Annotated in this window: 193 protein-coding genes, 3 tRNA genes, 1 other RNA gene, 9 pseudogenes and 1 riboswitch; of the genes and pseudogenes, 87 read left to right on the top strand and 119 right to left on the bottom strand. The window is 66.9% G+C overall.

Annotated elements, in window-relative coordinates; translation table 11 throughout:
- The 5 genes and pseudogenes from GONAM_RS10290 to GONAM_RS10270 form a co-directional block, all read right to left on the bottom strand.
- A pseudogene (locus GONAM_RS10290) lies at positions 1 to 365 on the bottom strand (hypothetical protein); the annotation flags it as partial.
- A gap of 125 nt (positions 366 to 490) precedes the next feature.
- Positions 491 to 1795 (bottom strand): wax ester/triacylglycerol synthase domain-containing protein, encoded by a 1305-nt coding sequence (locus GONAM_RS10285; protein ID WP_006866703.1) that lies wholly within the window; start codon positions 1793 to 1795, stop codon positions 491 to 493.
- A 24-nt stretch (positions 1796 to 1819) separates the two neighbouring features.
- Complete coding sequence (locus tag GONAM_RS10280) at positions 1820 to 2986, bottom strand: acyl-CoA dehydrogenase family protein (RefSeq protein ID WP_040535964.1); 1167 nt, start codon at positions 2984 to 2986, stop codon at positions 1820 to 1822.
- A gap of 28 nt (positions 2987 to 3014) precedes the next feature.
- Positions 3015 to 3314, bottom strand: a complete 300-nt coding sequence (locus tag GONAM_RS10275) for an acyl carrier protein (protein WP_280985356.1) — start codon at positions 3312 to 3314, stop codon at positions 3015 to 3017.
- Positions 3311 to 4681: a salicylate synthase gene (locus GONAM_RS10270; RefSeq protein ID WP_006866700.1), complete on the bottom strand. Its 1371-nt coding sequence runs from the start codon at positions 4679 to 4681 to the stop codon at positions 3311 to 3313. Before GONAM_RS10270 ends, GONAM_RS10275 begins: the two co-directional genes overlap by 4 nt.
- A 159-nt stretch (positions 4682 to 4840) precedes the next feature.
- On the opposite strand from GONAM_RS10270, the gene GONAM_RS10265 reads away from it, so the two are divergent.
- Both GONAM_RS10265 and GONAM_RS10260 read left to right on the top strand, forming a co-directional pair.
- Positions 4841 to 6505, top strand: a complete 1665-nt coding sequence (locus GONAM_RS10265) for a (2,3-dihydroxybenzoyl)adenylate synthase (protein ID WP_006866699.1) — start codon at positions 4841 to 4843, stop codon at positions 6503 to 6505.
- A gap of 85 nt (positions 6506 to 6590) precedes the next feature.
- A complete protein-coding gene (locus GONAM_RS10260; RefSeq protein ID WP_006866698.1) occupies positions 6591 to 8144 on the top strand; it encodes a PucR family transcriptional regulator in 1554 nt (517 codons plus the stop codon).
- A gap of 103 nt (positions 8145 to 8247) precedes the next feature.
- Here the strand turns inward: GONAM_RS10260 and GONAM_RS10255 are convergent, their stop codons facing one another.
- Positions 8248 to 9750, bottom strand: coding sequence for an aldehyde dehydrogenase family protein (locus tag GONAM_RS10255; RefSeq protein WP_006866697.1), 1503 nt, complete (start codon positions 9748 to 9750; stop codon positions 8248 to 8250).
- Positions 9751 to 9866: 116 nt separating this feature from the next.
- The gene (locus GONAM_RS10250; RefSeq protein WP_006866696.1) at positions 9867 to 10214 is read right to left on the bottom strand and encodes a GNAT family N-acetyltransferase; all 348 of its coding nucleotides are present in this window, start codon (positions 10212 to 10214) and stop codon (positions 9867 to 9869) included.
- A gap of 183 nt (positions 10215 to 10397) precedes the next feature.
- Positions 10398 to 10512: riboswitch (TPP riboswitch) on the top strand.
- On the opposite strand from GONAM_RS10250, the gene thiC reads away from it, so the two are divergent.
- Positions 10504 to 12180, top strand: coding sequence for a phosphomethylpyrimidine synthase ThiC (gene thiC, locus GONAM_RS10245; protein WP_006866695.1), 1677 nt, complete (start codon positions 10504 to 10506; stop codon positions 12178 to 12180). (Overlaps the previous riboswitch by 9 nt.)
- Positions 12177 to 13028 (top strand): bifunctional hydroxymethylpyrimidine kinase/phosphomethylpyrimidine kinase, encoded by an 852-nt coding sequence (gene thiD, locus GONAM_RS10240; RefSeq protein ID WP_006866694.1) that lies wholly within the window; start codon positions 12177 to 12179, stop codon positions 13026 to 13028. The genes thiC and thiD overlap by 4 nt, the downstream gene beginning before the upstream one ends.
- Positions 13029 to 13215: 187 nt before the next feature.
- On the opposite strand, the gene GONAM_RS10235 is transcribed toward thiD, so the two are convergent.
- Genes GONAM_RS10235 through GONAM_RS10215 form a run of 5 tightly spaced genes read right to left on the bottom strand, consistent with a single transcriptional unit; the run spans position 13216 to position 19354 of the window.
- Positions 13216 to 14868 (bottom strand): ABC transporter family substrate-binding protein, encoded by a 1653-nt coding sequence (locus tag GONAM_RS10235; RefSeq protein ID WP_006866693.1) that lies wholly within the window; start codon positions 14866 to 14868, stop codon positions 13216 to 13218.
- Complete coding sequence (locus GONAM_RS10230) at positions 14865 to 16937, bottom strand: dipeptide ABC transporter ATP-binding protein (protein ID WP_006866692.1); 2073 nt, start codon at positions 16935 to 16937, stop codon at positions 14865 to 14867. The genes GONAM_RS10235 and GONAM_RS10230 overlap by 4 nt, the downstream gene beginning before the upstream one ends.
- On the bottom strand, positions 16934 to 17932 hold the full coding sequence (locus GONAM_RS10225) for an ABC transporter permease (RefSeq protein WP_006866691.1): 999 nt from the start codon (positions 17930 to 17932) through the stop codon (positions 16934 to 16936). The genes GONAM_RS10230 and GONAM_RS10225 overlap by 4 nt, the downstream gene beginning before the upstream one ends.
- Position 17933: 1 nt before the next feature.
- A complete protein-coding gene (locus GONAM_RS10220) occupies positions 17934 to 18917 on the bottom strand; it encodes an ABC transporter permease (protein ID WP_006866690.1) in 984 nt (327 codons plus the stop codon).
- Positions 18918 to 18964: 47 nt separating this feature from the next.
- The gene (locus GONAM_RS10215) at positions 18965 to 19354 is read right to left on the bottom strand and encodes an SHOCT domain-containing protein (RefSeq protein WP_006866689.1); all 390 of its coding nucleotides are present in this window, start codon (positions 19352 to 19354) and stop codon (positions 18965 to 18967) included.
- Between the two features lie 215 nt (positions 19355 to 19569).
- Between GONAM_RS10215 and GONAM_RS10210 the strand changes: the two genes are divergently transcribed.
- A complete protein-coding gene (locus GONAM_RS10210; protein ID WP_006866688.1) occupies positions 19570 to 20625 on the top strand; it encodes an LLM class flavin-dependent oxidoreductase in 1056 nt (351 codons plus the stop codon).
- Positions 20626 to 20631: 6 nt separating this feature from the next.
- On the opposite strand, the gene egtD is transcribed toward GONAM_RS10210, so the two are convergent.
- The gene (egtD, locus tag GONAM_RS10205) at positions 20632 to 21567 is read right to left on the bottom strand and encodes an L-histidine N(alpha)-methyltransferase (RefSeq protein ID WP_006866687.1); all 936 of its coding nucleotides are present in this window, start codon (positions 21565 to 21567) and stop codon (positions 20632 to 20634) included.
- Positions 21564 to 22865, bottom strand: coding sequence for an ergothioneine biosynthesis protein EgtB (gene egtB / locus GONAM_RS10200; protein ID WP_006866686.1), 1302 nt, complete (start codon positions 22863 to 22865; stop codon positions 21564 to 21566). Before egtB ends, egtD begins: the two co-directional genes overlap by 4 nt.
- Positions 22866 to 23045: 180 nt before the next feature.
- Here egtB and GONAM_RS10195 point away from each other — a divergent pair, with 180 nt between their 5' ends.
- Positions 23046 to 23795, top strand: a complete 750-nt coding sequence (locus tag GONAM_RS10195; protein WP_006866685.1) for a Clp protease N-terminal domain-containing protein — start codon at positions 23046 to 23048, stop codon at positions 23793 to 23795.
- A 168-nt stretch (positions 23796 to 23963) separates the two neighbouring features.
- Here GONAM_RS10195 and GONAM_RS10190 read toward each other — a convergent pair whose 3' ends face one another.
- Positions 23964 to 24458: a DUF5709 domain-containing protein gene (locus GONAM_RS10190; protein WP_006866684.1), complete on the bottom strand. Its 495-nt coding sequence runs from the start codon at positions 24456 to 24458 to the stop codon at positions 23964 to 23966.
- A gap of 109 nt (positions 24459 to 24567) precedes the next feature.
- On the opposite strand from GONAM_RS10190, the gene GONAM_RS10185 reads away from it, so the two are divergent.
- A complete protein-coding gene (locus tag GONAM_RS10185) occupies positions 24568 to 25140 on the top strand; it encodes a hypothetical protein (RefSeq protein WP_006866683.1) in 573 nt (190 codons plus the stop codon).
- A 131-nt stretch (positions 25141 to 25271) separates the two neighbouring features.
- Here the strand turns inward: GONAM_RS10185 and GONAM_RS10180 are convergent, their stop codons facing one another.
- Complete coding sequence (locus tag GONAM_RS10180; protein ID WP_006866682.1) at positions 25272 to 25700, bottom strand: DoxX family protein; 429 nt, start codon at positions 25698 to 25700, stop codon at positions 25272 to 25274.
- A gap of 219 nt (positions 25701 to 25919) precedes the next feature.
- Here GONAM_RS10180 and GONAM_RS10175 point away from each other — a divergent pair, with 219 nt between their 5' ends.
- On the top strand, positions 25920 to 27287 hold the full coding sequence (locus tag GONAM_RS10175) for a M1 family metallopeptidase (protein ID WP_006866681.1): 1368 nt from the start codon (positions 25920 to 25922) through the stop codon (positions 27285 to 27287).
- Positions 27288 to 27295: 8 nt separating this feature from the next.
- Positions 27296 to 28582 carry a polysaccharide biosynthesis protein gene (locus GONAM_RS10170; RefSeq protein WP_006866680.1) on the top strand — a complete coding sequence of 429 codons (1287 nt, stop codon included), beginning with the start codon at positions 27296 to 27298 and terminating at the stop codon, positions 28580 to 28582.
- 227 nt (positions 28583 to 28809) lie between these two features.
- Here the strand turns inward: GONAM_RS10170 and GONAM_RS10165 are convergent, their stop codons facing one another.
- Positions 28810 to 29655, bottom strand: a complete 846-nt coding sequence (locus tag GONAM_RS10165; protein WP_006866679.1) for a glycosyltransferase family 2 protein — start codon at positions 29653 to 29655, stop codon at positions 28810 to 28812.
- A gap of 66 nt (positions 29656 to 29721) precedes the next feature.
- Here GONAM_RS10165 and ppgS point away from each other — a divergent pair, with 66 nt between their 5' ends.
- Together ppgS and GONAM_RS10155 are read left to right on the top strand one after the other, a co-directional pair.
- Positions 29722 to 30423 (top strand): polyprenyl-phospho-N-acetylgalactosaminyl synthase PpgS, encoded by a 702-nt coding sequence (gene ppgS / locus GONAM_RS10160; RefSeq protein ID WP_006866678.1) that lies wholly within the window; start codon positions 29722 to 29724, stop codon positions 30421 to 30423.
- A gap of 7 nt (positions 30424 to 30430) precedes the next feature.
- The gene (locus GONAM_RS10155; protein WP_006866677.1) at positions 30431 to 30784 is read left to right on the top strand and encodes a DUF2304 domain-containing protein; all 354 of its coding nucleotides are present in this window, start codon (positions 30431 to 30433) and stop codon (positions 30782 to 30784) included.
- Positions 30785 to 30963: 179 nt separating this feature from the next.
- Here GONAM_RS10155 and GONAM_RS10150 read toward each other — a convergent pair whose 3' ends face one another.
- On the bottom strand, positions 30964 to 31584 hold the full coding sequence (locus tag GONAM_RS10150; RefSeq protein ID WP_006866676.1) for a dTDP-4-dehydrorhamnose 3,5-epimerase family protein: 621 nt from the start codon (positions 31582 to 31584) through the stop codon (positions 30964 to 30966).
- Positions 31585 to 31612: 28 nt separating this feature from the next.
- The gene (rfbA, locus tag GONAM_RS10145) at positions 31613 to 32488 is read right to left on the bottom strand and encodes a glucose-1-phosphate thymidylyltransferase RfbA (protein WP_006866675.1); all 876 of its coding nucleotides are present in this window, start codon (positions 32486 to 32488) and stop codon (positions 31613 to 31615) included.
- A 97-nt stretch (positions 32489 to 32585) separates the two neighbouring features.
- On the opposite strand from rfbA, the gene rfbB reads away from it, so the two are divergent.
- The gene (gene rfbB / locus GONAM_RS10140; protein ID WP_006866674.1) at positions 32586 to 33590 is read left to right on the top strand and encodes a dTDP-glucose 4,6-dehydratase; all 1005 of its coding nucleotides are present in this window, start codon (positions 32586 to 32588) and stop codon (positions 33588 to 33590) included.
- Here rfbB and GONAM_RS10135 read toward each other — a convergent pair.
- The gene (locus GONAM_RS10135; protein WP_006866673.1) at positions 33583 to 34149 is read right to left on the bottom strand and encodes a TetR/AcrR family transcriptional regulator; all 567 of its coding nucleotides are present in this window, start codon (positions 34147 to 34149) and stop codon (positions 33583 to 33585) included. The genes rfbB and GONAM_RS10135 overlap by 8 nt on opposite strands.
- Positions 34150 to 34248: 99 nt before the next feature.
- On the opposite strand from GONAM_RS10135, the gene GONAM_RS10130 reads away from it, so the two are divergent.
- Together GONAM_RS10130 and galE are read left to right on the top strand one after the other, a co-directional pair.
- Complete coding sequence (locus tag GONAM_RS10130; RefSeq protein ID WP_006866672.1) at positions 34249 to 35145, top strand: SDR family oxidoreductase; 897 nt, start codon at positions 34249 to 34251, stop codon at positions 35143 to 35145.
- A 105-nt stretch (positions 35146 to 35250) separates the two neighbouring features.
- Complete coding sequence (galE, locus tag GONAM_RS10125; RefSeq protein WP_006866671.1) at positions 35251 to 36270, top strand: UDP-glucose 4-epimerase GalE; 1020 nt, start codon at positions 35251 to 35253, stop codon at positions 36268 to 36270.
- A gap of 4 nt (positions 36271 to 36274) precedes the next feature.
- On the opposite strand, the gene GONAM_RS10120 is transcribed toward galE, so the two are convergent.
- Positions 36275 to 37111 (bottom strand): MBL fold metallo-hydrolase, encoded by an 837-nt coding sequence (locus tag GONAM_RS10120; RefSeq protein WP_006866670.1) that lies wholly within the window; start codon positions 37109 to 37111, stop codon positions 36275 to 36277.
- Positions 37112 to 37313: 202 nt separating this feature from the next.
- Here GONAM_RS10120 and GONAM_RS10115 point away from each other — a divergent pair, with 202 nt between their 5' ends.
- The gene (locus GONAM_RS10115; protein WP_006866669.1) at positions 37314 to 38900 is read left to right on the top strand and encodes an HNH endonuclease signature motif containing protein; all 1587 of its coding nucleotides are present in this window, start codon (positions 37314 to 37316) and stop codon (positions 38898 to 38900) included.
- 242 nt (positions 38901 to 39142) lie between these two features.
- Here the strand turns inward: GONAM_RS10115 and GONAM_RS10110 are convergent, their stop codons facing one another.
- From GONAM_RS10110 to GONAM_RS10100, 3 genes are all read right to left on the bottom strand, one after another.
- Complete coding sequence (locus GONAM_RS10110) at positions 39143 to 41260, bottom strand: DUF6541 family protein (protein ID WP_006866668.1); 2118 nt, start codon at positions 41258 to 41260, stop codon at positions 39143 to 39145.
- Between the two features lie 104 nt (positions 41261 to 41364).
- Positions 41365 to 42630 carry an MFS transporter gene (locus tag GONAM_RS10105; protein WP_006866667.1) on the bottom strand — a complete coding sequence of 422 codons (1266 nt, stop codon included), beginning with the start codon at positions 42628 to 42630 and terminating at the stop codon, positions 41365 to 41367.
- Entirely contained in the window at positions 42627 to 43277 is a 651-nt protein-coding gene (locus GONAM_RS10100; protein WP_006866666.1) for a GntR family transcriptional regulator, read from the bottom strand. Before GONAM_RS10100 ends, GONAM_RS10105 begins: the two co-directional genes overlap by 4 nt.
- A 268-nt stretch (positions 43278 to 43545) precedes the next feature.
- Here GONAM_RS10100 and GONAM_RS10095 point away from each other — a divergent pair, with 268 nt between their 5' ends.
- Complete coding sequence (locus GONAM_RS10095; protein WP_006866665.1) at positions 43546 to 44742, top strand: NAD(P)-dependent malic enzyme; 1197 nt, start codon at positions 43546 to 43548, stop codon at positions 44740 to 44742.
- Between the two features lie 44 nt (positions 44743 to 44786).
- Here GONAM_RS10095 and GONAM_RS10090 read toward each other — a convergent pair whose 3' ends face one another.
- Genes GONAM_RS10090 through GONAM_RS10065 form a run of 6 tightly spaced genes read right to left on the bottom strand, consistent with a single transcriptional unit; the run spans position 44787 to position 51082 of the window.
- Positions 44787 to 45902: a TIGR03364 family FAD-dependent oxidoreductase gene (locus GONAM_RS10090; protein WP_006866664.1), complete on the bottom strand. Its 1116-nt coding sequence runs from the start codon at positions 45900 to 45902 to the stop codon at positions 44787 to 44789.
- Positions 45903 to 45937: 35 nt separating this feature from the next.
- Entirely contained in the window at positions 45938 to 46951 is a 1014-nt protein-coding gene (locus tag GONAM_RS10085; protein WP_006866663.1) for a zinc-binding dehydrogenase, read from the bottom strand.
- Positions 46927 to 48519 (bottom strand): phosphonate ABC transporter, permease protein PhnE, encoded by a 1593-nt coding sequence (gene phnE, locus GONAM_RS10080; RefSeq protein ID WP_006866662.1) that lies wholly within the window; start codon positions 48517 to 48519, stop codon positions 46927 to 46929. Before phnE ends, GONAM_RS10085 begins: the two co-directional genes overlap by 25 nt.
- Positions 48516 to 49334, bottom strand: a complete 819-nt coding sequence (phnC, locus tag GONAM_RS10075) for a phosphonate ABC transporter ATP-binding protein (RefSeq protein WP_006866661.1) — start codon at positions 49332 to 49334, stop codon at positions 48516 to 48518. Before phnC ends, phnE begins: the two co-directional genes overlap by 4 nt.
- A 1-nt stretch (position 49335) precedes the next feature.
- Positions 49336 to 50301, bottom strand: coding sequence for a phosphate/phosphite/phosphonate ABC transporter substrate-binding protein (locus tag GONAM_RS10070; protein ID WP_006866660.1), 966 nt, complete (start codon positions 50299 to 50301; stop codon positions 49336 to 49338).
- 31 nt (positions 50302 to 50332) lie between these two features.
- A complete protein-coding gene (locus GONAM_RS10065; protein WP_040535959.1) occupies positions 50333 to 51082 on the bottom strand; it encodes a phosphonatase-like hydrolase in 750 nt (249 codons plus the stop codon).
- A 102-nt stretch (positions 51083 to 51184) separates the two neighbouring features.
- Between GONAM_RS10065 and GONAM_RS10060 the strand changes: the two genes are divergently transcribed.
- A complete protein-coding gene (locus GONAM_RS10060; RefSeq protein ID WP_006866658.1) occupies positions 51185 to 51901 on the top strand; it encodes a GntR family transcriptional regulator in 717 nt (238 codons plus the stop codon).
- 2 nt (positions 51902 to 51903) lie between these two features.
- Here the strand turns inward: GONAM_RS10060 and GONAM_RS10055 are convergent, their stop codons facing one another.
- From GONAM_RS10055 to GONAM_RS10030, 8 genes are all read right to left on the bottom strand, one after another.
- Positions 51904 to 52575, bottom strand: coding sequence for a 4a-hydroxytetrahydrobiopterin dehydratase (locus GONAM_RS10055; protein WP_006866657.1), 672 nt, complete (start codon positions 52573 to 52575; stop codon positions 51904 to 51906).
- Positions 52576 to 52648: 73 nt separating this feature from the next.
- Positions 52649 to 53320, bottom strand: coding sequence for a 4a-hydroxytetrahydrobiopterin dehydratase (locus GONAM_RS10050; RefSeq protein WP_006866656.1), 672 nt, complete (start codon positions 53318 to 53320; stop codon positions 52649 to 52651).
- A 105-nt stretch (positions 53321 to 53425) separates the two neighbouring features.
- Positions 53426 to 54130, bottom strand: coding sequence for a hypothetical protein (locus GONAM_RS10045; protein WP_006866655.1), 705 nt, complete (start codon positions 54128 to 54130; stop codon positions 53426 to 53428).
- 971 nt (positions 54131 to 55101) lie between these two features.
- On the bottom strand, positions 55102 to 55581 hold the full coding sequence (locus tag GONAM_RS22435) for a hypothetical protein (protein ID WP_006866652.1): 480 nt from the start codon (positions 55579 to 55581) through the stop codon (positions 55102 to 55104).
- An 88-nt stretch (positions 55582 to 55669) separates the two neighbouring features.
- Positions 55670 to 56215: a hypothetical protein gene (locus GONAM_RS10040; RefSeq protein WP_006866651.1), complete on the bottom strand. Its 546-nt coding sequence runs from the start codon at positions 56213 to 56215 to the stop codon at positions 55670 to 55672.
- Positions 56216 to 57268: 1053 nt separating this feature from the next.
- The gene (locus tag GONAM_RS23125; protein WP_083876406.1) at positions 57269 to 57751 is read right to left on the bottom strand and encodes an enoyl-CoA hydratase; all 483 of its coding nucleotides are present in this window, start codon (positions 57749 to 57751) and stop codon (positions 57269 to 57271) included.
- A 103-nt stretch (positions 57752 to 57854) separates the two neighbouring features.
- Positions 57855 to 59045: a hypothetical protein gene (locus GONAM_RS10035; protein WP_245548600.1), complete on the bottom strand. Its 1191-nt coding sequence runs from the start codon at positions 59043 to 59045 to the stop codon at positions 57855 to 57857.
- A gap of 46 nt (positions 59046 to 59091) precedes the next feature.
- Positions 59092 to 59973, bottom strand: a complete 882-nt coding sequence (locus GONAM_RS10030) for a DUF8176 domain-containing protein (RefSeq protein ID WP_006866646.1) — start codon at positions 59971 to 59973, stop codon at positions 59092 to 59094.
- 220 nt (positions 59974 to 60193) lie between these two features.
- On the opposite strand from GONAM_RS10030, the gene GONAM_RS10025 reads away from it, so the two are divergent.
- The 4 genes from GONAM_RS10025 (at position 60194) to GONAM_RS10010 (ending at position 63624) form a co-directional block, all read left to right on the top strand.
- On the top strand, positions 60194 to 60781 hold the full coding sequence (locus GONAM_RS10025) for an ASCH domain-containing protein (protein ID WP_040535953.1): 588 nt from the start codon (positions 60194 to 60196) through the stop codon (positions 60779 to 60781).
- Entirely contained in the window at positions 60774 to 61646 is an 873-nt protein-coding gene (locus tag GONAM_RS10020) for an esterase/lipase family protein (protein WP_006866644.1), read from the top strand. Before GONAM_RS10025 ends, GONAM_RS10020 begins: the two co-directional genes overlap by 8 nt.
- A gap of 173 nt (positions 61647 to 61819) precedes the next feature.
- Positions 61820 to 61895, top strand: a tRNA-Thr gene (locus GONAM_RS10015).
- A 304-nt stretch (positions 61896 to 62199) separates the two neighbouring features.
- Positions 62200 to 63624 carry an ICP22 family protein gene (locus tag GONAM_RS10010; RefSeq protein WP_006866643.1) on the top strand — a complete coding sequence of 475 codons (1425 nt, stop codon included), beginning with the start codon at positions 62200 to 62202 and terminating at the stop codon, positions 63622 to 63624.
- 19 nt (positions 63625 to 63643) lie between these two features.
- Here GONAM_RS10010 and GONAM_RS23095 read toward each other — a convergent pair whose 3' ends face one another.
- The 3 genes from GONAM_RS23095 to GONAM_RS09995 form a co-directional block, all read right to left on the bottom strand.
- A complete protein-coding gene (locus tag GONAM_RS23095) occupies positions 63644 to 64567 on the bottom strand; it encodes a hypothetical protein (RefSeq protein ID WP_369403357.1) in 924 nt (307 codons plus the stop codon).
- A gap of 61 nt (positions 64568 to 64628) precedes the next feature.
- Positions 64629 to 65192 carry a hypothetical protein gene (locus GONAM_RS10000; protein ID WP_006866641.1) on the bottom strand — a complete coding sequence of 188 codons (564 nt, stop codon included), beginning with the start codon at positions 65190 to 65192 and terminating at the stop codon, positions 64629 to 64631.
- A 242-nt stretch (positions 65193 to 65434) separates the two neighbouring features.
- The gene (locus tag GONAM_RS09995; RefSeq protein WP_006866640.1) at positions 65435 to 66007 is read right to left on the bottom strand and encodes a TetR/AcrR family transcriptional regulator; all 573 of its coding nucleotides are present in this window, start codon (positions 66005 to 66007) and stop codon (positions 65435 to 65437) included.
- Between the two features lie 143 nt (positions 66008 to 66150).
- Between GONAM_RS09995 and GONAM_RS09990 the strand changes: the two genes are divergently transcribed.
- Together GONAM_RS09990 and GONAM_RS09985 are read left to right on the top strand one after the other, a co-directional pair.
- On the top strand, positions 66151 to 66993 hold the full coding sequence (locus GONAM_RS09990; protein ID WP_006866639.1) for an alpha/beta fold hydrolase: 843 nt from the start codon (positions 66151 to 66153) through the stop codon (positions 66991 to 66993).
- Between the two features lie 147 nt (positions 66994 to 67140).
- Positions 67141 to 67671: a hypothetical protein gene (locus tag GONAM_RS09985; RefSeq protein WP_006866638.1), complete on the top strand. Its 531-nt coding sequence runs from the start codon at positions 67141 to 67143 to the stop codon at positions 67669 to 67671.
- Between the two features lie 55 nt (positions 67672 to 67726).
- Here GONAM_RS09985 and GONAM_RS22755 read toward each other — a convergent pair whose 3' ends face one another.
- The 8 genes from GONAM_RS22755 to GONAM_RS09950 form a co-directional block, all read right to left on the bottom strand.
- Positions 67727 to 67903, bottom strand: a complete 177-nt coding sequence (locus GONAM_RS22755) for a hypothetical protein (protein ID WP_006866637.1) — start codon at positions 67901 to 67903, stop codon at positions 67727 to 67729.
- Positions 67904 to 67963: 60 nt separating this feature from the next.
- Positions 67964 to 69025 (bottom strand): ABC transporter substrate-binding protein, encoded by a 1062-nt coding sequence (locus tag GONAM_RS09980; protein ID WP_006866636.1) that lies wholly within the window; start codon positions 69023 to 69025, stop codon positions 67964 to 67966.
- Positions 69026 to 69076: 51 nt separating this feature from the next.
- On the bottom strand, positions 69077 to 69901 hold the full coding sequence (locus GONAM_RS09975; RefSeq protein WP_006866635.1) for an ABC transporter permease: 825 nt from the start codon (positions 69899 to 69901) through the stop codon (positions 69077 to 69079).
- A complete protein-coding gene (locus GONAM_RS09970) occupies positions 69898 to 70671 on the bottom strand; it encodes an ABC transporter permease (RefSeq protein ID WP_006866634.1) in 774 nt (257 codons plus the stop codon). Before GONAM_RS09970 ends, GONAM_RS09975 begins: the two co-directional genes overlap by 4 nt.
- Entirely contained in the window at positions 70664 to 71509 is an 846-nt protein-coding gene (locus GONAM_RS09965; RefSeq protein ID WP_006866633.1) for an ABC transporter ATP-binding protein, read from the bottom strand. Before GONAM_RS09965 ends, GONAM_RS09970 begins: the two co-directional genes overlap by 8 nt.
- Positions 71510 to 71573: 64 nt before the next feature.
- Positions 71574 to 72101 carry an SRPBCC family protein gene (locus tag GONAM_RS09960; RefSeq protein WP_006866632.1) on the bottom strand — a complete coding sequence of 176 codons (528 nt, stop codon included), beginning with the start codon at positions 72099 to 72101 and terminating at the stop codon, positions 71574 to 71576.
- Positions 72098 to 72466 carry an ArsR/SmtB family transcription factor gene (locus tag GONAM_RS09955; RefSeq protein ID WP_040535949.1) on the bottom strand — a complete coding sequence of 123 codons (369 nt, stop codon included), beginning with the start codon at positions 72464 to 72466 and terminating at the stop codon, positions 72098 to 72100. Before GONAM_RS09955 ends, GONAM_RS09960 begins: the two co-directional genes overlap by 4 nt.
- Positions 72467 to 72531: 65 nt before the next feature.
- Positions 72532 to 73818: a DNA polymerase III subunit delta' gene (locus GONAM_RS09950; protein ID WP_006866630.1), complete on the bottom strand. Its 1287-nt coding sequence runs from the start codon at positions 73816 to 73818 to the stop codon at positions 72532 to 72534.
- Between the two features lie 115 nt (positions 73819 to 73933).
- On the opposite strand from GONAM_RS09950, the gene GONAM_RS09945 reads away from it, so the two are divergent.
- Complete coding sequence (locus GONAM_RS09945) at positions 73934 to 75451, top strand: adenylate/guanylate cyclase domain-containing protein (RefSeq protein ID WP_006866629.1); 1518 nt, start codon at positions 73934 to 73936, stop codon at positions 75449 to 75451.
- 145 nt (positions 75452 to 75596) lie between these two features.
- Here the strand turns inward: GONAM_RS09945 and topA are convergent, their stop codons facing one another.
- The 3 genes from topA to GONAM_RS09930 all read right to left on the bottom strand — a co-directional run bounded on the left by topA (position 75597) and on the right by GONAM_RS09930 (position 79790).
- Positions 75597 to 78659, bottom strand: coding sequence for a type I DNA topoisomerase (gene topA / locus GONAM_RS09940; protein ID WP_040535946.1), 3063 nt, complete (start codon positions 78657 to 78659; stop codon positions 75597 to 75599).
- A 184-nt stretch (positions 78660 to 78843) separates the two neighbouring features.
- Positions 78844 to 79428, bottom strand: a complete 585-nt coding sequence (locus tag GONAM_RS09935; RefSeq protein WP_006866627.1) for a hypothetical protein — start codon at positions 79426 to 79428, stop codon at positions 78844 to 78846.
- Between the two features lie 158 nt (positions 79429 to 79586).
- The gene (locus GONAM_RS09930; protein WP_004022110.1) at positions 79587 to 79790 is read right to left on the bottom strand and encodes a cold-shock protein; all 204 of its coding nucleotides are present in this window, start codon (positions 79788 to 79790) and stop codon (positions 79587 to 79589) included.
- 335 nt (positions 79791 to 80125) lie between these two features.
- Between GONAM_RS09930 and GONAM_RS09925 the strand changes: the two genes are divergently transcribed.
- Positions 80126 to 82453: a DEAD/DEAH box helicase gene (locus GONAM_RS09925; RefSeq protein WP_006866626.1), complete on the top strand. Its 2328-nt coding sequence runs from the start codon at positions 80126 to 80128 to the stop codon at positions 82451 to 82453.
- On the top strand, positions 82446 to 82997 hold the full coding sequence (locus tag GONAM_RS09920) for a hypothetical protein (protein WP_006866625.1): 552 nt from the start codon (positions 82446 to 82448) through the stop codon (positions 82995 to 82997). Before GONAM_RS09925 ends, GONAM_RS09920 begins: the two co-directional genes overlap by 8 nt.
- A gap of 10 nt (positions 82998 to 83007) precedes the next feature.
- Here GONAM_RS09920 and GONAM_RS09915 read toward each other — a convergent pair whose 3' ends face one another.
- The 5 genes and pseudogenes from GONAM_RS09915 to GONAM_RS09905 form a co-directional block, all read right to left on the bottom strand.
- Entirely contained in the window at positions 83008 to 83379 is a 372-nt protein-coding gene (locus GONAM_RS09915; RefSeq protein ID WP_006866624.1) for an Rv3654c family TadE-like protein, read from the bottom strand.
- Positions 83376 to 83719, bottom strand: a pseudogene (locus GONAM_RS09910) (TadE family type IV pilus minor pilin). The gene GONAM_RS09915 and the pseudogene GONAM_RS09910 overlap by 4 nt, the downstream one beginning before the upstream one ends.
- Before the next feature lie 7 nt (positions 83720 to 83726).
- Positions 83727 to 83909, bottom strand: a pseudogene (locus GONAM_RS22415) (DUF4244 domain-containing protein); the annotation flags it as partial.
- Positions 83910 to 84653: 744 nt separating this feature from the next.
- Positions 84654 to 85124 carry a hypothetical protein gene (locus tag GONAM_RS22655; protein ID WP_157159149.1) on the bottom strand — a complete coding sequence of 157 codons (471 nt, stop codon included), beginning with the start codon at positions 85122 to 85124 and terminating at the stop codon, positions 84654 to 84656.
- A gap of 526 nt (positions 85125 to 85650) precedes the next feature.
- Positions 85651 to 86496: an uL30 family ribosomal protein gene (locus GONAM_RS09905; protein ID WP_006866620.1), complete on the bottom strand. Its 846-nt coding sequence runs from the start codon at positions 86494 to 86496 to the stop codon at positions 85651 to 85653.
- Positions 86497 to 87234: 738 nt separating this feature from the next.
- Here GONAM_RS09905 and GONAM_RS09900 point away from each other — a divergent pair.
- The gene (locus GONAM_RS09900; RefSeq protein WP_006866617.1) at positions 87235 to 87540 is read left to right on the top strand and encodes a hypothetical protein; all 306 of its coding nucleotides are present in this window, start codon (positions 87235 to 87237) and stop codon (positions 87538 to 87540) included.
- Positions 87541 to 87674: 134 nt separating this feature from the next.
- Here GONAM_RS09900 and GONAM_RS22410 read toward each other — a convergent pair whose 3' ends face one another.
- The 4 genes and pseudogenes from GONAM_RS22410 to GONAM_RS09885 form a co-directional block, all read right to left on the bottom strand.
- Positions 87675 to 88859 carry an HNH endonuclease signature motif containing protein gene (locus GONAM_RS22410; protein ID WP_245548599.1) on the bottom strand — a complete coding sequence of 395 codons (1185 nt, stop codon included), beginning with the start codon at positions 88857 to 88859 and terminating at the stop codon, positions 87675 to 87677.
- Between the two features lie 225 nt (positions 88860 to 89084).
- Positions 89085 to 89324: pseudogene (locus tag GONAM_RS23090) on the bottom strand (HNH endonuclease); the annotation flags it as partial.
- Between the two features lie 618 nt (positions 89325 to 89942).
- Positions 89943 to 90583: pseudogene (locus tag GONAM_RS22405) on the bottom strand (ATPase, T2SS/T4P/T4SS family); the annotation flags it as partial.
- Between the two features lie 763 nt (positions 90584 to 91346).
- A complete protein-coding gene (locus tag GONAM_RS09885; RefSeq protein ID WP_040535938.1) occupies positions 91347 to 91532 on the bottom strand; it encodes a hypothetical protein in 186 nt (61 codons plus the stop codon).
- A 106-nt stretch (positions 91533 to 91638) separates the two neighbouring features.
- Between GONAM_RS09885 and GONAM_RS22650 the strand changes: the two genes are divergently transcribed.
- Together GONAM_RS22650 and GONAM_RS22645 are read left to right on the top strand one after the other, a co-directional pair.
- Positions 91639 to 91830 carry a hypothetical protein gene (locus GONAM_RS22650; RefSeq protein WP_157159148.1) on the top strand — a complete coding sequence of 64 codons (192 nt, stop codon included), beginning with the start codon at positions 91639 to 91641 and terminating at the stop codon, positions 91828 to 91830.
- On the top strand, positions 91827 to 92000 hold the full coding sequence (locus GONAM_RS22645; RefSeq protein WP_006866612.1) for a hypothetical protein: 174 nt from the start codon (positions 91827 to 91829) through the stop codon (positions 91998 to 92000). Before GONAM_RS22650 ends, GONAM_RS22645 begins: the two co-directional genes overlap by 4 nt.
- A 202-nt stretch (positions 92001 to 92202) precedes the next feature.
- Here the strand turns inward: GONAM_RS22645 and GONAM_RS09880 are convergent, their stop codons facing one another.
- Positions 92203 to 92625, bottom strand: coding sequence for a hypothetical protein (locus tag GONAM_RS09880; protein ID WP_006866611.1), 423 nt, complete (start codon positions 92623 to 92625; stop codon positions 92203 to 92205).
- A gap of 2 nt (positions 92626 to 92627) precedes the next feature.
- Complete coding sequence (locus GONAM_RS09875; protein ID WP_006866610.1) at positions 92628 to 93020, bottom strand: hypothetical protein; 393 nt, start codon at positions 93018 to 93020, stop codon at positions 92628 to 92630.
- Between the two features lie 291 nt (positions 93021 to 93311).
- Here GONAM_RS09875 and GONAM_RS22400 point away from each other — a divergent pair, with 291 nt between their 5' ends.
- Positions 93312 to 93512 carry a recombinase family protein gene (locus tag GONAM_RS22400; protein ID WP_245548598.1) on the top strand — a complete coding sequence of 67 codons (201 nt, stop codon included), beginning with the start codon at positions 93312 to 93314 and terminating at the stop codon, positions 93510 to 93512.
- Between the two features lie 990 nt (positions 93513 to 94502).
- Here GONAM_RS22400 and GONAM_RS09870 read toward each other — a convergent pair.
- The 5 genes and pseudogenes from GONAM_RS09870 to GONAM_RS09850 all read right to left on the bottom strand — a co-directional run bounded on the left by GONAM_RS09870 (position 94503) and on the right by GONAM_RS09850 (position 100181).
- A complete protein-coding gene (locus tag GONAM_RS09870) occupies positions 94503 to 95567 on the bottom strand; it encodes an ImmA/IrrE family metallo-endopeptidase (RefSeq protein ID WP_006866609.1) in 1065 nt (354 codons plus the stop codon).
- A gap of 3 nt (positions 95568 to 95570) precedes the next feature.
- Positions 95571 to 95849: a hypothetical protein gene (locus tag GONAM_RS09865; protein ID WP_051992522.1), complete on the bottom strand. Its 279-nt coding sequence runs from the start codon at positions 95847 to 95849 to the stop codon at positions 95571 to 95573.
- Between the two features lie 861 nt (positions 95850 to 96710).
- Positions 96711 to 97334 (bottom strand): annotated as a pseudogene (locus GONAM_RS09860) (ATPase, T2SS/T4P/T4SS family); the annotation flags it as partial.
- The gene (gene ssd, locus GONAM_RS09855) at positions 97331 to 98389 is read right to left on the bottom strand and encodes a septum site-determining protein Ssd (protein WP_040535984.1); all 1059 of its coding nucleotides are present in this window, start codon (positions 98387 to 98389) and stop codon (positions 97331 to 97333) included. The gene ssd and the pseudogene GONAM_RS09860, both read right to left, overlap by 4 nt.
- A 1036-nt stretch (positions 98390 to 99425) precedes the next feature.
- Positions 99426 to 100181: a Fic family protein gene (locus GONAM_RS09850; RefSeq protein WP_040535982.1), complete on the bottom strand. Its 756-nt coding sequence runs from the start codon at positions 100179 to 100181 to the stop codon at positions 99426 to 99428.
- A gap of 409 nt (positions 100182 to 100590) precedes the next feature.
- Between GONAM_RS09850 and acs the strand changes: the two genes are divergently transcribed.
- The 3 genes from acs to GONAM_RS09835 all read left to right on the top strand — a co-directional run bounded on the left by acs (position 100591) and on the right by GONAM_RS09835 (position 104278).
- The gene (gene acs / locus GONAM_RS09845; RefSeq protein WP_006866604.1) at positions 100591 to 102534 is read left to right on the top strand and encodes an acetate--CoA ligase; all 1944 of its coding nucleotides are present in this window, start codon (positions 100591 to 100593) and stop codon (positions 102532 to 102534) included.
- A gap of 163 nt (positions 102535 to 102697) precedes the next feature.
- Positions 102698 to 103210 carry a phage holin family protein gene (locus tag GONAM_RS09840; protein ID WP_005194581.1) on the top strand — a complete coding sequence of 171 codons (513 nt, stop codon included), beginning with the start codon at positions 102698 to 102700 and terminating at the stop codon, positions 103208 to 103210.
- Positions 103211 to 103213: 3 nt separating this feature from the next.
- On the top strand, positions 103214 to 104278 hold the full coding sequence (locus tag GONAM_RS09835; protein WP_006866603.1) for an alpha/beta fold hydrolase: 1065 nt from the start codon (positions 103214 to 103216) through the stop codon (positions 104276 to 104278).
- Here the strand turns inward: GONAM_RS09835 and GONAM_RS09830 are convergent.
- Genes GONAM_RS09830 through nth form a run of 4 tightly spaced genes read right to left on the bottom strand, consistent with a single transcriptional unit; the run spans position 104193 to position 107756 of the window.
- On the bottom strand, positions 104193 to 105386 hold the full coding sequence (locus GONAM_RS09830; RefSeq protein WP_006866602.1) for a MarP family serine protease: 1194 nt from the start codon (positions 105384 to 105386) through the stop codon (positions 104193 to 104195). The two genes, GONAM_RS09835 and GONAM_RS09830, sit on opposite strands and share 86 nt — an antisense overlap.
- Positions 105386 to 106219 carry an NUDIX hydrolase gene (locus GONAM_RS09825; protein WP_006866601.1) on the bottom strand — a complete coding sequence of 278 codons (834 nt, stop codon included), beginning with the start codon at positions 106217 to 106219 and terminating at the stop codon, positions 105386 to 105388. Before GONAM_RS09825 ends, GONAM_RS09830 begins: the two co-directional genes overlap by 1 nt.
- A complete protein-coding gene (locus GONAM_RS09820) occupies positions 106216 to 106956 on the bottom strand; it encodes a TlpA family protein disulfide reductase (RefSeq protein WP_006866600.1) in 741 nt (246 codons plus the stop codon). The genes GONAM_RS09825 and GONAM_RS09820 overlap by 4 nt, the downstream gene beginning before the upstream one ends.
- A complete protein-coding gene (gene nth / locus GONAM_RS09815; RefSeq protein ID WP_006866599.1) occupies positions 106953 to 107756 on the bottom strand; it encodes an endonuclease III in 804 nt (267 codons plus the stop codon). Before nth ends, GONAM_RS09820 begins: the two co-directional genes overlap by 4 nt.
- A 209-nt stretch (positions 107757 to 107965) precedes the next feature.
- Here nth and GONAM_RS09810 point away from each other — a divergent pair, with 209 nt between their 5' ends.
- Both GONAM_RS09810 and GONAM_RS09805 read left to right on the top strand, forming a co-directional pair.
- The gene (locus tag GONAM_RS09810; protein ID WP_040535932.1) at positions 107966 to 108226 is read left to right on the top strand and encodes a hypothetical protein; all 261 of its coding nucleotides are present in this window, start codon (positions 107966 to 107968) and stop codon (positions 108224 to 108226) included.
- A 220-nt stretch (positions 108227 to 108446) separates the two neighbouring features.
- Positions 108447 to 109121, top strand: coding sequence for a Crp/Fnr family transcriptional regulator (locus tag GONAM_RS09805; protein WP_005194565.1), 675 nt, complete (start codon positions 108447 to 108449; stop codon positions 109119 to 109121).
- A gap of 205 nt (positions 109122 to 109326) precedes the next feature.
- On the opposite strand, the gene GONAM_RS09800 is transcribed toward GONAM_RS09805, so the two are convergent.
- The 7 genes and pseudogenes from GONAM_RS09800 to sp36 all read right to left on the bottom strand — a co-directional run bounded on the left by GONAM_RS09800 (position 109327) and on the right by sp36 (position 115129).
- On the bottom strand, positions 109327 to 110145 hold the full coding sequence (locus GONAM_RS09800) for an MBL fold metallo-hydrolase (protein ID WP_006866597.1): 819 nt from the start codon (positions 110143 to 110145) through the stop codon (positions 109327 to 109329).
- Positions 110146 to 110221: 76 nt separating this feature from the next.
- Positions 110222 to 110638 (bottom strand): DUF2628 domain-containing protein, encoded by a 417-nt coding sequence (locus GONAM_RS09795; RefSeq protein ID WP_006866596.1) that lies wholly within the window; start codon positions 110636 to 110638, stop codon positions 110222 to 110224.
- A 99-nt stretch (positions 110639 to 110737) separates the two neighbouring features.
- The gene (locus GONAM_RS09790) at positions 110738 to 112033 is read right to left on the bottom strand and encodes an MFS transporter (RefSeq protein WP_006866595.1); all 1296 of its coding nucleotides are present in this window, start codon (positions 112031 to 112033) and stop codon (positions 110738 to 110740) included.
- A 9-nt stretch (positions 112034 to 112042) separates the two neighbouring features.
- A pseudogene (locus tag GONAM_RS09785) lies at positions 112043 to 113601 on the bottom strand (MFS transporter).
- A 118-nt stretch (positions 113602 to 113719) separates the two neighbouring features.
- Positions 113720 to 114481, bottom strand: coding sequence for a TSUP family transporter (locus tag GONAM_RS09780; protein ID WP_006866592.1), 762 nt, complete (start codon positions 114479 to 114481; stop codon positions 113720 to 113722).
- Positions 114482 to 114488: 7 nt separating this feature from the next.
- Positions 114489 to 114962 carry a RidA family protein gene (locus GONAM_RS09775; RefSeq protein WP_006866591.1) on the bottom strand — a complete coding sequence of 158 codons (474 nt, stop codon included), beginning with the start codon at positions 114960 to 114962 and terminating at the stop codon, positions 114489 to 114491.
- A gap of 2 nt (positions 114963 to 114964) precedes the next feature.
- Entirely contained in the window at positions 114965 to 115129 is a 165-nt protein-coding gene (sp36, locus tag GONAM_RS22565; RefSeq protein ID WP_004022081.1) for a Sp36 family protein, read from the bottom strand.
- 43 nt (positions 115130 to 115172) lie between these two features.
- Here sp36 and bagA point away from each other — a divergent pair, with 43 nt between their 5' ends.
- Together bagA and bagB are read left to right on the top strand one after the other, a co-directional pair.
- Entirely contained in the window at positions 115173 to 116243 is a 1071-nt protein-coding gene (gene bagA / locus GONAM_RS09770) for an ATPase BagA (protein WP_006866590.1), read from the top strand.
- Positions 116243 to 117337, top strand: coding sequence for an ArsA family ATPase (bagB, locus tag GONAM_RS09765; protein WP_006866589.1), 1095 nt, complete (start codon positions 116243 to 116245; stop codon positions 117335 to 117337). Before bagA ends, bagB begins: the two co-directional genes overlap by 1 nt.
- Positions 117338 to 117424: 87 nt before the next feature.
- Here bagB and GONAM_RS09760 read toward each other — a convergent pair whose 3' ends face one another.
- The gene (locus tag GONAM_RS09760; protein WP_035754718.1) at positions 117425 to 117736 is read right to left on the bottom strand and encodes a WhiB family transcriptional regulator; all 312 of its coding nucleotides are present in this window, start codon (positions 117734 to 117736) and stop codon (positions 117425 to 117427) included.
- A 283-nt stretch (positions 117737 to 118019) separates the two neighbouring features.
- Here GONAM_RS09760 and GONAM_RS09755 point away from each other — a divergent pair, with 283 nt between their 5' ends.
- From GONAM_RS09755 to GONAM_RS09740, 4 genes are all read left to right on the top strand, one after another.
- Positions 118020 to 120470, top strand: a complete 2451-nt coding sequence (locus GONAM_RS09755; protein ID WP_040535922.1) for a penicillin-binding protein — start codon at positions 118020 to 118022, stop codon at positions 120468 to 120470.
- A 98-nt stretch (positions 120471 to 120568) separates the two neighbouring features.
- On the top strand, positions 120569 to 121564 hold the full coding sequence (locus tag GONAM_RS09750; protein ID WP_006866586.1) for a metallophosphoesterase: 996 nt from the start codon (positions 120569 to 120571) through the stop codon (positions 121562 to 121564).
- 34 nt (positions 121565 to 121598) lie between these two features.
- Positions 121599 to 122294: a haloacid dehalogenase type II gene (locus GONAM_RS09745; RefSeq protein ID WP_006866585.1), complete on the top strand. Its 696-nt coding sequence runs from the start codon at positions 121599 to 121601 to the stop codon at positions 122292 to 122294.
- An 11-nt stretch (positions 122295 to 122305) separates the two neighbouring features.
- Positions 122306 to 122497: a hypothetical protein gene (locus GONAM_RS09740; protein WP_174310891.1), complete on the top strand. Its 192-nt coding sequence runs from the start codon at positions 122306 to 122308 to the stop codon at positions 122495 to 122497.
- Between the two features lie 103 nt (positions 122498 to 122600).
- Here the strand turns inward: GONAM_RS09740 and GONAM_RS09735 are convergent.
- Positions 122601 to 122674 (bottom strand) — tRNA-Pro (locus GONAM_RS09735).
- A gap of 200 nt (positions 122675 to 122874) precedes the next feature.
- On the opposite strand from GONAM_RS09735, the gene GONAM_RS09730 reads away from it, so the two are divergent.
- Both GONAM_RS09730 and GONAM_RS09725 read left to right on the top strand, forming a co-directional pair.
- Entirely contained in the window at positions 122875 to 123300 is a 426-nt protein-coding gene (locus GONAM_RS09730; RefSeq protein ID WP_006866583.1) for a DUF7144 family membrane protein, read from the top strand.
- A 141-nt stretch (positions 123301 to 123441) separates the two neighbouring features.
- Positions 123442 to 124056 (top strand): lipocalin family protein, encoded by a 615-nt coding sequence (locus tag GONAM_RS09725; RefSeq protein ID WP_006866582.1) that lies wholly within the window; start codon positions 123442 to 123444, stop codon positions 124054 to 124056.
- 82 nt (positions 124057 to 124138) lie between these two features.
- On the opposite strand, the gene GONAM_RS09720 is transcribed toward GONAM_RS09725, so the two are convergent.
- On the bottom strand, positions 124139 to 124594 hold the full coding sequence (locus GONAM_RS09720; RefSeq protein ID WP_006866581.1) for a helix-turn-helix domain-containing protein: 456 nt from the start codon (positions 124592 to 124594) through the stop codon (positions 124139 to 124141).
- 195 nt (positions 124595 to 124789) lie between these two features.
- Here GONAM_RS09720 and GONAM_RS09715 point away from each other — a divergent pair, with 195 nt between their 5' ends.
- Entirely contained in the window at positions 124790 to 125851 is a 1062-nt protein-coding gene (locus tag GONAM_RS09715; protein ID WP_006866580.1) for an acyl-CoA dehydrogenase family protein, read from the top strand.
- On the opposite strand, the gene GONAM_RS09710 is transcribed toward GONAM_RS09715, so the two are convergent.
- From GONAM_RS09710 to GONAM_RS09700, 3 genes are all read right to left on the bottom strand, one after another.
- Positions 125848 to 127236 (bottom strand): dipeptidase, encoded by a 1389-nt coding sequence (locus GONAM_RS09710; RefSeq protein ID WP_006866579.1) that lies wholly within the window; start codon positions 127234 to 127236, stop codon positions 125848 to 125850. The two genes, GONAM_RS09715 and GONAM_RS09710, sit on opposite strands and share 4 nt — an antisense overlap.
- Positions 127237 to 127305: 69 nt before the next feature.
- Positions 127306 to 128679: a DUF2252 domain-containing protein gene (locus GONAM_RS09705; protein WP_006866578.1), complete on the bottom strand. Its 1374-nt coding sequence runs from the start codon at positions 128677 to 128679 to the stop codon at positions 127306 to 127308.
- A gap of 65 nt (positions 128680 to 128744) precedes the next feature.
- Positions 128745 to 130199, bottom strand: coding sequence for a hypothetical protein (locus GONAM_RS09700; RefSeq protein WP_006866577.1), 1455 nt, complete (start codon positions 130197 to 130199; stop codon positions 128745 to 128747).
- Positions 130200 to 130407: 208 nt separating this feature from the next.
- Here GONAM_RS09700 and GONAM_RS09695 point away from each other — a divergent pair, with 208 nt between their 5' ends.
- On the top strand, positions 130408 to 130935 hold the full coding sequence (locus tag GONAM_RS09695) for a hypothetical protein (protein WP_006866576.1): 528 nt from the start codon (positions 130408 to 130410) through the stop codon (positions 130933 to 130935).
- A gap of 107 nt (positions 130936 to 131042) precedes the next feature.
- On the opposite strand, the gene GONAM_RS09690 is transcribed toward GONAM_RS09695, so the two are convergent.
- The 6 genes and pseudogenes from GONAM_RS09690 to GONAM_RS09665 all read right to left on the bottom strand — a co-directional run bounded on the left by GONAM_RS09690 (position 131043) and on the right by GONAM_RS09665 (position 136386).
- Positions 131043 to 131516 (bottom strand): Dps family protein, encoded by a 474-nt coding sequence (locus GONAM_RS09690; RefSeq protein WP_040535921.1) that lies wholly within the window; start codon positions 131514 to 131516, stop codon positions 131043 to 131045.
- Positions 131517 to 131628: 112 nt separating this feature from the next.
- Positions 131629 to 132061: pseudogene (locus GONAM_RS09685) on the bottom strand (organic hydroperoxide resistance protein).
- A gap of 156 nt (positions 132062 to 132217) precedes the next feature.
- On the bottom strand, positions 132218 to 132892 hold the full coding sequence (locus GONAM_RS09680; protein WP_006866573.1) for a hypothetical protein: 675 nt from the start codon (positions 132890 to 132892) through the stop codon (positions 132218 to 132220).
- An 83-nt stretch (positions 132893 to 132975) separates the two neighbouring features.
- Positions 132976 to 134265 carry a lipase family protein gene (locus GONAM_RS09675; RefSeq protein ID WP_006866572.1) on the bottom strand — a complete coding sequence of 430 codons (1290 nt, stop codon included), beginning with the start codon at positions 134263 to 134265 and terminating at the stop codon, positions 132976 to 132978.
- Between the two features lie 220 nt (positions 134266 to 134485).
- Complete coding sequence (locus GONAM_RS09670; RefSeq protein WP_006866571.1) at positions 134486 to 135880, bottom strand: GntP family permease; 1395 nt, start codon at positions 135878 to 135880, stop codon at positions 134486 to 134488.
- 2 nt (positions 135881 to 135882) lie between these two features.
- Positions 135883 to 136386: a gluconokinase gene (locus GONAM_RS09665; protein ID WP_006866570.1), complete on the bottom strand. Its 504-nt coding sequence runs from the start codon at positions 136384 to 136386 to the stop codon at positions 135883 to 135885.
- Between the two features lie 125 nt (positions 136387 to 136511).
- Between GONAM_RS09665 and GONAM_RS09660 the strand changes: the two genes are divergently transcribed.
- Positions 136512 to 137234, top strand: coding sequence for a FadR/GntR family transcriptional regulator (locus tag GONAM_RS09660; RefSeq protein WP_006866568.1), 723 nt, complete (start codon positions 136512 to 136514; stop codon positions 137232 to 137234).
- 206 nt (positions 137235 to 137440) lie between these two features.
- Here the strand turns inward: GONAM_RS09660 and GONAM_RS09655 are convergent, their stop codons facing one another.
- Positions 137441 to 138466 carry an aspartate-semialdehyde dehydrogenase gene (locus GONAM_RS09655; protein WP_006866567.1) on the bottom strand — a complete coding sequence of 342 codons (1026 nt, stop codon included), beginning with the start codon at positions 138464 to 138466 and terminating at the stop codon, positions 137441 to 137443.
- Positions 138467 to 138468: 2 nt separating this feature from the next.
- Complete coding sequence (locus GONAM_RS09650) at positions 138469 to 139734, bottom strand: aspartate kinase (RefSeq protein WP_006866566.1); 1266 nt, start codon at positions 139732 to 139734, stop codon at positions 138469 to 138471.
- Positions 139735 to 139902: 168 nt separating this feature from the next.
- Between GONAM_RS09650 and GONAM_RS09645 the strand changes: the two genes are divergently transcribed.
- Positions 139903 to 141231: a putative hexosyltransferase gene (locus GONAM_RS09645; protein ID WP_006866565.1), complete on the top strand. Its 1329-nt coding sequence runs from the start codon at positions 139903 to 139905 to the stop codon at positions 141229 to 141231.
- 40 nt (positions 141232 to 141271) lie between these two features.
- Here the strand turns inward: GONAM_RS09645 and GONAM_RS09640 are convergent, their stop codons facing one another.
- Complete coding sequence (locus GONAM_RS09640) at positions 141272 to 141949, bottom strand: TetR/AcrR family transcriptional regulator (RefSeq protein ID WP_006866564.1); 678 nt, start codon at positions 141947 to 141949, stop codon at positions 141272 to 141274.
- 121 nt (positions 141950 to 142070) lie between these two features.
- Between GONAM_RS09640 and GONAM_RS09635 the strand changes: the two genes are divergently transcribed.
- Both GONAM_RS09635 and GONAM_RS09630 read left to right on the top strand, forming a co-directional pair.
- The gene (locus tag GONAM_RS09635; protein WP_040535919.1) at positions 142071 to 143663 is read left to right on the top strand and encodes an MFS transporter; all 1593 of its coding nucleotides are present in this window, start codon (positions 142071 to 142073) and stop codon (positions 143661 to 143663) included.
- A complete protein-coding gene (locus tag GONAM_RS09630) occupies positions 143651 to 144229 on the top strand; it encodes a nitroreductase family protein (RefSeq protein WP_006866562.1) in 579 nt (192 codons plus the stop codon). Before GONAM_RS09635 ends, GONAM_RS09630 begins: the two co-directional genes overlap by 13 nt.
- A 79-nt stretch (positions 144230 to 144308) precedes the next feature.
- Here GONAM_RS09630 and GONAM_RS09625 read toward each other — a convergent pair whose 3' ends face one another.
- Both GONAM_RS09625 and GONAM_RS09620 read right to left on the bottom strand, forming a co-directional pair.
- The gene (locus GONAM_RS09625) at positions 144309 to 145739 is read right to left on the bottom strand and encodes an MFS transporter (protein WP_006866561.1); all 1431 of its coding nucleotides are present in this window, start codon (positions 145737 to 145739) and stop codon (positions 144309 to 144311) included.
- A 190-nt stretch (positions 145740 to 145929) separates the two neighbouring features.
- Positions 145930 to 146337 carry a RidA family protein gene (locus GONAM_RS09620; protein ID WP_006866560.1) on the bottom strand — a complete coding sequence of 136 codons (408 nt, stop codon included), beginning with the start codon at positions 146335 to 146337 and terminating at the stop codon, positions 145930 to 145932.
- A gap of 73 nt (positions 146338 to 146410) precedes the next feature.
- Between GONAM_RS09620 and GONAM_RS09615 the strand changes: the two genes are divergently transcribed.
- From GONAM_RS09615 to GONAM_RS09585, 7 genes are all read left to right on the top strand, one after another.
- Positions 146411 to 146824: a winged helix-turn-helix transcriptional regulator gene (locus GONAM_RS09615; RefSeq protein ID WP_006866559.1), complete on the top strand. Its 414-nt coding sequence runs from the start codon at positions 146411 to 146413 to the stop codon at positions 146822 to 146824.
- A 207-nt stretch (positions 146825 to 147031) separates the two neighbouring features.
- Entirely contained in the window at positions 147032 to 148882 is a 1851-nt protein-coding gene (gene leuA, locus GONAM_RS09610) for a 2-isopropylmalate synthase (protein ID WP_006866558.1), read from the top strand.
- Positions 148883 to 149055: 173 nt separating this feature from the next.
- The gene (locus GONAM_RS09605) at positions 149056 to 149667 is read left to right on the top strand and encodes a TetR/AcrR family transcriptional regulator (RefSeq protein ID WP_006866557.1); all 612 of its coding nucleotides are present in this window, start codon (positions 149056 to 149058) and stop codon (positions 149665 to 149667) included.
- 67 nt (positions 149668 to 149734) lie between these two features.
- Entirely contained in the window at positions 149735 to 150754 is a 1020-nt protein-coding gene (locus GONAM_RS09600; RefSeq protein WP_006866556.1) for an LLM class flavin-dependent oxidoreductase, read from the top strand.
- A gap of 89 nt (positions 150755 to 150843) precedes the next feature.
- A complete protein-coding gene (locus GONAM_RS09595; protein WP_006866555.1) occupies positions 150844 to 151164 on the top strand; it encodes a putative quinol monooxygenase in 321 nt (106 codons plus the stop codon).
- Between the two features lie 211 nt (positions 151165 to 151375).
- Entirely contained in the window at positions 151376 to 152044 is a 669-nt protein-coding gene (locus tag GONAM_RS09590) for a TetR/AcrR family transcriptional regulator (RefSeq protein ID WP_006866554.1), read from the top strand.
- A gap of 36 nt (positions 152045 to 152080) precedes the next feature.
- Positions 152081 to 153232, top strand: coding sequence for an acyl-CoA dehydrogenase family protein (locus tag GONAM_RS09585; protein WP_006866553.1), 1152 nt, complete (start codon positions 152081 to 152083; stop codon positions 153230 to 153232).
- Positions 153233 to 153296: 64 nt separating this feature from the next.
- Here GONAM_RS09585 and GONAM_RS09580 read toward each other — a convergent pair whose 3' ends face one another.
- Positions 153297 to 154181, bottom strand: a complete 885-nt coding sequence (locus tag GONAM_RS09580) for a LysR family transcriptional regulator (protein ID WP_006866552.1) — start codon at positions 154179 to 154181, stop codon at positions 153297 to 153299.
- A gap of 172 nt (positions 154182 to 154353) precedes the next feature.
- On the opposite strand from GONAM_RS09580, the gene trxA reads away from it, so the two are divergent.
- Positions 154354 to 154716 carry a thioredoxin gene (gene trxA / locus GONAM_RS09575; protein ID WP_040535916.1) on the top strand — a complete coding sequence of 121 codons (363 nt, stop codon included), beginning with the start codon at positions 154354 to 154356 and terminating at the stop codon, positions 154714 to 154716.
- Between the two features lie 101 nt (positions 154717 to 154817).
- Positions 154818 to 155849: an EamA family transporter gene (locus GONAM_RS09570; protein ID WP_006866550.1), complete on the top strand. Its 1032-nt coding sequence runs from the start codon at positions 154818 to 154820 to the stop codon at positions 155847 to 155849.
- On the opposite strand, the gene GONAM_RS09565 is transcribed toward GONAM_RS09570, so the two are convergent.
- Entirely contained in the window at positions 155846 to 156940 is a 1095-nt protein-coding gene (locus GONAM_RS09565; RefSeq protein WP_006866549.1) for an alpha/beta hydrolase, read from the bottom strand. The genes GONAM_RS09570 and GONAM_RS09565 overlap by 4 nt on opposite strands.
- A 75-nt stretch (positions 156941 to 157015) precedes the next feature.
- Between GONAM_RS09565 and GONAM_RS09560 the strand changes: the two genes are divergently transcribed.
- Both GONAM_RS09560 and GONAM_RS09555 read left to right on the top strand, forming a co-directional pair.
- Positions 157016 to 158317: a MurT ligase domain-containing protein gene (locus GONAM_RS09560; RefSeq protein WP_083876405.1), complete on the top strand. Its 1302-nt coding sequence runs from the start codon at positions 157016 to 157018 to the stop codon at positions 158315 to 158317.
- Positions 158314 to 159036, top strand: a complete 723-nt coding sequence (locus tag GONAM_RS09555; protein WP_040535914.1) for a type 1 glutamine amidotransferase — start codon at positions 158314 to 158316, stop codon at positions 159034 to 159036. The genes GONAM_RS09560 and GONAM_RS09555 overlap by 4 nt, the downstream gene beginning before the upstream one ends.
- 302 nt (positions 159037 to 159338) lie before the next feature.
- On the opposite strand, the gene GONAM_RS09550 is transcribed toward GONAM_RS09555, so the two are convergent.
- The 8 genes from GONAM_RS09550 to GONAM_RS09515 form a co-directional block, all read right to left on the bottom strand.
- Positions 159339 to 160064 (bottom strand): uracil-DNA glycosylase, encoded by a 726-nt coding sequence (locus GONAM_RS09550; protein ID WP_006866546.1) that lies wholly within the window; start codon positions 160062 to 160064, stop codon positions 159339 to 159341.
- Between the two features lie 33 nt (positions 160065 to 160097).
- Positions 160098 to 160658: a uridine kinase family protein gene (locus GONAM_RS09545; RefSeq protein WP_006866545.1), complete on the bottom strand. Its 561-nt coding sequence runs from the start codon at positions 160656 to 160658 to the stop codon at positions 160098 to 160100.
- Positions 160655 to 162244 (bottom strand): alpha/beta fold hydrolase, encoded by a 1590-nt coding sequence (locus GONAM_RS09540; RefSeq protein WP_006866544.1) that lies wholly within the window; start codon positions 162242 to 162244, stop codon positions 160655 to 160657. Before GONAM_RS09540 ends, GONAM_RS09545 begins: the two co-directional genes overlap by 4 nt.
- 81 nt (positions 162245 to 162325) lie before the next feature.
- Entirely contained in the window at positions 162326 to 162937 is a 612-nt protein-coding gene (gene recR, locus GONAM_RS09535; RefSeq protein ID WP_006866543.1) for a recombination mediator RecR, read from the bottom strand.
- 51 nt (positions 162938 to 162988) lie between these two features.
- Positions 162989 to 163405 (bottom strand): YbaB/EbfC family nucleoid-associated protein, encoded by a 417-nt coding sequence (locus tag GONAM_RS09530; protein WP_006866542.1) that lies wholly within the window; start codon positions 163403 to 163405, stop codon positions 162989 to 162991.
- Positions 163383 to 163712, bottom strand: coding sequence for a hypothetical protein (locus GONAM_RS09525; protein ID WP_006866541.1), 330 nt, complete (start codon positions 163710 to 163712; stop codon positions 163383 to 163385). Before GONAM_RS09525 ends, GONAM_RS09530 begins: the two co-directional genes overlap by 23 nt.
- 474 nt (positions 163713 to 164186) lie before the next feature.
- Entirely contained in the window at positions 164187 to 165053 is an 867-nt protein-coding gene (locus GONAM_RS09520) for a pseudouridine synthase (protein WP_006866540.1), read from the bottom strand.
- A 68-nt stretch (positions 165054 to 165121) separates the two neighbouring features.
- The gene (locus GONAM_RS09515) at positions 165122 to 165559 is read right to left on the bottom strand and encodes an SRPBCC family protein (protein WP_006866539.1); all 438 of its coding nucleotides are present in this window, start codon (positions 165557 to 165559) and stop codon (positions 165122 to 165124) included.
- Positions 165560 to 165640: 81 nt separating this feature from the next.
- On the opposite strand from GONAM_RS09515, the gene GONAM_RS09510 reads away from it, so the two are divergent.
- Together GONAM_RS09510 and GONAM_RS09505 are read left to right on the top strand one after the other, a co-directional pair.
- The gene (locus tag GONAM_RS09510; protein WP_006866538.1) at positions 165641 to 167023 is read left to right on the top strand and encodes an FAD-binding oxidoreductase; all 1383 of its coding nucleotides are present in this window, start codon (positions 165641 to 165643) and stop codon (positions 167021 to 167023) included.
- Positions 167020 to 168339: a class I SAM-dependent methyltransferase gene (locus GONAM_RS09505; protein WP_006866537.1), complete on the top strand. Its 1320-nt coding sequence runs from the start codon at positions 167020 to 167022 to the stop codon at positions 168337 to 168339. Before GONAM_RS09510 ends, GONAM_RS09505 begins: the two co-directional genes overlap by 4 nt.
- A gap of 85 nt (positions 168340 to 168424) precedes the next feature.
- On the opposite strand, the gene GONAM_RS09500 is transcribed toward GONAM_RS09505, so the two are convergent.
- The 6 genes from GONAM_RS09500 to GONAM_RS09480 all read right to left on the bottom strand — a co-directional run bounded on the left by GONAM_RS09500 (position 168425) and on the right by GONAM_RS09480 (position 175063).
- Positions 168425 to 169120, bottom strand: coding sequence for a M15 family metallopeptidase (locus GONAM_RS09500; protein ID WP_006866536.1), 696 nt, complete (start codon positions 169118 to 169120; stop codon positions 168425 to 168427).
- Positions 169121 to 169152: 32 nt separating this feature from the next.
- Positions 169153 to 171759: a DNA polymerase III subunit gamma and tau gene (locus tag GONAM_RS09495; RefSeq protein WP_006866535.1), complete on the bottom strand. Its 2607-nt coding sequence runs from the start codon at positions 171757 to 171759 to the stop codon at positions 169153 to 169155.
- A gap of 43 nt (positions 171760 to 171802) precedes the next feature.
- On the bottom strand, positions 171803 to 173263 hold the full coding sequence (locus GONAM_RS09490; RefSeq protein WP_006866534.1) for a glycosyltransferase 87 family protein: 1461 nt from the start codon (positions 173261 to 173263) through the stop codon (positions 171803 to 171805).
- A 112-nt stretch (positions 173264 to 173375) separates the two neighbouring features.
- Positions 173376 to 174650 (bottom strand): aspartate aminotransferase type Ic, encoded by a 1275-nt coding sequence (locus GONAM_RS09485; protein ID WP_006866533.1) that lies wholly within the window; start codon positions 174648 to 174650, stop codon positions 173376 to 173378.
- A gap of 71 nt (positions 174651 to 174721) precedes the next feature.
- An RNA gene (gene ffs, locus GONAM_RS22390) (signal recognition particle sRNA small type) lies at positions 174722 to 174816 on the bottom strand.
- A gap of 158 nt (positions 174817 to 174974) precedes the next feature.
- Positions 174975 to 175063: transfer RNA gene (locus GONAM_RS09480), tRNA-Ser, on the bottom strand.
- A gap of 80 nt (positions 175064 to 175143) precedes the next feature.
- Between GONAM_RS09480 and GONAM_RS09475 the strand changes: the two genes are divergently transcribed.
- Entirely contained in the window at positions 175144 to 175992 is an 849-nt protein-coding gene (locus GONAM_RS09475; RefSeq protein ID WP_006866532.1) for an NmrA/HSCARG family protein, read from the top strand.
- 73 nt (positions 175993 to 176065) lie between these two features.
- Here GONAM_RS09475 and GONAM_RS09470 read toward each other — a convergent pair whose 3' ends face one another.
- Both GONAM_RS09470 and GONAM_RS09465 read right to left on the bottom strand, forming a co-directional pair.
- The gene (locus GONAM_RS09470; protein WP_006866531.1) at positions 176066 to 177148 is read right to left on the bottom strand and encodes a DNA polymerase domain-containing protein; all 1083 of its coding nucleotides are present in this window, start codon (positions 177146 to 177148) and stop codon (positions 176066 to 176068) included.
- A gap of 2 nt (positions 177149 to 177150) precedes the next feature.
- Positions 177151 to 178203, bottom strand: a complete 1053-nt coding sequence (locus GONAM_RS09465; RefSeq protein ID WP_006866530.1) for an ATP-dependent DNA ligase — start codon at positions 178201 to 178203, stop codon at positions 177151 to 177153.
- Positions 178204 to 178348: 145 nt separating this feature from the next.
- Between GONAM_RS09465 and gluQRS the strand changes: the two genes are divergently transcribed.
- Positions 178349 to 179266 carry a tRNA glutamyl-Q(34) synthetase GluQRS gene (gene gluQRS, locus GONAM_RS09460; RefSeq protein WP_006866529.1) on the top strand — a complete coding sequence of 306 codons (918 nt, stop codon included), beginning with the start codon at positions 178349 to 178351 and terminating at the stop codon, positions 179264 to 179266.
- A 3-nt stretch (positions 179267 to 179269) separates the two neighbouring features.
- Here gluQRS and GONAM_RS09455 read toward each other — a convergent pair whose 3' ends face one another.
- The 3 genes from GONAM_RS09455 to tgt all read right to left on the bottom strand — a co-directional run bounded on the left by GONAM_RS09455 (position 179270) and on the right by tgt (position 183240).
- Positions 179270 to 180280, bottom strand: a complete 1011-nt coding sequence (locus tag GONAM_RS09455) for a hemolysin family protein (RefSeq protein WP_006866528.1) — start codon at positions 180278 to 180280, stop codon at positions 179270 to 179272.
- Positions 180273 to 181697, bottom strand: a complete 1425-nt coding sequence (locus tag GONAM_RS09450; RefSeq protein ID WP_006866527.1) for a hemolysin family protein — start codon at positions 181695 to 181697, stop codon at positions 180273 to 180275. The genes GONAM_RS09455 and GONAM_RS09450 overlap by 8 nt, the downstream gene beginning before the upstream one ends.
- 286 nt (positions 181698 to 181983) lie before the next feature.
- A complete protein-coding gene (tgt, locus tag GONAM_RS09445) occupies positions 181984 to 183240 on the bottom strand; it encodes a tRNA guanosine(34) transglycosylase Tgt (protein ID WP_006866526.1) in 1257 nt (418 codons plus the stop codon).
- Between the two features lie 116 nt (positions 183241 to 183356).
- Here tgt and GONAM_RS09440 point away from each other — a divergent pair, with 116 nt between their 5' ends.
- Complete coding sequence (locus GONAM_RS09440; RefSeq protein ID WP_083876404.1) at positions 183357 to 183866, top strand: hypothetical protein; 510 nt, start codon at positions 183357 to 183359, stop codon at positions 183864 to 183866.
- A gap of 118 nt (positions 183867 to 183984) precedes the next feature.
- Positions 183985 to 184712 (top strand): annotated as a pseudogene (locus GONAM_RS09435) (MerR family transcriptional regulator).
- A 23-nt stretch (positions 184713 to 184735) separates the two neighbouring features.
- Here GONAM_RS09435 and GONAM_RS09430 read toward each other — a convergent pair.
- Positions 184736 to 185551, bottom strand: a complete 816-nt coding sequence (locus GONAM_RS09430; RefSeq protein WP_006866522.1) for a tyrosine-protein phosphatase — start codon at positions 185549 to 185551, stop codon at positions 184736 to 184738.
- A gap of 435 nt (positions 185552 to 185986) precedes the next feature.
- Here GONAM_RS09430 and GONAM_RS22640 point away from each other — a divergent pair, with 435 nt between their 5' ends.
- From GONAM_RS22640 to GONAM_RS09405, 6 genes are all read left to right on the top strand, one after another.
- Positions 185987 to 186124 (top strand): hypothetical protein, encoded by a 138-nt coding sequence (locus GONAM_RS22640; protein ID WP_157159147.1) that lies wholly within the window; start codon positions 185987 to 185989, stop codon positions 186122 to 186124.
- 110 nt (positions 186125 to 186234) lie between these two features.
- Entirely contained in the window at positions 186235 to 186966 is a 732-nt protein-coding gene (locus tag GONAM_RS09425; RefSeq protein WP_006866521.1) for an ATP-binding cassette domain-containing protein, read from the top strand.
- Between the two features lie 4 nt (positions 186967 to 186970).
- On the top strand, positions 186971 to 188935 hold the full coding sequence (locus GONAM_RS09420) for a YhgE/Pip domain-containing protein (protein ID WP_006866520.1): 1965 nt from the start codon (positions 186971 to 186973) through the stop codon (positions 188933 to 188935).
- A 112-nt stretch (positions 188936 to 189047) separates the two neighbouring features.
- On the top strand, positions 189048 to 190457 hold the full coding sequence (gad, locus tag GONAM_RS09415) for a glutamate decarboxylase (protein ID WP_006866519.1): 1410 nt from the start codon (positions 189048 to 189050) through the stop codon (positions 190455 to 190457).
- 94 nt (positions 190458 to 190551) lie between these two features.
- Positions 190552 to 191226: a hypothetical protein gene (locus tag GONAM_RS09410; protein ID WP_006866518.1), complete on the top strand. Its 675-nt coding sequence runs from the start codon at positions 190552 to 190554 to the stop codon at positions 191224 to 191226.
- Positions 191227 to 191284: 58 nt separating this feature from the next.
- The gene (locus GONAM_RS09405; protein WP_006866517.1) at positions 191285 to 192337 is read left to right on the top strand and encodes a helix-turn-helix domain-containing protein; all 1053 of its coding nucleotides are present in this window, start codon (positions 191285 to 191287) and stop codon (positions 192335 to 192337) included.
- A gap of 19 nt (positions 192338 to 192356) precedes the next feature.
- On the opposite strand, the gene GONAM_RS09400 is transcribed toward GONAM_RS09405, so the two are convergent.
- The gene (locus tag GONAM_RS09400; RefSeq protein ID WP_006866516.1) at positions 192357 to 193670 is read right to left on the bottom strand and encodes a UDP-N-acetylmuramoyl-tripeptide--D-alanyl-D-alanine ligase; all 1314 of its coding nucleotides are present in this window, start codon (positions 193668 to 193670) and stop codon (positions 192357 to 192359) included.
- A gap of 358 nt (positions 193671 to 194028) precedes the next feature.
- Here GONAM_RS09400 and GONAM_RS09395 point away from each other — a divergent pair, with 358 nt between their 5' ends.
- The 15 genes from GONAM_RS09395 to nuoN all read left to right on the top strand — a co-directional run bounded on the left by GONAM_RS09395 (position 194029) and on the right by nuoN (position 211569).
- Positions 194029 to 195105, top strand: coding sequence for a D-alanine--D-alanine ligase family protein (locus tag GONAM_RS09395; protein ID WP_006866515.1), 1077 nt, complete (start codon positions 194029 to 194031; stop codon positions 195103 to 195105).
- 71 nt (positions 195106 to 195176) lie between these two features.
- Entirely contained in the window at positions 195177 to 195587 is a 411-nt protein-coding gene (locus tag GONAM_RS09390) for a hypothetical protein (RefSeq protein WP_006866514.1), read from the top strand.
- 158 nt (positions 195588 to 195745) lie between these two features.
- The gene (locus GONAM_RS09385; RefSeq protein ID WP_006866513.1) at positions 195746 to 196153 is read left to right on the top strand and encodes an NADH-quinone oxidoreductase subunit A; all 408 of its coding nucleotides are present in this window, start codon (positions 195746 to 195748) and stop codon (positions 196151 to 196153) included.
- A 39-nt stretch (positions 196154 to 196192) separates the two neighbouring features.
- The gene (locus tag GONAM_RS09380) at positions 196193 to 196747 is read left to right on the top strand and encodes a NuoB/complex I 20 kDa subunit family protein (protein WP_006866512.1); all 555 of its coding nucleotides are present in this window, start codon (positions 196193 to 196195) and stop codon (positions 196745 to 196747) included.
- Entirely contained in the window at positions 196744 to 197433 is a 690-nt protein-coding gene (locus tag GONAM_RS09375) for an NADH-quinone oxidoreductase subunit C (RefSeq protein ID WP_006866511.1), read from the top strand. The genes GONAM_RS09380 and GONAM_RS09375 overlap by 4 nt, the downstream gene beginning before the upstream one ends.
- Positions 197433 to 198797, top strand: coding sequence for an NADH dehydrogenase (quinone) subunit D (gene nuoD, locus GONAM_RS09370; RefSeq protein WP_083876402.1), 1365 nt, complete (start codon positions 197433 to 197435; stop codon positions 198795 to 198797). Before GONAM_RS09375 ends, nuoD begins: the two co-directional genes overlap by 1 nt.
- On the top strand, positions 198794 to 200842 hold the full coding sequence (gene nuoF, locus GONAM_RS09365; protein ID WP_006866509.1) for an NADH-quinone oxidoreductase subunit NuoF: 2049 nt from the start codon (positions 198794 to 198796) through the stop codon (positions 200840 to 200842). The genes nuoD and nuoF overlap by 4 nt, the downstream gene beginning before the upstream one ends.
- Complete coding sequence (locus GONAM_RS09360; protein WP_006866508.1) at positions 200839 to 203250, top strand: NADH-quinone oxidoreductase subunit G; 2412 nt, start codon at positions 200839 to 200841, stop codon at positions 203248 to 203250. The genes nuoF and GONAM_RS09360 overlap by 4 nt, the downstream gene beginning before the upstream one ends.
- Entirely contained in the window at positions 203247 to 204581 is a 1335-nt protein-coding gene (gene nuoH, locus GONAM_RS09355; protein ID WP_006866507.1) for an NADH-quinone oxidoreductase subunit NuoH, read from the top strand. The genes GONAM_RS09360 and nuoH overlap by 4 nt, the downstream gene beginning before the upstream one ends.
- Positions 204574 to 205143, top strand: coding sequence for an NADH-quinone oxidoreductase subunit NuoI (gene nuoI, locus GONAM_RS09350; protein ID WP_006866506.1), 570 nt, complete (start codon positions 204574 to 204576; stop codon positions 205141 to 205143). The genes nuoH and nuoI overlap by 8 nt, the downstream gene beginning before the upstream one ends.
- Positions 205140 to 205955 carry an NADH-quinone oxidoreductase subunit J gene (locus GONAM_RS09345; RefSeq protein WP_006866505.1) on the top strand — a complete coding sequence of 272 codons (816 nt, stop codon included), beginning with the start codon at positions 205140 to 205142 and terminating at the stop codon, positions 205953 to 205955. The genes nuoI and GONAM_RS09345 overlap by 4 nt, the downstream gene beginning before the upstream one ends.
- Positions 205952 to 206251, top strand: a complete 300-nt coding sequence (nuoK, locus tag GONAM_RS09340; protein ID WP_005200546.1) for an NADH-quinone oxidoreductase subunit NuoK — start codon at positions 205952 to 205954, stop codon at positions 206249 to 206251. The genes GONAM_RS09345 and nuoK overlap by 4 nt, the downstream gene beginning before the upstream one ends.
- Positions 206252 to 206261: 10 nt before the next feature.
- On the top strand, positions 206262 to 208175 hold the full coding sequence (nuoL, locus tag GONAM_RS09335; protein ID WP_006866504.1) for an NADH-quinone oxidoreductase subunit L: 1914 nt from the start codon (positions 206262 to 206264) through the stop codon (positions 208173 to 208175).
- Complete coding sequence (locus GONAM_RS09330; RefSeq protein WP_006866503.1) at positions 208172 to 209809, top strand: NADH-quinone oxidoreductase subunit M; 1638 nt, start codon at positions 208172 to 208174, stop codon at positions 209807 to 209809. The genes nuoL and GONAM_RS09330 overlap by 4 nt, the downstream gene beginning before the upstream one ends.
- Positions 209806 to 211569 carry an NADH-quinone oxidoreductase subunit NuoN gene (nuoN, locus tag GONAM_RS09325; RefSeq protein ID WP_006866502.1) on the top strand — a complete coding sequence of 588 codons (1764 nt, stop codon included), beginning with the start codon at positions 209806 to 209808 and terminating at the stop codon, positions 211567 to 211569. The genes GONAM_RS09330 and nuoN overlap by 4 nt, the downstream gene beginning before the upstream one ends.
- Positions 211570 to 211617 lie beyond the last annotated feature (48 nt).

Genomic DNA, 211617 nt, shown 5'->3' with positions numbered 1-211617 from the left:
CCGCTCTCCGGCACGTTCTCGGTGGCCGCGGGTGCGGGCGCCACGGCCGGGGCGGGCTCACCGGGTGCGGCGGCCGGCGGCTGGTTGGCGGCCGGACCCACCAGGCCCTGCTGCTGTTGCGGAGTCTGCGCAGAACCGAGGTTCACGACGGTCGGCTGGGCCGCGTTCGCCGAGTCGTTGCGGTCGCCGACCATCAGACCGACCACACCGATCGTCACGATGATCGCCGAGATCACCGCCGCAACACCTGCCGATGCCAGCACGGTCGGGATGTTGATCCCACCCGAGCGCTTCTCCGGGCCCGTTTCCGGTTCGTGGGTCTCATCCACGTAGGCCGGGTCCTGGTAGCCGACATCGTTCTGCATGGTGCTCTCCGTGTTTTCTGCTGTGTCGTTCACTTGTGCCGAGGAACGCCTGGATGCGCGTATCCACGTGCTGATCGTTCCCCGTGGGGAACGAATTCCTAGGCAAGCCTAAGCTCGCCTCGTCTTCATGCTGACGGTAGGGCCTCGGTGAGGACCTTGTCGAACGTCTCCACGAACTTCTGCGCGTACCCGGGAAGCGCCTGGGCGTCGGTCACTATGCCGAAGGTCGTCGTGTTGCCGAGGATCAAAACGGTCACCGAGAAGGAGTAGCCGGCCAGCGGCGACAGCGGCGTCAGGCTCACGATGGATTTACCGAGGACCGACCGCACCCGGGAGAAGCCCGGGTTGATCCCGATGTGGATGTCCGGGTGCATGTGGCTCATCGAGGCGTTCACAATCGCCCGCTGCAGGCCCCAGAGCGGCGCCCGCGGCAGGTCGTCGGCCGCGGCGAGGTAGAGCTCCGGCCGACGCTCGGCGATGGTCGTCAGCTCGCTGCGCGCCCGGCCGATCTGCTGCGACAGGTTCGTCTCGTTGCCGGGCAGGTTGAGCAGCGCCACCGAGACCGCGTTGCCGGTGTGCCGGAACTCGGGATCGAGGGTCACCGGCAGGGTCACGCGGAGGACCTCGGCCTGCGGTGCCGCAGGCGGGTCGATGCTGAGCGCGCGTCCGATGGCCCCGAGCACGAACTCGTGCACGCTGGAGTCGTTGGCCTTGGCCGCCTTGCGCAGCGCGCGGGTGGACGTACTGAAGAGTGCGTGTTCACGACGCCCCGACTTCGTCAGACTCGGCCAGGCGCGCTTCTTGCCGCCGCCGGCCGCATGCTGGTCGTTGAACGCCGACTTGGCCTCCCCCAGCTTCTCCGGGTCGATACCGCTGATGTGGAACCGCGGGCTGGTGGCGAAGCGCTCGAACTCGGCGAGGTCCTCGGGTTCACCGTCGGCGAGCAGTGCTGCGAAGGCCGCGCCGGCGATGCCGTCGGAGATGCTGTGGTGCACGCGCAGCAGCACCCACTGACCGACCCCCTCGGCGCCGGCGGAGGGGGTGAAGAGCGTGATGTCCCAGAACGGGCGCGGCCGAGGCAGCGGCGTCTCGAGGAGCTTGGAGACGCGGCGCTGCAGATGCTCACGGTCGGTGAATCCGAGCTCCGAGACATGTTCGCCGGCATCCCAGTTCTCGTCGGCGAGCACCACCTCGGGCTTGCGCCACCGGCCGTTCTTCACGCCCAGCCGGAAGATCTCGAACAACCGCCCCCGATCCCGCACCCGGGCACGTACTTCATCGAGGCCGAGAAGCGTTCCGTCGGTGTCGAGTTGGAGGATCATCGACCAGTGCATGGGCCGACTGTCGGTGTCCATGTGCAGATAGGTGTGATCCGGCGGTGCGAGTTCGGTGACACGAGCGTCGGCCGGAGTGGTGACTGGGCTGTTCATGATGACCGCCTGGATGAGGGACGCTCAGGGCGCCTGGTTGAGGGAATGGGAAAAGAACTGGTGGTAACGCTCGGTATCGGGTTTCATGGCCGCCGCGACCAGTTCCCACAACACCTCGTCGGTGCCGCCCCCGACGCGAGCGAGCTTCATGTCGCGCCACCAGCGTCCGATCGGCGTCTCGGTCTCGAGATAACCGATCCCGCCGAAGATGTGCAGGCACTCCGAGGCGACCTCCTCACCGAGGTTGGCCGCGGTCGCCTTGAGCGCGGCGGCGGTGCGCAGGTTGATCTTTCCTCCGGCAGCGACGCCGTCGAGCGAGTAGCTCAGCACGTCGACGCGGGCCTGCAGATCCGCGAGCCGCAGACGAAGCGCCTGATGGTCGTAGAGTCTCTTGCCGAACTGCGTGCGTTCCATCATGCGGGCGAGCGTCACGCCGAGCATCACCTCGCACGCGGCCGCGATCTGCGCGGCGACCGAATAGCGTTCGTGCGCAAGCCCCCAGCTGATGACCGCCAGCCCCGTTCCGGGCCGGGCGATCAGCGCCTCCTCGGGGATCCAGGTGTCGATGGTGACCGGCGCGGTGTCGAGCGGTCCGGCGCCCAGCTTCTCGTAGGGCGCACCGACGCGGACCTTGTCGATCGGCACGGCGGCCAGCGCGACGTTGCCACCGGTGTCGGGGCCGTCCTCGACACCGCGACACACGACGAACATGTGGTCGGCGATCGGTGAGAGCGAGACGAACTTCTTGGCGCCGACAACCCGGTAGCCGCCGTCCTCGGCGAAGATTCGCGTCTCCGAGTTCTGCAGATCCGAACCGCCCTGTTCCTCGGACGCACCGATGCACAGGACGGCGTCGGTGGTCATCGCCCGCTGCGCCAGGTCCTTCAGGAAGTCGTTCCGCCCGAAACGGCGGAGGATGGCGATGGCCGAATCGTGCAGGCTGACACCGACACCGATCGCGGCCGAGCCCAGCGAGCCGAGATGACGGCCGAGAGCGAAGTGGTCGTGGAGGTCGGTGAGCTTGCGGTCTTCCCACTTGCGGGCGAAAACCCCGGCCTCACCGAGGTGTTCGAGCAGTGGCCGCGGGAATCGGTGATCGCTCTCGGCCTGGGCCGTCCACGCGGCGACCTTCTCGTCGAACGCCTCGTCGAGCAGTTCTGCGTACGTCTGCACTCCGGTGTCCACGCTCACCTCTCCCCCGACTCGCATCTCGTCCGGCTCAGGCCGGCGTCCCGGCCTTCGCGCGGATCAGGTCCTCGAGATCGCCGACCGTCTTGGACTCGAAGAGCTCGCGTTCGGAGAGCTTCACACCCAGACGCTCTTCGATCGCGACGACGCCGATGGCGAATGCCACCGAGTCGAGGCCCAGGTCGTCGATGAGTCGCGAGTCGCGGGTGACGTCGCCGAGCGCGAGGTCGAGGTCCTCGGTGAGGATGCCGTGCAGCGCTTCGGTGATGTGGTCGGACATGTGATGACTCCTGGTGGAATAGGTGGTGCTTCGAACGTAACGGCCGGTCAGCGTGGGATGACGTACGGGGCGACGCTGCCCAGCTTCTCGCAGGTCTCCTCGAACTCGCGTTCCGGCGTCGACTGCGCGACGATGCCGGCGCCGGCCCGCAGCCACGCCTTGCCCCCGGACGAGAAGACGGTGCGCAGGGCGAGCGTCGCCTCGAGTTCACCCGACGACGACGCGACGAGGACCGCACCGGAGTACGGCCCGCGCCGCCGGGACTCGAGGCGGTCGATGGCGTCGACGGCCGCGGTCTTGGGAACTCCCGAAGCGGTGATCGACGGGAAGACGACTTCGAGTGCACGCCAGGGTGATTCACCCTCGGCGAGGGTGCCCTTCACCGTCGAGGCCAGGTGCTGGACGCTGCCGCGCTCGCGTACCTCCATGAAGGTGCTGACCGCGGTCGTCTCGGCGGCGGAGATCGAGGCGATCTCGTCGTAGCACGCGCGCACCGACATCGCATGTTCGGCGACTTCCTTGGCGTCGCCGAGGAGTTCGGCCCGAGCGGCCGCATCGTGATCGGCCGAGACTCCGAAAGCCCTTGTCCCGGCCAGGGGTTCGGTCACGACGGTGCGGTCGGCGTGCACCGCGACCACGAGTTCGGGGCTGAATCCGGCAGCCGAGAGGTCGCCGAGCGACAGCAGGTAGGAGCGGGCCGGGGTGTTGTCGGCCCGACCGCGGGCGTAGGTGGCAGGGATGTCGACCGCGAAGGGGACGTCAACTGCGCGTGAGAGGATGACCTTCTGATAGCGACCGGCCGCGATCTCGGAGACGGCGGCGGCGACGCGGCCGCGGTAGTCCTCGGTGTCGACCCGCACGTCGACGGGGCGCGATGTCCCGGGATCGCCTGCGGTGGCCGCGATCTCGAGAAGACGACGAGATCGCTCCGGGTCGGCGGTGCCGGTGTCCACCCCGTCCGCGTCGACGAAGGCCTCGAACTCGGGAACGATCAGATGCGCGAGCACCGTGTCGTCGGGAACTCGTTCGAGGATGCCGTGGTACGGCGCACAGAAATCGAAACCGACCCACCCGTATAGACGCCAATCGACGACCGACAGCGACTCCGTCGCCGCGGCCAGCGCGTCGGCCGGATCGCCCTGCCATGCGATGGTCGTCCGGCGACCCTGGTCGTCGACGATGACCTCGCGGCGGGTGACGACGACTCGCACGCGGACGCCCGCGGCGAAGGTCCATCGACGGCTGCGCTCGTAGACGACATGGTCGCCGAACTCGCCGGAACCGGCCCAGGCCGCCGAGATCCGGGCGGCCACCGTCTCGGTGAGCGGTGCCGCCGGAGCGATCAGACCGGCCGCCCCGTCGAGGCCGAGTTCCGCAGCATCGATCCTCGATGTCCGCGAGTCGGTCGTCAGCGACATGTCCTTGTCCTCCGGTCGTGGGCGGCAGCACCAGTGATCCTAGGGATATTAGGGCAGCCTAATCAAACAGACCGTCCGAGTAGGCAGAGTAGCGCACGAATCCTCCACCCTGACCGGCCGGTAAGGTTACCCTATCCTGCCTGTGTTTGAATGGGTCCCATGCCGACGCCTCAGGACCACGCGACCGACCTGCTCGACGGTTTCACCCCGTACGCCGACGCCCAGGCAGACCGCTACCGCAACGCCGGACTGTTCCGCGGACTCCCACTGTTCGCCGGCTTCGACGCCAGCGCCGACCGCACCCCCGACGCCCCGGCCGTCACCGATGCCTCCATCGACGGGCCGCGGACGCTCACCTACTCCGAACTGCGCGAGGCCTCGCTGCGTCGCGCGGCCGGTTTCGTCGAGGCCGGGCTCCGCCCGGGAGAACGCGTCGTCCTTCAGCAGAACAACTCGCTCGAGTTCGCCGTGAATCTGCTCGGTCTGCTCCGCGCGGGCGTCGCACCGGTCATGACCCTGCCCGCGCACCGGATCACCGAGATCGCCCATCTCGCCGCCGGCGCCGGGGCCATCGCCTACATCGGCGAGGACGGTCGACGCGGCTTCGACTTCCGGGATCTCGCCACCGAGCTGCAGTCCCGCGTCCCGGCCGTCGCGCAGGTGTTCATCTCCGGCGATCCCGGCCCGTTCGCACCGGCACCCGAAGCGGACCCCGCGTCGGTCGATCTCCCCGACCCGCCGAGCGCCGAACTCCCAGCCTTGTTCCTGGTCTCGGGCGGTACCACCGGCCTGCCCAAACTGATCGCGCGCACGCATGACGACTACGACCTCAACGCACGACTGTCGGCCGAGGTCGCGGAGCTGACGGCCGACGACACCTACCTCGTCGCGTTGCCCGCGGCCCACAACTTCCCCCTGTGCTGCCCGGGAATCCTCGGCGTCCTCGGCGTCGGCGGCCACGTCGTCTTCACCGACAACCCCAGTCCCGACAACACCTTCGACCTCATCGAACGGCACCGCGTCACAGTGACCGCGCTGGTCCCCGCCCTCGCTCAGCTGTGGTGCGCGGCGACCGAGTGGGAGCCCGCGGACATCAGTTCCCTGCGGCTTCTGCAGGTCGGCGGCGCCAAGCTGGCCCACCCGGACGCCGTCGCCCTCGACGAGGCACTGGGCAACGTGGTCCAGCAGGTGTTCGGCATGGCCGAGGGCCTCATCTGCTACACCCGGCCCGATGAGCCGCGGGATCTCGTGCATGAGGTCCAGGGCTCGCCGATGTCGGAGTTCGACGAGGTGCGCGTCGTGGACGAGGAGGGGGCTGACGTCCCCGACGGTGAAGAAGGCGAACTGCTCGTTCGCGGCCCGTACACGATCCGCGGGTACTACCGGGCCGACGCACACAACGAGAAGTCCTTCACCCCCGACGGTTTCTACCGATCGGGCGACAAGGTGACCCGGCTGCCGTCGGGACACCTCTCGGTGACGGGTCGTATCAAGGACACCATCGTCCGGGCCGGTGAGAACGTGGCCGCCGACGACGTCGAGGAGAACCTGCTCGCACACTCGTCGGTGCGGCAGGTCGCGGTGGTCGGACTGCCCGATGACGCGCTGGGCGAGAAGATCTGCGCCGCGGTCGTGCTCTCCCACGACCATCCGCCGGCCCAGCCGCTCGAGCTGGCCACGCTTCGCACGTTCCTCGCCGACCGCGGCCTCGCGTCGTTCAAGCTGCCGGACGTCGTCCGCGTCGTCCGAACCCTGCCCGTCACCGCCGTCGGCAAGATCGACAAGAAGGTTCTACGAGAGCAGCTGGTGTCCTCGGCGGGATGACCTCCACTCCCGGCGCCCTCGCTATGCTCTGACGCACATATGGACGGCTCCGACCGTCCGCCGACCTGCGAGGAGATGAGTCGCCGTGGCCTTGACCGTGCGGCGTCTCGCCCGGAACACCGACCTGGGACTCACTCTCGTGGGTGGACACGAGGGCGCGGATCGGGTGATCGAATGGGCGCACGCGATCGAGCTCGCCGACCCCACCCCATGGATCACCGGAGGCGAGCTGGTGATGACCACGGGTCTACCGATCGGCTCCTCGGACGCGCAGCAGTTCGAGTACGTCTCGCGCCTCGCGCAGGCGCGTGCGGCCGCGCTCGCCGTCGACACCGGAACCACCTTCGACGCCGTCCCCGAAGGCATTCGCGCCGCCGGCGACGCACTGGGTCTCCCCATCCTTTCGGTGCCGCCCCCCACCCCGTTCATCGCGATCACCCGCGCGGTGATCGACGAGCTGACCGCCGACCGGGTACGGGCGGTGCAGCGGGTGGTGGACCAGCAGGAGAAGCTCGCGCGCGCCATCCTGCGCGGCGGTATCCCCCAACTGATCTCGACGCTGGGTCGCGCAGTCTCTTGCTCTGCGGTGCTCGTCGACTCCGCCGGCAGGGTGCTGTCGGTGCACGGAAAGGACGCCGCACGCCTGCTCGCGCACGCGCGGACCGTCGCGGGTTCCGCGCCACGCGGACCCGGACGCCGACAGCAGATGAGCAGCGCCTTCACCGACGAGCACGGCGCGTACCTGGTGCAGAGCGTGTCCGTCGCGCAGGAATCCAACGGCTATCTCGCAGTGGGATCGGCGGTTGCGCTACAGCCCGAGGAGCGCGTCCTCGTGGCCCACGCGGTCGCCCTGCTGTCGATCGAACTGGGCAAGCCGGCGAAGGTGGTCGATGCCGAGCAGCGGCTTCGCACGGCCGTCGCCCGAGCCCTGATCGACTTCGGCCCCGAACTCGACATCGGCCTGCTCCGGTACTTCGGCTTCGACGAGGACGCGCACGTCGTCGCGGTCGCGCTGACCGACGTCGGTCCGTTGCTGCCCGCTCAGCGGGAGATCGCCGGATTGTTTGCGCGGCAATCCGTTCCGTACCTGATGACACCGCAGGAAAAAGTCCTGTTCGTCATCGTCACCGCCGACCACACGGTGGAGTGGGTCACCGAATTCGTCACGCAACTCGGCGCACAGCTCGGGCGGCCTCTGCGCGCGGGACTGGGGGCATCCGCCGCGATCATTGATGCCTCTGACAGTCTCCGTCAGGCGACAGCTGCACTGCGACTCGGCCCGGCACAGACGCCGGTCGTCGACTTCTCGGACATGGGCACGTTCTCGATGTTGTTGAGCGGCCGCTCTCCCGACGAACTGTCTGCGATGTCGCGAATCCTCCTGGGACCGCTCGAGGACTACGACGCCACGCACAGCTCGCCGTTGGATCTCATCACCGCGCTGCGCGCCTGGCTCCGGCACGACGCGCACATCGAGAGCGCTGCAACAGAACTCGGTGTTCATCGGCACACCATGCGCAACCGGATGGCGAAGGTCGGTCAGCTCCTGCGGCGCGACCTCGACTCGGCCGAGGTCCGGGCGGAACTGTGGATCGCGGTCAAGGCGCGTGAACTTCTCGACATCCTTCACAACGACTGACGCGCGAGGACCACGGGGCAGACGGCACGCTGCCCCTCCGAGCATCTCCGCGTTGAATCCCCCCAGGGGGACGACCGGTCCGCCGATCGGTGACGCCGAACCGTCAGACGCGCGTTGCACCTCCCCGGAGGTAGACCGTCGTCGTGTGGGTGAAGAACTCCCGTGCCGCACGGCCCTGTTCCTTGGAGCCGTACCCGCTCTTCTTCGCGCCGCCGAACGGCACATGCGGATCGGCCCCGGCCGATTCGGAGTTGACGTGCAGGATGCCGACGTCGATGTCGTCGACCGCCGCCAGGGCCCGCGTGAGGTCCTGGGTGAAAAGCGCTGCGGACAAACCATACTCCCCGTCGTCGGCGACGCGGAAGGCCTCGTCGACCGAGCTCACCCGGACGACCGCCAGAACCGGCCCGAACAGCTCGTCACGCCAGACGTCGAGATCCGGTGACGGCAGCTCGAGGATGGTCGGCGACAGGAAGTAGCCGGACTCGGGCGCCTCGACGGGTGCGTGACCACCGCTGAGCACGGTGGCCCCTTGCTCGATAGCACCGGCGATGCCGCTGCGGATGCTGTCGTGGGCCGACGCGGTGATCACGGGGCCCATCTCGGTCGACGCGTCCAGAGGGTCACCCACCACCAGATCGGCGGCCGCCTTGCTCAGTGCAGCGAGCAGTTCGTCGGCCACGTCATCAGTGACGACGAGTCGTGATGTGGCCGTGCACTTCTGCCCGGTCGAGCGGAACGCCCCGAGCATGATCTGCTGCACCGCCAGGTCGAGATCCGCGTCGCCGAGCACGATCGCCGCGTTCTTCCCACCCATCTCGGCCTGCACCGGTACGCCGCGCGAGGCCGCGGCCGCCGCGATCCCGCGCCCGACTGCGGTCGAACCGGTGAAGGTGATCGCATCGATGCCTGGATGATTGACGATGCTGTCGCCGATCGCGCGGTCACCGATGGTCAGGTTCAGAACTCCCGCCGGCAGTCCGGCCTCGACCAGGGCCTGCGCCAGACGCACCGCGAGAAGGGGTACCGTGTCGGCCGGCTTCCACACCACCGTGTTGCCGTAGATGAGCGCGGGAGCGATCTTCCACGCCGGGATCGCGATCGGGAAGTTGAAGGGCGTGATCACGCCTACTGTACCGATCGGCTTGCGCGTCACCAGGATTCGTTCGCCCTTGCGCGGCGAGGAGAACACCTCGCCCGCATCTCGATCACCCTCGGCGCCGTAGTAGCGCAGGATCTGCGCCGCCCGCTGCACCTCGCCGATCCCCTCGGCCAGCGTCTTGCCCTCCTCACGAGTGAGTTCGGCACCCAGCTGCTCCGCGTCGCGTTCGAGAACCCCTGCGGCCCTGACGAGTACTGCACCGCGTTCATGCGTGGTCATGTCCGACCAGATGGCGAAGCCGCGACATGCGGCGTCGACAGCGGCGTCGACCTGTCGAGCACTCGCACAACGCCCCTCGGCGACGACGACATCGGGGTAGGTGGGACTCGTGCTGACGAGCTGGGTGTCCTCACCCTCGACCCACTGGCCGTCGATGAGGTTGACCAAGCGGCGCACCTGCTCGAGGTGCGGGCCGCCGACGGTCGTCTCTACCACTGCAGTCATCGATGTCCTCGCGGTCGGGGTCACCGCCGAACCGTACGCCCGCGAGGCACTACCGGGTCATCGCCGCGATGTACAAATCGCTTTCAGTTGATCGCCGCCATGGACATCGACGCGCCTCATACGGGGGCGAGCGTCACAACCCCCGGGTGACGGTCGAGATAGTTCTTGGTGAACGAGCACACCGGTCGGAGCCGCGCGTTACGTTCCCGGGCGAAGTGGATGACCGTCCGGGTGAGACGGGTGGCGAGTCCATGACCGCTGTATTCGTCGTAGAGCACGGTGTGCAGGACGGTGATGGTGGTCTGACCGTCGACGGTCTCGGTCGAGTAGCCGAGCACGCCGACGAGATCTCCCGCGACCCAGAGTTCGAACCGCTCGCGGTCGGGGTTGTGCACCACCTGCGCGATCTGCTGCAGGATGGATCGCGCCGACTGCGGCGGCCGATGCCGGTTCTTGCGTAACACCTACACCTCCTCACGTGATCACTGTGGCGGGTCACCGGCATGACGCCGCGGCTCGACGTAAGGACCCCTTGTGACCAGGGTCACACCGTACCTTACGGATCCGTAACTGACGAGACCTACCGGTGATCTTCCCGGGCGCGGCCTCGGGTGTTGACCGCCGTTGTAAGGTGGCAACCGCAACACAACTACACACGCGGGGGCTCTCACGATGACCGAGGGCTGAGATGGCGACGGGCGGTCGCCGACCGCTCGAACCTGTCCGGGTAATGCCGGCGTAGGGAGAACCATCATGGGCACACGTGTATCCACCACACCCACGACTTCAGGTCTGACGACCGGACCGATCGAGGGAAGTTCCAAGCACTACCTCACCGTCGATCACCTCCGCGTACCGCAGCGTCGAATCCACCTCACCAACGGTGAACATCTCGACGTCTATGACACCTCCGGGCCGTACACCGATTCCGATGCGGTCATCGACGTGGAGCGCGGACTGCCGCCGACCCGCGACGAATGGCACCGTCCGGAACCCGTCGACGGAGCGAGCACCCAACTCGCCTGGGCGCAAGCAGGGATCATCACCGACGAGATGCGGTTCATCGCGGCGCGCGAGGGCGTCGACCCCGAGCTGGTTCGCTCCGAGGTGGCCATCGGACGCGCGGTGATCCCGGCGAATCATCGTCACCCCGAGTCGGAGCCGATGATCATCGGCAAGAGATTCGCGGTGAAAATCAATGCGAACATCGGGAATTCAGCGGTGCGCAGCTCGATCGCCGACGAGGTCGAGAAGATGGTGTGGGCCACCCGATGGGGCGCCGACACCATCATGGACCTGTCGACCGGCGCCGACATCCACACCACCCGCGAGTGGATTCTGCGCAACTCCCCCGTGCCGGTCGGCACCGTACCGATCTATCAGGCCCTCGAGAAGGTGAACGGCGATCCTGTCGCCCTCACGTGGGAGATCTACCGCGACACCGTGATCGAGCAGGCCGAGCAGGGTGTCGACTACATGACGGTGCACGCCGGCGTCCTGCTCCGCTACGTGCCGCTGACCGCCCGCCGGGTCACCGGCATCGTCTCGCGGGGCGGATCGATCATGGCCGCCTGGTGCCTGGCGCACCACCAGGAGTCGTTCCTGTACACGCACTTCGACGAGCTGTGCGAGATCTTCCGTCGTTACGACATCACCTTCTCTCTCGGCGACGGACTGCGCCCGGGGTCGATCGCCGACGCCAACGACGAGGCCCAGTTCGCCGAACTGCGCACCCTCGGCGAACTCACCACCATCGCCAAATCCCATGGTGTGCAGGTGATGATCGAGGGACCGGGGCACATCCCGATGCACAAGATCGTCGAGAACGTGCGTCTCGAGGAGGAACTCTGCGAGGAGGCACCGTTCTACACGCTCGGCCCCCTCGCCACCGACATCGCACCCGCCTACGACCACATCACCTCAGCCATCGGTGCGGCGATGATCGCCCAGGCGGGCACCGCCATGCTCTGTTATGTAACACCCAAGGAGCACCTGGGACTGCCCGATCGCGATGATGTGAAGGTCGGCGTGATCACCTACAAGATCGCGGCCCACTCGGCGGATCTCGCCAAAGGCCACCCCCGGGCACAGGAGCGCGATGACGCATTGAGCAAGGCGCGCTTCGAGTTCCGCTGGGTCGACCAGTTCAACCTCGCCCTCGACCCGGACACCGCCCGCGAGTACCACGACGAGACGCTGCCGGCCGAACCCGCGAAGACCGCACACTTCTGCTCGATGTGCGGCCCCAAGTTCTGCTCGATGCGGATCTCCGCCGACGTGCGCGCCTACGCCGAGGAGAACAACCTGGTGACCGCCGAGGACATCGACCGGAAGATCGCGGAGGGGATGGCGGCGAAGTCGGCCGAGTTCGCCGAGGCGGGCAACCGCGTGTACCTGCCGCTCGAGACCGTTCCCGGAGGTACTGCGTGACCGACGTCGAGTTGTTGCCGGTCGCGGCACCGGGAGAGACACCGGTCCGCGTGATGACCATCGCCGGATCGGATTCCGGCGGTGGCGCCGGCATCCAGGCCGACCTGCGTACCTTTGCGCTCCTCGGCCTACACGGTTGTGTCGCGGTCACCGCGGTGACCGTGCAGAACTCCCTGGGCGTCAGCGGTTTCCAGGAGATCGCACCGGAAACGGTGGCCGCCCAGATCGCGACAGTCGCCGACGACATCGGCGTCGGCGCCGCCAAGACCGGCATGCTGGCGTCGGCACCGATCATCGATGCTGTCGTCGCTCAGTGCTCGGCGAGCGGCATCGGGCGCGACGGTTCCTCCCCGCTCGTCGTCGACCCGGTGTGTGCCTCGATGCACGGGAACCAACTACTCGCCGACTCCGCCCTGGATACCCTGCGCGACAACCTCTTCCCGCTGGCCACGGTGGTGACGCCGAACCTCGACGAGGTACGGCTCATCACCGGGATCGACGTCGTCGACACCGACTCGCAGCGCGATGCGGCGAAGGCGTTGTTCGATCTCGGACCTGCCTGGGCGCTGGTCAAGGGCGGACACCTACGGTCCTGCGACCACTCCCCCGACCTGCTCTACAACGGCTCCGAGTTCATCGAACTCAACCACGAGCGCATCGACACGACCCACGACCACGGCGCCGGCGACACACTTGCCGCGGCGATCACCTGTGCCCTGGCACATGGCTACTTGGTTCCCGACGCGGTCTCCTTCGCGAAGAAGTGGGTCACCCGCGGCCTGGCCGCCGCCTATCCGTTGGGCGCCGGCCACGGCCCGGTGAACCCGCTGTGGCGAGTGGGCGAGTAGGCGAGTAGGCGACACCTTTCGATACGCCTCGTCGCAAGCTCCTCGGCTACTCAAGGAGCACGAGCGACGAGCCACGAAGGCCTGGTGAGCCGACGTCGCCAGCCCTTCGTGGCTCGCTGCGCTCGCACCTCAGGCAGCGAGGGGGCGCTGCGCTCGCACCTCAGGCAGCGGGAGAGTAGGCGCAGACCTACTTCTCCCAGCCGACGTCCTCGATGGGACCGACGTAGAACTGTCCCGCCCCGTAGTTGGCGAGGCCCTCCTTCACCGCGACCATGGACGGACCGTTGAAGAGCGGGAGGTTGGAGAACTGGGCGAAGGCCTCGCGCTCGAGCTCGTTCCCGGCCTTGATCTGGGCCATCGGGTCGCCGATCCGCGACATCGCATCGATCTGTGCATCGAGTTCCGGGGAACCGGCACCGGCGGGGTTCAGCTGGGAGCCCGTGCACCACACCTGACAGAAGTAGGCCATGCCGAAGGGATCGCTGGAGGAGAAGCCGAGCAGCAGTAGGTCGAATTCTTTGTTGACCACGACCTGCGAGAAGTCGGCCGACGGGCGCTGGCGGACAGTGAGATCGACGCCCACCTTCTTCAGGATCGCCTGGAGCGCGCGGGACAGGTTCTGGGTCGTGGTGTCGTCGCCGATGTTGGGCAGCTCGAGCGACAACCTTCTGCCGTCCTTGCTGCGGATGCCGTCCCCACCCTTCAGCCACCCCGCCCGGTCGAGCAGCTCCTCGGCTTTCGCCGGGTCGTAGGACAGGACCTTCGACAGGTTGTCCTCATAACCAGGCTGGAACGGGTACAGCGACAACGAACCGGGGAGTTCCTCGGTGTAGTTGAGACCGGTGAACCTGATGCGCGACAGCGTCTCCCGGTCGACCGCGGAGAGCACGGCCTCCCGGACGCGCCGGTCGGACAGGATCGGGGTGTCGAGGTTGAGTACGAGCAACGACTGCTGCGGTGCCGCCGCGGTGCGGATGTCGATGCCGTTCATGGTGAGGGCCCGCGCGCGAGCGTCCTTGGCGGCCACCCCGGTCGCGTCGATCTCGCCGTTCTGGAAAGCGTTGAGCGCTGCCTGGGACTCCATCTGCCGGAAGATCCGACGGTCGAGTTTGCCAGGCTTCCCCCACCACTTGGGATTTCGTTCGAAAACGACGGTCCCGTTGTCGGCGTCGTAGGAGGCGATCGTGAACGGCCCCGCACCCCATTCGGGATGCGGCTTCCGGACATAACCCTCGTTGTAGACATCGGGGGCCGCGGCCTTCGGATGGAGGACGACGTTGAACAGGCCGTCGGGCCAGGCGTAGACGCCGTCGAAGCGGACGACGACCTCACGGTCGTCGGCACCGCGGGTGACCGAGGCGATCTGGCTGTACCCGTCGCTGGAACTGACGAGGTAGCGATCGTCGACGCCCCGGCTCGTACGCCAGGTCTCGACGAAGGCGCGGTAGTCGATCGGTGTGCCGTCGTTGAAGAAGGCCTTCGGGTTGACGGTGTAGGTGACCACGGTGTCCCGGCCGACGATCTCGGTCCGTACGTCGGTGAGGTAGTCGGGATTCGGCAGGTACCGCCCGTCTGGCGTGAAGTAGGCGAGCAGCGGGTTGTACCAGCGCCACAGGGCCAGGGTGTAGACGTTGCCGTCGGCGTGGAAGGTGTTCCACTGGGCCGACACCTCCGGCAGCACGGTCGTGAGACTGCCGCCGTCCTTCAGGTTCTCGCGCGGTTGCAGGTTGAGCGAGGCTCCTTCGGTCTTCACCGCACCGGTGTCGGTCGCGGCACCGCAACCGGTGACGCAGGCGATGGCCACGACCACCGCGGCGATGATCACCGACCAGCGCTTCACCGGTCCACCTCCAGGAAATGGCATGCTGCTCGGTGGTCGACCGCTGGGGCGTCGTCCTGATCCGTCGGCCGCAGGAGAGGCACGACCGTCCGGCAACGTGCACGGCGTTCCTCGTCGAGCTGCGCATGCAACGGACAACGGCTGGTGAAACTGCATCCGACGATCTCGTCTGTCGCACTCGGTTGTTCGCCGGTCAGGACGATGCGCTGCCGCCTCCGTTCGACGCGCGGGTCCGGAACGGGTACGGCCGACAAGAGTGCCCGGGTGTAGGGGTGCGCGGGCTCGACGAAGACCGCCTCGGTGGGCCCGGACTCCACGATCGAACCCAGATACATCACCGCGACGCGGTCGGCGAGATGGCGGACCACGGAGAGATCATGGGCCACAACCAGATACGCCACGTCGTTTTCGGCCTGCAGGCGGCGGATCAGGTTGACGACGTCCGCCTGCACCGAGACGTCGAGCGCTGACAGGGGCTCGTCGAGGACGATCAGGTCGGGGTCGGTGGCGAGAGCTCGCGCGATCGCGAGACGTTGTCGCTGGCCGCCGGAGAAAGCGGCGGGGAAACGGTCTGCGTGAACGGGATCCAGTCCGACGCGCCGCATGAGAGCGGTGATCTTCTCCTCGGTCTCCACTTTCGAGACCCCGAGCGCGCGAAGCGGTTCGGCGATGATGTCGAAGGCGGTGAATCGCGGGTCGAGGGCATCCGACGGGTCTTGGAAGACGATCGACGTCCTCTGTCGCAGCGCGCGGGCCTCGCGTGACCGGACCGCAGCCGGGTCCACCCCACCGATCCGGACGACGCCCTCGGGTTGCGCGAAGTCCATGATCTCCAGCAGCGTCGTCGACTTGCCGCTGCCCGACTCCCCGACGAGGGCCATCGACTCGCCGCGCCGGATGTCGAAGCTGATCCGGTTGACCGCCCGCACCGAACCCACCCGACGCTTGAGGAAGCCGCTCGTCAGCGGGAAGACCTTGGTCATGTCCACCACGTCGAGGACGGTCTCCCGTTCCTGGCGGTCGACGACCGCCGTCGGCGCCGTGGGCACATCGGGCGGCGGGAACACCGGCTCGCCGCCGACCCGACCGTCGACATCGATCTCCCCGACGCGAATACACGCAGCCCGGTGGTCGCCGGTCACCTTCACCAGTTTTGGTTCGCTCCGACGGCAGTCGTCGATCGCGACGGGACACCGTGGTGCGAACTGACAGCGGTCCTGCACGTCGATGAGGACCGGAGGTGTTCCCGGGACGGGGATGAGCGCATCGGTCCGGCGGTCCACCCGCGGCACCGCTCCCAGCAATCCGATCGTGTACGGCATCCGCGGTCCGCCGAACAGCGTGTCGACGTCGGCGGTCTCGACCGCCCGGCCGGCGTACATCACCACGACGTCGTCGGCCTGCCCCGCGACGACGCCGAGATCGTGCGTGATGAGCAGCATCGCGGCACCGGTCTCGCGCCGGGCGGTGGCGAGTACCTCGAGGATCTGCGCCTGGATGGTCACGTCGAGCGCGGTGGTCGGTTCGTCGGCGATGATCACGGATGGGTCGTTGGCGATCGCCATCGCGATCATCACGCGTTGCCGCATCCCGCCGGACAACTCGTGCGGAAAGGCCTTGGCGCGTCGCTGCGGATCACCGATCCCGACCAGGTCGAGCAGTTCGACCGACCGCGACCAGGCCTGCTTGGCGGTGATGGATTGATGGGCCCGCACCGCCTCGGAGATCTGCGCCCCCACGGTGAACACCGGGGTCAACGACGACAACGGGTCCTGGAAAACCATGGCGATCTCCGAACCCCGGACCGCGGACATCTCCTTGTCCGAAAACCCGATCAGTTCTCGATTCCGTAGCGCGACCGATCCGCTGACGCGTGCGGTGTCCGGCAGCAGTCCCAGAACCGCCAGAGCCGACACCGATTTCCCCGACCCGGATTCACCGACGATGGCGGTGGTCCGGCCGGCCCGCAGGTCGAAGTCGAGACCGCGGACGGCCTCCACCGTGCCTGCCTCGCTACCGAAGTCCACTCTCAGATCGCGGACCGTCAGCACCGCATCGGGATTCGTCATCGACGGGCACCTCCACGCGACGTCGGGTCGAAGGCGTCGCGCAGGCCGTCGGCGATGAGCGCCATCGAGACCGTGAGGAGTGCCAGTGCGGCAGCGGGGAACCAGAACAGCCACGGCGACGCGGCCAGCGTCCCGGCACCCGCTTGTAGCAAGGAGCCGAGGGTGACGTCGGGGATCTTCACGCCGAACCCGAGGAACGACAGCCCGGTCTCGGCGAGCACCGTGGCCACGACGCCGAGGGCGAAGTTGATGACCAGTAATGACGCGATGTTGGGCAGGATGTGCCGGAGGATGATCGTCACCGGGGACACGCCCAGATACCGTGCGGCGGCGACGTAGTCGCGCTCGCGGACGGTCAGCGCAAGTGAATGGATCACGCGCGCCAGCATCATCCAGCCGAACGCGATGAGCACGACGATCAGCCACCGCCAGTCACCGCCGGTGCTGTTGGAGACCAGGGCCAGGATGAGGAACGTCGGGACCACGAGGAGCAGATAGACGACGCCCAGGACGACGCGTTGCACCCAACCGCCGAAGTAGGCGGCGAGTCCGCCAAGGAACGCGGCGATCGCGGTCGTCCCGATCGACACCACCAGGGCGATCGTCAGCGAGCGTTGGAGTCCGTGTACCACCTGCGCATACAGGTCGTTGCCGGCGTCGTTGGTGCCGAACCAGTGGGCGCCTTCGGCCCCCTGAGTCGACGGCGGGAAGCCGATCGCCAGGAAATCGGTGTCGGTGTAGGAGTAGGCGGTGAACAGTCCGCCGAAGACGGCGAAGAGCACGAGCAATCCGAAGATGGCAAGGCCGAGCAGCGCAGATCGGTTGCGTGCGTATCGCTTCGCGAAGATCTTGGCCCGGCCGCTGCGTCGCCGGACCAGGGGCGCCGATGCGGTGTCCGATTCGTCGAGGACACCGCCGGTCTCACCCATGATCGGGGCGGCCGCGTCGAGGTGTCCGGACTGCGGCCCGCGCGGTTCCGGCGGGAGCATGGCCATCTCAGCTCACCCGCACTCTCGGGTCGAGGTAGACCACGGCGAGGTCGGCGAGGATCGCGCCGACCGCGGTGGCCAGGGCACCGAAGGCAGCGACGGCGACGACCCCGTGGATGTCGTTGGTGTTGATGGAGGTGACGAAGTACCTGCCCATCCCCTCCCATCCGAAGATGGTCTCGGTGAGGACTGCGCCGGTGAACACCGCGGGGATCGCGAAGGCGATGCCGACGGCCACCGGGATGATGGCCGTGCGCAACGCATGTCGTCGAACCGCCACGCCACGGGTGAGCCCCTTCGCGCGAGCCGTGCGGACGTAGTCGGCGTTGATGGTGTCGAGCACCATCGACCGCTGGAGGAGATGCAGTCCCGCGTACTGGATCACGACCAGGGTGATCGTCGGGAGGATGAGGTGCTGGACACGGTCCAGCAGCACCGGGAAGAAACCCTCGACCCCCACGCTCGACGCCCCGGAGACGTAGACGACGCTGTGGCCGAGCGACTGGTTGAGAGAGATGGCGGCGAGCACGATGCCCAGGCCGACAACGGGAACCGGCAGGTTGATCATCGCGATCGAGATGAACTGCCACGCACGGTCGGCGAGTTTGTACTGACGGAGCGCGGTGTAGACGCCCAGGGCGATACCGAGCAGGGTGGAGATGATGGTGGCGGCGGCGAGCAGCTGCACCGAGGAGACCAGCCGGAAACCCATCTCGCTGTTGACACTCTCACCGACCGGCGTCGACCCCCAATCCCAGTGCAGCACCACGCCGGTCAGCCAGTTCCACCAACGCTCGACCAGCGGGGTCTTGTCGTTGAGGTTGTGGGAGGACAGCGTGGCGTCGACGACGCTTTCCGGCAACGGGGGTCGGCGGACGGCGTAATTGGATCGGGGGTCGAGGAACCAGGTGGCCAGGAGATAGGTCAGATTGGTTGCCAGGAAGACGAGGACAGCCCAGGCCGCGATGCGTTTACACAGGTATCCGATCACCGCGGCTCCAGGTCGTCGTCAGGTCGGTGTGACGACCGTACCGTGACTCAGGCCGCTCCGCCGAGAGCCTTCGACTTCAGGTGCTCGAACTCTTCGGGCGTGATGGCACCTGAGTCCAGGAGAGCCTTCGCCTCGGTGATCTGCTGGGTCGGAGAGGTTCCCGCGACCGACTTGATGTACTCGTCGGAGGCCTGCTTGGCCTCGGTGTAGGCCTCGCGCTGACGCTCGGCCATGCCCTTGCCCTTGGCCAGGAGGTACACGATGGCGGTGAGGTACGGGAAGATGATCAGGAAGACCACCCAGACGGCCTTCTGCCAGCCCGACGCCTTCTTGTCACGGAACAGGTCGGTGATGATGTGCCACAGGACGATCAGGTACGCCACGAACGCGAAGATGACGATGGTGTACCAGATGAAATCCCAGAATGAGTCCCACATGAAGGTCTCCTCTTTCTAGAAGAAAAGGACCACTTCACAATGGTCCCCTGACGGATAGAAGCATGGCACAGCAATACCCTCGGTACTGCTCTGTCAGGCCAAAGTGGCCGTGAGAACTATTAGCACGACGTAGCGGCACACCATTTGTCGCATATGAGAATGTGTCCCATAACCGGTTCCGGCTCGCAACAGAACCGGACGAACAGAGAGACGCAATGGAATCACATACGGCCGGCCACGAACTCGAATTGGGCTTGGACACCTTCGGTGACATCACCGCCGCCCCCGACGGCACCCCGCTCTCCGACGCGCAGACACTGCGCGATGTGCTCGACCAGGCGATCCTGGCCGACAAGGTCGGCGTCGACTTCCTCGGTGTCGGCGAACATCACCGCGCCGACTACTCGGTGTCCGCACCCGAGGTCGTCCTCGGCGCCGTCGCCGCACGCACGAGTCGGATGCGCCTGGGTTCGGCCGTCACGGTCCTGAGCTCCGACGACCCGATCCGTGTGTTCCAGCGGTTCTCGACCGTCGACGCGCTCTCCTCGGGCCGCGCCGAGGTGATCCTCGGCCGCGGCTCGTTCACCGAGTCGTTCCCCCTCTTCGGCTACGACCTCGCCGACTACGAAGAGCTGTTCGCCGACAAGCTCGCACTCTTCGCCGAACTGCGTACCGGCAAGCCGGTCGACTGGTCGGGCTCGACACGCGGCCCGTTGCGCGCTCAGCCCGTGTTCCCGCAGCTCGAGAACCCTCCGTTGCCCACGTGGATCGCCGTGGGCGGCAGCCCCGAATCCGTGGTGCGCGCAGCGTCGTACGGACTCCCGCTGATGCTGGCCATCATCGGCGGCGACCCCCTCCGCTTCCGCCCCTACGTCGACCTCTATCACCGCGCTCTCACCGACCTGGAGAAGGACCCCCTGCCGGTCGGTGTCCACTGTCCGGGCCACATCGCCGACACCGACGAGCAGGCACGCGAGGAGTTGTGGCCGCACTACCGAGGCTATGTGGCACGGATCGGGCGCGAACGAGGGTGGCCACCGCCCAGCCGCTTCGACTTCGAGCGGTCCACCGGGCCCGACGGCGCGCTGTTCGTCGGATCGCCGGAGACCGTAGCCCGCAAGATCGTCTCGACGGCGAAGGGTCTCGGCCTGAGTCGCTTCGACATGAAGTACTCCCACGGCACCCTGGGGCACGCGCAGCTGATGCGCAGCGTCGAGCTCTACGGTACGAAGGTCATCCCGCGGGTGCGGGAGCTCCTCGCCGAGGGGTGAGCGGCCTCAGCGCCGGCTGAGCGTGAGCGCGAAATCCCCGGCGGGGTCGGTCCACACGGTGACCACCCGCAGTCCGGCGGATTCGAGTTCGTCGCGCAGCGCATCGGGCTCGAACTTGGTGCTGATCTCGGTGTGGATCTCGGTACCGGCGGGAAGCCGCCACGCCCGGCCCAGGACCTCGAAGTACGCGTCGATGTCCCGACGGGCACGGAGCCACATCTCGATGCGGTGTTCGCTCGGGTTCCACCGCGCGATGTGTTCGAAGTCGTCGGCGTACAGGCCGCGGGCGTCGAGCCCGGTCCGCAGCACCTCGATGAGGTTGCGGTTGAAATCGGCTGTCACACCGGCCTTGTCGTCGTAGGCGGCGACGAGTCGGCCGGTGTCCTTGACGAGGTCGGTGCCGAGCAGGAAGAAGTCGCCGGGCGAGAGCGCTTTCGCCAGTCCCTGGTAGAACGCCCGCCGCGCGTCGGGGTCGAAGTTCCCGATGGTGCCGCCGAGGAACACGGCGAGGCGAGGGCCGTCGGCGTCGGGCAGACGTAGATCGGGTTCGGTGAAGTCCGCGACCACCGGGACGACGTCGATACCCGGGTAGTCGGCGGACAACACATCGGCCGTGGTCGTGAGCATCTCGGTGCTGACATCGACCGGCACGTAGGTGAACCGCTCGGCGTCGGGTGTGGCGGCGCTGAAGGCGTCGAGCAACAACCGGGTCTTGGTAGAGGTGCCCGAACCCAGTTCGACCATCACCTGGGCCTGTGTGGCAGCGGCGATCTCGGCCGAACGCGTGCGCAGGATCGCGGTCTCCCGGCGCGTCGGGTAGTACTCGGGCAGCCGGGTGATCTCGTCGAAGAGCTTGCTCCCGCGCTCGTCGTAGAGCCACTTGGTGGGCAGCGTCGGCGGGTCCTGCCACAACCCGGAAAGCGCGTCCGCGGCAAGAGTCATCGGGCGAGCCGCAGTCCCGAGAACACCCACCGCGACGCGGCGGGGAAGAAGTTGCGATAGGTGATCCGCTCGTGGCCGACCGGAGTCACCGCGCTCGCGCCGCGCAACACGTGCTGGTCGGACATGAACTTGCCGTTGTATTCGCCCACCGCCCCGTTCGCCGGGACGAATCCCGGGTAGGGCAGATACGCACTGGCCGTCCACTCCCAGACGTCACCGACCATCGCCGAACCGGCTCGGCCCGGATGGCAGCGGTCGGGGTCGAGGAGCTGTCCACGCGCGTCGCCGAGTGTTCCCGCGGCGACCTCCCACTCGAATTCGGTGGGGAGGCGTGCGCCGGCCCAACGCGCATAGGCGTCGGCCTCGTAGAACGACACGTGGGTCACCGGCTCATCGGGCACGACGGGCCGGCGTCCGGACAGTGTGAAGGTCGTCCACCCGCCGTCCTCTTCGCGCCAGTAACCCGGTGCACGCCAGTCTCTTCCGTTGACCGTGGCCCATCCGTCGGAGAGCCAGAATTCGTGACGTCGGTATCCGTCGTCGGCCATGAATTCGAGCCAGTCGGCGTTGGTTACGAGGCGGTCGGACACCGCGAAGTCCTCGAGATAGACACGGTGCCGTGGCCCCTCGTTGTCGTAGGCGAATCCACTTCCGACAGCACCGATCTCGTGGACACCACCGGTGAACTCGCGCCATCGGATCGGCGCGACCTCCCCGGGCGCGTCCGGTTCGCGGTCGACGTAGACCGGCCCGAACGCGTGCGTCGAGAACAGGTGCTTGATGTCCATGAGCAGCAGTTCCTGGTGCTGCTGTTCGTGATTGCAGCCGAGTTCGACGAGGCCGAGCGCGGCGTCGTCGAGTCGGCCGGACTCGAGGGCCGCGACCATCGCCGCGTCGACGTGTTCGCGATACCGCGTCACGTCGCGCACGCCCGGCCGGGTCACGAGACCGCGATCGGGACGCGGGTGTCGTTCTCCCACGGTCTCGTAATAGCTGTTGAACAGGTACCGGAACGTCTCGTCGTAGACCGCGTAGTCCGGGTCCCGGCGGAGAATGAACTCCTCGAAGAACCAGGTGACATGCGCCCGATGCCATTTCGCGGGACTGGCCTCGGTCATCGACTGCGGCGTCTGGTCCTCCGGCGAGAGTCGGTCGGCGAGAGCGTCTGTCTGCGACCGCACGTCGAGGAAGCGACGGACGGTGTCGGAACCGCCCGCGACCACTCCCGGGCGCTCGGCATCCGGGGCGCCCGCATCTGATCGCGAGTCGGGACGGACAGTGGGTTCGGTGATGCTCACTGGAAAGCCTCCCGTGGCAAACGAAAGAGTGTGCGGCGGCGTCTTCGGCGGATCTCCGCATCCATCGTCACGACGGTTTCCGTCGCTGTCAACGATGGTCAGCCTTGCATCCGACCCCCGGACGATCCGATCGTCAACCGAGGGTTGACGACAGAGTTCCCGTCAACCTACGGTTGACGCATGGCAAAGAACTCCGTTCCCGTCCGTCTCGACGACCTGATCGCTGCGATCCGCAAGGTGCACGACGACCCACTCGACCAACTGTCCGACGCAGTCCTCGCTGCCGCTCACCTCGACGAGGTCGCCGACAGCCTGATCGGCCACTTCGTCGACCAGGCCCGCCGATCCGGCGCGTCGTGGACGGCGATCGGAACCAGCATGGGGGTCAGCAAACAGGCAGCTCAGAAGCGGTTCGTCGACCGGGTGTCGGCCGCAGGCGATGCCGCGGGCGGACCGGCCGACGAGTCGAACCCGTTCTCGCGGTTCACGCCCCGCGCAGCGAACGTCCTGATGGCCGCCAACGCTGCGGCGGCCGCGGATCGGGCGGAGTTCGTGACCCCCGGGCACGTGGCCGCGGCGATGACGGACGATCCGCAGGCCCTGGTCTTCGTGGTGCTGCGGGAGTTCGGGGTCGACGCCGAGGCGTTCGCACAGGCCGTGACACCGCTCGTCCCGGCGTCGCGAGACGTCCCGGAATCAGAGGCGTCGACCGTTGTGCCCTACGACGACGCGGCCAAGGCGGTCCTCGAGGCAACCGTCGGCGCCGCCGTCGATCTCGGACACAACTACGTCGGCACCGAACACCTGCTGCTCGGACTGTTCGCCGACAACTCGGTGGCCGAGGCACTCACGGGCCTGGGGCTCGACAAGACCGCGATCCGCGACAAGATCGTCGACACTCTCGCGCAGTTCGCCACGTCGGCCGAGTAGGCCCGAGGGGCCACCCGAGGGCCCCCCAACCCGCCGGCCGAGTAGGCCCGAGGGGCCACCCGAGGCCCCCAACCCGCCGGCCGAGTAGGCCCGAGGGGCCACCCGAGGCCCCCAACCCGCCGGCCGAGTAGGCCCGAGGGGCCACCCGAGGGCCGTATCGAGGTCCCCCTACTCCTGATCGGAGATGTAGTGCACCGCGGCCTCTTCGGCCGAGGCGCCCGCGCCGTCGATGCCCGCGTCGGCAGCGATGACCTCGGATTCGGTGTCGATACCCGAGCCCTCGTCCGGCGCGATCAGCCGACCGGCCCGTCGGTCACCGACCTCGTCGTCCTCGTCGAACTCGTCGCTCCGGTCGGAATCGTGTGCGCGCCAGTCTTTCTTGGCATGCTCGTCGGCGGTGATCTCGTCGAGCGGATCGACCGCACCCACATCGGGCTCCTCCTCGGCCAGTCGCTCGTCGAGGCTCTCGCCCTCGCGTTGCTCCTGGGCGGTCAACCCGTGGACAGCGCCCTTGGGCCGGTAGTCGGGCGGTGAATAACCTTCGTCGAGGACGTCGTCGACTCCGCGGTCGACCAGGGTGTCCTCCGGCTGGAGCTGATCGTCCTCGTCGAGGCTGTATTCGCCGTCGGAGCCTTCGGGGGTGCTGCCGATGTCGTCCTTCATCCTTGCCACGATGCCAGCCTGTCGAGGCCTGTGCCAAGGATCGGCACGGGTTGTCCCAGTTCGGTCAATACGCCGGTGACCGCCCGCGAAATCGACCAGAATGACGAAGATGATCGAGGAATTGCAGGTCGAGGCCGAAGCTCTCCTCTCCGCGGGCGAATACGAGCATGCGCTCGCCGCATTCTCCGTCCTCCGCGAGGTCAGGGCACGACGCGAGGGACCATACTCGACGAAGTATCTGTCCAATCTGCACGACTGCGTCCGGTGCATGTCTCACCTGCAGTTGTGGACCGACGCCAACTACCTCTGCAGCGAGCTGCACGGCAAGTACGTGCGCACCCACGGTCGCGGGGAGGCCGACACCGTCGACGTCGCCAAGCACTGGGCCTGGGCGCTCGTGAACCTGCACGACTATCCGCCGGCCGTCCGCCTCTACCTGATGACCGCCGACGCCTGCTGGGACATCGATCCCGGTCAGGCACAGCGCCTTCTCGGTGCCGCGGTGATCCACCGGCACGACACCGATCCCCTGGAGATCCTCACCCCTGGTGAGATCGACGGAGTTGGCCTGCACCATGCCGACGAGGAACGCACCGTGATCGCGCGCCTGGTGGCCCAGCTCGCCGACAACGACACCGCATCGCAGAGTTCGGCCACCATCGACGGCCTCGCGTTCGCCTGACAACCCCGCCCGACCCAGCCCCGCCGCTCCGACGGGAATCGCCACCTCCACGCCGGCTGCGTCGGCGGAACCGGCGCCGCCGTGCGGAGGTGGCGACCCTGCTCGTCTCGAGCTTCGCCTACCGCCGAGCCTCAGACCACGTCGGTTCGACGCCGCCGTCGCATGATGTAGCTGTCCGCGGCTACACGTCCCGCCGAGGTGAAACCGACCGCCAGGAGACCGGCGATCAGTGCCAGCGGCCATTCGTATCCGCTGTCGGCGTTCCAGAATCCCGCATCCCAGTGCACGAACACGATCGCGCCGATCATGTCCGCGATCAGCAACGTGGCCACGATGGGCAGCAACAGGCCCAGGATCAGCAGGATGCCGCCGACCAGTTCCACCCAGGTCGCGTAGTACGCGGCGAGATCGGGATACGGCACGTCCATGCCGGCCGGACCGAAGGCCACCTTCGTGGCATCCATCCCCTGCGTCACCAGCTTCTGCCAGCCGTGGGCGATGAAGATGATGCCGAGTATCAGTCGCGCGAGAAACTGCGCGACACTGCCGAATCCGCTCATAACCCTGCTCCTCGCATCGTCGGGCGGGCCCGGATCCCCGCCGCCAGGTACTCTCACAGTGTCCGCGACGACATCACCTCGTCGCGGGTGTTACGCCGAAATCGAGTCATCAAACGCAACCGCGTCGTGACCCAAAACGCACCGTACCGGCACCCCGGGGGCCACGGCACCCGACCGCCGGCGAACATGCCATACGGCAGAACGGAGTAGGAGTCGAGAGTGCCGGGAAAGTCTGGCCTGGGGTCGCGAGGGAACACCGGGCAGCCCGTCCTGGGCGCGCCGTCGGACGTCCTCGATCCGTACCTGCCGGACAACGGCAATCTCGGCTTCCGGATCTCCCGCTACGACCTCGAACTCGAGTACAAGGTCGCGAGCAATCGCCTCGACGGCACCGCTGTCCTGACCGCGACGTCGTTGCGGGAACTCAAGCGCTTCACCCTCGATCTCGCGGGCTCGATGTCCGTGCAGCGGGTCTCGGTCAACGCCAAGCGCGCCCGCTACAGCCATCGCCGCAACAAACTCACCATCACGCCGGACACCCCGGTGCCGCCGGGCGGCGCGATGACGATCACCGTCCGCTATCACGGCAGCCCGCGTCCCATCCGTGGCCCGTGGGGCGAGGTGGGCTGGGAGGAACTGACCGACGGTTCGCTGTGCGCCAACCAGCCCAACGGCGCGGCGTCGTGGTTCCCGTGCGACGACCATCCGAGTGCCAAAGCGCCCTACCGGATCTCGATCACCACCGACAGCCCCTACCACGCGCTCGCCAACGGCGTGCTGGAGTCCAAGAGGGTCCGCGCCGCGCAGACCACCTGGGTCTATGAGCAGGTGGAGCCGATGCCCACCTACCTGGCGTCGATCCAGATCGGTCAGTACAAGCAGATCTCGTTGGCCGACAAGCCCTTTCCGGTGACGGGGCTCATCCCGTCCCGCCTCGAAGAGAACTTCGGGATCGATTTCGGCCCGCAGATGGACATGATCTCGGCGTTCATCGAGATGTTCGGGCCCTATCCGTTCCCGCAGTACACCGTCGTCGTCACCGACGACGAACTCGAAATCCCCATCGAGGCACAGAGTTTCTCGACCTTCGGCGCCAATCACTGCGACGGCAGCCGCGACGCCGACCGCCTCATCGCCCACGAGTTGGCCCATCAGTGGTTCGGCAACTCGGTGACCGCCTCACGCTGGCGAGACATCTGGCTGCACGAGGGATTCGCCTGCTACGCCGAATGGTTGTGGAGCCAGCGGTCCGGCGGCCGAAGCGCCGACGAGTGGGCCCGCCACTACTACGAGAAGCTCGACGCCGAGCCGGTGAAGGTGCCCCTCGCCGATCCCACCCCGCGCAAGATGTTCGACGACTGGGTCTACAAGCGCGGCGCACTGACGCTGCACGCCCTGCGCCTGCGGATCGGTGACGGTGACTTCTTCGCACTGCTGCGCCGGTGGACCGAGAAGTACCGCTACGGGTCGGTGACCACCGAGGACTTCATGTCGCTCGCCGCCAACCACTCGTCGATGCCGCTCAAGGACCTGTGGGACGCCTGGCTGTTCACCCCCGAGCTGCCGCCGTTCCCCACCCCGTCCTGAGGCATCCCGTGACGACGGACAGGCCGGCACCGACGCCGGACACCCCTTCCGGTGCGGCCGGGGGAACCGACACCGACGCGCGGTCCCTGGGACGCGTCACGATCGCGACGCTCATCGCCGCCGCATCGGGCTATCTGGTGCTGCTGCTGGCCGCACGACATCTCGGCGCGATCGGATACGGCGTCTTCGCGGTGTTCTGGGCGGCCTACGGCCTCGTCACCGGTGCACAGAACGGTCAGCTGCAGGAGACGACGCGTGCCGTGCGCGCGACCTCCGACGGCACCGTCCGGTCGCGACCGATACTCGTGAACGTCGGGATCGGGGTTGGTCTGGCCGCTCTCGTGGCCGCGACCTCGCCGCTGTGGAGCGGTGAGGTCTTCACCGACGAGCGCTGGCTGTCGGTGGCCCTGCTGGCCGTCGGCGTGGCGAGCTTCGCGGTGTACGCGCACCTGTGCGGCGCACTGTCCGGGATGCTGAGCTGGTCGTCGTTCGCGGTGTTGCTGTCTGTCGACGCGCTGATCCGTCTGGCCGGTGCCGTCATCGCGGTGGCCGCCGGCTTGGGCACCACGGCCTTCCTGATCATCACCGTCATCGGTTCCGTGTCGTGGTGTCTGCTGCTGCTCGGTTCGTCGGCGGCCCGGCGTGCGGTCGGGGTCGGAGGCGACGTGCCACCGCGCCGTCTCACTGCCAACACCTTGACCGCGATGGCCGCCGCCGCGGCAAGTGCCGTCCTCGTGATGGGCTTCCCGGTGCTGATCAACCTGACCGCCAACCTGCGCGGCACCCCCGACGCCGATGAGGCGCGGCTCATCGGCGCACTGATCTTGGCGGTGACACTCACCCGCGCGCCGCTGCTGGTGCCGCTCAACAGCTTCCAGGGCGTGCTGATCTCACGGTTCGTCGACCGACGGGACCGTCGGATCGCCGCGCTGATAGCTCCGCTGGGCATCGTCGGCGTGATTGGCGGGGTCGGGATCGTGGCCGCGTGGGCCGTCGGGCCGTGGCTGTTGCGATCGATCTTCGGCGCCGACTTCGACCTCGACGGCTACGTCGTTGCCCTCCTCACCGCCGGTGCCACGTGCCTGGCCCTGCTGACCGTCACCGGCGCCGCCGCGATCGCCGCGGGCGCCCACCGTTGGTACGCGGCTGGATGGTGGGTCGCCACGCTCGTCGCCGTCGGCATGCTGCTGATCCCGGCCGACGTCGAGGTCCGCACCTGCGTCGCCCTCGTCGTCGGTCCTCTCGTCGGCCTCGGCGTGCACGTGGTCGGGGTGCTGCGGCGACCGGCGGCCTGAGAGCTACGCAAGCGACGCGCCACCCCGCCCTCCGAGACCCGAGGAGCCACCCTCGTCCTCCGAAATCCGAGGAGCCACCCCTCGCTGTCTGAGGTGCGAGGAGCGCAAGCGACGAGCCTCGAAGACCTGGTGAGACGGCGTCGGGAGCCCTTCGAGGCTCGCTGCGCTCGCACCTCAGGGAGCAGTGGGCCGCTGCGCTCGCTTCTCAGGGAGCAGATGGGTGAGGTCTATCCGCGGCTGAACCGGCCGACCTGCGCACCCACCCGCGCCTGCAGATGATTCAACCGCGACGTCGCATGCAGCCGGGCCGCCCGCGCCGCCTTGGGCCAGCCGCGTTCGGCGCACCGCTGCGCCTCCTCCGCGAAGAAACGGTTCTCCTCGTCGAAGCGCCGTCCGTCGACGGCCTGCACCGAGCTCACCGATGCGCTGTGGCGGCGGTAGGAGAAGACGACCTCGGGGTCGTAGACGAGTGAGCCGTCAGCGGCGGCGAGGTCGATGAGGAGCGCGAGGTCGAGGACGATCTCCAGCCCCGGCCGGAAACCCACTTCGCGTACCGGGGCGGTCCGCCACAGCAACGACGGGAAGTAGGTCCAGTTGCCGTGATAGAGGCTGGTGGCAAGGCGTTCGCCGGACAGCACGGTCGCGCGGGAGGGGGCCAGCACGTTCTTCATGCGGTCCCCCAGGGGGCGCACCGTCCGGCCGTTCTCGTCGATGACGTCGACGCCGGGCGCGATGACCGAGGCCTCCGGGTGGTGCTCGGTCAGGGTGCGGACCGTAGCCAGGTAGTCGGCGTGCATCACGTCGTCGCACCCCATGACGACGAACCAGTCGGCGGTCACGAGCTCGACGCATCGTCGGAAGTTGCCGTTGACGCCGAGGTTGGTCTTGTTGCGCACGTAGCGGACGCGCGCGTCGTTCAGCGAGGTGAGCCATTCGCGGGGTGTGGGGTCGGGATAGCAGTCGTCGACCACCACGAGCCGCAGATCCGGGTCACTCTGGTCGAGGACACTGGTCACCGCCTCGCGGAACTGCGCGACGTCGCCGTAGAAGGGCATCATCACGTCGATCGGCACCCGACAAGACTAGCCGGGCGTGCCGGGCGCTGAGCGCCGCGACCGGCCGGGATAGGGTTGTTCACCATGGCCGAACCCATCACCAATGCCGACGTGTGGCTGGTGGTACCCGTCTTCAACGAGGGTCAGGTGATCCGGGAGGTCGCGGCCAAGGCACGCGAGACCTTCCCCAACATCGTCTGTGTCGACGACGGTTCGTCGGACAACTCGGCCGAGGAGATCAAGGCGGCCGGGGTCCACCTGGTGCGTCATCCGGTGAACCTCGGGCAGGGCGCCGCGATCCAGACCGGCGTCGAGTACGCGCGCAAGCAGCCCGGCGCACGCTTCTTCGTCACCTTCGACGCCGACGGCCAGCATCAGGTCGACGACGTGTCGGCGATGGTCGCCCGCCTGCGCACCGAACCGGTCGACATCATCGTCGGCACCCGCTTCGCCGAGGGACGCAGCGAGTCCGTCCCACTGTTGCGTCGGATGGCATTGCGCACCATCGTCTTCCTGAGCCCGCGCACGCGTCGGCTCGGACTGTCCGACGCGCACAACGGACTTCGCGTCTTCAACAAGAAGGTCGCCGACGATCTCGACCTCCTCATGAGCGGCATGAGTCATGCGTCGGAGTTCATCGCGCTCATCGACCACCACAACTGGCGGGTCGCCGAGCAACCGGTGACGATCCTCTACACCGAATACTCGCGCGCGAAGGGACAGTCGCTGATAAACGGGGTCAACATCGTCGCCGACGGCCTGTTCCACACCCGGATGAGGAAGTGAGGACTCCATGATCTGGTTCCAGATCCTCGCGATCATCGGACTGCTCGCGCTCGTCGGCTTCTTCGTCGTCAACCGTGGCACGGCTCGCTCGTCGGCCGGGGTGAAGATCCTGTTCGTCGCCTTCGTGGGCTTCGGTCTCTACGCGATGCTGCGCCAGGACGACGTCACCTGGGTGGCCAACAAGATCGGCATCCAGCGCGGCCTCGACCTCGTGCTGTTCCTGCTGGTCATCGCATTCGCGTTCACCACGGTGTCGACGTACCTCCGGTTCCGCGATCTCGAGGTGAAGTACGCCCGCCTCGCCCGCGCCATCGCGTTGCAGAACGCCGAGAAGCCGGAGAACCGCCCCCCTGCTGCCTGAGGTGCGAGGAGCGCAAGCGACGCTACCCCCTGCTGCCTGAGGTGCGAGGAGCGCAAGCGACGCTACCCCCCTGCTGCCTGAGGTGTGAGGAGCGCAAGCGACGAGCCACGAAGGCCTGGTGAGGCGGCATCGGCAGCCTTTTGCTGCGCTCGCTGCGCTCGCACCTCAGAAAGCCGGGATCATTCCGCGGCGAGCCCCTGCAGGAACGACATCACGTCTTCGTAGTCCGGCAGCAGCCCGGACTCGCGCGCCTCGGTGAGACCGGGTGCGGCGGTGTCCTTCTCGGACAGTTCGTATTCCAGCGGCGATCCGTCGCGGGCCTGCGTCGGCCATTCGATGCCGAGCTCGGGGTCGAGCGGGTTGATGCCGTGCTCACCCGACGGGTTGTAACCGGTGGAGCAGAGGTAGGTGACGGTCGAGTTGTCGGCCAGGGCGCAGAAGGCGTGGCCGAGCCCCTCCGACAGGTAGACCGCACGTCGGTCGATATCGTCGAGCAGGACGGTGTCGTAGGTGCCGAAGGTCGGGGACCCGACGCGGATGTCGACGATGACGTCGAGGATCGCCCCCGACGCGCACGTGACGTACTTCGCCTGTCCCGGAGGCACATCGGCGAAGTGCACACCGCGCAGCACACCCGCCGCGGACACCGACAAGTTGACTTGGGCGAGGTCGAAGCGATGCCCGATGACCTCGGCGAGCAGGTCACCTTTGAACGCCTCGGCGAACAGGCCGCGTGCGTCGCCGTGCTGGACCGGGGTGAGTTCCCACGCGCCGTCGATCGTGAGCGGTCGCACCTTCATGGATGAGCCTTTCGCATCGGATGTGTACTCAAAACCCCTTGCCTCGCTGGAGGAGTTCGAGCAGGTAGTCGCCGTAGCCGGACTTGCGCAGCTTCTCCGCGCGGGATCGGAGCCCGTCGTCGTCGAGAAAGCCCCGCCGCCAGGCGATCTCCTCGGGGCACGCGATCTTGAGGCCTTGCCGCTGTTCGACGGTGCGCACGAAGTTGCCGGCGTCGAGGAGGCTGTCGAAGGTACCGGTGTCGAGCCAGGCGGTGCCCCGAGGAAGAACCGTCACCGACAGTTTGCCGCGTTCGAGGTAGTGGGCGTTGATGTCGGTGATCTCGTATTCGCCACGGGCGCTGGGCTTCAACCCGCGGGCGATCTCGACCACGTCATTGTCGTAGAAGTACAGTCCGGGCACCGCGAAGTTAGACTTCGGTTGTGCCGGCTTCTCTTCCAGCGAGATCGCGGTCCCGTCGGCATCGAAGTCGACGACACCATAGGCCTCCGGATTCGACACCCAGTACGCGAACACCGCACCGCCGTCGACGTTCTCGAAGCCCTGCAACTGGCTACCGAGGCCGGGGCCGTAGAAGATGTTGTCGCCCAAGACGAGTGCGACCGATTCGTCGCCGATGTGGTCGGCGCCGAGGGTGAACGCCTGGGCGAGGCCGTCGGGCGAGGGCTGGGTCTTGTAGGTGAGGTTGATGCCGAACTGGTCACCGTTGCCGAGCAACCCCTGGAAGGCCGGGGCGTCGTGCGGGGTGGTGATGATCAGGATGTCGCGGATACCGGCGAGCATCAGCGTGGAGAGCGGGTAGTAGATCATCGGCTTGTCGTAGACCGGGACGAGCTGCTTGCTCACACCCTGCGTGATCGGGTGCAGGCGCGTGCCCGTGCCACCGGCCAGAATGATCCCTCGCATGCGCCTCAGCCTAGTGCCCGACGATCCAGCTCACCGAGTCCACACCGGCCGCCTCGGTAGAGTGACGTCCACGAATGCCTCAGGCGGAAGGAACGACGTGCGTGTTCTCGTGACCGGTGGTGCCGGTTTCATCGGCGCCAACTTCGTGCTGCGCACCCTGGCCACCCGCCCTGACGTGACGATCCGGGTGCTGGACAAACTCACCTACGCCGCAAACCCCGAGACCCTGGCTCCGGTCGCCGACCGCGTCGAGCTCATCGAAGGCGACATCGCCGACGCCGCGCTCGCCCACAAGCTGGTCGGCGAGAGCGATCTGGTGGTGCACTTCGCCGCCGAATCCCACAACGACAACTCCCTGGCCGACCCGTCGGCGTTCGTGCAGACCAACCTGGTCGGCACCTACACGCTGCTCGAGGCCGTGCGCGCTCATCAGGTGCGCTACCACCACATCAGCACCGACGAGGTCTACGGCGACCTCGACCTCGACGACCCGGCCCGCTTCACCGAGCACACCGCCTACAACCCCTCGAGCCCCTACTCCTCGACCAAAGCCGGCTCCGACCTGCTCGTGCGCGCCTGGGTGCGGTCCTTCGGGGTGGCCGCGACGATCTCCAACTGCTCGAACAACTACGGCCCGTATCAGCACATCGAGAAGTTCATCCCCCGCCAGATCACCAACGTGCTCTCCGGGGTGCGTCCCAAGCTCTATGGCGACGGCCGCAACGTGCGCGACTGGATCCACGTCGACGACCACAACGACGCGGTGTGGACCATCATCGACAAAGGCCAGATCGGCGAAACCTATCTGATCGGCGCCGACGGCGAGGTCGACAACCGCACCGTCGTCGAAACCATCCTCGAACTCCAAGGTCAGCCCAAAGACGCGTTCGACTTCGTCACCGACCGACCCGGCCACGACCGCCGCTACGCCATCGACTCCACTCGCCTACGCACCGAACTCGGCTGGACCCCGCAGTACGTCGACTTCCGCGCCGGCCTGGCCGCGACCATCGACTGGTACCGCGACAACACCGGTTGGTGGCAGCCCGCCAAGGACGCCGTCGAACAGAAATACGCCGTCACCGAGAAAGTGGTCAGGTAGCGGGTTCGCCGACCTGGGCACCCAGCTCCGAACGCACCTTCTGGACACTCCCGGCGAAATCCGAGTCCGGGTCGTCGGCGATCCATCGGGCAAAGCTGATCTTGAACACCGCGACACCCGCCTCTGCAGAAACGGTCGCGGTGAGTTCGGGGACGCCGCGCGCGCGTAGAGCGTCCGCGATGGCGGCGGCCAGGCGATTCAGTTTCAACAGCTCCCGCTCGAGAAGACCGGGGTTCGCCGAGATCACCGCGTCTCGGCGACGTGCATGGACGCGGTCGAACAAGACGCCGGCGTCGCCGATCGCGGCACAGACGGCGTCGAGTGGCGCGACGTCGACCGGCGCGGCCTCGATCGCGGCGATCACCTGGGTCTGAAGCGCGTCCGTCCTGTCGAACAACACTTCTCGCTTGTCGGTGAAGTGCCGGAAGAAGGTGCGTTCGGTGACGCCGGCCCGTTTCGCGATCTCGAGGGCCGTCGTCCGCTCGAAACCGCCTTCGGCGAAGAGTTCCAGCGCTGCGTCGATCATGCGTCCCCGCGCGTCCGGTTCCCAGCGAGCCATTGCTGAAGCATATCGATGTCAGTTACTGACATCAGGTGCTATGGTGATGTCAGTTTCTGACATCACCTGATGTCGGACCTCGAGACAGGAGGCCTCACCATGCGTGTTTTCGTCACCGGCGCATCCGGTTGGATCGGATCAGCGGTTGTCCCCGAATTGCTCGACGCCGGTCACGAGGTGGTCGGCCTCGCCCGTTCGCGTGAAGCCGCCGCGGCCCTCCACGACAAGGGTGTCGAGGTGCACCGCGGCGACCTCGACGATCTGGAGAGTCTGCGAAAGGGAGCCGACGCCGCCGACGGCGTCGTCCACCTCGCTTTCAAGCACGACTTCTCCGACTACGCCGGCGCCGGTCGCACCGAGCGGTCGGTCCTGGAGACGCTGTGCGAGACGATGGCCGGTTCCGACCGTCCCCTGCTGTTCGCCTCGGGTGTCGCCGGCATCCGACCGGGACATGTCGTGACGGAAAACGACTCCCACTCGATGCGTGGTCCCGATGCGCCCCGCGGCGGTGGCGAAGAACTCGCCTTCGGTTACACCGAGAAAGGTGTCCGCCCTGTTGCCCTGCGGTTCTCCACCACCGTGCACGGAGTCGGGGACCACGGATTCATCTCTACGATCATCGAGGCGGCTCGGGAGACCGGGGTGTCCGGGTACGTGGGCGACGGCTCCAACAGATGGCCTGCTGTGCATGTTCGGGACGCCGCGCGGATGACCCGGCTGGCACTCGAGAAGGCGCCACCCGGATCGGTGATGCACGCCGTCGGCGAGGAAGGGATCGCCACCCGTGAGATCGCCGAGGTGATCGGTCACGAGCTCGATATCCCGAGCCGCTCGGTCGACCCAGATGAGGCACTGTCGCACTTCGGCTGGGTGGGTTCGTTCTTCGCTCTCGACACACCGGCCTCGAGCTCCCTCACCCAGCAGTCACTCAACTGGACGCCCGTCGAGCCCGGCCTGATCGAGGATCTGAGCGCCGGGCACTACTTCCGCCGATAGTCAGACGGACCTCCCGACCAGCACAGGACCCCAGGGCTACCGATCTCCTGCTGACAAGCGGGGCACGTTTGGCGTTCTCCCAGGTCCGGCGCCTACGGTGGTCACATGCGCGTACTCGTCAGCGGCGGCGCGGGCTACATCGGCTCGCACACCGTGATCCAGTTGGTCTCCGCCGGCCATGATGTCGTCATCGTCGACGACTTCAGCAACGCCAAGCCCACCGTGGTCGGTCGACTCGAGGCGTTGAGCGGCCGTTCCATCCCGGTGCACGCCTTCGACCTCGCCGACGTCGACAAGACCGAGCACTTCTTCGCCCACGAGGACGTCGATGCGGTCATCCACTTCGCCGGGTACAAGGCGGTCGGCGAATCGGTGGCCAAGCCGCTGGACTACTACCAGAACAACCTCGGCACGACGTTCTCGCTGCTGCGGGCGATGGAACGCCACGACGTGCACACGCTGGTGTTCTCGTCGTCGGCGACCGTCTACGGAGCCGACCCCGAGCTGCCGATGACCGAGGACCTCCCGACGTCGGCCACCAACCCGTACGGTTGGACGAAGGTGATGATCGAGCAGGTGCTGCGCGACGTCGCGGCCAGTTCCGACGCCTGGCGGATCGCCGCGCTGCGCTACTTCAACCCGGTGGGCGCGCACCCGAGCGGTCAGATCGGTGAGGACCCGTCGGGTATCCCGAACAACCTCATGCCGTTCGTCGCGCAGGTCGCAGTGGGCCGGCGCGCGAAGCTGTCGGTTTTCGGCGACGACTACGACACCCCCGACGGCACCGGCGTCCGCGACTACATCCACGTCGACGACCTCGCCGCCGGGCACGTTGCCGCACTCGACCGCATCAGCACCGGCGACACCGGCATGTCGACGTGGAACCTCGGCACCGGGCAGGGTGTCTCGGTCCTCGAGGTCGTCCACGCCTTCGAGAAGGCCAGCGGCAAGCCGATTCCCTATGAGATCGCACCCCGTCGGCCCGGCGACATCGCCGCGTCGTACGCTGACCCCACTCGCGCGAACGCAGACCTGAACTGGCACGCCACCAAGACGATTGACGACATGTGCGTCGACACGTGGCGCTGGCAGTCGGAAAACCCGACCGGTTACCCCGACGCCTGAACCGTCATCGAGTGGCGAACGGATCGTCGGGATCGACGATCTCGTCGCTGGCCCAACCGATGTAGCGCCGGGCTGACGATTCGACGACCTCACGCGCGTTCTCGTCGACGACGACGCCGAAAGCGTCGTACAACCGGTCGAAGGACAGTGCCGTGACCCGGCCGACGATCTGACGAACGAGCCTCGGCGACAACGGGATCATGTTCGGGTAGCTCCGCATGAACGTCACCATGCCCGGTTGCGCGACACCTTTGATGGTGTCGCCGGTCAGCAGCGCTCCCCGACCGTCCGCGGCGTGCGGCAGGTGCAGCACTGCGCTGCCCGGGAAGTGCCCGCCGCACTGGACGAGTCGAACATCGCCGAGGACCTCTGCCTCACCCGACCAGAACTTCGCGACCGGGTCGGGTCGGGTCAGCCATCGGCGATCGACGTCGTTGTAGAAGACCGGCACCCCGCCGAAATGGTGGCTGATGGACACACTGGCGCCGTAGAGGTGCGGGTGACTGGCTGCGATTGCGTTGACACCGCCGTGTAGGTCCAACCAGTCCATGAGGGCCGGGCCGATGAAACCTGATGGCTCCCAGAGGATGTTGCCCTCCGGGGTGGTCACCAGGAATCCCTGCTGACCGATACCGACCGACGGTCTCAGCGACAACCGGACGAGGCCGGGCTCAACCTCCGTGACGTCGAGAGCGTTGTCGGCGTTCTCGTCGAGCCGGGTCCACTGCTGCCCGCTCGTAGGCAACCATTGGCGGTCGTCGTCACAGATCGGACAGACCTCGGGAAGGTCCGCGTCGGGGGCGAACTCGTTTGCGCAGAAAACACACATCCACGACTGCATACTTCGACGCTAACCCCCGTCCCCGTCATCGGGCGCGAGTTTTGGCCGGATATGGCCCGTCGGATCGAGGCGAACCCGCACTCTACCAGTACCTACCGACAGAATTACTCGACGAAACCTTCGTCGACAATCGTTGCAGTGCTTGGGTTTCGGGCGTACTATCGAACATACATTCGCACTATCGGTTCAGGGGGTGGCCGCCATGTCCGACACATCGCTGGGCAATCCGGACGCCGCTGAACCGTCCGGCGCCGTCGCTGTCATCGACCAGATCCATTCCCTCATCGACGAGCTGCAGACGATGAACCTCGCCGGATGCTCGCACAACGAACTCGTCGATGTCGCCGCCGAGACCGAACGGGCAATTGCCCGAATGACTTTCGCCGGCGACAGACAGATCGTCGAGATCGCCGACCGCGATCTGCCCCACAAGACCGGGCATCGCAGTATCACCGCGTTCATGACCCACCGCCTACGCGTGGCCGACCCCATGCGCCGCACCAAACAACGCCACGCAACCGCCACCCACCTCAGCCCCACCGGCGAACCACTCGAACCCGAACACCCCGCTCTGGCAGAAGCATTGGCAGACGGCCACGTCAGCACCTCCCACGTCCGGGCAGTACTCGACGTCCTCGACCAGATCCCCCACGCCGTCGACCACGACGTGAAGGTCGCCGCCGAACGACAGATGGCCGAGATCGCCGTCGACCACACCCCCGCCGACATCACCGCCCTCGGCGCACGCCTACTCGCCCACCTCGACCCCGACGGCACACTCGCCGACGACACCGACCGCAAACGCCGCCGCAACCTGTCGGTCCACCGCCAACGCGCCGACGGCACCGCCAAAATGACCGCCAACCTCACCCCCGAACTGCTCGCCCGGATCACCATGCTGCTCGCCGTGTGGGCCACACCCGGCATGAACAACCCCGACGACCCCAACTCCCCACACGGATCGATCGAAGACGCCGACCCCGACACGGTCGCTGCTGCGGCCGAACGTGACGACCGCACCCCCGCCCAACTCAATCACGACGCGTTCAACGCCCTGCTCAAAGCTGTCTTCGACGACGGGCTCCTGGGTAAGAGTCACCGCGGGTTACCGACCCAACTGATCATCAAAGCCGACCTCACCGACCTGGTCCGCGAAGCCGGGTTCGCCACCACCGCCACCGGCACCCTCATCCCCATCCCCGACCTCATCGACATGGCCGCCAATGCCCAACCCTGGCTGGCGGTATTCAAAGACGCCACCGCCGTCCCGCTGTACTTCGGACGCGGCAAACGCCTCGCCACCCGCGAACAACGCCTCGTCTCCTTCGCCCGACCCGACGGTGAAAGCTGCTCCACCCCAGGCTGCGGCCTCGCCGCCGCACACGTGGAAATGCATCACGCCCAACTCGACTGGGCCGACGGCGGCCTCACCGACATCACCGACCTCACCCCCGCCTGCCCAAAACACAACCGCATGGTCGGAAAACAGGCAGGACAGTTCACCACCCGCATGGTGCGCGAAGGACCCGACGAAGGCCGCTGCGCCTGGCGACTCAACGCCAAACCCGGCGCACCACCCAACCCCGAACGCATCAACCGGCGACCCGACATACCCCGCCGATTCGCCCAACACCTCCAACAAGTGCGCACCGAAATCCACGGACCCGACACCGAGTCCGGCAATGAAACACGCCTACAGATGCGTGAAGTCATCGACCTCCGCAACGCCTCCGACGCCGAAGCCACCCTCGCCTCGCTACTCCTCGCCGCGGCGTACCCGCGCGGCTGACACAGCGAGCTTCGAAGGGCCGGTGAACCGGCCGTCGTGAAGGTCGAATGGTCCGCTCCCTGAGGAGCGCCCGGATCCCCGACTGCCGAACCTCAACTCGACCGGCAGACGTCGATCGAAGTCTGCCGGTCGGGTTGACGTCGACCGGTAGTCAGGTGGGCGACGGAGTCTCACCAGGGGCTCGTCGGCTTCGATACGCTCCTCCGTCGCCACTCAGCCCAGCGACCAATGCTCCTCGCACCTCAGGGAACAGGGCCCGGGACGGGCGGGACGCCCTCGGCCGGAGCACTTTCGGCGGGTGGGGGCGGCGGGTAGACCAGGTCGTTGACGCGGTAGACGACGGCCTCGCCCTGGCGGAAGACCTCGGTCAGTCCGGGAGCGCCGTTTTCGCGCAGTTCGAGGAACGGGTCGCCCTGGTGGCCGTTTGCCGGGTCGGGCCGGCCGCGCTGGAACTCCCAGTAGCTCATCGGGGAGTCGATCACGTAGTGCACGTTCATGTCCCGGACGATCTGGTCGATCGCGGGGTCGGCGCCGATCTTCGCGACGCCCCAGAAGAGGTCGCGCTGCCGGTCGGAGAATTCGTTGGCCCGGTAGAACGGGAACATCGGGGTGACGCCGGTGACCGGGTACAACCAGCCGGTGCCCTGATCGAGGTTGTTCAGGACGAGCACGTCCTGCGCATCAGGCTGCGATGCCAGCCAGGCGTAGGCGGCGAGGTCGTCGGGGCCGACGTACTTGCCGCCGCGTTCCTTCGAGGCGATCTGTGCGTTCGGCGGGTAGCGGACAACTGCGGCGCCGGCGATCAGCGCGAGCAGCACCACGTAGGTCGCCGCGACCAGCCAACCTGCGCGTGCGGTGCCCTTGGCAGACTTCTCGTCGGACTGACCGAACCGCCGCCCGAGGACGCCGATCAACGCGACCACCGCCACGCCGATCGCGACACCCGCGGCCGCTGCCGAGAAGATCGCGACGACGAAGGTGAGTCGGTGCGGCGAGTTGTAGAAGTAGCCGCCGATCGCGCCGAGCGGGTAGGACAGCGGACCCAGCGACACCACCGAGTTGGTCGTCACCAGCGCGAAGACCAACCAGACGGCGAGTCCCGCCCAGCAGCGCAGCCAGGCCAGCACGCCGAGACCGAGAACCGTCACGGTGATCAGCGGCCAGATCGGGAAGTGGTTGAGCTCCAGCGGGATCGTGCCGTTGAACGCGCCCTGCGCCAGGCCGCGCAGAACCCCGATTCCTTCCTCGCGGAAGTCGAAGAACGGGAGTTCGTTGGTGTCGGCGACCCGAATCGTGCCGATCACCACGGGGAAGATGAGGATCATCGTGAGCACGGCGGTGACGGCGAGTGTCGCGAGATCGGCGAGACGACTCGTCGCCGGACGCCACAGTCCCTCGCACAGCCACCACAGTCCGACGATGACACCGACGAGGATCAGGCCGGAAGGATGCGTTGCCGTCACGCCTGCCACGGCCAGGGCCGCGGGCGCCACCCGCGATCGGTCCCGGACGACGCTGAGAACCAGGACCGCCGCGACCGGAGCCAGGCTCACGCCGACGGCGTTGGGCACCGAGGTCAGCTGCACCTCGACGTACGGGAGCGACGGGAACAGCGCGGAGACAGCGGCGGCGGTGCCCGCGATGAGCGCAGAATTGTCGACGTCGTAGCGATGACGGGCGAACCAGTAGGCCAACGACGCCACACCCAGCGGGACCGTGACAGCCAGCACCGCAGGCGAATACGTGTTGTAGAGCTCGACGGGGTTCGCGCCGGTCAGCGGGAACAGCAAGGCGCCCAGTGCGTGCCACGTGTTCGGGTAGTAGTTGAACCCCTGGGTGTCGTAGTTCATCAGCTCACCCATGCGCATGGCCGAACCGACACCCGTCTCGTCGATCCACCGCAGGGAACTGGCGTGCCACAACGAGTCCCACACCTGCGAGATGTTGTTCAGGCCCGCGAAGGCGGTCTTGGCCACCGGTCGGATGCAGGTGATTGCGATGATGAGTCCACCGAGTCCGAGACCTGCCGCCGCGCGCAGGATCGCGGTGCGCCCGACGCGTAGCTCACCGGTGTCCGCCGGTGCCGGCGCGAGGCGACGCCCGATTCCGGTGCCGAGCAGGCGCGAGTACAGCCAGGCACCGACGAGCGCCAGGACCAGCCCGACGAGCGCCGAGACCGCGTTCCATTCGAAGCCGACCGCCGAGTACAGGACGGTGAGGATGGAGACCAGGGCGAAGGTGATGGCGGGTCCGGCCGCGAACGCCACCGGCCACGGCAGGTTCATCCGCCGACCCACGAAGGCGCCCGGGAGAATCAGGACCAGCGCGGACACGATCACCACCCACGCAGCCAGCACCATCACCCCGCGCCTTTCCACACTCGCTCGTCACACCCCGCGGTGGGACCCGCTTCCGCTCCCTGGCGAGCCCCGACCAAACACTCAGCAGGGTACCCGGCGTCGTCTCAGTGCGACTGTCCGGTGACGACGCCCTCGGCTCGCATCGGCTGCTCGACGACCTCCGGCCGGACCTCCGGGCGATGCCTGGTGTGCCCCGACGCGGCGACCGCGAGGCAAGCCAGCGCGGCGATCGCACCGAACAGGAACATCTCGGTGTAGGTGATCGAGGTCCAGGTCTCGGTGATCCACGCGAGGAGCGCGGGCACGGCGAACCCCAGGTAGGTGACGCTGTAGAAGACGGCGGTCAGGCCGGCGAGGTCGTCGGGCCCGGCGATGCGCTGCACCTCGAGAAGGCCGGCAATCAGCGCCATGCCGTAGCCGCAACCCAGCAGCGTCGCGGCGACCAGGGACAGCCACACCGTCAGCACGTGCGCGGCCAGCGCGGCGACCAGCATGCCCGCGACGAGGGTCGTGAGGGCGACGACCACGCCGCGCGAGCTCCCCGGCACGTCGATGCGTCGGCCCACCGACTGGATACCGAATCCGGCACCGAGTCCCAAGACACAACACAATGCCGCGAACGCGATCGGCGCGCCGGAGGTCCGTGCCGACATCAGCGCCGGGATGATCGCGTACGCCGACGCGGCGGCACCGAACACCCACGGCGCGACCGGCAGGACGACGAACATGAACCGCCGGTGACCGGCAGCCGGGATACGCAGATCGTCGACCAGACGGCCAGGCGTCGAACTGCGGAATCGCGTCTCCGGCACGACCGTCAGCAGGGCTCCCGCGCACACCGCGATGGCGATGTTCACCAGGTACGGCAGCACATGCGGCCACGGACCCCACTGGGCGAGTACGCCGGCGACGCCCGCGCCGATACCGAATCCAGCGGTCAGGCTCATCGCCGCGCGTCCGGCGCCGGCGCCTGCCCGCGCACCGTCGCGGTCGGACAGTTCCTTGATCCAGCTGCCGCCGACGGCCATCGACAGGCCCAGGGCGATGCCGCTGCAGATGCGCCCCGCGGTCAGCAGGGTCACCGACTGCGAACCCGCGGCCAACAGCACCGAACCCAGCGCGGCGAACACCGGCGCAGGCAGCATGAGCGGCCGTCGACCGAAGCGGTCAGACAGCGGCCCACCGATCAGCAGCGCGGGCACGATGCCCAGCACGTAGGCGAACAGCAGGGCGTCGACGACGACCGGCGACAGATCGGTGATCTGTCGGTATAGGACCAGCAGCGGGGTGAACTCGTTGCCGCCCCACGCGGTCGCGAAGACGGCCAGCGAGACGGCGGGCCATCCGAAGCGGTTGCGGTTGTCGGTCATGCGGGTTCTCCCGAGAGGTCGTGGACACCGGCGAGGTGCCCTGCCAAGAGGTGTTCGAAACGGTCGGCGTCCGCGGATTCGATGGCACCGAGGAGGTCGAGGTGATCGGTGAGGATGCGCGTCGCCACCGCGGCGTCGCGGTGCACCGAGGCGATCGTCATGCGTCGATGGCGCTCCCCCAACGTCGTGTAGAAGTCGGCGAGGAGCGGATTGTCGCCGGCCGCTGCGATGAGCTGGTGGAACTCGGCGTCGAGGCGCGAGAACTCGGCCGCGTCGGTGGCGTCGGCGCGTCGATGGGCGTCGAGGTTGTCGCGGAGGCGTGCCACCAGCTCGGCGACGGCGGCGGGCCGGGACGTGACCGACCGGACGGCATGTCCTTCGAGGAGACGCCGAGCGTCGACGACGTCGCGTTTCTCGCGGTCGCCGATCGGCACCACGAGCGCTCCCCGTTTCGGGTAGAGCCGCATCCATCCCTCGGTCTCGAGACGCAGGAACGCCTCACGCACGGGGGTGCGGCTGACCGAGCACTTCGAGGCGATCTCACCCTCGCTGATCAGCTCACCGCCGGCGATCTCATTTGTGAGGATCTGCTCTTTGACCTCGGCATATACACGCTCAGCAGCGGATTCGGCAGAGGTATGCGACATAGACACAAGTTGTACCTTACCAATGTCCGATGAAGCCGTCACCAGCGCCGACCCGCCTTCCAGAACGGTCCCAAGCAGTGAGACACTTAATGCGGCCGTAACGAGCGTCACCCTCGCTCGAGCGCCCGATTCGCCTCCGCCGAGCTACCCGCCCCGGCGTCGATGCGTATCTCGATAGCTCGCGGGCAGCGTGGCCGGCGAGACGATGCAACCCGCGTTTCGCGGTATTCAGGAGGACCCGACCGTGACAAGCACGGAGGACACACGTATGGGCGAGACCCCGTTCACCGAACCGACCATTGCCGATCTGCCTATCACCGACGACGAGATCTTCTTGGCGCATGCCGGCGGCAAACTGTCGGTCGAACTGCGGGCGCCCATCGACACCCAGCGCGACCTGTCGATCGCCTACACCCCGGGCGTCGCCCAGGTGTCGCGCGCGATCGACACCGACGCCACCCTGGTGAACAAGTACACCTGGACGGACCGTCTGGTGGCCGTGGTGAGCGACGGATCGGCCGTGCTCGGCCTCGGTGACATCGGCCCGCGTGCGTCGCTGCCGGTCATGGAGGGCAAATCCGCACTGTTCCGCAGCTTCGCCGGACTCAACTCGATCCCGATCGTTCTCGACACCAAGGACCCCGACGAGATCGTCGAGACCCTCATCCGTCTGCGTCCGAGCTTCGGTGCGGTCAACCTCGAGGACATCTCGGCACCGCGCTGCTTCGAGATCGAGCGTCGCGTCATCGAGGCCCTCGACTGCCCGGTCATGCACGACGACCAGCACGGCACCGCGATCGTGGTTCTCGCCGCCCTCAAGGGCGCCGTCACCCACCTCGGCCGTGACATCACCACCCTGCGCGTCGTCATCTCCGGCGCCGGCGCCGCGGGCGTCGCATGTGCCAACATCCTGCTCGCCGTCGGCATCGCCGACGTCATCGTGCTCGACTCGAAGGGCATCGTCTCCGAGGGCCGCGACGGCCTCAACGAGTCGAAGGCCGACCTGGCGGCGCGCACCAACCCGCGCGGCCTGACCGGCGGTGCGGTGGAGGCACTCGACGGCGCCGACGTCTTCATCGGCGTCTCGGCTGGCCTCATCCCCGAGGAGATCATCGCGTCGATGAGCGACGACGCGATCGTGTTCGCGCTGTCGAACCCCGATCCGGAGATCCACCCCGAGGTCGCCGCCAAGTACGCGGCCGTCGTCGCAACGGGACGCAGTGACTTCCCGAATCAGATCAACAACGTGCTCGCCTTCCCGGGCGTCTTCAAGGGCGCACTCGACGCGGGCGCACGCCGGATCAGCGAGGGCATGAAGATCGCTGCGGCAGACGCGATCTTCTCGGTGGCGTCTGATGACCTGCGTGCCGATCGCATCGTGCCGAGCCCGCTCGACGACCGGGTCGCACCGGCCGTCGCGGCCGCGGTCGCCAAGGCGGCGCAGGACGAGGGTCTCTGCTCCTGATGTCGATGGTGTCCGGCGCCGCCCGACGGCGGCGCCGGACACTGCTACCAGCCCATCAGCTCGGCAGACTCTTCCGCGATCGCAGGGCCGAGCGTCATTCCCCGCCCGCCGGGACCGGTGACTGCCCACACTCCCTCTGAAACCGACTCCCGGCACACGATTCGGTCTGGTTCCGTGCACTGGCTGTAGACGCCGGCCCATCGTCGCTGAATCGGCGGTAAGGGCCTGCCCAGCAACGACTCTGTCACTTCGACGAGGTGTGCGTACGGATCCTCATCGACGTCGAAGGTGAACGGCTCGTCGTATTCATGTGTGTCCCCGATGGTCAGCCCGCCATGGAGTCGCTGAACGCACAAGAGCTGCATGCCATGCTCTGCTGCGACCGACCGTTGGGGCTCCGACCGCCGCAGTTCATCGAGCGCCGGCCCGGTGAATCCCGGGTAGTAGCGAAGACTGTCGCCGTCGGCGATGGAGGTCGTCAGTTGCTGTCCCAGTGGGGCCGTCTGCATCATCTGCAGACGCACCCGGCGGACCGGGAGCCCGCCGAACACCTCGTGCAGGAGACCGCGATGAGTTGCACCGGGACACAACACGACACAGTCACCGGAATGGACCGTGCCGGCGTCGTCGCGCACGGAGGTCCCGTCGATCTCGCGTGCTTCGACGCCGGGGACGAACGTGTAGCGGCCCGAGCGCGCGAGATACGTCCGGAGTGCCGGCATCGCCTGTCGTGACTCGACCGCGGCGTCACTCGTGCAGTGCAGGCCGGCGAGATATTCGCCCTGAAGTGCCGGGTTGATCTCTGCGACCTGGTCTCTCGTGAGCAGGTGGAACCCGCGCCGATCCGCGTCCTCACGGGCGGCGACCTCTCGGGCGACAGCCACCTCGGAGTCGTTCCGCAGCAACGTGATCGAGCCATTGGCGCGAAAGCCGACATCAGGGACCATCGCCCCGATCTCTTCCCAGAGCACGCGTGACCTCAGGGTGATCTCCAGTTCGGGCGCCGACCGGCCCGACACCCACACCAGACCGAAGTTGCGGACCGTCGCACCTCGCGCCTCCAGCTCTCGGTCGAGATGCACCACCTCGTGGCCACGTTCGACGGCCATCCAGGCGTGAGCGGTTCCGGTGATGCCGGCTCCGACAATGATCACTCGCATCGATTCAAACTCTTTCTGTCAACAGGTTTCGTTGTTCACGGGGCGATCGCGACGCGCAGTTTGCAACCCGGGGCCGGTTGCAGGGCGGACTCGATCAGCGCGAGCGGTACCGGATCGGTCACCAGTTGTGGCCATGGGTGGCGATCGACTGTGCGACTGAGGAACCGGATGGCCTCGCGCAGATGGCGTGGCTCATAGTTGTGGATGCCGGTGATCGTCCACCACTGCCGGACGACCTGTTGAGGGTCGATGCCCAACAACGGCCCCGGGGTGACGGAGCCGGCAAGAACGAGCGTCCCGGCGATCTCGAGCCGCGGGAGGCTTTCGCCGATGAACTGCGTCGCTCCCGTGAAATCGAGTACGACATCGACGTTCTCACCGTCGTCGGGCAACGCTCCGAAGCTCATTGCCTGGCCGAGACGCGCACGCTTGGGGTCGGCGATCAGAACGTGGGCACCGCGGTGGGCGCACACCGCGGCCGCGGTCGTGCCCAGCATGCCCGCGCCGCCGATCAGCACACGACGACCCGACAGGTCACCTGCACGTTCGACCGCAGCCATCACAGTGGCGGTCGCGCAGGCGGCGGGGGCGGCCACCGAATCGTCGAGTGTCTCCGGCACGACGACCACAGCCGTACCCAACGGCAGCACAATGTGTTCCGCGTAACCGCCCGACAGCGCCCATTCGCTGTCATAGGCCTCGTGACCGACTTTACGTATGCGCCGGCACTTGGCGGTCAGTCCACGCACGCATCTGTCACATTCACCGCATGTGACGGTGACCGACCATACGACCCGGTCTCCCACCCGGGCCGGCGCGTCGGCGCCGACCGCGACCACTTCACCCACGGATTCGTGACCCAGGACCGACGGACAGGGGGCCTGCCGACGTCCGGACACCGTGTGCAGGTCACTGCCGCACACCGTGGCCAGGCGGACGCGTACGACCATCTCCCCTGATCCAGGTGCCGGAATCGGCACCTCGACGATGTCGATCCGGTCGCCGCGCCACACCGCGGCGCGCGTCAGACCAGTTTCGAGCGTATCCATCCCGACAACCTCTCGATAGCGAAGACAATGACGAAGATGACGATCACGATCGCCCCGGCGATGTCGAAGTCGAGGGTGCGGATCGACTCGAAGAGCAGAAAGCCGACCCCACCGGCGCCGACGATGCCGAGGACCGTCGACGTGCGGATGTTGACGTCGAGCAGATACAGTCCCGACCCGATGATCGACGGCATGGCCTGCGGCAGCACCGCGGCGGACAGAGTCTTCCACCAGCCGCAACCCACCGCCTTGGCCGCCTCGACCGGACCGGCGTCGATCTCCTCTACCGCGTCGGCGACGAGCTTCGCGAGAAAGCCCACGGAACCGATTGCCAGGGCACAGGTTCCCGCCACGGGCCCGAGACCCAGTGCGGCGACGAAGATCACGGCGAGGATGAGCTCGGGTATCGCCCGGACGATCAAGATCCACGTCCGCGCCAGCCAGTACACGGCTGGGTGCGGGGTGACGTTGCGTGCGGCGAGGATTCCCACCGGAACCGACATCACCGCACCGATCGCGGTCGCCACCACACCAATGGCGACGGTTTGGAATGCGGCGTCGAACAGTTCTGCCCCGAGGGCGTCGAAGTCAGGCGGGATCATCCGACCGAACACCTCGATGGACGGACCGATCCAGGTGAACAGTGACAACGGGGAGACTTCCAGCACCACCATGGACGCGACGGTGGCGACGACGACCAGAACACCGAAACCGGTCCGGGCGATACGTTCGAGACCGGGCGGCAACGCAGACGGAGTCAGGAGGACTCGGCGGATTCCGATCGCCAACAACTCCATTGCCGCGATGATCAGCAGGATCACCAGCACGATCCCGAGAGCGCGTGGGTAGATCAAACCGCGGAGCGCGTCCTGGAGCGCGAATCCGATTCCGCCGGCGCCGACGAACCCGAGCACAACCGACATCCGCAAGTTGATGTCGATGCGGTACACGAATGCACCTATCCACGACGGCATGCACTGGGGGACCACTGCATTGACCATCTCGCGGAAGTATCCAACGCCCGTGCTGCGTACAGCCTCTCGAGGGCCGTCGTCGACCTGCTCGATCGCGTCGGCGAACAACTTCCCGAGCATGCCGATGGAATGCAATGCGAGCGCGAGTATCCCGGGAAGAACACCGATGCCGAGGGCACGGACGAAAAGTACCGCGAACAAGAGATCGGGCATGGCGCGGCAGAATGTGATGATGCCGCGCGCAACAGCGTGGACCACGGGATGCGGAGTTGTGTTGCGAGCCGCCAGAAAAGCCAGGGGCACCGAGGCGATCGCCGCCAGCACTGTACCGAGGACCGCCATCAGCAGGGTCTCGAGTGCAAGGACACCGATGCGGCCGGGATCGCCGAGCCGCGGTGGCAGCATCCGCTCGATGAGCGCGACGACGTCCTCGACCCCGTAGATGAGGGTCGTCGGCGCGAAGTCGATCCACCACGCGCAGAACAACGTTGCCGCGATTCCCGCGACGGCCAGACCGGGCAGGGTCGCACGGTTCCACCCGGGCCTGTCCGACGGCGACGGAGCCTCTTGCCGATCGAGGAGCGGTGTGTTCACCGGCGTCGCACGGCGGTCGTCGATGGCGTGGTCAGGTCGGGGTCGACACGCTGATAGACCTCCATCACCTCGTCACGGGTCAGCCCGATGGTGGAGCGATCGAGAACCTTCTGACCGGAGCGCAATCCGACGATGCGGTGCGCCCAACCCAACGCCAGGTCGACCTGATGCAAAGTGCAGAGGATGGTGAGCTTCTCCTCCACGCACACCTGGAACAGCAGGTCCATCACGACACCGGCGTTCTCGGGATCGAGTGAGGCCACCGGTTCGTCGGCGAGGAGGACGGTCGGGCGTTGCATCAATGTGCGTGCAATGGCGACACGTTGCTGTTGACCGCCCGAGAGCGTGTCGGCACGCCGGTGCGCCAGGTCGGCGAGACCGACCCGATCCAGATGTTCGAGAGCTTCGGCGCGCATCCGCTTCGGATAGGTGAGCGCACCGTATCGCGCGCACTTCAGCCGTCCGAGCCCTCCCAGCAGGACATTCTCGAGGCAGCTGATCCGCCCCACGAGGTTGAAGTGCTGGAACACGAAGCCGACCTCGCGACGCAGCGCACGGAGTTCACTCCGACTCGCTCGGTCCACACGGTGTCCGACGACGTCCACGACACCGGAGGTACTGGCGTGGAGGCCGTTGAGGCAGCGGAGGAGCGTCGACTTCCCCGAGCCGGAGAGACCGAGTAGCACCACGAGTTCACTGCGGTGGACATCGAGTGATACGTCGTCGACGGCCAGGGTGTTTCCGAAGCGTTTGGTGAGTCCGTTGACGTGTACGACGAGGTCGTCGCCGGCCACCGGTTGTGGTTGAGCAGGCATGTCAGGCGGCACACTTCTCGGACTTGGTGATCTCGCAGACGCGACGGACTCCGTCGTAGTCCTTGTCGGCTGTGGGAACGACGCCCCAGGCCCGCTCGTCGGTGATCAGGCACTCGTCACCCGAACAGATACCGGCCGCCTCCATCGAGTCCTGGTTGATCTTCTCGGTGAAGATCTCGGTGAGCTTGCTGATCGCGTCGGGACCGAGCGAGTCGTTGGCGGCGAAGACCGAGCCGGCGATCATCTCCGACTTCCACACCGTCTTGAGTTGCCCTGGCTTCAGGTCACCCTTTTCGACGAGCGTCTTGTCGACCATGGTGTCGAAGGCGAATCCGGCGTCGCAGTCGCCGGATGCGACGGACAGCGCTGAGGCGTCATGGCCGCCCGCATAGATCGGCTTCACACCGGCCGCGAGATCAGCCTCCGTGCCGGACTTGATCACGCCGGCCTCGATGAGACCCGCCGTCGGGTAGAGGAAACCCGACGTCGACCCCGGATCCACGAAGCAGACCGATTTGCCGGCGAAGTCGTCGAGATCGTTGACCGACGCATTGTCCGCCTTGGCGATTCCATAGGACTGGTAACCGGGTTGTGCACCTTTCTCCGAGATCACCGCGCCGAGCGGGGTGATCTTCGCGCCGTTGAGTCCGGCCACCACGTAGGCGAAGGGACCGAAGAACGCGAGATCGACGTTGTCGGCGATCATTCCCTCGACCACGCCTGCGTAGTCGGACGCCTGGACGAAATCGACCTTGGAGCCGGTTTCCTGTTCGATCACCTTGATGACCGGTTCGTAACTCGCCTTGAGGTCCGTCGAGTTCTCGGCGGGAATCGCCGCGAGGGTGAGGGTTTCGGGGAATCCTTGATCGTTCATCTCATCTTGGTTCCCACCGGAGCACGCGGCGAGCACGAGTGCGGTGGCGGCAAGCGCCGCGGTGAGAGTCAGACGCGACCTGCGAAACTTCATGGAGGGTGCTGCCTTTCTGGAAACGGGGGTCTCAGGTGGTGAAGAGCAAAGTGGAGAGATCGGCGACCGAAGACAACACGTGGTCGGCTCCGGCGGCACGCAGTGTCGCTTCGTCGTGGGCGCCGGTGAGCACGCCGACGGAGAGTCCGGCCCGGGCACGACGCGCGGTCTCGATGTCACTCGAGGTGTCGCCGACGACGATCACGTTGGCCAGGTCGTCGACCTGCGCCGTCAGCGCCGCAGCGAGGACGAGGTCGGGGAAGGGCCGACCGCGTAGGCCCGCCGTGGGCGCCAGGACGTGGTCCACCGCATCGGTCCATCCCAACGACCTGAGGATTCGCTGTTGGGTCGCCGGGCTGAATCCGGTGGTGAAGGCCGTCGCGATTCCGCGTGTACGCAGGTCGGAGAATGTTTCCGCGGCCCCTGCCACGGGCTCGACACCTCCGGCGATCAGGTCGCCGTACGCGCGCTCGAACTCCGCGTTGGCGGTCTCCGCCGCCCCGTCCGCGCCGAAGAGAGCACGGAAGACCGCGATCTTCGACTGCCCCATGGTGTCGAGCACGTACTGGCGGGCACGCTCACGTTCCTCCCCTTCGGCGGGCACACCGATGGCGGTGGCTGCCGCGTCGAAGGCCTGGGTCACGAGTCCGTCATCGACGACCGTTGTCCCGGCCATGTCGAAGATGACGAGTTCCACCGAAGTGGTGACAGCTACCGGGACAGGCGAATTGCCGTCACCCTGGTTGGCGGTCCGGCTGTTGGCTGAAGTGTTCATGCCCATACCCTCGCCCCTGGTATAGACCAATTCGGGTGACTTGCCTGAACCCCAGGTGAACACTGGGTTTCCATTTGGTCTAGACCAATTTTTGGTAGCGTCGGTTGTATGGCTCTGTCCGAACAGCCGCGTGTACTGAAGCACCAGGTGGTTCGATCGCGACTGGAAGAATCGCTGGAAGACCTCGTCGAGGGCGACCCGTTTCCCGCGGAACGCGAACTCGCCGAGACGTTCTCGGTGTCTCGCGAAACCATCCGCCAGGCGCTCCGAGAACTCCTCCTCGACGGACGGATCGAGCGACGTGGCCGCATGACGGTGGTTGCCGGTCCCAAGATCCTCCAACCGTTGTCCATCGGCTCCTATACCGAGGCAGCACGCGAACGCGGGATGGAAGCGAGTCGCTTCCTGGTGGGATGGTCACACTTGACGGCCGACGCGCGGCTGGCGGATCGTCTCGGTCTGGCCGTAAACGATCCCGTCCTCCAACTCGAGCGCGTATTCACCACCGCCGGCGTGCGGGTAGGACTCGAGAGGACTCGCCTGCCGGCGCATCGCTACCCGGGCCTCGAGGCCGACTTCGACGTGTGTTCATCGCTGTACGCCGAATTCGGAAGGCGGGGAATCATTTTCGGCAGGACAGAGGATACGATCGAAACCACGCTCCCGGATGCACGCGAAGCGGCTCTCCTGCACGTCGACGCGAGGACGCCGATGTTCCTGCTCAGACGCCTGTCCTACGACGACGAGGGAGTCCCCATCGAGTACCGTCGTTCGCTCTATCGCGGCGACCGCATGGCCTTCACCCAGACGATGTACCCCGACTGAGGTCAGTCGGTCTTCTCCTGCCAGGTGCACAGGCAGATCTCGTTGCCCTCGGAGTCGGCGAGAATCCACCACGCCGGTGCGAACTCGTCCGACAACAGTTGGCCACCGGCGGTGATCGCGGCCTGCAGCCGTTCGTGTACCTCGTCATGCGGTAGGCAGAGGTCGAAGTGGATTCGGTTACGTTGCGGGCGAGGCTCATCCATCTGCTGGAACCACACCGACGGCAACCGCCCGGCCGGGTCGGCGAGCTCCGCGAGTTCCTTGTCGTTCCCGTCGGAGTAACCCAGAACGGCCTGCCAGAACGGACGGATCGCCCCGATGTCCATGGCGTCGATCGCCAGTTCGATCGCCGTTACCGGGTCCGCGAGTTTCTCGAGCGCCATCTCGGCGGCGATCCCGGTGATCCGGTTGGCCAGGGCCACATCGGCTTCGGTCAGCTGATGCGCGCTGTGCGTCGTGAGGGTGAGATGCACTGAGCCGTACCGCAAGTCTACGTCGGGATGATGGTCGGCTTCCTCTGCCGCGTCGACGATCTTGGCGACGAACTCGAGCCCCCGCACCATCGACCCGGTGCGGTAGGCGGCCACGAGTTTGTCTGCGACGACGCGCCACGGGTCGGCGACGACCTCGGTGGCTTGCTTGGCGGTGAGCGGTGCACGCGTGGACCCGGTCATACTCCCCCATGCTGCCTGCTCGGCCGGAGATGCGAAAGGGCCACCTGTCGGTCGATGTTCCTCGAGTTGAGACTCACGCGGCCCGCGGCTGCCACGTGCAAAGGCAGATCTCGTTGCCTTCGGCGTCGGCGAGCGTCCACCATTCAGGCGCGAAGTCATCGCTGAGCAGCCGGCCACCGGCGGCAAGGGCCGAGCGCAGACGTTCTTGCACCTCGTCATGCGGCATCCGTAGGTCGATGTGTATCCGATTGCGCTCTGGGCGCGGGGAATCCATCTGCTGGAACCAGACCGACGGTAGTCGTCCGGCCGGATCGACCAGGTCGATGATCTCGTCGGCGGGCACGTCGGAGTAGCCCAGGACCGCTTTCCAGAACGGCCGGATGGCATCGATGTCGAGGGCATCTATCGCAAGGTCGAATCGGCTGACGGGAGTGGGCGTCTTCTCGAGATCCATGTCGTCGGCGATGGCCGCGATCCGGTTCGCGAGAGCCACGTCTTCCTCGGTGATCTGGTGCGTGCTGTGCGTCATGAGCACGAGATGCACAGAGTTGTACCTCAGGTCGATGTCGGGATGGTGCCCAGCGTCTTCGGCGGCGTCGATGATTCTGTTCACGAACTCGCCACCGCGCACCATCGAACCGGTGCGATAAGCCGCTTGGAGCGTGTATGCGAGTACCCGCCACGGATCGACGACGGCGTCGGACGCTTGCCGTCTGGTGAGTGGCGTTCTGTCGGAGCCGGTCATGATCACCCATGGTGCACGCTCACCGGACGATGGGACAGGGGCGTCTGTGCAGAGTGCGGGCTGAGTATCGGATTCCGGTAATCAGCCCGCAGCTCGAAGAAGCTGTCAGCGTCGGTTCGATGTAGCTGCCGCGAGCTTCGCGATGGACTCGATCGTTGCCGGCAAGAACCCGCGGCGGGCGTCCTCGTCGAGCGCGGTCCCGGCGCCGAGGACCGGGTCGTAGTCGAGGCCGATCACCGTGCCGACCGACCCGGACACCACGCCGACGAGCATGTCCGCGAGGCCCGTCTGCTGCTGTACCGGCAGCTGGGAGTCGATCACGACGACTGTGTTCTCGAGTACGCCGGCGCGGTCCCACTCCGTGAAGATGACCCGTGCCCGGTTGAGCAGGTCTGGGCGCGGACTGATCACGAGGACCGGCGTGAGGTTCGGGAGGTCGTCTTCGGCGAGTTCGGGCAGCAGCGTCAGCGGGTGCGCACCGGCGTCGATCACCGGTACTGCTCCCTGCCGCCACACCTCGACGACGGCGTCGGTGACCGCCGCCTCGTCGGGCGGCAACCACAGGCCCGTGCCCGACGCGGTGCGCAGCAACTCCTCGTTACCGGTTCCGCGGAGACGGAGTTCGATGTCGCAATCGTTGCCGGAAGCGTCGACCCACCACGAGAGCAGGCCGAGGCTCGTCGCGGCGCGATGTTCGGCAAGGAGTGCCGACACGACAGACGTGCCGACCCCGCCTGCGGTGCCACAAACAACAACGGCCCGCTCATCCCAGATCTGCGGGTCGCCGTCGCGAGGTGTTGTAGCAATCATCGATCCTCATGGAACCAGAACGTAACGGCCGTACTTAACCGCCCCGCGCCAAGGGTTTCCTCCGAGACCCCAAATGGCGGAATCGGCGGCCCCGATTTCAGGGTCTCCTCGTCGCTTTGTCTTCCAGCGGTCGTCGCTACGGAACCATCACGTAGAAACCGGCATTGCCGCCTTGTACAACACGGACCGGGCTCTTGTTGGCGTACGTATGGACCGAAACCGACGCCAGGCCAGAGCCGGTGTCAACGTCCCAAGACTTTTTGTCGCCGGGGCGCAGGCCAAATGTCCCTGTTGCGAACCTCTCCAAACTGAGGCCCCGGATACTGGTGTACCCAGTCCCGAACAACACCCGGCACTTTGGGTTTCGCTTCCAGCTTGCGCCTTGCCCCCTGAAACCGTGGGAGGTCGCAGTAACGCGCAGGATCCCCCGCCTCTTGGCCACGCCCTCCAGCTTGATCGTGACCGCGCCTCGACAGAACGAATGATCACCAAACGTTCCGAACGTACTGCTCGTCACCGGTAGTTGTTGGATAGGTACTGCGGTCGCGCTTCCCGACCCGATAAGCGAACCAACAAGAGCGGTCGCCACGACCGCCAGTGTGGCAAGTACTTTCGTCACGTGTTTGCACCTTTCGTCAAGCGGTCGCAGCCATCGCCTTTGAACATCTTTCACTGGTCCTTTCTGCGGGTATCAGCGAGCCTGCTCCGCAGGCCAGAGCACATCACTGCCCGGAATAGCGGACTTGAGGTTCTCGGACTGCGAACGCGTCCAGTCGCGTACCGACTTCTCTAGCTCGGGCCCGGCAAGCGCGTAGGGCGCGCGAGCCTGTGCACCGGACCAGTTGTACGAGGTCGTACCGACCCTGGCCTTCACGTCACCGCGACTGTTGACCACGTAGTCAACCGCTGGGAGACCTGACTGGCGACCGCCGCGAGCATGCAGACAAGAAGTTCCGCACCCGTCCGGAGAGTCAGGGTACGAGCATGTAAATCGTTGCGCCATAACCGGCAGGCACCCGAACCGGGCTGTTGGGCGAGAAGCCGCCGAACCCGAGACTAGCGGGACCGGACCCCGTGGCAATCTCCCAAACCTTCTTCTCACCCGGCCCCGGCCCAAACGTTGCGCTTACCCACTTTTCGAGGTTGTACCCGCGCACACTTGTGTAGAAATTCCCAAAGAGGACTCGGCACTTGGGATTTCGCTTCCAGCCAGAACCTTCTCCGGTAAAGCCGTGCGACCGCGCGGTCACCCGCACAACGCCACGCTTCTTCACAGGCTCATCCACCGTCACGTTGATCGCACCTCGACAGGAGGCATGATCACCGAACGTCCCGAAGTTGTAACCGGTTGGCGAGACTTGTGGGATTGGTGCGGCCGAGGCAGTCCCAACACCGGCCAGACACATCGCCGCGGCAACGACAACGACAAACGCCACGAAAAACTTGTTCACGTATCTTCCCTTCGACTGCTTTCTACGGGTGCGCCATCACGTCTTCGCGTGCGGCATCGATCGACCGATGATCAAGACTGACGGTGCATCACGGGACCAACATGAGAAATGTGGTACCCGAGACAGCGGTAGGAACACGGATCGGGCTATTGGACGAGTAGGTGGCGAGCGCCAGCGACGCAGGCCCGGAGCCGGTCATGACATCCCAGGTCTTCTTCTCACCGCGTCGCGGCCCGAACGAACCAGTCGTCCACTTCTCCAAGTAGATACCCTTCACGCTGTTGTATCCGGATCGGAACAGCACGCGACACCTGGGATTCTTTTTCCACGTCACCCCGTCACCCACAAAACCGTGAGAAGTGGCCGTCACTCGGACGACCCCCCTCTTCTTGGCCACGGACTCGACCTTGTAAGTGATCGTTCCTCGGCAGAAAGAGTGGTCGCCGAGCGTGTTGAGGGAGGTGCTGGTCGTGTTCAACTGTTGGAGCGGCGCGGCTGCTGCATTACCGGCGCCAGCGGCAACCGTCATCACAGTAAGTGCCGTGCCCACCAGTGCCATGAAAAGTCGCTTCATCTCATCCTTGTCGCGTTTGTTGGGAGCGAGCGGAAATAACTGTCTCGCTTCGAGGTTCATTCGAGAACTGTCCATTCCGCCAGCTCCGCAGGCCAGAGAACTTCGCTGCCAGGAACAGCTTTTCTCAAGTTGTCGGACTGCGCCCTCGTCCAGTCGCGAATTGACTTCTCGGCGCCCGCGCCGAGTACTGAGTAGGGCGCACGCGCTTGCGAACCCGACCAGTTGAAAGCGGAGGAGCCGACCTTGACGTTCACATCTCCACGGCTGTTGACCACATAGTCAACGGCCGGCAACCCCGATCGCCGCGCCTCTTCGGGAGACAGATGGAACTCGAACTGGTTCGAGCCGTCGTTACCAGGCAGCGCGTGCCGGGGCCCATCTTTCCTCCACGGTTTCTCCGGATTCGCGCCCGGATCACACGCGCCCAGCGAGTTCGCGAGAAGGGCGCCGACAGTTCCGCCAATCGCAAACCCGATGGAGAAGGGGAGCAAAGAGCCGCTACGGAACGAGGATGAATGCGCCGTACCCGACTGATTGAGGCGCGTTCACGGGAAGATTCGACGTGTAGCCACGAACAGTGAGCGACACCAGACCAGAGCCGGTACGTACGTCCCAGCTGTGCTTCTCGCCGCGCTTGGGTCCGAAAGTTGCCGTCGAGTACTTCATGGCGTTGTAAGCCTGTCCGCTGAACCAGATAGCTGCGAGCTTGACTCGACACTTGGGGTTTCGCTTCCAACCGGGGCCATCTCCGGTGAATCCGTGCGAGTGCACCGTGACTCGTACGAGACCCCGGGTCTTCTTCGGCGCGTCGAGCGTGACGCGGAATGAGCCTCGACAGAACGAATGATCACCGAAAGTACCGAAATCAGAACCGGTTGTCGATAGTTCCGGAACTGGTGCCGCGGATGAATCCCCAGATCCTGACAAGCACATGACTACCGCAGTGACCGCGGAAATTACGGCAATAACAAGCTTTTTCATTTATCCTCCATCACTACCGGGGAACTACGGCCCAGGCGGTGAAACTTACGGCACAAACATGAAAGCGAGACGCCCTACGACTGCATCACCCGAACGGTGTTGGTGCGCTGAACCGAGGCCTTTCGAAACCGTTTAAGGAACCAGCAGGTAGATTCCGGTGCCGTATCCCTGTTGGAGACGTACCGGACTACTAGCCGAGTACGTCGCGACACCGACCGACGCAGGGCCCGACCCGGTTCGAACCTCCCAAACCTTTTTCTCTCCCTTTCGTGGACCAAACGAACCGGTCACCCACTGCTCTTTGTTCAAGCCGCCGGACCCGTTGTACAGAGTGCCGAAGAGCACGCGGCACTTAGGGTTCCGCTTCCAACTAGCGCCGTTGCCAGTGAAGCCGAGCGAAGTCGCGGTCACCCGAACGACGCCGCGTTTCTTCGGTGGCGCGTCGGCCCGAACGTCCACGACACCGTGGCAGAAAGAATGATTGCCGAACGTTGTGAAGCTGCTTCCGGAACCATAGATGTGAGGAATCGGAGCGGCCGAGGCCTGCCCAACGCCAGCGAGACTCGCGGATGCGGCAACTACAGACGCCGCCACAGTCACTGCCAGTTTCTTCATCTCAATCTCCCTCATTTCACGCCGCGTACTTTGCTCCTGCGACACTGTCCGGCTGTTCAGGGCTACTAGAACCACGGCTGATCAAATCCACTCGTGTTGCGAGCTACGCGGTGCCTTCTGCCGGCCACAAGACCTCGCTCCCCGGAACGGCCTTCTTCAAATGGTCCGACTGTGCCCGAGTCCAATCCCGAACCGACTTCTCGACATCCGCACCGAGAACCGCATACGGTGCGCGAGCCTGTGCACCGGACCAGTTGTACGAGGTCGTACCGACCCTGGCCTTCACGTCACCGCGACTGTTGACCACGTAGTCAACGGCTGGGAGACCTGACTTGCGAGCCTCCTCAGCAGACAGCTGAAACTCGAACTGATTTGGGCCCTCGGCCTCGGGCGCCGCATGGCGCGGACCATCGTTCTTCCAAGGTTCTTCCGGATTTGCACCCGGATCGCCGGCACCCAGCGAGTACGCCAGGAGACCACCCGCGGCGCCTCCGATACCGAAACCGAGCGCAGCACCCGCTGCAGCACCACCGACACCACCCACTCCGGCGCCGATCAGAGCACCCACGCCAGCTCCGTACAGGGCATTCGCACCGGCCGTCGGGAGACCCGTGATGATCGCACCCGCGATCGCACCGACGCCCGCCCCACCAACAGCACCCACCACCGCCGCCGGAAGCCCAAGCGCCACAGCACCAGCCGTACCACCAGCCATCACACCGATGATCGTGGCAGCAGCACGACGACTGGCCTCATCCTCCGGCACACCCACCGAGATCAAACCCTGAGCGATCTTCGCCTCGCCATACGCCGACCACGCGTTGATCGAATTGACATCCTTCGACGACACACCCTGCGGAATATCGGTCACAAAGTTACCCACACGAATCTTGTCCGGCGGCGGCGCAATCGGACGCACCGGCGGAGCAACCCGCGGCGCAACAGGATTGGTGATCGCCGGCGAATACGGCTGCTGGTAACTCTGCGACAACGACTGATCATACGACTGATACGGAGCCTCCACCGGCGGACCCGGAATCGACCCCGGACCCGGAACCACAACCGGCTGCACCACCGCATCACCCGGAGCCGAAGCACCCGGCGCAACATCCGACGGACTCGTACCACCCTGACCCGGCGCCGAATCCAACGGATCAGTGCCACCCTGCTCCGGAACAGCAAACGCCGCACCCGCACCAGCAGTGATCGACACTGCCACAACAGCAGACGTCACCGACAAAACCGGACCACTCGGGGCCCGACGCCTACGATGTCGACCTCGACTCTGGGTCATCTCAGAACAACCTTTCTGCGCCATCCGAATGGCTCTGTGTCTGAACTCATTCGACGGACTTGATGGATTGGATGTAGGTCTTGCCGCCCGTTGTGGACGTGCGGATGACCTGGCGATAGGTGATGGGCGCCGCGTCGGGCTGCAATTCGGTGAGCACCACGGCGTACTCGCCGGGAGCCCGTTCGGTGATCTTCAGACAGTGGCGCGTGCCGATCGGGCGTTGATCGATGTACTGCTGCATCACGTACTCGGAGGCGACGGCCCCCGGGGCTGCCACTGCGCGTGCGGCTTTCGCCGACCGCAACACGTAGTAGGCGTGGTTGAACGCGCGGATCGCGCCCGGGCCGGACTCCTGGTCGCCCTTCTCGTCGTCGTTCGACACCGTGGTCCCCGAACCGACGGGACGCTGCGCGCAGGCCGGGTGACTGACCACCCCCGACGTCGACGGCGCCTCTGTGGGCGAGGCGGACTCCGTGGCGTCCGCGGCGACCACGGGGCCGTCCGAGCCACCACCGGCGAGGGTGACAGCAGCGACGACTGTGGCGACAATCACAAGAATTGCGGCTGCCGCACCCGCGATTCGCGGTCCCGAACCGAGGAATCGTCGCCAACCTGGAGCCGTGCCGGACACAGCCTTTCGCTTCGCGCGGACCGACTTCTCGGCCTCGGCGAGGAAGGAATCGAGATCGGACGACGGCTTTGCCGAGACTTCGGCGAGCGGGGCCTCGAACCTCGGCGTCGACGGCTCTACCGGCGGGGCCGGGGCGTCGAGCACGGCCACCGCGGCGCCGCCGACATCGCCCTGAACTGCGTCAACGGAACGGAATCGCGCGAGGTGAGCGGCCAGATCGACTGCCGGAGTGGCACCGGACGACGGCCACGCGGGAACGTCGGGGAACCACAGCGAGTGCGGACGCGGCAGCACCATGAGACCCCTCCCCCCCGGATGGTGATCGTCGTCGTCAGTTGTGCACGCGACGACACGACACCAAAAAGGAAGATCCCCCCGGGCGCCGGCACTGCCGTCGCTGATATCGGGTCACCCTACAACAGCTCTCAGCAACATCTCAGACGAGTTCCACAGGCATCGCACGCACCGCTAGCCGGACTGTCTGCGCAGCCACGGCGCCCTCGCTACGGTCGAAGGTGTGCTTCTCACAGCAGCTGTAGCGCGCGGGATCGCCGACGGTTCGGTCGACCTCGCCTTCCGACGTTGGGGGCATCCACGCATCCGGCCCGGGTCGAGCTTCATCGCACTGACGCACGTCATCGAGGTGACATCGATGGAGCGCGTGGATCCTGCACAGATCACCCCGAAGGAAGCGCGACGGGCCGGCTACGAGAGCGTCGACGAGCTGCGGGCGACCCTGTGCGTCAACACCCACAACCCCACTTACCGGATCGGACTCCGATGCATCGGGGAAGACCCGCGGATCGCCCTGCGCGCCGATGACGATCTCTCCGACGACGACGTCGCGGACATCCGCTTGCGGCTCGACCGGATGGACGCCCGCTCAAAGAACGGCCCCTGGACGCGCGACACCCTCGAGATCATCGGCCGCCGACCCGGCGTCGTGTCCACCGACCTCGCGGCCGAACTCGGCAGAGACCGAGCCGGTTTCAAGAACGACGTCACCAAATTGAAGAAACTCGGACTGACCGAGAGCCTCGAAGTCGGCTACGCACTCTCACCGCGCGGCGTCGAGTTCTGCCGTCGCGTCGACGATCATGGGTGACAATTCTCGTGTGAACCGACTTCGACCACGACTCGCCGCCGCCGCGGCCGCGCTGGCCGCTGCGTGCCTACTGCTCGCCCCGGGCGCCGCGCATGCCGCGCCCTTCCCTGTCACCACGGATGCCAACCAGGCGATCGCCGAGCACTATCTGAGTCCGGCCACCGAGTCGCCGGCCGGCAGCAACCGGTTCGACTGCCGGGATCGGGAAGGCCGCGATCCGATCGTCCTGCTGCACGCCACCGCGATGAACCAGAGTGCCAACTGGGCGTACCTCGCTCCCACACTCGCCAACGCCGGGTACTGCGTCTTCAGCCTCACCTACGGCCAGGCGTCGTGGAGCGGCAACACCGGCGGCCTCGGCAACAAGGAACGGGCCGCGGCGCAGCAGGTCGCGCCCTTCATCGACAAAGTGCTCGCCGCAACCGGCGCCGCCAAGGTCGACCTCATCGGCCACAGCCAGGGTGGGGCGATCGCCCAACTGGTGACACAACTTCCCGGTCGCGCCGCCCAGGTGGACACCCTCATTTCCTTGTCGGCGTCGCACCAGGGAGTCTCGCGGGTCGGGTCGATCACCGACCGCCTGCCGGCGCGGGCCCCGGGGCAGAGCTATTGGGGTCCGCGGCACCCGTCGATTGACTACGTCAACTTCGCGACCCGCAACGACGAGATCTCGACGCCCTACACGAACACCCTCATGACGCCTGGCCCGAACGTCGTCAACACGCTGATCCAGGACGTGTGCCCGGCGTCGAAGATCGGTCACGTCGGTATGGCCTACTCCCCGACCGTCGCCGCGCTCGTTCGCAACGCGCTCGACCCTGCCCATCGGGTGCCGGTGGTGTGCGGCTCCGACTACCCGTTCTGAGATCACAGCGCTCGCCGGAGTCGCCAGCTCAGCCCAGGTTCGCGAGCTGCGAACAAGGCGTTCGGGCGGAGGTGGCGATTCTGCGCGGGGGCACGTCCGGGTACGCGAGCGGAGCCGGTTTTTGTTGCGGGCGATGGACTCGCTAGACTCGTCTCCGCTGCCTCGCGTAGCACGCCGCCCTAGCTCAGTCGGTAGAGCAATTCACTCGTAATGAATAGGTCAGGGGTTCGATTCCCCTGGGCGGCTCCACCAGGATCGTGCGACCTCCAACAACACGACGCCCCTAGCCGATCAGCACCCCTGCCACACACGCACCGGCGAACCGCATACACCAAACCCTTAGCCGGTCAAAGATAATTGCGTGCCAGGAATGTCGGTGTTAATCCATTTGGATGACACGCCCTGGGCGCCCTGCTCCATAGACTCCTTCCGACTGTAGGAGGGTCCATTGGGGGCACGTCGGGGAGGAAAGCACCGGGCTCGATCGGTGCAAACAGCCACATCTTCTCGTAGACCATCGCGCGCGACAGCCACATCGCTGACGCTCAGCGCGTTGTCTCTCGGCACCGTCGTGCCGATCGCTGTCGCATCGACGAACGTCACCGCCGTCGTCGAATCCCTCATCGAACGTGAGGTCGTGCGCGAGGCCACGCAGCACGACAACACCAGCGACATGTTCCCTGACCTGCCCGCCGACACGATCATGGTCGTCACCCCCGGGACCAACGACACCACGCTGATCCCGCGCAACCTGCCGTACGTCGGCCAACGTCAGACGCTCATCATCAACTACCCCGAGTCCTTCGGACCCGTCATCGCCGGCCGCTCGAACACCATCGCACCGTTCGCGCCGGGCTACGACGAGTCCAAAGAACATGCGATGAACCAGAATCTGGCCGTCATGGCCGCGTTCGCCGACATGGGCGCGGACCGACCGTTCGTCGTCTACACCGGCTACTCACAGGGCGCCGACGCTCTCGGCGACGCCGCCGAGAACCCGCGCGCCTACGACAACGACTTCTTCGTACCCGGCAAGGACCTGGTCGTTCTGGTCTCCGACCCGCGGAGCCCGTGGGGGATCAAGGCCTGGCTCGACACCATGCCGTTCCTGAAGCCGCTCGTGGAGGTGGCGGGGATCGACGCCAACAGCGCCCGCGACCCCGAGGCCAGTGGAAACGTCAGGATCGTGTCGGTGATCGTCGTCGGCGACCCGGTCAGCAACTTCCAGTGGGTGGCGTACCGACCGGTCACGTCGCTCGTCGTCAACGCGGCGGGGTTCTTCACCATTCACTCGGGTAACGGTCCGCATACGTACGGCGACGTCGAGCGCCTGGGTGACCCGAAGGAGTTCACCGCCGGCAACACCACGTACCTCGTCTACGATGCGGCGCACCCTCTGGCGCTGCTCGTGGCCACTGTCTACGACGCGCTCGGAATCGCCTACGACAAGGACGATCTCGCTCGTTGGGATGCGCTCGCCGAGGCCTACTACCCGACCCAGGCGCCGAATGCCGGAACCGCCGCAGTGCCGGTCACGGCTGCGGATTCGGTGAAACAGGACGCTCCTGGCGACGGATACACCGTCACCGTGCCGTCCGAGGTGGCGACCGGCGCGGAGAAGCCGGAGGGTCCGCCGGAAACGAGGGGGATCGTCCCGGTCGGCGCTGTGCCGCCGGCGGTCGACGATGCCCCCACCGATGCCCGGGAGCCGGCCGACGAGCTCGAGCCCGACCGTGGAGATATCGGCGATCGACCCGACGGCTCCGACAAGCCGGATGCCGATCAGTCGGATTCGGGTTCCGATGGAGCATCGGGTTCGGACAACGGCGAGTCCGGCGACAGCGGATCGTCGGATTCCGGCTCGTCGGCCGGTGGTCACGTCTCCCCGAGCACGAGCGTCGGCAACGATCGCGAGAAGTCCGACTCCTCCGAAACCGGTTCGGCCGGTGGGGATTCGTCGGGCCGCGAAGCCGCCTGATTCCCCACCGGCCGTGAGACTAGCTGGAGCCGAACAGATTTCCTAGGCTGCCGTTACCCGAGTCGCCGCCCGCGTTGTCTCCGCCGCCGTTGTCACCGCCGCCGTTGTCACCGCCACCGTTGTCACCGCCACCGTTATCTCCGCCGCCGTTGTCACCGCCGCCGTTGTCACCGCCGCCGTTGTCACCGCCGCCGTTGTCACCGCCGCCGTTATCTCCGCCGCCGTTATCTCCGCCGCCGTTATCTCCGCCGCCGTTGTCACCACCGCCGTTGTCACCACCGCCGGGGTTGTCCGCGGGCTTGCCGGTTCCGCTCACCTTGTAGACCTGGGCCCGGCCGTTGATCGTCAAACCTGTGGCCGTATCCGGCGTTGTGCACTCCTGGTAGATCGCATACGACGTGTCGGTTCGGTTCGAGGCCCAGGTGCCGGTCGCCAGCGCGTCCTTGGCGATGGACTGACCGTCCCAGACGATTTTCAGCGCACCCTCTGCCGCGTCCTCTCGAGCCTTGTCGAGCGCCGCAGATTCGATGCCCGAGGCAATGATCGTGTTGACGGCGGCCGCGCGGAGATCAAGCTGACTTTCCTTGCTCGCGGCGTGGATCGACAGCCAGCAGGTCGCTGTTTTCGACGTCTCATTCTGCACGTTCACGGTCACCGTGCCGTTGGTGAGCGACTGGGTGTGCGGGTAGTACGACGCCGAAATGAGGATCGCCGAGGCCTCTCCGCTTCCGGTGAGTGCCACGGCGGCTCCGGCCGCCACTCCGATTCCTGCCAGTGCCAAACGTGAGAATCGCATGTGATCCCTTTCGTACGCATGATTCATTGCCCCACGACGTGAATCGCGGGGTGAGCCCGACGAAGCGATGTCGGGGAATGATTGATCTGATTCCTGCGGGCACGGCGATGTGCCCGGCGCAGCGTTATGACCGGCGTGCGAAGTCACGCACGCCGAAGCGACGGCGGGGGCCGACGAGCAGCGCTAGCCTCCCCCGCCCAATCGGGAACTATCCGAGCAGACCGCCGAACAGCCCGCTGAGGCTGCCGTTGCCCGAGTCGTCGGGCGAGTCGGGGGACTTGCCGGTTCCGGTCACCTTGTACTCCTGCGCGAGTCCGCTGAACGTCAGACCCAAAAGCGAATCGGAGGAGCAATCCTGATAGATCACGTACGACGCGTCGGCACGCCCGGATTTCCACGTTGCCGTGGACGAACCGTTCGACGAGATCGACTTCTTGGTCCACACCACCTTCAGCGCGTCGGCCTCGACTTCCTGGCGCGCCGCGGCGAGAAGCGTATCGCTGACCCCGCCGGCGAGGTGGGTGTTCACCTTGGCGACTGCCAGCTTGACCTGCGACTCCTTGCTCGCCTCGTGGACGGACAAGTTGCACTTCACCGTCGACGACGTGTTGTTGTTCACCTTCACCGTCAGCGTTCCATTACTGAGCGACTGGGTGTGGGTGAACGAGGCCGGAATCAACAGCAGTGCGGACGCGCCTCCCGATCCGGAGAATGTCATCGCGGCTGCCGCTGCCAGCCCGAATCCCGCCGTCGCCACCTTGGTGAATCGCATTGTGTACCTTTCCCAGCCCGAGACCCGTTGTGTTTCAGTCCCCCACAACACGACACAACGAATTGATTACGCCGGGACATTAGCAGACCGAATTGAACATTCGAAACACGTACGTTTGCCCAGGTCGGAATGATGACTCAATTTTGCTCTCGCGAGATAAATTAGCGAAAATGTCTCAGGAAATGGTTCAGATGACCCACTAACAATGCTTATTGTTACATTTCCTCCGAACGGATGACATTCTATCCGAGAGCCTGATCGATCAGGATTTCGGCGGCACTCCGGGCATCGTCGGCCGCTTTCGTGGTGCCGGCGATCGCCGCCGTCGTCTGTGCCCCTTCCGCCAGAATCGCCAGCTGAGCAGCCAGGCGCGACGGCCCGCCGAGCTCCGCGACCAGGCCCGCCACGTAGTCCTGGAATGCAGCCTTCTGCTTACGCACCGCCTCGGCGACCGACGGCAGCTCCCCACCCAACTCGCCGTAGGCGTTGATGAACGCGCAGCCCCGGAACTCGTCGGTGCCGAACCATCCGAGCAGGAAGTCGAAGATCGCCAGCAGCTTCTCCCGCGGCGTCGACAACCCTTCCGTGCAGGCGGCGACACCCGCATTCCACTGCCGGGTCCGGTCGTCGAGGACCGCGAGGATCAGGGCCTCCTTGGAGGGGAACAGCGTGTAGATCTTCTTGAGCGAGACACCGGCGGCGTCGCGGACCTTGTCCATCCCGACCGCGTGGACCCCGTGAGCATTGAACAACTCGTCCGCGGCGCGAATGACCTGCTCACGCGGGTCGACCGCGATGTCCTTCGAAGCTGCCACGATGCACCGTCCTCACCTGATTCCGAGCTACCCCTTGCGCGGGGAACGATCGTTCTCTAGTGTAGCAATCAGTCCAGAGAACGAACGTTCTCCTCGGCTCCCATCCGACCCTCGGGTCGCTGAACAAGAAAGAAGTGATCGCAATGGGCTACATCACCGTCGGCACCGAGAACACCACCGACATCGAGCTGTACTACGAGGACCACGGGAACGGTCAGCCGGTCGTGCTGATCCACGGGTACCCACTCGACGGCAACAGCTGGGAGCTACAGGCTCGCGAGCTGATCGACGCCGGCTACCGGGTCATCACCTACGACCGCCGGGGTTTCGGCAAGTCGAGCAAAGTCGGCACCGGCTACCACTACGACACCTTCGCCGCAGACCTGAACACCGTGCTCGAGACCCTCGACCTGCGCGACGTCATCCTGGTCGGATTCTCCATGGGCACAGGTGAACTCGCACGCTACGCCGGAACGTACGGGACCGAGAGGGTCGCCAAGTTCGCGTTCCTCGCTTCGCTCGAGCCGTTCCTGGTGAAGACCGACGACAACCCCGAGGGCGTCGACGCCGCGGTCTTCGACGGCATCGCGCGGGCCGCCAAGGAGAACCGGTACGCCTGGTACACCCAGTTCTACAAGAACTTCTACAACCTCGACGACACCCTCGGCACCCGCATCACCCAGGAAGTCGTCGACGCCAACTGGATCACCGCTGTCGGCAGCGCACCGGTCGCGGCCTACGCCGTCGTCCCGACCTGGATCGAGGACTTCCGCGAGGACGTTGCCGTAGTTCGTGATTCGGGCAAGCCGACGCTGATCCTGCACGGCACCGCGGACAACATCCTGCCGATCGACGCCACCGGCCGTCGCTTCCACGATGCCGTCCCGGAGGCCGAGTACGTCGAGATCGAGGGCGCTCCCCACGGTCTGCTGTGGACGCATGCCGCCGAGGTCAACGAGGCGCTGCTGGGGTTCGTCAAGAAGTGAGCCCACGCGCACCACGGCCGCCGGGCGGGGAGATCCCACCCGACGGCCGCTGCGGCCTCTCTGAACAGATGAAGCTCGGTGCTATCGGCCCTCGGTGTCGGGGTGGGGTGTGATCATCGGAACATCACCGCCCCAGAAGGAGACACCGTGCCACGTCACGCGCTCGCAGTCAGATCGCTCATCGTCGCGTCGACGATCGCCGCGCTGGGCCTCGGTGGTGCACCAGCCGTCGCCGACGAGCATCCGACGATCCCTCGTTTCTCCTCGACCCCGACGCCGGCCGCCGGCCCGGTGACCGATGTGGCGCCGGCCCGTTACGCCATCCCGGGCTCCCCTGCTGCTCACCATTTCGCCTACGCCCACAACCCACTTCGCGAGTGCGTGTTCTACCCCGTCGACGGCCGGACCCAGGTCGTCTGTTCGGTGGCGTTCCCACCGGGCACCCCGTCGGTGAAGGCCGACCCGTTCAGTGGTCCACCGAACGCGATCATCCTGACATCCAGCGGAACCCGGCCGACAATCGTCGAGGGCGGACCGGTCACCGCGCCCGACCTACCAGTCGATCATCGGATCACCGTTGCCGGTATCTCGTGCAGGACGATCGCCGAGAACAGCGTGAAGTGCGCGGGACCGGGCGGCGGATTCCGGTTCCTCAACGGGACGCTGACCACCTGGTGAAACGCACGACGGCCGCCGGGCGGGGAGATCCCACCCGACGGCCGCTGCGTCGTATCTACTTGCTGGTCTCGTCACCTGAATCGACGGACGCCGACTCGTCGGACGATTCCTCGTCCGTGTCATCGGCGAGCGGGTCGTATCCGGGGACTCCTTCGAGGACGGTCAGTTCCTGATCGATGGCAGCCGAGACGGCCCTGGCCTCTTCCTTGATCTTGCGGATGAAGTCCGACATCGTCTGCTCCCTCGCTCATCGGCTGCACGGCCATCGACCGTGCACCAATGATAGGGCGGGTCACTTCTTCAGGTCGGGGTTCTCCTCGTAGACCTCCTTGATGAGCGACATGTCGAAGATGTCCTCGGCCTTGAGCGCGAAGCCGCCCTTGGCGAGGGCTTCGATGTTCTGCGCGATCAGTTCGTCGGTCATCGTGAGCAGGCCGTTGGCCTTGGTGTCCTCGGAGACCACGAGGGTGTTCTGGGCGATGGCCTCCTTGGTCTGTTCGGCTTCGTCGAGTCCGAGGTCTTTGCCGTACTTGGTGACCGCGAGCCGTGCCGAGCCCGCCGGATCGGCCACCGCGTCGTACCAGCCCTTGATGTCGGCCTTGAGAAAGGCCTTCACCTTGTCGCGTTCGTTGTCGATGGTGTCCTGACGGACGACGAGGGTCTCGGCGACGAGCGGCAGGTTGAAGTCGGCGAACAGGAAGTTGGCATTCGGGAAGCCGCTCTCCTCCAGGGTGATCGGCTCGTTGGTCACATAGCTGACCCAGCCGTCGACCTCGCCGTTCTTCAGCGGCGTCGGGTCGTATTGGACCGTGATCTTCTGGATGTCGGCCTCGGTCATGTTGTTGGCGGTGAGCAACGCCTGGAAGACGTTCTCGTTGGTCGCCTGGACGCCGATCTTGCGGCCCTTCATATCCTCCGGACTCAGAATCGGCTTGTCCGCTGACGACACGATGCAGAACGGGTTGCGCTGGAACGTCGCAGCGACGGTCATCAGCTTCGCGCCCTGCAGGATCACCGGCGCGGTCAGCTGCGGCGAGGACATGCCGATCCACACCTTGTTCGACGTCAGACCGTTCTCCACGCCGGTACCCGCACCACCGCCGGTGATCAGCTCGGGCGTGCCGAGACCCGCCTCCTCGAAGTAGCCGTTCTCCAGGGCGAAGTACTCACCCGCGAACTCGATGTTCTTCTGCCACGACAGTTGGACCTTCGGATTGGTCGAGCTCGTTCCCCCGCTCGCGGTGCCGCCGGAACTGCACGCCGACAGCGCGCCGGTCAGACCGAGGGCGCCGGCGGCCGCGCCGCCCATCATCGAATAGCGGAGAAACGACCGACGGTCGAAGGAGTTCGCCATGTGAGAATTACCTTTCGCCAGAAGCAGATCCGGTCGTGCGAGTGCTCGACCTCAGTTGTGCTGCATTCCCATCTGTGACAGGACGACAGTCTCGACGACACCCACCACGGCGTAGATGACGATCGAAGCCACGGTGATGACGAGGACCGAGGCCCACAGCTCGTCATAGGCCGCCGCGGGCAGGGCCCGCTGCAGGGACGCACCGAGACCCTTGTTGGTCCCCAACCATTCGGCGACCGTCGCGCCGATGAGCGCGCCCGGCACCGAGACCTTGGCCGCACTGAACAGCGATGGCACCGCCGACGGAATTGCGGAGCGCCGCAACGCCGTCCAGCGCCCACCGCCGTACACGCTGATCACATCGGTGATCTGACGCGGCGCATTCGACAGCCCGGTCATGATCATCACGAGCGCGGGGAAGAACACGACGATCCCGCCCATCACCGCCACCACCGCGACGCCACGACCGACGACCACGGTGATCAGCGGTGTCATCGCGACCAGCGGCACCGACCGGAGGAGCATGGCGATCGGCATGAACGTCTGTGCGGCCGACCGCGACACAACGAAGATCGCCGCCGTGACGATCGCCGCGAACATGCCTGCGAGAAAACCGATTGCCGCATCCTGCAACGTGATCCAGAGATTGCCGAAGATCACGTTCCGGGCCGCCTGCGCGTCGGCATCGACGAAGAGATAGTCGAACACATCGACCGGTGTGCGCCCGATGATCGGCCCTATGTCGGGGAAGGCCAGCAGGAACAGCCACCAGATCACCAGGATCAGGGCGAACGACAGCAGCAGCGACCCGAGGAAACGTCCTGCCGCCCACAGGCCGCCGGTTCCGAGGCCACCCGTTCCCGCCTCGGTGCTCATCGTCCCGCCGCCGTTCCGTTCGACCAGGCCGTCGCATACTTGGCGATCACCGCGACCACGGCGTAACCGATGCCCGCAACCGCTCCGCTGATCAGGGCGATGGCCCACACCTGCGGGATGTTGCCGCTCTGCTGTGCGATGATCATCGCCGGTCCGGCACCGGTCTCGGGCATCGCGAGGAACTCACCGAGCACGGCGCCGAGCACAGCGGCCGGAGCAGCGATCTTGATGGCGGCCAGCGTGTTCGGCAATGCGGCGACGGACCGCACCCGCCACAGCTGCGCGAAGCGGCCACCGCCGTAGACCTTGATGAGGTCGAGACTTCCGGCGTGCGGTGAGCGCAATCCCGACAGCGTCCCGATCATCGTCGTGAAGAACACCGAGATGGCGGCGAGGAAGACGATCATCGTCGTCACCTCGGCGAAGGCCACCTGGATGATCGGCGCGACCGCGATGATCGGCGTGCAGTACGACAGGATCGCGAGCTGGGTCGCGAGTCCCTCCACCGGCGGGAACAAGATCACGACCACGGCCAGGGCGATCGCGAGCCCGTTGCCCCAGAGGAAGCCGCGGAGCGCGAGTTCGACTGTCAGCGAGAAGTTGTCGACGTAGTAGGAGGACCCGGTCTCACCGATCTCGGCGAGTACCGACCACGGCGTCGGGATCGTTCCGCCGAACAGCTCCAGCGCGCCGGCGATCCACCACACCACGATGAGCCCGACGATTCCCCCGAGACCGGCCACCCATCGGACCGACCCGAATCTAGCCACGCACACCCTCCGCAACAGGTTCCGGAGCAACGTCTTCGGCCGCTTCGGTGGTCGCCTGCTTGCCGAACAGGAGTCCGGACAGATGGTCGTGGATCGCATGGAACTCGGGTGTACGCATCATCTCCGGGACGCGGGGCCGCGGCAGATCGATGGGAACCACCTCCACGACCGTGCCCGGACGTGGACTCATGACCGCGACCACGTCGGAGAGGAAGACCGCCTCGGCGATGCCGTGCGTGACCATCAGCGTGGTTGCCGGCTTCTCGGTCCAGATGCGCAGCAGTTCGACGTTGAGCCGCTGCCGGGTCATGTCGTCGAGCGCACCGAACGGTTCGTCGAGCAGCAGTGCAGTCGGTTTCACCACCAGCGCGCGAGCGATCGAAACACGTTGGCGCATACCGCCGGAGAGCATCGCGGGCTTGGACATCTCGAAACCCTTGAGGCCGACCAGTTCGATCAGGTCGGCGACGAGGTCGTCGTCGGCCGGCAGACCACCGACCTGCAGCGGCAGCTTGATGTTCGATTCCACCGAGCGCCACGGCAGCAGCGCCGAATCCTGGAAGGCGATGCCCAGCTCGTGGTTTCGCTGGAGGTCCAGCGGTGATTGCCCGTTCATTAACGCAGTCCCCGAGGTGGCGTCCTCGAGGCCGGCGAGGATGCGCAGCACCGTCGACTTGCCGCAGCCCGACGGACCGAGCAATGACAGGAAGGAACCCTCCGACGTGCTCAGCGAGACGTCGGACAACGCGGTCACCGTCGAACTCCCGCGCAACGAGCGGGAGGTGAACGTCTTGGTCAGTCCAGAGATGTTGATCCCCGTACCCAGGGGGCGTGTCATGACCGGAGACGTTAAAGAGGCCGTGTTGCAACCCGATTACCGCCGCGTAAGAGTCGCGACGTACTCAGCCGGCGAACATCTGCGCGTACGGGGCCGACAGCGCCGGATAGTAGGCATCCCAGTCCACCGCGTCGACGCCGCTGCCGGATTCGGCCGCGACGAGCCGGTCGAGATAGTACTCCCACCCGGGACCGACGTTCTCGGCCATCTCGGGGCGTGGAAGTCCCTGCGCGAACGTGAGTGTGGTGGTCCCATCGGCCTCGCTGAGATCCAACTCCAGCCGCCACACGTCGTCGGGTCCGCCCTCGGGATCGGGCGATTTCGATTCGACGACGAGCCGGTTCGGCGGCTCGCATTCCAGAATGGACATTTGCTCCGGCGCCGCGTCCTCACCCTCTGCGGTCATACGGAAATCGACGAAACCGTCGGTCGGATCGCCGTCCCAGGTCCCCACCCAGCGTTCCAGCCGCGCTGGTTCGGTGATGGCCGCCCACACCGCGGCCACAGGCGCGGTGAAGGTGCGCTCGAGGACCACATAGGGAACCCCGTCGCGGATCTCCCGGCGGCCGGTGGCCGTCACGTCGGCATTCATCCTGTCTCCTTCTGTTCGCCGGTCTGGTGGCTCGGGTCGTCGAACTCCCGCACGGTGCGTCGCACCTCGAGATCGAGCGCGTCGAGATGATGCTCGCCGAACGGCGGCGTTCCCCCCGACGCCAGTTCGTCGAGCCAGTCGCGCACCGGCGCCAGTCCGCCGGGCACGAGTTCGTAGTGCCGTTCGCGGCCGCGGTCGACGGCCGAGACCACGCCGGCCTCGCCGAGGACCCGCAGGTGGCGCGAGATCGCGGGACGGCTGACCGGATGTTCGGCCGCGAGATCGACGACGCGCGCGGGGCGCTGCGCGAGACGTTCGACGAGTGCCCTACGAGTCGGGTCGGCGATCGCCTCGAATGCATCCACCCAATATTGGTAACACATCAGTTACCAATATTGGGTGGATCAGCGAGATCTGTGATCCAGCTGATCTAGGCGTCGACCTTGCGCTTGAGTGCCAACCCGATCCGGGCGACCATGTCGTCCACCGCGAACTTGGGTTTGACGTTCATGTCCAGCGCCTCACGACAGTCGAGAACGGCCTCGACGCAGGACAGCAGCTGCTCGGGGCGGGCGTAGCCGGCCAGGGGTATTGAGATGTCGTCGGACTTGTCGGGGTGCATCGCGGTCACCTTCGCCCCGACCCCGACGACGAGCGCGTCGCGGAAGAGCGCGGCGAGGTCGACGAGGGCGCGGTCGAGGACGTCGCGTCCGACGCGCGTGGCCCGCGACTTCTGTCGCTTCTCCAGCTCCTTGAGCGCGCCGGCACTACCGCGGGGCATCCGGGCGGTCCCCTTGCCGGTGCCGCCCGCACCGAGCGCGGTCTTCATCTCCTCGGTCTCGGCCTCGTCGAGTTCCGCGCTGATCGCCTTGGCCGCTGTCTCCGCCGAACGCACCAGCTCCTCGGCCGCGGCGTACGCCGTCGAATCCCGGGAAGCCGCCCGTGCCAGCGACAGCGCCTTCTCCCGCTGGGAACGGGCGTCGGGGTCGGTGGCGAGGCGCCGGGCGCGGCCGATGTGGCCGCCGCAGACCGACGCCGCCCATCGGGCCTGGTCGGGGTCGAGGCCGTCGCGTTCGATCAGGACCCGTTCGATGGCCGCGGGTGTCGGCGACACCAGCGCGACGTGCCGGCATCGCGATCGGAGGGTGACCGAGATGTCCTCGGGGTCCACCGACGGCGCGCACAGCAGGAAGACGGTGCGGGGTGGCGGCTCCTCGACGACCTTCAGCAGCGCGTTGGCGGCCTGCTCGGTGAGGCGGTCGGCGTCCTCCACGATCACGATCTGCCAGCGACCGGTCCCGGGGCGTCGGGCGGCGGCCTGGACGATGTCGCGCATCGCGTTGACCGCCAGACTCAGACCCTCGGGCACGACGTGCCGGACGTCGGCGTGGGTCTTTGCCATCACCGTCACACACGCGCGGCACTCGCCGCACCCGACGTTCGCAGACTCGGGCGACTGGCACTGCAGGGCGGCAGCGAAACACGTCGCAGCGACCGAACGACCGCTTCCCGGCGGCCCGGTGAACAACCAGGAGTGCGTCATCGACGCGCGTGACCACCCCGCGTCGACGCCCGGGATCTCGTCGTCGGGCACGAACAGGCCCTCGCTGCTGCCCGCGTCGAGTTGCTGCGCGAGGACCCGCGCAGCACGCGCGGCGGCCCGCAGATCGTCCGCGATGGCCTCTTGGCCGGTCAGCCGATCAAAGACATTGGTCACAACGACACCCTAAACCGCAGTTCGGACACGCCAACGGGGCGGAACCGTGTTTAACGATTGCAAGCAGCCAGCTACCGTAGTCTCCGTGGTGGAACAGCGGTCGCGATGGTCCAAGGTGCTGCACCTTGGCCGTTGGCTGATTCATACGCCGTGGCCGATCCTCGCGCTCGACATGCTCCGCGCGAATCTCGTCGGCGCGCTCTTCACCTTCGCCTTCCTCCGCTTCGGGATGCCGCTCCAGGATTCCATCAGCCTGGACGAGATCACCGCACTGAACCAGGTGATCTTCGCGAGCTACTTGCTGATCGCGATGGTCATCGGCGGGTACGCCAGTATCCAGCTGTCGCTACCCGTGCTCGTGTGGCACCGAAGACGCACGCGACTCGACAACGAGGCCGCCCGACGCCGCGCCCTCGCGCTACCGACGCTGCTGACGGTCGTCAACGCCGCGCTGTGGGTGGTGGGCGGCGCGCTCTTCACCCTGGTCAACCTGACGGTGTCGTCGAAGAACGCCTTCATCGTCGCCATCGCGAGCGCCATCGGTGCGATGGTCACCTGCGCCCTCAGCTACATGCAGGCAGAAAAGGTCATGCGGCCGATCACCGTCGCCGCGATGGCCAACAACCCCGACCATGCGATCGCCCCGAGCGTCACCACCCGCATCACCGCGTTCTGGGTGATCAGCGTCGTTGCACCGATGGTCGTCATCATCGGCCTGATCGTGCTGCACCGGCTGGACATCTTCGAGGGCGACTCCACCGGCCTGGAACGTCCGATCCTGTGGATGGCGGTGTCGGCTCTCGCATTCAGCGTCATCGCGATCGTGCGCGTGGTGGCCGCGATCAACGACCCGATCAAGCAGTTGCGCCGCGCCCAGTCGAAGGTCAGTGAGGGCGACCTGAACGTCGCGGTGAAGATCTACGACGGCAGCGACCTCGGCCTGCTGCAGGCCGGCTTCAACGACATGGTCGCCGACCTGCGCGAACGACAGGAACTACGCAACCTGTTCGGCCGCTACGTCGGCGAGGACGTCGCTCGACGCGCCATCGAGACCGGTACCGAACTCGGCGGCGAGGAACGCTACGTCGGCGTGCTGTTCGTCGACATCGTCGGTTCGACGCGCCTGGCGGTGAACCGTCCGCCTCGCGAGATCGTCGAGCTGCTCAACGAGTTCTTCCGGGTGGTCGTGACCGTCGTCGGACGCCATGGCGGCTTCGTCAACAAGTTCCAGGGTGACGCAGCGCTCGCGATCTTCGGCGCTCCCCTCGACCTCGACGACTTCGCCGGCCGCGCTCTGGCCTCCGCGCGCGAACTACGTGCCGAGCTGTACCAGACCCTCGGCGACACCGACATCGGCATCGGCGTCTCCGCAGGCAAGGCGATTGCCGGTCACATCGGCGCCGAACAGCGCCTCGAGTACACCGTCATCGGAGACCCGGTGAACGAGGCCGCCCGTCTCACCGAACTCGCGAAGGACGAGCCCACCCGTGTGCTGGGTTCGGCCCGTGCAGTGTTCCTGGCCTCGCATCAGGAGGCCGAGCACTGGGAGATCGGCGAAGGCGTTGAACTCCGCGGACGAGGGATCGAGACCCTTCTCGCCCGCCCGCACATGGAGCCGTACCGCCTGGACTGAAGCCGGCCATCGCGTCCGAGGCGCGAGCGCGGCAACCCCCGCCCGCTCACGAAGGTGCGAGCGCGGCCAACCCCCGCTCCCTGAGGTGCGAGTGCGGCCAACCCCCGCTCCCTGAGGTGCGAGCGAAGCGAGCCACGAAGGGCGCTCAGTCCTCCGACGAATCCGTCTTCTTCGCGGCCGTCTTCTTGGCCGCGGTCTTCTTGGCCGTCGTCTTCTTGGCGGCAGCCTTCTTCGCGGTCTTCTTGGCGGCCGTCTTCTTCGCCGCCTTCTTGGCCGGGGCCTTCTTGGCAGCCTTCTTCGCCGCCTTCTTGGCCGGACCGCGGGCACGACGATCGGCGAGGAGTTCCATCGCGCGCTCCGGCGTGATCGAGTCGACCTCGTCGCCCTTGCGCAGGCTGGCGTTGGTCTCGCCGTCGGTCACGTACGGACCGAAGCGGCCGTCCTTGATGACCATCGGCTTGCCGCTGACCTCGTCGTCCTTCCCCAGTTCACGCAGCGGCGGAGCAGCAGCCTGCCGTCCACGACGCTTCGGTTCGGAGTAGATCTTCAGGGCTTCCTCGAGAGTGATCTCGAAGAGCTGTTCCTCGCTGCCGAGGGACCGCGAATCGGAACCCTTCTTCAGGTACGGACCGTAGCGGCCGTTCTGCGCGGTGATCTCGTCGCCGGACTCGGGGTCGACGCCGACGACGCGCGGCAGCGACAGCAGCTTCAGCGCATCCTCGAGGGTGACCGTCGAGATGTCCATCGACTTGAACAGCGAGCCGGTGCGCGGCTTGGGACCGGCCTTCTTCGCTGCCTTCTTGGCGGCCTTCTTCGCAGCCGGCTTGGTCTTGGTGGTGGTGCCGCCGCCCGGGGAATCCAGCGGGACCACATCGGCGTCGCCGGCATCGCTGCCGCCGGCACCGGGGGATCCGCCGTCGCGCGGCGTCGGACCCGCGGGGATGGTGATCGGGGCATCACCGTCGTCGTCATCGTCGTCGGACGGCAGGATCTCGGTCACGTACGGACCGAAACGTCCTTCCTTGGCAACGATCTCGTGGCCGGTCAGCGGGTCGACGCCAAGCGAGCGACCCTCCTGCGGCGTCGAGAACAGCTTCTCCGCGATCTCCAGGGTCAGCTCGTCCGGCGTGATGTCGGCCGGCAGGTTGGCACGCTGCAGATCGGGTTCGGCGTCGGCGTCGGTCTTCTTGTTCGCGTTGACGTCACGTTCGAGGTACGGGCCGAAGCGGCCGACGCGCACGTAGATCGGACGGCCTTCTTCGTCGTCGAAGAGCCGGATCGAGTTGACCTGGCGGGCGTCGATCTCCTCCAGGTTGACGCCGACGAGCTTCTTGAGGCCGCCGTATTGGGCGATCGCCGACGATGCAGATCGTGCCTCGGCGTCGTCGCCGGACCGCTCGTCGCCGAAGTAGAACTCCGTCAGCCACTTGGTGCGGTTCTCGTTGCCGGTGGCGATCTGGTCGAGGTCGTCTTCCAGGGTCGCGGTGAAGTCGTAGTCGACGAGACTCTCGAAGTACGCCTCGAGGAGCCCGACCACCGCGAAGGCGATCCAGGACGGGACAAGGGCGTTGCCCTTCTTCACGACGTAGCCGCGGTCCTGGATGGTGCCGATGATCGAGGCGTAGGTCGACGGACGGCCGATGCCCAGCTCTTCGAGCACCTTGACCAGCGACGCCTCGGTGAAGCGGGCCGGCGGGTTGGTCGAATGGCCGTCAGCGGTGAGCTCGGTCGCGGTGAGCGACTGTCCCTCGGTCAGCTGCGGCAGGCGGTTCTCGGCGTCGTCGGCCTGACCACCGGTCTGCTCGTCGACGGTCTCGACGTAGGCCGACAAGAAGCCGGGGAACGTGATGGTGCGGCCCGACGAGGCGAAGGTCGCGCGCTCGCCCGAGGAGGCGGTACCCGCGATGCGCAGGCTCAGCGTGGTGCCCTTGGCGTCGGCCATCTGGGAGGCGACGGTGCGCTGCCAGATGAGCTCGTAGAGGCGGAACTCGTCGGCCTCGAGCTGGCCGGCGACCTGACCGGGGGTCCGGAAGGTCTCGCCCGCGGGACGGATCGCCTCGTGGGCTTCCTGCGCGTTCTTGACCTTGCGGGTGTACTGACGCGGCGTCGGATGGACGAAGTTGTCGCCGTACAACTCGCGGGCCTGGGCACGGGCGGCGTTGATCGCCGACTCGCTCAGGCTCGTCGAGTCGGTACGCATGTACGTGATGAAGCCGTTCTCATACAGCCGCTGCGCGATGCGCATGGTGCGGTCGGAGGTGAACCGCAGCTTGCGGCCGGCCTCTTGCTGCAGCGTCGACGTCATGAACGGCGCGTACGGGCGGCGGGTGTAGGGCTTCTCCTCGACCGACGTCACCGTCATGGCCGCGCCACGCAGGCCTGCGGCCAGGCTCTCCGCACGGTCGGCGTTCAGCACGACGACGCCGTCGGACTTCTTCAGTTCGCCGGTCGCCTCGAAGTCGCGACCGGTGGCGACGCGGGCGTCGTCGACGTTGACCAGACGTGCCTTGAACGTCGACGGGCTGGCCTCGGCGCCGGCGTCCATGGTCGCGGCGATGTCCCAGTACTCGGCGGACACGAACGCCATGCGCTCACGTTCACGCTCGACGATGATGCGCGTCGCAACGGACTGCACACGCCCCGCCGACAGCTTCGGCATGACCTTCTTCCACAGGACCGGCGACACCTCGTAGCCGTAGAGGCGGTCGAGGATGCGGCGGGTCTCCTGGGCGTCGACCAGGTCGATGTCGAGGTCACGCGGGTTCTCGGCGGCGGCGCGGATCGCAGGTTCGGTGATCTCGTGGAAGACCATCCGCTTGACCGGGATCTTCGGCTTGAGCGTCTCGAGGAGGTGCCAGGCGATGGCCTCCCCCTCGCGGTCACCGTCCGTGGCGAGGTAGAGCTCGTCGACATCCTTCATCAGCGACTTCAGTTCGCTGACGGTGGTCTTCTTGTCCGGCGAGACGACGTAGAGCGGTTCGAAGTTGTCGTCGACGTTCACGCCGAGACGGGCCCAGGGCTGTCCCTTGTACTTGGCGGGCACGTCGGCGGCGCCGCGCGGCAGGTCGCGGATGTGGCCGCGGGACGACTCCACCACGTAGCTGGAGCCGAGGTAACCGGCGATCTTGCGCGCCTTCGTAGGGGACTCGACGATCACGAGTCGTCGGATTCCCCCACTAGAGCGGGATGCGGTGCTGGTCTCGGCCACCGGGGCGTCCTTCGGTTGACTGGGTGGAGAACCACCTGCGCGTTGAAACAGGTGTGTTCGATGGGTTTGTACCTTATGTATAGCGCCGTTTGCACATCTGAATTCCATGTCGCGCTGTCAGATGTGACCCATACCGCGCTACCAGCCCGCGTTTTCCCAGGTCAAAGAATTCTCGTCGAGATCGCTAATGGATGTCCGCAGGTGGCCAATCCGGCACCGCCGCGGCATTCGGTGGAGGACCCACGTATTCGTGCAAACGAACGAGACGGCGGTGTCCGGCGATACGCAGTGCAGGTGAATGGCCCCGCGTGCCGACCAGCGTGGGTGCGATCCCCACCCGCATCAGAGCGGTGGCGAGGGCCGCGTGGGTGTCGGGGGCGTGCGGGTCGAGACCGAGTTGGTAGCGGCCCTCGTCGGAGTGGCCGGAGGCGATCACCCAGAGCCGCAGCGCTCGGTACGACGGAATCCAGCCGGCGGGCATCGCCTTGACCGCTCCGGCCGACCACGCCTGGTGCAGCGAGTCCAGTTCATGACTCGCGGCGGTGCGGGCCAGCGGGGTGCCCTCATCAGAAGTGGTGACCTCGGCGTCGAGACCGGAGGTCCGCATCTCCTCGACGATCTGCTCCGCGCGCCAGCGATCGCGGACGACGATCGAGACCCGCGTACCGGAATCCGAACGGACGGCCTGACCGTGCGCCGCGAGCAGACCCGCGAGATCGGAGTACGCGGGCTCCTCGGTCTCCGCGGAGAAAAACGACAACTGGCCCACAGATCGAGATTAGGTGGTCCGGGTCCGCGAAACCGGCCTTTCCCGCGGCGGTTCGCGGCGGCGCTTCATCGGCCCACACAAAACAAACCGCTCCCATCTCGACTGATCGAGACAGGAGCGGTTATCGGCAATCTGCGTGAGCAGTTGCGCAGGTGGTCTCAGACCGCGCGAACGCCGGTGGCCTGCGGGCCCTTGGTCCCCTGGCCGACCTCGAACTCCACCCGCTGGTTCTCCTCGAGGGTACGGAAACCGGATCCCTGGATCTCGGAGTAGTGGACGAACACGTCGTCGGAGCCCTCGTCAGGCGCGATGAAGCCGAAGCCCTTTTCCGCGTTGAACCACTTCACAGTTCCCTGTGCCATGTCTTGCAATCCTTTACATATCAACTGTCGCGACACGATGGGTCATCGCGTCGTGGCCGGTTGACCGCCATACCTCAAAGAGCCCCGCGAAGATCTGCTTCGATCCGCCAAACTAACCTCAGTACCACGGCTGCAACACGCTTGTCGCCCGCCTCGACGGGTTGCGAAAGCTGCGGCCGCACCCAGTCAATCATGTCCGGCCCAGTTGCGATAGTCGCATCAACCAAGATGAGCAAAAACCTCGCCAAACTTCAGCAGCACGACATCCGTCGGTAACATCCCGAGCTCCCCAGACCTACCGCGTCGACACCACTTTGAAGAGTTTCCTCCATAAAATGCAGTACTCCACATTCGGGACAGACCTCCTCGCCAGGTCCCTCGCAGGCACCGACCCCGACGAGTCCCCACTCACGCACCTGTCGGTAATCCCGTCGCGCCCTGCAACTTTCGCCGAGTGGCCGGAATGGGTACCCAAAGCACTCCTCGACGCCTACGCGGACAACGGAATAGAACGCCTCTGGACGCATCAGGCCCGCGCCGCCGACGAGGCATTCCGCGGTAATCATGTCGCCATTTGCACGGGCACCGCATCGGGTAAATCGCTGTCTTACCAAATGCCGATTCTTTCGACTTTGTTGAATGAAAAGAATTCGACAGCGTTATACCTGGCACCGACGAAAGCTCTCGGCGCGGACCAGATCCGGTCGGTCTCCTCGGTCATCGCCGGGCGGCCGGAGTTCGGGCATCTGCAGCCCTGCGCCTACGACGGCGACACCGACCCCGAGATCCGGCAGTGGGCGCGTGTCCACTCACGGTGGATCTTCACCAATCCCGACATGCTGCACATCGGCATCCTCTCCCATCACGCCCGGTGGCGTCAGTTCTTCCGGCATCTTCGCTACATCGTCGTCGACGAATGCCACCACTACCGCGGCGTCTTCGGCTCGCACACCGCGCTCGTCATGCGACGGCTCCTCCGGATCGCCCGGGCGGCCGGCGCGAATCCGACGGTGATCGGCGCCAGCGCAACGGTCGCACAACCCGCGGAGGCGTTGGGCCGCTTGATCGGCGAGCCCGCGGTCGCGGTGACCGAGGACAGTTCGCCGCGCGGTGAACGCACCGTCGCATTGTGGGAGCCGGACTTCCTGCCGGCGGTGACCGGCGAGAACGGCGCACCGGTCCGACGCTCCGCCGGCGCCGAATCCGCACGGCTACTGGCAGATTTCGTGGTCGAGGGCGCACGGACACTGTGCTTCGCGCGCAGCCGGCGCGGCGTCGAACTGACAGCGTTGTCCGCACGGAACCTGTTGTCGCAGAGTGCGCCCGAACTCGAATCGAGGGTCGGGGCCTACCGTGCGGGTTATCTCGCCGACGACCGGCGCAAGCTCGAGAAGGCGATCTCCGACGGCGAGCTGCTCGGTGTCGCGACCACCAACGCACTCGAATTGGGTGTCGACATCAGCGGATTGGACGCCGTCATCGTCAGCGGCTACCCCGGAACGGTTGCGTCGTTCTGGCAGCAGGCGGGCCGTGCCGGTCGCCAGCGCGAGTCCGGGGATTCGCTGGTGGTCCTGGTCGCCCGCGACGACCCGCTCGACACCTATCTCGTGCACCATCCCGAGTCGCTCCTCGGCAAGCCGGTGGAGGCCACTGTCACCGACCCGGCCAACCCGTACATCCTCGGGCCGCATCTGCTGTGTGCCGCTGCGGAGAAACCGCTCTCGGACGCCGAGATCGATGCCTGGGATGCGCGGCCGGTGGCCGAAGATCTGGCGGCGGAAGGGCTGCTGCGCAAGCGGAAGTCCGGTTGGTACGTCGCCGCCGGCGTCGAACCGCACGCCGAGATCGACATCCGGGGCGGCATCGGCGGGCAGGTGCTGATCGTCGACACCACGACCTCGCAGGTCCTGGGCACCGTCGACACCGGACGTGCGATGTCGACGGTGCACCCCGGGGCGGTGCACATCCACCAGGGCGAGACGTACCTCGTCGACGAACTCGACCTCGACGACGGCCTGGCTCTGGCACATCCCGAGGACCCGGACTGGACCACCTCTGCACGCGAGACCACCGACATCTCGATCACCTCCGTCATCGAGAGCCGTGAGTTCGGTCCGCTGACCGTGGCCTTCGTCGAGGTCGACGTGACGCACCAGGTGGTCGGTTACCTGCGGACGCTGCGGACCGGCGAGGTCCTCGACGCCGTCGAACTCGACATGCCCGAGCAGACCCTGCACACCCGGGCGGTCATGTACACGCTGACGCCCGAGGTGTTGGCCGAGGCCGGGATCGACGAGACGCGGCTGCCCGGGTCACTGCACGCGGCCGAGCACGCCGCGATCGGACTCCTCCCTCTCGTGGCGACATGCGACCGCTGGGACATCGGCGGCGTCTCCACCGACCTCCACCCCGACACCGGATTGCCGACCGTCTTCGTCTACGACGGGTACATGGGCGGGGCGGGCTTCGCCGAGCGCGGGCACTCCGCCTTCCTCACCTGGATCGACGCCACCCGAGACGCCGTCGCGAGCTGCGGATGCGAGAGCGGCTGCCCGTCGTGTGTGCAGAGCCCCAAGTGTGGCAACGGCAATGATCCGTTGGACAAAGATGGCGCAGTGGCCGTCCTCGAGCTGCTGTCTCGGCAATACTTGGCTCATGCATGACGAGGCATCCGATCGGGGGATCGGGACGAAGCGGGTGGTGACCCGGCCCTCGCGCGCCTTCTTCCTGCTCGCGCGACCGACCCAGGACACCGACAACCTGCCGGCCTCGATCGGCGAACGCGATGTGTTCTTCTCCGAGGAGGCAGCACTCGACGCCCTCGACCTGCACTACGGGTGGTGCGCGGCCCGATCGGGCGGCTTCACCCCGGTGGTGACCACCGCGCAGTGGTACCTGCAGACCGCTATGATCGGCCCGCGGATCACCCCGTCGCTCGGCGAGGTGTACCTGGCTTCGTCCGACGCACAGTCCGGCGAAACCTGGGCTGCTGCAGGCGGCTTCCTGACCGAGGGCGAACTGATCCACTGGTCGTCGTTCGTGCGGGCGGTCCGACCGTGGATCCCGCTGAACACCGGAACCGAGGCCTTCGAGCTCGCCTACCGCGGTGACACCGACGTGCACTTTCACCAATTGTGGTTCGCCCCTATGCAATCGGTCCGGGTGTATCCCAAGCGGATCGTCGTCGACGAGGACAGTCGCGGGTAGCGCTCCCCCGTCACTCGACGGGCCCGGCCCGCGCCGACGCCGTGGCTGCCCGGACCCCGAAGCTGCCCACGTCGACCGGGACCCGCACCGAGACCAGTACGTCCTCACCGTCCGTCCGGCACAAGACCACCTCGGCTGATGGATGTTGCGCTGCCGCCACTGCACGCGCAGCGGTGCAGGGGTCGGACTCCCCCGCCGCATGGTCTGCAGCGGCCGCCAGCGCAGACAGGTCGGCGGCGGACTGTGCGCGGTGGCGGGCGAGCACGGCCGCGCCGACGTAGATCACCATGACGAGAACCGCGGCGAGGGCGGCGATCGCGAACGCACCCAGCACCGTTGCACTGCCCTGGTCGTCGGCGACGAGACGGCGGAGGGTTCTCACGGTTCGACGCCGGGAGCGAAGACCACCTCGTCCTCGCCGCGTGGTTCCTTCGCGGCCACCGCCTGTGCCGACAACGTGAGCCCGGGCAGCAGCGGCACCGATGTCCGCACCTGCGCGACGACACGTTCGCCCTGCACCGACACCGACACCACCGCCCGATCCCCCGCCATTCGTCTAGCGACCTCGCGCGCCGAACATCGCCTGCTGCCGTCAACCGCGCCGCCTCCCGCGCAGCATCGGTGCAACGGATCTGGGCCGTCACGCCACCGATGGCACCGACCGCGAGCAACACCGCGACGACGATCGCGGCCACGACATAGGCCGCCTCGACCGTCACCATCCCGTCTTCATCCCGACCCAGCTGCGACAGCCGAAACCGCTACGCGTGCAAACACATCACCCACCGAGGTATTGAGCGCCTTCCCGATGATGCCGGTCAGCGCACTCACGATGTTGTCGCCGGTGATCACCGTGTAAAGGATCGCCCCGAACGCCGCAGCCGCAATAGTCTCTATCGCGTATTCCGCAGTCTCGGTTTACTCCCCTCTAACCGACGATGACCACTCAGGCGCGCCAGCACCTGCAGCGGTCGTGGTCATAACGGGAGTGAGCCGCTATTAACTACCGCAGCATAGCTGCACCTCAACCCGCCGTGAAGGCGGTGAGCGCGAATATCGCGCGCATCGCCCTCATCACGCACGCCAACGGTCAACGACCTGTTCTCTGCGCCACGGACTTTGGTCCGTGGCCTGGGGTGCGGGCCGTCGGCCTGCCGTCGTTCAAACTGCCGCCCGACGACAACCAGCGGCACCCGGGGTTTTCAATCTCGCTAACCGGGGCGACCGCTCCCGTCGTGGGTCTGGCCAGACACTGAGGGGTCAGTACCAGCCTGTTCGCATTCCGCGGATGGGCTACAGGTGCTGCCGAGACGCGGTATCGGGGCATGGTCCGTGGGTTGTTCCGGGATGGGGTAACGACACCGGCACCCCTGGGTGCTCCGCGTGGGGGTTGGTCTTAACCAGAGAACGTTCGTCCGCTGACGTAGATTCGCTTGCACGGCAGTTCGAGGCGATCGTCGGGCCGACAATCGGACTTCCTGCGCAGCGAATTTCTCGTAGGCGATCCAGTCGAGTTGCGGTTACCGTCAGAAGCGTCCACCTTACGGGCGGGTACCTAACAGACCTACTGCGTGGCCATAGGTTCTGCATACTCTGCTTAACCGCAGCGACGAGCCGGCATCCATGCCTCATTAGTCCGCACCGCTGCGACCCCTTCTACGGGGTAGGTGCGACTGAGGTTGTCAAACCGAGAATCGATCCCAGCACGAGATTGATAATTATGCCAACGAGTGACGTAACACCAAATACCCAGACTCTGGCGCGAGAGTAGAAAGAAGAACTGAACATGACAACGCCAGCCAATGTTAGCGTTATCGCGAAGATTATCGCCAGTAAAATCCATTGGGTATTGTCGGCAATCTGCGCGTTAATGACAACAGGTAACACCGTTAATGGAACAGTCGATAGAATAATCGCGGCGTCGCGGTTCTTCGACACCGACTCAATTATTTCTGGAGTTGTCAGCCCCTCGATCTGCAACTCCTTCGCGGTGAGGCCTGCTTTCATCGATCCAGCCTCATTGCCGTCAGGTAGAAACAGCGTGAACTCGGGAAGTTCCTTTTCTTTGAGATTCCTAAGCCGACGGCGCGTAATAAGGTCAGCGATCGTCACCAAGACTGCGGCCACGACCTGTGTCAATGCCGCCAAGTAGAATGGTTCGGCTACCTCCCAGTTAAACCAGCTACTTTGAACCATTCACGCAGCTCACCGTATGCGTCTTAGCGTCCCACTGCCGGGGTACTGCGTGCCCGATTCTGTTCGGATAGTTGATCGTTCGGGCTGAGAGCGCTCTTGCTTCGATCGTGTGATTCGGCTGGGGTGTGTCACATTGAGGCTGTCGGTGTTCGAGACTGTACTCTCTGAATTCAAATGTCCAGAAGGTCTTCCCAGTTCTACGAACAGATAGCGGCGATTCGCGTTCGTCATCCGCATGCCTGGTCTCACGCCCATCGGAGCGCTTGTAAACCAGGGGATCACCCTCACGAGGACTCGTTCGGACAGTAATCTTCCGACTGTATCTCTGAGGGTAGTGCCATACATTGACCGACTGGCTACTTGGTTGCCCAGGAATGAGCGTGTCTGGATCAGACGCTCCATCGGTCGATACAGCAACCTTCGTAATCACGACACCTGGACCACTCACGTGCCCTCCCTAGGCCAACGACTGCGGCAACCGTCTCTGGTTGATTCCGGCGACGATATCACTTGCGTGCTTCTTGATTGCAGGAGTTGCGGTTTGCTCCAGTACGCGAGCAAGAGGGCTGCTGCCACCGACCCGATACACGACCGAGACCTCGCCGTGGCCTGAGTGAACGCGTTCACGCCCAGGGGAATCTGAGCTCATCCACGAAAGAGAGAAATCCTGGTAGTCGACAACAAAGAAGTCGATCCTATCTAGGTTGTCCCGAGCGTACTTAACTACCTCCCGCCCACTGAGCATTAGTGGACTCTGGCCCTCGAGTAGATGGATGGCGCCTGTGATCTCGATGTCGGGATCTTCATCAAGTTCAATGATGAGGTCGAGCGTTGGTGTAATGGATTCAGGAGTGCATGACCACCAAATCGAGTCGAGCGACTCTTCGGTATGCCACTGCAAGTACTCACCGCCGTCGACTTCGATGCTCACGTCGCCCGTCGGGATATGAACGTGCCGGTCTGTACCTTTCATTCCGCCATCTCCAAGGGATATAAACGCGGTTTTACGTCCGGTCTCGAATAAGGTGAACTTACCTTCGGGGAGGTCGAAAATAAACGTCGCAACTTCAGAGAATAGATGTCGCGCGAGCGCGTAATCACCCCAGTCAGTAGGATTATCCTTAGCAATGACGGTGTGAGTGTGCATCTTTCTCGAGCGCAGATTGCGTACTGCCTGTTGCTGATCGCTCTTCGCGCCGATCGTGGATCGCGTGCGGCGTAGTAGGGTGCTACCGCCTTTGCTCTCAACCTTGAATCTCGGCTTTCCAACCAAGCTCGGCCGGTTACGCAGCACCAACGTCATCCGCTGACCGTCCTCTCTGAGACGTGCTCCGTCCCGATACGCATGACAAGGAGCCTGAGCGTAGCAATCAGACGTAACAGGTGTGTGCCCGTTTCGTGACGTCACGATCTAATCCAGAAGCCCATCTGCGGGGCGAAGGGCGGCGGGTAACCATCTGGCGCGAGCATTGCATCTTCACCACCGTGGTCACCCCTCCCTGCCGTGGTGTCCAGTACCAATGTGGGAAGAATGTCACCTGAACTGCACGTTTGTCGACAGACACGCCGGTAGCGTCCGTTTTGTCCGCGCGTGTCGCAAAGAAGCCAACTTCGTGACTCCGTGGACGGGCGCTCTCGACATCAAACTTGAAAACCCGTACACGATGGGCCGGCCGCATTACGGCCCGGTCACGGGGGACGGGTAGGGGGGACTCCCCCTGGGGGTACTCGGCGACCGTCGGCACCAGCGGGGCACGATGAACGTATGTCTCAGTCGCGTTCACAGGAGAATCCAGCCGTAGACCCCCGGTTTCTCGAGCTCGACGATCTAGAAGACCAGCTCCACCAGGCAATAGCCGGCCTAGCTGCGCCCGAGGGTGGGCCGCGGGTCGATACCGGTCGAGTCGAGGACCTCAAGCCCCGGATCAACACGCTGAAAGACGACCTGGTCATCGATCTGGGCGGAGGCGGTGTGCTCGATCTACCTAGTCCTGGACCGGGGACGAACTGAGCAGCCTATAGCTCTGAGAGGATTCCGTCCGTGGTCAGTGATGACAAGATGCGGAGCCAGGCCGAGACGTACCAGTGGGTCGACGGCTTCAAGGGAGGCCCGCTAAGCGGGCCCGGTCGCTGGGTCCGATTTGCTGACGGGACCTTTTTGTACACCGACGACGACAACATCCTCTTCGCGAGGAACGACACGACAACCTCTGGGCTGCTTAGGCTGGTGCTGGCAATCAGCGACATCTACGAAACAGGCGAGACTGCCGCCGCCGGGTTCGACATGCTGAAAGGAAACCAGACGGTCGTCTCTGGGGACTTGTCGGAGATACCGGTCTCACGTTGAGCAGCGCGACGCTCCTGCCGTTCGCCGCAGTACGCAGTTTCTCGCTCCGTATGGAACCGATCGGCCCACCGGAGCGTCTAACGATGCATGCTTGTGGACGTACTGGCCCTCGTAGGGGCTCTCGTTGGATTCGTTTATTTGTTAACTGAGCCCACAGACACGCAGGTGCCGCAACGCACCCGATTGCGACCGTCTAATTCGGCTAAGTAGTCGTGGCCGAACAGTTTTCGGTGTGGTCTGTTGCGCTCGCAGGTCCGGCAGTTCCGACTTCCCTTCTTGATTCTCGTATTCTCTGGAGTGAACTCGTGACGGTAGGGACAGTATTGCGGTGTCGCCTGCTTGGCCTCTACGCACACGAGGCAACGACGCACCGAAGTCGGATTGTCAGCGTCCACGACGTACTCGTGGCCGTGGCGCGGTACGTGCGTGGTGTTCAGCCGGCATAGAACGCAATTGAGCTGACCCTTCGCCGTGTACTCGATAGTCAAGTCGGTGTACTCGTGTCCGTTGATGCAGTGGGTCCGCTCCGGTTTGGACTCGTGGCAGGTAAGGCATCTGCTGCGCTTCTCCGACCCATAATCGGGGTCAAGTACATAAGGGTGGCCGAAGTCCGGAATATGCCTCCGGTCCCACAGGCACTGCTGACAGACACGTTTACCTCTGGAATCGATCCGCTTGTTCTCTGGCGTGTACTCGTGCCCCTGCGGACAGAACTGCGGGGTGGACTCTTCCCGCCGTCGGCATACGAGGCAGCGTCGACGTAGTTCGCTGCGGTTGTCCGGGTCGTTGACGAAATCGTGCCCGTGCGTCGCGATGTGGTAGACGTCGGTGCTGCACTGACGGCACCGACGATGCCCGTCGAGAGAGTAGAGCGTGTTCTCGTCGTCGTAAGGGTGCCCTTTAGGGCAGGCGTCAATGGCGAAGGCCGCGCGCCTGAGGTTCTCGGCAATCGTTACCGCCTCGAGGTGGTTCGGGTTGCAGCACAGAGGGACACCGCACAGGTGGTCGACGGTCAGGTTGTGCGCCGACCCCTCGCCGTTCGCCAACTCGTACGCAAACCGATGAACCTGGATGACGCGACCGCGACGCTTCTGCCCCGGCACCCGGATGTACAAGCGGCCATATCCCATCCCGTTCTTCGAGCCGCTCCACACCTGGCATTCGTCGGTCAATCCATGAAACGTTCTGCCGCGCTCGGAAACTGGTTGCGGAAGCAAGCCGTTCTTGAGCCTCACCTCGGGCAGATCGGTAACTCCACCCATGACGCCGTGTCCATCGAGATAGACAACAGCGATAGCTACACTCGGTGCGACTGCCACCAACTCGCCGCAGCCACAACCACACTTAACCTTGTTCGCGTCTCCGTGAAGCTTCAAGCGTCTGCGATGTGCTCTGCACAGTCCGTGTGAGCTGTAATCACGCTCGCACCCGTCAAGGGTGCACCGGCGGCCAGTAGGGCGAGAAACCTGCTTGGCTGGCTTAGCAGACTCCTCCTCGTGAGGTGGCGGGCTGGCTCCGGGCTCGATATTGAACTTCTTAGCGTTGCAGGCCCAGTGGGCTGCCCGGCAGTTCTGCAGCGTGTGAGGACCACCTTTGGACAGTGGGATCACATGGTCGATAGCCGGCGCCAGCGGTTCGTATGTGCCTCCGAGGATCCGGGTTTTGCGTGAGGATTCAGGGATCAGGACACCACACAGATGACAGACCCACGCGTCCCGCTCGAAAACCTCTCGCGCGAGGACCAGCTCGGTTTCGACTCCCCATTCTTTGGCGCGGTTCACCATGTCGCGAGCCCGCACCAGTTCTCGCCTACGCAGCTTCGTGTGCGTGTCGCAGCGTTTGCGACTCGGTCCACGGCCCGATGGTCTGGGGTCGAACAGTAGATCGCAATCAGCACACTTGACGAGCATGGGGCCTCCTCGTGACATTGGATCACGTTCTACCGACAGCTTTCAGTGCCGGTCGCCTGAGACTCAGGTGGAGAAAAAGCCGAGGGGCCCGACCCGTCAGGATCGAACCCTCGACTACATGCGATCTCATCTCCGTTCGGGTGTTACGGCTGGGCACTGTAAATCGTCCCGGACCCGCCGGCCAACGCCGCTCGGAGTACTCGAGCACCGTTGAGCGGTATCGGTGACCCCGGTCGCTTGGTCGCGCTTGCGAGTGCGGCTCGGATCAAATCCAGTGTCGATTGCGCTGCCTGTTGCTCGGCTTCCTGCTCTACTTCGTGCTGTGCTCGCCGCTCCTGATTCTGGCGATGTGCCTCAAGCGCAACCTCGTACCACTCCTTGTGGTTGTTCGTCCGGGACACCAGGGACTTCTGCGATGTCGCGTTCCTCCAGGCGGCGCGCGACTGCTAGTGCAAACTCGTCATCGATCTCGGCGGGGACGCTGCGGCCTGGTTAATTTGATCTGGTTTTGAGCATCTCAGCGGCGCTGAGCTGCTTACGGATCGTCATGTTTGTCTCCTTGTCGTCGGTTGGGTGTCGTTCTGGGCATCTGGATTCGACTCCCAGCGGTTTCCGCCGTAATGGCCCGCTTCTTCCCCATGTCGGCGCACTTTCGCAACGTGTTGATGCCGAACTCGGAGCACGCCGTACGGCGCCGATCTCGACGAGTCCGCGTGAACCGTCTGCTCGGCGCGCGACACCGAGCACCATCTCTAGCGCCGCGCCCAGCTGACTGTGCAACGCATCCCCTCCCATCCCGCCAAGTGCGACATGGGCTTCTATGCGCGCCGGGACCTCGGAGGTCGAGTTGGCGTGCACAGTCCCAGCACTGCCGTCGTGTCCGGTGAGCAGGTCGATCACCTCGCCGCCTCGTACCTCGCCGACGACGATCCGGTCGGGCCGCATGAGCAGCGCCTGCCGTACCAGCGTGCGCACCGGAACCTCGCCCACGCCTTCGACGTTCGCCGCGCGCGCCACGAGTCGCACCACTTGGGCTGGTGCGGAGCCAGTTCGAGGGCGTCCTCGACACACACGAGCCGCTCACGTGGGTCCATCCCGCCGATCAGCGCGTTCAGCAGAGTCGTCTTCACTGCCGCCCAGCTCGCACGGATCACCCAGGACGTGACCGATCGGGACACCGAGATTGCCGCGCAGATGGCAACACGAACAGGCTCTGCGGTCGCCGGAGTCGTCGGTCCCGACATCCGCAAACGATGGCCAGAACTCCCGATGGAGACTCGACGCGCCGTGCTGGACACGTTGGCAACGGTCACGGTCCTCCCCGGCGCAAAGCGTGGGCGGTACTTCGACCCTGATGCCATCGAGGTGCAGTGGAAGGCCTTGTGAAAGCGGGATTGCAACGCCCCATTGTGTAGGCGACCTACGCCAGCATCCTTTATACCCGTTCTGCAACAACACTTTTCCGTCGACCTCGTCGCCGACGTTACAACCCTACCGGCTGTGTAACGCATTTGGAGGTGTTGCGGTGAACGAGTAACCGGTGATTTCTCGGGGGCGCTGCAAAGGGCGATGAACGCAAATCCTGTGGACACCAGTACCTTTCGCCACCTGAAGGGTCTCTGACCTTGAATGGGTGGCGGTTCCCCTCACACAACCCAACCACCAACCGAGGCTCTGGAAGACACCAAGTCGAGGAGGAGCGAATGCAGGACATTGACCGCCGACCGCGCTGGATGTCCATCCGCCAGTACCGCTTCATAGAAAGCCGTGACCCCGCTACCCTGCGCCGGCTGATCGCGGGCAGCTCAATCCCGCTGATCGAGAGAACCTACAGTCGTCGGTTTCGGTCGCCACGCACGGTGCCAGCGGGCGCACGCGGACAACCAGCAGCGCCAATCACAGCACGCCCGCGAAGCGCGGCAAGCCTGTCGCTCCGATGCAGGTTTGCCCCGCCTGCCAGACCTCAGTCCCGCAGCCGACATCAACCCGAACATGTTGCTGAGCAATGTGAGTGACGTCGGCATCGATGAACTGCGGTTGCGTCGGCGTGCATGCCGCACCGGAGACATCGAAGAGGCTCACCGCTTGCGCCAGGTCGCCGGCCAGATCCGCGACGAGACGCCCGAAGACGCTCCCCGAGACGGGGACGACACGTGTCCCGCATGCCGCTCCGAGCGCGTCTCTGTCGATGAGACGAAGTGTCCCATCTCGGCGGGCGGATGTTGGCCCGCACTCGCCAGGAGGCGCCGAGGGCGCCGTTGACGAGATCCGGGAGCGCAAGAGCGCGAAGGGCCGCGCCGAACTCGACGAGGACAACCGCAAGCGCGCGGTCGCCCGTGAGGGCCTGCGCCAGGTCCACGGCGGGCGGTGGGGCCGGTGACCACAGACGAGTACCTCGCGCTTCAGAGCGAGACGACAGATGCCACCGTCGAGGCCTACACCCGCTTTAAGCGCAACGGCGACGGTGGCGCCCGCGCACTGTTCTGGGAGCTGGCAAACGAGTTCTGGAACCGTAAGGCGCAGTGGGGGCACCATGTCGGACTCGGGTGAGTCGAGCGCCGCCAGCGCTCACCACCAGTCCGCGCGCGTGCCGAGAGACGGCGACGAGCCCGAGATCCGTCATCTCAACGCGGCTGGACTGAGCCAGACGAAGACTGCCCGTGCCCTCGGCTTGGACCGCGCCGAGCTTGGATGCCGCCGCCACAGCTATAAGAGGCTGAACCGGCCAACTACTCGCGGGCGATCCCAGAACTTACTTACCAGATCGAACGAGACTGATCGCGGGGGCGAGATCGCGGGACCCCGGCCTCTCTTCAAGGCACCACATTCCCTGGCGGATCGCACTCGCATCGTCCATGCAGAGTTCCAACCACTCGTCCCAGCCCGCATGCACCTTGGCGATTTCTCTAACCGACTCTTCGCGATTCCCCTGCCGCTGCAGTTCCTTGTAGGGCGCCTGCAGATCTTGCCAGATCGTTTCCATCACATCCGGACACGCCGGATCGCGGAACGAGTTCCAGCAAGCCTTAGCGGGGGCGTAGGCGGCCTCGATCTGCGCCGCGAGCTCATCGTCCGTAGGAGCACGATCCTCTGCATCGTCCGGTCCCCCGCACGCTGCGGCGCCAAGAACTATCGTGACGCAGGCAGCAAAGCGAAGGCTTGCGCGAGTGAACATCGTCAGCAGTAGACAGACGCGTAGGGCCCCTGCGACGCCTCGTGCTCGACCTTAACCCCGTTAACCCACACCTCACACTCGATCCACGTGCTGTTGCTTTTCCCCTCGGACGAAGCACTAATGGCGGCATAGTTCGCCCCGCGAGATGTGTAGGTCCACTTGGCGAACCACCACTTGGGTGTCTCGTGCTTGAACAACTGATCACTCCGGGTCTGATGTACACCACGCCCGTCGTACCAGCTCAAGTAGTCGATGCCCTTCACGTTGGAGCGCAGCACGTAATGCATCTGATCTCCGTTTGCCGCGTAGTCGGCCTGGGCCGCCCCGGCGCCAGCGCTGAGGGCTGCGGCCACAACAGCAGTCGAAGCAACTACTGCTCGGACAATCCTGGTCATGATTTCTCCTCTTTCTTATATGAATTTGCTGGCGCTAAACGAGAACGAGAGTCAGTCGTCCTCGGACCAGTAAAAATTGGGGGCATCCAACTCGTCTTCCAAGACCCAGCTGGTAGATCGACCTTTGCACTGCGCCGCACACCGGTACCGAATTACGGGCGGGCGCCCTACCGGCTGCACAACGGCCTTCTTCTCCACTGGACTCCCACACAAGTGATGCCACGCCATGCGCGAATCGTACTGAGTCGCAGGGGTTTCATTTGATTGGACGACACCCTCTAGTTCCAGGGCGTGCGCCTGGGACGACCAAGCGAAACGCCGGCCGAGGTCACAACGCGGATAGTCGAAGCTAAGGCACGCGGCTTGAGCCTCCGAACGATCGCAGCGGAGTTAACCGAGGCCGGTATTCCCACTGTGCGCGGCGGCACCACTTGGTACGCGTCGACAGTGCGAACCGTGCTCAAGTCCCAGGACGCCGCCGCGATGGCATGACTTGCGCCGCGCTAGCACGCGCTGCAAAGCGTCTGAACCTACGATTGGCGAATGCCTTGGTATCAGACTGCCTCGATCTTCGTCCTCATGGCTGTGGGCTTACTGGGCGCGATACCTACGATCTCCAAGCTCGGCACTGAGCGCCCTTTGCACTACCGAACAAAAGCTCTTGCCGAACTATTGAGTTTGCTTCCTGCAGACACGCCAGGTCGAGAAGTAATCGAGCGGGAAGTAAAACGAAACGTCCGCACGATCTCGGCGAGGATCCAGTTCCCAGCGTTTAAATGGGTGACAGCAAGTGTGCTCGCTCTAGCCACGAGTCTTCCGGTCTCGCTGGCGTGCCTAGCCCTTAGCTACTTTACCGGCATCCTATGGCTTGGCCGAGTCGCCATTGTCACTGCAGCGCTGGGTACAGCGATAATAATTTGTGCCCTACCATTAATGATGTCATCTACCGTGACACGAAGACTTTTCATGCGCGCCGGAAGGCCTCAAGAAATGCGGGCGGTGCCAATCACTGCCCTCTACAAATCGCGATGGCTTGTGTACGGCCAGCTATTGCGGGAGTATCCACAATTTCTATCGAATCTAACACGCTTGAACCTACGCGCTGCAGGAAGAAAAGCAGTTAAACTCAAGTATTCCTCGAGAGACGAGAGTCTCGATGAGGTGTGTGATCGTATTCAGTCTGGAGCACACGCGTATGCCACGGAGCATGGCGTCTCGATAGGCCGCGCGCTAAACGCCGTCGTCTTGAAACTAGTTGAGGCCGAGGCCGGCTAAGAGCTGGTGAATTAGCATCCTACCTGATTCCGTTCTAACTACTCGAGTTGTCCCGGCCGATCTCGTACCGCGCCAAATACGTTCGCGTGGAAGCGTTCTCGGGGGCCTGACTTAGCCGACCGTGCGATACACCAGACTGAGGCCACCCGCTACATCGGGGCGCCAAGGCCAGCCTTCGGATTGACCGAAAGGGCGGAATACTGGCGACTAGTCATCCACAATATGCAACGTTTGCTTCAGCCCGTGGCCCCACTTGTAGTCGCCAGTTTCCCGATGCAGTCGACCAATGACAACCCCAGGATGGATACCTAGTTGTCGCGCATACCGTTCGACCGCAGCGAGGTTCTTCCCGCGCGGGCGGTGTTCCCAGTCGGCCGGTGGAATCAGGAGATCCCGAGCGAAACGATCCGCCTCATCCTCTCGGGCGTTGACAGTTCCCGGCGACGCACCGCTCTCGATGAAGGTCTCGTTCTGCGGATGCAGCAAGACGTGGCCGAGCTCATGAAAGTACGTAAACCACAAAGCATCGTTCTTCTTACCTCGGTCGGTGAGTTGAACGACTGGCCTCTTCTGAACCCAGTGCGTGACTCCCGAACAGCGAGTGCCCATTGGACCTGCATCCAAGACCACAACAACACCAGCTTTCGCCGGAAGCTCGACCATCTCGCGCGAAAACACGTCGACGCTCTTGACCGTAAGGGCTCGAAGTTCGGGCAGCATCGCGCGAAGCGCATCAGGATCGTACTTCGGAAGATTGCGCGACTTCGCTTCATGACATCCAGCCTGGATCCAGGTTGCGACGGAGAAGGAGTCGACCTCGTACGCGGCCGATTGCCTGAACGACGCAAGGACCCGCTGAGGCTGGGCGAGTAGGGTATCGATGTCGCTGACGCCAAAGAACGAAAGCACTTGTCGGCCGACTCCACCACGGTCATCCCAGTCCGCAGTAACCGCCCCGATGCGTCGTAGGTAGTCGAGTGGGAACTTCCCGATGTCGCCGAACCGTGCACCGATCGCTTCGTCGCGTTGGAGTCTCGCGACATCCGCCCGATACTGACTCTCGTAGTTCATCCAGATACGAGCGGGAACGCGTGTCACGATTTCCAAGCTTTCGGCGACGTCAAACGAGAGCGTCGCCTTACCGTGAATCAACTCGCTGATGTGCTTGCGTGAAACCCCTGCTCGCCGTGCAAGCTCGGCGGGCCTCATCTCGTTCTCTTCCAGCCACTCAGCAATGAACTCCCCGGTTGGAACCGCGTAGTTCGTCGCCATTGGCTATCTCCTCTTCTCGTAGTGTTCGCTCACCTCGACGACTGTCACCACCGTTGCGTCACGAGGAGGATTCTCCTCGCCGTTATTCGGCTCGATGATCAGCCGCAGTCCGTCTTTGATCGTGCCCGCCGCTTGCCCTGCACGATCGCCGGTGAGCCAGTGCCACTTACCTGGCGCCGGCGGAAACACGTCCCCCAGCGTGTCCGCAGATTCCAACTGCTTGATGCGCTTCGCTAATCCTTTGGCTTGCTGATCCCCAAGATCGCGACGAGCAAGCTTCATATCCGATGCAAGTTTCCTGTCCTTGCCACTACCGTATCGCACTATCATCGGCGCCTGTTACCCATCCGGTAACACTTACGTCCCGATCCCATGCGCAGCAGTACCTCCAAAGCGGTAAACGGCTCGGTGCTTTCTTCATCGGACCCTGAACCCCGCTGACCACCGCAAAGAGACCGAAACTTCGCGAACAGTTACGGTTTCACCTACGATCGGACCTGTCCTGCCAGAGACAAACCAATAGCACGCGCATAGGCCTTGCTGGGTCCAGAGTGTGTGCTGTTACACCGGACCGGGCCCCATGTGGGCCCGGTCCGTTCAGTCTAGGGGAGCCTCTGGACACCTCAGTGCATCCGCGACAAGTCTTAGGAAGATTGCAGATCAGACGCGGAAGACCTGTGGATCGATCCGTGGAGCAAACGCTTCAGCGCCATCCCCAAGTGGTTTACGGGCGCTGTTCACCACCCCTCGCAGCGTTCAGTTGCGCCTCGATCACGGATACGAGGCCAAGGGCCTGCCGCTCGGTCAACTCATGGAAACCTTCACCTCCCCCACGCACTGCCCCCTTCGGCGTCGCAAGGATCACTCTGGGCCCCTCTTCGGCGACGTAGTGACCGGCGAGCAACGCCATACCGCCCGACACAGGCACCGCGACGTGATCGGCCTGCCCGAGCACCGGACACACTGGATCACCATAGTCATCCCGCCAATGGTCATGAAACTCGTACCCGCACAAACATTCTCGTGCAGCGGGGCACAGCCATCCTGTGTTCGTGGTGTGCTCGTGATCAGGGCGTCCACAGGGGCAAGCGAACTCGTCTCGCATGAGCGTTTCTCCTCTCGGTCGATGTGTTGTGATTCATATGTCGTCTTCCCGGAACCCGTGCCGCCGATCACCAGAAAGGAGAAGCGGTGTCGGAGGATGTCACCGATGGTCCCGACCACCTCGGCGGGGATGGCACCGCCGGCGATCAGGCTCGGCAGGTCCTTCGACGCCGAACGCAGCACCCGCAACGAGATACAGGTGCCGTCTGCGGCGAGTGGCGGGATGATCGCGTGGAGTCGCACCGTGTACCCGCGCCGGCCGACGTCGGACAGCTGACCGTCGACCCACGGTTGCGCGTCGTCGAGACGGCGCCCGGCGCTCAGCGCGAGGCGTCCCGCCAGCCGCCGGACCGATGCCTCGTCGGGAAAGCGGATCGTCGTCGGCTCGAGTCCGTGTCCGCGGTCCACCCACACGTCATCGGGGCCGGCGACGAGGATGTCGGCGATGTCGGGCTCGGCGAGTAGCGCCTCCAGCTTCCCGGCGCCGGTGAGCTCGGTTTGGAGGAATCGGAGTGCCGCAAGGAGATCGGTGTCGCCCAGGACACCGCCGGCCTCGGCGCGAATCGCTTCGGCGATTACCGCCGGGCTCGGCTCCGCGGCATCTGCGGCCAGGCGGGAACGGACGCGTTCGAGCAGCTCGTCGTCGGTTCGACCGGGCGTCACGCCGCCCTCCCCTGCCCGACCACCCTCGAGTGCACCGCTCGAGCCGCGCGTCCGAGTGGACTGCGGGGTCGGACACGGAGCGGTCCGCCTTCCAGCCGGACCGGAAGGCGGGGGTCAGGTCGGTATGCGGCGATCAGGGGGACCCCGATCGCGTCGGCGACCTGGGCGGGTCGCAGACCACCTGGTGACGGACCCCGGACCACGAGTTCGACGGAGACCTCGTCACCGATGAGCCGGCCGACGACTCGGCGCGCCGCAGCGCAGCCACCGACCGAGGGAGCCGAGACCAGCACGACGAGATCCGCCGACGCGATCGCCGTGCGGACGACCTGGGTGTCGGCGCGCGGGAGATCGACCACCACGAGATCTCCGTGCGTCCGACCCGCGTCGATGACCGCGGCGACCGCGTCCGCACCCGGGCCCCGCGCCGGGAGGCGTTCCGAGGTCAGCACCGCGAGACCGCCCTCCGCACGGGGCAGCGCGTGGTGCAGCGCCGTGCCGCCGACGACTCCACCGTCCAGGGACAGGTCCTGCCATCGCAATCCCGGGCGTTGCTCGATCCCGAGCAGGAGGTCGGCACCGGGCGCGACGTCGTCGAGATCGAGGAGCAGGGTGGCCGAGCCGTTCCCGACGCTGGTGAGAGCCACCGCAGCGGCCAGCGTCGATGCGCCGACTCCGCCGTGTGCGCCGATGACCGCGAGGACACCCGCAGGCCGGCGCCGCGGTACGCGGACCTCGGTCAGCGTACGGACCAGGCGCTTCTCATCTGACGGCAACACGGCCGCGTCGGTGGCCCCCAGATCCATCGCCATCCGCCAGGTGTCGGTGTGCGGCTCCTCCGCACTGACGAGGATCAGACCCTCGCGACGCGGCGGATGTATCAGCGAGAGAACGGCGATCGCCGCCGGATCGGCCACCACGGCGCGGGTGGTCAGCCATTCGCGGCGGCAGTCGTCGGGTCGGCCTGCGACCGTTCGATAACCGGCAGCAGCGGCGCAACGGGCGACGTCGTCGTACAGCTCCGGGTCGACGAGAACGAGCAGATCATCGGGCATGGAGTCGATGATGAGGTGGAGAAAGACCCGCACGAGGCCGGCAGCCGACTCTGTGGAGATCCTCGGGGGGCTGTGGAAGGAATCCACAAGACGACGACAGCGCAGACTACAACTGACTGTGGTGAGGGGAATCCTGGAACGAAACGACCCTTAGATAGAAGACAACCCCGGCCAGGGGGGGAGGAGGCCGGGGTTGTCGCGTTTCAGCCCCGGGGGGTCGGGCTGAAAGGCGCCGGTATCAGAACCGGGTACCGACGACTATACACACGGCCCCGGATTCTTTGCAAGTACAACAATCGTTTTTCGCAAATGTCCGTTCTGATCTCAGGATAGCCCCGGAGCCCGATAGGCAACATCCCAGCAGGCGCATTTCCGCAAGGAAAATTGCGGTTGGTAAATCTCGGACATAAGGGTTCGCCGCCTCGGGCCTACGGACGGCGCCAGGGGCAGATCGTCATGACGAACCCAGGACTCGACAGGATGCCGGAACCCGCCTCGCGACACGCAGGCCGCAGTGCATCGACAGCTTCCCGACACCCTCCAGATCCGCGGATACTTTGTCCCGCAGCACTTCCCGTCGATTCGGGGAAGTCGTTCGACATTTGGACCCGAATCACTTGATGTGACCGCGATCACGGTGTACAACAGTGGTACGGAAGTTCGGAGGGCCAAGCCCGATCCGGAAGAGAAGGACCGAGCCCCCACTCCAACACTTCCCAGCACGGGCGGCAAGCACCCACGCGGAGCACGCCGCATAGAGGCAAAAGCGTTGTGCGCCTGCGAAATCGCGGCCAGGAGAAACGACCGACACACTGATGCGCCAAAGCCTTCCCCCGCACGGTAGATAGCCCGGGGAGAATGGCCCTCCAATGGCAGCACGTGGACGGTACGGGCGACCTGACTCGCGTTCAATCGCCGAGGCGGTGACCACAGCCCACCAAGCACGCTTGGTAACTTGAGTCCGTGCTACGCGGGCGGCAACCTCGTCGGTAACGACAGGGAGGCCGCCCGCAGTGTTGTCCGGGGCCGGTTCCAGCTACCCGGCACGCGCCGCATCGGCGATCGATTTGGCCTCCGCCGCACCGGCTTCGAGAGCCTCGCAACAGAACACGAGCCAGTCCCGCAGCCCGTCCGGACTCCCCGAGGAGAAGGCCGCGGACAGCGACCGATACTCCGCCGCGCGCTTGAACCAGGTGACCTCCGGGACCCCGAGACAATGCGGGTCGAGTCCCGTCGCCGCACCCACGAGCCTGGACGCGGCACGCGCGACCACCCCGTTCGCCGAGGGGAACGGCTGGAGCCCGAGGAGCTCGCCGTGTACCACCGCGGCGAGCACCGGCGCCGGCACCGACGTTGCACCGGTTATCAACTGCCCCAACAGATCGAGACGATTTGCCACATCCGTCTCAGGCCGCGGCCGGCCGAGCTCGTCGGGATCCTCCACCAGGTCGGCGGCGGCGAGCGTGTGCAGCCGAGCGAGAGCCTGGGCAGGAGCGCGTCGGATCACGCCGGTGAGGGTCTCGAGCGATTCACCGTCGAGAGCCTGCGACACGCGCATCGCCCCCGCGAGGATCGGATCGTCGAAGTCCCCGTCACGGCGGAGCTCCACACTGCCGCCGTCGATCGCGGCCGACGACCTGCCCGCCCGCCACGAGGCCTCGGTGGCTGTCTTGTCCCATCCGCGCAGGTTGGCGGGGTGCCGGTGCACCGCGGACAGCGCGTCACGCGCCCGGTCGGCGGCGTCGGCCACGCCGGGGAGGTCCAACAGAGGAGCCAAAGGATCGTTGGTCACGCCCTGACGATAGTGGCGCGAACTCGTCGCGTGCGTTCCCGACCCCGGTCCGAGCATCTCCACGTCCACCGCTCCCGAACCCGGACATCGCTGTGGCCCACCCGGTCGACAATCGAATCATCCCCTAACCGACCATGACATCACTTATTGTTAGCGACGGTTTCGAATATGTTCTTTCATCCATTCTTTTCGGTCGCCCGAACAGGGCGTCGGCCATGCGTGGAGAATGGACGCCGACCGCTTGTCGCGACAGAGCCACCGCTCGTCGCGTATCGATCACGCTCATCGGAGCACCGGTACCCCGTTGCAACGTGGCGTGACTACGCTCACACCAGCGATCCGTCATCCGATCGGGTCACCTTTACTGTGGGTTGACCCGCCGTCGAGAAGCGAAAGGCTCATTTCACTGATGTCCTCCACCACCGTCCAGGCGTTCCCGCCATCCGAAGAGTTCGCCGCGCAGGCCAACGCCAACGCCGAGATCTACGACCGTGCAGACGCCGACCGACTCGAGTTCTGGGCGGAGCAGGCGCGTCGACTCGATTGGGCCACCGATTTCACCGACACCCTCGACTGGTCGAACGCACCGTTCGCCAAGTGGTTCGTCGGCGGCAAGCTCAATGTCTCCGTCAACTGCGTGGACCGGCACGTCGCCGCGGGCAAGGGCGACCGCGTCGCCATTCACTGGGTCGGCGAACCCGGCGACACCCGCGACCTCACCTACAGCCAGCTGCTCGCCGAGGTCAGCAAGGCGGCCAACTACTTCACCTCCATCGGCCTGCAGGCCGGTGACCGCGTCGCCATCTACATGCCGATGGTCCCCGAGGCCCTGATCTCGATGCTCGCCTGCGCGCGTCTCGGCCTCACCCACTCCGTCGTGTTCGCCGGCTTCTCGTCGGGCGCCCTGCGTTCCCGTGTCGACGACGCCGAGGCCAAGCTCGTCATCACCACCGACGGCCAGTACCGCCGCGGCGAGCCCGCTCCCCTCAAGACCAACGTCGATGAAGCTCTGGGCACCGGCGACGACGCCGCGAAGTCGGTCGAGAAGGTCCTCGTCGTGCGTCGCACCAACCACGACCCCGGACTGAACTGGGTCGAGGGACGCGACGTCTGGTGGGAGGACACCGTCGAGCAGCAGTCCGACGTCCACGAGCCGGAGGCCTTCGACTCCGAGCACCCGCTGTTCCTGCTCTACACCTCGGGCACCACCGGCAAGCCCAAGGGCATCGTCCACTCCTCCGGCGGCTACCTCACGCAGGTCAGCTACACCTTCCACTACGTCTTCGACCACAAGGAAGGCCGCGACGTCTTCTGGTGCGGCGCCGACATCGGCTGGGTGACCGGCCACTCGTACCTCGTCTACGGTCCGCTCTCCAACGGCGCTACCGAGGTGGTCTACGAGGGCACCCCGAACTCGCCCAACGAACACCGCCACTTCGAGATCATCGAGAAGTACGGCGTCACCATCTACTACATCGCCCCGACGCTGATCCGCACGTTCATGAAGTGGGGTCAGCAGATCCCCGAGGCCCACGACCTGTCGTCGGTCCGCCTGCTCGGTAGTGTCGGCGAGCCGATCAACCCCGAGGCGTGGAAGTGGTTCCGCGACGTCATCGGCGGCGGCAAGGCCCCGATCGTCGACACCTGGTGGCAGACCGAGACCGGCGCCATCATGATCTCGCCGCTCCCCGGCGTGACTGCGACCAAGCCGGGCTCGGCGATGAAGCCGCTGCCCGGCATCAGCGCGAACATCGTCGACGACCAGGGCAACCCGGTCGGTGCCGGAGAACAGGGCTACCTCGTCCTCGATCAGCCGTGGCCGGCGATGCTGCGCGGCATCTGGGGCGACGAGGAGCGCTTCCGCGACACCTATTGGTCGCGGTTCGCCGAGCAGGGCTGGTACTTCGCCGGTGACGGCGCCCGCTACGACGAGGACCACGCCCTCTGGGTCCTCGGCCGCGTCGACGACGTGATGAACGTGTCCGGCCACCGCATCTCCACCGCCGAGGTCGAGTCGGCTCTCGTCGGACACTCCGGCGTGGCCGAGGCCGCGGTCATCGGCGCCGCCGACGAGACCACCGGCCAGGGCATCGTCGCCTTCGTCATCCTGCGTGAGGGTGTCGAGAACACCGGCGACGAGCTGATCGCCGAACTGCGCCAGCAGGTGTCGGTGGAGATCTCCCCGATCGCCAAGCCGCGCGAGATCAACGTCGTGCCGGAGCTGCCCAAGACGCGTTCGGGCAAGATCATGCGCCGCCTGCTCAAGGACGTGGCCGAAGGCCGCGAACTCGGCGACACCTCGACCCTCGTCGACCCGTCGGTCTTCGAGGCGATCCGCTCGAAGAAGGCCTGACCCGCACTCCTCAGGGAGCAAGCAGATGCGCCGCCGGTGAGGACTTCACCGGTGGCGCATCCGCCTTTCGGCGGACTTTCACCGGCATATCGCCGGGTGGGCCGCCACCTCGTCAGCCCACGCATGGCAACATATGGCCATCAGCCGAACAACGGAGGATTCTGTGAGCCCCAACGAGCACGGCCTGCCCGAAGCGGGCCGGGACTCCGTCCCGTCGATCCCTCTTTCCGACGCGAACGCCGGTCCGAACGGTGAACCGAGCATCGGGAGCCTGGTCAAGGACGCCACCGCGAGCGTCTCGACCCTGTTCCGGTCCGAGGTCGCCCTCGCCAAGGCCGAGCTCGTCGGTGAGGCCAAGAAGGCAGGCGCGGGTACGGGTCTGCTGATCGTCGCCGGCGTGATGGCGCTGTACTCCAGCTTCTTCTTCTTTTTCTTCCTGGCCGAGCTGCTCGACGAGTTCGTGTGGCGCTGGCTGGCGTTCCTGATCGTCTTCCTGATCCTGGTCGTGGTCACCGTCATCGCGGCGTTCGTCGGCTACATCTTCTTCAAGAAGGTCCGAGGACCGAAGAAGACGATGGAGTCGGTCAACGAGTTGTCGACCGTGCTGCCCAACCGCGGCCCCGGCCATCCGCAGGTCCCGGCGCACCCGAGGATTCCTCCCGCCCGCGAGGGATAAGTCGTGAGCGAGGCACCTGACCCGTCGAGCGTTCGTCTTCCCGGCGACTGGGAGCACCTCGACGTCCGCGCCAACGGTGTCCGGTTCCACGCGGTCGAACCGGCGGGGGTTCCCGCCGGCGACCGGCCCCTCGTACTGCTGCTCCACGGTTTCGGCGAATTCTGGTGGAGTTGGCGTCACCAGCTGACAGCTCTCACCGAGGCCGGTTTCCGTGCCGTGGCGGTCGACCTCCGCGGTTACGGCGACACCGACAAACCACCGCGCGGCTACGACGGTTGGACCCTGGCCGGTGACACCAACGGTCTCATCCGCGCCCTCGGACACACCAGCGCCACGCTCATCGGCCACTCCGACGGCGGCCTGGTGTGCTGGGCGACCGCGACCCTGCATCCCCGCGTCGTCGACCGCATCGTCGTCGTCGCGTCTCCGCATCCACGGGCACTGCGACGACGCGCGCTACGTGACCGCGGTCAGCGGGCGCAGTTCCTCGACCTCTTCCTGCGCAATCAGATCCCGCGCGTCGGCGAACGGCAGATCACCCGCGACGACGCGGCGTTCATCGCCGACTACTTCGCGCAGCGATCGTCGTCGTCCTGGCGCTCGAAACCCGACTACGCACAGACCGTCGAACTGAACCGGTCGGCGATGCTGATCCCCTATGTGGCTCACTGCAGCCTGGAGTACCGGCGCTGGGCGTTCCGCTCCCAGTTCCGGCCCGACGGGGTGCGTTTCATGGAGCTGATGGACCAGCGGCTACATCTGCCGGTCCTCGCCCTCCGTGGCCGCGACGACCCGTACATCCTCAGCGACGCCATGGCCGACGGCCACCGGTGGGCGGCGCACCAGACCTACCGGCAGATCGAGGGCAGCGGGCACTTCGTGCATCAGGAGCAACCCGCCGCGGTGACCGAGGCGATCCTCGAGTTCCTCCGGACCGAACCGGAGGCGACCAACGACGTCGCCGCCAAGAAGGCGCGCCGGATCAGGCCAGCACGCACCTCTTGGTACTCACCCGCTCGCTTCGCCGCTCGGATTCGTCGAAGTCGGCGCGCACCTGACGGGCGGTGAGCACGAAGCCGGTCTCGTCGGCCGCGTTCTCCGCCGCACCGAACACGACGCCGAGCACCTCGCCGTCCGAGTTCAGCAGCGGCCCACCGGAATTGCCCTGCCGGATCGATCCGCGCACGGCATACACCTCGCGCGTCACCTGTCCGGTCCGATAGATGTCGTCGCCGGTGTGCATGAACGTCGACCGGACACGCAGCGGACTGACGTAGAACGGTCCGGCCTCGGGGAACCCGAGCGCGATGGCGTCGTCGCCGGTCGATGCCGGCCGCGAGGCGAACTTCAGCGCGGGCGCGCGGAGACCGGGGACGTCGAGGACTGCGATGTCGGTGTCGCTGTCGAAGAGGACGACCTTGGCGGGCAGCCGCGCCCCGGTGGAGGTCTCGACCTCGAGCCGCTCGGTGCCGGCCACGACGTGGGCGTTGGTCATCACGCGCTCGGGCGAGACGACGAAGCCGCTGCCCTCGAGGGCCTGGCGGCAACTGGGAGCGACACCCTCGATCTTGACGACGCTCGGACGCGCCTGTCGGACCACAGGTAGGTCGGTCAGTGCCGGATCAGGTGCATCCACATTGGTCGACGGCGTGCTCTGGAACGGGAACTTCGGCAGACCCGAACTGTCGAGCAGCGCCTTGAAGTCACCGGGCAGGTCGTTGACCCACTGCGGCGACAGCACCTCGACGCCGGCCAGGACCTTGGAGTCGCGAACAGCGCCGGCGATGGCCGGGTCGGCGGACCCGCGCAACGGGATCGCCAACAGTCCCGCGGCCAGCAGCACGGCGACGACCTGCAGGATCGAACCCACGCCGCTGTCGACGGCCCGCAGTCCCGGCGACCGGATACCGCCACGCGCGGCCCGGCCCAGCACCATGCCGGCCACCTCACCGATGACCACCAGCACGACGAGGACGGCGATCCCGACGAGCACGCGGACCTGCAGGTCGTCGAAACGCTCGATCAGATGCGGCGCCAGGAGCAGTCCCGCGACCGCACCGAGTGCGACGCCGATGAAGGCGAGTGCCGAGGCGACCGCACCGGACCGGTAACCGCTGATCGCGGCGAGGAGTGCGATGCCGATGACGATGACGTCGACCCACGTGGAACCGGTCATCAGCTCGCACCGGGTCCGGCGTCGGGGTCGGTCGTGCCGCGCGGATGGACCGCACTGAATCCCGACTCCTGGCGACTGCCTGCGAGCTCGATCATCTCGTCCAACGGCCGGACATCGTTCTTGTCCCACGGTCGGTCCCAGCCCGACGCGTCGCTGATGGCGGCGATGAGTCCGCCGGTGAAACCCCAGACCAGTAGGCCGTCGACGAAGAAGGCCGGTCCCTGATAGAGCCGTCCACCCATGACCGATCGGCGCACCTGGAAGCGGTTCTCGGGAGCGAGGAGTTCACGGAGGTTGATGCGGTCGACTCGGGCGGTCTCACCCGGGTCGACGACACGCACCTCGCTCGGCTCGCGCCAGTAGCCGATCACCGGCACGACGTCGAAACCCGACGGCGGAACCGGGAAGGTCGGCAGGTTGGCCACGATGTGTACGCCCGACGCGTCCAGACCGGTCTCCTCACGCGCCTCGCGCAGCGCGGTGCCGACCGGGAAGTCGTCGCCCGGGTCGGCCGCACCTCCCGGAAAGGCGACCTGCCCGCTGTGCTGACGCAGGGTCGACGCACGTTCGGTCAGGAGCACCTCGGCGTCGGCGGGCACACCGCCGGGATGATCGTCGGCGGCCTCCCAGGAACCGGAGAACAGCACCAGGACCGCGGCCGCACGGCGGTCGCGACGGAACATCTGGGCCCACCGGGTCCGGTCCCCGCCTCGATTGTTGACGCTCTCGGAGACAGCATCGACATCGCCGGTCAGGGCGTGCAACCACGGCGGGATCTCGTCAGGGTGCACGAGCGGGCCCACGTGCGGGTTACTGCGCGGGTCGTCGCTCATACGGTCACGCCCAGGTATTCCTCGACCGCATCGGCGATCTCCTGCGGACTGTCGAACACGCCGGGGTAGACCTTGGCGATCGTGCCGTCGGGACGCAGGAAGACGGTCGACGGGAAGACCCGCGGTGCGGTGATGGCGGCGGCCACTCGGCCGTCGGGATCGAGCACGGACGGCAAACGAACTCCGATCTCGGTGAGCAGGGTCAGCGGGAAGAACGGGTTGGTCCCGCCCTCCTTGGCGTGGAGTGCCAGCACCGTGACCCGGTCGCCGGCTCGGGCCGCGAACTCCTCGAAGTACGGCAGCTCGGTCTTGCAGGGACCGCACCACTGCGCCCAGACGTTGACGACGAGCGGCCTCCCGGCGGTGGCGGCGCCGAGGTCGTATGGCGCGCCGGTCCCCAGACATGGTTCGACGATGCCGGCCAGCACCGAGTCCGGGTTCTCCGGCAGGCCCGTCACCGGGCAGTCGGCGAGCTTCGCGTCAGCGCGTGCCTGTGCCACGCGGGCCTCGTCGACCGGCGCGTCGAAGGGACGCGCGCCGCTGGCCGACGGTGGCGCACCGGTGGTCGGCGACGGGGCGTCGCCGCGCGGCCAGATCGCGACGATGAGCGCGATCATCACGATGACGAAGACAAGGGTCCAGCGCGCGGCGGCCGGGAAACGGGAGGTCGGCGGCACGGAGGGTGCGGGGGAATCGGCGGGTTGCGGGGTCGCCGGTTCGGTGGCGTTGTCGTTCACGGGGCGGCGAGTCCGGCCAGTCGGAGCAGGTGCTCGGTCTCGGGGCCCTTGACCAGTGCGGCGGCCTCGGCCTTGTCCATCGGACCCGTGCCCACCGACGGGCAGTCCTTGGCAAGGATGCAGACCCCGCACGCCGGCTTGCGGGCGTGGCACACCCGCCGGCCGTGGAAGATCACGCGGTGGCTCAGGTCGGTCCACTCCTTGCGTTCGATCAGCTCGCCGACGGCGTGCTCGACCTTCACCGGGTCTTCTTCGTCGGTCCACTGCCAGCGTCGGACGAGGCGGCCGAAGTGGGTGTCGACGGTGATCCCGGGGACCCCGAACGCGTTGCCGAGGACGACGTTGGCCGTCTTGCGACCGAAACCGGGCAGCGACACCAGGTCCTTCAACGTGTTCGGGACCTCCCCGTCGTACCGCTCGAGGAGGGCCTGGCCGAGGCCGATGATCGAGTTCGCCTTGTTCCGGTAGAAGCCGGTGGAGCGGATCATCTCCTCGAGTTCGGTGCGGTCGGCCTCGGCGTAGTCGCGGGCGGTGCGGTACTTCGCGAAGAGCGCCGGGGTGGTCTGGTTGACCCGCACGTCGGTGCACTGAGCTGACAGGATGGTGGCGACCGACAGCTCGAGCGGGTTGGTGAAGTCGAGTTCGCAATAGACGTGCGGGAACGCGATCTTGAGGGTGCGGTTCATCCGGCGCGCGCGTCGGACCAGCCCGAGGTGGGTCTCCTGCTTGCGAGCCGGGGCCTCACCCACGGACGCAGCCTTACGTGCGCTCACGTGATTCAGGTTAGCGATGCCCTGCACGAACTCCGCTCACCACGGCTGTGGGTGGCCGTGCCGAACCGGCCTGTCGACCCCATCTCCCCAGCTCACAGCCTTCTTTCCCGCTTCGGTGTGAGCTACCCGGCTCGACGGGCCGAAATGAGGGCCGCAACCTACGGTCAGGTAACAAGTCAGTGACGTCGCCTTGTCCGATGAGGATTCTGCGGGGTCTTTTGTGTTTACTTGTCCCCATGCATGGTCTCGCAGCACTGCTGTTCCCGGCTGTACTCATGCTCTTCGCCATGGGCATGGACAAGTTGCAGGCCCGGGTCGACCGCGTGTCCGTCTCCAACGACGAGGTCGACGAATTCATCGACCGCACGGGGTCCCAGAACGCCGGCAAGCCGCCGCGCGATTCCGCGCCCGCCGAACTGCACGAGTTGCGGTTCCATCGCTTCGATCACGAATCGGCGACCGCCGATCACGCCGCCTCGCCGCAGCGGGCCAGCTGATCCGCGAGCAGCTCGCACACGCCGTCCCGACGCCTCTTTCTCGGTGTCGCCAGCCTGCCGGCGGTCGATGATCGACGAATCGCCGCATCTTGTCCGTCGGACACACCCGCAATGCGGCGTCAGTGACCCATTCAACACATATGCTGGTTCGCGGGGTAGCGTATCCAAGGGCGCGATCTCACACGTGGCTGTAGCAAAGATTTCGAGAAAGGTTCCCTAGGTGGAAGAAGTACTGGCGCGGGCAGGCATATTTCAAGGCGTCGAGCCTTCTGCCGTCGCGGCGCTGACCAAGCAGCTTCAGCCCGTTGACTTCCCTCGTGGACACGTGATCTTCCATGAAGGCGAGCCCGGTGACCGGCTCTACATCATCATGTCCGGCAAGGTGAAGGTCGGCCGACGCTCCCCGGACGGCCGCGAGAACCTGCTGACGATCATGGGACCGTCGGACATGTTCGGCGAGCTCTCCATCTTCGACCCGGGCCCCCGCACCTCGTCGGCGACGACGGTGACCGAGGTCCGCGCGGTGTCGATGGACCGCGACGCCCTGCGCGCCTGGATCAAGGACCGTCCCGAGATCGCCGAGCAGCTGCTCCGCGTGCTCGCACGTCGTCTGCGCCGCACCAACAACAACCTCGCCGACCTGATCTTCACCGACGTGCCCGGTCGCGTCGCGAAGCAGCTCCTGCAGCTCGCTCAGCGTTTCGGCACCCAGGAGGGCGGCGCCCTGCGCGTCACCCATGACCTGACCCAGGAAGAGATCGCCCAGCTGGTCGGCGCCTCGCGTGAGACCGTGAACAAGGCACTCGCCGACTTCGCCCAGCGCGGCTGGCTCCGTCTCGAAGGCAAGAGCGTCCTGATCGCCGACTCGGAGCGTCTGGCGCGTCGCGCACGCTGATTCGAACAACCACAGAGCCGCTCGTTCCTCCGGGAACGAGCGGCTCTTGGTTTTGTCCTTCGCTCCCTGAGGTGCGAGCGGACCGGGTCTGCCCCTCGCTCCCTGAGGTGCGAGCGGACCGGGTCTGCCCCTCGCTCCCTGAGGTGCGAGCGGACCGGGTCTGCCCCTCGCTCCCTGAGGTGCGAGCGAAGCGAGCCTCGAAGGGTCAGGCCTCGCGCAGATACTCCAGCTGCGCCTTCACCGACATCCGCGCGGCCGGCCACAACTTCTTGTCGACGTCGGAGTAGACCCGGCGCACGACCTTCATCGGCTTGGCCTCGTGCGGAGACACGCCCATGTCGTCGAGGGCGGCCACGATCTGGTCGATCCGCTCCTCGCGGTGGGCTTTGTAGAACCGGGCGACCGGGACGAGGTCGGGGTGATCGGGGCCGTGCGCGGGAAGCAGTGCGGCACCCTCGCCCTCGACGATCAGCCGGTTGAGGGAGTTCAGGTAGTCACGCAACCCGCCGTCGCTGGGGTCCAGTACGGTCGTGCCACTTCCCAAGATCGTGTCCCCGGTCAGTACCGCGCGCTGATCCTCGTGCTCGACGAGAAAGCTCACCGAGTCCCCGGTGTGTCCGGGCGTGTGCAGCACCGTGATCCGCAGTCCCGCGACCTCGATGACCTCGCGGTCGCGCAGCGGTTCCGCATTCCGACAGAACTCGCCGAGACGTGCGCGCACGGGCGCGCCGGTGCGCTTGTGGAGGCGCTTGACCCCACCGGTGTGGTCGAAATGCCGGTGGGTGATGAGGGTCAGTGCGACCCCGGGGAGTTCGGCGAGGCGTCGTGCGTGGTGCTTGTACTTCGGCGGACCGGGATCGACGACGACGCACTCGTCACTACCCGGCGCACGCAACACATAGGTGTTGGTGCCGTCGAGTTCCATCATCCCGGAGTTGTCGCACAACAGGACCGAGGCGAAGGGCGTGACCTCCCGCAGCACCCCGTAGGCGGGGTGCGCGGGAACGGCATCGGAGGCGCTCATGACCCCGAGCCTATCCATTGACGGCGATCCGGGTCACACTGCGCTGCGTATCCGATCGCGCCGAGTCGATCCGCGGTCAGCTCTTGCTGCGGCCCATGCCCTCGAAGGGGTTCCACGACCGGTTGTCGTTCCGGACGTGCAGGTACCACGCGTAGTTCGCGGTGGTCGCGTACAGCGCACCGACACCACACGCGATGGCCAGGTCGAAGCTGCTCGGGACGTTCAGGGTCAACAGCACGAAGTTGAGCACCAGTGTCAGCGCGAACAGCGTCAGACCCTTGCGCCACATGCCCTTGACGGCGAAGTAGATGGGCCCGAAGAAGAACGCTAGCGGGTTGAACGTGAGCCGTGCGCGCTGCCCGAAGGACAACTGCCTCATCGCCTCCCGGGCGGGCGGGTCGGCGGGCGGTCCGTAGGCGTCGAAGAAGGCGAATCGGCTGTGCCAGCTCGGCGGTACGGCCTGATCGCGGATGGGCTGTCCGGAGAAGGTCATCGGTATCTGTTCCTGTTCCTCGGCCCCCGACCGGGGTCCCTGTCACGTATCACTCGTCGGCCGCCTCGTTCACGCCGCGGCACCGCCTGCGGTCGAACTCTAGGCCATCGCCGCCGGTCGTCGCCCACGTGCACCGTCGACGACGACATACGCGGCGGTGAGGACGGCGATCGTCCCGGCGCCCAGGACGAGGGCGGCGTATCCGAACGCCCCCACCACGACTCCGGCGAGCGCGCCTGCCCCGGCCCCCGCAAGGCTCATCGATGTGTCCGAGACTCCCTGTGCAGCAGCACGTCTCGTGGTGTCAACAGCATCGGTCAGCAGGGTCGACGCCGCGACCGTGGACGCCGACCACCCGATGCCGAGCAGCACCAGCGCGGCGACCAGGCCGGCCTGCGAGTCGACGAAGACGAACCCGGCGACGCAACTGACGACCAGCACCGCCTGCCCGCCGAGGATGACCGGTACCCGTCCCACGCGGTCGGCGAGGATGCCCATGATCGGCGAAAGCGCGTACATCCCGGCGATGTGGGCACTGATCGACAACCCGACGAGCGTTACAGACGCGCCGCCGTGGTGCATGTGTACGGGAGTCAGTGTCATCACCCCGACCATCACCGCATGCGCCGAGACGACCGCAGCCAACGCCGCTCGGGCCTGCGGAGACTGCACGATCGCCGAAAGCCCCTCTGCCGGCGACGGCCTCGACGTCGACTCCGGGGCCCCACGGTTGGCTTCGATCAGCGGGTCGGGGCGCAGTCCGATGACGAGTACGGCGGCGGCACACAGGCATCCGACGGCCCCCAGCAGGAACGGCCCTGACAGGTCGGCCATCCCGACCCATCCCGCGACCGCCGCCCCCAGCGGCACCAGCGCGGGCCCGACCACGGCGCCTACCATCGTCATCCACACCACCAGCGAGAGATCCCGTCCCCGAGTCTCCGGTGACGCCAGATCCGTTGCCGCGAAACGTGCCTGGAGGCTCACCGCGGTACCCGACCCGAGGGCCGTCATCCCGGCGAGCATCACCGGGAACCAACCCCGATCCACACCGAGGGCCACGATGAGCGCGCCCGCGGCGGCGACGAGCAGACCGGTGGCGAGTGCGGGTCGCCGGCCCCGCGCCGACGCCAGAGACGCCAGCGGCAGACCGGCCGCCGCCGCACCGAGGGTCAGCACCGTCGTCGGCAGCCCCGCCAGCGACTCTGTCCCGGACAGTTCCTCGCCGAGGATCGCGCCGAGGGCCAGCGCCCCGCCCATGGACACGCCACCCAGAACCTGGACCAGGCACAACAGGACGACGGTGCGGCGCTGGATCGCCGCACGCATCGGATCGGCGACGGATTCACTCGAGGCGTTCACCCCCACAGCATCGACGTTCCCGCGCGAGACCACCAAGTCATTTCAACCCGCGCGCCGCATGCGCAACGCGTTCAGGGTTCCGAGCGCACCCGCGGCCAGCGGGATCACCAGGGCAACCTGCAACGCCAAGGGCCGGACGTCGGTGTTGATCCGGAGGATCTCGGCACGGACATCCTCGGGTTGTCCGGCGAGCAGTTCGGACAGGTGGGAATTGCTCATGACCTGAGCGTCGTCTCGAGCACCTGTGCGACACGTTGCTGCTCGGCAGGTTCCAGCACCGCGCTCGATTCCGACTCGCGGGTGAACCCGAACGCCAGCGACGCCAGCAGGACCGCGCCGGCACAGGCCAGGCCGAAGGAGAGTCCGAACGACCCGGCGGCGGAGTTCGTCCCGGCCGCCTCGCTCACCCGTTCCTCGCTCATCGGTCCCAGCGTGTAGTCGTTGAGTTGGGAGACGAGCAGTCCGAGTCCCGAACCGGCCACGAGGAGCGGGATGATCAGTCCCCAGCCGAATTCGGCGCGCGGCACGATCGGGATCAGCACCGCGATGCCCGCGGTGAGGAGCGCGAAACCGACGAGGACGACGGCCGATGCGGGTCGCTCGCCCGCCTTCCTACCGGCGAGCAGTGCCACCGCGAACATGCTGAGCGACAAGGGCGCCAACGACAGCCCGGCCTGCATCGCGTCGTACTCGAGCACCATCTGCAGGTAGATCGGCAACGCGATCATGATGCCGCCGAGCGCGATCTGCTGGAGCAGTTGCTGACTCACCCCGATCCGGAACGGCTTGGACCGGAACAGGTCCGGGTCGAGCAGAGTGGACCGGCCGGCTCGTCGCCGGCGGATCAGCCACCAGGTCAACCCCGCGAGTGCGGCGGCCCCGACCACCAGCAGTGCTCCGACGGCTTCACCACCCTCCTGCCACACCAGGATTCCGAGGACGATGCCACCCATGCCGATCACCGAGAGCAGGGCACCGACGAGGTCGACGCCGCGCGACCCGGTGAACTCGACATCGCGCACGAGCCCGATGCCGCACAACACGATCGCGATGATGACGACCTCGCCGAGGAAAGCGAGCCGCCAGGAGAGGTACGTCGTGATGAATCCGCCGAGCAGCGGACCGACCGCCGCCGCGATCGCTGCGGCCGCACCGACGAGGGCGTAGACCCGCTTCTGGTCGTCGCCGGTGAAGTTCCCGTGGACGAGCGACTGCATCGCCGGCAACAGCAGGGACGCCCCGATGCCGCCGATGATCGCCCAGAAGACGATGACGGCCATGAGTCCCTGCGCGAACACCATCGCCATCGCTCCGACGGCGTAGCCGAGCAGGCCGAGGACGTAGGCGCGGCGTCGTCCGATGAGATCCCCCACCTTGCCGCCGATCAGGATGAACGCCGCCGACACCAGGGCCTCGAGCGCAATCGCGGACTGCACGCCGCTGACGGTCGTCTCCAGGTCGCGGACGACGGCCGAGATCGATACGTTCATGACCGACGTGTCGACGACGAGCACGAACATGGCCATCGCGAGCAGGAGGGCGAGGACCCGTTGCTTTCCCGACAGCGGCGTGGCCGTTCCGGGAGTCGTGGCATCGGTCATTTCGCACCGCCTCGCCGGGCGGCCGTCGAAGCATCGGGTGACGCATGCGACCGACCTGATGACGAGGATAAGTCCGCGGGTCGCTCCCGGTTCGGGGTTCGGTCGTCCCGGTCCCGGATCAGTCCGTGATCAGGTCGTACCCGAGCTTCCCGACCATCACCACGACGACGGCGAGCAGGACCCACCGGACGAAGGAGCTGCCGCGTCCGATGGCCATGTGCGAGCCGATCTGGGCACCGACGATGTTGGCCGCCGCCAGCCCGAGACCCAAGAGCCACAAGACATTTCCCTGCAGTCCGAAAACCGTCAGCGCCCCGAGGTTGGTGCCGGTGTTGATGACCTTGGCCATCGCCGAACTCTCCAGGAACGACGTCCCGACGAGCGCGGTGAGGCTGATGATGAGGAAGGTCCCGGTACCGGGACCCATCACCCCGTCGTAGAACGCGATGACGACACCGGCGATCACCAGACCGGCGATCGTGGACAGCCGCGACCGCGGGCCCGCGGAGGCGTCGCCGCCGAACCCGGGGTTCAGCGCGACGAACAGCCCGACCGCGACGAGCATCACCAGCACGATGGGCGTGAAGATCTCCGTCGGCAGCGAGATCGCCACCAGCGCACCGAGAGCCGAGAACACGAGCGCGGCGACGAACACCGGGACGAGCCGGCGCAGGTCGATGCGCACGTGCCGCACATAGCGCCAGGCGGCCGACGCGGTGCCGAACACGGCGGCGAGTTTGTTGGTGCCGAGAGCCGTCGCCGTCGGCAGGCCGGGCTGCGCGATCAGCATCGCGGGGATCAACACCAGTCCGCCGCCGCCGACAACGGCGTCGACCCAGCCGGCAGCGGCGGCCGCGACGATCAGTAGCGCGACGTCCAAGGAGGCGTCAGGCCACTTCGACGATCAGTTCCACCTCAACGGGCGCACCGAGCGGCAATTCCGCGACACCGACGGCCGACCGGGCATGAACGCCCGCGTCGCCGAAGATCTCACCGAGCACGTCCGATGCGCCGTTGATGACCTTCGGCTGCCCGGTGAAGCCCGGGGCGGACGCCACGAAGCCGACCACCTTGACGATGCGCACCACCGAGTCGATTCCGACCAGCGCGTGCACCGCGGCGAGCGCGTTCAGCGCACAGACCCGAGCCGCGGCGGTGGCCTCATCCGGACGGACGACGCCCTCGGCACCGTCGTGCACCTTGCCGTGTACGGAGAGTTCGCCGTCGACGATCGGGAGCTGCCCCGAGGTGTAGACGAGGTTGCCCGTCCGCACGGCCGGCGTGTAGCTGGCCACCGGCGGCACCACGTCGGGCAGCGCGATGCCGAGTTCGGCTAGTCGATCTGTCCAGGTCGCAGCCATGCTCAGCCCTTCGGTCGCTTCAGGTAGGCGACGTGCTGCTCACCGGTCGGGCCGGGGAGCACCGACACCAGTTCCCAGCCGTCCGCACCCCACTGATCGAGGATCTGTTTGGTTGCGTGCGTCAGCAGCGGCACCGTCACGTATTCCCACGCGGTCACTTCACTCATGGACTCACCCTAACTGCCGACGATGAATGGATAAGGTGTTGCGGTGGCCAATGAACAGGGCTCACGTTCCGGGGCGGGGGAAGGTCTCGATTCCGGCGTGACAGACAAGTCTTCAGTCACTGTCGACAACGAGTGGCCGGACGCGGCATCGCGCGCCCGGTTGCACTTCGTATCGGGCAAGGGCGGGACAGGTAAGACGACGATCGCGGCGGCGCTGGCACTCGCGCTGGCCGCCGACGGCAAGAAGGTCCTCCTCGTCGAGACCGAGGGCCGGCAGGGCATCGCGCAGCTCTTCGACATCCCGCCGCTGCCGCCGACCGACACCAGGATCGCAACCGCCGAGGGCGGCGGTGAGGTGTCGGCGCTCGCCATCGACATCGAGCACGCACTGCTCGAATACCTCGACATGTTCTACAACCTCGGCTTCGCCGGCCGGGCGATGAAGCGCATCGGCGCCATCGACTTCGTGACCACGGTGGCACCGGGTCTTCGCGACGTGCTGCTCACCGGCAAGATCAAAGAGCGCATCATCCACACCGACAAGAAGGGCGACCGCGTGTACGACGCGGTGGTCGTCGACGCGCCGCCGACCGGCCGGATCGGCAACTTCCTCGACGTCACCCAGGCGATGGCCGACCTCGCCAAGACCGGCCCGATCCGCAATCAGAGCGAGGGCGTCGTCCGCCTGCTGCACTCGGAGGAGACCGTCGTCCATCTGGTGACGCTGCTCGAGGCGATGCCGATCCAGGAGACCATCGAGGCAATCGACGAGCTGCGCGGCAAGAACCTCAATCTCGGCAGCCTCATCATCAACCGGGTCAGCGCCCCGCACCTGCCCGCCGACGCGATCGACGAGATCGCCGAGGGCCGGATCGATGCCGCGCGCATCGAGGAGAACCTGACGGCCGCCGGGATGAAGCTCGCCGACGGCGACCTGTCCGGCCTGCTCACCGAGACGATCGAACACGCGACCCGCCTGCAGGCGCAGCAGATCGCGAAGGCACAGCTCGACGAGGTGGAGCTGCCGACGCTCGAACTGCCGTCCCTCGGCGACGGCATCGACCTCGGTTCCATCTACGAGCTGGCCAACCTCCTCCAGAAAGCGGGTGCGTGATGCCACTCGATCTCAAGATGGGAGCGGTACTCACCGACCCCGGGACACGCGTCGTCATCTGTTGTGGCGCAGGCGGCGTCGGCAAGACCACGACGGCGGCCGCCATGGCGATGTACGCCGCGGAGCAGGGGCGCACGGTCGCAGTCCTCACCATCGACCCGGCCAAACGGCTCGCCCAGTCCCTCGGCATGTCCGAGCTCACCAACGAGCCGCAGCCCGTGCCGATCGAGGGCAAGGGCACGCTCGACGCGATGATGCTGGACATGCGCCGCACCTTCGACGAGATGGTGCTCGAGTACTCCACTCCGGAACGCGCCGAGGCGATCATGCAGAACGCCTTCTATCAGACGGTCGCGTCCTCGTTCTCCGGCACGCAGGAGTACATGGCGATGGAGAAGCTCGGCAAGTTGCTCGAGCAGGACCACTGGGATCTCATCGTCGTCGACACCCCGCCGTCGCGGAACGCACTCGACTTCCTCGACGCCCCGCAGCGCCTCGGCTCGTTCCTCTCGGGCCGGCTGATGAAGGTTCTGGTCGGCGGCGGACGCGGCGTGGGCCGTATGGTCACCGGCGCGATGAGCCTGGCGATGCGCGGCGTCTCCACCATCATCGGCGGCGACATGCTGCGCGACGTCGCGATGTTCGTGCAGTCGCTCGACTCGATGTTCGGCGGCTTCCAGGACCGTGCCCTGAAGACCTACGAACTGCTGAAGCAGCCCGGCACCCAGTTCGCGGTGGTCGCGGCGGCCGAGGCCGACGCCCTGCGTGAGGCCGCGTTCTTCGTCGACCGGTTGTCGGAGGAGACGATGCCGCTCGCAGGCCTGATCCTCAACCGGACCCACCCGAACCTCACCTCGATCCACGAGGAGGCAGCGCTGGTGGCGCTGGAGTCGGTCACCGACGACCTGACTCGCGGGGTGCTGCAGATCCACGCCGATCGCGCCGCCACCGGAAAGCGCGAACTGCATCTGCTGCAACGGTTCACGGCCGCCCATCCCCGGGTTCCGATCGTCGGGGTCCCGGCGCTGCCGTTCGAGGTCGCGGACGTGACCGCCCTTCGCGCCGTCGCCGAACAGATCACCGGACGCGGTTGAGCCCGCGGAACACCCACGGATGACAATTCGGCTCGGCCGGCATCTGCCGGTCGAGCCGAATTGCTCTGACTGAAGGGTCTGCGGTGATCAGACCGCGTCGGCGCGCTGGCGGCGACGCTGGGCTTCGAAGAACGCCGACCACGAGGTGACCTCGGGGTGCTGGCGCAGGAGTGCGCGACGCTGACGCTCGGTCAGGCCACCCCACACACCGAATTCGACGCGGTTGTCGAGGGCATCTGCACCGCATTCGAGCTGTACCGGGCAGTGCCGGCAGATGGTCGCGGCCTTGCGCTGAGCTGCTCCTCTCACGAACAGATCGTCCGGGTCTCCGCCCCGGCACCGCGCCTTGGCCACCCAGGCCAAGCGATCTTCTCCGGTAGAAACTGCCGCTGTCGCCATCCGCCACCCCTACTGTCGTGTTCCGCATAAGCCCCGAGCTCGGGACTCAACTCGCTGCTCAGACCACATTTACAACTCACTGTTAAGTGAGTCACATTCTGCACTCAATCTAGGGATCTGTGCATGGGTGCGCAACCCCTGGAGCGCAACAAAGTGGGACCACCGTGCAAACTCATCCGATCGGAGGGTTGCGGGATCGTGGTCCGGGCGCCACGGTCCCCGCGGATCCCCGGGGGCGAGGCTGGGCGATGTTCCGGCCGATCGCACGTATCCTGTCGGGGTGATGTCGAAGAAGCTGTGGTCACTGGCCTGGGCGAGCCTGCTGGCCGGCATTCTCGTCGCGGGCCTTCTCTATCCGGTGGCCAGTGGGGTCGGCGTCGTCTCCAACCGGGCGGCAGCGGCAGTCGAGAACGTCTCCTCCGAACTACTGAACGGCACGTTGCCGGAGGTCACCACCATGACCGACGTCAACGGGAAGCCGATCGCGGTGCTGTTCGACCAGTACCGCTACCAGGTCGGATACAACGACATCTCGCCCGACATGATCCGCGCGATCATCTCCGTCGAGGACCGGCGCTTCCTCGAGCACGACGGCGTCGACTGGAAGGGCACCATCCGCGCCGCGCTGAAGAACTCGTCATCCGGCGAGGTCCAGCAGGGCGCCTCGACGCTCGACCAGCAGTACATCAAGAACTATCAACTGCTCGTCCTGGCCCGGACCGAGGCCGATCGCCAGGCCGCGGTCGAGACGACCCCCGCGCGCAAGCTGCGCGAGGTGCGCATGGCGCTCACGCTCGAACAGACCCTCATCGACCAGGCCAAGCGTGACAAGGGCCTCGACGATGCCGCCGCCAAGCAGGAGGCGAAGAAGCAGATCGTCACCCGCTATCTGAACGTCGTCCCCTTCGGCAACAACGCCTACGGCATCGAGGCGGCCGCGCAGACCTACTTCGGCATCCCGGCCAAGGACCTCCAGGTCGAGCAGGCTGCGATGCTCGCCGGCATGGTCCAGTCCAGTTCGGCGCTGAATCCCTACAGCAACGCCGAGGGCACACTGACCCGCCGGAACCTCGTGCTGGACACGATGATCGACAACTTCCCCGAGCGACGGGCCGAGCTGGTCGCGGCCAAGGAGAAGCCGCTCGGCGTGCTGCCGCGCCCGCGGACGCCGACCCAGGGCTGCATCGCCGCCGACAACGAGGGCTTCTTCTGCGACTACGCGCTGCAGTTCCTCGCCGAGAACGGCATGTCGCGCAACTCGGTGCTGCGCGGCGGCTACATCATCCAGACAACCCTCGACCCCGACGTCCAGCGCGCAACGGATCGCGCGGTGAAGGCCCAGGCCTCCCCCACCGCCGACGGCGTCGCCGACGTCATGAGCACCATCCGTCCCGGCGACAAGTCCCACGACGTGCTGTCGATGGCGTCGAGCCGGCGTTACGGTCTGAACCTCGCCGCCGGCGAGACGATGCAGCCGCAGCCGTTCTCCACCGTCGGTGACGGCGCGGGCTCGGTGTTCAAGATCTTCACCGTCGCAGCGGCCATGGAGAAGGGCCTCGGTGCCGGCTCGAGCATCCCGGTCCCCGGCTTCGTCGCCGTGGAGGGCATGGGTAACAGCGCCGGGGCCAACGGATGCCCGGAGAACTCCTACTGCGTCAAGAACGACGGCCGGTACCCGGCATCACTGTCGGTGTCCGATGCACTCGCCCAGTCGCCGAACACCGCCTTCGTCAAGCTGCTGCAGCAGGTCGGCGTGAAGCCGGCGGTCGACATGGCCGTCCGCCTCGGACTCCGCTCCTACACGGTGCCCGGCTCCTCGGGTTACGGCGAGAAGAGCATGGCGCAGTACGTCAAGGACGGGAACTTCGGCTCGTTCACGCTCGGACCGCTCCCGCTCAACGGACTCGAACTCGCCAACGTGGCCGCGACCCTCGCCTCCGGCGGGGTCTGGTGCCCGCCCAATCCGATCAAGGCCATCAGCCGCGTCAAGCGGGACCAGTACGGCAACCCGGTGATCGGCCCCGACGGGCAACGCGCCCTCACCTCGGTCCCGTTCAACTCGCCGGGTTGCGAACAGGTCGTCGACAAGGGCCTCGCCGACACACTCGCCAACGCGCTGAGCAAGGACGACAAGGGCGGCGGCACCGCGGCCGGCGCGGCCGGTTCGGCCGGCTGGACCCTCCCGATGTCGGGCAAGACCGGTACCACCGAGGCCCACCGCAGCTCCGCGTTCATCGGTTTCACCAACCAGATCGCCGGCGCCGCCTACGTCTACAGCGACGGCCCGAACCCGCAGGGCGTCTGCAGCAGCCCGCTGCGGTCCTGCTACGACGGCGACCTGTACGGCGGTATGGAGCCCGCGCGCACATGGTTCCAGGCGATGAAGCCGGTGGCCACGAAGTTCGGTCCGGTCCGGCTGCCCCCGGTCGACCGCGAGTACTGGCGCGGCAGTGATCGCGGCCGGATTCCGCAGGTCAGCGGCCTGACAGCCAGTGAGGCCACCTCACGGCTCCAGCGGGACGGTTTCAAGGTCAACGAACTCGAGGTCGACAGCGGTCGCCCGAAGGGCACCGTCGTCTTCACCGCGCCGTCGGACTCGGCGATGCCGGGCAGCACGGTGACGATCTACGTGAGCAACGGTCGACGCGCAGGCGGCGACAGCGGCAACGGTCCCACCGAGACCACCGTCGTGGTTCCGGGCGTTGGTCCCGTCGTCATCCAGCTACCCGGCTGAGTCACCGGCCGGAGCACCTCTGCTTGCAGACGGTGGGTCGTCCGTGCGGCCCACCGAAGGGGGGTGGGCATGCGCTCGGAGGTGCGTATTCTGAACAGATGCAGCACTCCGAACTCGACTTCCGCTCACGCCTCGGTTCGTCCGGTTCCGGGGTCGGTTCGCGCGCACTCGTCGGTGCCGCGGGGCTGGCCGCCGCCGGTCTCGTCTACTCGACCGTCATCGAGCGCAACGCCTTCGCCCTGCGCCACACGACGCTGTCGGTCCTTGAACCCGGCGCCTCTCCCCTGCGGGTCCTGCACATCAGCGACCTGCACATGATGCCCAACCAGCGGCTCAAGCAGGCGTGGATCTCCGAGCTCGAGGCCCTCGAACCCGACCTGGTGGTCAACACCGGCGACAACCTCGCGCACCCGCAGGCGGTGCCTGCCGTGATCCAGTCCCTCGGCGGACTCCTGTCACGGCCGGGCCTGTTCGTCTTCGGCTCCAACGACTACTTCGGACCCAAGCCGAAGAACCCGCTGAAGTACTTCAAGAAGGACCATCAGCGGACGCACGGTGAACCGCTCCCCTGGCAGGACCTCCGGGCGGCGTTCACCGAACGCGGCTGGCTGGACGCCACGCACACCGTGCGTGAGCTCGAGGTCAGCGGCGTCCGCGTGGTCGCATCCGGCGTCGACGACCCGCACATCGAGCGGGATCGCTACGAGACCATCGCCGGGCGCCCCAATCCCCTCGCACACCTGCGCCTGGGGCTCACGCATTCGCCCGAACCGCGGGTCCTCGACCGCTTCGCCGCCGACGGCTACGACCTGGTGATGGCCGGCCACACCCACGGCGGGCAGCTGTGCCTGCCGTTCTTCGGTGCCCTCGTCACCAACTGCCACATCGACCGCTCTCGGGTGAAGGGGCCGTCGAACTGGGGTTCGTCGATGAAGCTGCACGTCAGTGCCGGACTGGGCACCTCCCCATACGCGCCCGCACGCTTCTGCTGCCGGCCGGAGGCCAGCCTGCTGACCCTCACCCCGGTCTCACACGGCGACGCCGACTACGACGCCGACCAGTCGCTGCCGCAGCTGGCCCGCGAGACCCTGTGACGGGCAACCGAACACGTCGGGAGCACACCGGCTCGTGAACTCCCTCGGGGTGAAGGTCCTGGCGTTCGACACCTTCGGGACGGTCACCGACTGGTTCACCGGCATCGCCGGTGCCGTCGCACGCACCGTGCCCGACGTCGACGCCGCCGCCTTCGCCCGCGAGTGGCGCAGTCGCTACTCACCGATCCTCGCGCGCGTCGAGGCCGGAGAGCTCCCCTGGCGCCGTCTGGACGATCTGCAGACCGAGACCCTCCACGAGGTCGCGGCGGTCTTCGATGTGGCTCTGGACGCCGATCAGAGCCGCGCGCTCGTACGAGCGTGGCGTGCCATCCCCGGTTGGCCCGATGCCGCGGAAGGGATTCGACGACTCAAGCGGGACTTCATCGTGTGCGCGCTCAGCAACGGCACCGTGGCGCTGCTGACCGACATGGCCCGGCACAACGACTTCGCCTGGGATGTCATCGGCGGCTCCGACCTCTGGCGGCACTACAAGCCTGCACGCGAGACCTACTGCGGCCTGGCCGAACTCCTCGAGGTGGAGCCGGACGAGGTGATGATGGTCGCGACACACCAGGCCGACCTCGATGCCGCACGCTCCTTCGGCCTGCGCACCGCATTCATCGAGCGCCCGGACGAGTGGGGCGGCGAGCCCAAGGACGATTCCGGGTCACCCGACAACGACTTCCACGCACCGGATCTGCTGGACCTCGCCCGGCAGCTGGGTTGCTGAAGGGCCACCGCGTGACCCTCGACGACCTGCGGCGCTGGGAGGACTCCGGGGCCGGCTGGCGGGTCGTCCACCGCGGCGCGGAGAGCGTGACGGTGAGCCTGTTGCGCTGCGACGGCGGTGAAGAGGTCGACCGATTCGTCACCGACGACCCGGCGATCCTCGCCCATATCGCGGGGCGCACGTCCTCCGAACAGGACGCCTGAAAGACCCGGAAACGAGGAAACCCCGGCCGCATCTCTGCGGACCGGGGTCTCACTGCTGTGTCTCAACCAACACATCTTGTTGACCGACCGTGGTCGATCTCTGTCGGGGTGGCGGGATTCGAACCCACGACCTCTTCGTCCCGAACGAAGCGCGCTACCAAGCTGCGCCACACCCCGTGTGTAGCCTGCGATAGCTTATACCGGACCTCCGCCGAGTACTAAATCGCCTGGTCAAAGATGTGCCCGAAGTGAGCGAAACGCTGTGGGATGCGGGTCGGACGTCCCATTCTTGGTTAAGGTCCACCCGCAACAACGCCCCCGCGCCGTCGTTCAGGATCTCTGGGCGTCGGTGTTCACCAACACGAAAGGACGCCATCATGAGCGCCTCCCCCGATCAGCAGGCGAACTCGTCCGCCAAGCAGGGCTTCGCCTTCGGGATCTCGATCGTCGCCGCCGCGCTGCTGTTCGTCGCCGGCCTGGTCTCGGTCTTCCAGGGCATCTCGGCGATTGCCAACGACGAACTGTTCGTCGTCGGCCGCAACTATGTCTTCGAGTTCGACCTCACCGCGTGGGGTTGGATCCACCTGATCCTCGGCATCGCCGGCATCCTCATCGCCGGTGGTCTCGCGGTCGGCGCCGACTGGGCACGCATCGCGGCCATCGTGATCGCCTCGCTGTCGATCATCGCCCAGTTCCTGTGGCTGCCCTACTACCCGGCGTGGGCCATCCTGATCATCGTCCTCGACCTCATCGTCATCTGGGCGGTCTCCACCTGGAACCCGAACAACGCCTACAACCTGTAATCTCCCCGCTCCACCAGCGTCGATGCCGGCCGACGAGGCCTGCAGGGTGCCCACGACCCATCCGTGACCCGCCGTGGTCCGAACCCTTCTCGACAGCCCATTGGGGCTCGACGGAGATGATCGGGCCACGAAAGGAAAACCATGCGCGTCACACGCACCCTCGCAGCCCTCGTGGCCGGCATCGTCGTCGGACTCGGTTTCGTCATCGGAACCGGTTCGGCGCAGGCCGCGCCGCTCGCCCCGGTGGAGAAGGTCGACGTCGACCGCTACCTCGGCAAATGGTGGCAGCTCGCCACCGTGCCGTCGTTCTGGGGAGTGACCTGCGCCAAGGACACCAGCGCCTTCTACACCCGGATCGACGAGAAGACCATCGGCGTCGACAACCAGTGCACCGGACCCACCGGCATGAAGGGCGGCGTGCTCGGCCGCGCCACCGTCGTCGACGCGAAGTCGAACGCCCAGCTCAGTGTGCGGTTCCCGCAGACACCGGCGAGCATCAACCCCAACGGGGCACCGAACTACATCATCGCCCACATCGAGGACGGCGAGAACCCGGACGGCCCCTACAAGTACTCGATCGTCGGCGATCCGAGTCGCGCATCGGGATTTCTGCTCTCCCGCGACAAGGTGGTCTCCGACGCCGAGTTGCGTCGCCTGACCAAGGAGATCGAGAAGGTCGGTTTCAACCCGTGCACGTTCCTCGTCTCACCGACGACCGGTGGACGCAGCGATTACTCGCCGCTGTGCACCCTGTGACGGTCCGACCTGCGGCCGCCATGCGGCACTGAACGAACAAGAATTTCGGCGCAAGCACTCAAAGTGCTTGCGCCGAAATGGTTCAACTGGCCTCTGCGTCGGCCGCCATTGCGGCCCGCCGGAATTCGTCGGGGGTGAGCCCGTACTTGGCGCGGAAGCGGTTGCGCATCGTCGCCGTGGAGGCGAAGCCCGAAGCATGGGCCACCGCTTCGAGTTTCAGGTTTCCCGGCCCCGTCAACAGGCGTCGGGCCCACTCGAGACGGCGGTCGGCGATCATCTCGGCCAGCGACGTCGGACTACCGGCGAGAACACGGTAGAGGTGCCGGCGACTCACGTGAAGGTGCCGTGCCACGACCTCGACACTGAAATCGGGGTCGCGGAAATTACGCTCGATGAGGTCGGTGACCGCGGCGCGTAGATACCGCTCACTGGTACGCAAGTCGGACACTCCGCCACGAGAAACCTGTTCGCTGTGCGAAACACGTTCCGGCGCAATGCTCATCACTTGCCCGTCACCACCATTGGGACCTGCGCCCACCTGATTCCTTTCACGAGAGTCTCCTCCGACCCACATCAGAGGTTACCGACGGGTCGGCCCCCGGTCTTGGGCCTTTGGTCCCAAATCGATGGGTCTTCGTCACGGGATTGTGCTGCGGGACGCGGACTTTCCCTATCCACTTCGCTCAGGGAGTGGGTCATACGTCCACGTCTGCTGCGACGTAGGGTGGACCCCGTGAGCAACCAGGACCCGGCCGCGCGCCGGAGCACCCTGCGCACAGAGGCCCTTCGGGTCGCCGACGACGTCCTGTTCCCCACTGCCGCCGGGGTCGACCGGACGGGCGTCGTACCCCCATCTCATTGGCGGGCACTCGCCGACGCCGGCCTCTACGGGATCGCCGCACCGGTCGAGGCCGGCGGACCTGGGCTCGAGTTCGGCGAGGTCACCGAGATCTTGGAGGTTCTGGTCAGCGGTTGCCTGTCGACCGCGTTCACCTGGCTCCAGCACCACGGTGTCGTCATCTCCCTGTCCCGAACGCCGAACAGATCGTTACGCGACGAGCTGCTCGAGCCGACCGTCACCGGCCGGCTACGTGCGGGGGTCGCCTACGCCGGAGTCGTCCCGACCCCGCCCCGGATGACCGCCACCCGCACCGACGACGGCTGGGTCTTCACCGGGCATGCGCCATTCGTCAGCGGCTGGGGAACCGTCGACCTCCTGCAGATCTCCGCCCGCGATACAGAGACCGACGACGTCATCGCCGCGATCCTCCCCACCGCCGAGCTGCCCACTGCCGTTCGGGCATCCCCGGTCGAGCTGACCGCCGCGGCGGCGACGTCGACCGTGTCACTGCAGGTCGACGGCCTCCCGGTTCCCGACGCCCGGGTCGTCAGTCGCGTCTCGATCGACGAGTTCTTCGCGAACCAGAACGTGGGCGTCCGCCTCAACGGCACGCTGCCGTTCGGACTCGTCCGGCGCTGCACGGCACTCCTCGACGTCGCGGGACGGGCGCCCGCCGCACGACGTCTCCGTGAGCGCGCCGACGAGGCCCGGATGGCCCTCGACTCGGCGATGGACGACGCCACGGCGTTGTTGGCCGCTCGCGCCGACGCCGCACGACTCGCTCTCGAGGCGGTCGCCGCCCTCGTCGCAGCACGCGGCGGCGAGGCACTGCTGCACGGCAGCGACGCGGAGCGACTGTTTCGGGAGGCCTCGTTCATCCTCGTCGCGGCGAGTCGGCCCGAGCTGAAGGACCTCCTCGTACGACGGTTCGCGGGCGAACCCGACTCTCGCTAGACCTCTCCAGTGGTGGCGGCCGACTTCGGCGCCTCCGCCGCGCGGGACGCGTAATCACGCAGGAAGAGAGCCTCGGCGAGCGCGATCCGCTCGATCTCCGTCGGGTCGACGCTCTCGTTCGGCGCATGGATCAGACACTGCGGTTCCTCGACACCGAACAGCATGATCTCGGCGTCCGGGAAGGTGCTCTGCAGGACGTTGCAGAGCGGGATCGACCCGCCCTGCCCCTGGATCAGCACCTCGCTGCCGTAGGCGGTCGCCAGCGCGTCGGTGAGCGCCTCGTAGGCCGGCCCGGCGGTGGAGCCGACGAACGGCGAACCCACCGCCTCGCGTTCGAAGGACACCCGCGCATTCCACGGGGTGACCGCGGTGAGATGTTCGATGAGCGCGTCCTGAGCGTAGGTCGGGTCCATTCCCGGTGGCACCCGCAGATTGATGCGCGCCCGGGCCCGCGGCTGGACGGCTGCGGAGGACCCGACCACCGGCGGGCAGTCGATGCCGAGCACCGTCGCCGCGGGCCGCGCCCACACCATGTCTGACACCGACCCGGACCCCACGAGTTCGACGCCGTCGAGAACCGTTGCATCCGAACGGAACTGTTCGGGCGGATAGGACACGCCGGGCCACTCGGCGTCGGCGTCGAGACCGGTGATGGTGGTGTTGCCGTGTTCGTCACGCAGCGTGGCCAACATCGCGATGAGGGCGGCGAGCGCGTCGGGCGCAGCTCCGCCGAACATTCCGGAATGCATTGCCGATTCCAGGGTCTCGACCGAGACGTCGATGTTGGCGATGCCACGCAGCGTCGTGGTGAGGCTCGGTTTGCCGACGGCGAAGTTACCGGAGTCGGCGATCAGGATGGCGTCGGCGCGCAGGAGGTCGGGGTTCTCGACCGCGAAGTGCTCGAGTCCACCGGTCCCCTGCTCCTCCGAGCCCTCGCCGATGATCTTCACGGTGACGCCGAGGTCGCCGGCGAGCGCACGCAGCGCGGTGAGATGAACGGCGATGTTGCCCTTACAGTCCGCGGCTCCGCGGCCGTACCAGCGGCCGTCGCGCTCGGTCAGCTCCCAGACCGGGGAATCCCATTCGTCATCGCCCAGCGGCGGCTGCACGTCGTGGTGGAAATACAACAGGACCGTCGGCGCGCCTTCCGGACCGGGGATCTGCCCGGTGACGGCCTTGGAACCGTCACTGGTCACGTGCGCGGCGACATCGTCGACGCCCAGCTCCCGGAATGTCGTGAGCAGCCAGTCGACCATGCCGTCGCATTCCTCCGGCGGGAACTGCTGCGGGTCGTGGACCGACCGGAACCGAACCATCTCCGCCAGATCCGATTTCGCGCGAGGCATCAACTCCCGCACCCGATCCCGCAATGTCGCATCGTCCATGCACACGTCTCCCTGTCGGCTTCGACTGTCGGTTCGCCCTGCGGCCTGTGTACCACAGCCGGGGCCGGGTCAACCCTTTCCCTTCGCCTTCTCATCCTCTGCGGCGAGGTCGTACACACTCAGCTCACCACGGTTGATCGCCGCCGTCATCTGGACATGGTCGCCGTCGTTGAGATCGGCGTAGTTGATCGAGAAGTCCGCCATCGCGTCGGCGAAACCCGTTGTCTCGGACAGATATCGCGCGATGTCGAACCGTGTCGACGTGCGGGCGTGGGCCTGGCCGAGAGCCATCCCACACAGGCGCGCATAGAGTTTCATCCCCTCGGGTTCGAGCGCCTCGACGACGACCGACCCCTTGCCGTCGCGGAGCTGACGCACGTAGAAGTCACGGCGATCCCCGTTCTCGTCGAGTCCCGTCGACCAGCCGAGGAAGAGGTCGCTGGCCGCCTGCAACAGCCGCTGCCCCTCGACGACGCGTTGTCCCTGGTTGTCGAAACCCGACGACGGCACATGGTCGGCCAGGACCGACCGCTGCGCTTCCTTGACCTGGAGGAAGAGCGGGTCCTCCAGGCTTCTGCCCATCATCAGCACGATCCACGCGCGGGTCCCGACACTGCCCACACCGACGACCTTGAACGCGATGTCGACGAGGGAGAACTGCGCGAGCAGGGTCTGCACGTGCAACGGCAGTGTCGCCCGGTAACTGTCGACCCGCTCCCGGACCCGCTCCTCGACCACGGCGGCGTCCTCGTCGGTGAAGCGTTCGGTCAGCGGGACCAGCAGCGGAGGGTCACTGCGGATGCGCGCGTTGCCCTCCGGGTCGATCTCGCAGAGTTTGGCCAGAGCCTGCGCGCTGTTCCGGTGCCGGGCCTTGCGCAACGCCTTCTGCGTCCGTGCGGTCATCGAGGTGTCCAGGCGATCGCCCAGATCCGCGAGCATGGACTCGACATCGATTCCGGCGTACCAGCACTCGAGCGTCGTCATCGAGACACTGCGTCTGATGGTCCGGCGGTAGGCCTTCGCCACCGTCTTGGCGATCTTGCGGTTGGTCTTGTCGTCGAACCCGTTGTTGCGACCCGCGATCGCGAAACTCGCGGCCAGTCGTTTCACGTCCCATTCGAAGGGCCCGATGTGGGTCTCGTCGAAGTCGTTGAGGTCGAACACCATTCGACGCTCCGGGCTGAAGAACAGGCCGAGGTTGCTGAGGTGGGCGTCCCCGCACAGCTGGGTGATGATGCCGGTGTCGGGGGTCCGGGACAGATCATCGGCCATGACCGCGGCGGCGCCGCGATAGAAGGTGAACGGTGTTTCCGCCATCCGCGCATGCCGGACGGGGATGAGTTCGGGCACGCGGTTGCGCGCCTGCGCGGCGAGTAACGCCAACGGGTCGGCACGTTCGCCGCGTGTCGGACAGGCGGCCAGATCGGCGGGCGTGGTGGGCACCGGGACTCCTCCCTGTGGAGCGTGGCCCGGGCACCCGTCGGAGCCCGGAGGTGGGCCTCCCGGCGCTACTGGTACGAGACGAACCAGGGTGTCGGCGCGACCGCCATGGTCGTCGCCGGCGAGAACGTCGGCTTGTCCTCCGTGTAGAAATTCTTCCAGCCCATCCACACTCCCGCGGGCAGATCGTCGAGCAATCTGCGCCAGGTCTCCATCTTGACCGGCGGTGTCCCGTGCCCGTCGGCGTGCAGGACCACCTGTAGTTCGGGTCGATCGGTTCTGACGTTCTTCCGCTGGGCGAGCATGCCGGCGTCGAACTGGTGGAGAACGAACAACTTCTGCGGCAGTCCCCGATCACGCACGAGCCCCGCGAGCCATTCCGACGTGCGGTTCACCTCGTCGGCCTCGACGGACCCGATCTGCGTGAGGTGCACCTGGTCCGGCTTGAGACGCCACTCCGGGTCGAGCGCCAGCCCGACGTGTGGGAGCGCGAGAAGGTCCGCATACCGCCGGGCCTGCTCGAGGAAGTCCATGCGTCCGGGCTGGAGGTCGAGGGTCACGTAGACCCCGGCGCGTCCGGCCGCCTCGACCCACGGCCGCAACACGGCCGGGTCGAGCATGTTCGTGTACCGGGAACCCTCGCCCGGTTCCGACGACGCGACGGTCGCGATGATCTCGAAAGCCGGGATCACCGGCTCGGCGCTGACCCGCTGATAGTCGGCCGCCAAGCGTCGGACGCGGTCGATAGACGCCTCGATGCCCTGCCGGCCGAGCGGACCCAGCGCCGGCGCGTCGGGCGAACCGTAGAGCGCGACCATCCGGCGGCCCGGGAACACGATCTGTCCGCCGCCGGGGAGCTCGGGCGTCCGACGCGCCTGATCGACACGTGTCGCGAACACCGCGTCGTCGCCGAAGCCGGAACCGACCGCGCGGATCGCGGTCGTCGGTGACGCGCCACTCACGGCCGCGACCGCGTCGCCATCGGCCCTGGGGTCCGGGACGGGTACCTCGACGACGCGCCCCGCGGAACGGGCGGTCAGCGTCGCGTCCATCGGGGTACCGCGGGCGACCATCACGATCGGCTCGTCCGTGCTCGGGCGCGGGTTGCCGCGCAGGTCCTCGAGGCTGATCGTGGACCGGCGGTCGTCGAACCCGTCGATTTCGCCGACGCGCACCACCCGCTGCACTCCGAGGCGCCGCAACTCCTCGTCGACGCTGTGCGCGGTGTCCGGGCGCACGGTGAGCACGGGGACGTGGTTCTCGCCGGCGGCCGCCGCGACACGCTGCCGGGTCCCCGGTTCGTCGAGCGCACCCGGCCCGAGGAGGATCGCCTCGTCGGATCGGGAGTAGAACTCGCGGCTGACCAGGATCGAATCCGGTTCCGCGCCGGCCAGAACGGCGGCACCCGGCCGTGGGTCGGCGAGTGCCACGACCCCGTCGGTGTCCGCCTGCCCCGCCGATGCGCTGATGAAGAGCCCGACCATCACGCAGACGATCGACGCCCCGATCATCCGGATCGTCACCAGTGCATTCCTCCCGTCTCGGCTCCGCACGACCAGGGGTCGCCACGGGTCTCGGCCGGCGTTGGCGCAGACGGTCGCCCAACGTATCAGCGGTCGCCCGTCCCCACGACCCCGGTCGCGCAACGACACCCGGCCTGCGCCGTCGTGACCCGCACCGACAGACGCCCTTGTGACCTGGTTCACGAGCGGTGTCGCACCGCGTTGTAGCGTGTGTGCCGTGGACTATTGGGGTGTGATGGTCGGGTTGGGACTTCTCGCGTCGGCGTTCGGTGCGGCTGCATTTGTGCGCTACCGCGAACGGGAGTCCGCAACCCTGCAACGACAGACAGCACTGGCGCGCGAACTGCGCGATCTGGCAGGCGATGACGAGGTCCGGCTCGCAGCGGTGGACGAGTTCTCGCTCACCATCTATCAGCGTCTCTTCTACGCATCGGTGGTGGCGCCGTGGATTCGCTCCGCGGCCTGGGCCCTGCTGGGTGCGGTCCTGGCCGCTGCCGGGGCAATCGCTGTCGGGCCGCTCGACGGCGTGTACGCCACCGTCGTGCACATCGTCACGATCGCGGCCTCGGCGATCTTCCTCCTGGCCGCGCTCGTCTTCGCCGGCATCGCGCTGTACCACTCGGCGTCGACCCCGCGTGTTTCCTTCCGCGATTCCTACGCCGACGACGATCCGGGCACGATCACGACCGACGCCGATGTGGCCGACAAGAAGGTCGGCGAGCCCGCCGTCGACTGACGCCGGCGTCGAACACGGAGACATACCTTCGAATACAACGAACCCCGCCGGTTGTGACCGACGGGGTTCGTTGCTGTGAGAGGCCCCGATAGGGCTCATCCGGTTGGTCAGGCGGACTGCGCCTGCCACATCCAATGCAGCTGTTCCAGCTTCGAGGCGAATGAGATGAGCAGGTCCTGCGTCACCGGATCGGCTTCCTCGGTGACCGCGATGCGCTCGCGGAGACCGTCGATGACTGCCTTGAGGTTCTCCACGATGGCGTCGACGACCTCGGTGTCCTTGGTCCAGCCTTCGCCGAAGCCCTTGGTGTTCGCGGTCTTGGCCACGGTCTCGGCACGGCCGTCCGGGCTGACGCCGATGGCGGTCGCGCGCTCGGCGGCGGCGTCGGTGAACTCACGCGCCACGGTGACGAGCTCGTCGAGGTCGAGATGCACCGAGCGGAACTGCTTGCCCACGACGTTCCAGTGGGCCTGCTTGGCGATAAGGGTCAGGTCGAGCATGTCGACGAGGGTGTCCTGCAGGGCCTTGCCGGCCACGGACTGCTGCTCGTCGGTGAGAGTGCTGGTGATGGGGGTGGTCATGATCAAGAATGTCCTTCCTTGTCATATCTGGGCGGGTACTACCGGAGCGCCGACTCGGGGCTGAGATCAGCGCCCCGTCGGGTGAGAGAACGACTGGTCCGGGTGGCCGGTGTCAGACGGTGACGGTGACCTTCTGCTCGATGTTGCCGCGGGTGGCCTTGGAGTAGGGGCAGAACTCGTGCGCCTTGTTCGCCAGCTCCTGGGCCTTCGTCTCGTCGACGCCGGGGATGGAGACGTCGATCGCCACGGTCAAATCCGAAGCCGCCGTCGGCGGGGTCCTTGCCGATGCCGACGGTCACGTTCACAGTCGAGTCGTCGGGCACCGGGCTACCGGCTGCCTTCGACGTGGCTCGGAGAGCCCCGAGGAAGCACGCCGCGTAGCCGGCCGAGAAGAGTTCCTCGGGGTTGGAGCCGTCGCCGCTGCCGCCCATCTCCTTCGGCGGTCGGAGGTCGAGGTCGATCTGGCCCGAGGCCGAGACCACCTCACCGTCGCGTCCGCCGCCGGATGCCTTGGACGAAATGGTGTAGACGGGTTCGATTGCCATCGGGGGTCCTCCTGGGTTCAGGTGGTGGATGTTCGGCTCTGTGGAACCAACGTTCTGTCCAACCGACCTGTACCCGGATTCATTCCGATCAAACCGCCTGGTGGCGGGGGTTACAAACGTGCCGCCGAGTGTCAGCGCCGATACGACACTCTCGTGTCAGCGGCCGCGCATCATGCGAGTCGGCTTCATCCGAGTCGATTCCGGCAGCCAGGTGTTGACGGACCGACGCGCGGTGAGAAGTGCCGCGATCACGAGCAACGCGAACTGCACCCAGCTGAGAACGACCATCGTCGACGAGATGTCGGGATAGCGGAAGAGGAGGTCGACGCCGACCGGGATGCAAAGGAGATGGACCACCACGGCGGCGAGGAAGAAGTTACGACAGTGTCGGCTGTGGTGGGTCACCGCGGCCACCAGCAGCAGGTACTCGATCACCAGGACGACGACGATCATGACCAGCATGAACGGAGGGAAGAACCCGGCCAGCGTCTCGACCTGGTCCTCCGGTGCGGAGTTGGCCGGGTCGGTCACGACTCCCTCGAGGAGGCGCTGCCGCAGGTCGTCGGTGATGGTGCCGAGGTTGAAGAAGCCGTAGACCGCCAGGATCAGCCCGATGACCGCCGCACCCCACCAGACGACGCGGGCGTGGAGTGCCAGGGCCGCCGGCGGGCTGCCCGGGTCGGACGGTCGCGGCGGGTAGAGCGCCGCCTGGTCGCGGTCACGCGACGAGCGTTCCAGCGCGGCGAGGTCCTCGGCGTCGAGCTCGGCCTGGGTCGGGATGCGTTCGGGGTCTCGATCGTGGGGGTCCCCCGGCCCGTGCGGATCGTTCATTCCTCGATCCTGCCATCCGGACCTCGGGAACGGACAGGGCCCGCCGGAGCTCTGCCGACGGACCCTGTCCTTGTTCTGTTCGACTACTTCCGGAACTCGCCGAGGACGAACTCCATGCCGGGCAGGAACGTGCCGAGCATCGGGACCACGTGGTTGACGATCGACTTGGTCAGGATCGGCGGCGTGGGGTCCGTGACGAACCGGACGTCGGCCCCCTGTGCCCGCCAGTCCGCGGCGAGCTGGGCGACCTGACCGTGCGGGATCACGTCGTCGTTGAGGCCACCTTCGAGGAAGACCGGCGCGTTCGGCTTCAGGCGACCGATGCGCTGTTCGCCGACGATCTTCTGCACCTCCGGCGACCGTGCGATCACCGAGGAGAGCGTCTCGCCGGTGCGGGTCCAGTTCTTGGTCTGCTGGAAACCGAAGGCGGGGATGATGTCGCCGATGCAGCTCGTCGAGATCTGTTTCAGCGCAGCCTTTCCGGAGGCGTTGGTCTCCCGTTGCACGACGTCGGCGACCACCGGGTACCGCTGGGTAAGGCCGTTGACGGCGAAGCCGATGGCGCCGGCGATCGTGCTCCCGTCGATGGCCGGGATGACCTTCTCCAGGTCGGCGGGCGGCGCACCGGCGTAACTGGCACGGACGTTCAGTTCCGGTGCGTAGGTCGCGGCGAGTTCGGCCGCGGAGGCGGCGGCGCCACCGCCCTGCGAGTAGCCGATGAAGCCGACCGGCGCGTCGGACGGGGCGCCGGATGCGCGCAACGCGGCCCGGGCCCCGTCGAGCATGGCGTGGCCGGTCTCCGAACGGTTGACGTAGGTGTGGATGCCCGGGGTGCCCATGCCGATGTAGTCGGTGACGAAGACCCGCACGCCGTTGAGCAGCATGTAGTACATCTCCGGCGCGGTGTAGTTGACACCGATGCTGGGTTTGGTGATGTCGATCGACATCGGCAGGCTCATCAGCTTCGACGCCGCGCACTGGTCACCCTGGCCGATCGTTCCCGGACCGACGACGACGGTCGGGCGCGGCCCCTTCCCGGTCCACGGCGCGGTCGGCTCGACGACGGTCCCGGTGACCGCGGCAGGCTTCCCGTCCTGGTAGGTCGAGGTGTACATGACCTTGCGGGCCGTACCCGGCCACTGATTCGGCGCACCCGGGATCTGCAGGAGCAGCGGGATCTGTTGGCTCCGGATCACCGAGCCGGGATCGGTCGCGAAGGATGCCGGCGGGGTGTAGAAATCGGACGCACTCGCGTCCGGCGCCGGACTGATCACGGCAGCCGCACAGGCCGCTGCCACCGCACCCGCAATCGTGGTCTTTCGCAGGCGTGACCTGCGGCGCGACCCAACGCTCGTTCCCGACTTCAGCTTCATGGGCGAGTAACCTACCCCACAGTAAGTTGAGTCGGGTGACTGGGTCCTCATCCGCGTTGTGGCCACCCGCGCCGCGACCGAAAACCGCCCCCGGGATCCGCCCTCCGCAGCGGGCTCGACGACACCATGTCGCCGGCTCTGCTGGTGAGGGTCGATCTCAGGGGCGGTTCCGAGGGGCGCTTTTCAGCGGGCGCCCGTCAGGGCGGCGCGGTCAGCCCGGTCAGATCACCAGTCCGAGGGCCAGCACGACGACCAGACCGCTCACCGACAGCAGGGTCTCCATCATCGACCAGGTCTTGAAGGTCTGGCCGACGGTCATGCCGAAGTACTCCTTGACCAGCCAGAAGCCGGCGTCGTTCACGTGCGACAGGAAGACCGAGCCGGCACCGATCGCGAGGACGACCAGAGAGACCTCCCCCGAGCTCAGTCCGTCGACAAGTCCGAGCATCAACGACGACGCGGTGATGGTCGCGACGGTCGCCGAGCCGGTGGCCAGGCGGATCAGCGCGGCGAGCACCCAGGCGAGGACCAGAACCGGGACGTTTGCGCCCGTGGCCCAGTCGGCCAGGAGCGTGCCGATGCCCGTGTCGACGAGAACCTGCTTGAATCCGCCACCAGCGGAGACGATCAGCAGGATGCCGGCGATGGCGGGCAGCGCCGCACCGGTGCACTTCGAGATGGTCTCGCGATCCATCCCCGAGCCGCGGCCCAGGGTGAACATGGCGACGACGACGGCTATCAGCAGGGCGATCAGGGGTGTACCGAGGATGTCGAGGATGCGTCGCAGGAGCTGATCCTTGTCGTCGATGAAGATCTCGGCGAGCGCCTTGCCCAGCATCAGGACGACCGGCAGCAGGACGCTGAACATGGTGATGCCGAAGGACGGCCGCTTGGTGGTCGGGCCGTCGTCGGGATCGACGTCGAAAGTTGTCGGCGCATCGACCGTCACCCACTTGCCGGCGAGCGTGCCGAACAGCGGACCCGAGACGATGATCGTCGGGATGGCCACGGCCACACCGAGTGCGAGGGTCAGGCCGAGATCGGCACCGAGGGCGTCGATGGCCACGAGCGGGCCGGGGTGCGGGGGCACGAAGCCGTGCATGGCCGAGAGACCGGCGAGCGCAGGAATGCCGATCGGGATCAGGCCCAGGCCCGAGCGTCGGGCAACCAGATAGATCACCGGCATCAGAAGGACGAGGCCGATCTCGAAGAACATCGGCAGTCCGATGATCGCGCCGACGAGCGCCATCGCCCACGGCAGCATGCGCGGGGAGGCATGCCCGACGATCGTGTCCACGATCTCGTCGGCGCCTCCGGAGTCGGCGAGCAGCTTCGCGAACATCGCCCCGAGCGCGATCAGGATGCCCACACCGGCTGCGGTGGAACCGAATCCGGTGGTGAAGGACTCCAGGACCGTCGGGATCGACTCACCCGCGACGATGCCGACCGTGGCACCGCCGCCGACCAGCGCGAGGAACGGATGGACCTTGGCGACGGTGATCGCCACGACGATGACCGCGATACCGGCCAGAGCCGCGACGACGAGCTGCCAACCCGGCGCGACCGGCTCGGGCAGATCCGCACTCGCGGCGAGGATCGTGGTGGTCGACAACATGTTCAGTTCTCCTCGCCGTTGGGGAGCGACGCGACCAGCTCGTCGACGATGGCGTCCACGCTCTGGTCCACGTCGACGGTCAGGCCGCGCTCATCGGATGTCAGGGGTTCGAGGGTCTCGAATTGGGATCGCAGCAACGCTGTCGGCATGAAGTGCCCCGGCCGCGATGCCTGGCGGCGGGCGATGACCTCGACCGAGCCGGCGAGGTGCGCGAACAGCACCGACGGCTCGTGCCCCCGGAGACGGTCGCGGTACTCGTGCTTGAGCGCGGAACAGCTCATCACCCCACCGTCACCGTGTTCGGCCAGCCAGACCCCGATGGATTCCAGCCACGGACGACGGTCGTCGTCGTCGAGCGGCTGACCGGCCGACATCTTGGCGATGTTCTCCGCCGAGTGGAAGTCGTCGGCGTCCGCGAACGGAACGCGTAGACGCTGCGCCAACGCGGCCCCCACGGTCGACTTCCCCGACCCGGACACACCCATAACGACCACCGGTGATCGCATGCCAACTCCTCCACATCGCTGTGCTGCTGATCACGGAGACTGCCTCAATAGTCATACTTATGCAAGTCCCTCGCGCGTTAAGTACGCACATTTGCGCCAGAGGCCGTTAATGAGAAGATGAAATCGTGAGTCGGAGCACAGGTGGGACCACAGAGCGCCACGATGAGACCCTCGCTGCCATCGGCCGGCGCATCGTCTCGGGGGCACAGCCGGCGGGCAGCGTCCTGACGCTCGACGCCATCTGCACCGAGCACGGGGTGTCTCGGACCGTGGCGCGCGAGGTGATCAAAGTCCTCGAATCGATGGGACTCGTCGAGTCACGACGCCGGGTCGGCATCACCATCCAGCCGCGGACCCGGTGGAGCGTGTTCGACCCCCGACTCATCCGGTGGCGTCTCGACGGCGCGGACCGTGCGGAGTTCCTCGCAACTCTGTCGGAACTTCGACGCGGCTTCGAGCCCGTGGCGGCCGCGCTCGCGGCCGAACGTGCGAACGAGCACCACTGCCGCATCCTCGCGGCCGCGGTGTCGGACATGTCGGTTCACGGCCGGACCGGCGACCTGCAGTCATATCTGCTGGCGGACAAGGTCTTCCACCGCACCTTGCTCGAGGCGAGCGGCAACGAGATGTTCCGGTCGCTGGCCGACGTCGTCGGCGAGGTCCTGGCCGGCCGAACCCATCACGGGATGATGCCGCCGACCCCGAACCCGGCAGCCATCGCCCTTCACGACGACGTGGCGAGAGCAATACGCCTCCGCGACCCGAAGGCCGCGGAGGCGTCGATGCGAGAGATCATCACCGAGGCGGCGGCTGCCGTCTCGGATGCCCCTCCGCTACCTGAGGTGTGAGAGGAGCAGCCCCCCGCTGCCTGAAGTGCGAGCGGACCAGCCCCCCGCTGCCTGAAGTGCGAGCGGACCAGCCCCCCGCTGCCTGAGGTGCGAGCGGACCAGCCCCCCGCTGCCTGAGGTGCCAGCGGACCAGCCCCCCGCTGCCTGAAGTGCGAGCGGACCAGCCCCCCGCTGCCTGAGGTGCGAGCGGAGCGAGCCACGAAGGCTTAGACCAGCAGCTCCGCGATCTGAATCGTGTTGAGCGCAGCGCCCTTTCGGAGGTTGTCACCCGAGACGAACAGCGCGAGGCCGCGACCGTCCGGGACACCCGGGTCCTGACGGATACGACCCACGAGTGAGTTGTCCTTGCCGGCGGCGGCGAGCGGCGTCGGCACATCGACGAGCTCGACTCCGGCTGCGGCACCGAGGATCTCCTGGGCACGAGCCACCGACAGCGGCTCGGCGAACTCCGCGTTGATCGACAGCGAGTGGCCGGTGAACACGGGCACGCGCACGCAGGTTCCGCTGACGAGCAGCTCGGGGAGACCGAGGATCTTGCGCGACTCGTTGCGCAGCTTCTGATCTTCGTCGGTCTCGCCGGTGCCGTCGTCGACGAGCGAACCGGCAAGTGCCACAACGTTGAACGCGATGGGCGCGACGTACTTGTTGGGGGCCGGGAAGTCGACGGCCGAGCCGTCGTGGACGAGCTTCTCGGCGTCGTCGGCGACGGCGCGCACCTGACCGGCGAGTTCCTCCACACCGGCCAGACCGCTGCCGGAGACCGCCTGGTAGCTCGAGATGATCAGGCGCTGCAGTCCGGCTGCGTCGTGTAGCGGTTTGAGCACCGGCATGGCGGCCATGGTGGTGCAGTTGGGGTTGGCGATGATGCCCTTGGGCGGGTTCTTCGCCAGCTCACCGTTGACCTCCGAGACCACCAGCGGCACATCGGGATCCTTGCGCCACGCCGACGAGTTGTCGATGACGGTGACACCGGCGGCGGCGAACCGCGGAGCCTGCTCACGGGACATCGTGGCACCGGCGGAGAAGAGGGCGATGTCGAGACCGGCGGGATCGGCGGTGGCCGCATCCTCCACCACGATCTCCCCGTCACCCCAGGGAAGCTTCTTGCCCGCCGATCGCGGCGACGCGAAGAACCGCACCTCGTCGGCCGGGAAGTTGCGCTCTGCCAGGAGGGTTCGCATGACGGCGCCGACCTGACCGGTCGCGCCGACGACTCCGAGACGTACACCCATGGTTATCGACCCGTTCCTGCGTAGACGACGGCTTCCTCTTCGCCACCGAGATCGAAGGCGGCGTGCAGTGCGCGTACGGCGTCGTCGAGTTCGGTGTCGCGGCACAGCACCGAGATGCGGATCTCCGAGGTGGAGATCAACTCGATGTTCACGCCGGCCTCGCTGAGGGCCTCACAGAAGGTGGCGGTGACGCCCGGGTGCGACTTCATGCCGGCACCGACGAGGGAGACCTTGCCGATGTGATCGTCGTACAGGAGTTCGGTGAAGCCGATCTCCTCCTGCAGCTTGGTGAGCTTCTCGACGCCCAGCGGGCCGAGCTCGCGCGGCAGGGTGAAGGTGATGTCGGTCTTGCCGGTGTCGACCTTCGAGATGTTCTGCAGCACCATGTCGATGTTGATCTCGGCGTCGGCGACGGCGCGGAACACCTTGGCGGCGTAGCCCGGCTTGTCGTCGAGACCCACGACGGTGATCTTGGCTTCGCTGCGATCGTGTGCGACGCCGGTGAGAATGGCTTCTTCCACGGGAATGTCCTCCATCGATCCGGTCACCACGGTGCCGGGTTTGGTCGAGTACGACGAGCGCACGTGAACGGGAACGTTGTACCGGCGGGCGTATTCCACGCACCGCAGCATCAGGACCTTCGCGCCACAGGCCGCGAGTTCGAGCATCTCCTCGAAGGAAACGGTGTCGAGCTTCTTGGCGTCGGAGACGATGCGCGGATCGGCGGAGTACACGCCGTCGACGTCGGTGTAGATCTCGCAGACGTCGGCCTCGAGGGCCGCCGCCAGCGCGACGGCGGTGGTGTCGGAGCCACCGCGTCCGAGGGTGGTGATGTCTTTGGTGTCCTGCGAGACACCCTGGAATCCGGCGACCAGCACGATCTTGCCGTCGTCGAGTGCGCTGCGGACGCGGCCCGGCGTGACGTCGATGATCTTGGCCTTGCCATGAGAGCTCGTCGTGATGACGCCGGCCTGGGATCCGGTGAACGACTGAGCATGTGCACCAAGCGAACTGATGGCCATCGCCACCAGTGCGTTGGAGATGCGCTCGCCCGAGGTCAGGAGCATGTCCATCTCGCGCGCCGGAGGCGCCGGGTTGACCTGCTGGGCGAGGTCGAGCAGTTCGTCGGTTGTGTCGCCCATCGCCGAGACGACGACGACAACGTCGTTGCCCTGCTTCTTCGTCTCGACGATGCGCTCGGCAACGCGACGGATGCGTTCGGCCGTTGCGACCGAGGATCCGCCGTACTTCTGCACCACGAGGGCCACGTCGAGTTACCTCCCGCCGGCTCGTGCGCCGGTTCGATAGACGTCAGCTTGCTTCGGACAACCTTACCGGGCAGGAGGGTGCAGACCTGACCTGGTCACCGGCATTCTGTGATCCGACGCACACGGCACGTCGCCTGTGGTCGCCGGCGACGACCTAGGATTCCACGGGTGGCCACCCCAACCGACGTCGACGATCCGGGCCGTCCCGATCCTGATCCGGGTACCGGCGGGGTCGACGACGGTAGGCCGATCTCCTCGGGCGGTTCGACACCGGCTCGACGCTCCGCCGACCCGCGGCCCCCGTTCGCCGACTGGGTCCGCCGGCACCGCTGGTGCATCGACGCCCTGGTCGTCTACCTGGTCATCCGCGCGATCGGCATCCTCACGCTCGCACGGTTCGCGGACCTGCGCGACACAACCCTCGGCAAGGCCCTCACCGTGTGGGACGGGCAGTGGATGCTGGCGATCGCCACCCATGGATACGACGGAGTGCCCGCGAGCCTGACCGACGCGCGCGGAATCCACACCTCCGACACCGCATTCGCCTTCTTCCCGGGCTACCCCTACCTGGTCGGCTTACTGGCGAAACTGCCCGGCGTGACGCCGTTCGGGGCGGCGCTCACCCTCAACCTCGTTCTCGGATGTATCGCCGCGGTCGGCGCAGCGCGCCTCGGCATGGCCTGCGCGCGGCTGATGTCCTCGCACTCCCCCATCGGCCCCGCCCCCGAACGCGCCACCGGGCTGTTCCTGGTGGTGCTGTTCGCGGCGACCCCGATGTCGATCGTGCTCAACATGGCCTACACCGAGGCGATGTTCTGCGCCCTCGCGACGTGGGCACTCATCGGAATACTGGAGAAACGCTGGCTGCTGGCCGGGGTGATGGCCGGCCTCTGCGGCTTCTGTCGGCCGACCGCCGCCGTCATCATCGGCGTGGTGGTCCTCGCCTCGATCGTGTTCCTGTGGACCGGCCGCCACTCCTCGGCGGTCACCGGCACGGACCGTGCACGTGCCGCCGCGGCGATCGTGCTCAGCCCCTTGGGCTACCTCACATATCTGGGCGTCGTGTGGGCCCACACCGGTTCGCCGACGGGATGGTTCCGCATCCAGACCGAGGGCTGGGATACCGAGTTCGACTGGGGCGTCGCCGCATTCAACTTCGTCAACGAACAGCTGGTGAACTCCGCAGAGGTCGCCCCGACCGCGACGTCGTGGATCGTCCTGAGCACCCTCGTGATGCTCGCCGTGGCGGTGTGGGCGCGGCTGCCGTGGCCGGTGTTGTTGTTCGGTTCACTGCTCGTCGCCCAGATCGTGCTGTCGAGCGGGCTGATGATGAGCAGGCCGCGACTCCTGTTGCCCGCCTTCGTTCTTCTCATCCCCCTCGCGATGGCCCTCGCCCGGGCGCGGCCGGTGGTCGCCGGCCTCGTCATCGTGCCGATCGTCGTCGGCAGTTCGTGGTTCGGTGCGCACATGCTGACAGTGTTCCCGCACGCCATGTGACCACCACCGCTGTGACCCGACGCGCCGCCGACCCGACGCCTCAGCGCGCCGCGGCCCCGAAACCCGCGCAGAGATAACCGATTCCGGCATCGAGCCGGGCCCGCGGATCCAGCAGGTGCGCGGCGTCGGGGCGCCCGGCGAGACGGGCGAGGTGTTCGGGTACCGCGGCATCCGAGCGGCCGGCGATCACGTCGGACAGCCGGACCGACGACGACACCTCGGACTCGCCCCGGACCTGATCGTCGATCAGCTGGTCGCCGACCGCCATCAGTGCGACGCCGTGGACGAAACTCCACACGGTCAGTGCCATGTCGGTTGCGCGTTCGATGCCGACCCCGAGTTCGAGGAAACCCGCGGACAGCCAGTCGAGGCATTCCAGCGACGCCTCGCCGTAACTGAGGCGGGGTGACGAATAGGCCAGCACCACCCACGGGTGCCGCTGGTACAGCTCCCAGTCGACGTCGACGGCGATCCGGACCCGCTCCTGCCATGACGGCGCGTCGTCGTAGGGATAGGGATAGCGCTGCGTGACCTCTTCGGACATCGCCAGCAGCAACGCCTCCTTGTCGGCGACGTGACGGTACAACGACATCGCCCCGACCCCGAGCTCGTCGGCCACCCGCCGCATCGAGAGGCCGGTGAGTCCCCGGGCGTCGGCGATCCGGATCGCGGCGTCGACGATGACCGCCGGCGACAACTTGGTCGTGCCAGATGTCACCTGCTCGTCCTTCCTGCTCACGACCGGGAATAAAAGGATTGCGTACAGCGTACTCACCTGGCGTACGCTTTCCCGCGTACACCGTACGCAACCCACCGTAGAAACCATCGAGGAGCACATCGTGTCCACCCGTCTCGGCGCGTCTGATCGGCAGCTTCCGAGAACTGCCGACCGACGAACCTGGCTGGGACTCGCGGTGCTCACGCTGCCCGTGTTCCTGGTGTCGATGGACGTCTCCGTCCTCTACCTCGCGATCCCCTCCATCACCGACGCCCTCGCACCGTCGGCGGCCCAGCAGCTGTGGATCCTCGACATCTACGGCTTCCTGATCGCCGGCCTGCTGATCACGATGGGCAACCTCGGCGATCGCGTCGGACGACGCCGCATCCTGCTCGCCGGGGCGGCGGTGTTCGGCGGGGCGTCGATCCTCGCCGCCTTCGCGCCGTCCGCCGGGATCCTGATCGCCGCACGCGCTTTGATGGGTGTCGGCGGGGCGACGCTGATGCCGTCGAGCCTGTCGCTGATCGCCAACATGTTCTCCGATGACCGAGAGCGCGGTCGGGCGATCGGCGTGTGGACGGCTGCCTTCGCCGGCGGCGCCGCGGTCGGCCCGGTCATCGGCGGCATCCTGCTGCACCACTTCTGGTGGGGCTCGGCTTTTCTCATCAACGTGCCGGTGCTGGCCGCCCTCCTCATCCTCGGTCCCCGGCTCATCCCCGAGTACAAGGCTCCCTCGACCGCACGGTTCGACGTGCTCGGCGTCGTGCTGTCGATGGCCGGCATCCTGCCCGTGGTCTATGCGATCAAGACCCTCGCGAGCGACGGCGCCGACGCGGGCGTCGTTGTCATCGGACTCGCCGGCCTGGCGCTTCTCGCCGGCTTCGTGGTGCAGCAACGTCAGTCCGCGGCACCGCTCCTCGACCTCAAGCTGTTCCGGAACGCCCACTACGTCGGCGCGATCTCCGTGGCCCTCGTCGGCATGATGGCGCTGGGCGGGATGTCGTACCTGACCGGCGTCTACCTGCAGTCGGTGATGGGGCATGACGTCCTCGCCGCGGCGGTGGCCGGCCTCCCGATGGCCATCGCGGTGGCGGTGTTCTCGATCGGCGCCTCCCGGATCGCGGCGATGGTCGGCATCCGCGCGGCGTTCCTCGGCTCGATCGTGCTGGCGGCAGCGGGCAACTTCGGTCTGCTCGCACTGACCACGTCGTCGCCGATCTGGGTCTACCTCGTCTTCACGTTCATCGCCGGTATCGGTTACGGCATCCAGTTCAGCCTGGTGTCGGTTGTCGTGGTGGGCGCGGTCCCGCCGGAGCGGTCGGGCTCGGCGTCGGGCATCTCGGAGACGAGCTTCGAGCTCGGCAACGCGCTCGGGCTCGCCCTGTTCGGTTCCCTTGCCACGCTGGTGTTCCGCGGACATCGCGACGGCTGGTCCTTCGGCGACACACTTGGTGAGACGCTGCATCGCGCCCTCGAGATGGGTACGCAGGGAGACGGCCTCGCGGCCGCGGCCCGCCAGTCCTACGTCGATGGCATGCACGCGGCGTCGCTGGCGATCGGGATCTCGATGACCCTTCTCGGCATCTGGGTGTTCTTCGCGATGCGCAAGCCGCTGAAGCCCTGGACCGCAGATGCCCAGACCGCGGGGGCCCGGGCCGGCAACGACGAACCCGAGGCACCCGCGCCGCTACCCTCGACCGAGTGCATGAACTGATCGAAGGACGGTGGAGCGCGCGGGGTTACGATCCCGCCGCCGCCATCTCCGCCGCGGACCTCACGACCATCGTCGACGCCGGACGGTGGGCACCCACCTGGGGACGCATGCAGCCCGTCCGGTTTCTCGTCGGCCGACGCGGTGACGCGACCTTCGAGGCCCTCACCGGCGTCCTGACCAGGGGAAACGCGGGCTGGGCGCCAAGGGCGGCCGCGCTGGTCCTGGTGTGCACCACCGATCGGGCCGACGATCCGAAGGAACACACCTACGCGGCGGTCGACGTGGGTCTCGCTGTCTCGCAGATGATCCTGCAGGCCGAGGCGCTCGGCTTCAACGGACATCCGATGGCCGGCTTCGACGCCGCCGCCGCTACCGCGGCCTTCGACATCCCCGCCGACAAGCGACCTCTCGTCCTGCTGGGGATCGGCGCGCTCGCCGAGGACACCGCGTCGTTGCCCGAGGACATCCGCGAGCGTGACGAACGCCCGCGGACCCGCCTTCCGCTCGACGAGGTCGCGTTCGCCGAAGAGTGGGGACGACCCGCGTTCACCACACCCGAGACGTGAGACGTCCCCGCCGCGATCGGTGATCGCGACGGGGACGTCGTGGTGCTGCGGCCGTGTATCCAATTCGGCCTCGAGGACGTCAGCCGACGAGCTCGGGCTCCTGTTCGATCCGCTCGATCTCGGCACGCATGGCCTTGTCCTTGGTCTCCACGATCAGGATCGTGCAGACCACGCTGATCGCGGACAGGCCCGCCAGCAGGACACCCACCCAGATCGCACCGGGTCCGGCGATCAGCGGGGCGGCGATCAGCGGCGGGATGGCGCCGCCGAAGATCCCGGCGAGGTTGTAGCCCATGCCGGCACCGGTGTAGCGGTAGCGCGCCTCGAACAGTTCCGGGAGCAGTGCACCCGCCGGGCCATAGGCGATGCCGAAGATCAGCAGGGTGCCGATCAGTCCGACGACGAAGGCGAAGCCGCCGCCGATCTCGAGGATCGGGAACAGGACCAGCGCCCACGGGATGGCGATGATGCACGAGGTCAGGATGACCCGGCGTCGACCAACCCGGTCGGACCACATCGCCGACGCGGCGGTCGACAGACCGAAGACGATCGCGGCGACCATGCCCGCGCTGAGGACGAAGGTGCGGGAAAGTTCGAGGCTCTTGGTGCCGTAGTTCGTCAGGAACGCGGTGCCCATGTAGAAGAGCGAGAACAGGCTCGCCAGCGCACCGCCGGCGATGAGGATCTCCTTCCACTGGTAGCGGAAGGCGTCCATGAAGGGCAGTGCGGGACCATCTGACTTCTCGGCCTCGAGCGCCTTGCGACGCTGGGCTTCCTGGAAGACCGGGGTCTCCGCGACGGCGAGCCGCACCCAGAGGCCGACGGCGACGAGCGCGAACGACAGGATGAAGGGAATGCGCCAGCCGTAGTCGAGGAAGGCCGAGCTGGTCTCGCCGAGGGTCAGCGAGGCGATGAGGAAGGTAAGACTCGACAGGAAGAATGCGAACGCCGGTCCGAGCTGCGGGAACATGGCGTACAGACCCCGTTTGCCGGGGGGTGCGTATTCGGCCGTGAGCAGCGTCGCGCCGGCCCACTCACCGCCCACGGCGAAGCCCTGCAGGAATCGCAGTACGACAAGGGCTATGGGCGCCGCGATCCCGATCCCCGATTCGGCGATACCGAAGACTCCGGTTTCGTATCCGGGGAGGAGACCGATCGCCACGGTCGCGATGCCCATGATCAGCAAGGTCCACACCAGGGTGCGCTTGCGGCCGATCCGGTCACCGAAGTGGCCGAAGAGCATCGCGCCGACCGGCCGTGCGAAGAACGCCACGGCGAAGGTCGCGAAGGATGCGATCGTGCCGGTCACCTCGTCGGCTGCCGGGAAGAACACCGTCGGGAAGACCAGCGCGGCCGCGGTTCCGTAGATGAAGAAGTCGTAGAACTCGATGGTCGTGCCGATCGAGCTGGCGGCCGCGACGCGTCGAAGGCTGGTGGGCTTCGCGTCTGGCGGGGTGTGGGGTTCGGGCGGTAAGTCAGCGCGAGGCGGATCGGCGGGGATCGTGGTCACTGGCGTCGTCCTTCTGTGCAGGCGGCCGCGTCGTGGTTGAGCGGCTCTGTCGAAGACCGGGCACGGAGCCCGTACACCCCAACCGGTTCGGAATGAGTTGGATCACTCCCATCACCGGGTGAGACGCATGTCATAGCTTTGCCGTGCCCGCCTGTGCCCGGCACCCCCCGAAGAGGGGGTGCGGTGGGGCTCAGTCCACGACGGCCGTCGCCTCGATCTCGACCAACACCTCCGGCTCGTACAGCGCCTGCACCCCGATCAGCGTGGCCGGCGGCATCGGTGTGGGTAGTCCGACCTCGACGGCCACGGCTTCGATCCCGGCCATGAAGTCCCCGATCTTCGTCGGTTCCCAGTCGGTCACGTAGACCGTCAGACGCACGACGTCGCCGAAATCCGCGCCCGCGCCGCGCAATCCACGGGCGACGTTCCGTAGCGCCTGGGCGACCTGCCCGGCGAGGTCGGTCGGGACCGGCGAGCCGTCACCAGTGTGTGCGACCTGCCCGGCGAGGTACACGTGCCGGGTGCCGGTTCCCACGGCGACGTGGTGATATGGGGCGTCGGGCAGCATGCCTTCGGGGCTGGAGAGCGTGACAGACATAGTTCCTCCTGGTCTGGATAGGTATCGTTTGTATACTTGGTTCCGTTCGGTTACTTCAACGAAACCAGGTCTCATGCCCGATCCCTCTGCACCCACATCACCCTCACCGCGGACCGACCACGAACTGAGGATCGACGCCGCGTCCCGGGAATTGCTGGGGCAGGTCCTCGACAAGTGGTCCCTGAGCGTGCTCAACGAACTGCGCGAGGCGCCGTCGCGGTTCAACGAACTGCGCCGCGCGATCCCGGCGGTGTCACAGAAATCGCTCACCAGCACCTTGCGCCGTCTCGAACGCAACGGCATCATCGAACGCCGCATGCTCAGCACCCGACCGGTCTCGGTCGAATACCGAATCACGCCGTTGGGCAAGACCGTTCGCGAACCGATCGACGGACTTCTGGCGTGGGCGGCGACGCATCTGCCGGCGATCGACGCCGCCCGACAACGGTTCGACGACGAGGTCCTCGGCCCCGGTGAGGACCACTGATCAGGCCCCGCCTACCGTCTGGCGACTCCGCAGGAATACGCTGTCACCTGCACCTTTGGTCTCGATAGCACCGAGGAGTACAGTCGAGCGCATGCAGCGTGCACTCCTTCTCGGTTGCCGCGGCGGGGTCTGACACGACCGGCCCTCCGTCGCGGGGCCCAATCACGCGCCGGTCACTTTCCTTCCAGACACGGAGAATGACCACTCATGGCACCAGCAGACACCTTCACTTCCGGCGCCAGCCGAATCGTCGAGCCGAACGGCCCGATTCCCGCCGGCCAGCCCGTTTGGAATCCGCAGCGCAACTCCGCGATGCCGGTTCACCGCTACCGTCAGTTCGCCGACGAGGTCGAGAAGATCTCGCTGCCCGACCGCACCTGGCCCGACAAGGTCATCACCAAGGCCCCGCTGTGGTGCGCCGTCGACCTGCGTGACGGCAACCAGGCACTGATCGACCCGATGAGCCCGGCGCGCAAGCGTCGTATGTTCGACCTGCTGGTCCGCATGGGCTACAAGGAGATCGAGGTCGGCTTCCCCTCCGCGAGCCAGACCGACTACGACTTCGTCCGCGAGATCATCGAGGACAACGCGATCCCCGACGACGTCACCATCCAGGTGCTGACGCAGTGCCGCGAGGAACTGATCGAGCGCACCTTCGAGGCCTGCCGCGGTGCCGCGAACGTCATCGTGCACTTCTACAACTCCACCTCGGTGCTGCAGCGCCGCGTGGTCTTCCGTGCCGACAAGCCGGCCATCATCAAGATCGCCACCGACGCCGCCCACAAGGTGCTCGAGGTGGAGAAGAACTACCCCGACACCAACTGGCGCTACGAGTACTCGCCGGAGTCCTACACGGGCACCGAGCTGAGCTTCGCCAAGGAGGTCGTCGACGCGGTCACCGAGATCATCGCTCCCACTCCGGAGAAGCCGATGATCGTCAACCTGCCCGCGACCGTCGAGATGGCCACGCCGAACGTCTACGCCGACTCGATCGAGTGGATGCACCGCAACCTGGCCCGTCGCGATTCGATCATCCTGAGCCTGCACCCCCACAACGACCGCGGAACCGGCGTTGCCGCAGCCGAACTGGGCTACCAGGCCGGCGCCGACCGCATCGAGGGCTGCCTGTTCGGCAACGGTGAGCGCACCGGCAACGTCTGCCTGGTGACCCTGGGCATGAACATGTTCAGCCGCGGCGTCGACCCGCAGATCAGCTTCTCCGACATCGACGAGATCCGTCGCACCGTCGAGTACTGCAACCAGCTGAACGTCCCCGAGCGCCACCCGTACGGCGGCGACCTGGTCTTCACCGCCTTCTCTGGCAGCCACCAGGACGCCATCAACAAGGGCCTGGACCAGATGAAGTACGACGCCGACGACGCCGACTCCGATGTCGACGACATCGTCTGGGCCGTACCGTATCTGCCGATCGACCCGAAGGACGTCGGCCGCAGCTACGAGGCCGTCATCCGCGTGAACAGCCAGTCCGGCAAGGGCGGCGTCGCGTACATCATGAAGGCCGACCACGGCCTGGTGCTGCCGCGTCGCCTGCAGATCGAGTTCAGCCGCGAGATCCAGAAGATCACCGACGGCGAGGGCGGCGAGGTCAATCCCAAGGAGATGTACGACGTCTTCGCGGAGAACTACCTGCAGCCGATCTGGCCGCTGGAGCGCATGCGCCAGAAGGTCGACGCAGCCGAGGTCGACGGCGGCGAGGACCACATCACCGCAGTGGTGAAGATCGAGGGCAACGAGCGCGAGATCACCGGCTCGGGCAACGGCCCGCTGGCCGCCTTCGTCGACGCCCTGAGCACCGTCGGCTACGAGGTCCGCGTCCTGGACTACAGCGAGCACGCCCTGACCGCCGGTGGCGACGCCAGCGCCGCGGCATACGTCGAGACCGAGGTCAACGGCGAAACCGTGTGGGGTGTCGGCGTGGCGTCGTCGATCACCACCGCGAGCCTGCGTGCCGTGGTGTCCGCGGTCAACCGCGCCTACCGTGTCACCTCGACCCCGCCCGCCGAGGCCGAGGCCGCCCCGCGCACCTGGGCCCCGTAAAAGCCCTCGCGCAACGGACAATCGAATACATCTCCGGCTGATGGGCCGGGACCACGTCGACGGGCGATCCTCGTCCGGGGTCCCGGCCCATTGCGCATCTTCGTGCCAGTCCACCGCGAAACACGGCACAACGCCGCCATACCTCCCGCCGGGTTCTTGGATACCGTTGCCGCATGGGAGCCACGACAACCCGGGAGCTGTATCTGGAGACCGGCCTCGCCGTCCTCGCCGATTCCGGATACAGCGCATTGAAGCTGTCCGAGGTGTGCAACCGGCTCGGGGTGACAAGCGGCTCGTTTTATCACTTCTTCAAGAACTGGTCGGACTACACCACCCAGCTGATTGACCACTGGTTGGACTCGCGCACCCAGGTGGAGGTCGCGGCAGTTCAGTCCGTGTCTGATCCGCTGCGCCGGATGATCGAGCTCATCGAGTTCGCGGTGTCCCTCCCCCACGACGCGGAGGCCGCGATCCGCACCTGGGCGGCGATGGACCCGGACGTCGGCAAGGTGCAGGAGGCCGCCGATCGTTCCCGATACGACGTGGTCTTCGACATCGCCATGGAGCTCCTCGACGACCGGGTCGCCGCCCATCGGTACTCGAGCTGGGCCAACTTCGTCCTCACCGGATACGAACAGACCACACTCCCCGAGGACCGTGAGGCCCTCCGGTGGGCGGCCGAGCAGTTCATCACGTCCCTGGCAGATGCGGCCCGGAACCGGCGTGAGGGCCAGGTCGTGACGACGGACGGACGAACCCAGACGCCGGTGGACGTCCGGGACTGACCCGCCGTACCGGTACTCCTCGCCTTCGGGGTGGGAACAATCCGGACCGTGGTTTCATTTACCGATCATGAAGAAGATCGGTTTCCTGTCGTTCGGTCACTGGTCGGAGTCGCCCGGATCGCAGGTCCGCACGGCCGCCGACACATTGCTGCAGTCGATCGACCTCGCCGTGGCGGCCGAGGAACTGGGCGCCGACGGCGCGTACTTCCGGGTGCATCACTTCGCGCGCCAGCTGGCGTCGCCGTTCCCGCTGCTGTCGGCGATCGGCGCCAAGACCAGCCGCATCGAGATCGGCACCGGTGTCATCGACATGCGCTATGAGAACCCGCTGTACATGGCCGAGGACGCCGGCGCAGCCGACCTCATCGCCGGCGGGCGTCTGCAGCTCGGTATCAGCCGTGGATCCCCCGAGCAGGTCATCGAGGGCTACAAATACTTCGGCTACGTTCCGTCGGAGGGTTCCACCGACGCCGACATGGCCCGTCAGCACACCGAGGTGTTCCTCCGCGTCATCGAGGGCGGCGGCTTCGCCCGCCCCAACCCGCGACCCATGTTCCCGAACCCGCCCGGACTGTTGCCCATCGAGCCGCAGTCGCCCGGTCTCCGCGACCGCATCTGGTGGGGTGCCGGCACCCGCGCGACCGCCGAATGGACTGCGCAGCAGGGCATGAACCTGATGTCGTCGACGCTGCTGACCGAGGACACCGGCGTCCCGTTCCACCAGTTGCAGGCCGAGCAGATCCAGCGCTTCCGCAAGGCCTGGGCCGACGCCGGCCACCCGCACGAACCGCGGGTCTCGGTGAGCCGCAGCATCTTCGCACTCGTCGACGACCGCGACCGGGCCTACTTCGGCCGCGGTGGCGACGAGTCCGATCAGGTCGGCGTCATCGACAACAGCGTGGCCCGGTTCGGCCGCAGTTACGCCGACGAGCCGGACAAGCTCATCGAGCAGCTGCGCGAGGACGAGGCGATCGCCGCGGCCGACACCCTGCTGCTGACCGTGCCCAACCAGCTCGGGGTCGAGTACAACGCGCACGTCATCGAGTCGATCCTCACCCACGTGGCGCCCGCGCTCGGTTGGCGCTGAGTTCGACCATCGTCGATTTCGCCACGCGAACGACCGCACTCCCATAACGTCACGAGCGATCCCGTCCCCATCCCGAGGAGTACCCACCCATGTCCGAAGTGATCGTCGTCGCCACCATCTCGCCGAAGCCCGGCGAGGAGCAGGCTGTCCGCGACGCGGTGCTGGCCGCCATTCCCGAGGTGCACGGCGAGCCCGGTTGCGGCAAGTACGCACTGCACGAGGCCACCGGCGACTCGACCGACCTGGTCATGATCGAGCGCTGGGAGTCCTTCGAGGCGCTGGCCACCCACGGCGGCGCACCGGCGTTGACCGCGCTCGGTAAGAAGATCGGGCCGCTGCTGGCCGGCCCGCTGGACGTGAAGACGTTCTCCCCCGTTCCCGCAGGTGACGCCGACAAGGGCGCGATCTGACCCGCTGATCCGCTGACGCCCTCGCCCCGTTTCCGACGGGGCGGGGGCGTCGTCGTATGCCGGATCTCTCCGAGCCTGTTGATTCGCCGAACAGATGCGTGCTACACCTGTATAACGATCGTTAGATAAAGTGATGGGCGCCATGCTGGGTCCGCACCGGTTCGCGACACCACACGGAGGAAACCCATGCCCGAAGCCACGATCATCGAACGTGTCTGACTCAGCGAAAGCCGCTGCCGGAAAACGGTTCACGGTCGACACCGAGGGGTTGGACTGGCGGCGGCGCGAGCCGGTGCCGCTGCCGACGACACTCGTCGCGGCGAAGCGCGCGTTCTACGAGCGCGGGTTCCACGGAACCTCGATCCGCGACATCGCGTCGCGCGCCGGGGTGTCCCTGCCGACGCTCTACTACCACCACGACAACAAGCTCGGCATCCTCGTGGAGTTGCTCGAAGCGGCGATGACGTCGGTCCTCGCCTGGGTCGGAGCAGCGATCGAGGAAGGGCGCACGCCGAGCGAGAAGCTGTCGAACGCGATCGAGTCCATCGTTCTGCACATGACCAGCGATCTCGAGCTGGCCAGTGTCGCAAGCGAGTTCCGCCATCTCGACCCGGAGGACCCGCGCCGCGAGCCCTACATCGCGATGCGGACCGAGACCGAGAACATGCTCGCCGACGTCATCCAGGCAGGCCTGGACTCGGGCGAGTTCCGATTCGACCAGGACGTCAAAGACGTCCTGCGCTATCTGTTCGGCGCCTGCCAAGCGGTCACCACCTGGTACCGCCCGTCCGGTGCTCGCACACCCGCAGAGGTCGCGGCGTCCTACGCCTCGATCGCCCTGCGGGTCGTGGGTGCGCAGGACACGAACAACAACGACTGACACAACGAGTTACGGTCCACGAAAGGGAGAAAATCCATGAAGCGCAAGATCTTCGAAGACGAGCACGAGGCCCTGCGGGAAACCGCGCGCAACTTCCTGATCCGCGAGTGCGGTCCGTACAACGAGGAGTGGACCAAGGCCGGTCAGGTCGACCGTGAGATCTTCAAGAAGGCCGGCGAGGCGGGCCTCCTGGGCTTCAACATCCCGGAGGAGTACGGCGGCGGCGGCGCCATGGACGACTTCCGCTTCAACGCGGTCGTCGTCGAGGAGTTCGCCAAGTTCGACGGCGCGGCTCCCGGCCTGAGCCTCCAGAACGACGTCGTCGCACCGTACTTCGTCCATCTGGCCAACGACGAGCAGAAGAAGCGTTGGATGCCGGGCATCGCCACCGGTGAGACGATCCTCGCCGTCGCGATGACCGAGCCGGGTGCCGGGTCGGACCTCGCCGGCATCAAGACCTCGGCGAAGCTGGAGGGCGATCACTACGTCCTCAACGGCAACAAGACCTTCATCTCGTCGGGCATCAACTCCGACCTCGTCGTGGTCGTGTGCCGCACCAACCCGGACCCCGCGGCCGGCCACAAGGCGTTCTCGCTGCTGGTCGTCGAGCGTGGCATGGAGGGCTTCGAGCGCGGTCGCAAGCTCGACAAGATGGGTCTCAAGGCGCAGGACACGGCCGAGCTGCACTTCAACAACGTGCGCGTCCCGGTCGAGAACCTGCTCGGCCAGGAGGGCATGGGCTTCTACCACCTCATGCAGAACCTGCCGTCCGAGCGTCTGTCGATCGGCATCGGCGCGATCGCCGGTGCACGCGCGATCTTCGAGGAGACCCTGCAGTACACCAAGGACCGCAAGGCATTCGGTCGCCCCATCGGCACCTTCCAGGCGAACCGCTTCACGCTCGCCGAGATGGCCACCGAGCTCGACATCGCCGAGGTCTACATCGACCGCTGCCTGCAGGGCGTGCTCGACGGTGAACTCGACGCCATCGACGCCTCCAAGAACAAATGGTGGTGCACCGAGCTCGCCAAGCGCGTCATTGACAGTTGCCTGCAGCTGCACGGCGGCTACGGCTACATGAACGAGTACCGTGTGGCCCGCGCCTACACCGATGCCCGCATCCAGACGATCTTCGGTGGCACCACCGAGATCATGAAGGACATCGTCGGCAAGAGCCTGGGCGTCTGATCCCGGAATCGAACCACAAGGCCGGTGGGTCACGCGGAATGCGTGACCCACCGGCCTTTTTCGTTCACTGACCGTGTTCGGCGCCCGCAGCCGTCAGGTGTTCGACGACCTGCTGGACCGCCGATCGGGACCGTGGCCGCGCCAACGCCTCGTACACCCGGGCCGCCCGAACCCCTTTGAGTTCCAGACGTTTCACCTCCGGATGACGGACGGCGAACCGCGGCATCAGTGCGATCCCGTGACCGCCGGCGACGAGCGCCTCGATGGTGGTGAAGTCCAGCATGCGTTGGGTGACCCGGGGCGCGACCCCGGTCACCGCCGAGATCGACTGCAGCACATCGTCGACCGGGAATCCGCCCTCGACGCTGATCCAATCGTGTTCGGCGAGCTCGGACACCGCCACCTCGTCGGCATCGGCGAGCGGACTGTCGACGGGGACGATCACGTCGACCGGTTCGCGCATCAGCTCGGCGACCCACACGCGCGACTTGTTGACCGCGGGTGTCCGCTCGTCCCGGTGGGTCACGACGACGTCGAAATCCGCGAGAGCAGGAGCGGCGTCGGAGCACCCGACGTCGAGATGGAAGGCGTGCACCTCGATCCCGGATTCGGCGGCCCGATCGAGAACGGTCGGCAGCAACAGCGTCGACCCCGACGGGAACATCGCGAGCCGCACGCGCGCCCGGCCCGACCGATACGACGCCATCTCCTCCTGGGCCCGCTCGACCGCGGCGATCACCTCGTCGGCGCGCAGGACCAGCGCGCGGCCCGCCTCGGTCAGCCGGATGCGCCGGCCGTCCGGTTCGAACAGCGGCACGCCGGCCTCGTCGGCGAGCACCTTCAGCTGCTGCGACACCGCCGACGGCGTCATGTGCATCGCGTCGGCGACCGCGCCGATCGACTCACGATCGGCGAACTCACGCAACAATCGCAGCCGACGGACCTCCATGCGCCAAAGGTACCGAGTTGCGAGGAGCGCAGCGACGAGCCCGCCCAGCCCCTTGAGGTGCGAGGGGCGCAGCGACGTGCCCGCCCAGCCCCCTGAGGTGCGAGGAGCGCAGCGACGAGCTCGAAGGGCCCCGGCAAGGAATGTCTCCACCCCCGTATCCGTTGTGCGGGTCATGGCAACACAAGACGTGACCCTGGAAACCTTCCAACCCACCATCGAGGCCGACGGCATCGTGCTGCTCGACTTCTGGGCGAGCTGGTGTGGCCCGTGCCGCATGTTCGGCCCGGTCTTCGAGAAGGCCTCGGAGGCCCACTCCGACATCTTCTTCGGCAAGATCGACACCGAGGCGGAGCAGCAGCTCGCCGGAAGCCTTGGCATCCAGTCGATTCCGACACTGATGGCCTTCCGCGACGGCATCCTCGTCTTCAACCAGCCGGGAGCACTCCCCGCCGCACAGCTCGAGGAGCTCATCGGCGCGGTCGAGGCACTCGACATGGACGACGTGCGGGCGCAGGTCGCCGCCGCGCAGCAGTGACACGCTGACGCGCACCGAGGAAGGATTGTTCAGTAGATCTGAACAATCCTTCCGTTTAAATTCGATTGTTCTTCATGGCACTGACTCGGACGATGGTGACCATGTCGACTCGTGACCGATTGCTCGCCCTCTGTGTCGTGTTCTTGTGGGGACTGAACTTCGTGGCGATCCACCTCGGTCTCGAACACTTCCCGCCGTTCTTCCTGGCTGCGCTGCGCTTCGCCGTCATGGCGATCCCGGTCATCCTGTTCGTGCGCTTCCCGAAGGTCCGGCTCAAGTGGTTCTTCGTCTACGTGGCGGGGTTCGGGTCGGTGCAGTTCATGTTCCTGTTCCTGGCGATGAGCCTGGGCATGCCGGCCGGACTGGCCTCGCTCGTCCTGCAGACATCGGCGCCCTTCACGGTGATCCTCGGCGTGCTGTTCCTGCGTGAGCGGATGACGGTCGCCCAGGTGGTGGGCCTGCTGGTCGCCGTCGGCGGCATGGGTCTGATCGCCTTCGACCGTGCCACCGGCAGCGACATCGGTGTGGCCGCACTCCTCCCGATCGGACTCACCATCCTCGGCGGCCTCAGCTGGGCGATCGGCAACATCGGCGGCCGGCTGGCGCAGCCCGACGACTCGTTCCGCATGACCATGTGGATGGCCGTCGTCGCAACTCCGCCGCTCTACCTGGCGAGCCTGATCATCGAGGGGCCGTCCGCGGGCTTCGACGCGCTGATGACGATCGGCACGGACACCGGGCTGCGTGCGCTCGGCGGACTCATCTACCTGGCCGCGCTGGGGACCCTCGTCGGCGCGGGCCTGTGGACCGTGCTCCTGAGCCGCAACGACGCCAGCCGGGTGTCGCCGATGTCGCTGCTCGTGCCTGTGGTGGGCATCAGCGCGTCGTTCGTCTTCCTCGGCGAGGTCCCGACGGTCGGCGAGATCGTCGGTGCCGTGATCGTCGTCTCCGGCTGCGCGGTCGGCGTGATGGCCCGGCCGCAGTCGCGCAGACGCCGGCGGGTTGCGGCCGAGGCTGCAGCAGCGGCCACGGCTACCACGAGCATCACCGACCCTGGCGCGGACACCACGAGCACGGTGCCGTCAACCGACGACGACCTCACGTGCGCTGCGACAGCCGCCCGCGACCGCTAGCCGGCGATCTCCTCCTGGCCCGCCGACGCTGCCTCCTCGAGGGCTCTCCGGACCTCGGCACACATCCGGTCCACCGCCGCGCGTGCACCGGAGCTGATGAGCGTCATGTTGATGAACCCGTGGATCATCGACCCCTCCCGACGCAGCGTGACCGGGACCCCCGCCTCCTCGAGCCGCTTGGCGTAGGCGAGGCCTTCGTCGCGCAACGGGTCGAAGCCGGCGACGACGACGTGAGCCGGCGGCAGTCCGCTGAGGTCGTCGGCGAGCAGCGGCGAACAACGCGGGTCCTTGCGCTGCGCGACGTCGGGCACGTAGCGGTCGTTGAACCACTCGATGCCGTCCCTGGTCAGGAAGTACCCGTTCGCGAACTCACGACGCGAGGGGGTGTCCGCGGTGGCGTCGGTGACCGGGTAGATGAGCAACTGGAAGACCGGTGTGATCGGCTCGTCACGGACGAGTCGTGCGACCACGGTCGCCAGGTTGCCGCCCGCGCTGTCACCGGCGACCACGATCCGCTCGGGGTCGAGACCCCACCTCGGTGCGATGTCGACGGCGAAGTGCCAGGCCGCGACGGCGTCGTCGACGCCGGCGGGGAACGGGTGCTCGGGTGCGAGCCGGTACTCGACCGACAGGACGTCGAGTCCGGTGCCGTGGGCGAGCCGGCGCACGAAGGTGTCGTGGCTGATGCGGCTGCCCGTGACGAAGCCACCGCCGTGGTAGTAGACGATGAGCCCGTCCGACTCGGTCGACGACCGGTAGCGCGTGGCCGGGATCGGACCGTCCGGACCGTCGATGACCAGGTCTTCCTCGACCGCCATGGGCGGCAGGTTCTCCGCCATCGACGCGCCGCTCTCGTCGGTCGCGAAGCGTGACCGGGCGACCTCGCCCGCGAACGGGTTGAGGCCGGGGACGTGCTGGTTGGCCCAGCCGATCGCGGCGAGTTCGGGCGCAACCCGTTCGCCGTCGGAGTTCACCGGCGCCCGCCGGCCGAGGACGGCCATCGCGGCGTCGGGAATCTTTCCCGCGGCGATCAGCACGCCCCGCTGGATTCGCGCGGGCAGGGACAGGCTCAGATGGGTGTCACGGCTCACAGTCGCCGAGCCTACTTGCTGGTCGGCGGTCAGCACGAGCAACCCGGGGATCGACGCTGTGGAACACTCGTGGCCATGCCCGACCGCCCATCGTCCGCCGGATCCGCATCTCGCAAAAGCACCCGTGTGCCCGCCCGCACCTCGGTCGCGTTGGCCGCGGCCGCAGCGGCTCGCTGGGCCTCGCGCACCGCGGGCCGCGGCAAGGGTTCGATGATCGGCGGCCTCGTCGCCGCCAAGATCGATCCCGACATCATGCGCCGTCTCGCCGCCGGCAAACGCTCCGCGATCGTCACCGGCACCAACGGCAAGTCGACGACCACCCGGATGACCGCCGCGGCGATGGCCGAACTCGGCGAGGTCGCCACACAGGCCGACGGCGCCAACATGGACGCCGGCATCATCGCGACCCTCACCCTCAGCCGCACCGCGCCGCTGTGTGCGCTGGAGGTCGACGAACTCCACGTGCCGCATGTCAGCGACGCGGTCGATCCCGAGGTGCTGGTCCTGCTGAACCTGTCGCGGGATCAGCTCGACCGGGTCGGCGAGATCAACATGATCGAGCGCAGGCTCCGCGAGGGCATCGCCAGTCACCCGTCGACCACCGTGGTCGCGAACTGCGACGACGTGCTGGTCACCTCCGCCGCCTTCGACGCTCCGCACGTGGTCTGGGTGGCTGCGGGCGCGAGTTGGGTCGGCGACTCGGTGAGCTGTCCCCGTACCGGCGAGCCGATCGTGCGGTCCGCGGACGGCTGGCAGTCCACCGGCGACGAGAACTTCCGTCGACCCACTCCCGACTGGTGGTTCGACGACGAGAACATCTACGGCCCCAACGGCTTCTCGGCCCCGCTGACCCTGGCCGTCCCGGGCCGGGCCAACCGCGGTAACGCGACCCAGGCGGTGGCGGCCGCCGTCGCGATGGGCGCAGACCCTGGAAAGGCCGTCGCCGCGGTCGGGACGGTCGGCGAGGTCGCGGGCCGCTACGGCGTTCACCAGATCGGCAACCACTCCGTCCGTACGCTTCTCGCGAAGAACCCGGCCGGTTGGCAGGAGGCCCTGTCGATGATCGACCAGGACGCCGACGGACTGGTCATCGCGGTCAACGGACAGGTTCCCGACGGCGAGGACCTCTCATGGCTGTGGGACGTGCGATTCGAGGCCTTCGAAACGATGCAGGTGGTCGCCGCCGGCGAGCGGGCCGCCGACCTGTCGGTGCGCCTGCTCTACGCAGGTGCCGAGCACACCACGATCCCCGACCCGATGGCGGCGATCGCCTCGTGTCCACCCGGACGCGTCGAGGTACTGGCCAACTACACCGCGTTCCGCGATCTCGGGATCGCCATGGAACGCGCGGCACGTGCACGAAAGGCCGAACAGTGAGCGAGTCGACGCTGCGGATCGGGCTGGTCCTGCCCGACGTCATGGGTACCTACGGCGACGGCGGCAACGCCCTCGTCCTCAAGCGTCGCGCTCTCATGCGCGGCATCGACGCCGAGGTCGTGCACATCACGCTCGACGACCCGGTGCCGGACTCCCTCGACGTCTACACCCTCGGCGGCGCCGAAGATTACGCGCAGCGTCTCGCCACCCGCCACCTGACCCGCTACCCCGGCCTGCAGCAGGCCGCTGCGGCGGGACGCCCGGTCCTCGCGATCTGCGCGGCCATCCAGGTACTCGGCCACTGGTACGAGACCTCGGCAGGTGAACGGGTCGACGGCATCTCGCTGTTCGACCTGACCACCGCACCGCAGGAGAAGCGCAGCATCGGCGAGCTGGTCATCGACCCCTCCCTCGCCGCCCTCACCGAACCGCTCACCGGTTTCGAGAACCACCGCGGCGGAACCACATTGGGCTCCGACGCCAAACCGCTCGGGCGGGTCAAGCACGGCATCGGCAACGGCGTCGGCGACGGCACCGAGGGCGTCGTGCAGGGCAGCGTGATCGGCACCTACATGCACGGTCCGGCCCTGGCCCGGAACCCGGAACTCGCCGATCACCTCCTCGCCACGGCGATGGGCGTCGAATCGCTTGCGCCGCTCGACCTCCCGGAGGTCAGCCGCCTGCGCAAGGAACGCCTCGCCGCCGGGCGTCGGCGCTAGGCGCCACCTGACCTCGATACGGCCCTCGGGTAGCCCCTCGAACCTACTCGGCCGGCAAAGGAATCCGCTGGTTGAGCAGGCGACGAGCGCAGCGAGGAGCCGTGTCGAAACCAACCGGAGTCGTCACTCCCCCAACGCGATTCCCGCCGATGCCGCGGCGGCTTTCAGCACGTCCACGAGCGCAGCGAGGACGGGAGACCCCGCTGGTTGAGCAGGCGACGAGCGCAGCGAGGACGGGAGACTCCGCTGGTTGAGCAGGCGACGAGCGCAGCGAGGAGCCGTGTCGAAACCACTCGTACCACTTACTCCCCCAGGTCAATCCCCGCTGACCTCGCCGCCGTCTTCAGCACGTCCACGAGCATCTCGACGGTCAGCCGTCCGGTGAAGGTGTTGTGCTGACTGACGTGATAGCACCCGAACACCTCGAGGTTCGCATCGTCGCGGGTCAGGATCGTCGACGCCCCGTGCCCGAACTTCGGCGCCGGCCGCGGCACCGTCCAGCCGAGTGCGCCGAACGTACGCAGCGTCGACTGCCAACCGAAGGCCCCCAGAGTGATCACCGAACGGACTGTCGGAGCGAGCAATTCGAGCTCACCGTGCAGCCAGTGCGAGCACCGGTCCCGTTCTTCGACGGTCGGCTTGTTCTGCGGCGGAGCGCAGTGCACGGGCGCGGTGATCCGGGTGTCGAACAGTTCCAGTCCGTCGTCCATCGACACCGAATGCGGCTGGCTCACCAGACCGGCGAGATACATGGCGGAGAACAGGAAGTCACCGGATTGGTCACCGGTGAACATCCGGCCGGTGCGATTGCCGCCATGGGCGGCCGGGGCCAGCCCCACGATCAGCAACCGCGCATCCGCCGGACCGATGCCCGGGACCGGCCGTCCCCAGTATTCCTGATCGGCGAACGCCCGCCGCTTCTCCCGTGCCACCTGTTCGCGCCATTCGACGAGCCTCGGGCATGCGCGACAATCGATCAGCTGCGCGTCGAGCTCCGCAAGATCACGAAACCGCCGTCGGGTGCCCATATCCGACAGTAACCGCGAGCGGCGGCCGGTCGCTCAATCCAGCACGACGCAGCGTTCGCGGGTGCGGTCGACGGCGAACCAGCCGCGTTCGAACTCCTGCCATTGCTGCAGGTGCACCCGTGACTTCTCGCCGTCCCGCGCGACGGCCCGCTCCAGACGTTCCGCCTCGGTTCCGCCGTCGAGCCACAGGGCGTGGGCCAACCGGTCGGCGATCCGGCGCCGCGCCGATGACACCCCCTCGATGATCAGCAGCGGCTGCCACTCGATCCACACCTGAGGTCCCGGCGTCGCGACGCCGTCGCGCCACACTCGGGGACGGTAGCGGTAGTCCCGTCGCCGGCCGAAGGAATGCAGCACATCCGCTTCCAGCTCGGGCCACCAGGCAACCGGATCGTCCCAGGTCGCGAAGTCGTCGGTGCGCACCAGCGTCACCCCGGCGCCCCGTTCGCGTAGCTGCGCCACCAGCAGATCGGCGACCGTCGACTTCCCGGCCCCGGACGGGCCGTCGATCGCGACGATCCCCGAGTCGAGCTGGGCGGCGAGTTCGGCGACCCGCGCACCGATCGCCGGGGCGACGATGTCGGACGCCGTCACCGCACCCTCACACCCGTGAACAGGCCCGCCGGGAGCTTCGTCAACGGCGCGGTGATCGGCGCCTCCGGGACCCGGGTCACGTCTGTCCGACCGGTCCGCAGGTACTCGGCGATCGCGGCGTCGAGCGGCCGGTTCGCACGGCCCAACTGCCCATGGTCGCCGCCGCCCACGGTGATCAGGTGGCTGTCCATCTGCCGGCGCATGACGAGGCTGCCGCGATACGGCGTCTGGGGGTCCCCGACACTCTGGATCTGCAAGGGGCGGACGGCGAGTCCACGATTCCGGATCGGGATCGGACGGGTGAGCGGAGCAGCTCCCGCACAGGCCATCCCCGACCGGTAGATCAAGCCGGGCGCCTCGAACGGATCGGCGGTGACGTAGCCGGTGATGAACGCGGCGAGGCTCGACGACGGGTCAGCCGGTGCCTGGTTCTCGTTGCACAGGACGGCACCCTGCATGTCCTGTGAGATCGACGCGGCTTCGAGCACCGCGGGTGGGGGCTCGGCGAGCTTTCGGGTTGTACCGGCCGTCATCATCGCGATGACCGGCCAGCTGTTCCGATCGGGCGCGAACGCCTGCGTCAGGATCAGCAGCCCCGAATTCGCCTGTACCGAACCGGGTGTCAGCAGTGTCGCGGCGAAGTTCTCGAACCGTGCACGCGCATCCGCGGTGAGGTCGGTGCCGGCGATGTACTGGTCGGCGACGGCACGGAGGCCCGGCGGAACGTCCCCGACCTGTGCCGGCGGCGCGACCAGTGACGGCGGAACACCCGCCTCGGCACTGACCCGGTCGCTCCACTTCCGATACACGGCAAGCGGAGTCGTCCCCAGCCGGTAGATGTGGTCGTGACCCGCTATCCACGCCATCATGGCGTGGACGCGAGCCTTGTATCCGGGGGTCTGCGCGTCGAGGAGAGCGTTCCACACCAGACTGGGGTCGAAGCCGGAATCGAGGACCAACCGGTCGACACGCTTGGGGAACAACGTTGCGTAGGTCCCGAAGAGCAATGTCCCGTAGGAGATCCCGTACAGACTGATCTTGGTCTCGCCGAGCTTCCGGCGAACCACCTCGATGTCACGCGCGGTGTTCTCCGTGGTCAGTGTCGACCCCAGGCCGGGCGTGCGCCGCGCACATCGATCACGGTTGAGTTTGCCTGCGGCGGTGTAGATCTCGGGTTCCGACCCGCTGATCGGCGAACACTTGAGCGGCGTGCCCGACACCAGGCCCCGGGGCTGCACCGCAACGAGATCCCACTGGTCGCGTACCTCGTCCGGCACACGCAGCTGACTGAACATCGCGATCGCGTCGCCGCCGGGACCTCCCGGATTGCCCATCAGCACACCGCGCCGCTGCGACGGTTCCCGCGCGGGAATGCGACTCACGAGGAGCTCGATCGTGGGTCCGCTCGGATCGGCGTGATCCAGCGGGACCTCGACCGCAGCGCAACGGACGTTCGCCGGGACACCGTGGACGGCGGGACACGACGTCCAGTCCAGTTCGGCTTCCGCAGCCGCCGCGGGCGGCACGGCGCGCGCCGTCTCCAGCAGACCGGCCGCGGCCACCGCGGCCACGACCAGCGCGATCACCCGGACTCGTTGACGCCCCCGCTTCAGCGATATCACTCCCCGACCCTAGCCGGGCACACGAGAACCGTCTGCGTTTGGTCCTCAGGCCAGGATTCGACGGCCCGACAGCGCCCGGCCGAGGGTCAGTTCGTCGGCGAACTCGAGGTCGCCGCCCATCGGCAGACCCGACGCCAGGCGCGTCACCGACAGCCCGGGGAAGTCTTTGAGCATGCGCTGCAGGTAGGTGGCGGTGGCCTCGCCCTCGGTGTTGGGGTCGGTCGCAACGATCACCTCGCTGACGTCGACCCCGTCCTCCTGATTGGCGAGCCGACGCAGCAGCTCCCGGATGCGAAGCTGGTCGGGTCCGATCCCCGACAACGGATCGAGGGCCCCGCCGAGCACGTGATAGCGGCCGGTGAACTCCTTGGTCCGCTCGATCGCGTGAACGTCCTTGGGTTCTTCGACGACGCAGATCTTGGTGGCGTCCCGTCGTGAGTCGGAGCAGATGCGGCACAGCCGATTCGCCGAAACGTTGCCGCATTCGGCGCAGAACACGACGTCGTCGCGGACGCGACCGAGCGCCGCGACGAGCCGGTCGATGTCGGACTTCTCCCCGGCGAGCAGGTGGAATGCAATCCGCTGCGCACCCTTCGGACCGAGCCCCGGCTGCTTGGCCAGTTCGTCGATCAGATCCTGGATCGGTCCTTCATACATCGCGTGCCCGGGTTCTCTGGTGTGGTGGGAAGGATCGCGCGGCGGGCGCGATCAGCCGCCGAGCCCGGGGATGCCGCCGCCGAGGCCTCCGGCCAGCGGGCCCATCTTCTCGCTCGTGAGCTGCTCGCGCTTCTGCGACAGGTCGGAGAGCGCGCCGAGCAGCAGATCCTGAAGGGTTTCGACGTCCTCGGGGTCGACGACCTTGGGGTCGATGGACACCGCGGTCACCTCGCCGGTGCCGTTGCCGGTCACGGTGACCAGGCCGTTGCCCGCGCTCCCGACGATCTCCGCCGCGGCGATCTCGTTCTGTGCGGACAGGAGCTTCTCCTGCATCTGCTGCGCCTGTGCCAGCAGACCCGCCATCGGGTTCTCGCCGCCCTGGCCGCCGCCGAACAATGCGCTGGGATCGAATGGTTGCGTCACGCCGTCCAGGGTAGCCCCCGGGTCAGCGCAGCAATCGATCGACATGCGCGGCGATGTCGTCGACGCTCACCTCGTCGACCGGGCTGATCTCGAAGGACAGCACCTCGTCCCCGAACAGATGACCGGCCCGTCGTGTGAGCGAGAACTCGAAACGGTCGCCGACGCGACGCCACTCGACGATCCCGCCGTAGACGGGCGCACTCGCCCCGGTGGTGACGCAGTGTTCGTCGGCGCGCGGGCCGCCGGTGAGGTCCCGCTGGATCTGGAAACACGCCAGCGACTCGTCGTCAATGAACACGACGGCCTCGCAGCCCAGGTCGGGGTGTCGTTCGTACGACGCGCGGATGGTCACGGTCGCCAGGGTAGTGGTTTCGATACGCCTCGTCGCTGCGCTCCTCGGCTACTCAACCAGCGTTTCCGCCAGCCCGAGGGTCGTCACCCCGCCGGCCGAGTAGGTCCGAGGCGCAAGCCGAGAGCCCGCCACCCCGCCGGCCGAGTAGGTCCGAGGCGCGAGCCGAGGGCCCGCCACCCCGCCGACCGAGTAGGTCCGAGGCGCAAGCCGAGGGCCCGCCACCTACGCCGGCCGAGTAGGTCCGAGGCGCAAGCCGAGGGCCCGCCACCCCGCCGGCCGAGTAGGTCCGAGGCGCAAGCCGAGGGACCATCACCCCGCCGGCCGAGTAGGTCCGAGGCGCGAGCCGAGGGCCGTATCGAGGTCCGCCGCTGAAAAACGCCCCTGACATCGACCCTCCAGGAGTCCACCGCGGACGATATGTCGGCGCCGGTTCGCTGGAGGGTCGAAGTCAGGGGTGGATTTCGGGGGCGGTTTTCAGAACGCCACCGAGCGACGGCTCTCGAACCGACGCTCCGTTCCGTCGAGCGGGTCCGTGAACTCGAGAGCATGTGCGACGAGCCGTAGCGGGGCCGAGAAGTCTCCGTGGTCCGGGCGCTCCGCGAGTTCGGGCCGGACCTCGGGATACAGCGGGTCGTCCGCGATCGGCACACCGAGCGACGACATGTGCAACCGCAGCTGATGGGTGCGTCCGGTGTGCGGCACCAGCCGGTAGACGCCGCCGCGTTCGGTCTGTTCGACGAGGGCGATGTCGCTGATGGCATTGACCGGGCCATCGACGACGCGAGCCCGCAGGTCACCGGCGGTTTTCTCGATCCGGTCGCGCACGGTGACGGTCTCGGCGAGTCGCTCGTCGACCGGCGCCAGCGCGCGGTACTCCTTGCGTGCCGACCGGGAGGCGAAGAGGTCCTGGTACGCCGCCCGGACCTCGGGACGCAGCGTGAAGAGCAGTACACCGGCGGTGAGCCGGTCGAGGCGGTGGGCCGGCGAGATCGTGTCGCTGCCCAGTTCGCGGCGTAGCCGGACCAGCGCGGTCTGCGTCACGTGCCGCCCCCGCGGCATGGTGGACAGGAAGTGCGGTTTGTCCACGACGACGATGTTCTCGTCGCGGTAGAGCACCGGCACGTCGAACGGGATCGGGACCTCGTCGGGCAGGTCGCGGTACAGGTAGAGCGAGACGTTCAATCGCGACGGCGCGTCGAGGTCGACGGGCCGACCGTCGGCATCGACGATCTCGCCGGCCACGGCACGGGCGTGCAATTCCTCGATCCCGAGACCCGCAAGGCTCGGCGACGCCAGCAGTGCCTCGGCGACGGTGGATTCCGGCCCCGCCCGCAAGACCACCCGCGTCGAGTCGACGCCGTCCCGGATCGGGAGCGGCGAGGGCCGGGCCCGACCCCTCCTCCGTGACGTCAGTTCTCGAGGCGCTTCTTGAGATTGCCGAGCACCTCGGCCTGGATGCGGTTGATCGCCTTGGGCGCGAAGGTCTTCTCGAAGAAGCCGCCGATGCCGCCGGCGCCCTTCCAGCTGGTGGTGGTCGTGACGCGCGAACCGCCGGCCGACGGGGCGACCGTGTAGGTGGTCACCATGGTGGAGTTGGCGTCGCGCTCGGTCACGGTGTCCGGGGTCACGCTGACGGTCGCCTGGACGTCGCGCTGCCGCTTCTCGGAGGCCTGCAGGATCCAGTGCACGACGGTGCCGTCGCCGTTACCGCCACTGATGACCTTGTAGTCGCGGTAGTGGGCCGGGAGGATCGCCGGGCGCACGTCGTTGTAGTCGGCGAGGGCTCCGATGACGGTGTCCGGGGCGGCGGTGATGTCGATCGACTGCGATGCGGAAACCTGACCCACGATGGAACACTCCTCGGGACGAAACGATTGGCGGGCGAACTGATCAAGTCCTAGGCTAACCGGGTGAGCTCTGGCTTGGAGATGGGGGGACAGGCATTTGACCAGGGGGTGTCCACCCTACTGGCCAGCTATCGTGCCATCCCTCCGAACGCGACCGTGCGCCTTGCGAAGAAGACGTCGAACCTCTTCCGCAAGCGCGCAGCCAATCCACATCCCGGACTGGACGTCTCCGGACTCGACCGGGTGATCTCGGTCGATCCCGACGCCCGCACCGCCGACGTCGCCGGGATGTGCACCTACGAGAACCTGGTCGCGGCGACCCTGCCCTATGGTCTGGCGCCCCTGGTGGTCCCGCAACTCAAGACGATCACCCTCGGCGGCGCGGTGACCGGCCTCGGCATCGAGAGCACGTCGTTTCGTTCCGGGCTGCCGCACGAGTCGGTGTCGGAGATCGACATCCTGACCGGCGACGGGGAGATCATCACCGCGACGCCCACCAACGAACACGCCGACCTGTTCTTCGGCTTCCCCAACTCTTATGGGACGCTGGGTTATTCGGTCCGCCTGCGCATCGAGCTGGAGCCGGTGAAGCCCTACGTGGCGCTGCGTCACGTGCGGTTCACCTCGATCGCCGAGCTGCAGGCGACGATGGAGACCATCGTCACCGAGAAGACCTACGACGGCGAACAGGTCGATTATCTCGACGGAGTCGTGTTCTCCGCCAACGAGTCCTACCTCACGCTCGGACGCCAGACCGACGAGGAGGGCCCGGTCAGCGATTACACCGGGATGGACATCTTCTACCGGTCGATCCAGAACAAGACCACCGACCGTCTGACGATCCACGACTACCTCTGGCGCTGGGACACCGACTGGTTCTGGTGCTCACGTGCTTTCGGGGCCCAGAACCCGAAGATCCGCCGCTGGTGGCCGAAGCGCTACCTGCGCAGCAGCTTCTACTGGAAGCTGATCGGACTCGACCAGCGCTGGGACATCGGCGACCGCCTCAACGCGCGCAAGGGCCTCCCTCCGGGTGAGCGGGTCGTCCAGGACATCGAGGTGCCGATCGAGCGCACCACCGACTACGTCGAATGGTTCCTGGGCAACATCCCGATCGAACCGATCTGGTTGTGCCCGCTGCGTCTTCGCGAACCGGCCCTGCCGGCTTCGGATCCGGCGCGCCCGTGGCCGCTCTATCCGCTCGAACCGCGGCGCACCTACGTCAACGTCGGCTTCTGGTCGGCCGTGCCGGTCACCCCGGGCGATCCCGGGCACACCAACAAGATCATCGAACGCAAGGTCGCCGAACTCGACGGCCACAAGTCGCTGTACTCGGAAAGTTTCTACGAGCCGGAAGAGTTCGACGAACTCTACGGCGGAGAGAGTTATCGGCTCCTGAAGAAGCGGTACGACCCCCGCGGCCGCCTTCTGGACCTCTATGCGAAAGCGGTGAAACGCCAATGACGACATTCAAAGACGCACCGACCGGTGCGGAATCCCAGACCGGGAAGATGTCCCTGTCGGAGATCTTCGAGACCCTCCTGGGCGGCAACTTGTCCATCCGGATCTCGGCGTACGACGGCAGCAGCGCAGGCCCGGCCGACGCCCAGTACGGCCTCAACCTGAAGACCCCGCGCGGCACCACCTACCTCGTCACGGCGCCCGGCGATCTCGGCCTGGCCCGCGCCTACATCGCCGGCGACCTCGAACTCGTCGGCGCGCACCCCGGCGACCCGTACCCCGCACTGAAGGCGCTCGCCAGCGATCTGGACTTCCATCGTCCGTCGCCGCTGGCCCTGGCCCAGATCGCGCGCTCGCTCGGCATCGAACACTTCAAGCCGATCGCCCCGCCGCCGCAGGAGGCCGTGCCGCGCTGGCGTCGATTCGCGGAAGGATTGCGCCACAGCAAGTCTCGTGACGCCGAGGTCATCCACTACCACTACGATGTCTCGAACACCTTCTACGAGTGGGTCCTCGGTCCGTCGATGACCTACACGTGTGCGGTCTACCCCGACCGCGACGCGTCGCTCGAGACCGCCCAGGACAACAAGTACCGCCTCATCTTCGAGAAGCTGCGCCTCAAGCCCGGCGACCGGCTCCTCGACATCGGTTGCGGTTGGGGTGGAATGGTCCGCTACGCCGCCAAGCGCGGTGTGCACGCCATCGGTGCGACGCTGTCGGCCGAGCAGGCCGAGTGGGCGCAGAAGGCCATCGTCGACGAAGGACTCTCCGAGTTCGCCGAGGTGCGTCACAGCGACTACCGCGACATCACCGAATCCGGTTTCGATGCGGTGTCGTCGATCGGCCTGACCGAACACATCGGTGTCGGCAACTACCCCGCCTACTTCGGCTTCATGCGCGACAAACTGCGTCCGGGCGGGATGCTGCTGAACCACTGCATCACCCGACCCGACAACGCGAGCCGCAGCAAGGCCGGCACGTTCATCGACCGCTATGTGTTCCCCGACGGCGAGCTCACCGGTTCGGGCAAGATCATCTCGAAACTCCAGGACATCGGCGGCATGGAGGTGATCCACGAGGAGAATTTCCGCGAGCACTACGCGATGACGCTGCGCGACTGGAACATCAACCTCGTCGATCACTGGGACGAGGCCGTCGCCGAGGTCGGCGAGGGCACCGCTCGCCTGTGGGGCCTCTACATGGCGGGCTGCCGGATCGGCTTCGACCGCAACATCATCCAGCTCCATCACGTGCTGGCCACCAAGCTCGACGACCATGGCGGCCATCAGGTCCCGCTGCGGCCCTGGTGGAACGCCTGAGCCTGCCGCTCGACCAACGAGACCCCGTCGGATGCCCGGCGGGGTCTCGTCGTTCAGGCCCCCGGATCGTTCACCCCGGGACGTCTCAGACCAGCGGGACGTCGACGATCGGCCGGCGCACGTCCGCGCCCGGGCCGTCGAAATGCCAGCACTCACCGGCGTAGACGGTCAATCCCCCGGCGGCCATCGCCTGGCGCAATCGGGCCCGCGCCGCCTGCGCCGACGTCGAGACCCCCTGCGTCGCATACGCGGTCGCGCGTGGGGTGAACGAGTCGAAGTCGGTGCCCATGTCGACGCGACAGAGATTGCCGACCTTGCGCGGGGCAGGACAGGCCGGGGCACGGACGGCCAGGGTCACGTCGACCGAACGTCCGGTTTCGTGGCTGGTCGAGTACGGTCCGGGGGCGGCGACCCACGCCGGGTCGGGAACCTTCTGGAACATCCTCTGCTGCACCGAATGCGGTCGGTAGCAATCCCAGAACACCAGCGTCTCACCGCGGGCCCGGAGTTTCTGGGCCGCGGTCCTCAGACCCGGAGCCATCGACTCGTGCACGAGACAGCGCGCATTCGGCGGGTACAACCGCTCACCGACGAAGTTGTCGGTCGTCGCGTAGCGCAGATCCAGCACCGCGTCCGCGACGACGGTCTTCACGTCGACGAGTCCGACCGCGCGGGCCTGCTGGTCGGCGGGAGCCGCCTCGGCACAAGCCATCGACAGCGTCAGCGCCGCCACCACCGCTGCCGGCGCCGCGGCCAGGCGTAGGACCGATCGGATCTGCATCTCTGCGTTCTACCAGCCCTTCGTCCCGACGGTCACTCGATCGGCCGTGCCCCGAGCTCGGACTTGAGGAGTTCGAGCGCGACCTGATCTGGGTCGAGGCGCTGCTCGGGCGCCCCGGTACGCGCGTCGGCGACCATCTCGGCTCGCTCCTCGTCGGGGATGTCCTCGTCCGCACGAGGCGGTTCGGGCTCCTCCGGCTCGGCCACCGGCTCGGGCGGCGGCGGCGCGGCCGCCGACTGGTCACGGGACCGACTTGGGCGTGAGTACGACTGCCGGGGCTTGGCCTGCTGTTTCGCTGACTGTGCGCCGGCGGCCGCCGACGGCGCGACCGCCGTGCCCGGGGCCTGGTGCACCGTCCGCACGTCCAGCGGTGTGCCGAAGACCTCCGCGAGAGCCTCGCGGATGATCGTGACCGCGTGCGGCGCCGAGAGTCGTCCGACGAGCACCTCGACCGGGTGTCCGAGCACCACCGTCGTGCCCTCGAGGTCGGCGATGACCGCCGCCGACAGCATCGGCTCGAGACTCTTGGAACGCTCCCGCACCGCGGCCCGGATCTCCGGGTAGCGCTTGCGGATCGCGTCGGCGTCGAGCCCGCCCGGGGTAACCGGTTCTGGTTCCGGTTCCGGTTCGGGCTCCGGCGCGGGGCGCTTCGCCCGGGCCGGCATCGCATCGGGCGGCGGAACCGAGTACTCGTCAACCGGCTCATCCGGCAACGGGATGTCGTCGGAGTAGGCCGACGGAGCCGGCTCGGCCACAGGTTCCCGGGTCGGCTTCGGGGCCGGTTCGGCCACGGGTGCACGCGAGGGCGGTTCCGGCGCCGTGGGGGTTCCGCCGTTCCGGACCGCCGGGCGTACGGGTTCGGCAACCGGCTGCGCCGGCGTGGCGGGCTCCGCTTCGGGTTCGTCCCAGGGGACGTCGAGAGTCGGTGCAGCAGCGTCGACTTCGGGAGTCTCGGTGTCGGTCGTCCCGGTGTCGAGATCCCCGAGATCGAGCCCCTCGGGTTCCGGAAGCGCGTCAGCATCGGGCAGGGCGTCCGGATCGGCGATGGCGTCGGGTGCGGGCTGCTCGACGATCAGCTCCTCGAGCATGTCCGCGTCGTCGGTCTCGACGGCTGCGGCTGCGTCGGCCTGCGGTGCGGCAGCAACCGGCTCCGCGGCGGGCGAGGCCGGTTCGGGCTCAGGAACCGCAGGTGTGGCGGCGGGTTCGGCCGGCCCCGGTTCGGCCGGCACGGGCTTCGCCACCGGCGCAGGCGGTTCGGGTGCGGTGGGTTCCGGTGCGGTCGGCATCGGGGGCGGAGCAGCGGCCGGGGCAACCGGCGCGGATGCAGGCGGAGCAACGGGGGTGTCGGCCTCGGCGGCCTCGGCCGCAGCGCGACGTGCCTCCTCGGCGGCCTTCGCCTCCTCCATCGCCTTGCGCTGCGACGGACGCACGAACTTCGGTTCCGGTTCGGGCTCAGCAGGTTTCGCGGGCACCGGGATCGATGTGGTGCCGATCCCCGACTCCAGACGCTCGAGCCGCTGCAACAGGGCCGCGTCGTCGTTCGACACTCCGGGCAGCAGCATGCGCGCGCACATCACCTCAAGGAGGAGTCGCGGCGACGTGGTTCCGCGCATCTCGCCGAGGGCGTCGTGCACGATCTCGGCGAAGCGTGTCAGCGACGCGGGACCGAGCGTCTCGATCTGGCCCCGCATGCGTGCGAGCTGGTCACCCGGTGCCTCGACCAGGCCGCGGTCGGCGGCGTCGGGGACGGCCTGCAGCAGGATCAGGTCGCGGAGCCGTTCGAGGAGGTCGACCGCGAAGCGTCGAGGGTCGTGACCCGCGTCGACGACCTTCTCCACGGCGCCGAACAGCGCTGCGCCGTCGGCCGACGCCAGCGCCTCGACGGCGGTGTCGATGAGTGCGACGTCGGTGACGCCGAGCAGTGCGAGGGCGCGCTCGTAGGCGACGCCCTGGTCGTCGGCGCCGGCGAGGAGCTGATCGAGGATCGACAGCGAGTCACGCGGCGAACCACCGCCGGCACGGATGACCAGCGGATAGACCTCGGGCGCGACGGTGACGCCCTCCCGCTCGCAGATCTTCTCCAACAGCCCGCGCATGACCGGCGGGGCGAGAAGACGGAACGGGTAGTGGTGCGTACGCGAACGGATCGTCGGCAGCACCTTCTCGGGTTCGGTCGTCGCGAACACGAAGATGAGGTGCTCCGGCGGCTCCTCGACGATCTTGAGCAGCGCGTTGAAGCCGGCGTTGGTCACCATGTGCGCCTCGTCGACGATGAACACGCGGTAGCGCGACTCGGCCGGCGCATAGAACGCGCGGTCGCGCAGCTCGCGGGTGTCGTCGACGCCGCCGTGGCTGGCCGCGTCGAGTTCGATGACGTCGAGGTTGCCGGGACCGCCGGGGGCGAGAGCCACGCACGACGTGCAGGTGCCACAGGGACGCGAGGTGGGGCCCTCGACACAGTTCAACGACCGCGCCAGGATTCGCGCCGACGACGTCTTGCCACACCCGCGCGGACCGGAGAAGAGGTACGCGTGATTGATGCGCCCCGAGTCGAGGGCACGGCTCAACGGATCGGTGACGTGCTCCTGCCCCACGACGTCGGCGAAGGTAGCCGGGCGATAGGTGCGATACAGAGCCACGCGTCGAGAGTACCGGCGACCCGTGACATCGGATGCGCCTGCCTCACACTGCGGGCGACGCCCCGGTCTCGGGTGCTTCACCCATCGACTCGCCGGCGGTTCCGACCAGGTCATCGGCCATGTCGTCGGCCAGGTTCAACAGCTCGTCGTCGGCCCGTACCGACGGTTCGACGACCCGCGGACTCCCGCCCTCCGACGGCTCGGTGGGCAATCCGCCGTCGGCGATGACCGCCGCCGCGACCCCCGGGGCGATGACCGCGGCCGGGTCGGCTGTGGTGGCCGAACGGGAGCCGAAGACCCGAAGTGCGACGACCGTCGCGATCAGGATTCCGACATACGCGAACAGATAGGGACTGACGGTGAACCAGTTGAGCCAGGTGACCCGCGTCTTCACGTAGAGCCCGGTGTAATAACCGTCGGGCACGAGCGCCGGGACGTGCGTCGGCCACGCGAACGCGAGCAGGACGAGCGCCACGGCCCCCACCGCCGCCAGGCCACGCTCGACCTGGCTTCGTCTCAGGTCGAGGGCCAGGTGAACCCCGATCACCACGATCGGGGTGAACCACACCCAGTGGTGCCCCCACGACATCGGCGACACCACGCATGCGGTCATGCCGACGATGGTGATCGCGAGCAACTCCTGGCCCCTGCGGTGGGCGTAGGTGGCGATCGCGAAACCGGCGACGAGGGCGGTGAGCGCCAGGGCTCCCCACAGGAGGGTCGACGGGTGGTCGGTGTCGAGATGGTTGGCGAGCATCCCGCGGATCGACTGATTACCTCGCAGCTGCGCCGAGCCGACGCGTTCGGACTGGAACAGCTTGCCGGTCCAGTAGGCCCACGAGTCACGCGGAAGGACGACGAACCCGATCGCCACCGTCATGACGAAGCCGCCGATGACACCGAAGAACGCACGCCAGTTGCGTTGCACCGCGTAGTAACCGGCGAAGATCAGCGGCGTCAGCTTGATCCCGGCGGCGATGCCGGCACCCACACCCTTGGTCCTGCTGGTGTCTGGACGGGTGAGGTCGGCCAGGATGAGCAGCATCAGGAAGACGTTGATCTGGCCGTACCAGATGGTGGTGCGCACGGGCTCGAGCAGCATCGCCACCGCGACGAGCGACATCGCGATGACCCGCAGCGGCCAGCTCACCGACCGGCCCAGGCTGCGGAAGCTCAGCATGACCACGAGATAGAGGGCGACCACGATGCCCGCGGTCCACAACCATCGCGCCACGTCGAACGAGATCCACGCGAGCGGGGTGAACAGCAGCGCCGAGAACGGCGAATACGTGTAGTCGAGGTCGCCGATCATCTTGACGTCGTACAGGCTGGCGCCCTCGGTGACCGCCTGAGCACCCTGCCGATACACGGCGAGATCGATCTGGTTGTTCAGCAGACCCCAGAACTGGGCTCCCCAGGGCACGACAACGTCCTGGAGGGCGAGTGCGATGACCCCCACGATGGCGAAACCGGATGCGAGAAGAACCGGCCTGGGCAGATTCACGATTTACAAGAGTGGCATAAGAGTCGGTGCATACCGGCTCACTCGCCGCCGAATGAGAGCTATCTAACGCCTATTCGGCGTTTGAGAGCGGCGTGTCGGCGAGACGAGTGGCTCAGCTGCGCTCCGCCAGCAGGGTCTCGGCCGAGGCGAGGAGCACACACGTCGCGACCCCGTCCATCGCGGCCCGCAGGTCGTCGGTGTTCGGGAAGGTCGGCGCGAGGCGGATGTTCCGGTCGTGCGGATCGGTCTTGTACGGGAACGCCGAACCGGCGCCGGTCAGCGCGATCCCGGCTTGCTTGGCCAGTTCGATGGTGCGTCGGGCGGCGCCGTCGACGACGTCGAGGCTGATGAAGTAGCCGCCCTCGGGTTCCGACCACGAGGCGACCTTCGACTCGGCCAGGCGGTCTTCGAGGATGTCGAGCACCAGCTTGAACTTCGGCGCCAGGATCTCGCGGTGGCGGGCCATGTGGGCGCGCACGCCGTCGGCGTCGCCGAAGAACTTGAGGTGACGCAGCTGGTTGACCTTGTCCGGGCCGATGGTCTTGAAGCCGAGGTACTTGCTGAACCACGCGAGGTTCTCGTCCGACGACCCGAAGAACGACACGCCGCCGCCGGCAAAGGTGATCTTCGACGTCGAGCCGAGGACATACACGCGGTTGGGATGACCGGCCTCGGCGGCCATCTCGAGGACGCGCAACGGCGTCGGCGGGGCCTCCACGAGGGTGTGCACCGCGTAGGCGTTGTCCCAGTAGATGCGGAAGTCGGGTGCCGCGGGCATCTCGAGCAGACCGCGGGTGACCTCTTCGGAGAACGTGACGCCGGTCGGGTTGGAGTAGGTGGGTACCGCCCACAGACCCTTGATGCTCGGGTCGTTGGCGACGAGCTCGGCGCAGAGGCGCACGTCGGGGCCGTCGGGAAGCATCGGGACCGGGATCATCTCGATGCCGAAGCTCTCGGTGATCGCGAAGTGACGGTCGTATCCGGGGGCCGGGCACAGGAACTTGATCTTCTGACGGCCCCACGGCTCGTCGGAGTCGGCGGTGCCGTGCAGCAGGCCGAAGACGGTGAGGTCGTGCATGAGCTCGAGGCTCGAGTTCCCGAACGCGATCAGGTTCGCCGGATCGACGGCGAGCAGCTCGCCGAAGATCTCACGCAGCTCGGGCAGGCCGTTGAGCCCGCCGTAGTTGCGGGTGTCGGTGCCCTTGCCGTCGCGGTACTCGTCGCCGGGGAGCGACAGCAGTGCGTTGGAGAGATCGAGCTGTTCGGGAGCGGGCTTGCCGCGGGTGAGATCGAGTTTCAGACCCAGAGCGGCCAGCTCGTCATAACGCTTCTTCAGATCCGCCTGGGTGTCACGTAGTTGGTCGGCACTCATCGAGTGGTAATTCAACGTCTGGACCTTCCGCGGCACGACGCCGGTGCGGGTGTCCGACGCCGCAGACCTGAAATATGAATCTGGGATATAGGGGACCCCGCGCACCCGAGAGAGCCCGTTGACCCTTGCTGCCTTCCGGCCCTGGGGGAGTTCACAGGATGCACGCCGCGCGGGATCCGTCGTCCAGTGTAGCGAGGGTTCACAGACGGGTGACACCGGGTGGTCACCACCCCTCGGCGGCCCCGGTCTGCGCAGGCGATGCGGGTGTTCGGCACCCGGGGATACGACGAAGGTCCGCGGTGCGACTCCCTTGCGGGGTTGTGCACCACGGACCTTCGGTGGCGGAGGATAGGGGATTCGAACCCCTGAGGGCTGTTAACCCAACCCGCGTTCCAGGCGAGCGCCATAGGCCACTAGGCGAATCCTCCAACGTCGAGATGATAGCCGCCGGGCGCTCCCACACCCAAACCCGCTTGCCAGGCGCTCGGTCGGCACTAGGGTCGGGGTCATGTCCGATTCCTCTCCCATCGTCGTGATCGGAGCAACCGGTGGACAGGGCGGCGCCGTCCTCGACGCGCTGCTCGACGCCGGTTTCGCGGTGCGCGCGGTCGTCCGCGACGCCGTGTCGTCGAAGGCTGCGGCGCTCGCCGACCGTGGTGTCGAACTCACCGTCGGCGACCTCGTGAGTGGCGTAGGCCTCACCGATGCGTTCACCGGGGTGGCGGGCGCCTTCGCGCTGACGACGCCGTTCGAGTCCGGCGTCGGCGCCGAGGTCGCCCAGGGCACCGCGCTGATCGAGGCGGCCACCGCGTCCGCGCTCCCCTACCTCGTCTTCTCGTCGGTGGCCTCCGCGGACCGTGACACCGGAGTCCCCCACTTCGATTCCAAGTTCGAGGTCGAGCGGATGCTCGCCGCCACCGACATCCCGCACACGATCGTCGGGCCGGCCTACTTCTACGACAACCTGCTCGCCGGGTCCGACGCCCTCGCCGCCGGCGTGATGCCGATCGCGATGCCCGCGGACAAACCGCTGCAACAACTCTCGCGCCGCGATCTCGGCCGGTTCGTCGCGACGCTGTTCCGGGATCCGGGCGCGTACACCGGTGAACGCATCGACCTCGCCTCCGACCAGCCGACGCCGGTGGAGATGGCGCAAATCGCCGGCGACGTCCTCGGGACCAGAGTGAGCGCGGAATCCTATGATCCCGACCGCATCCCGTCGCCCGACATGAGCGCCATGTTCCGCTTCCTCGGCGATCGCGGCTACGAGGTCGACATCCCCGCACTGCACCGCCGGTTCCCCGGCGTCGGGTGGCAGACCTTCGCCGAGTGGGCCGCCGAGGCGCTGCGCGGCTGACCCGCGAATCTTCCGTATGACGTCGAACCCGGAAAGCGGGCACAACGTCATACGGATTGGATCCCAGGGAGCGTCAGTCCCCGATCCGGTTGCCCTTCTCGTCCCAGTGCTCGGCGACCTTCTTGCTGGGCTGCACACGTGGCGGCTCGCCGGGCATCTTCGGGTAGCTGGGCGGATAGGGCATGTCCGCCAGCCCGTTCGCGTCGTCCTCCTGGACCATCTCGAGCAGGTTCTCGATGCCGCGGCGGTGGTCGGCGATGCCAGCCCACGGATCACCGCGATCCTCCAGCAACTTCGGGACGGTGGCCATGGTGCAGTCGTCGGGATCGACATCGGCTAGTTCGTCCCACGTCACCGGGGTCGAGACCCGGCCGATCGCGCTGCGGCGGACGGAGTAGGGCGAGGCCATCGTGCGGTCGCGGGCATTCTGGTTGTAGTCGATGAAGATCCGTTCCCCGCGTTCCTCTTTCCACCACGAGGTGGTGACCCGGTCCGGGTCGCGGCGTTCCAGTTCACGGGCGATCGCGATGACACAGCGCCGCGTGGCGATGAAATCCCACAGCGGCTCGATGGGGACGTAGACGTGAATCCCGCGCCCACCCGAGGTCTTCACGAAGCCGGTGAAGCCGAGCTCGTCGAGCAGTGGTTTCAGCCCGTCGATCGCCACGTTCCGGACGTCGTCGAAGGTCGTGCCGGGTTGCGGGTCGAGGTCGATGCGGAGCTGGTCGGGATGGTCGTTGTCCGGGTGCAGGGTCGGCCAGGTGTGGAACGTGACCGTCCCCAGGTTCGCCGCCCACACCAGATCGGCCGGCATCGTCGGGCGGATGGCGTCCCCGGTTCGTTTGGACGGGAACACGATCGGCGTGGACTGCACGTGCTCAGGCCGCTTCTTCGCGATGTGCTTCTGGTAGATCTCCTCCCCCTCGACACCGTCGGGGAAGCGTTGCAGAAACGTCGGCCGGTCGCGCGTCGCGCGCATGAGCGGCCCGTCACCGCTGTCGTCGACGCCGAGCGCGAGCGTCCGGTAGTAACCGACGAGATCCCGCTTACGGCCGCCGTTCTCGCCGAGCTCGGGGAAGTAGATCTTGTCCGGGTTGCTGAGACGGACGGCGACCCCGTCGACGTCGAGCTCTTCTGCGGGAGAACGTGATGCCATGGTCATTCCCCTTCGAGGACGTCGTGCAGGTCGTAGGTGAGCGGAACCTCTAACTGGTCGTAACCGCAGCTCTCCGGGTCCCGGTCGGGGCGCCAGCGGAGGAACTTCACGGTGTGACGGAAACGCTGGTTCTCCATCTGGTCGTAGGCGAACTCCGCGACCAGTTCGGGACGAATAGGAACCCACTCCCCCGACTTCTCCGACCGCCAGCGGGTGGGTTCACCCGGCGACGGCTTGTCCGGGTCGAGACGCATCGGCTCGAACATCTCTTGCAGTTCAACACGTTTGGCGTCGGAGAACGCACCCGCTCCCCCGACCATGTGCAGCTCGCCGTCGTCGCCGTAGAGCCCGAGCAGCATAGAGCCGATCCCCCTGCCGGACTTGTGGATTCGGTAACCGAAGATCACGCAGTCCGCGGTCCGCTTGTGTTTGATCTTCAGCATCTCGCGCTTGTTCTCCACGTAGAGGCCGTCGAGTCGCTTGGCGACGACGCCATCGAGGCCGGCGCCCTCGAAGGCGGAGAACCAATCCTCGGCGACCGAGGGGTCGCCGGTGACCCGGCTGACGTGCATTCGCCGATCGCGGCCGCCGGGTCCGACCGCACGCAGCAACGCCTCTCGACGGACCTCGAACGGTTCGTCCTTGACCGACGTCGATTCCAGCGCGAGTGCGTCGAAGCCGATGAAGATCGCGGGTGTCTTCTCGGCGAGCATGTTGACCCTCGACTCGGCGGGGTGGATGCGCTGGGCCAGCGAATCCCAGTCGAGCCGATGCGTGTTGCCGATGAGTGCGGGCACCCCGATCTCGCCGTCGAGGACGACCTTGTCCGGCAGCTCGGCCTTCGCCGCGGCCACGATCTCCGGGAAGTACCTGGCCAGGTCTTTCCCGCCTCGGGAACCGATCACCACCTCGTCCCCGTCACGGAAGATCAGCGCGCGGAAACCATCCCACTTCGGTTCGTACGACCACGCCGTCTCACCGTCGGGCTGCTGTGGCACAGCGGTGACCGCCTTGGCCAGCATCGGGGCTACGGGCGGCATGACGGGAAGATCCATGGCTTCACTGTTCCTCACTTCTCCGGGCGCTGGCAACGATCCGCCCGGAACTCCGGGATGACCGTCGGGTCTGGCGCTGGGACAGACCGCCGTCGAGCCCGGTTCTCATCGTCGGTCGTCGACACGACGCGGTAACCTCGACGCGATGTCGACACAGCACGCAGCGGGCCGGTATGCGCCGTCCCCGTCGGGCGACCTCCACGTCGGCAACCTGCGGACCGCCATATTGGCCTGGCTCTTCGCCCGCACGACGGGGCGCCGGTTCCTCATCCGCATGGAGGATCTCGACCGCGCGGTCGCCGGCGCCGACGCCCGGCAACTCGCCGACCTCGCCTCACTCGGCATGGACTGGGAGACCCCCGTCGTCTACCAGACCGGGCGACGGGACATCTACCGCGAGATCATCGATCGTCTCCGCGAGGGCGGTCGGACCTTCGAATGCTTCTGCACGCGACGCGAGATCCTCGAGGCCCCGTCCGCTCCCCATGCACCGCAGGGCGCCTACCCCGGCACCTGCCGGAACCTCACCGACGCCGAGCGCGCCGAGAAGATCGCCGCCGGCCGACCGCCCGCGATCCGCATCCGGGCCGATACCACCGAGTTCACCGTGACCGACCTGCTCCACGGAACCTTCACCGGGATGGTCGACGACTTCGTCATCCAGCGCAACGACGGCACCCCCGCCTACAACCTGGCCGTCGTCGTCGACGACGCCGCGCAGGGAGTCGATCAGGTCGTGCGCGGCGACGACCTGCTGTCGTCGGCTCCCCGCCAGGCCTACCTCGCCACGTTGCTCGGCGAGACCCCGCCGACCTACGCCCATGTGCCGATGGTGCTCAACACCGACGGCGTCCGGCTCTCCAAGCGCGACGGGGCGGTGACCCTCGCCGACCTCGCAGCAGGCGGTGTTCCGGCCGGCACCGTCCTCTCGCACATCGCTCGCTCGCTGGGCCTCGCAGGTCCCGGCGAAACCGTCGATCTCCACACGCTCGCAAGCCGTTTCGACCCCGATGCCCTCCCCCGCGAACCCTGGCTGCTGGGGCCCACGGAGTGGTCGTCCTGACGGTTAGGCGGTCGTCGCCAGCAACCTCTGCAGCAGGTCGTTGAGCGTGATCAGCCCGATGGCCCGGCCGGAGTCGGTGACCAGCGCGAGGTGGGCGCGGCGTTCACGCATGGCGGCGAGCGCCTCGTAGACCGGTTGCCCGGATTCGATCCGCAGCACCGGGCGCATGAGATCGGCGGCTGTGGCACCCGGCTCCGCGCGCAGGCTGTCGCGCACGTGCACGACGCCGTGCACCGGTCCCCGGTCGGCGTCGCGCACCAGCAGCCGGAGGTGTCCCGAAATCCGTCCGGCCGTCTGGATCTCGTCGGCACTCGCGGTCGGCAGCACCGCGCCCAACGTGTCACTGGGCGTGACGACGTCGCCGAGCGTCAGCGATTCGAGTTCGAGTGCGCTGGTCAGATGCGCGTGATAGCGCTCGTCGAGTGTCCCGACCGTCGCCGAGTGCTCGACCAGGTGACGCAGCGCGTCGCTGTCCTGTCCGGTGGCCACCTGGTCCACCGGTTCGACGCCGACGCGGCGCAGACACCAGTTGGCCAGATGGTTGAGCTGAACGATGATCGGTCGCGTGAGCCACATGAAGGCTCGCATCGGCAGGGCCAGCACGATCGCCGACCGCTCCGGGTGGGCGATCGCCCACGACTTCGGGGCCATCTCACCGACCACCAGGTGCAGGAACGTCACGATGATGAGCGCCAGCACGAAGCCGACGATGTCCGCAGACCAGTACGGCAGGCCCCAGGTCTCGAACAGCGGCGTGAGCCAGTGGTGGACAGCAGGTTTCGTGATCGAACCGAGCGCGAGCGTGCAGACGGTGATGCCGAGCTGCGAACCCGCGAGCAGCACGGACAACTCCGATGCGCTGCGCAGGGCGGCGCGGGCACTGCTACTCGTCGCGGCCTCGTCCTCCAGCCGGTGGCGTCGGGCCGCGATCAACGCGAACTCGACGGCGACGAAGAAGGCACTCGCCGCGATCAACGCGACGGTGATCACCCCGACGACCCACGGGTTATCCATTGTCGGCCTCCCGTCCGGCGTCCGAAGCCGTTGCGTCGGTGCTCACTTCGGTCCCGAGTGACATCGACACCAGAGCCGGCACATGCTTGTCCACCTCGAGCACCTCGACGTGCACCACGCGGGGTGGCGCCTCGTCGTCGTCGAGGAGCGAGGCCGGATCGGGATCGATCGTGATCTCGACGGTCTCCCCGACCTCGGGCAGCCCCACGAACTCGGCGATAACCAGCCCGGCGATCGTCTCGTAATCGCCTTCGGGCAGTTCCCATCCGATCGCGCGGGACACCTCGTCGACGTGGGCGTCGCCGCGGACGCGCCAGCCGTCGGCGGTCTTCTCGATCGCCGCGGCGGTCTCCGGGTCGTGTTCGTCGTCGATCTCGCCTACCAGTTCCTCGGCAATGTCCTCGGCGGTCACGACGCCGGCGAAACCGCCGTACTCGTCGATGACGATGGCCATCTCCTCATGTGCGGCGGCGAGGTTCTCCAGGACCTCCGGCAACGGCAGGGTCGACGGCACCACGACGGCGCGGCGGCAGAGATCACCCGCAGTGGCCGTCGGAACGGCCTTCGAGGGTTCCTTTTTCAGTGCGTACGACCATTCGAGGAGGTCGGGGAGATGGACGACGCCGAGCACCTCGTCGTCGTCACCGGCGACCGGGTACCGGGTGTGCCCGGTGCTCATCAGCGCGAGCACCTCGAACGCGGGCAGCGACGCATCGACCTGATCGGTGTGCGGACGCGGGATCATCGCGTGTTCGGCTGTGCGCGTGGGGAATTCCAGCACGCGGTCGAGCAGCACCGACAGGTCCTCGGGCAGTTCACCGGCGTCGCGGGACTCGGCGACGATGTGTTCGAGGTCGCGGACCGAGGCCGAGTGCTCGACGTCGTGGACCGGCTCGATACGCAGGGCGCGCAGCAACAGGTTCGATGCCTTGTCGAACAGCGCGATCAGCCAGCCGAAGACGGCCAGATAGATGGTGGTCGACCGGGCGAGCCACAGCGCGACCGGTTCAGGTCGGGCGATCGCGAGGTTCTTGGGGAACAGCTCTCCGAAGACCATCTGCACCACGGTGGAGAACAGGATCGCGATGATCGTGCCGATCACGACACCGACACCCACGGGGATGCCGACGTTGCCCAGCAGGTCACCGACGCCCGAACCGATCAGCGGTTCGGCGACGTAACCGACGAGCAGGCCGGTGACGGTGATGCCGAGCTGAGCCCCGGACAGCATGAACGAGGTGCGCCGGGTGACGGAGAGTGCGCGCTTGGCGGCAGCGTCACCGGATTCGGCACGCGCCTTCAGACGGGACCGGTCGACCGCCATGAAGCCGAATTCCTGGGCGACGAAGTAGCCGGTGACGGCGGTGATCGCGAGGACCACCAGAATTCCCAGGAAGATTCCGAGAACGGTCAGCATGTCGCCATCCGATCAGCGTCGACGCCTGGGACGCCGGGAAGGATCTCGCAGTGGGCTGCGGGTCCGGACTGCGGGTCAGGGTCCGGTTCGGAACAGGGTGCGGACGGGTGTCGTCGGCGTTTTCGGCGCTTTGCGCGTCTCATCGTCTCTCTCGCTGGTACTCGAATACCCCTACAGGGTGCCGAGTGTTCGGGGGTGTTCGCAACCTCGTTGCGATGCGCTCACAACGAATCGCCGATCCGCACGGTTCCGGCACGTGACCCACCGCACGCCGGTCGCCGACTCGTCAGTCCCGCGTCGAACCGTAGTAGCGCCGCAGGAACTCGTCGCGGTACTCGATGTACGTGCCGTTCTCGATCGCCTGTCGGGCGCGGTCGACGAGCGTGACGATGAACGACACGTTGTGCAGGGTCGCCAGCGTCGGGCCGAGACCCTCCTTCGCCTTGAACAGGTGATGCAGGTAGGCGCGGCTGTACTGCGAGGTGTAGTTCTCGATCTCGGGATCGAGCTGCCGGAAGTCGTTGCGGTACTTCGCATTCGTGATGTTGTATCGACCGTCGAGCGAGTAGATCGCACCGTTGCGGGCGACGCGCGTCGGCGATACGCAGTCGAAGGTGTCCACACCGTTCTCGATGGCGGTGAAGATGTCGTCGGGTTCGCTGATGCCCAGCAGGTGCTTGGGCGCGTCCTCGGGCAGTTCGTCGTTGACCCAGCCGACGATGGTGCCCAGGTTGTGCTTCTCGAGCGCGCCGCCGATGCCGTAACCGCCAAAGCCCTTGCCGCCGGCCTCGCGATCGGCCTCGCTCAGCGCGACGAGATCGCGGGACGCCTTGCGCCGCAGATCCTCGTACTGGGCACCCTGGATCACACCCCACAACGCTTGCTGGGGCCGATGTGCACGCTCGACGCTCAGCCGGTTGTGCTCGGCCAGGCACCGGATTGCCCACAGCCGGGTACGCTCCAGCGAATTCTCCTGGTACGCACGGGTGTTCATCAACGTGGTGAGCTCGTCGAAGGCGAAGATGATGTCGGCACCGAGCTGGTGCTGGATCTGCATCGACACCTCGGGGGTGAAGCGATGCGCCGAACCGTCGAGGTGCGACTTGAAGGTCACCCCGTCGTCGTCGACTCGCGAGAGACGTTCCTTGCCCTCGGCGATGAGCGAGTCGTCGGGGCTGACCTCCATCGCGATGACCTTCTTGAAGCCGGCGCCGAGCGACATGACCTGGAATCCGCCGCTGTCGGTGTAGGTCGGGCCCGACCAGTTCATGAAGGCACCGAGCCCGCCGGCCTGATCGATGATCTCGGGGCCCGGCTGCAGGTACAGGTGGTACGCGTTCGCGAGGACGGCCTGCGCACCCAACTCGGCCACCGACTCGGGCAGGACGGTCTTCACCGTCGCCTTGGTACCCACCGGCACGAAGGCGGGGGTCTGGATCGCGCCGTGCGGGGTGTTGATCACCCCGGTGCGGCCGCGGGTGCCGGGCAGGGTGGTGCCGACGGTGTAGGCGGGGTCGGCGACTTCGGTTCCGGTACTGCTCACCGGTGCATCCTCCCAGGTCGGTGGCCTCCACCCAAACCGACGACGCCGCCGTCGGCCCCGTCTGCGCCCTCGACGACCTATCGCTCCGGCGTTCCGGCATTCGATACGGTGGGACCATGTCGTGCAGAACGCGCCGCGCCATCGCCTCCGGGGCCAGGGTCGCCACCACCGCACTCGGCCTGTCGTTGGCCCTGTTCACACTGTCCGCGTGCGGTTCGGAACAGGATGTCACCGACACCTCCGCGAGCGCCGGGAACGGCGCTGTCGCTTCGGCGGAGCAACCCGCCGACGCCCCGTCGACCTCCGCACCCGTCGTCCCGGGTCGCAAGCCCGCGTCGGCCCGCGCCGACTCGGTCACATCGGCGGCCGACGCGGACGAGTCGACCCAGGCCGGCCCCGGCACCACCTGCGGCAGCATCCCCGGCCCTGACGGCGCGCTGCGTGTCCTGATCCTGGCCGGCGACGTCGACTGCGACAAGGCGAAGTCGATCGCCGACGAGTACGGCCCCAAGATCGTCACCGGCACGCAGCAGTCGGTGAGCGGCTGGACCTGTGGGCCGTCGGCACTACAGGGCGTGCTCGCCGCCTGCCAGAAGGACACGACGGTCATCGGTTTCGCTCCCTGACCCCAACTCGCTTGACCCTCACGCGACGTCAGACCCCAAGGTTGCTCATGTGAGTGAAGAGAAGCACCACCCGCTCCGCACTCCTGCGTCGGACCTGACCGTTGGCGTCGTCGCGGGGATGGTCGGGGTCAGTGTCCGCACACTGCACCACTACGACCAGATCGGTCTGGTGACGCCGTCGCGCCGCACGCCTGCGGGATACCGCGTCTACGACGACGCCGACGTCGCACGGCTCTACCGTGTCCTCACCTTCGCGAGCTGGGCTTTTCACTCGGGCGGATAGCGACCCTGCTCGACGATCCCGATGCCGACGAACTGCATCAACTCCGCGCGCAGCACGAGCTGCTCACCGACCGGATCGATCACTTGCACCGGATGGTCGCAGCGGTGGAGGAGATGATGATGTCGAAGAAGCAGGGGATCCAGCTGTCCGCGGCCGAGCAACGCGAGATCTTCGGCGACGACTGGCGCGGCGAGGAGTACGCGGCGGAGGCCGAGGAACGGTGGGGCGAGACCGACGCGTGGCAGGAGAGCCGCAAGCGCGTCGCCCGGTTCTCGAAGGAGGACTGGCGGCAGATCAAGGCCGGCGCCGATGGCCTCGAACGGCGCCTCGCCGACGCGATGCTCCGCGGACTCACACCTGGTTCCGCCGAAGCCGATGCTCTCGCCGAGGAGCACCGCGCACAGATCGGCCGGTTCTATGACTGCACCCACGAGATGCACGTCGGGCTCGCCGACATGTACGTCGCCGACCCGCGTTTCACCGCGCACTATGACGAACAGGCGCCCGGGCTCGCCGTCTATCTGCGCGAGGTCATCCGGGCCAACGCCGAGAAACACCTCTGATCACGATGCCGCCCGGCCTCCGCTCATTCGTCCAGGTAGCGCTTCCGAAGTAGCTCCGGCACAGCGGGATCCAGTCCCAGGCCGTCGCGGAAGTAGCCCTCGATGTCGCCGAACTGCGCGGTCATCTCCTCGAAAGCCCCCTCGAGGTAGTTCCGCTGGACGCCGAGGATCGGCTTCAACACCTCGGGGTCGCCGCCGGCCGCCTGGAACGCGGCGAAGACCGGATGCAGTGCCGGGATGAGCTCGTCGTTGGTGAGGAGGTAGTCCTCGAACACCTCGTCCCGGCCGACGCCGAGCACCGTGAGGAAGGTTGCGGCCGCCCAACCGGTCCGGTCCTTGCCGGTCGTGCAGTGGAACAGTGCCGCACCGGGTTGTGCCGGCTCCGCGAGTGCACTGAACAGGCGGTGGTAGGCGGCATGGGCACTGGGAAGGCTCAGGATCTGTCGATAGGTGCCCTCCATCAGCTCCGCCGCCTTGCCTCCCCCGAGTGCCTCACTCGCCGCAGCGACCGCGGCCGGATCGGCGACCACCTCGTTGAGGCGTGCCGGGATGGCGGTCGACGAGTCGGCCAGCACGTCCAGGGGCACCTCCTCGACACCGGGCAGGGCCGGGTCCGGCGCGGCCGAACGCTCGGCGGCCGTACGGAGGTCATAGACGGCCGTGATGCCCAATGCGTCGAACTTGGTGAGGTCGTCACCGGCCAGCCGGTGAAGCTCCGTGGACCGGAAGACCAGACCCGACCGCACCCGGCGTCCGTCGGCGGTCGTCCACCCGCCGAGGTCTCGCAGGTTCGGAACGGTGGAAAGGGGTACGGCGTGCGCATCGGTGAGGTCGGTCATGAAAGAGATTCTGACAGCCCCATCCGATCGGTTCTCGGCGACGAATGGAAGCAGCAGACAATGCGTGCCACCGTTAACCGCCGGACGGCCTTCCGGAGGATTCTCGAGTCGTATCGACGCCTGATGTTATCGCCGAGTTCGGGGCTACCCGCCGGTAACCGCATTTTCGTGCCATTTTGGCCGATTCCCCCGAACGGACTATTTCGTTCCCCCAGAAAGAGGAGCCGAAACCCACGAGATGTGCGACTCTGGTCACATCATGAGGAATGGCGCCGATCACTACAAAACGCGCTGCTCGTAGGAGGTAGGACACCACCAGAATCAAATCCCGGCGACCGTTACAGGGTGTCGGGGTAGTTTTTGTGCCACGTTCCGCCGCGTCGACCTGCACGTTCGCGTTGAAATGCCCGATATGCGTGGGCTAAGTTCCCATGTATGTCCAGCAAAGTGACTGTTCACGGTCGCATACTCAGTACGAAATTCCGGGTATTCGCCGACACGTCGCTGGAACTGGCCGACGGCGCGGACTCGCTCGTCCAGGGTGTCTCCGCGCGGATCTTCTCGAACCTCTGAGTTAACCCCCAGCCTGCCGTACTGCTTCCCGGCGGTACGGCAGGCAAGTCGGTTATGCCGACGCGACAACAGAAAGTTGGACGATGTGGTCTTCGGATCGGGCGGCAGCGATGCGTGACGCCCCGGAGCCTGGCGGCACCCCCTCTGACGCGACCCTGATCGAAGCCCACGGACTCTCCGTGGATGCCTCCTGGGGCCACATCTACGGCCCGGTCGATTTCCAGATCCGGTCCGGCGGGGTCACCGTCCTCGCCGGACCGGAAGGTCGAGGCCGCACCGCACTGCTCCTCACTCTCGCAGGTCGCATGAAGCCGACCAAGGGTGAACTCGTCGCCTTCGACCGGTCGAACGACGCCCACCATCTGTTCAAGAACGCCGCCGTCGCATGGATCGACGAGGTCGACGAGATCGAGCAGACCATCCGGGTCAGCGACGTCATCACCGAGCAGATCCGGTGGTCGGCGCCTTGGTACAAGTGGGTCACGCCCGCACGCGAGGAAGACCTCGAACGCATCTGTCGGCCCGTCTTCGGGCCCTATCCCCTGCCCGCGATGGAATCGTTCGTCGAGGAGCTCCCCGAGCTGACCGCCGCGCTCTTCCGGATCGCCGTGGGCAACCTGCGGCGCCCGCCGCTGCTGGTCGTCGGCGGGGTGGACAACCTGACCCGTCGCGAGAACCAGGTCCATCTCATGGACCGGCTGGTCGACCTGGGCCGCGCCCAGACGGTGATCACCGCCGACATCAACGCCGTGTCCCCGGCCGGCGGCGTCCGCGACGTCATCCCCGTCGACAACCTCACAGATGGCCAGTTCGTCGGCCTCGAGCACGAAGATCGGACGTAGGAACATGTTTGCCGCATTCTCGCCGGGCAGCGACATCAAGCGTTACTACCGGGGCCGGATGCCCCGGCTGGCGCTCGTGGTCATCATGCTCATGCCGCTCCTCTACGGCGCGATGTACCTGTGGGCGTTCTGGAATCCGTTCGCCGCCGCCGACAAGATCCCGGTCGCACTCGTCAACGAGGACACCGGCGCGGTCGTCGAGGGGCAGAAGCTAGACGCCGGCTCCCAGGTGGCCGCCGGACTGATCGAGTCCAAGCAGCTCGACCTGCACGAGGTCTCCGCCGCCGAGGCCGCTGACGGCGTCGCGCACGGCAAGTACTACTTCTCGATCACGCTGCCCGCCGACTTCAGCAAGGCGATCGCCTCACCCACGAGCGACCACCCGCGCTCGGCACCGCTGGTGTTCACCTACAATGACGCCAACAACTACCTGGCGACGATCATCGGCCAGGACGCCGCCCAGCAGGTCGTCAACAAGGTCAGCGCGCAGGTGGGTGCCCAGACCTTCGAGATCGTCCTCAACGAGGTCGGCGATCTCACGCCCAAGCTGACCGAGGCTGCCGACGGTGCCAACGAACTGGCAGCAGGTCTCAAGTCCGCCAACACGGGCGCTCAGGAGATCGCCACCAACCTCGTGACCGCGAAGAACGGTGCCGCCGAACTCGCGGGCGGTCTCGGTGAACTCGACTCCGCGCTGATCCGCGCGACCGACCCGCTGCTCGCGGCGATCGGTAACGGCGACCAGACCGGCATCACCGCCGCCGAGGTGAACGCGGCCGCAGATCGCCTGGCCCGCAACGCCGGCGCGGCATCGAACGAACTCAGCACCGCCGCGAACCAGCAGTCCCGGGCAAGTCAGGGCCTGGAGTCGGTCATCAACCAGCTCAGCGCGTCCACGGATCCCGCGATGCGCGGTCTCGCCGAGGCCCTCAATCCGGCGCGACAGTTCTTGCGTACCAACGGCCTCGGCCCCGACGCGAACAATCAGCTCACGCAGCTGAACAATGACGCCGCCCTGCTCTCCCAGCAGCTCGGCAACCCGAGCAGCCCCCTCCGGCTCGGCCTCACCCTGGTCGAGGACGGCGGACTGCGCAACGACATCCTCGCTGCTCGCGGCGCCGCCAACGAACTGAAGAGCGGATCGGCCGAACTCAGCACCGGTCTCGGTGAGCTGAGTGCCGGCGCCGACGAACTCGCCAGCGGCACGGAGAAACTCGCCGCCGGTTCGAATGAGCTCGCATCGGGCCTCGACGAGGGCGTCAAGGCCATTCCCTCCTGGACCAACAAGGAGAAGACGGAGATCGCCAAGACGTTGGCACAACCCGTCGCACTGCAAGAGGACTACACACACGAGGCCCCGACCTTCGGTACCGGCTTCGCACCGTTCTTCATGTCCCTGGCACTGTTCGTCGGCGGCATCATCACCTGGATGTTGTTGACGCCGTTGCAGTCCCGCCCGATCGTCCAGGGCTTCTCGTCGCTGCGCGTCGTATTGGCCTCGTACGCACCCGCTTTCGCCATCGGCTTCATCCAGGCGACCGTCCTGTACACGGTGGTCACCTTCGCGGTCGGGTTGCGTGCCGAGTACCCGATAGCCACGTTCCTGTACCTGTTGCTCGTGGTCGCGACCTTCATGGCGATGATCCAGATGTTCAACGCGGTCTTCGACGTCGCGGTCGGACGTGTTGTGACACTGGCATTCCTGATGGTCCAGCTGGTCTCTGCGGGTGGTATCTATCCCGTGCCGACCACGGCCACGCCGTTCCAGTACATCCACTACGTGGACCCGATGACCTACACGGTGGAGGGCCTCCGACAACTCACGGTCGGCGGCATCGACTACCGACTATGGCTTGCCATCGGCGTCCTCAGCGGAATCACGCTGGGCTGCCTGGCCATCTCGTCGTGGGCCGCCCGCCGAAACCGCCAGTACACGATGGACCGTTTGTATCCGCCGGTGGAAGTCTAGGGAGGTCGAGACAGGCAAGCCCCCGTGACTGTCGTCTACCTCGAGTAGATCGCTTCAACCGCCCCCATTTCCGGTATTGAGCGCCTTAGCATCTGAACACCAGGAGGAATACATGACACCCAAGTCGAACTCGCAAGCCCGCACCACAACCAACATCGGTGACAACCTGAACCTGCGCACCGTCTTCACCCGTCCGGGCGAGGCCACCGATCTGCCCAAGTTCTCGATGGCCGACGACATGCTGCTGCCCGAGACCGCTTACCAGATCGTGCACGACGAGGCGATGCTCGACGGCAACGCTCGACTGAACCTCGCGACCTTCGTGTCGACCTGGATGGACGACGAGGCGAAGAAGCTCTACGCCGAGACCGTCGACAAGAACATGATCGACAAGGACGAGTACCCGCAGACGGCCGCCATCGAGGACCGCTGCTGGAAGATCCTCGCCGACCTGTGGCACAACCCGAACGTCGAGAACGCCATCGGCACCTCGACCATCGGTTCGTCGGAGGCCTGCATGCTCGGCGGCCTGGCCCTCAAGCGTCACTGGCAGGCCCGCCGCAAGGCCGAAGGCAAGTCCACCGAGACCCCGAACCTGGTGCTGTCCACCGCCGTTCAGGTCTGCTGGGAGAAGTTCTGCAACTACTTCGAGGTCGAGCCCCGCTGGGTGCCGATCAGCCCCGAGCACATGGTCCTCGACGGCCATGAGCTCGAGAAGTATGTCGACGAGAACACCATCGGCGTCGTCGCCATCATGGGCCAGACCTACACCGGCATGTACGAGCCGGTGAAGCAGATCGCCGCCAAGCTCGACGAGATCCAGGCGAACACCGGCCTCGACGTGAAGATCCACGTCGACGGCGCATCGGGTGCGATGATCGCTCCGTTCTGCCAGCCCGACCTCGAGTGGGACTTCCGCGTCGACCGCGTCTCCTCGATCAACACCTCGGGTCACAAGTTCGGCCTCGTGTACCCGGGTGTCGGCTGGATCGTCTGGCGCGACACCGAGGCCCTGCCGGAGAGCATGGTCTTCCACTGCAGCTACCTCGGTGGCGACATGCCCACCCTGGCACTGAACTTCTCGCGCCCCGGCGCCCAGGTGCTGCTGCAGTACTACCAGTTCCTGCGCCTCGGTCGTGAGGGCTACCGCCAGGTCCAGCAGGGTTCGCTCGACGTCGCGCAGTGGCTGTCGTCGGAGATCGCCAAGATCGACGCCTTCGAACTCGTCAGCAAGGGCGACACCATCCCGGTCTTCGCCTGGCGCCTGAAGTCGGGTCACACCGACAACTGGAACCTCTACGACCTGTCGGATCGCCTGCGCATGAAGGGCTGGCTGGTCCCGGCCTACCCGATGGCCGACGACCTCGCCGACCTGACCGTGCAGCGCATCGTCGTCCGCGCAGGCCTGAGCCACGACCTCGCTCGTGCACTCATCGCCGACATCCAGACCGAGGTCGACTTCCTCGATCGTCTCGAGGGCCCCATGCCGGTCGAGGGCGAGCGCTCGCACTTCCACCACTGATCGCGTAGGTCTTCCGCGACCCCCCGACGTGTCCCCGGCCTGGCATCCCCTTCCAGGCCGGGGACGCATCGTCGCATACACAGACAGGTAGACAATGAGTATTGCCGCGTCAGCCCCCAGGCGCAGCACGTTCTTCATCCCGACCCTGAACAAACAGTGTTGGGGCTTCATGATCGGGTCCGCACTCTTCGCGTTGAGTGCGGCGCCGGGCTTCGGCAGCTGGGCCGGAGCTTCGGCCGTCAATCTGTGCTGCTTCATCGGTGCGTGGTTCTTCACCGCCGCCGGGCTGATCCAGCTGATCCTGAGTGGCCCCGTGACGACCAAGGTCGACTACGGCAGCGGCATCATGGTGCGCGCCGACTGGCTCGCGGCGTCGACCCAGTCGCTGGGCACGATCCTGTTCAACGTGAGCACCACCGCGGCACTCACCGCGCATTCGATTCCCTCCCAACGGGACCTCGTCTGGTCGCCCGACGCCGGCGGATCGATCCTCTTCCTCGTCAGCGGCTTCCTGGCCGTTCGCGGCTACCGACACGCACACAAGTTCTTCGATCCGGGTTCGATCGGCTGGTGGTCGGTGCAGATCAACCTCCTCGGATGTATCGCCTTCGGCGTCGCCGCGGTGGGCGCCTACGTGTCCAAGGCCGGAGTCACGGTCGACACGGCGATGGCCAACTGGGGCACCTTCATCGGCGCGATCTGCTTCTTCCTGGCATCCCTCGTGGTCCTCCCGGCCTGGAACCGGAACTCCTCGGGTGAGTCCGCATGACCGGACCACGCACACCACAGAACCCCGGCGAGGGCGCTCCGGCACCGGGGAGCCGGGGATGACCGAGCTGTTCCGGGACGATGTCCCGCCGGCAGCCCTGCCGCCGAAGGTGATCGAGACGTGGGAGCGCCGAGTCGGCGTGCACCGCAGCAACATCCAGGCCGAACCCATCCGACTCACCGGACCCGACGGCATGCGCCACTTCGGACAGCACGTCGAGGTGCAGACCGACGACCCCGGTTCATTCGACGCGCTGATGTTCGCACGTCAGCTCTCGATGATCGGCACGTTCTGCAGCCTGCACACCCCACTCCAGCTCTCGCGCAACCCGCGCCTCATCGAGCAACAACCCTCCGAGGACCTGGTCATCGGGGTGCACACCCTGGAGGGCAGGCACATCATCCGCCAGGGGTCACGCGACTTCGCCTATGGCCCCGGGCAACTCGCCTTCGTCAGCAACGCATCGCCCTATCTCGAGCGGACCTTCGAGATCAACGACCCTGCGGGCCTGGTGATCCCGCTGGAACTCCTCGGAAACCAGCGCAGGGTCGCAGAGCAGGCCCGACGACCGGTCGCCTCCCACACCCTGCTGGCGCGGGCCACCGCGTCGTTCATCCTGCAGTTCGCGTCCGACACCGCGGTCGGCGTGACCGAACCCGACCCGGACACGGAGATGGCCGCCATCGAATTGGTTCGCGCTGCGCTCGGACAGCTCGACTACGACAACCGACAGATCACCGACAACGCCCTGTTCGTGCGGGAGGCGGTCTCCGACCTCATCGAGCGTCACCATCGCGACCCGTCGTTCACCCCGAACGCGATCGCCCGCTACCTGCACATCAGCCGCCGTCAGCTGTACCGGCACTTCGAGGACACCGAGGACTCGTTGGCCGCACGCATCGCCGACCGCAGACTCAAGACCGCCTGCGAACTCCTCCGGACGCGTCCGGACATGGCGGTCTCCGAGGTGGCGAGGGTCTCCGGTTTCCCGTCGAGTCCCACGATGCGCAACCGATTCCGGGCCGAACTCGGAATCGGACCGAGCGAGTATCGTGCCCGGGCGGCCGCCGAGGCCGACGCCGTGGAGGACTGGGGATCACCGACCTCGTGACGCCCGGCTGAGGCCGAACTCAGCTCAGCAGAGCCTGTGCCACCCGCTCCAGCGCGGCAACGCGACTTCCCTTCACCAGCACCGCATCTCCTCCGGCGAGGTCGCCGAGCGCGGCAACCGCCTCGTCGACGCCGGAGGTGTGGCGCGCGGTGTCGCCGTAGTTCGGTTCGTCGACCGCGATGACCTCGATGCCGAGCTCGTGCGCCTCGAGCGCGATCGCGTGGTGCTGGGCCGGGGAATCCGATCCGAGTTCCGCCATGGTGCCGAGAACGGCAACCCGCCGCCCGGCCGGCAGCGCGGCAAGCGACTTCAGAGCCGCCGACATCGACGTCGGGTTCGCGTTGTAGGCATCGTTGAGCACGATCGTGCCGTCCGCGGTCTTGGCGAGTTCCATTCGCAGACCGGACAATTCGGCGGCCGACATGCCGTTCGCGATGTCCTCGACGGACACTCCGAGACCGCCGCCGGCCGCGGCGGCCGCGAGCGCGTTGGGCACCTGATGCTCCCCTCGCGCGCCGAGTCGCACGTCGGTCGAACCCCACGGCGTGTGCAGCCGGAAGGATGCTCGCAGCTCGTCGTCGACGACGATGTCCGACGCGTACACGTCGGCATCCGGCGACAGGCCGTACCGCAGCACCCGCGCCGAGGTGCGATCCGCCATCGCCGCGACGTAACGGTGGTCGGCGTTGAGGACGGCGATCCCGTCGGCCGGGAGAGACTCGACCAGCTCCCCCTTCGCGCGGGCCACCGATTCAATGTCCCCGAACAACTCGAGGTGGACGCCTTCGACGCGCGTGATCACACCGACGGTCGGGCTCGCGATGGAGCACAGCAGGTCGATGTGGCCGATCCCCCGTGCACCCATCTCGAGGACCACGGCCTCGACGTCGTCGGCTGCACCGGCCAGGGTCAGCGGGAGGCCCAGTTCGTTGTTGAAGGACTTCTCGCTCGCCGCGGTGCGGTAGGTGGTCTGCAGGACGCCGGCGAGGAGATCCTTGGTGGAGGTCTTGCCGACCGAGCCGGTGATGCCGACGACGCGGTCGGGGATGCGGCGGCGGACCGCGCGACCGAGGTCGGCGAGGGCGAGGGCGGTGTCGGCGACGCGGATGGCAGTGCCGCGTGCGACCTCGTCGCGGGAGGTGAAGAAGGCCGCCGCGCCGCCCTCGAGGGCCGACGGGATGAAGTCGTGACCGTCCCGCTCGGCGACGATCGGCACGAACAGCTGCCCCGGCCGGACGTTGCGCGAGTCGATGCTCGCCCCGTCGATCTGCACGTCGGGACCGATCAACTCGCCGCCGACGGACGCTGCGACCTCACTCGCCAAGAAATGCACGACCTCACGCTAGCCGACGGCGGTCGACCGGCTTCCCGAGCCGTCACGGTGCTGACCTCGATACGCGGCGGCCTCACTCCGTTCGGTCGTCGCTACTCGGCCGGCAGAGGGCCATCCCTCGCTGGTTGAGCAGGCGACGAGCGCAGCGAGGAGCCGTGTGCCCTCGCCGGTTGAGCAGGCGACGAGCGCAGCGAGGAGCCGTGTGCCCTCGCTGGTTGAGCAGGCGACGAGCGCAGCGAGGAGCCGTGTGCCCTCGCCGGTTGAGCAGGCGACGAGCGCAGCGAGGAGCCGTGTCGAAACCCACAACCGGCCACTCCACCCCGAGAACTCGGTTGCCGGGGGCCGTATCGTGACATGCATGTCTTCGCGGCTCCTGCGTCTTGTGGTCCTCTATGGCGGGGTCTCCGCCGAACATGATGTGTCACGGGTCACAGCCGCGCACGTTCTCGCCGCCGCTGACCGGGCAAAATACGACCTTGTCCCCATCGGGATCGCCAAGGACGGCACCTGGCTGCGCAACGACAAGGCCATGGCCGCGATCGCCGAAGGCACCCCGCTCCCGGACGTCCTGGAGGTGGCGGGCAGCGTCGTCGACCCGCTGACCGAACTCCGTGGTCACGCCGATGAGGCCATCACCGTCGTGTTGCCGCTGCTGCACGGTCCGCACGGCGAGGACGGCACCATCCAGGGGATGCTCGAGCTGTTCAAGCTGCCGTACGTCGGCGCCGGGGTGCTCTCGTCGGCGCTGTGCATGGACAAGGCGATGGCGAAGATCGTCGCCGCCCAGGCCGGCATCCCGCAGTGCAAATGGGTGGAGTTCCGCGACGGCGTCGACGACCCGGACACCATCGTCTCCCGGGTTGTCGAAGACCTCGGACTACCGGTGTTCGTCAAGCCCGCGAACCTCGGATCGTCGGTCGGCATCTCCAAGGCGCACGACGAGCGCGAGCTGGACGCTGCGATCAACCTGGCCCTGCGCTACGACAACGTGGTGATCATCGAGGAGGCCGTCACCGGCCGCGAGATCGAGGTGGCCGTCCTCGGCGACACGGCACCCGAGACGTCGGTGCCCGGCGAGATCGAACCCGGCAGCGAGTTCTACGACTACGAGGACAAGTACGTCACCGGCGCGGCGAAGCTCGTCATCCCGGCCGCCCTGCCCGACGCCGCGCTCACGGAGGCCAGGGAGCTCGCGGCCCGGACCTTCACGGCGATGCGCTGTACCGGCATGGCCCGGGTGGACTTCTTCTACGAGGCCGACGGTCGCGGGTGGCTGCTCAACGAGGTCAACACCATCCCCGGGTTCACCCCCGGTTCGATGTACCCGAAGCTGTGGGAGGCCACCGGCGTGCCCTACGCCGATCTCATCGATCAGCTCGTCACCTTCGCGCTCGAGGTCCACCGGCGCCGAGTCGGCTTCTCGACCGAGCACTGAACGACCGCGACGTCCGACGCGCGGGCCAAAGTCACCCGAACCGGACGTCGAACGGCGGTAGCATCGCACGCGTGACCCACACCCAGGCTGCCCGGTCGCTGCGCGTGCTGGTCTATTCCGACGATTCCGATACCCGGGCCCAGGTCATCGGCGCGCTCGGTACCCGGCCGTCCCAGGACATCCCGGAGCTCAGCTTCATCGAAGTCGCCACGGCTCCAATGGTGTTCGCCCAGCTCGACGCCGGCGTCGTCGATGCGGTGATCGCCGACGGCGAGGCCTCTCCGGCCGGTGGGATGGGGATCGCCAAGCAGATGAAGGACGAACTGGACCCGAGCCCGCCGGTGCTCGTGCTGCTCGGTCGCGCCGACGACCGCTGGCTCGCCGAATGGTCGCGGGCCGATGCCGTCGCCACACTCCCGGTCGATCCGATCGCCCTCCCGGAGGCCTTCGTCGAGATGGTCGAGAAACGCCGAACTGCCTGAAACGGGTGACTCCCGCGGGACGACCACCTAGGCTTGTGTTGTAGCTCACAACCGCGTCGGGAGGTTCTGACCGAACCCCTGGCACGGGCAGGACAATCGCCGAGCCGGAACCGCCCACCAGGCGTTTCGGCCGCCCGGAGCGAGGAGGAGTCCACGCTTTGAACGCCTACGTCCCGATCATGATCCTCGGGGCAATCGGCGTGGCGTTTGCCGTTTTCAGCGTCTTCATCGGCGTCGCGATCGGCCCGAAACGGTACAACCGCGCCAAACTCGAGGCGTACGAGTGTGGCATCGAGCCGGTCGGCCAGAGCCTCCTGACTCCTGCCTCCCGCCGCGGGGGCGAGGGCCCCACGTTCAGCGGCCCGGTCCAGCGGGTGCCGGTCAAGTACTACCTCACCGCGATGCTGTTCATCATCTTCGACATCGAGATCGTCTTCCTCTACCCCTGGGCCGTCGCCTTCGACTCCTTCGGCTGGTTCGGCCTCGCGGCCATGCTCTTGTTCATCGTCAATGTCTCCGTTGCCTACGCCTATGAATGGCGTCGCGGCGGACTGAGCTGGGACTGAGGACTTTTCAACCGGTAACCGTCTGCAAGGAGGTCAGTCATGGGACTCGAGGAGAAACTCCCCAGCGGTTTCCTGCTGAGCACCGTCGAGGATCTCGCCGGTTTCATGCGCAAGGGTTCGCTGTGGCCGGCCACCTTCGGACTCGCCTGCTGCGCAATCGAGATGATGTCCACGACGTCGGGTCGCTACGACCTCGCCCGATTCGGCATGGAGGCGTTCCGGGCGTCTCCACGGCAGGCTGACCTGATGATCGTCGCCGGCCGCGTGAGCCAGAAGATGGCCCCGGTGCTCCGGCAGATCTACGACCAGATGGTCGAACCCAAATGGGTTCTGGCAATGGGGGTCTGCGCCTCGTCCGGCGGGATGTTCAACAACTACGCGATCGTCCAGGGCGTCGACCACGTCGTGCCGGTCGACATCTATCTCCCGGGTTGCCCTCCCCGACCAGAGATGTTGCTGAACGCGATCCTCAAGCTGCACGAGAAGATCCAGGAGATGCCGCTCGGGGTGAACCGCGAGGAGGCCATCTGGGCGGTGGAACGCGCTGCCCTGCAGGCCACTCCGACCATCGAGATGAAGGGGTTGCTGCGATGACCGACCTCGGCATGCCCGACCCGAAACCGCCCGATCCCGAGGTCATCGGCGTCCGGCACGGACTGTTCGGCGCACCGGGCACCGGTGACACTTCTGGATACGGCGGTCTGATCGATCCGATCACCTTGCCGCCCAGCTCTTCTCGACCTTATGGCAGCTACTTCGACGAGGTCGCCGATCTTTTGCAGGCCGAACTCGGAGAGTCCTACGACGCGGCGGTGGAGAAGGTGGTCGTCTTCCGCGACGAGATGACCATCCACGTCGCGCGGGAACACCTCCGCACGGTTGCGCTGACCCTGCGCAACGCACCCGCGTTGCGCTTCGAACTGTGCCTGGGCGTCAACGGGGTCCACTATCCCGGGGACGCCGACCGGGAACTGCACGCCGTTTATCCCCTCGCCTCCCTGACCCACAACCGGCGCGTGCGCCTCGAGGTGTCGGCGCCCGACACCGATCCGCACATCCCGAGCATCTGCGACATCCACCCCACCAACGACTGGCACGAACGCGAGACCTACGACTTCTTCGGCATCGTCTTCGACGGCCACCGTTCGCTGACCCGCATCGAGATGCCCGACGACTGGGAGGGCCATCCGCAGCGCAAGGACTACCCGCTCGGCGGAGTACCCATCGAGTACAAGGGAACCCGCGTCGACCCACCGGACCGGAGGAGGTCGTACAGCTGATGACCGACACAGCCACCGGATCGTCGAAATCCCGCGCCGCGACGCCCCGCGAGGAGGAGACCCCGACCCGCACCTACACCGTCTCCGGACAGGACTGGGACTCCATCGTCTCCGACGTCCGCACTCGCGCCGAACAGCAACCCGGCGACGAACGCATCGTCGTGAACATGGGTCCCCAGCACCCGTCGACCCACGGCGTGCTCCGCCTCATCCTGGAGATCGAGGGCGAGACGGTCACCGAGGCGCGCTGCGGAATCGGCTACCTGCACACCGGGATCGAGAAGAACCTCGAGTACCGCAACTGGACGCAGGGCGTCACGTTCGTGACTCGGATGGACTATCTGTCGCCGTTCTTCAACGAGACCGCCTACTGCCTGGGCGTCGAGAAGCTCCTCGGGATCACCGACGACGTCCCCGAACGGGCCACCGTCATCCGCGTCATGCTGATGGAGCTGAACCGGATCAGCAGCCATCTCGTGGCCCTGGCCACCGGCGGAATGGAGCTCGGTGCCGTCACCGCGATGTTCCTCGGCTTCCGCGAACGGGAACTGATCCTCGACCTCTTCGAACTCATCACCGGCCTGCGGATGAACCACGCCTACATCCGACCGGGTGGCGTCGCGCAGGATCTGCCGCCCGACGGGCCGGAACAGGTGGCCGAGGTCATCGCCCAGCTACCCGGTCGCCTGGACGAGCTCGGAGACCTGCTGAACGACAACTACATCTGGAAGGCGCGCACCCAGAACGTCGGATACCTCGACCTGACGGGTTGCATGGCTCTCGGCATCACCGGACCGGTGTTGCGGTCCACCGGTTATCCGCACGATCTGCGAAAGACGCAGCCGTACTGCGGGTACGAGACCTATGATTTCGACGTCATCACCGCCGACACCTGTGACTCGTACGGCCGCTACCTGATCCGCGTCAAGGAGATGCGCGAGTCGATCCGCATCGTCGAACAGTGCCTCGAGAGGCTCCGGCCCGGTCCGGTCATGGTCGCCGACCGCAAGCTGGCCTGGCCGGCCGATCTGGCCCTCGGCCCCGACGGTCTCGGCAACTCCCCCGAGCACATCGCCCGGATCATGGGGACGTCGATGGAGGCGCTGATCCATCACTTCAAGCTGGTCACCGAGGGCATGCGGGTACCGGCCGGGCAGTGCTACGTCGCGGTCGAGTCCCCGCGCGGTGAGCTCGGTGTCCACATGGTCAGCGACGGCGGCACCCGGCCCTATCGGGTCCACTTCCGCGATCCGTCGTTCACGAATCTGCAAGCGGTGGCCGCGATGTGTGAGGGCGGCATGGTCGCCGACGTCATCACGGCCGTCGCCAGTATCGACCCGGTGATGGGAGGCGTGGACCGATGACCGATCCCGTGTTCGTGGAGCTGTCCACCTCGCCGCCCACCGAAGACGCCGCGCCGGCCCAGGGCATCCCGGCGCCGACCATCACCTTCGGCGGCCCCTCCGCCTACCCGGCCGAGGTCACCGAACGCCTCGCCGAGCAGGCGACGCCGATCATCGCGCGCTACCCACAGTCGCGGTCGGCCCTTCTCCCCCTGCTCCATCTGGTGCAGTCCGAGGACGGATACATCACCCGCGCGGGCATCGAGTTCTGCGCGGCGCAGCTCGATCTGACCGCCGCCCAGGTCGCTTCGGTGGCCACCTTCTACTCGATGTACCGCCGATCGCCGACCGGCGAGTACCTCGTCGGGGTCTGCACCAACACGCTCTGCGCCACCCTCGGCGGCGACGACATCCTCCGCGCGGTCTGCGACCACCTCGGTGTTCGCCCCGGTGACACCACCGCCGACGAACGCATCACGGTGGAACACGTCGAGTGCAACGCCGCGTGTGATTTCGCACCGGTGGTGATGGTGAACTGGGAGTTCTTCGACAACCAGACCCCGGAGTCGACGATCGAACTGATCGAGGACCTCCGTGCCGGCGTCTCGGTCGAACCCGCCCGCGGCACCGGGCGCGTGTGCTCCTTCCGCCAGACCGAGCTCGAACTCGCCGGGGCCGCACCCTCGTCGGCCGATCCCCTTCTGCCGGCTGACCAGGCGACGAGCGAACCTGCCGAACCCGACCCACCGGAACCCCCCGTGCTGTCCCGGCACTGGGACGAGCCCGAGTCCTGGTCTCTACAGAACTACTTGCGCCACAACGGGTACCGCGGCCTGCGGACCGCGCTCGACACCCCGCCCGACGACGTCATCGAGATGGTGAAGGCCTCCGGGTTGCGGGGACGCGGCGGCGCCGGCTTCCCGGTCGGCATGAAGTGGTCGTTCATCCCGCAGGAGAAGTCCGGTGTCGAGCCGTCGATCGCGCATTACCTCGTGGTCAACGCCGACGAATCCGAACCCGGCACCTGCAAGGACATGCCCCTCATGCTCGTGACGCCGCACACCCTCGTCGAGGGGGTCATCATCGCGGCGTATGCGATCCGCGCACACCACGCGTTCATCTACGTCCGCGGGGAGGTCGCCTCGGTCCTGCGACGGCTGCGTGCCGCCGTGGACGAGGCTTATGCCGCAGGCTATCTCGGGAAGAACATCCTGGGCTCGGGCTTCGACCTCGACCTGGTGGTGCACGCCGGGGCGGGCGCCTACATCTGCGGCGAGGAGACGGCGCTGCTCGACTCACTCGAGGGTCGTCGGGGCCAGCCGCGCCTCCGCCCGCCCTTCCCGGCGGTCGCCGGCCTCTACGCGAGCCCGACCGTGGTCAACAACGTCGAATCCATCGCCAGCGTGCCGTCGATCATCCGGAACGGCGTCGACTGGTTCCGGTCGATGGGCACCGAGAAGTCGCCGGGGTTCACCTTGTACTCCCTGTCCGGCCACGTCACCCATCCCGGTCAGTACGAGGCGCCGCTCGGGATCACCCTGCGGCAACTCCTCGAACGCGCCGGCGGTGTCCGCGCCGGGCACGAACTCAAGTTCTGGACCCCGGGCGGATCGTCGACGCCGCTGCTGACACCGGAGCATCTCGACGTCCCCCTCGACTACGAAGGGGTCGGCGCCGCGGGATCGATGTTGGGCACCAAGGCTCTTCAGATCTTCGACGAGACGACCTGCGTCGTCGGTGCGGTGCTGCGCTGGACCGAGTTCTACGCGCACGAGTCGTGCGGTAAGTGCACGCCGTGCCGGGAGGGCACCTACTGGCTGGTGCAGCTGCTCCATCGGCTCGAGCACGAGGGCGGCACCGCCGCCGACCTCGACACCCTTTCCGACGTCACCAACAGCATCGTCGGGAAGTCGTTCTGCGCGCTCGGCGACGGCGCGGGAAGCCCGATCGTGTCGTCGCTGCAGTACTTCCGAGACGAATACCTCGCCCACCTCGATCACGGTTGCCCGTTCGACCACTCGCTGTCGACCGTCCTGGGTTCCGAGCCGACGGGAGATGCCCGATGACCCTCACCCACGGCAGTGATCCGACGACCCAGGCCGACAATCTCGTGGGCATCACCATCGACGGCGTCGAGCTGCGGGTGCCGAAGGGCACCTTGCTGATCCGCGCTGCCGAGCAGATCGGGATCACCATCCCCCGCTTCTGCGATCACCCGTTGCTCGACCCGGTCGGCGCCTGCCGCCAGTGCCTCGTGGAGGTCGAGGGCCAGCGGAAGCCCCTGGCGTCGTGCACCACCACGGCCACCGACGGGATGGTGGTCCGGACCCAACTCAGTTCGCAGATCGCCGCGGATGCGCAGCGCGGCGTGATGGAGCTGCTGCTGATCAACCATCCGCTCGACTGTCCGGTGTGCGACAAGGGCGGTGAGTGCCCGCTGCAGAACCAGGCCATGTCGGCCGGTCGCAGCGAGTCCCGGTTCGACGGCGTCAAACGCACGTTCACCAAGCCGGTCCCGCTGTCGTCGGAGGTTCTGCTCGACCGCGAGCGATGCGTCCTCTGTGCCCGGTGCACGCGCTTCTCCACGCAGGTCGCCGGCGATCCGCTCATCGAGCTGGCGGATCGTGGTGCGCTGCAGCAGGTCAGCATCTATGAGGACGAACCGTTCGACTCGTACTTCTCCGGCAACACCGTCCAGATCTGTCCGGTCGGCGCGCTGACCGGTGCCCAGTATCGTTTCCGTGCACGGCCTTTCGATCTCGTCTCGACGCCGAGTGTCTGTGAGCACTGTGCGAGCGGATGCGCCCAGCGCACCGACCATCGGCGCGGCAAAGTGCTCCGACGCCTCGCCGGGGACGACCCCGAGGTCAATTCCGAGTGGAACTGTGACAAGGGGCGGTGGGCTTTCGCGTACGCGACCGAGTCCGACCGCCTGACCTCTCCATTGGTCCGCGACCGGCACGGTGAACTGCGGGAGGCGTCGTGGGCCGACGCCATCCGCGTTGCCGCCGAGGGAATCTCGGCGGCCAGTGGGCATGTCGGTGTGTTGGCCGGTGGACGCCTCACCGTGGAGGACGCCTACGCCTACGCACGGTTCGCCCGCACGGTGCTGAAGACGGACGACATCGATTTCCGCGCCCGCGTCCACAGCACCGAGGAGGCGTCCTTCCTCGCCGCCCGGGTGGCCGGACGAGGTCTCGAGACCACCTATGGCGACCTGTCCGACGCACCGGCGGTACTCCTCGCGGGTTTCGAACCCGAGGAGGAATCCCCGATCGTCTTCCTCCGTCTTCGCCGGGCGGTGCGGACGAACCGGCAGCGGGTGGCCACCGTGGCCCCGTTCGCGAGCCGCGGGGCGCAGAAACTCGATGCTCGACTGTTCCCCGTCGCGCCGGGCGCCGAGCCGGAGATCCTCGCCTCCGACGAGGTGGCCGACCATCTGGGCGAAGCGGGTTCGGTCATCGTCGTCGGGGAGCGACTGGCCGGCGTCCCGGGTGGCCTGCAGGCCGCCGCCGACCTCGCCGACCGCACGGGCGCCCGCCTCGCCTGGATCCCGCGGCGTGCGGGGGAGCGGGGCGCACTCGAGGTCGGCGCTCTCGCCGGGTTGTTGCCGGGCGGACGGTCGATCACCGACACCGCGGCGCGCGACGCTGTTTCGGAGGTGTGGGGTCCTGGCATCCCGACCCTGCCCGGTCGCGACACCACCGGCATCCTCGACGCGGCCCGCTACCACGGGCTGTCACTGATCGTCGCAGGCGTCGACCTCGACGATCTCCCCGATCCCGCGGCTGCGCGCGACGCACTCGCCGCCGCACCCTTCGTCGTGAGTCTCGAACAGCGGCACTCGACGGTGACCCCGCACGCCGACGTGGTGTTCCCGGTGGCGACGGTCGCCGAGAAGGAGGGCACGTTCGTCGACTGGGAGGGCCGTCCGCGCAGCTTCACCGCCGCGCTGACCGAGTCCGGACACGTTCCCGACCATCGGGTACTGGATGCGCTCGCACGGCGTCTCGGCGTCGACCTGCGCTGTGATGGGCCGCAGACCATCCATATGGATCTGCGCCGCATCGGAGCGTGGGCAGGTGAGCGCCCGGCCGTCGTCGCTCATGAACGTTCCCAGCGCGCACCGGCGGCCGGTCAGGCCGTCCTGGCCACCTGGCACCTGCTGCTCGACCTCGGACGTCTGCAGGACGGCGAGCCGCACCTCGCCGGGACCGCACGTCCGCCGGTGGCACGGATGTCGCCGACGACCGCCGCCGAGGCCGGCGTCGCGGTCGGCGGGCGGGTCCGGATCAGCACCGCCGACGGCGAGATCGCCTTGCCCGTCGAGTATGCCGACATGCCCGACCGCGTCGTGTGGGTTCCGCTCAACTCCCCCGGTTCCCGAGTGCACGCCGACCTCCGGGCCCGCGCGGGTGATCTCGTCGCGCTGGCGCCGGCCTCGTCGGCGGATGTCGCGGGAGGTGTGCGATGACCGCTCTCGCCATCGACTACCCCGACCTCGCCGACTTCGGCCACGACCCCATCTGGCTCGTCGTCGTCAAGGCGGTCGCCGTCTTCGCGTTCCTCGTCGTCAACCCGTTGGTCGCGATCCTGCTCGAGCGCAAGATCATGGCGCGCATGCAGTCCCGGATCGGGCCGAACCGCGTCGGGCCCCGCGGAATCCTCCAGAGTCTCGCCGACGGTGTGAAACTCGCACTGAAGGAAGGCATCATCCCGTCCGGCGTCGACAAGGTGATCTACCTCCTGGCGCCGATCATCGCGGTCGTCCCCGCGGTGATGGCGTTCGCGGTGATCCCGTTCGGACCGATGGTGTCGGTGTTCGGTCACCAAACCCCGTTGCAGCTCACCGATCTGCCGGTCGGGGTGCTCTACGTCCTGGCCGTGACCTCGGTCGGCGTGTACGGGATCGTGCTGGCCGGTTGGTCGTCCGGTTCGACCTATCCCCTCCTGGGCGGACTCCGCTCCACCGCCCAGGTGATCTCCTACGAGATCGCGATGGGCCTCACCTTCGCCGCGGTGTTCCTCGACGCCGGGACGATGTCGACCTCGGGAATCGTTGCGGCGCAGGAGCACCACTGGTACTTCCTCCTGCTGCTGCCGTCGTTCGTGATCTACGCGATCTCGATGGTCGGTGAAACGAACCGTGCCCCGTTCGACCTGCCGGAGGCCGAGGGCGAGCTGGTCGGCGGTTTTCACACCGAGTACTCATCGCTGAAGTTCGCGATGTTCATGCTGGCCGAGTACATCAACATGGTGACGGTCTCCGCCCTGGCCACCACGATGTTCCTGGGCGGCTGGCAGGCGCCGTGGCCGCTGAGCGCCTTCGACTGGGCGAACTCCGGGTGGTGGCCCATCCTCTGGTTCACCATCAAGGTCTGGGCGTTCCTGTTCGTGTTCATCTGGCTCCGGACGAGCCTGCCGCGGTTGCGTTACGACCAGTTCATGAACCTGGGCTGGAAGGTGCTCATCCCGATCTCGCTGACATGGGTGATGGTCGTGGCGATCATCCGCGCCTCCATCGGCGGCGACGACGCCGGCCTCATCCGGGCACTCGTCTCGGCGGGCGCCGGTCTCGCCGTGACCGCACTCATCGGCTACGCGATCTGGCGGATGATGCGGGTACCGGATGTGCCGGACGCCTCGTCCGAACCACAGAGCCCGGCCGAGTTCGACCCCATGGCCGGCGGCTTCCCCGTGCCGCCGATGCCCTCGACGGATTCGAGATCCCAGCCCGTCCGGATCGATCCCGAGCCGCCCCTTCCCGCCGAAGAGAAGCCGAGCAGGGAGACCACCGATGCCTGATTTCCTCAAGCCGGTCAGTGGATTACGCGTCACCTTCGGTGGCATGTTCCAGCCGAGCATCACCGAGCAGTATCCCGAGGAGAAACGGCCGACCGCGCCCCGCTATCACGGCCGGCACCAACTGAACCGTCATCCCGACGGGCTGGAGAAGTGCATCGGCTGTGAGCTCTGTGCGTGGGCCTGCCCCGCCGACGCCATCTACGTCGAGGGAGCCGACAACACGCCGGACGAACGGTATTCGCCCGGTGAGCGATACGGCCGCGTCTATCAAATCAACTACCTGCGTTGCATCGGGTGCGGACTCTGCATCGAAGCCTGCCCGACCCGTGCGCTGACGATGACCAACGACTACGAGCTCGCCGACGACAACCGCGCCGACCTCATATACGAGAAGGACCGGCTTCTGGCGCCTCTGCCACCGGGCGTCGAACCGCCGCCGCACGCCATGGCGCCCGGTTCGACCGAGGAGAACTACTACCGCGGCGAGATCACCTCCGACGGCCGGGTCACACCTCTCCCGACACCGACGGTGCGCGAGGGTGCCCGGGAGCCGCGACCATGACGCCCGGGCCGGTGACCGCGATCCTGGCCGACGAGGTGGTCCGCACCTCGACCGGTGAGGCCGTGCAGTTCTGGGTCCTCGGAGTGATCGCGGTGGCCGGCGCGCTCGGCGTCGTCTTCGCCACCAAGGCGGTCTACTCCGCGATCTTCCTGGCCACGACGATGATCGTGCTGGCGGTCTTCTACGTGGCGCAGGGTGCGGTGTTCCTCGGCGTCGTGCAGGTGGTCGTCTACACCGGCGCGGTGATGATGCTGTTCCTCTTCGTCCTCATGCTCATCGGCGTCGACTCCTCGGACTCCCTCAAAGAGACCCTGCGAGGGCAACGTGTCGCCGCGATGCTCATCGGTCTCGGCTTCGGCGTCCTGATGATCGCCGGCATCGGCAACGCCACCATCGCGGTCACCTCCGGCGCGACCGCGCCCGGCGCCCTCGCCGACGACACCAACTACGGCATCGAGGCCATCGCCGAACTCATCTTCGTCCGGTATCTGTGGGCCTTCGAGCTGACCGGTGCGCTCCTCATCGCCGCGACCCTCGGCGCGATGGTCCTGGCCCACCGCGAGAAGTTCGGTCCACGCCTCACCCAGAAGGAGCTGTCGCAGGCGCGATTCCGCACCGGCATCAACATCACCCCGCTCCCGAGTCCCGGTGTCTACGCCCGGCACAACGCGGTCGACGTCCCCGCACGACTCCCCGACGGCAGTCCATCCGATCTCTCGGTGAACGCCATCCTGGCCGCCCGCACCCTGCGCCAGAAGAACACGGAGGCCCCGGAGAACCCGGGAGGCCAGGATTCAGGGGGCCGCTCATGAACCCGGAGAACTACCTCTACCTCTCGGCACTGCTGTTCACCATCGGCGCCGCCGGAGTGCTGTTGCGACGCAACGCGATCGTCGTCTTCATGTGCATCGAGCTGATGCTCAACGCCGCGAACCTCGCCTTCGTCACGTTCGCCCGGATGAACCAGTCCTTCGACGGGCAGGTGATCGCCTTCTTCACGATGGTCGTCGCCGCGGCCGAGGTGGTCGTGGGTCTCGCCATCATCATGACCATCTTCCGATCGCGCCGCTCGGCGTCGGTCGACGACGCGGATCTGCTGAAGCGGTAGAGGAGGATTGGTGATCGCCGAACTGACCGCGTCACTGCTCTGGCTGGTGCCCGCACTACCGCTCGCCGGTGCGGTGATCCTCCTCCTCGGTGGTCGGACCACCGACCGCTGGGGCCACCTGCTCGGTACTGCCGCAGCGATCGCGTCGTTCGTGGTCGGGCTGGTGATGTTCGCCGGGATGGTGTCCCGTCCCGCCGATGACCGCGGGGTGACCGACACCCTCTTCAGTTGGGTTCCGGTCGGAGAACTGCAGGTGGACTTCGGTTTCCGCCTGGACCAGTTGTCGATGTGCTTCGTCCTGCTGATCACCGGCGTCGGATCGCTGATCCACGTCTACTCGATCGGCTACATGGCCGACGACCCCGATCGTCGACGGTTCTTCGGCTACCTCAACCTGTTTCTCGCGGCGATGCTCGTCCTCGTCCTCGCCGACAACTATCTCGGCCTGTACCTCGGCTGGGAGGGTGTCGGTCTGGCGTCGTATCTGCTGATCGGCTTCTGGCAGTTCAAACCGACCGCAGCGACCGCGGCCAAGAAGGCCTTCGTGGTCAACCGCGTCGGCGACATCGGGCTCGCCGTCGCCCTGATGATCATGTTCGCCACCTTCGGGTCGGTGGCGTTCACCGCGGTCTTCGACGGCGCCCCGCAGGCCGGCGAAGGAACCCTCACCGCACTGGGTTTCGTGCTCCTGCTCGCCGCCTGCGGCAAGTCTGCCCAGGTGCCGCTGCAGTCGTGGCTCGGCGACGCCATGGAGGGTCCGACCCCGGTGTCCGCGCTGATCCACGCGGCCACGATGGTGACCGCAGGCGTTTACCTGATCGTGCGCTCCGGCCCGATCTTCGACCTGGCGCCCACCGCGCAGGTCGGGGTCGTGGTCGTCGGTGCCGTGACGCTGCTGTTCGGCGCGATCATCGGTTGCGCCAAGGACGACATCAAGAAGGCGCTCGCGGCGTCGACGATGAGCCAGATCGGTTACATGGTCCTCGCCGCCGGACTCGGCCCGGCCGGCTACGCATTCGCGATCCTGCACCTGCTCACCCACGGTTTCCTCAAGGCCGGCCTGTTCCTGGGCGCCGGATCGGTGATGCACGGGATGAATGACGAAACCGACATGCGACGGTACGGCGGACTCCGCACACTGATGCCCGTCACCTTCGTGACGTTCGGGGTCGGCTACCTCGCGATCATCGGCGTCCCACCATTCGCAGGCTTCTACTCCAAGGACCACATCATCGAGGCCGCCTTCGGGGCGGGTGGTGCGAAGGGCCTGGTCCTCGGCGGTGCAGCGCTTCTCGGCGCGGGCATCACCGCCTTCTACATGACCCGCGTGATGCTGCTGACGTTCTTCGGCGAGAAGCGCTGGCACGACGGCACCGACGCCCCAGCGCCGCATCCGCACGAGTCACCCCGGGTGATGACCGGGCCGATGGTCCTCATCGCGCTGGGTTCGGTGGTCTCCGGCGGACTGCTCGCGATCGGCGGTTCACTCGAGCACTGGCTCGAACCCGTGGTCGGCGAGCACACCGCCCACCACCTGATCCCGGTGTGGGCGATGACCGCGATCATTCTCGTCGTCGTCGCGGCCGGCGTCGCGGTCGCCTACCGGCAGTACGCCACCCGGCCCGTCCCCGCCATCGCACCCGACGACGTGTCGGTGCTGACCGTCGCGGCACGACGTGATCTGTACGGCGACGCGATCAACGAAGAGTTGCTGATGCGACCCGGACAGCGGATCACGGCCGGCCTCGTCGCGGTGGAGTCCGACGGCGTCGACGGGTTGACGAGCGGGGTCGGGGAAACCGTGACCCGCACGTCGCGTCGAATACGTGGCTGGCAGAACGGTTATGTGCGGTCCTACGCACTGTCGATGTTCGCCGGGACGACCCTGATCGTCGCACTCGTGATGGCGGTGAACGTGCTGTGAACATCCCCTGGCTGACGATCCTTTGGCTGGCCCCCGCGGTGGGCGCGGCTCTCGTCCTCGCCATCCCGGTCAATCGGCCCGCGGCGGCACGCTGGTTCGCCTTCGCGATCACCGTCGGCGTCCTCGTCCTGGCCGTCGGCCTCGCGGTCGGTTTCGATCCCGCCGGCGAGCGCTACCAATTCACCGAGAACGTGAGCTGGATTCCGGCCCTGGGAACCCGATATGCGTTGGGACTGGACGGAATCGGGTTGGTCCTCATCCTGCTGACCGCCGCTCTCCTGCCGTTGCTCCTGCTCGCCGGTTGGCACGACGCCGACTCCGACGGGTCCCTGGATCACTCAGGCGGACGGGCGCAGAAGGGCCCGCACATCTACCTCGCACTGTTCCTCGCCACCGAGGCGATGGTGCTGATGAGCTTCGTCGCTCTGGACATCCTGCTCTTCTACATCTTCTTCGAGGCCATGCTCATCCCGATGTACTTCCTCATCGGCGGCTTCGGTACCGGCCCCAACCGCTCCGGCGCGGCGGTGAAGTTCCTGCTGTACAACCTGTTCGGCGGTCTGCTGTTACTGGCCGCGGTGATCGGCCTGTACGTGGTGTCCGCGCAGAACGGTGTCGGCGCAGACGGCGGTGGGACCTTCGCGCTCGGCGACATCGTGGCCGCGGTGTCGAGCGGTCAGATCGACGACACCACCGGCCTGGCGAAACTGCTGTTCCTCGGCTTCATGTTCGCGTTCGCGGTCAAAGCCCCGCTGTGGCCGCTGCATTCGTGGCTCCCCGATGCCGCGGTTGCCGCCACCCCGACATCGGCGGTGCTGATGATGGCCGTCATCGACAAGGTCGGGACCTTCGCGATGCTGCGGTTCTGCCTGCAGCTGTTCCCGGATGCGAGCCAGTATTTCGCTCCACTGATCTGCGGGCTCGCGGTCGTCAGCATCGTCTACGGCGCGGTCCTGGCCATCGGTCAGACCGACGTCATGCGCCTGATCGCCTACACGTCGATCTCCCACTTCGGTTTCATCATTCTGGGCATCTTCGTGATGACCGATCAGGGCCAGACCGGTTCGGCGCTGTACATGGTCAATCACGGACTCTCCACCGCCGCACTGTTCCTCATCGCCGGGTTCCTGGTGTCGCGGCGGGGTAGCCGCCTGATCGCCGACTACGGCGGTGTCCAGAAGGTCGCCCCGGTCCTTGCCGGGACCTTCCTCGTCGCGGGTCTCGCCACCCTCTCACTACCCGGTCTCGCCCCGTTCATCAGCGAGTTCCTGGTCCTCATCGGCACATTCACGCGCTATCCGATCGCCGCTGTCCTCGCGTGTTCGGCCCTGGTGCTCTCCGCCATCTACATCCTGTGGACCTACCAGCGGATGATGGGCGGGCCGGCGAGGTCCGACGACGAGCAGCGGTCGCCGATACGCGACCTCGCTGGTCGCGAACTGGCCGTCGTCGTACCGCTGCTCGCCCTGCTCATCGCCCTGGGTGTGTATCCGAAACCGATGATCGAGCTGATCGATCCAGCCGTGCAGAGCACGTTGACCACGGTCGGGGTCACCGATCCCGAACCCGCGGTCGCGGACCCCGCCCATGGCCGGCCCGCCGGCGCGACCACCGATGCGGAGGCCCACCGATGACCACCTCTCTCGTCACGACCCCGCTGGCCGCGATCGAGGCCCCGAGCGTCGAGTACGCGGCGCTGTCCCCCATGCTGATCGTGTTCGGTGCGGGAGTCATCGGGGTCCTCGTCGAGGCCTTCGCCCCGCGCCGGGTGAGGTACTCACTGCAACTGGCACTTTCGCTGGGCGGGCTCGTCGTCGCTCTTGCGGCGTTGGCCACCGTCACGGCCGGGCAGACAACAGACGGCGCGAACGGCCAGTTCGCGATGTCGGGGGCCGTCGTGATGGACCGCCCGACGTTGTATCTTCAGGGCCTCCTGCTGATCATCGCGATCGTCGCGGTCGGGTTCATGGCCGAACGGCGACTCGAACGGGTCGTCGCGCCGGTCACCATGCGCACCCTGGCCGGCGCCGGGGTCGGCGACGATCAGTCCGGCAGAACAGGTCTCAACGGCGGTGGTGTCGACGCGGACATGTTCACCCCGTCCGGCGCGTCCGTGCCCAACACCGACGCCGAGTTCGAGGCGACCCGAGCCGGTGCCGTGACAACCGAGGTGTTCCCGCTGGCCCTGCTCGCGGTCGGCGGCATGATGCTGTTCCCCGCGTGCGGCGATCTACTCACCATGTTCATTGCGCTGGAGGTCTTCTCGCTGCCGCTCTATCTGCTGTGCGGACTGGCGCGGCGTCGTCGGCTGATCTCGCAGGAAGCATCGCTGAAGTACTTCCTGCTGGGCGCCTTCTCGTCGGCCTTCTTCTTGTTCGGTGCCGCGTTCGTCTACGGCGCGACGGGGTCGCTGAACCTGTCGACGATCGGGGCGTCGATCACCGACGTCGCCGGGACCGGCGGGGACACCACGCTGGCACTGATCGGTCTTGCCATGCTGGCGGTCGGCCTTTTGTTCAAAGTCGGGGCGGTGCCGTTCCATTCGTGGATTCCCGACGTCTACCAGGGTGCCCCGACCCCGGTCACCGCGTTCATGGCCTCGGCCACCAAGGTCGCCGCGTTCGGCGCGCTGCTCCGCGTCTTCTACGTCGGTTTCGGTGCGCTGCGCGACCAGTGGGCGCCGGCGCTGTGGGCGGTCGCGATCGCGTCGATGGTCATCGCGTCGGTGATGGCCGTGACCCAGAACGACGTGAAGCGGATGCTCGCCTATTCGTCGATCGCGCACGCCGGTTTCATCCTGCTCGGTCTGATCGCCTTCGACGACGCAGGCCTCGGCGCGACCCTCTTCTACCTGGCGGCCTACGCGTTCACCACGCTCGGCGCCTTCGCGATGGTGGCGGTCATCCGGGAACCCGATACGGACACGAGTACATCGGCACGCACCGCCGCGATCCACGGCGCCGCGGCGACGGTCCGCAATCCGCACCTGTCCGGCCGCGAGGCCACCGACCTCACCCAGTGGTCGGGTCTGGGCCGGCGGTATCCCTTGGTCGGCGCCATGTTCGCGGTCTACCTGCTGTCCTTCGCAGGCATCCCGCTGACCAGCGGCTTCATCGCCAAGTTCGACGTCTTCGCCGCGGTTGCCGGCAACGGTGGTGGAGCCCTGGTGGTCATCGGCGTCATCAGCAGCGCGATCGCCGCCTATGTCTACATCCGCATCATCGTCGCCATGTTCTTCGACGACGTCCCCACCCGCGACGCACCGCACGTCGTGAAGCCGAGCATCCTCACCACCACGGGCATCGCCCTGTGCACGCTCGTCACCGTCGTGCTCGGCGTCTTCCCGCAACCGCTCCTCGATCTCGCCGACGCCGCCGCGACCTTCCTCCGCTGACCGGCTACGCAAAACCCACCCTTTTTCGCCACTTCCACCACCCCGCGA

Origin of the sequence: Gordonia namibiensis NBRC 108229, from assembly GCF_000298235.1 — a bacterium.
Classification (GTDB): Bacteria; Actinomycetota; Actinomycetes; order Mycobacteriales; family Mycobacteriaceae; genus Gordonia; species Gordonia namibiensis.
The sequence above is the reverse complement of the archived record's forward strand: the minus strand, read 5'-3'. Positions and strand labels throughout refer to the sequence as shown.

Bases quoted from the DNA above. Each gene is read 5' to 3' on its own strand.
- GONAM_RS09345 (WP_006866505.1), top strand. From the start codon at position 205,140: ATGACGCCCGGGCCGGTGACCGCGATCCTGGCCGACGAGGTGGTCCGC.
- GONAM_RS10050 (WP_006866656.1), bottom strand. From the start codon at position 53,320: ATGACCGGCTCCGACAGAACGCCACTCACCAGACGGCAAGCGTCCGAC.
- GONAM_RS09725 (WP_006866582.1), top strand. From the start codon at position 123,442: ATGCGCGTCACACGCACCCTCGCAGCCCTCGTGGCCGGCATCGTCGTC.
- GONAM_RS09455 (WP_006866528.1), bottom strand. From the start codon at position 180,280: ATGGATAACCCGTGGGTCGTCGGGGTGATCACCGTCGCGTTGATCGCG.
- GONAM_RS09410 (WP_006866518.1), top strand. From the start codon at position 190,552: ATGAGTATTGCCGCGTCAGCCCCCAGGCGCAGCACGTTCTTCATCCCG.
- GONAM_RS09810 (WP_040535932.1), top strand. From the start codon at position 107,966: ATGCATGGTCTCGCAGCACTGCTGTTCCCGGCTGTACTCATGCTCTTC.
- GONAM_RS10110 (WP_006866668.1), bottom strand. From the start codon at position 41,260: ATGGTGCTGGCTGCGTGGGTGGTGATCGTGTCCGCGCTGGTCCTGATT.
- GONAM_RS09965 (WP_006866633.1), bottom strand. From the start codon at position 71,509: ATGACACGCCCCCTGGGTACGGGGATCAACATCTCTGGACTGACCAAG.
- GONAM_RS22640 (WP_157159147.1), top strand. From the start codon at position 185,987: ATGTCCAGCAAAGTGACTGTTCACGGTCGCATACTCAGTACGAAATTC.
- GONAM_RS09510 (WP_006866538.1), top strand. From the start codon at position 165,641: ATGGGGGGACAGGCATTTGACCAGGGGGTGTCCACCCTACTGGCCAGC.
- GONAM_RS09505 (WP_006866537.1), top strand. From the start codon at position 167,020: ATGACGACATTCAAAGACGCACCGACCGGTGCGGAATCCCAGACCGGG.
- GONAM_RS10180 (WP_006866682.1), bottom strand. From the start codon at position 25,700: ATGAGCGGATTCGGCAGTGTCGCGCAGTTTCTCGCGCGACTGATACTC.
- GONAM_RS10070 (WP_006866660.1), bottom strand. From the start codon at position 50,301: ATGAAGTTTCGCAGGTCGCGTCTGACTCTCACCGCGGCGCTTGCCGCC.
- GONAM_RS22650 (WP_157159148.1), top strand. From the start codon at position 91,639: ATGAGACGAAGTGTCCCATCTCGGCGGGCGGATGTTGGCCCGCACTCG.
- GONAM_RS23125 (WP_083876406.1), bottom strand. From the start codon at position 57,751: ATGAAGAAACTGGCAGTGACTGTGGCGGCGTCTGTAGTTGCCGCATCC.
- GONAM_RS09620 (WP_006866560.1), bottom strand. From the start codon at position 146,337: ATGTCTGTCACGCTCTCCAGCCCCGAAGGCATGCTGCCCGACGCCCCA.
- GONAM_RS10150 (WP_006866676.1), bottom strand. From the start codon at position 31,584: ATGAAGGTGCGACCGCTCACGATCGACGGCGCGTGGGAACTCACCCCG.
- GONAM_RS10030 (WP_006866646.1), bottom strand. From the start codon at position 59,973: ATGGTGCTGCCGCGTCCGCACTCGCTGTGGTTCCCCGACGTTCCCGCG.
- GONAM_RS09655 (WP_006866567.1), bottom strand. From the start codon at position 138,466: ATGGGTGTACGTCTCGGAGTCGTCGGCGCGACCGGTCAGGTCGGCGCC.
- GONAM_RS09470 (WP_006866531.1), bottom strand. From the start codon at position 177,148: ATGGCATCACGTTCTCCCGCAGAAGAGCTCGACGTCGACGGGGTCGCC.
- GONAM_RS09605 (WP_006866557.1), top strand. From the start codon at position 149,056: ATGGGAGCCACGACAACCCGGGAGCTGTATCTGGAGACCGGCCTCGCC.
- GONAM_RS10185 (WP_006866683.1), top strand. From the start codon at position 24,568: ATGATCGAGGAATTGCAGGTCGAGGCCGAAGCTCTCCTCTCCGCGGGC.
- GONAM_RS09530 (WP_006866542.1), bottom strand. From the start codon at position 163,405: ATGTCGATCGATTGCTGCGCTGACCCGGGGGCTACCCTGGACGGCGTG.
- GONAM_RS10210 (WP_006866688.1), top strand. From the start codon at position 19,570: ATGGAATCACATACGGCCGGCCACGAACTCGAATTGGGCTTGGACACC.
- nuoI (WP_006866506.1), top strand. From the start codon at position 204,574: ATGCCTGATTTCCTCAAGCCGGTCAGTGGATTACGCGTCACCTTCGGT.
- ppgS (WP_006866678.1), top strand. From the start codon at position 29,722: ATGGCCGAACCCATCACCAATGCCGACGTGTGGCTGGTGGTACCCGTC.
- leuA (WP_006866558.1), top strand. From the start codon at position 147,032: ATGGCACCAGCAGACACCTTCACTTCCGGCGCCAGCCGAATCGTCGAG.
- GONAM_RS09920 (WP_006866625.1), top strand. From the start codon at position 82,446: ATGCATGACGAGGCATCCGATCGGGGGATCGGGACGAAGCGGGTGGTG.
- GONAM_RS10055 (WP_006866657.1), bottom strand. From the start codon at position 52,575: ATGACCGGGTCCACGCGTGCACCGCTCACCGCCAAGCAAGCCACCGAG.
- nuoF (WP_006866509.1), top strand. From the start codon at position 198,794: ATGACCGATCCCGTGTTCGTGGAGCTGTCCACCTCGCCGCCCACCGAA.
- gluQRS (WP_006866529.1), top strand. From the start codon at position 178,349: ATGTCGACACAGCACGCAGCGGGCCGGTATGCGCCGTCCCCGTCGGGC.
- GONAM_RS09600 (WP_006866556.1), top strand. From the start codon at position 149,735: ATGAAGAAGATCGGTTTCCTGTCGTTCGGTCACTGGTCGGAGTCGCCC.
- GONAM_RS09425 (WP_006866521.1), top strand. From the start codon at position 186,235: ATGCGTGACGCCCCGGAGCCTGGCGGCACCCCCTCTGACGCGACCCTG.
- sp36 (WP_004022081.1), bottom strand. From the start codon at position 115,129: ATGAGTGAAGTGACCGCGTGGGAATACGTGACGGTGCCGCTGCTGACG.
- GONAM_RS09690 (WP_040535921.1), bottom strand. From the start codon at position 131,516: ATGACCACCCCCATCACCAGCACTCTCACCGACGAGCAGCAGTCCGTG.
- GONAM_RS22755 (WP_006866637.1), bottom strand. From the start codon at position 67,903: ATGTCGGACTTCATCCGCAAGATCAAGGAAGAGGCCAGGGCCGTCTCG.
- nuoH (WP_006866507.1), top strand. From the start codon at position 203,247: ATGACCGCTCTCGCCATCGACTACCCCGACCTCGCCGACTTCGGCCAC.
- GONAM_RS09430 (WP_006866522.1), bottom strand. From the start codon at position 185,551: ATGACCGACCTCACCGATGCGCACGCCGTACCCCTTTCCACCGTTCCG.
- GONAM_RS10060 (WP_006866658.1), top strand. From the start codon at position 51,185: ATGGCTCTGTCCGAACAGCCGCGTGTACTGAAGCACCAGGTGGTTCGA.
- GONAM_RS09615 (WP_006866559.1), top strand. From the start codon at position 146,411: ATGCCCGATCCCTCTGCACCCACATCACCCTCACCGCGGACCGACCAC.
- GONAM_RS09930 (WP_004022110.1), bottom strand. From the start codon at position 79,790: ATGGCACAGGGAACTGTGAAGTGGTTCAACGCGGAAAAGGGCTTCGGC.
- GONAM_RS10285 (WP_006866703.1), bottom strand. From the start codon at position 1,795: ATGAACAGCCCAGTCACCACTCCGGCCGACGCTCGTGTCACCGAACTC.
- GONAM_RS09595 (WP_006866555.1), top strand. From the start codon at position 150,844: ATGTCCGAAGTGATCGTCGTCGCCACCATCTCGCCGAAGCCCGGCGAG.
- GONAM_RS09830 (WP_006866602.1), bottom strand. From the start codon at position 105,386: ATGACCGGTTCCACGTGGGTCGACGTCATCGTCATCGGCATCGCACTC.
- GONAM_RS09580 (WP_006866552.1), bottom strand. From the start codon at position 154,181: ATGGAGGTCCGTCGGCTGCGATTGTTGCGTGAGTTCGCCGATCGTGAG.
- GONAM_RS10255 (WP_006866697.1), bottom strand. From the start codon at position 9,750: ATGACTGCAGTGGTAGAGACGACCGTCGGCGGCCCGCACCTCGAGCAG.
- GONAM_RS10100 (WP_006866666.1), bottom strand. From the start codon at position 43,277: ATGTCGCATACCTCTGCCGAATCCGCTGCTGAGCGTGTATATGCCGAG.
- GONAM_RS09710 (WP_006866579.1), bottom strand. From the start codon at position 127,236: ATGGACGATGCGACATTGCGGGATCGGGTGCGGGAGTTGATGCCTCGC.
- GONAM_RS10135 (WP_006866673.1), bottom strand. From the start codon at position 34,149: ATGGCTCGCTGGGAACCGGACGCGCGGGGACGCATGATCGACGCAGCG.
- GONAM_RS09865 (WP_051992522.1), bottom strand. From the start codon at position 95,849: ATGAAGCTTGCTCGTCGCGATCTTGGGGATCAGCAAGCCAAAGGATTA.
- GONAM_RS10000 (WP_006866641.1), bottom strand. From the start codon at position 65,192: ATGCGATTCACCAAGGTGGCGACGGCGGGATTCGGGCTGGCAGCGGCA.
- GONAM_RS09440 (WP_083876404.1), top strand. From the start codon at position 183,357: ATGTCGTGCAGAACGCGCCGCGCCATCGCCTCCGGGGCCAGGGTCGCC.
- GONAM_RS10190 (WP_006866684.1), bottom strand. From the start codon at position 24,458: ATGAAGGACGACATCGGCAGCACCCCCGAAGGCTCCGACGGCGAATAC.
- GONAM_RS10020 (WP_006866644.1), top strand. From the start codon at position 60,774: ATGGGTGACAATTCTCGTGTGAACCGACTTCGACCACGACTCGCCGCC.
- GONAM_RS09870 (WP_006866609.1), bottom strand. From the start codon at position 95,567: ATGGCGACGAACTACGCGGTTCCAACCGGGGAGTTCATTGCTGAGTGG.
- acs (WP_006866604.1), top strand. From the start codon at position 100,591: ATGTCCTCCACCACCGTCCAGGCGTTCCCGCCATCCGAAGAGTTCGCC.
- GONAM_RS10130 (WP_006866672.1), top strand. From the start codon at position 34,249: ATGCGTGTTTTCGTCACCGGCGCATCCGGTTGGATCGGATCAGCGGTT.
- GONAM_RS09665 (WP_006866570.1), bottom strand. From the start codon at position 136,386: ATGCGATCACCGGTGGTCGTTATGGGTGTGTCCGGGTCGGGGAAGTCG.
- phnC (WP_006866661.1), bottom strand. From the start codon at position 49,334: ATGCCTGCTCAACCACAACCGGTGGCCGGCGACGACCTCGTCGTACAC.
- GONAM_RS10195 (WP_006866685.1), top strand. From the start codon at position 23,046: ATGGCAAAGAACTCCGTTCCCGTCCGTCTCGACGACCTGATCGCTGCG.
- GONAM_RS10085 (WP_006866663.1), bottom strand. From the start codon at position 46,951: ATGGATACGCTCGAAACTGGTCTGACGCGCGCCGCGGTGTGGCGCGGC.
- GONAM_RS09450 (WP_006866527.1), bottom strand. From the start codon at position 181,697: ATGCTGACCGTTCTCGGAATCTTCCTGGGAATTCTGGTGGTCCTCGCG.
- GONAM_RS10105 (WP_006866667.1), bottom strand. From the start codon at position 42,630: ATGACCGACAACCGCAACCGCTTCGGATGGCCCGCCGTCTCGCTGGCC.
- GONAM_RS09570 (WP_006866550.1), top strand. From the start codon at position 154,818: ATGTCGACTCGTGACCGATTGCTCGCCCTCTGTGTCGTGTTCTTGTGG.
- nuoD (WP_083876402.1), top strand. From the start codon at position 197,433: ATGACCGACACAGCCACCGGATCGTCGAAATCCCGCGCCGCGACGCCC.
- GONAM_RS09560 (WP_083876405.1), top strand. From the start codon at position 157,016: ATGCCCGACCGCCCATCGTCCGCCGGATCCGCATCTCGCAAAAGCACC.
- GONAM_RS09730 (WP_006866583.1), top strand. From the start codon at position 122,875: ATGAGCGCCTCCCCCGATCAGCAGGCGAACTCGTCCGCCAAGCAGGGC.
- GONAM_RS09905 (WP_006866620.1), bottom strand. From the start codon at position 86,496: ATGACGTTGGTGCTGCGTAACCGGCCGAGCTTGGTTGGAAAGCCGAGA.
- GONAM_RS09475 (WP_006866532.1), top strand. From the start codon at position 175,144: ATGTCCGATTCCTCTCCCATCGTCGTGATCGGAGCAACCGGTGGACAG.
- GONAM_RS09360 (WP_006866508.1), top strand. From the start codon at position 200,839: ATGACCCTCACCCACGGCAGTGATCCGACGACCCAGGCCGACAATCTC.
- GONAM_RS10215 (WP_006866689.1), bottom strand. From the start codon at position 19,354: ATGTGGGACTCATTCTGGGATTTCATCTGGTACACCATCGTCATCTTC.
- GONAM_RS09680 (WP_006866573.1), bottom strand. From the start codon at position 132,892: ATGAACGATCCGCACGGGCCGGGGGACCCCCACGATCGAGACCCCGAA.
- GONAM_RS09375 (WP_006866511.1), top strand. From the start codon at position 196,744: ATGACCGACCTCGGCATGCCCGACCCGAAACCGCCCGATCCCGAGGTC.
- GONAM_RS10035 (WP_245548600.1), bottom strand. From the start codon at position 59,045: ATGACCCAGAGTCGAGGTCGACATCGTAGGCGTCGGGCCCCGAGTGGT.
- GONAM_RS09760 (WP_035754718.1), bottom strand. From the start codon at position 117,736: ATGGCGACAGCGGCAGTTTCTACCGGAGAAGATCGCTTGGCCTGGGTG.
- GONAM_RS09465 (WP_006866530.1), bottom strand. From the start codon at position 178,203: ATGGATCTTCCCGTCATGCCGCCCGTAGCCCCGATGCTGGCCAAGGCG.
- GONAM_RS09420 (WP_006866520.1), top strand. From the start codon at position 186,971: ATGTTTGCCGCATTCTCGCCGGGCAGCGACATCAAGCGTTACTACCGG.
- GONAM_RS10115 (WP_006866669.1), top strand. From the start codon at position 37,314: ATGTCCGACACATCGCTGGGCAATCCGGACGCCGCTGAACCGTCCGGC.
- GONAM_RS10230 (WP_006866692.1), bottom strand. From the start codon at position 16,937: ATGACGAATCCCGATGCGGTGCTGACGGTCCGCGATCTGAGAGTGGAC.
- GONAM_RS09775 (WP_006866591.1), bottom strand. From the start codon at position 114,962: ATGGCTGCGACCTGGACAGATCGACTAGCCGAACTCGGCATCGCGCTG.
- GONAM_RS09670 (WP_006866571.1), bottom strand. From the start codon at position 135,880: ATGTTGTCGACCACCACGATCCTCGCCGCGAGTGCGGATCTGCCCGAG.
- GONAM_RS10095 (WP_006866665.1), top strand. From the start codon at position 43,546: ATGGGCGAGACCCCGTTCACCGAACCGACCATTGCCGATCTGCCTATC.
- GONAM_RS09675 (WP_006866572.1), bottom strand. From the start codon at position 134,265: ATGAAGCTGAAGTCGGGAACGAGCGTTGGGTCGCGCCGCAGGTCACGC.
- GONAM_RS09380 (WP_006866512.1), top strand. From the start codon at position 196,193: ATGGGACTCGAGGAGAAACTCCCCAGCGGTTTCCTGCTGAGCACCGTC.
- bagB (WP_006866589.1), top strand. From the start codon at position 116,243: ATGCCACTCGATCTCAAGATGGGAGCGGTACTCACCGACCCCGGGACA.
- GONAM_RS10155 (WP_006866677.1), top strand. From the start codon at position 30,431: ATGATCTGGTTCCAGATCCTCGCGATCATCGGACTGCTCGCGCTCGTC.
- GONAM_RS10040 (WP_006866651.1), bottom strand. From the start codon at position 56,215: ATGAACCTCGAAGCGAGACAGTTATTTCCGCTCGCTCCCAACAAACGC.
- GONAM_RS09550 (WP_006866546.1), bottom strand. From the start codon at position 160,064: ATGGGCACCCGACGGCGGTTTCGTGATCTTGCGGAGCTCGACGCGCAG.
- GONAM_RS09875 (WP_006866610.1), bottom strand. From the start codon at position 93,020: ATGACCAGGATTGTCCGAGCAGTAGTTGCTTCGACTGCTGTTGTGGCC.
- trxA (WP_040535916.1), top strand. From the start codon at position 154,354: ATGGCAACACAAGACGTGACCCTGGAAACCTTCCAACCCACCATCGAG.
- galE (WP_006866671.1), top strand. From the start codon at position 35,251: ATGCGCGTACTCGTCAGCGGCGGCGCGGGCTACATCGGCTCGCACACC.
- GONAM_RS10265 (WP_006866699.1), top strand. From the start codon at position 4,841: ATGCCGACGCCTCAGGACCACGCGACCGACCTGCTCGACGGTTTCACC.
- GONAM_RS10090 (WP_006866664.1), bottom strand. From the start codon at position 45,902: ATGCGAGTGATCATTGTCGGAGCCGGCATCACCGGAACCGCTCACGCC.
- GONAM_RS10065 (WP_040535959.1), bottom strand. From the start codon at position 51,082: ATGGGCATGAACACTTCAGCCAACAGCCGGACCGCCAACCAGGGTGAC.
- GONAM_RS09960 (WP_006866632.1), bottom strand. From the start codon at position 72,101: ATGAATGCCGACGTGACGGCCACCGGCCGCCGGGAGATCCGCGACGGG.
- GONAM_RS09800 (WP_006866597.1), bottom strand. From the start codon at position 110,145: ATGAGCGCCTCCGATGCCGTTCCCGCGCACCCCGCCTACGGGGTGCTG.
- GONAM_RS10120 (WP_006866670.1), bottom strand. From the start codon at position 37,111: ATGCAGTCGTGGATGTGTGTTTTCTGCGCAAACGAGTTCGCCCCCGAC.
- GONAM_RS09795 (WP_006866596.1), bottom strand. From the start codon at position 110,638: ATGACCTTCTCCGGACAGCCCATCCGCGATCAGGCCGTACCGCCGAGC.
- recR (WP_006866543.1), bottom strand. From the start codon at position 162,937: ATGTATGAAGGACCGATCCAGGATCTGATCGACGAACTGGCCAAGCAG.
- thiC (WP_006866695.1), top strand. From the start codon at position 10,504: ATGGGCACACGTGTATCCACCACACCCACGACTTCAGGTCTGACGACC.
- GONAM_RS09750 (WP_006866586.1), top strand. From the start codon at position 120,569: ATGCAGCACTCCGAACTCGACTTCCGCTCACGCCTCGGTTCGTCCGGT.
- GONAM_RS09880 (WP_006866611.1), bottom strand. From the start codon at position 92,625: ATGTTCACTCGCGCAAGCCTTCGCTTTGCTGCCTGCGTCACGATAGTT.
- GONAM_RS09405 (WP_006866517.1), top strand. From the start codon at position 191,285: ATGACCGAGCTGTTCCGGGACGATGTCCCGCCGGCAGCCCTGCCGCCG.
- GONAM_RS10225 (WP_006866691.1), bottom strand. From the start codon at position 17,932: ATGGCCATGCTCCCGCCGGAACCGCGCGGGCCGCAGTCCGGACACCTC.
- nuoK (WP_005200546.1), top strand. From the start codon at position 205,952: ATGAACCCGGAGAACTACCTCTACCTCTCGGCACTGCTGTTCACCATC.
- GONAM_RS10045 (WP_006866655.1), bottom strand. From the start codon at position 54,130: ATGATTGCTACAACACCTCGCGACGGCGACCCGCAGATCTGGGATGAG.
- GONAM_RS09585 (WP_006866553.1), top strand. From the start codon at position 152,081: ATGAAGCGCAAGATCTTCGAAGACGAGCACGAGGCCCTGCGGGAAACC.
- GONAM_RS09990 (WP_006866639.1), top strand. From the start codon at position 66,151: ATGGGCTACATCACCGTCGGCACCGAGAACACCACCGACATCGAGCTG.
- nuoN (WP_006866502.1), top strand. From the start codon at position 209,806: ATGACCACCTCTCTCGTCACGACCCCGCTGGCCGCGATCGAGGCCCCG.
- gad (WP_006866519.1), top strand. From the start codon at position 189,048: ATGACACCCAAGTCGAACTCGCAAGCCCGCACCACAACCAACATCGGT.
- GONAM_RS09395 (WP_006866515.1), top strand. From the start codon at position 194,029: ATGTCTTCGCGGCTCCTGCGTCTTGTGGTCCTCTATGGCGGGGTCTCC.
- egtD (WP_006866687.1), bottom strand. From the start codon at position 21,567: ATGACTCTTGCCGCGGACGCGCTTTCCGGGTTGTGGCAGGACCCGCCG.
- GONAM_RS09980 (WP_006866636.1), bottom strand. From the start codon at position 69,025: ATGGCGAACTCCTTCGACCGTCGGTCGTTTCTCCGCTATTCGATGATG.
- GONAM_RS09755 (WP_040535922.1), top strand. From the start codon at position 118,020: ATGTCGAAGAAGCTGTGGTCACTGGCCTGGGCGAGCCTGCTGGCCGGC.
- GONAM_RS09925 (WP_006866626.1), top strand. From the start codon at position 80,126: ATGCAGTACTCCACATTCGGGACAGACCTCCTCGCCAGGTCCCTCGCA.
- GONAM_RS09825 (WP_006866601.1), bottom strand. From the start codon at position 106,219: ATGAGCGACGACCCGCGCAGTAACCCGCACGTGGGCCCGCTCGTGCAC.
- rfbA (WP_006866675.1), bottom strand. From the start codon at position 32,488: ATGCGAGGGATCATTCTGGCCGGTGGCACGGGCACGCGCCTGCACCCG.
- GONAM_RS09500 (WP_006866536.1), bottom strand. From the start codon at position 169,120: ATGCAGATCCGATCGGTCCTACGCCTGGCCGCGGCGCCGGCAGCGGTG.
- GONAM_RS09975 (WP_006866635.1), bottom strand. From the start codon at position 69,901: ATGAGCACCGAGGCGGGAACGGGTGGCCTCGGAACCGGCGGCCTGTGG.
- ssd (WP_040535984.1), bottom strand. From the start codon at position 98,389: ATGCCCGATGATCTGCTCGTTCTCGTCGACCCGGAGCTGTACGACGAC.
- GONAM_RS10270 (WP_006866700.1), bottom strand. From the start codon at position 4,681: ATGTCGCTGACGACCGACTCGCGGACATCGAGGATCGATGCTGCGGAA.